Here is a 174,233-nt window from a genome sequence, read left to right as displayed (position 1 = left end):
CGGCGGTGGAGACCGCCGACGGGCCGGTCGAGGAGGCGTTCCCCCCGATGTCGGTCACCGTCCGCCTCGAAGACGAGATCGACATCTCCCGCGGAGACATGATCTGCCGCCCCCACAACGCCCCCACAGTCGCGCAGGACATCGAGGCGATGGTCTGCTGGATGGACGAGACCCGCCCCCTGACCGTCGGCGGCCGCTACGCCATCAAACACACCACCCGCTCCGCGCGGGCCATCGTGCGGGGCCTGCACTACCGCCTCGACATCAACTCCCTGCACCGCGACGAAACCGCCACCGAACTCAAACTCAACGAGATCGGCCGGATCCGCATCCGCACCACCGTTCCGCTGCTCGTCGACGACTACCACCGCAACCGCACGACGGGAGGCTTCGTGATCATCGACGAGGCCACCAACCGCACGGTGGGCGCGGGCATGGTCGTGCAGCGCGACTGACGTCGCGCCGCGAAGAGGATCGGGGGTCGGCGTTCGCCGGCCCCCGATCGTCGTGTGCGCCGCCGGGGCCGTCGGGCACGCCGCCGGCATGGGCAAGCGCGCCGGCGGTATCGTCGGGCGCGCCGCCACGATCGTCGAGCGCGCAGCGGCCAGCTAGGCCCCGCGCCCCGGCGGGTCGACCCGGGCCGCCCAGCGGCGCAGCAGGTCGATGCCCTCGTCGAGCTGCCCGCGCTCGGTCAGCAGCGTGATCAGCAGCGGCAGGGACCGCCGGTTGCCCTGCTCGACGGAGCGGCGCAGCAGGTCGATCGCCTCGTCCGGGCGGCCACCCGCGGCCAGCAGGGCCGCCAACTCGTCGTGCGCCCCGGGATCGCCGAGGTCGGCGGCCACGCGCCAGTAGCGTTCGGCCTCCTCCGCCTGGCCCCGCTCGGCCAGCAGCGCCGCCAACCGGGCGGCGGCGTGCCCGTCGCCGTGGTCGGCGCGCAGCCGCAGCTCGTCGGTGTGCCCCCGGTCGGCCAGCAGGTCGACCAGGACGCTGCCCGCCCCCCGCGCCCCAGAGGCCCCCGAGTCGGCGAGGTCGCGCAGGTAGCCGGTCGGGTCGGGCACCGGCGTCAGCCCGGTCGCCTCCGACCCGAAGAACCGGCTGCCGCCGAACTCCAGGCGCAGCCGGTCGTCGAGGTCGTCGGCCAGGGCGATCATTCCGCGTACGGCCAGCAGCAGGTGGGTGGGGACGAAGTCCTGCCCGAAGACGGGAATGGAGGCCCAGACCGTGCCGCCGGTGCAGTAGACCCGGCCGACGACCAGCCCGTTGGTCAGGTCGGAGAGGCGCTGGTAGAGCGTCTCGGTCGGCTCGACGCCGGTGAGCAGCGGCGAGAAGACGTCCACCAGGGGCGGGTCGTCCTGGACGCGTACGAAGATCATGGCGGAGCCGGCGCGGATGCCCACGTCGCCGTCGGCGTCGACCCGCAGCTGGTCGGCGGTCACGCCCAGGACGGCGGCCAGGATCCCCTTCACCCGCTCGGTCAGCTTGCCGCCCTCGGCGGGCGCGTCCCCGAACGCGGACGGCGGCGGGCGGCGCGGGCCGGCGACCGGCCGCGCGGCCAGCGCGGCGGCCAACCTGGTGCGCCCGGGAACGGGCGCGGCGGTCGTGGTTGTCGCCGGGCGGGCGGCCAGCGCGGCGACCCACCGCTGCCACCGGCTGTCACGCGCCGTCATCGTGGTCACCGTCCGGTGTGTCGGCGGGCGGTTCGGCCGGCGGTTCCACCCGGACCTGGTCGAACATCTTGGCGATCACCAGCGGCGCGGCCACCCCGAAGGTGAAGCTGGCGAACGCCGTGTCGGCCAGGCCACCCGCGCCCGCCGCGGCGGCCAGGCCGGTGCCCGCCGCCGCCCGCAGCAGGACGGCGAAGACGACGATCGGCCGGTCCCGCCGGTCCCGCCACGGCCACTGCCACCGGCCCCCGGACTCGCTGGTCGGGCGCATCATGGCGGAGAGATTCAGTGCCTCCGCGACGGCGCTGCCGACCATTCCCCACATCGCGGCCATCCATAGAGACACGTCCCAACCCTAGCGATCGAGGGAGCCGCCACCGGCACCGCCCCACGAGTGGGTGGCGACGCCACTGCCCACGGTAGCCGGGTGCCACAACGGACGGTCCGGCCCGGACCGTCCGTTGTGGTGGCCGCTGCGAAAGCGCGGTCAGGAGGCCGCCGGCACGGTCAGCAGGTAGTCGTCGGCGTCGGCGCTCCACCGCAGGTCGACGATCCCGCTGGTCGCGGCGGCCTTGCAGAACTGGAGGAAGCTGCGGTAGCCGAGCTTCTTCTCGCTGAAGTCCGGGCGCGCCCGGCGCAGCTGGTTCTTCAGCCCCGACAGGGCGACGTCGCCCTCGCCGCGAGCCAGGTCGGCGACGACGGACCGGAGCAGCCCGAAGGCCACCTCCCGGTCGCCGTGCTCGGGCAGGGACACCTCGGGGTCGCCCTTCGCCGGCCCCTCGGCCAGCTCGATCACCGTCCGGCCGGCGAGGTGCCGCAGCAGTTCGCCGAAGGTGCGGAAGCCGTAGTCGGACTCGCTGAACGTCGGGTCCTTGCGCAACAGGGTGCGCTTGAGCGTCGAGGCGGTGACCTCCCCGCTGGAGCTGCCCTGCAGGCCGGCCACGGTCTGGGCCACCAGCACGCTGAGCGTGTCGACGTCGCGGGCCGGCTCCGCGCCCACCGGCTGCGCCTCGGGCTCCGCCGCCTCCACCGGCTCCGCCTGCTCGACCTGCCCGGCCTGCTCGGGCTCCGGGCTGGGCAGCCGGGCGGGCCGGCCGCGCCGCGCCCGCGCCGGCGGGACGTCGACGCCCTCGAGGCGGTCGTAATAGAGGAACTCGTCGCACGCCGGCGGCAGCAGCGCCGAGGTGGACTTCTCCACGCCCACGCCGATGACCCGCTTGTTGAGCTCCCGCAGCTTGTGCACCAGCGGCGTGAAGTCGCTGTCGCCGGTGCAGATCACGAACGTCGAGACGTACGCGCGCTCGAAGGCCAGCTCCACGGCGTCGACGGCCATCTTGATGTCGGCGGCGTTCTTGCGCGAGGCGCCCATGCGCTGGGGCATCTCGATCAGCTCGACGTGGGAGCGGGTGAGCATCCGCCGGTCCTCGTCGAAGTAGGACCAGTCGGCGTAGGCCCGGCGCACCACCACCCGCCCCCGCTCGGCGAGGGCGTCGGCGAGGGGACGCAGGTCGAAGACCATGCCGCCGAGGTGCTCGCGCGCCCCCAGCGCGAGGTTCTCGTAGTCGAGGAACAGGGCGATGCGGTCTTCGTGATCCACGGACGCCAGCGTACGCCCGGCGCCGGCCACCTGCGGCTTACGCGCCGCGCGGCGGCCCGACTGTCGGGGGTGGCGGCTAGCGTGCCGGGCATGGACCTCATCCTGATCCCGGGCTTCTGGCTCGACGGCTCGTCGTGGCGCGGGGTCGCGCCGGCCCTCGAACGGGCGGGCCACCGCGTGCGGGCGCTCACCCTGCCCGGCCTCGACCCGGCCGACGCCGACCGCGCCGGCATCCGGTTGCGCGACCACGTCGCCGCGGTGGTGGCCGCCGTCGACCACGCCGACGGGCCGGTCGTGCTCGTCGGGCACTCCGGCGGCGGGGCGATCGCGCACGCCGCCGCCGACGCGCGGCCCGACCGGGTCGCCCGGGTCGTATACGTGGACGCCGGGCCGCTCGGCGACGGTCACCCCATCAACGACCAGTTACCGGTGGTCGACGGCGTGATCCCGCTGCCCGACTGGTCCGCGTTCGGCGAGGAGGACCTGCGCGACCTCGACGACGAGCTGCGGGCGGCGTTCCGGGCCAGGGCGGTGCCCCAGCCCGCGGCGGTCGCCCGCGACCCGCAGGTGCTCACCGACGCGCGCCGCTACGACGTGCCCGCAACGATCATCGCCTGCGAATACCCGGCCGCCCAGCTGCGGGAGTGGATCGACCAGGGGCACCCGTACGTGGCCGAGCTGGCCGCCGTGCGCGACGTCGAGTACGTCGACCTGCCCACCGGCCACTGGCCGCAGTTCACGAAGCCGGCGGAGCTGGCGCAGGCGATCCTCGCGGCGGTCGACCGCCGTTGAGACGTCGGCCGGGCTGCGGGGCGGCGGCGGGCACGGCGCGCCGCGGCTGCGCCCGGGGCGGGGCCGGGACTATGCAGGGCGGGGGCCGGGGCTACGCCGGGGCGGGGGCCGGGCGGATGACGGTGAACACCGCGCCCGCCGGGTCGGCGAGCGCGGCGACCCGACCGGTCGCGACGTCCCGGGGCGGCACCAGCAGCCGCCCGCCCAGCCCCTGCGCCCGCCCGGCCACGTCGTCGGGGTCGGCGACGGCGAAGTAGACCATCCAGCCGGTCGGCAGCAGGCCCGCCAGCGGCGGGGGCAGCGCCAGCCGGCCCGCCACGGGCCGCCCGGCGGCCAGCAGCAGGGCGTACGAGTCGTCGGGGGCGCCCGGCGGCGTGCTCGCCCGCAGCCCCAGGGCGTCGGCGTGGAACCGGTCGGCGTCGGCGGGGGCGGTCGTCATGTACTCGTACCAGCTCGGGCGGCCGGGGCCGGGGGCGACGAGGTCGGTGCCGGCGCGCAGCCGGAAGGACCCGCCGAGCGGGTCGTGCACGTCGTCGCCGTCGAGGCGCGCCCCGGCCCGGCCGGCGGCGGCCCGGACGGCCTCGACGTCGCCGGCGGCGAGGACCGTCCACCAGCGGCCCGGGGCGGCAGCCTGCTCCAGCTCGGCGGCGGGTGTCCCCCCGGCGTACGCGGCGGTCGCCCCGGCCCGTGCGGGGTGCGGGCCGGCCGGCGCGGCGTACGTCCAGCCGAGCAGGTCGGCGTAGAAGGCGCGGGCGGCGTCGGGGTCGGGGGTGGCGAGCGTGACGCCGCCGGGCAGCGCCGGTGCGGGGGATGCGTTCACCTGGGTCTCCGGTGGGGGCGGCGGGTCGGGGCGGGCCGGGGCGGCGGTCAGTGGTCGGGGCGGCGGAGCGGAGCGTCCAGGGCGACGGGACCGTCGTCGGGCACCCGGTTGAGCAGGACGTCCAGCGGGATGGGACGGCCCAGGTGGAAGCCCTGGCCGGCGTCGACGCCCAGCCGGCGCAGGGCGGGCACCAGCGCGTCGCGGTCGACCGACTCGGCGACGGTGCGCATGCCCAGCCCGTGCGCGGCGCGCACGACCGCGTCGATGAGCACCGGGTCGGCGCCGCCCCGGTCGGCCTGCCGGACGAAGTCCCCGGCGATCTTGACAGTGCTGAACGGCAGGTGCTTGAGGTAGGCGAACGAGCCGAAGCCGGCCCCGAAGTCGTCCAGGCTCAGCCGGCAGCCGGCGTCGCGCAGCGTGCCGGCGAGGTTGCGCACGGCGGCGACGTTGGTGATCGCCGCCGTCTCGGTGACCTCCAGGCCCAGCCGGCGGGCCTCGACGCCGGCCGCGCGCAGCCGCCCCACCACCCAGTCGCCGAAGCCGGGCGACTCCAGCGACCGGGCGGAGATGTTCACGTCGAAGCGGGTCCCGGCCGCCGCGGCCGCCGGGTCGGCCAGCGCCGCCGTGGCGGTGGCCACCACCCACCGGTCCAGCTCCCCGATGAGGTCGTCGCGCTCCACGGTGGGCAGGAAGTCGGCCGGCGCCAGCTCCGGCTCCCGGCCGTCGCGCAGCCGGATCAGCAGCTCGTGGCTGACCACCTCGCCGGTCAGCAGGTCGATGATGGGCTGGGCGTCGAGGCGCATCCGGCGCTCGTCGAGGGCGCTGCGGACCCGGGCGACCACGTTGACCCGCTGCACGGCGTGTCGGTACTGCTCGGGCAGGTAGAGCCGGGCCCGGTTGCGCCCGGCGTTCTTCGCCTCGTAGAGCGCGAGGTCGGCGTGGGCGAGCGCCACGTCGCGGGTGTCGCCGGGGGTCAGCGACGCGGCCCCGATGCTCAGGGTGACCCGCAGGCCGGCGTCGACCAGCGGCACGGGGCTGCGCACCGCGGCGTTGCACAGGCCCTCGGCGACGGCGAGGGCCCCGCCGGCAGTGGCCTCGGGCAGCACGACCGCGAACTCGTCGCCGCCGAGGCGGCCCAGGACGGTGCCCGCCGGCAGGTGCCGGACGAACAGGCGGGCCAGCACGCGCAGCACGTCGTCGCCCACGGCGTGCCCGTGCACGTCGTTGATGTCCTTGAAGTTGTCGATGTCGATCAGCAGCAGGGCGCCCGAGCGCCCGCCGCCGGAGGCGAGCAGGTCGTCGAGGCGCGCGAGCAGGGTGCGGCGGTTCGGCAGGTCGGTCAGGGGGTCGCGCTCGGCCAGCCGGGTCAGCTCGTCCTGGGCCCGCCGCATGGCCGTGATGTCGTGGGCGGTGCCCAGGACGCGCTCCGGAGCGCCGGAGTCGTCGGTGAAGACCTCGCCGTAGCACTCGAAGACGCGGACCGTCGCGCGGTCGGGAAGGTACATGCGGTGGGTGTAGGAGAAGGGCGCCGCGTTGGCCAGCGCCGTCTCCAGGGTCCGCTCGATGAGGCCGATGTCGTCGGGGTGCACCAGCTCGCGGTAGGACGGGTAGTCCAGGGTGGTGCCCGGCGGCAGGCCGAACATCTGCAACAGCACGTCGGACCAGACGACCTCGCCGGTCGCCACGGTCCACTCCCAGGTGCCGACCTTGGCCAGCTGCTCGATGCGGGCCAGTCGCCACCGGTGGTTGCGGCCCCGCTCGCGTTCGCGGCGCTCGGCGCTGACGTCGCGTACCTCGTACACGCGCAGGGTTTGCCCGTCGGAGTCGACGCCGTGGCAGCACACCTGCAACCACCGGGTGGCGTGCTCGGCGGCCGGCCAGGGGACCTCGACGGCCGGGCCGCCCGGCTCCACCCGCGCCAGCGGCAGCTCGTCCGGCCGGACCCCGAGCCGGCCGGCGGCCACGTTGGACCAGAGGCAGCGACCGTCGGGGGCGAGCACCAGCAGGGCGGTGCAGGAGGCGTCGGCCGCGACCGCCGCAAGAGTCATCACCTGGCGGGCACCCCATCCCTCTCCCCAGGCACGGATCGCACGGGGACGCCCTCGCACGAGGGGCCCCGACGCATGGTCATCCGGCCGCGACGCGGAGTCTACCCACGGTCGTGGCCGCCGCGCGTCCCGCGCGCCGCGCGCCCTGGTCCGTCCGGCGCGGCCAGGTAGTCGGCGAGGTCGCGGCGCGGCCGGTAGCCCTGGGCGATGGCCCGGCCGAGGTCGAGCACCATGTCGCGGGCGAGCTGGTCGACGGCGTACCGGGTCAGCAGCGGCGGGCGGCGGGTGAGCCCCGACCAGGCGGTCGACGCCGACGCGGCGGCGCGGGCGAGACCGGCCGGCACGTGCGCCAGCCGCGCCGCATCGCCGGCCGCGGCGAGGACCGCGCGCAGCACGGCGTCGCGCGAGTACGGCCGGGCGTCGGCGATGTTGTAGGCCCCGGCCGGCCAGGCGGGGGCGGCCAGGCAGGCGTCGGCCAGGTTCTCCACGGCGGTGAGGCTGAGCCGCACGTCGGGGCCGGGCACCGGCAGCCATCCGCCCCGGCGGGCCTGCAGCAGCCGGGGCAGCAGGTGCGGGTCGTCGGGGCCGTAGACCGCCCGGGGGCGCAGCACGACGGCACCGGCGGCGAGGGCGAGGCGCTCGCCGGCGGCCTTGGTGCGCCCGTACGCGGAGAGCTGCCCGTCGGTCGGGTGGTCCTCGGTGACCAGGGCCGCGCCCTGCGGCCGGTAGACGCTGGCGCTGCTCACCCAGACCAGTGGGCGACCTGCGGCGGCGTCGAGCACCCGGGCCGCCCCGTCGACGTTGACGGCCCGGTAGGCGCGTTCGGCGGCCCGGCCGGGCGGCGGGTCACCGACCGCCGCGGCGAGGTGGACGACGACGTCGGCGCCGGCGAGGTCGGGGGCGGTGCGCGCGGCGTCCCACGGGACGTGCCTTCCGACGGGGCCGGGGCGGCGGCCGAGGCAGCGCACCCGGGCGCCGGCCGCCAGCGCGGCCCGGGCCACGGCGGCGCCGCAGAAGCCGCTCGCCCCGGTCACCGCCACCTCGGCACCGTGGAGGTCCGCCCGCGGGCCCTGGGTACCCGCCGAACTCACGTGCCGGCCCTGATCACCAGGCGCGCCCAGCCGGGCAGCGCGGCGCGGCCGTCGGCGCGGGCCCGCGCCACGACCGGCCGGTGCGGGGCGAGCGCGGCGAGGGTGTCGGCGAGCTGCGCGCGGGCCAGCCGGGCCCCCGGGCAGGAGTGCGGGCCGGCGCCGAAGACGAGCCGCGCGATCCGGGGCGGGGCCGGGGCGGCCGGGTCGGGTCCGGCGCGGTGCGCCCCGGCGGCGTGCCGGGCGACCAGCAGCAGCCGGTCCCCGGCCCGGACGGGGCAGCCGGCTGCGGTGCCCGCCGCTGCGGCGGCCCTGGGCAGCAGCGGGCTCGGCGCGGTGACCCGCAGCAGCTCGTCGACCAGGGTGTCCCGGCGGGCCGGGTCGGCGGCGGCGTCCCACAGCCGGTCGTCGGCGCACCAGGCGACCGCCCGGGGCAGGCCGGAGACGGTGGTGTTGACGGCGGCGACGGCGAGCATGCCGGCCAGGCCGGCGGTCTCCGGCGGCACGCCGAGCAGGTCGGTCAGGTCGGCCACGGCGCGGCGGGCGGCGCGGGCCCGGCCGGGCGGGTGCGGGCCCGGTAGCTGCGCGGCGGCGGCCGTGGCGGCGGCGCGGCGGGCGGCGGCGGCCAGGGCGGTGGGGTCGGCGTCGACGCCCAGCAGCGCCGCCGCGGTGACGCCGGCCAGTTCGGCGGCGACCGGCACCAGGTCCACCGGTTCCCCGGCGGCGAGCGGGGCGAGTCGCCGCCGCAGCACCGCCGTCCAGACCGGGCGCAGCTTGGCCACCCCGGCGGGCCCCAGCCCGTCGTGCAGGGCGCGGCGCAGCCGGCGGTGCTCGGGGCCCTCCTGGTCGAACAGGAGCCCGTCGGCGCCGAGCCGGTGGGCGGTCCCGCCGACGGTGCCGGCGGCGGCCCGGTCCAGGGGCAGCCGGGTCAGCGCGTCGAGGTACGCCTGCGGGTCGTGCACGAGCACGGTGCGGCCCAGCCGCAGCGCCGGCCGGTGCCGGGTGGCGACGAGCAGCGTGAACAGCAGCGGGTAGCGCCGCAGGTAGACGCGGCGGTCGCGGCGGCGGCCCCGGCCGGACCGGCCGGCCCCGGCGGGGGCCGCGTCGACAGGGGCCGCGGCGGCGGGGCGTTCAGCCACGGCCGCCCCGCCGGGGGCTCGGGACGGGCCGGCCCGTCGCGGCGGCGGCCAGGGCTGCCGTGGCGGCCCGGTCGGGCTTGCGGGACCGTCCGCTCGTCGGCACCGGTGCGATGAGCAGCGCGTCGGGGCGGGCGGCGCCCATCCGCGCCAGGACCGGGTCGAGGGCCCCGCGCAGCCGGCCGGGGTCGGTGCCGGGCTCGGGTTCGACGACGGCCACGAGCCGTTCGTCGCCGTCGCCCGCGGGCACGCCGACCAGGACCGCCAGGTTGACCCCGGGCACGTGCAGGGCCGGCTCGTACAGGCCGGGGTAGATGTTCTCCGCGCCGCGCAGGATCATGTCCTTGCTGCGGCCGGCGAGGACGATGCGGTCGCCGTCGAGCCGGGCGACGTCGCCGGTGTCGACCAGCTCGTGCGGCTCCTCGCCGAGATAGCGGTGCGCCTGCCCCGGCCCGGTGAGCAGCAGCCGCCCGTCGGGCCCGACCCGGGCGTCCACCCCGGGCAGCGGCGCGCCGACGAGGTCGCCGTCGCCGGTGAAGGCGGCCTTCTCGGTCGCCTCGACGGCGGCGGCCGGGAAGAGCTCGGTGAGGGCGTACACCCCCCATGCCTGCTCGGCGCCGGCCCGCCGGGCCCGGTCGAGCAGGGTGGCGCTGACCGGCGCGGAGCCGCTGTAGAACCGGCCGGACAGCCGGGGCCGCTGCGCCAGCAGGGCGCGCAGCTGCGGCGGGGTGAGGTAGCTGGCCTGCGGGCGCAGCCGGGCCACCTGCCGGGCCAGGACCCGGGGCGAGCGCGCCGGCAGGGCCACCGGCGCGCCACTGGCCAGGGCCGGGACGAGGACGAAGAACGTGCCGCCGAGCACCGGCGCACCCGCGCGCGGCCGGACCAGGTCGGCGACGGCGCGCATTCCGGCGTCCAGGCCGGCGCGGCGGTGCACGACCGCCCGGGGGCGGCTGGTCGTGCCCGAGGTGAAGATGATCACCGCGTCGTCGTCGGGTCCGCCCCGGTCGGGGGCCGGGCCGGAGCGGGGGCGCAGCGCCGGGGCGCAGCCGGGCAGCCGGCGGCCGACGGTACGCACCGGCCCCAGCTCGGCCAGCCGGGGCAGGGCCAGCCGGGCCCGGTCGGCCAGCGGGCGCGCCCACCCCGCGACGGCCTGCGCCGCCGCGTCGGCGACGACCAGGGCCGGGCGGGCCAGGGCCAGGCGCGCGGTCAGCACGTCCGGGCCGGCGCTGGGGTCGAGCACCGCCACCCGCAGCCCGAGCCGGTGCGCGGCGAGCAGCACCGACAGGGCCAGGGGGCCGGGGCGCACCGCCACCCCGAGGGTGTCCCCGGCGGCGAGGCCGTGGTGGTGCAGGGCGGCGGCGTACCCGTCGGCGAGGTCGGCCAGCTCGCCCCGGGTGGCCCGGGTGCGGGTGCGGCCGGTGGGGCCGGCGGCGAGCACGGCGGGCCGGTCGGGGTGGCGGCGCAGCACGGCGGCCAGTTCGTTGAGCATCGTGGGACTCGTTTCCGGGCGGGGGTGCGGTCAGCGCGGGTCCGGGGAGAGCCGGCCGCTGCCCCGGTCCAGGTACCAGGCGGCGGTGCGGCGCAGCCCGTACGCCCGCAGCCGCCGGGTGGAGTTCTCCACCACCATGGTGCGCTCGTGGACGATGGCGTCGGTGTGCCGGCGTACCCGGTTGAGGAACTCCCGGTCGGTCGGGGACGGGCGGCGGGGCATGCCCCCGGCGGCGAGGTACGCCTCGGCGGTGATCGCCATGTTGTTGCCCGCGTGCATCCGGTACGGGGCCCGGTAGCCGGGGCCCCGGTGGGCGGGGCGCAGCCGGCCGAAGGTGCTGGCGACGGCGACCAGGCAGCGGAACCCGGCCCGGCCCAGCGGGCCGTGCTCGTCGCGGCGGGCCTCGATCCGGCCGCACGCCATGGCCGCCCCGCCGGTGAGGGCGCGGCGGGCGGCGGCCACCCAGCCGGGGTGGGGCAGGCAGTCGGCGTCGGTGCGGGCCAGCAGGGTGGCGCCCTGCGCGATGGCGTGCCGGAAGCCGGTGTCGACGGCCGCGCCGACGCCCCGCTGATCCTCCCGCAGCAGCCGGGTCGGCACCGGCGCGCGCACGGCGAAGCGGCGCACCTCGTCCCGGGTGCCGTCGGTGGAGCCGTTGTCGACCACGAGCAGGGTGAAGTCCCGGTCGGTCTGCGCGGCGAGGGCGGCGAGGGTGCCACCGATGCGGGCCACCTCGTTGTACGCGGGCACCACCACCCACAGGGCGGTCACGACTTCTCCCAGACCATCGTCATCAGGCTGACGCCGCCGCCGAGGCCGACGAAGAGCACCCGGTCGCCGGGGCGCAGCGTGGCGTCGACGCGGGCGAGCTGCACGCCGAGGGTGGCGCTGGCGAGGTTGCCCAGCTCGCCGACGGTGATCTCCAGCTTGTCCCGGGGTACGCCGGTGACCTCGACGAACCGGTCGAGGTAGGGCAGGGTGACCTGATGGACCAGGACCCGGGCGTAGTCGGCCCAGTCGAGGCCCGTGCGGCCCCGGACCCGGTGCAGGATGTCCGCGCCGATCTTCTCGAACACGTCGCGCAGGGCGCGCCCGTCGCCGGTGAAGTAGGTGTGTTCGTCGCCGCGGGGGTGGCGGGAGCCGCCGCCGGGGATGCCGCCGACCGTCCAGTGCTCCGACCACGTCTCGGTGTCGACGTCGACGATCCCGCCGCGCGCGACCGGCTCGACCAGGACGGCGGCCCCCGCGTCGCCGAAGGTGTAGCCGGCGAACGCGCCCCGGGCCTGGTCGAGGTCGGTGACCTGCCAGCGCATGGCCCGGGTGGGGGTCTCCCCCGTCACGACCAGCGCGCGGCGGGCCCGGCCGGCGAGGATCGCCGAGCGGGCCAGGTCGATGCCGTTGAGGAAGCTGTTGCAGGCGTTGGTGACGTCGAGGGCGTGGGCGTGGCTGCCGAGTTCGGCCTGCACGATGTGGGCCGTGGCGGGTTCGGCGACGTCCCGGGTGGCGGAGGCGAACAGCAGCAGATCCACCTCTTCGGGTTCCCGGCCGCCGGCGGCGAGCGCCTGCCGGGCGGCGCGCACGGCGAGGGTGGAGGCGTACTCGCCGTCGGCGGCCAGCCGGCGGGAGGAGATGCCGGTCATCCGTGCGAGCAGGCCGTCCGGCAGGGTCAGCCCGCTGGCCTCGGCGAGCCGCCGCTGCACCTCGGCGGTGGGGACGGCCTGCCCGGGGAGGCTGGCCCCGACGGCGGTGATGCCCACCCGCCCCCGGGCCGGGCTCAGTGGTGGTGTGGGGTCGATCATGCGTTGAGCTTGCCCAACGCTCCCGGCGAGCGGATGAGTAGGGGTGCTCATGTTCGCCCGGCGGGGTCGCGGCGCGCGCTCGCGGTCGCGCGGGGCGGCGGCGGAGCCGCCCGCGGCGACGCCACCCTGTGGCGGGAATCACGCGCCGCGGCGGCCCGGCGGGAACACCGGGCCGCCGCGCGGCGCGTCGTCCGGCCCGCTACCTGCGGAAGGGGCCGGTGATCTCGAACGTCGTGCCGGGGGCGTAGCAGTTGACGTACATGGTCCGCCGGTCGTCGGCGAAGCAGGCCCCGGCGAACTCGCCGTACGACGGCGCGGACTCGCTGCCGAGGTTCTGCCGGTTGCGGGCGAACAGGTACGGCTCGCCGTCGACGGTGGTGCCCATCAGGTAGCTGTCGCCGTCGCCGTCCTGGCAGAGCATCAGGCCGCCGGCCGGGGTCATGCAGATGTTGTCGGGCGTCTTGTACAGCTCCGCCCCCGGGTCGGTGCCGCGGAACACGACGACCAGCGTCAGCGTGTTGGTGGCGGGGACGTACCGCCACACCTGGCCCTGGTGGTCGGCCTGGGAGCCGTGCTCGCGCACCGCGAAGGAGGAGACGAAGTAGGCCGCGCCGTCGGTGCCCCACCACGCGCCCTCCAGCTTCTGGGCGTGCGTCACGCCGCCGGGGCCGTAGTCCTGCAGCCGCACGGGCGCGCTCGTGGCGAGGGGGTCCGGCACGTCGAGCCACTCGACGCCGCCGAAGACGGCCCCGGGCTCCTGAACGGTGGACAGGTCGGCCACGCCGGGCACCCGCATCACCTGGAGCCGCCCGCCGGCCCGCAGGCTGCCGTGGCCGCCGAGCGGCCGGCGGGGCAGGAACCGGTAGAAGCAGCCGAACTTCTCGCCGTAGGCGTCCTCGGTCTCGTACACCACGCCGGTGCGGGGGTCGACGCAGATGGCCTCGTGCGCAAAGCGGCCCATGGCGGTGAGCGGCGTCGGGTCCACGTTGCGGTCGGTGCGCCACGGGTCGACCTCGAAGATGAAGCCGTGGTCCTTCTCGTGGCCGCCCTCGCCCCGCCGGATCTCCGTCTCCTCGCAGGTCAGCCACGTCCCCCAGGGGGTCACCCCGCCCGCGCAGTTGGTCGAGGTGCCGCCCAGGCTGATCCGCTCGGCCACCCCGCGCGGCCCGACGACCAGCGTCGTGGTGCCGCCCACGGCGACGGGGTCGTAGGTCAGCTCGGCGGGCGCGACCACCGGCGCGGCGGCGCCCACCCGGTTCTCGTGGTTGCGGACGAGCCGGACGTCCCGGCCCGGGCCCGAGAACGCGGCCATCCCGTCGAAGCTGCTGGGCGCCACGCCGGCCGGCGCGGTGCCGCGCTCCCGGGAAAGGACCCGGTAACGGAATCCGCGGGGCAGGTCCAACAGCCCGGCCGGGTCCGCCACGAGTGGGCCGTATCCGCCGCCGTGGCCCGCGACGGCGGGGGCCGCCGTGAAGAGCGCGTCAATTGTGCCCGAGAGCGCGACACCTGCGCCCATGATTCCTGTTTGCGCGAGGAAACTTCGCCGATCGAGACCCAAGACAGCTCCTTAGTTCGAGAGGGCGAGCAATCGTAACCGTTCAATGCCAGGGCTGTCGTTGCGCGTTACCCGTACATCGTCCGTACCGGTGCCCCTATTTCTTTTTGCGGGCCCCCTGTCCCGGTGGCCGGCGGGCGTCCGGCGCGCGCCCCGCGCCGGGCGCGCGCTGCTACGGTGCGAGGCGTCGCGGACCCGGAGCCGACGGGCCGTCGCACGGGGAGGTCGGGGTCGGGATGCCGCTGCGCGTCGTCACGTACAACATCTGGGGCACCGGGACCCCCCACCGGTACTGGCACGACCGGGCAGTCCTGCGCGGGGCCCGGGCGGACAGCCCGGCCCTCGCCGAGGCCGACGAGCGCCGGGTGTGGCGGCGCCGGGCCGCGCTGTTGACCCGCGCGCTGGCCGACGCCGACGCCGACCTGGTCGCCCTCCAGGAGGTGCCCGCGCCGGCCGGGTCGGGGGCCGGGCGGGCGCGGGAGCTGGCCGACGGGCTGCCCGGGCGGTGGGAGGTCGCGCACTCCGGTCCCGGTCCGGTGCCCGGCCTGGCGGTGCTGAGCCGCGCGCCGATCGACTCGTGGCGGGTCTTCCCCGTGCCCGGCTTCGGCGGCTTCGGCGGCTTCGGCGGCCACCCGGGCGTGCTGGAGGTGTCGACGTCCGCCGTCACGGTGTGGGTGGCGCACCTGCCGGTCGGGCCCGACGAGGTGAAGGAGGCGTGCCTGCGGGGCCTGGAGGCGGCGGCCGGGGCGGCCCCGCCGGAGCGCCCGCTGCTGGTCTGCGGCGACCTGAACTGCCCGGCGGACGGCACCCTGCTGGGCCGGTTGCGCGACCGGGGCGCGCTGGTCGACGCGTGGGCTGCCGCCGGCGGCTCCCCGGCCGCGCTGACCATGCCGACGCCGGCGCCGACCTGGCGGCTCGACCACGTCCTGGTGCGCGCCGCCGACCTGGTCCGCGCGAGCCGCCCGGCCCTGCTGGGCACCGCCTGCGACGACAGCGGCCAGTATCCCTCCGACCATTTCGGGGTGGCGCTGTCGCTCGACGTGCAGCCGCCCGCGCCTGCATCGCCTGACCTCGCCTCGCATTGACCGACGACAAAGCAATGGGACCGCCGACACGCACGGGGGAAACGGTGTCAGGGGTCGCCCCCGATCGGCAACGCTGGTACGTTGACCGCGATCCACGCCGATACCCGATCGTGACACCGCCGGCCGGAAGGAGAAGGAGTTGTCTCATGGTGGCGTGTCCGTAGCCGTCATGACGCACCCGTCCCGGCGACACCTCGCGGAGGACCTCGCGCGGCGGCTGGCTCCCTACCCGGTCGAGATCGTCCTCGACCCCGAGCCCGACGGCCCGCCGCGGACGCTGCGCACCGCCAGCGCGGCGTGGGCCGCCGTCGGGCCCGGCTGCACCCACCACCTGGTGTTGCAGGACGACGCGGTGGTGTTCCCCGGTTTCCTGGAGCACGCCTTCCGGGCCGTGCAGGCCCGGCCGGACGGCGCGGTCGCCCTGCACAGCGACTGGGGGTCGCGCAACGGCGCCGCCGTCCGGATGGCCGCCCTGCTGGGCGCGCGCTGGGTCCGCGCCGTCTGCGACTACGTGCCGACCATCGCGTTGGCCCTGCCGGCCACGGCGGCCAAGGGGCTCGTGGACTACCTGGCCGGGCAGGACCCGGACGAGGCGGACGACGTCGCCGTGGCCCACTTCGCGCGGGAGGTCGGGCTGCCGGTCCACCTCGCGGTGCCGAACCTGGCGGCGCACCACGACGTGCCGAGCGTGGTCGGCAACAACGACCGGGGCCGCCGCGAGGCGTCCTGCTACGTGGGCGAGCCGCCGCCGGGATGGTCGCCCGACCCGGCGCGCACGCTCGACGGCTTCGACTGCCTGCCCTACTTCAAGCACGGCGAGCCGCGCGTCGTCATCGAGAACGACCGGCCCACCAACAACTGGAGCCCGGTGCCGCTGGAGGCCGCCGTCGACCGGTTCGGCGTCGACGTGCCGGCGCTGCGCGAGCGGTACGCCCGCGACGTGGCGGACCCGCAGCCCTGGCTGGCCGACCTCGCGGCGCGCGTGCCGGCCGACCAGCTGTGGTCGCTGTGGGTGACGGCGTGCCTGATGGGCCTGGCCCGCACGCGGGTGGAGCCGTTCCGGTCGCTGTGGGACTCGTGGGGTCGGCCGGTCGAGCCGGTGCTGCGCGAGCGGGTCCTGGCCACGCTCGCCCTCGGCGGGATGTTCCCCCGGGTGACGCACCCCGAGGTGGAGCGGCTCGGCGCGGCTCCGGCGCGGCTGGCCGCGCTGGGGTTGGCCGCCGGCGACGCCTGGGGGCGCGACTGACCGCCGGGGCCGCCCGCGCCCCTCGTCGTCCGTCAGATCGGAGCACAGCGCCATGGCCCCCACGGCCGCACTGGTCGAGGCCTCCGGCCTCGTCAAGGAGTTCCGCCGCCCGCGCAAGGCGCCGGGCCTGGCCGGCGCGCTCCGGCACCTGGTCACCCGGCGCTTCGACGTCCACCGCGCCGTCGACGGCATCGACCTGCGCGTCGACGAGGGCGAGTCCGTGGCGTACGTCGGTCCGAACGGCGCGGGCAAGTCGACCACCGTGAAGCTGTTGACGGGCATCCTGGTGCCCACCGCCGGCGAGGTGCGCGTCGCCGGGGTCGTGCCGCACCGGGACCGGGTCGCCAACGCGCGCAACGTGGGGGTGGTCTTCGGCCAGCGCACGCAGCTGTGGTGGGACCTGCCGGTGCAGGACACGTTCGAGCTGCTGCGCGACATGTACCGCATCCCGGCGGCCGACTACCGCCGGTCGATGGACCGGCTCTGCGAGGTGCTGGAGATCGGCCCGCTGCTGCCGGTGCTGGCCCGCAAGCTGTCCCTCGGGCAGCGGATGCGGGCGGACCTCGCCGCCGCGCTGCTGCACGAGCCCCGCATCGTCTACCTCGACGAGCCGACCATCGGGCTCGACGTCTCGGTCAAGGACCGGGTGCGCGCCTTCCTGCGCCAGCTCGTCGCCGACGGCACGACCGTCCTGTTGACCACGCACGACGTGGGTGACATCGAGGAGGTGTGCCGGCGCATCGTCGTCGTCGACGAGGGACGGATCCGGCACGACGGCCCGGTCGACGTCCTGCGCGACACCCTGGCGGGCCACTCGACGGTGCGCTTCCAACTGGCCGCGCCCGCGCCGCTGGAGCTGATCCGACAGCACCTGCCCGACGCCGAGGTGAGCGCCGGGGCCGGCGAGCGCGACCTGGTGGTCCGCTTCGACCGGACGCTGCGCCCGGCGGGCGCGGTCGCGGCCGCCGTGATGGGGCTGGTCGAGGTGCGGGACCTGCGCATCGACGACGAGGGGGTCGCCGACCTGATCCGCCGGCTGCACGACCGCGACTCCCCGGCCGCCCTGACCGGTGCCGGCTGATGCGGCCCTACCGGGCCATGGCGCGGATCGCCTGGCGCAACGCCCTGGCCTACCGGGTGCCGTTCCTCATGAGCCTGTCCATGCTGGTGTTCAACCTGGTGGCCATGTTCGCGCTGTGGCAGGCGCTGCTGGGCGACGGCAACTCGCTGGCCGGCTTCACCTGGCCGCAGATGAAGGCGTACCTGCTGGTGTCGTTCTTCACCAACTGCCTGGTCTCGACGTTCACCGACTTCGCGATGGCCTCCCGCATCCGCAGCGGCGCGGTGGCCGTCGACCTGGTCAAGCCGGTGGACTACCAGAAGGGCCGCTTCGCCGAGGCGCTGGGCTTCGCGCTGCTGGAGACGGCGGCGGCGGCGACCGTGTGCGCCGTGGTCCTGGTGGCCTTCGGCGGGGTGCCGCTGCCGCCGCCGGGGCGGCTCGCCCTGTTCGTGGCGAGCCTCGCCGCCGTGGTGCCGCTGAAGTTCCTCATCGTCTACATGTGCGGGCTGCTCTGCTTCTGGACGCAGAACTACCTGGGCATCAGCCTGGCCCGGGTGGCGGTCTCCGGGATCCTGTCCGGGGCCACGGTGCCGTTGGCGTTCTTCCCGGCGTGGCTGCGCCACGTCGCCGAGGTGCTGCCGTTCCAGGCCGTCACGAACACCCCCGCGATGCTGTTCCTGGGCCGCTCCCCCGGGCTGCCGGGCGCGCTGGCGGTGGCGGTGCAGCTGCTGTGGGTCGTGGCGCTGTGGTGGCTGGCCCGGCGGCTGTGGCACGTCGCGGTCCGCCGGCTCACCGTGCACGGGGGCTGAGCCGGTGCACACCCTGCGCGTCTACCGGCGCTGCCTCGGCGCGCACCTGCGGGCCACCCTGGAATACCAGGCCGACTTCTGGATCCTGGTGGTCGCCGCCGTGCTGACCCAGGGCGCCGGCCTGCTGCTCATCGCGACGATCTTCGCCCGGGTCCCCCGCATCCACGGCTGGGGGGTGTGGGAGGTCGTGTTGATCTTCGGGATGATGGTGCTCGCCCAGGGTGCCAGCGAGCTGCTCGCCGAGGGCACGTGGGGGCTGGCGGGGCTGATCAACCGCGGCGAGCTGGACCGGATGCTGCTGCGGCCGTACCCGTGCCTGTTGCAGGTGTGCAGCAGCCGGGTCGGCATGAACGCGTTCGGCAACCTGACCGTCGGCGGCGGGCTGCTCGGCACCGCGCTGGCGCACCTGGACGTGGCGTGGACGCCGGGGCGGGTGGCGCTCGCGGCGGTGCTGCTGCCGAGCGCGCTGCTGATCAAGGTGTCGCTGACGGTGGTGGCGAACTCCACGTCGTTCTGGCTGCGGGGGGCGATCAACACCTTCGCCGCCGGCCTGGACCAGCTCGGTGAGCTGACGAAGTATCCGCTGAGCATCTACTCGGTGGGGTTGCAGGCCGTGCTGGCGACCGCCCTGCCGTTCGCGTTCATCGGCTTCTTCCCGGTGTCGGCGTTCCTCGACCACGGGCGGCTGGCGTGGGTGGGCCTGCTGACGCCCCTGGTGGCGGCCTGGTGCGTGCTGCTCGCCGTCGCCGTGTTCCGCCGGGGGCTGCGCCGCTACGACAGCGCCGGGAACTGAGCCGGCCCGAGCCGACCAGCCGGCCCCGGGAGGGCCGCCGCCCGCCCGCCTCAGCCGACCGACGCCCGGGGGCCGTCGAACGCGTCGAGGGTGAGGGTGGCCTCGCCGGCCCGCGCGCGGATGGCCGCGACGGTCTCGTCGACCGTCAGGTCGCCGTTGTCCAGCCAGAGGCCGACGCCAGCCAGCTCACCGGCCATCTCGTCGGCCAGGTGCAGCCAGCCGTGCAGGACCGTCTTGTGCGGGCGGCGCTCGTCGCGTACCGCCGCGACGGCCAGGTCGGGACGGAGCATCACGAAGCCCAGCGGCGCGGGGTGCAGCAGCTCCAGGTAGTGCCGCAGCCGCTGCCGGGACGTCACCACGTAGTCGAGGGCGACCAGGAAGTCGGCGGCGAGGAAGGAGCGCGCCAGCAGGCACTGGTTGCGGACGTTGAGCAGGATCTGCCGCTCGGCCTCCTCGTCGTGCTGCGGCTGCGGCGGCCGGCTGCCGGCGACGATGAGCCGTTGCAGCGCGTCGCCCTCGACGTGCACGCCCCGGGGCACGGAGCGGGCCAGCGCGCGGGCGGTCGTCGACTTGCCGGCCCCCGGCACCCCGGTGACCATCCAGACCCGGGGCCCGGCGTCACCCCCCGGCACCGGCCATGACCTCCTCGCGCACGTCGCGCAGCAGTCGCAGGGCGCGGGTCAGGTCGCCCGGGTCGGCGGACAGGGCGGCGAGCGCCGCCTCGACGCCGCCGCGGAACCCGGCCGGGGTGGTCGGGAAGGTCGCCGCCTCCGCCACCGCACCCTTCTCGTTGACGAGGTAGCGGCCGGCGGTGGCGAAGAGCACCTGGGTGAGGCAGGCGACGGCCCGGTAGGCGCAGCCGGTGACGTACGCGACGTCGCCCCGGCCGGCGGCGGTGACCGCCGTGTCGAGGGCGAACTGCGACTCCCAGCCGAACTGCCCGACGAGCGCCTTCGCCAGCGGCTCGGGGTAGGGGTCGGTGAGCGAGCGCAGCTGCGCGAGCACGCCCTGCGGGTCGTGGAACGCGACGTTGTGGTGCAGCTCCCCGGCGTAGATGACGGTGCAGAACCCGTGCGGGTGGCCGGGCTGGTAGTGGATCTCGGGCCGCCCGGCGGCGCACGCCCGCACGACGGCGCGGACGCGGTCGACCTCCCGCAGCAGGACGTCGGTCTTCACCCCGTCGACGACGAGCCAGCCGCCGCCGTTGATCCACGGCCCCCACTCGCCGTAGTCGGTGCACCCGGCGTCGCCGCTGTCGTCGATGCGGGCGAACGCGGCGCTCAGCTCCCGGACGTCGGGCCGGCCGTCACGGTGGTAGTAGACCCCGACGTCCACGTCGGACCTGCGGTCGGCGGTGCCCCTCGCGCGCGATCCGCCGAGGGCGAGGCCCGCAATGCCGGGCAGCCCCGAGAGCGCGTCACGGATCTTGGCGAGGATCGCGTCCTGTTCGGCGTCACCCACGGGCCGCCACCCTTTCTGTACCGTCACCGGCCGCGTGTCAACGTAGCACATCCCGGGCCCGCGCCGGGCCGCCCTCAGGGGCCGGCAATAGGGGTTTCCAGCCGTTCTCGACGTGTCGTATAAGGGCGTCGCATCGGCACTGGGAAATCAATTCTGGACCGGTCGAAGACATTGACGTACGCTGCGGTCTGACGACACGGTGGCGCCGCCATGGCATCGAGCGCCATCGACGGCCACGACCGAACTACGAACCATTGCGGGGGCTCTCATGATTCGGCCTTTGCCGTGACGGATGCGCAACGCCGGGCACTCGCCGAGAAACTGCGCCGCCGGGCGGCGACGGCCGGGCGGCCGGTGCGGTCCTTCCTGCGCCGGCCGTACCCCACCGTCTTCCCGTCCACGGCGCGGCTGCGCCGCTGGCGGCACCGCGGCCACGCCCGGCTCGCCCACGGCCGCACGTTCTGGGGCGACCGGCTGCGGGTGCGGCTGCCCGACGAGATCTCCATCGCGATCCGTCGGCACGGCTTCATCGAGTACGAGCTGAGCGCCTTCCTGCTGCGCCACCTGCGCACCGGGGCGACCTTCCTCGACGTCGGCGCCCACCTCGGCTACTTCACGGTGCTGGCGGCGCGCTGCGTCGGCGAGTCCGGCCGGGTCGTGTCGTTCGAGCCCACCCCCGCGACGTACGCGCTGCTGGCGCAGAACGTGGCCGGCCTCGGCAACGTCACGGCGGTGCCGGCGGCGGTCTGGTCGTCGCCGGGGACGCTTTCGCTCACCGACCACGGCGTCGGCTACAGCCCCTACAACTCGGCCTACCGCTCCCGGCTGCCGGCGGCGGTGCGGCAGCGGGTGGCCACCACCGTGCACGAGGTCGCCGCGGTCACCCTCGACGAGTTCGTCGCGGCGCGGGCGCTGACGCCCGACGTGGTGAAGATCGACGCCGAGAGCGCCGAGAAGAACGTCCTGGAGGGCATGGGCCGCCTGCTGGGCACGGTGCGCCCGGTCGTCTCGCTGGAGGTCGGCGACCTCGACGTGCCGGGCGCGCCGCGCAGCGCCGAACTCGTCGAGTTCATGGTCGGCCACGACTACCGGGCCTACGAGCTGTCCGACGGAATACCGCGACCGCATCGACCGAGGTCATCGTATGAATACGACAACCTCGTCTTCGTCGCCGCCGAGAAAGGACACCTGTTCGATGTATGACGTCGTCGTTCGGTCCGGCACGGTCGTGGACGGCACCGGGGACGCCGCCCGGACCGGTGACGTCGCCATTTCCGACGGCCGGATCGTGGCGGTCGGCAGGGTTTCCGGCCGGGGCCGGCGCGAGATCGACGCGGACGGGTGCATCGTCACTCCCGGATTCGTCGACATCCATACGCACTTCGACGGCCAGGTGACCTGGGACCCGTTGTTGACGCCGTCCTGCTGGCACGGCGTGACCACGGTGGTGATGGGCAACTGCGGCGTCGGTTTCGCCCCGGTGACCGAGCCCAACCGGGAGTGGCTGATCGGGCTGATGGAGGGCGTCGAGGACATTCCCGGCGCGTCGCTGTCCGAGGGCATCCGGTGGGCGTGGGAGAGCTTCCCGGAATACCTGGAGGCGGTCGCCGGCCTGTCCCGGGTGATGGACGTCGGCGCCCAGGTGCCGCACGGCGCCGTCCGGGCGTACGTGATGGGCGAGCGGGGCGCCGCCAACGAGCCGGCCACGCCGGAGGACATCGCCGCGATGACGGCCATCGTCCGGGAGGCGATGCACGCCGGGGCGCTCGGGTTCTCCACCTCCCGCACGACCACCCACCTGGCGATCAGCGGCGAGCCGGTGCCCGGCACGTTCGCGGCCGAGGACGAGCTGTTCGCCCTCGGCGGGGTGCTCGGCGAGCTGGGCACCGGCGTGTTCCAGCTGGTGCCCGCCGGGGCCGGCGGCGAGCCGATGGAGGACCAGTTCCGCGAGGTCAAGTGGATGCGGCGGCTCTCGGCGCAGGTGGGCCGGCCGATCACGTTCGGCCTGTTCCAGAACGACCACGAGCCGCACCTGTGGCGGGAGATCGTCGACATGGCGCGCCGGGCCAACGAGACCGAGGGCGCGCAGCTGTACCCGCAGATCGCCGGGCGGCCGTTCAGCGTCATCGTGGGCCTGGAGAGCACCCACCCCTTCAAGCGCCGCCCCACCTACCAGGAGCAGCTGGCGCACCTGCCGCTGGCCGAGCGGGTGACCCGGATGCGCGACCCCGAGATCCGGCGACGGATCCTGGCCGAGGCCCCGGCCAGCGTCAACCCCCGGGCGCACCTCTTCCCCGAGGACTACGAGAAGTACTTCCCGTTCGGCCGGCAGCCCGACTACGAACCCGGGCGCGAGGACAGCGTCGCCGCCATCGCGGCCCGCGCCGGCCGCGACTGCGAGGAGGTCATGTACGACCTGCTCGTCGCCGGGGACGGCACGCAGACCTTCCTGCGTCCGCTGCTCGGCTACAGCGAGTTCAGCCTCGACCCGATCCACCAGATGCTCCGCGAACCGCACTGCGTGGTCGGGCTCAGCGACGCCGGCGCGCACTGCCGGCTGATCTGCGACGCGAGCACCCCGACGTCGCAGCTGACCCACTGGGCCCGGGACCGCTCACGCGGCGAACGGCTCGGGCTGGAGTTCGTCGTACACAAGCAGACCTGGCAGACGGCCGCCCTGTACGGGCTGCGCGACCGGGGGCTGCTGCGGCCCGGGTTCAAGGCCGACGTCAACGTCATCGACTTCGACAACCTCGCGCTGCGGCCCCCGCAGTTCGTGCACGACCTGCCGGCCGGCGGCGGGCGGCTGATCCAGCGGGCCGACGGGTACCGGGCCACGCTGGTCTCCGGCGAGGTGACGTTCGTCGACGGCGAGCACACCGGCGCGCGCCCCGGCCGGCTGATCCGGGGCGCCCGCGACACCGCCGGGGCGCGGCCGTGAGCCGGGCGCGGCGGCTGCGGGTGGGCCTCGTCGGGTGCGGCCAGATCGGCCGCATGTACGCCGAGCACCTGGCGGCGTCCGGCGACGTGGCGCTGACCTGCCACGACACGCGCGCCGGGCAGGCCGCGGCGCTGGCGGCGCAGGTCGACGGCGAGGCGTGCGACGACGTCGAGCGGCTCCTCGACGGCGCGGAGGCGGTGGTGGTGACCTCCTCGACGGAGAGCCACGACGCGCTGGTCGCGCTGGCGCTGGAACGCAAGCTGCCCACCTTCTGCGAGAAGCCCCTGACGCTGGACCTGCACCGGACCCGGGAGCTGGGCCTCGCCGCCGACCACGGCGGCACCCCGCTGTGGATCGGCTTCCAACGCCACTTCGACGCCGGGTTCAGCGCACTGCACGACCGGATCGCCGACGGCGACATCGGCACCGTCTACACGGTGCGGATGTTCTCCCACGACGCCGCCTGGCCGCCGCTGGAGCGCCTCGCCGCCTCCGGCAGCATCTTCCGCGACCTGATGCTGCACGACTTCGACATGGTGCGGTGGCTCACCGGCCGGGAGGTCAGCGGTGTCGCCGCGATCGGGGACGTGCTGGCCGTGCCCGAGCTGGTCGAGCTGCACGACTACGACGCGGTGGCGGCGACGCTGGGCGTCGAGGGCGGCGGGGTCGCCGTGCTCACGGCGGGGCGGCACAGCCCGCTCGGCTACGACGTCCGCATCGAGGTGCTCGGCTCGCGGGACTGCCTGACCGTGGGGCTCGACGACCGGACCCCGATGCGGCAGGTCACCGAGCACGGCCCCGACCGGCGCCCCCGCCACCGCGACTACCGCGACCGCTTCGCCGCCGCGTACCGCGCCCAGATCGACGCGTTCCTCGCCGCCGCGCGGGGCGGCGAGCCCGACCCCCGGGCGGGCACCTGGCGCGACTCGTACGCGGCGCTGGCGCTGGCCATGGCGGCGGAGCGGTCCGTGCGTACCCGGTCCTTCGAACCGCCGGTCGAGGCGACGCCGTAACGCGCGGCCTGCCGTGACGCGGCCCGGGGAGCGCACCGACGCACCGACCCGTCGGGCGGGGCGCACCGGCCCCGGCGACGTACCGCCACCTGACTGAAGGGTTGTCCCATGACCAGACGCGCACTCGTCACCGGAGCCGGCGGCTTCATCGGCGGCCACCTGGTGACGTACCTCCAGGCCCAGGGCTGGTGGGTCCGCGGCGCCGACCTGCGGCTGCCGGAGTTCCGCGCCACGACCGCCGACGACTTCGTCGTGGGCGACCTGCGCGACCCGGAGGTCTGCCGGCGGGCGTGCGACGGCGTCACCGAGGTGTACGCCCTCGCGGCGGACATGGGCGGCATGGGCTTCATCTCGAAGGACCCGGCGACGATCCTGCGCAACAACGCGCTGATCAACCTGCACACCGTCGAGGCGGCCCGGCTGGCCGGCGCGCAGCGCTACTTCCTCGCCTCGTCCGCCTGCATCTACCCCGAGTACGCGCAGACCACGCCGGACGTGCGGCCGCTGCGCGAGGACGACGCGTTCCCCGCCGGCCCGCAGGACTCCTACGGGTGGGAGAAGCTGATGGCGGAGCGGCTCTGCGTGTACTACGCCGAGCAGTACGGCCTGGACGTCCGCATCGCCCGCTACCACAACGTGTACGGCCCCTACGGCACCTGGGACGGGGGGCGGGAGAAGGCCCCCGCCGCGCTGTGCCGCAAGGTCGCCGAGGCGCCCCCCGGCGGCGAGGTGGAGATCTGGGGCGACGGCCGGCAGACCCGCTCGTTCTGCTACGTCGACGACTGCGTCGAGGGCACCTACCGGCTGATGCGCAGCGACCACGCCGAGCCGGTGAACATCGGCTCCGACCGCCTGGTGACCATCGACGAGCTGGCCGCCCTGGTGATGACGGCGGCCGGCCGCGACGACCTGCGCCTGCGGCACGTCGCCGGCCCGCAGGGGGTGCGCGGGCGCAACTCCGACAACACGCTGGTGCGCCAGGTGCTGGGCTGGACCCCCGACATCCCCCTCGAGGAGGGCCTCGCCGTCACGTACCGGTGGATCGCCGGTGAGGTCGCGGCCGCGCGGGGCGCCGCGGCGCACGCGACGCCGGCATGACGTCCCCCGGTTTCGTCCTGTTCGACCTCGACGGCACGCTCATCCGGCCCGGCGCGCCGGTGCAGCGCCTCCACATGTCCACGATGGCCGCCGCCATCGCCGACGTCTGCGGCACCGCCGAGGAGTTCCGCTACGAGGGCGGCCAGCTCTTCTACGCCGACATCGACCTGGCGGGCTTCACCGACGCCGGCACGGTGCACGCGGCGCTGCGCCACCACGGCGTCCCCGCCGGCCGGCTCCCCCGGCTCACCCGGCAGGTCATGGACGCGCTCGCCGCGCGCATCGGCGGGTCCGCGGCCGACGGGGACGCGGGCGCCGGCGACCTGCTCCCCGGCTGCCGGGCGTTGCTGGAGGCGCTGCGCGGCCACGGCTGCCCGCTGGGCATGAGCACCGGCAACGCCCGGTCGGTGGCCCGGTGGAAGATGCGCCGCACCGGCCTGGCGGACCTGCTGCGCGACGGCGGCTTCGGCGACGCCGCCCGCGACCGCGACGACGTGGTGGCCGCCGGGGTGGCCGCGCTGGGCGGCCACGGGCCCGGCGTGGTGGTCGGCGACACCGCCAAGGACGTCACGGCGGCGCACGCGTCGGGCCTGCGCTGCCTCGCCGTCACCACCGGGGCCACGCCGGCCGACGAGCTGCGCGCGGCGGGCGCGGACGCGGTCGTGGCGGACCTCGGCGGCAGCGCCGCCCTCGACGCGGTGCTGCGGCTGCTCACCCCCGTTGCATCCACAGAAGGAGTCCGATGAGCGAGACACTGCCCCGCGTCGACGTCGTGATGACGACCATCGGCGACGGCGAGGCGTTCCTGTCGGCGTACCGGACGCTGCTCGGCGCGGCCGACGCGTACCGGCGGGTGCGGATCGTCGTCATCCCCGACCGCAAGACGCCCGCCGCCCTGTTCGACAACGTCGAGCGGGCCCGCCGCGACGGCCTGCACGTCGTCTGCCCCACCGTCGCCGAGCAGGACGCCCTCCTGGCCGACCTGGGCGCCCCCACCCTCGTGCCGTACGACTCCGACAACCGGCGCAACGTCGGCTACCTGCTGTCCTGGCAGTCCGACGCCGACTTCCTCGTCTCCGTCGACGACGACAACTTCCCCATCGACGGCGACTTCCTCACCGCCCACGCGATCGTGGCCGCCGGCCCCCGGCCGGCGCGGGTCGTCACCGCCGCCTCCGGCTGGTGGAACCCGTGCGGGCAGCTCACCGTCGCACCGATGCCGGTCTACCCGCGCGGCTTCCCGTACGCGCACCGCAACCCCACCCCGACCGCCGAGCGCACCGAGACGGTCGACGTGCGGATCAACGCCGGACTGTGGCTGGGCGACCCCGACGTCGACGCGATCACCCGCATCGCCGTGCGGCCCGAGGTGACCGCCATGCCCGGGCCGGCCCTGGTCTGCGACACCGACACCTGGGCGCCGGTCAACTCGCAGAACACGGCCGTGCACCGCGACGCCATCCCCGCCTACTACTTCCCGCGCATGGGCTACCGCCACCACGGCCAGGAGATCGACCGGTACGCCGACATCTTCAGCGGCTACTTCGTGCAGGCGTGCGCGAAGCGGCTCGGGCACGCCGTGCGGTTCGGCGACCCGCTGGCCCAACACACCCGCAACGAGCACCTGCTGCTGCGGGACCTGCAACAGGAGCTCACCGCGATCGCGGTCCTGGAGGACGTGCTCGGCTGGCTGCACGACGCCAAGCTCGACGGCGACACCTACGCCGAGGCGTACGTGTCGCTGTCGTACCAGCTCCAAGACGCCGTCGAGGCGATGACCGGTCGGGTGTGGACCCACGAGCTGCGCGGCTTCGTCCACCAGATGGCCCACCTGATGCGGCAGTGGGTCGGCGTGCTCCAGCGCTGCCACGGCGGAACGCCGGCATGACCCGACGCACCGTCCTCGTCACCGGCGCGACCGGGGCGATCGGGCAGGCGGTGGCGCACGCGCTGGCCGGACCGGACGTGTCGCTGGTGCTGCACTACCACCGCGACGCCGCCGCCGCCGAGCGCCTCGCGGCCGAGTTGACGCCGCACACGGCCGGCGTCGCCACCGTACGGGCCGACGTCGGCACCGACGCGGGGGTCGCGGCCGTGCTGTCGGCGGCGCGCCGGGTCGGGCCGGTGGACGTGCTGGTCAGCAACGCGGCGGTGCTCCGCCCGGCCCCGGTGGCGCGGGTGCGCGCCGACGACTGGTCGGCCACCCTCGCGGTCAACCTGACCGCCGCGATGCTGCTCATCCGGGGCGTGCTGCCCGACATGACCGGCCGGGGACACGGCCGGATCGTGGTCACCACGTCCGTGGCGGGGCTGCGCGGCTGGCCGTTCCAGGCGGCGTACGCCAGCGCGAAGGCGGGGCTGGTGGGGCTGGTCAAGTCGGTGGCCCGGGAGACCGCCCGGTTCGGGGTCACCGCCAACGCGGTCGCACCGGGCTACGTGCCGTCGGCGATGAGCGCGCAGGGCGGCGACCCGGCCCGCGCGGCGATCCTGGCGCAGACGCCGATGGGCCGGGCCGGCACGCCCGCCGAGGTGGCCGCCGCCATCGCGTTCCTCGCCTCCCCCGGGGCCTCCTACGTCACCGGGCAGGTCCTCGCCGTCGACGGGGGGATGAGCGCGTGACGGCCCCCCGGTACGCGCTGCTCTTCCCCGGCCAGGGCGCACAGTTCCCCGGCATGGCCCAGCGCTTCCACGACGCCTCCCCCGCCGTGCGGGACCTGTTCGACCTGGCGGAGTCCCGCACCGGCCTGCCGCTGCGCGAGATCTGCTTCCGCACCGAGCGCACCGACCAGGCGCGGACGGACTGGAACCAGCCGGCGGTCTTCCTCGCCGGCCTCTCCGGCTGGTACGCCCTGGTCGAAGAGGCGGCGCGGCGCGGCGCGGAACACCCGCCGGTGTGCGTGGCCGGGCACAGCCTCGGCCACTTCACCGCCCTCGCGGCGGCCGGGGCGTTGTCCGCGACCGACGCGCTGGACCTGGTGGCCCGGCGCGGCGAGCTGATGCACCGGGCCAGCCTGGCCGCCGACGGCGCGATGGCGACCCTCATCGGGCTGTCCGAGCCGGCCGTCGCCGACCTGGTCCGCGCGGCCGGGGACAACGCCGTCTCGGTGGCGGCGGTGAACGGCCCCGACCAGGTGGTCGTCTCCGGCGCGGGCCCGGCCGTCGCCGCCGTCTCGCAGCGGGCCGTGGCGGCGGGCGCGGAACGGGTGGTGCCCCTCGCCATCGCCCTCGCCGCGCACTCGCCCCTGATGGCCCCGGCCGACGCGGGGTTCGCCCCGCTGGTGGCCGACGCCGACCTGCGGGAGCCCTGCGTCCCGGTGGTGCTGAACACGACCGGGCGGGCCAGCCGCGACGTCGCGGAGATCCGGGCCGACCTGCACCGGCACATGCTGGCCCCGGTGCGCTGGTGGCAGTGCCTGGCCACCGCCCGGGACGCGGGCGCCGACCTGCTGGTCGACGCGGGGCCCGGCCGCACGCTGAGCAAGGTGCTGCGCCGGGACCTGCCGGCCGACGCCGTGCACTCCCTCGACCATCCCCGTGGACTGGAGGCACTGCTCCCATGACCCGCAAGGTCCTCTTCTGCCCCTGGTCGGCCGGCGGCGGCGCCGGGTACACCGGCCGGGCGCTCGCCGCCGCCGCGCGGCTGCACGGGCGCTTCGAGTGCGCCTTCGGCCCGTCCGGGGTGCCCCGGATGGTCGCCGAGGGCGGCTACCGGATGATCGGGGAACCGGCGCCGGACGGCGCGCCGAAGCGGGTGCCGGCGTTCCTGCCGTTCGCCAACGTGGAACGCGTCTACGCGGTGACCGCGCGCTACTACCGCCGGTCGGTGCTGGCCGAGCACCTGCGGCGGGACCTGGCCGCCATCGACGAGTACCGGCCCGACGTCGTGGTCACCGACATGCAGCCCACGGCGGTGCTCGCCGCCCGGCTGCGGGGCCTGCCGCTGGTGTCCATCGCCGACACCGACTTCCTCAGCCCCGATCCGCTGGCGTGGATGCCGTGGAGCGCCGCCGACCCGACGACGCTGCTGCCGCACCCGAGCGCCCTGGACGCCCTCGACGCCGTCGCCACCGAACACGGGCTCGACCCGGTCGGCAGCATCCCCGAGCTGCTGTGGGGCGACCTGACGGTGGTGCCGAGCGCGCCGGAGGTGGAGCCGCCGCCGCCCGCCCCGCCCGGCCGGTCGGGGCCGGCGTACGTCGGCCCGCTGTACTGGGATCCGCCCGGCGCGCCGTACGTGCCGCGCGCCGCCGCCGGCACCCGCCGGGTGTACGTCTCCATCGGCAGCGGCGGGATGGTGGCCGACACGGCGCTGCGGGAGGTGCTGGCCGCGTGCGACCGGCCCGACCTGTCGGTGTTCCTGTCGGCCGGGTTCGCGGCCCGCGAGTGGCTGCACCGCTACCCGAACGTGGAGCTGGGCGGGTTCACGGGCATCACCGGGCCGATCGGCTGGGCGGACCTGGTGGTCAACCACGGCGGCTACTCCACGATGCTCGCCGGCCTGCTGCACGGCAAGCCGCAGGTGGTCCTGCCGTTCATGAGCGAGCAGGAGGCCAACGGCCGGCAGTTCCTCGCCGACCACGGCGCGGGCCTGGTGGCGCGGACCACCGAGGTCGAGCCCGACGGCCGGATCCGGTACGTCAACCGGCACTCGGGGGCCACCGACGATCCGGTCGTGCCGGCGGCCGACCTGGCGGCCACGATCGCAGAGGCGCTCGACGACGCCACGCTGGCGCAGCGGGCCGGCTACGCCCGCGACAGCCTCGCCCGGCTGCGCGCCGAGTCCGACCTCGCGGAGTCGTTCGCGGCGCTGCTGCGCTGAGCGGCGCGTGTCCCACCACGGCACGCCGCCGGTGCCCGACGCCGGCCCGCCCGCGCGGGTCAGCGCCAGGTGCCGGCGGCCAGCCCGCGCAGCAGCTCGGAGCGCAGCAGCTTGCCGTTGACGTTGCGGGGCAGCCGGTCGACGACGACCACCCGGGCCGGCACCTTGTACGCGGCCATCCGCCCGTGCAGGAACGCGTACAGCGCCCGGTGGTCCAGCTCGCGGGCGGCCTCGACGAACGCCACGACCTCCTGCGCACCGCCGGGCCCCGGCGCGCCGACCACCGCGCAGTCCCGCACGGCCGGGAACGCCCGCAGCGCGTCCTCGACCTCGGCGGCCGGCACCTTGTTGCCGGCGACGTTGAGCGTGCCGCCCCGGCGGCCGAGCAGGTGTAGCCGCCCGTCGGCGTCGAGCCGGCCCACGTCGCCGGTCGGCTGGGGCCCGTGCCCGGCCGGCCCGGGGGGCGGCTCGGCGGCGTGGACGCGGGTCGGCGGGCCGGCGCAGGACACGAGGACGTCTCCGGGGCCGGACGCGGGGTCGACGGTCAGCGTCACCCCGGCGACCGGACGGCCGACGGAGCCGGCGACCGACTCGGTGTCGAGGGTCAGCATGCCGTGCTCGGAGGTGCCGTAGTGCTCGCCGATGCGCCAGCCCACCGCCTCCGCCCACCGCCGGCGGTCCTCAGGCGGCAGTGGCGCGCCCGCCGAGACGCAGAGCCGGGGCCGGTGCCGGGTGGCGAGGCCGGCGGTCGAGAACCACCGGTACAGCAGCGGCACGGACAGCAGCACCGCCACCCGGTGCCCGTCGACGGCGTCGGCCACCGTGCGCGGGCCCGGCCGCTGGTCCAGCGCCACGTACGTGCCGCCGGCGACCAGCGTCGTGACGATGCCGCCGCACAGGGCGTAGCTGTGGTGCGGCGGGGTCGTGCAGGCGACCACCTCGCCGGGGGCCAGCTCCAGCGCGGCGGCGAACGCCCGCGCGTTGGCCGTCACGGCCGGCCAGGGCCGCTCCACGCACTTCGGCCAGCCCTCGCTGCCCGACGTCGACAGCCCCAGCCCGGCGGGCCCGTCCCCGGCGGGGACCTCGGGCGGCCCGTGGTGGCCCGCGGCGGCGAGCCGGTCGGCGTCCCCGGCGACGGACCCGTCGAGCCCTGCGAACTCGGCGACCGTGAGCCCCTCGACCGTGAGCCGGTCGCCGTCGCCGGTGACGAGCCGGTCGGCGCGGAACAGCGACCGGGCCCGGTCCCGCTCGTCGTCGGCGGCCCGGGCGTCGCCGACGAGCAGCGGCACGTCCGCGATCGTGGCGGCCACGACCGTCACGGCGACGTCTGCCGCGCACCGCGCGACGGTGGCGGCCCGGCCGGTCAGCCCCGCCGCGAGCCCGTCCGCCCGCCGCAGCAGCTCGGCGTACGTCAGCGTCCGGTCGCCGGCGACCACCGCCGGGCGGTGCGGGTTCCTGCCCGCCACCTCGGCGAGCGCGTCCGCGAGGGTGGCCGGGCCGCTCATCGGGCGAGCACCACGTCCCACGCCCCGGGCCGACCGGCCACGACGACCACGACCCGGCCGGCGGCCTCCCCCTCGGCGGCGGTCTCCGTGCCGGGGGCGGTGGGCGGGGCGACCGCCTCGGCGAGGGCGCACACCGGCCCGACGGCCGGCGAGGACGCCCCACCGACCCACGTCCGGGCCCGGGGGAACGCCGCGCCGAACTCGGCGCGGGCGGCCTGCTGGACGGCGACGGTCGCGCCGCACAGCCGCACGTCGGCGACGGCGGCCGGGTCGACGCCGGCTGCGTCCAGCACGTCCGGCAGCGCCCGGCCGGACGCCACGCCCCGGGCCACCGACAGCCGGTGGCGGTCACCGGCGTCCCCGGTCGCCTCCCGGCCGAGCAGCACGGCCGCCACGTCGCCGAACTGGGCGTGGTGCGGCACCCCGAGCCGGTCCAGCGCCGCGTCCGCGAACGGGGTCAGCGCCTCGTACGCGCCGACCAGCACCGTGTCGGCCTGGCCGGTGGCCAGCCGGCGCACCGCGTGCAGGAGGGCCTGCATCCCGCCGTCGCGCCCGAGCAGCGTCGTCGCGGCGCCGCCGAGCCCGTAGGCCACCGCCGCCGCCGACACCAGCGAGTGCGGCGAGTAGTAGACGAACATCTCCGGCGCGAGCCACTTCGGCCCGGCCTCGTCGAGCTGCTCGTGCATGACCTCGCCGACGCGGGCCATGCCGTAGAGGGTGCCCACCGCGACCTCGGTCTCCCGGCGGGCGGCGGCGTCCAGCCCACCGGCCGCCACGACCCGGCCGACGACGTCGGTGAACCGGTCGACCACGACGCGGGTCAGGTCGGGCTCGGCGGGCCAGCCGTCGCGCCCCCGGGCCCGGTTGCGCGCCGCCTCGTCGAGGGCGAACCGGTCGCTGCCGCCGGCCGCCAGCCGCACCGTCGTCACGGTCGCCGCGCCGACCGCCGCCGTGTGCACGCCCGCTCCCGTGCCCACCCCGGCTCCCGTGCTCACGCCCGCTCCCAGACGACCGCCGTGTTGACGCCGCCCAGGCCGCAGGAGACGGAGACGGCCGACCGGGCGTCGACAAGCTCCCGGGGCTTGGTCACGATGTCGTACTCCCTCCACTGCGGGTCGACGGGCTCGGCCGCCGTCGTCGGGGTCAGCGTCCCGTGCCGCAGCGCCAGCAGGCACGCCAGCGACTCGATGACCCCGGCCGCGCCCTGGCAGTGCCAGAGCAGACCCTTCACGCTGTTGATCGGTAGCGTCCGGACCCGGTCGCCGAAGACGTCCGCGAGCGCCCGCATCTCGGCCACGTCGCCGAGCTTGGTGCCGGGGCCGTGGGCGTTGACGAACGAGACGTCGCCCGGCGCGAGGGCCGCGGCGGCCAGCGCGCGGCGCAGCGCCAGCTCGATCCCGGCGGACTCGGGGGCCGCCATGTGGGTGGTGAAGCTGCTCGCCCCGTAGCCGGCCAGCCGGCCGAGGACGGCGTCGTCGCCGGGGGACGGCCGGCGCAGCAGGCAGGCGGCGGCGGCCTCGGACAACGCGATGCCCCGCCGCGCCTCGTGGAACGGCTGGCAGCCGTCCACGCCGAGCGTGCGCAGGGCGGCCAGGCCGTGGAACGCGGACTTCGACACCGTGTCCGCGCCGACGACGAGCGCCTCCTCGGCGTCGCCGGCGAGCAGCAGGTCGCGGGCGTACCCGAGGGCCACCGCCCCGGAGGCCGACGCGCTGCCCACGGTGACGGCCGCGCCGAGGCCGAGCTGCTCGGCGGCGCGTTCGGCGACCCACCCGGCCAGCGCCGCCCGGTCGTCGCCCGCCCCGGCGAGGGCGTGGCCGAGGGCGTTGCCGCCGGTGTCGGTGGTGCCGACGACGAGCGTGACGCCGGCCCGCCGGCCCGGGTCCAGGCCGTCGAGCGCCTCCCCGGCGGCCAGGCAGACCAGGTCGAGCAGGCGGTCCGGGGCCACCACGTCGGCGGCGGACGCGCCGGCCACCGCGCCGGCCCGGTGGCCGCGCGCAGCGTCGTACGGCATGGGCAGCCGATGCGCCCGCTCGGCCAGCAGGCCGTCCCACAGGGCCGGCACGCCGTGGCCGGTGGGCGCCACCACGCCCATCCCGACCACGTCGAGCCGGCCGCCGGTGCGGCCCTCCGGGCGGTCGGCGGCGACGGCCGCGGCGGCGAGGGACGCGACCGACGCCGCCGGGTCGAGCACGGCGTCGTCTCCGATGGTGAGGTCCCACCGCTGGTGCAGCTCGGCGGCGACGGTGATCAGGGTGACCGAGTCGACGCCGAGGACGGCCAGCGGCTCGTCGTCGCCAAGGCCGTCGACCTGCGCCGGGTCGCGGTAGCGGGCCAGCAGCTCGCGGACGCGGTGGACGACCTGCGGCCGGCCCGGTTCAGCCATGGGCGGCCGCCTCGGCGGCGCGGAAGCCGGACGCGGTCGCCTCCAGCGCGGCGTCGACGTCCTCGTCGGTCATGGCACCGCAGACGTACCAGTGGTGGTTGGGGTGCAGCAGCAGGCCCCGCCGGGTCGTCTCGGTGTAGAACGCGTCGTGCGCCCGGCCGCGCGCCGCCTCGTCGGGGTCGGTGAACCGCAGGAACGGCATCTGCGGCACCCCCAGCACCCGGCCGGGCAGGCCGTGCTCGGCGAACTGCTTGGCCAGCCCCGCCTGGAGCCGCTCGCCGAGGCGCTCGACGTGCGTGAGGATCGCACCGTCGCGCAGCTGGCTGATGGTGGCCACCGCCGCCGCCATCTCGGCGCCGTTGACGTGGAACGTCGAGCTGATGTGCACCTCGCCGACGGCCCGCATCACCTCCTCGCGGCCCACCAGGGCGGAGATCGGGTAGCCGTTGGCCATGGCCTTGCTGAACGTCACCAGGTCGGCCTGGACGCCGTAGCGCTCCTGCGCGCCGCCGGGGGCCATCCGGAAGCCGGAGCGCATCTCGTCCAGGACGAACAGCGCGCCGTGCTCGTGGGCCAGCTCCGCCGCGCCGGCCAGGAAGCCGGGGGCCGGCGGGTCCACCTCGAAGGGCATCATCAGCAGGCAGGCGACCTCGCCGGGGTGGCGCTCGAACGCGGCCCGCAGGCTGTCCAGGTCGTTGTAGTCGAAGCTGTCCACCACGGCCTGGGCCTCGGTGGGCACCCCGCCGGGGCGGGTGGCGCACCAGTCGTGCCAGCCGTTGTAGCCCCAGCGGATCACCCGCGTCCGCCCGGTGTGCACGCGGCTGAGCCGGACGGCGGCGCTGGTGGCGTCGGAGCCGGTCTTGAGCAGGAAGACCTTCTCGGCGTGCGGGATCACCGCCGTCAGCAGCTCCGCCAGCTCCACCTGGACCCGCTTGCGCAGCGTGATGGCGAAGCCGTCGCGGATCTCCCGCAGGACCGCCTCGGTGACCACCGGGTCGGCGTGCCCGAGGATGATCGTGCCGTAGGCGAGGATCAGGTCGAGGTAGCGGTTGCCGTCGACGTCCCAGATGTGCGCGCCGCTGGCGCGCTCGCCGTACAGCGGGTACGCCCCGTCGACGAGGCGGTCGCGGGCCAGGACGTAGCCCTCGTAGGCGAGGGTGGCGTCGACCGCCACGGCGCGCCGCCGCAGCGCCTGGGACTCGCTCAGGTCGAGTGGGCCTTCTCCGGTCATCGGTTCCTCTCCTCGTCGCGGTGCTGGTCGGCGGGCGCGACCCGGTCGGCGTAGCACCACGCCTGGTTGCGCACGATCCGCCGCCAGACGCCCTCGTCGTCGCCGGTGGCATCGGGGTCCGGCGTCGGCAGGTCGAGCTGGCGGTGCAGCTCGTCGCCGAGCCGGGCCAGCGTCGCCTCGCACGCCTCGAAGACGGCGAGCACCGGGGCGTACACGGAGGTGTCGTCGGCCTGCGCGCCCGCCCAGCGGTGCGCGCCGATGAGGGTCCGGCCGAGCTTCTGCGCCGCGCGGGACGCGGCGAGCAGCTCGGTGGCCAGCGCCGGATACGCCTGCTCGACGGCCAGCGCGGTGAGGAACAGCGACGGCTGGACCGCGCCGAGCACGACCACGTGCAGGGCCCGGGCGGCGGGCCCGGTGAGGCCGTCGCGCCGCCAGCGCCGGGCGACGGCGCGCAGCGCCGGCAGGTCCTCGGCCAGCGCCACGGCGGTCGGCTCCAGCAGCGTGGCGCGCAGCGCGGCGGCGTCGTCGTGGGGCGGGGTGAAGTGCGCGGTGGCGAACCGGCAGCAGCCCCGGACCACGTCGGGGGTGACCGGGATCCGGCGGCGGTACCCGTCGGCCGGCGGCGCGTCGGTGTCCAGCACCTCCAGCACCTCGCCGTCGTACGCCACGGCGAGCACCATGTGGTCGAGGAAGTGCGCGACCCCCTCGAACTCGTCGCCGGGCCAGTAGTAGCGGTCCGGCATCAGCACGCACGGGGTGCCCGCGGCGACCAGCGCGGTGAACTCGTCCCAGTGCTCGTGGCCGTCGACCGCGTTGCGCCAGTCCAGCCGGCCGTGCCGGAACCAGGAGGACTTGCGCCGGTCGCCGCGCAGGTCCAGCGGCACGGCGAGGGCCTGGGCGATCTCCCGGTTGTCGAAGCCCTCGGCCCGCAGCGCCGACTCGACGCAGCGCAGCAGGCAGCTCAGCCCGTCCAGGGGGCCGTCGTCCCAGCCCAGCGACAGCCCCGGGTCCATGACCGGGGGGCGGCGGGTCCGCGTCGCGCCCTCAGCCATTGATCCGCGCGTCGATCGCCTTGGCCAGGTCGCCCACCGTGACGTACCGGCTCAGCTCGAAGTCCTCGTCGGCGAAGTCGGCGTCGTGCTGGCGCTCGAAGTGCGACATCAGGTACGCCATGTCGATCGAGTCGACCGCCAGGTCGAGCAGCCGGTCGTCGGGGCCGATCGAGTCGACCGGGTTGCCCTGGCGGCGCAGCAGCAGCGCGACGAGCTGGTCGAGGGTGCTGTCGGCGTCGGTCATCTCAGTTCTCCTTGATCGATTCGCTGACCGGGATGCCCACGTGGCGGCCGGGCACGGCGGAGATCGCCAGCATCCGGTCGCCGACGGCGATGGCGGTGCAGTTGGTCACCGCGCCGGCCGCGTCGAACAGCCGCACGTGCCAGTCGTCCTGCACGATGGTGTTGATCGTCGAGTCGCCGATGCGGCACTCGATCAGGCGCAGCGGACGCATCTCGGTCTTGATCCGGCCGACCAGGACGGGACGGGCGCGCCCGGCGGTGTTCACGGCGAGGACCTGCTCGCCGGCGCTGAGGTCGGTGATGTACGCGGTGCGCCCGGCCGGCGTCCACACGTAGGAGTGCACCGCGCCGGCGTTGACCCGGAAGGGCCGCAGGTTCATGTACGGCAGGTAGTGCACCTCGGCGCAGACCAGCAGCCCGCCCGAGGAGGTCGAGCCGACCAGGATCCCCTCGTCGGGCTCGAACAGGTCGGTCGTGTCCACGCAGCCGCGCATGCCCATGCCGATGGACCGCACCGCCGTCACCTCGGCCTCGACCAGGTCGAGCTGCTCCGTGCGCCGCTCCAGCAGCTCCCGGGCCAGCCGCACCACCTCCCCGGGGGTGGAGACGCGCAGCAGCATCGCGTCCGGGCCGTGCTGGAGCACCCCGCGGGTGACCAGAGCGTCCACGGAGTTGTGCACGCGCTTGACGACCGTGGTGCGCTGCGACTGGGCCTCGGCGACGATCAGCTCCAGCGGGATGTTCGTCTCGTCGGCGAAGCTGACCAGCAGCACGTCGACGTGGCCGAGGGCCGCCACGGCCTCCTGCATCGTCTCGGCGTCGGTGACGTCGATCCAGCGCCCCCGCCGCCAGCGGCCCCCGTGCGGCACGGCGGCGAGGGTGGCGTGGTCGGCGGCGATGACGGTCAGCGACCGGGCCGGGTCGAGCTTGTCGAGCTGGGCCGGCTCGGTGACGAGCACCGCCACCTCGACCCGGTCGGGCAGGGCGGTGTCGGGCACCGCGTCCGGCGGGACCATGACGCCCCGCACGGGCGCCTGGACGACCGCCGCCACCATGTCGGGCAGGCCCTCGCGCAGGTGCGACAGGTCGCACCAGAGCGGGATCAACGCGTCACTGTCGGACACGGTCGTGCCTCCTTCGTCGGGGTCAGCCGGGGTTGTTGGCGTGCACCAGCGCGTGCAGGTCCGCGAGGGCCGCCTCGGGCGCGGCGTGCTGCTGCACCTTGCGCCCGATGCAGACGCCCGCCGCGCCCGCCGACAGGGCGTCCTTGACGTCGAGCAGGACGTCCTCCCAGGAGTCGGACGGCTCGCCGCCGGCCATCACGACCGGGGCGAAGCAGCCGTCGACGACCGTGGCGAACGAGTCGGCGGAGCCGGTGTAGGGGACCTTGACGATGTCGCTGCCCAGCTCGGCCGCGGCGCGGGCGGCGTGGGCGATCTTCTCCGGAGCGGCGGTGGGGTCGACGCCGGCGACGTACACCATCGCCAGCAGTGGCATGCCCCACTGGGCGCACGCGCCGGCGAGTTGCGCGAGGTCGTGCAGCATGTCGGTCTCCTCGGGCACGCCGAAGGTGACCTGCGCCGACACGGCGTCGGCGCCCACCCGGACGGCCTCGACGACGTCGCCGGTGAGCGTCTTGACGTGGCCCCGGCCCGACAGGGCGGTGCCGGCGGAGAGGTGCATGACGACGCCCGTGGACCGGGCCACCTCCGCCGGCACCCGCCGCAGCACCCCCCGGTGGCCGATGATGCCGTTCGGCGCCCCCGCCAGCAGCCGGACGAGTTGGGAGTCGATCGCGTCCAGCCCGGCGATCGGACCCATCGTCACGGGTTGGTCGATCGGCATGAGCACGGTGCGTCCACTGGTCGGACCCCACAGCCGCCGCAGCCGCCGCTCACGACCCGTTGACTCCATGTGTGCCTCCTTCAGGCGGACGATGACCCGGACCCGGGCGACCGCGGACTCGCGTGGTTGGCCAGGACGTGCGCGAACGGGCCGGCCGTGGACGCACGGCCACCCGGGACGGGACCTCGCCCGACCGCCCGGGGGGCACCCGCTCAGGGGGCCGGCACGGCCGGGTCAGGTGTCGGGGCCGGGGTCACCGGCAGACGGCGTGGGCCGCGACTTCGCCATTCCCCCGTGTACGTCAGCATCGTGGGTAGCCAACCGCCCGTCGTATCCGATTCGAGTCGCCGCCACATCCGCAAAGCCCAGCAAGCATTGTGGGACATTTGCCGGCGTCAGTGTAGCGAGGATCAGGACGCGGGACACCCCTTAGTCTCGACCCCTAACATCGCCCCGTCCGCCGCGACGCGACACAGCGGTCGGCAGATCGACGCCGATCACGCGCAGCCACTGCCGGACGATGGGCCGGAACCCGCTCCCACGTGCCCATACGCCCGGCAGAGCCGCGCGCCGCCGCCAGCAGGTCGCGCTGTAGGGAGCACGCCGACCAGCCGAGCCGCGACATTTGTCGACATGACGGATGTCAATGACAGCGGTAGCCTGGGCAACGCCGGTAAACCATTCGTCCGCACACCTGCGGCGCGGTTCAGTCGCGCGCTGCCGACGGCGGAAGCTGCCGGTCGTGCAGCCGGCTGAGCAGGGCCAGCGACGTGATTGCGCCGAGCAGCGCCAGGAACATGTCCCACTGGGTGTCCCAGACGTCCCCCTGGGTGGCGAGGAAGTCGTCGGCGGCCGAGCCGCCGGCCACCGCCGCCCACCACTCGATCATCTCGAAGAAGGCGCTGAAGGCCAGGCAGGCGCAGACCACGAGCGGGGCGAGCCAGCGGCTGCCCCGCAGCGGGGAGCGGCGGACCAGGATCTCCCGGACCAGGATGGCCGGCACGAAGCCCTGCGCGAAGTGCCCGAGCCGGTCGTACGGGTTGCGGGACAGGTCGAACAGGTCACGCACCCAGTCGCCCAGCGGGGTGCGCGCGTACGTCCAGTGCCCGCCGGCGATGAGGATCAGCGCGTGGACCGCGAGCAGGCAGCACAGCAGCGTGCTCAGCGGGAAGCGCCGCCAGGTGAGCAGCACCACCGGCACGCCCACGATCACCCACACCGTCTCCAGCAGCCAGGTGAGCCGGTCGTACGGGCGGATGCCGGACGCCACCAGCGCCACCAGGACGAGGGCCAGCAGTGCCGGGGGGAGGACCGCGCGCGCTCGGGACACCGACGACCGCCTGTTCGGTTGTGCCAGGCCGGCAGCCGCCGGTCGGTCGCCGACGATATCCCCCGCTGATCGGGCAGTCAGCGGCAGGGCGGGCGCGCCGAGGAGTACATCGACTGGTCCGGCACCGGCGTCCTCGCCCCGGCGCAGCCGGACGCCACCGGGCCGGCCCATCCCGCCAGGCGGGCGGATCCGGTACAGCAGGCACTACTTTCCGGCCCCGGCGGTGCCGCCGGCCCGCCGCGGTGCCCTACTGTCGCTGCTGTCCCGCGGGGAGGAGGCGACGATGGCGTCGGACGAGCACGCCCGGCCCGGCCCGGCTGCCGGTCGCCGGTGGCCGCCCTCGGCCCGGGTCCGCGTCAGCCTGGACGCGTTGGAGCGCCTCGTCGGCGGACTCGGCACCGCCGTCCTCGCCCTGTCCGCCCTGGCCCTGCTGACGGTCACGGCGCTGGCCTGCCTGGTCGGCGTCGGCCTACCGGCGGTGCCGTACGCGCTGCGGGCGCTGCGCCTGGTCGCCGACCGGGAACGCGACCGGCTGTCGCGCACCGGCCCGGTCATCGCCGCCGGGCTGCCGGCGCCGGAGACCCTGCGGTCCGCCGTGGCCGACCCGGCCGTCCGGCGGGAGGCGCGCTGGCTGGTCACGCACGCCACCCTGGGGCTGTTCCTCGGCCTGCTCGGCCTGACGCTGCCGATCAACGTGCTGCGCGACGGCACGTTCCCACTGTGGTGGCGGCTGCTCCCGGCCGGCGAGGCGACCTCGGCGCTGGGCTTCCCCGTCGTGACCGACACCGCCGGGGCGCTCGGGGTCGGTCTGTTCGGCCTCGGCTGGCTGGCCCTCGTCGGCTACGCCACGCCCGCCCTGGCCCGCCTCCAGGAGCTGCCCGGCCGCCGGCTGCTCCCGCCCGACCCGGGTGCCGACCTGGTGCTGCGCGTCGCCGAGCTGACCGCGACGCGGGCCGCCGCGCTCGACGCCCACGCCGCCGAGCTGCGGCGCATCGAGCGGGCCCTGCACGACGGCACGCAGAACCGCATCGTCGGCGTCACCGTGCTGCTCGGCGCGGCCCGCCGGGCGGTGGCCCGCGACCCGGCCGACGCCGACGCGCTCCTGGAGCGGGCGCAGCGGGCCGCCGAGGACGCCCTCGCCGAGCTGCGCGCGGTCGTCCGTGGCATCCTGCCGCCCGTGCTCACCGACCGCAGCCTGCCCGACGCGCTGCTGTCGCTGGCCGCCACCTGCCCCGTCCCGGCCCGCGTCGACGCGGACGTGCCCGGCCGGTGCGCCGCGTCGGTGGAGGCCACCGCATACTTCGTGGCCGCCGAGGCGCTGACCAACGTCGCCCGGCACAGCGGGGCGCGACGGGCCACGGTGACCGTGCGCCGCGCCGGCGACCGGCTGCGCGTGACGATCGTCGACGACGGTCGCGGCGGCGCGGACGAGCGCGCCGGGTCGGGGCTGTCCGGCATCCGGCGGCGGGCCGAGGCACACGACGGGAAACTGACCCTGACCAGCCCGCCGGGCGGTCCGACCACTGTGGAGGTGGACCTGCCGTGCGGATCGTGATCGCCGAGGACGACGCGCTGCTGCGCGAGGGGCTGGCGCTGCTGCTGCGCGCCGAGTCGCTGGACGTCGTCGCCACCGCCGACAACCCGACCACGTTCCTGGCCGCCGTCGACGCGCACTCCCCCGACGTGGCGATCGTCGACGTGCGGATGCCGCCCACCCACACCGACGAGGGGATCGTCGCCGCCGTCGAGGCCCGCCGCCGGCAGCCCGGCCTCGCCGTCCTGGTGCTCTCCGCGTACGTCGAGCAGGCGTTCGCCACCGACCTGCTCGCCCGGGGCGGCGCCGGGCTCGGCTACCTGCTCAAGGAGCGGGTGGGCCGGGTGGAGGAGTTCCTGGTCGCCCTGCGCCGGGTGGCCGGGGGCGGCACGGCCATCGACCCGGACGTGGTCGCCCAGTTGCTGGTCCGCAGCCGGCCCGACACCCGGCTGGACCGGCTCAGCCCCCGCGAACGCGACGTGCTCGCGCTGATGGCCGAAGGGCTGGGCAATGCGGCCATCGCGGAGCGGCTCTTCGTCACCGACGGGGCCGTGCACAAGCACATCCGCAGCATCTTCGCCAAGCTCGACCTCGCGCCCACCGACCGCACGGACCGCCGCGTCGCCGCCGTCCTGCACTACCTCAACACCCCCACCCCCACCTGACCCACCCACCCCGCACCCCGCCCCGCGCCGGTGATCAAGAGGTTTGTGTCAGGCCGAAGATCAAACTTGACGCAAACCTCTTGATCACCGCCGTCGGCGCGGTCCACGGGCGCGGCGCGGGCGGCGGTGGGTGTTCGTGGGTGGCACGGGGGGTGGGGTTGTCGCGGTTATTACGATGAGTGCTCGTCGATATCGCGCTTCGGGGGGATTCGCGTGTCATCTTCCGGATCCGGAGGAAGGCGGGGCCGGCGCAGGCCACGGGTGCCACAGCCGACGGACACGCCGAAAGGCTCGCCGGCGGGCACGCCGACGGGCCCCCGGGAGCCCGGCCCGGCCAGCCCTCCGCAGCCGCCGCCGACACCGGCGTCCGGGGCCGGACGGGCGGCCCCCGAGAGCGGCCCGATGACGCCCGGGGCCACGCCGGAGCACGCCACGGAGCAGACCGAGGGGCCGCCGGCCCAGTTCTCCCGCCGCGCCGTGCTGTGGGCGGCCGGCGGCGGCCTGGCCAGCGCGGTCGTCGGCGCGGTGGTCGCCGAGGTGGCCAGCCGGCTCACCTCCTCAGACCAGGCGGTGCGCGACGACCGGGCGGTCGAGGCGGCGAAGCAGTCGGCCGCGCAGCAGAAGCCGCCCCTGTCCGTCAACGCCTACTACTACGACCGCTCCGACGACTCCGGGGTCTGCCTGTTCCCGGTGCCGCTGACCGGCGAGCAGCGGCACCGGCTGCTCGACCTGCCGAGGACCCCGACCACCGTGACCGACCTGGCCGCCACGGGCGACGGCGTCGACACCGTGTACCCGGGCGACCCGCGGCACCCGTACCGGCTGTTCACCCGGGTCCGGCTGTCGGTGGTCGGCCAGTGGACCGGCCCGGTGTTCGTGACCCAGATCCGGGCCCGGGTGCAGCGGCGCTCCGCGCCGCTGTCCGGCGCGTACGTGCTGGAGGGGGGCCAGGGCGGCGGGGAGCCGCTGAAGGTCGGCTTCGACCTGGACGAGCCGGACAGCATCGCGCGGGTCGTCACGAGGAAGCTCGAACTCGGTGCGGCGTACGTGGACGGGCACTCGCTGACGTTGTCGCCGGGCGAGCCGCTCACCGTGGACGTGCAGGCGCAGACGGACCGGTCGTACTGCGAGTGGGTCATCGAGCTGGACGTCGACCTCGGCGGCGAACGGCGGGTGCTCACCGTCGACGACGACGGCCGGCCGTTCCGCAGCAGCAGCCTCGCCCGCCAATACCAGGAGCGGTACCACGCGAAGCTCACGGGCGGCTGGGGGGCCGACGGCCCCGGGCCCTTCGAGTTCCGGATATGAGCGCCGGTCGGCCGCTGGTCCGGGTCGTCGCCATCGGGGTGCTGCCGGCGGTGCTGGCCTTCGCCGCGGTCTACGCGCTGCGCTCGGGCGACGGCGACGGCGACGGCGGCAGCGACCGGGCCAGGCCAGCCCGCACCGCGGCCACCGGCGGTCCGCCCGCCCCTGCGGGCGCGAGCGGGCAACCTGCCGGCTCGACAGGTCCGGCAGGGGCCGTCGAGCTGGCCGCCACGCTCTCCGGCACCGCGTACAGCACCGAGCTGACGTTCGAGGTGCCGGAGGCGCGGGCGCGGGTCAGCCCGCCGGAGTGGGTGCGCGACTGTGTCCGGTTCGCGGCGTGGGCGCGGGACAACGGGGGCGTACCGGTCGGCCCCGAGCCCGTCCACACGCTGACGCTGCGGGCCCGGCGCAGCGTGGACGTGCAGGTCGCCGCCGTCCGGGCGGTGCCGGTCGCGCAGGTGGACCGCGCCGGCGAGCAGGGGCCGTGGGTCGAGCTGGCCTGCCGCGACGGCGTCGCCTCCCCCGCCGCGTCCCCGCCCGGCCGGTGGCGCGGCGGCGGGATGCCGCACCCCCTCGCCGCCGGGCAGACCCTGGAGGTCCCGGTCGAGCTCGACGGGCTCGACGAGTCGGGCGGCCCCGTCGACCCGTTCCCGGGCGGCGTGTCCGACTACCGGCTGCGGGTCGAGCTGGAGGTCGACGGGGTGCCGCAGACCTACAACCTGCGCGACGGGGACCGGGATTTCCGGTGCTGCGGGCGCATCACCTACATGGGCTACCAAGCTGCCCGGTACGAGTGGACCCTCGCCCCCGCCCGCGCGCTGCGGTACTGCGCCGAGCTGCGGTACACCGGCAAGCCGCCGCCGCGCACGTGCGGGCCCCGCGCGCCGGCCTGACCGGGTCGACGCGGGACGGACGCACGCCGACCCCGCGAGGCACGCCGACCGGGCGGGCACCCGCCGACCGGGCGAGACACGCGGCGGCCGGCTCCGGACGGGGTCCCTATGATCCGGTGATGGCGCTGCTGCACCGGGCGGAGATCCGCCCCACGAAGCTCGAACTGTTGTCGGCCTGGCTGCCCCGTCGTCCGTGGTTCCTGGGAGACGCCGCCGCCGGCGTCGAGCGCGTCGCGGCGTACCGCTTCGACGACCCCGCCGGGGAGGTGGGGATCGAGACGCTGCTGGTGCGGGCCGGCAACGGGCCGGTGCACCAGGCGCCCCTGACCTACCGGGGCGCGCCGCTGGGCGGGGCCGACGCGTGGCTCGTCGGCACCTGCGAGCACTCGGTGCTGGGGCGACGCTGGGTGTACGACGCCTGCGGCGACCCCGTCTACGCGGCGGCCCTGGCCGGGGCGATCCTCGCCGGCCCCGGTCAGGCGCAGGAGTACTTCGAGGTGGACGGTCGGCGCGAGGAGCGGGCGCCGAGCATGGGGATCGCGGTCGACGGGGCGGGCCTGGCCGGCGCGCCGGGGATCGACGCGGTCGACCAGGCCGACGACGGGGATCCGACCCGGATCCTCGCCGGCTCCGTCGAGCTGGCCGTTCTGCGGCGGGTCGGCGACGATCCCGACCTGCCCGGTGCGCGGCTGACGGGCACGTGGGAGGGACAGCCGACGCCGCTGCCGCTGGCGTACGCGTCGCCACGCTGACGCCGACCCGCCCGCCACGCCGACGCCGGCCCGGACAGCAGGCGGCGACCGGCCCGGACAACGGGCGGCAACCGGCCCGGACAACGGGCGGCAACCGGCCCGGACGGAAGCCGGTGACCGGTCCGCATGGCAGGCGGAGCCACCGTCACCGGGCGGTGACGGTGGCCCCGGGCACCGGGCCGGGTCAGGCCCTGCGGGCGGGCGGGCGGCTCCCGCGACCGGCGTCGACGGCCACCTGGTCGAGGGCGGGCGCGCCGTCCACGGCGTCGGCGGCCACGGCGACCGACCTGGCCGGGTCGGGCAGGTCCAGGCTGGTGCGCAGGGTGACCGGCCGCAGCAGGAGGGCCGCGACGACGCCGACGACGGCGATGGCCGCGGAGATCAGGAAGATGTGCCCGGTGGCGTCGCCGTATGCGGCCCGGACGATGTCGCGCACGGGCGCGGGCAGGACGTCGAGGTTGAGGCTGCCGCCGCCGGAGCTGCCGGAGACGGGGATGCCCGCGGCGGCGAGGTCGTGGGTGATCCGGTCGCTGACCCGGCGGGCGAGGACCGCGCCGAGCACCGAGACCCCGATGGTGCCGCCGAGGGAGCGGAAGAACGCGACGGTGGAGCTGGCCGCGCCGATGTCGCGCAGCGACACGGTGTTCTGGACCGCGAGCACGAGGTTCTGCATGGTCATGCCGACGCCGGTGCCGACGACGAACATGGCCACGCCGACCAGGACGAGCGACGTCTCGTGGTCGATGGTGCCGAGCAGGGCGAAGCCGGCGACGAGGAGGATCGCGCCGACGACGATGTAGGGCTTGATCCGCCCGGTCTTGGTGATCATCCGGCCCGCGATGATCGACGAACCGAGGACGCCGGCCATCATCGGGATGGTGAGCAGGCCGGCCTCGGTGGGGCTGTAGCCGCGCCCGATCTGGAAGTACTGGCCAAGGAAGACGGCACCGCCGAACATGGCCATACCGACGGCGAGGCTGCCGAGGATGGCCAGGGCGGTGGTGCGCTCGCGGACGATGCCGAGCGGGACGACCGGCTCGGCGGCCCGGGACTCGACCCAGGTGGCCAGGGCCAGCAGGAGCACCGCGCCGCCGACCATCGCGGCGGTCTGCCAGGACAGCCAGGCGAACGAGTCGTCGACGAACGAGATCCAGATCAGCAGCACGCTGACGCCGGCGGCGATCAGGGCCGCGCCCAGATAGTCGATCCTGACGTTGTCGCGGCGGACGGTGGGCAGGCGCAGGGTGAGCTGGAGCAGGACGAGCGCGATCAGGGCGACGGGCACCCCGACGAAGAAGCACCAGCGCCAGCCGAGCCAGGACGTGTCGACGATGAGGCCGCCGAGCAGGGGGCCGCCGACCGTCGCGACGGCCATGACGCCGCCGAGGTAGCCGTTGTAGCGGCCGCGCTCGCGCGGCGGGATCATCGCCGCGATGGCGACCTGGACGAGGGCCTGGAGGCCGCCGACGCCGATGCCCTGGAACGCGCGGGCGGCGATGAGCTGGCCGGCGGTCTGGGAGAAGCCGGCGACCACAGAGCCGGCGAGGAAGACGACGATGGCGACCTGCACCAGCGTCTTCTTGTTGAACAGGTCGGCCAGCTTGCCCCAGATCGGGGTGGTGGCCGTCGCGGTGAGCAGGGTGGCGGTGACCACCCAGGTGTACTGGGTCTGCGAGCCGTCCAGCGCCCCGATGATCTTCGGCAGCGCCGTGGACACGACGGTGCTGCTGAGCATGGCGACGAAGAGCACCAGCAGCAGGCCGCTGAGCGCTTCGAGGGTCTGCCGATGGGTCATCGGCGCGGCTTCGGCCGTCGTGGTGGGTGCGCTCATCGCGCGGCCTCCAGGTTGTCGTTGTCTGCGGGGGCGGACCCGGGGTCGGCTCTGCCGCCGAGGGCGGACCCGAGGTCGCGGGTGAACCGGCCCAGCGCCGAGCACAGCGCCGCCACCTCGTCGGGGGTCCAGTCGGCGAGCGCCCGGTCGAGCAGTTCGCCGTACCAGCCGTAGGTGTCCGCGAGGGCCGCCCGGCCGGCGGGGGTGACGGCCAGGCAGCTGGCCCGCCGGTCGGTGGGATCGGCCCGCCGCTCGACCAAGCCGTGCGCGACGAGCGAGGCGACGGCGCGGCTGACGGTGGACGGGTCGAGCCCGGTGTGTTCGGCCAGCTCCCGGGCGTGGGCCCCGGCGGCGAGCTGCTCGATCTGGGTGAGCATGCCGACCAGCCCGAGCGGCACGGACGGCCGGTCGTCGGCGCGCCGTTGCTTGATCAGCCGCACGCTCTTGAGCAGGTCGTACAGCCGCGCGCCCAGCTCCCGGGTGGTCTCCACGCCCGCCCTCCCCACAGTGATGGTTGCTGCAAGCAACTATCCACCGAACGTGCCCACTGGGCAAGTTTGCGCGTTGAGAAGTAGATCACCGGCCGCGTATCGTGACGCCCATGGACCAGGCCACCGGGCTGCGCGAGCGCAAGAAGGCGGCCACCCGCCTCGCCCTGCACGAGGCCGCCCTGCGCCTCGCCGCCACCTGGGGGCCCGACCGGGTGACCGTCGAGGCGATCGCCGACGCCGCCAACGTCTCCCGCCGCACGTTCTCCAACTACTTCTCCAGTAAGGAGGAGGCGCTCTTCTACGGCGACACCGTGCGGCTGCGGCGGATGCGGGAGCTGATCCGCGACCAGCCCCCCGGCGAGCGGCCGTGGACGGTGCTGAGCCGGGCGGCCGAGCGCCTCACCGCCGAGGTGTACGGCGACCCCGACCCGGCCTGGCTGGCGCACCGCCGGCAGCTGCGGGCGCACCCGAGCCTGCTCGCCCACCACCTGGCGGCGTACACGACGGTCGAGCGGGAGGTGGCCGCGGAGCTGGCGTCCCGGCTCACCGGCCCGGACGCCGCGCTGCGGTCCCGGGTCCTGGCCGCGAGCTTCCTCGCGGCGCTGCGGGTCGCCATCCAGCACTGGATCGACCACCCGGACGGCCCGCTGCTCGACACGATCCGCACCGCGCTCGCCGAGGTCGACCCCGCCGGCCCGCCGGCCCACCGCGACTGACGGCGACCCCACCGGCCCGCGGCCCGCCGGGGCAGACGACCGCCTTGAGCATCCGGGCACGGGCGTGAGATTCTTGTGCGTCGATGACCAGCCGCGCGCGGGGCTGACCGTCGTCCAATGGGCAACCGGTGGCCGACGCGGCCTCCCGGGGGACGGCGACATCTGCGACCAACGCCAGATCAGTCCGTCCAGAGCCGCCCGCCGACGCGGCGGCGCTCTGCCCGTGGTCAAGAAGGAACAGCATGAACAACCCGAGCACGTACGGGTATCCACGCCACACCCCGCCGCCGCGCCGGCCCGGCCGACGCCGGTGGACGGCCCTCGCGGCGAGCGCGCTGCTCGCCACCGGGGCCCTCGCCGCGATCACTCCCCCGGCCGTCGGCGCGGCCGCCGACCCGGTCGTCGTCACCGTCAACGCCAAGGCGGGGCTGGCCGGCGTGCCGAACACCGCGCTGGGCGTCAACCAGGCGATCTGGGACTCGAACCTGGGCACGAACGAGACGTCGGACCTGCTGCGCGCGGCCGGCGTCCAGATGCTGCGCTACCCGGGCGGCTCGTACGCCGACATCTACCACTGGAAGGACCACACCGCGCCCGGCGGTTACGTGGCCCCGAACACCGACTTCGACACCTTCATGGCCGGGGCGAGGCGGGTCGGCGCCCAGCCGATGATCATCGCGAACTACGGCACCGGCACCCCCGCCGAGGCCGCCGACTGGGTGCGCTACGCCAACGTCACCAAGAAGTACGGCGCGAAGTACTGGACGATCGGCAACGAGAACTACGGCAACGGCCTCTACGGCTCGGCCTGGGAGGCCGACGACCACCCGGACAAGAGCGCGACCTACTACGCGAACCTCGTCGTCGAGTACGCCGACGCGATGAAGGCCGTCGACCCGACCATCAAGGTCGGCGCGGTGCTGACCATGCCGGGCAACTGGCCCGACGGGATCACCGCCGGCAGCGACCCCGGCCCGTGGAACCAGGCGGTGCTGTCGATCGCCGGGCCGAAGGTCGACTTCGTGGACGTGCACTGGTATCCGGGCGGCAGCGCCGCCGAGTCCCTGCAGCGCACCGCCCACATCGACGAGGCGGCCCACCTGCTGCGCCAGCAGATCGCCCGGTACGCGGGGCCGAACGCCGCCCGCATCGGCATCAGCTTCACCGAGCTGAACGTCGACACCGGCCGCAACACCCAGCCCGGCGCGCTGTTCCTCGCCGACGCGTACAGCGACCTGCTGGAGAACGGGGTGTTCACCGTCCAGTGGTGGAACGTGCACAACGGCATCGACAAGGTGTCGCAGGTCGCCGGCCACACCGACTACGGCGACTTCGGGCTGCTCTCCAGCGGCAGCTGCACCTCCGACGGCACGGTGTGCGAGCCGCCGCTGAACACGCCGTTCGCCCCGTACCACGGGCTGTCCATGATGAACCTGCTCGCCGGGGCCGGCGGCCAGTTCGTCCGGGCCGGCACCGACGAGGCGCTGGTCACCGCGCACGCCGTGCGCCGGCCCAACGGTGACCTCGCGCTCATGCTGGTCAACAAGGACCCGGACAACGCCCGCCCGGTCACCATCGACTACGCCGGGTTCGCCCCGTCCGACGCCGCGCCGACCGTGCACACCCTCACCAACGGCGCGACCGCCATCGCCACCAGCCAGTCCGGCAGCGCGACCAGCCGCACCCTGCCGCCGTACTCGCTGACCACGCTGGTGCTGCGCCCGGACGCGGTGGTCACCGGGGCGCCGGGCGCACCCGCGCAGCCCACCGTCGCCGACGTCACCGACCGAGGCGCGACGGTCTCCTGGCCCGCGCTGCCCCCGGCGGCCGGCGGGGCCCTCAAGTACGAGGTGTACCGGCAGAACGGCACGGTCAGCGAGCAGCTCGGCGAGACCACCGCCACCTCGCTCGCGGTCGGCAACCTCGTGCCGGGCACCCGGTACACCCTCAACGTGCTGGCCCGCGACGGCGCGGGCCGGCTCTCCTGGTCGTCGCCGCCGGTGACCTTCACCACCGCCGGCCCGGCGGAGAGCACGTGCGGCGTGCGCCTGCGCGACACCACCAACTGGGGCAACGGATACGTCGGCAGCCTCGACATCGTCAACACCGGCGCGAACCTGATCGACGGCTGGACGCTCACGTTCACCTGGCCGACCACCTGGCAGCGGGTGGACAGCGGCTGGAGCGCCACCTGGGCGCAGAGCGGCCGGACGGTGACGGTCACCAACACCGCCGACAACGCGAAGATCGCCGGCGGCGGGGGCAGCACGAGCGCCGGCTTCGTGGGCGCGTACAGCGGCCCGAACGTCTGGCCCACCGCGTTCACCCTCAACGGCACCCCGTGCGCCGTGCTGTGACGCGCCCGCCGACCCACCACACCGGGGTCGGCTGACCGGCCGTCGCCGCCGGCGGGAGCCCTCGGGCCCCGCCGGCGGCACCCGGGCGGAGGCGACGGGCCGCCAGCCGCATGATCGAGGTCATCCGGCGGGGCCCCGAAACGGGGCGGTAATCGGGCAGAGCGGTCGATAGCCTGGGTCGGTGCCTCCGCGGATCCCCCATCCCGAGCCCGGTGTCCCCGACACGTCGGGGCCGCTGCGCTACATCTGGTGGCTGATCCGCTGCCAGCCGTGGCGGGTGCTGCGCGGCAGCGTGTTCGGTACGGCGTGGATGGTCGGGCTGTCGGTCCGCCCCTACCTGGTCGCCCGCGCCATCGACGACGGCCTGCGCGCCGGCGACGGGCGGGCGCTGCTGTGGTGGGTCGCCGCGATCGTGGCGGCCGGGTTCGCGCTGGCGTGGCTGGGCATCATGCGGCACCGCACGATGACGTTCATCCGGGAGGACGCCAGCGCCCGCTCCGCCGAGGTGCTGCTGCGCGGGCTCTCCTCCATCGGCGCGGTACTCCCCCGCCGGCTGGCCGCGGGCGACGTCGCCACCGTCGGCGGGTACGACATCGTGCGCACCTCGCACGTGCTGACGCTCAGCGGCCCCGGGGTGGGTGCCATCATCGCGTACGGGGTCGTCGCCGTGCTGCTCTGGTCGGTGGATCCGCCGCTCGCCGTGCTGGTGCTGCTGGGCGTGCCGGCGATCGCGGTGTCCGTCGGGCCGCTGCTGCGCCGCCTCGAACGCGCCGAGTCGGCCTACCGGCAGCAACAGGGCGAGCTGACCACCCGGGCCGACGACATCGTCGCCGGCCTGCGGGTGCTCGCCGGGGTCGGCGGCCGCCACCTGTTCGCCCGCCGATACGCGGCCCGCTCCCGGGCCCTGCGGGGCGAGGGCTACCGGGTGGGCGCGGTGGCCAGCTGGATCGACGCGCTGACGCTCACCATGCCGGGGCTCTTCCTGGCGGCCGTGGTCTGGCTCGCCGCGCGGACGGCGGCGAACGGCGACATCACCATCGGGCAGCTCGTCGCCGTCTACGGCTACACGGCCGTCCTCGTCGTGCCGGTCTGGTTCCTGCTGGAGGGCGGCTACATGCTCATCCAGGGGCGCGTCGCGGCCCGCCGCATCGTCGGCCTGCTGCGGCTGACCCCCGATCCGGCGGGCGGGCCGGTGACCGCGACCGCGCCGCGGCAGCCGGCCGAGCTGCGCGACCCGGCCACCGGGCTGGTGGTGCCGCCGGGCCGGCTGGTGGGCGTCGCCGCCGACGACCCGGCCGAGGCCGTCGCCCTGGCCGACCGGCTCGGCCGGTACGTCGCCAGCGACGTGACCTGGGGCGGCGTGCCGCTGGCCGGGGTCGACCTCGACGACGTGCGCGCCCGGATCCTGGTCGCCGACCACGACAGCCACCTCTTCGCCGGCACCCTGCGGGAGCTCCTGCGCGGCCGGGCGGCGGGCGGCAACGCGCGCCCCGCTGCGGCCGGCGACAACGCGGCCGGCACCGGACCTGCCCGCGACGAGGCAGCCGGCGACGACGCCGACATCCGGGCCGCGCTGCACGCCGCGTCGGCGCAGGACGTGGCCGACGCGCTGCCCGACGGCCTCGACACCCCGGTCGGGGCCCGGGCCCGCACGCTCTCCGGCGGCCAGCGGCAGCGGGTGCGCCTCGCCCGGGCCCTGCTGGCCAAGCCGGAGGTGCTGATCCTCGTCGACCCGACGTCCGCCGTGGACGCCCACACCGAAGCGCGCATCGCGCAGCGCCTGCGCGGGGCGCGGGCGGGGCGTACCACGATCGTGCTGGCCACGTCCCCGCTGCTGCTCGGGCACGCCGACACCGTCGCGCACCTGAGCGCCGGCCGGGTCGTCGCCACCGGCACCCACGCCGACCTGCTCGCCCGCGACCCGGGCTACCGCGCGCTGGTGTCCCGCACCGGGGGCACCGCCGACGGCGAGCACGGCGAGTCCGTCGAGGGCCGGACGGCCGAGGGCACCGCCGCCGGCGACGAGGCCGTCGAGGCCGGGCGGGCGCGGCGGTGACGAAGCTTCCGGTGGCGGGCCGGGCCGCCGTACGCCAGGCCGCCCTCGACCTGATCGCCCGGGACCGACGGGCCGTGGCCGTCGTGCTGGCGCTGCACGTCGCCGCGACGGTCGCCGGGCTCGGCGCGCCGTGGCTGCTCGGCCGGATCGTCGACGAGGTCTCCGCCGGGGCGGGCGTCGCCGCCGTGGACCGGCTGGCGCTGGCCATCGCCGCCTGCGTGCTGGCCCAGGGGCTGCTCTCCCGCTACGCGCAGTACGCCGGGCACCGGTTCGGCGAGCGGGCCGTCGCCCGGCTGCGGGAGGAGTTCGTCACCCGGATGCTCGGCCTGCCCGTGTCCGTGGTCGAGCGCGCCGGCACCGGTGACCTGGCCACCCGCAGTTCGGTCGACGTGACGACGGTCGGCACCACCGTGCGCGAGGTCGTGCCGACGGTCGTCATCGCCGGGACGCACCTGCTGCTGCTCTTCGCGGCGGTGTTCCTGCTCGATCCGCTGCTCGGGCTCGTCGCGCTGGCCGGCCTGCCGTCCATCTGGGCGGTGACCCGCTGGTACCTGCGCCGGGCCGGGCCCGCCTACCTCGCCGAGGGGGCGGCGACGGCCGAGCTGACCGAGGCGCTGACCACCACGGCGGAGGGCGCGCGCACGATCGAGGCGCTGCGGCTGGGCGCCGACCGCGTCGCGTACGGCACCGGGCGGGTCGCCGGGGTGTGGGCGGCGCGGCGGGCCACGCTCGCGCTGCGGTCGGTGTTCTTCCCCGGGGTGGAGGGCAGCTACGCGCTGCCGATCGCCGCCGTCCTCTGTGTCGGCGGGGTCTTCCTGTCGCGCGGCATGGTCAGCCTCGGCGAGGTGGTCGCCGCGGCGCTCTACCTCCAGCAGGCGATCGACCCGCTGGACCGGCTGTTGCAGTGGGTCGAGCAGGCGCAGCGCGGCATCGCCTCGCTCGCCCGGGTCCTCGGGGTGGGGCTGGTGCCGCCGGAGCCGCGCGGGCGGGCCGACGCGCTGCACGGGCGGCGGCTCGTGGTACGGGGCGCGCGGTTCTCGTACGCCGAGGGTCACGAGGTGCTGCACGGCATCGACCTGGCGGTCGAGCCGGGGGAACGCCTCGCCGTCGTCGGCCCCTCGGGTGCGGGCAAGTCCACCCTGGCCCGGCTGCTCGCCGGGATCGACGCCCCGCAGGAGGGGGTGGTGAGCCTCGGCGGCGTCGCGGTCACCGACCTAGACCCGGCCGAGCGGCGTCGCCGGATCGCGCTCGTCACGCAGGAGCACCACGTCTTCATCGGCTCGCTGCGCGACAACCTCGCGTTCGCCGCGCCGGACGCCACCGACGAACGCATGCTCGCGGCCCTGGACACGGTCGGCGCGGACTGGCACGCCGACCTGCCCGACGGCCTCGACACGCAGCTCGGCGACGGGGCCCGGGGCCTCGGCGCGGCGGAGGCCCAGCAGTTGGCGTTGGCCCGGCTGGTGCTGGCCGACCCGGACACGCTGATCCTCGACGAGGCGACCGCGGCACTGGACCCGACGACCGCCCGGCGCACCGAACGGGCGCTCGCGGCGGTGCTCGCCGGGCGGACCGTCATCGCCATCGCGCACCGGCTCAACACCGCGCACGACGCCGACCGGGTGGCGGTGCTGGAGGACGGCCGGATCACCGAGATCGGCGGCCACGACGAGCTGGTCGCCGCCGACGGCGTGTACGCCTCCCTGTGGCGCTCCTGGCACGGCTCGTGACGGCTGGTCGCCGGCACGCCTCGAAAAAGCCCGACGGTCTGCGCGCCGGGTGAAACCTGAGGGCGGCGTGGGGCGTCACACCCGCGCGGGGCACCGTCCGGGGGCACCCCGACGGTCCCGCCGGGGCGGGTATCGTCCAGCAACCATCGTCCACGAAGGAGCCCATGTGCATCTGACTCATCCAGCGAGAACGCTGAGCCGCCTGCTGGTGTCCGTCGTGGGGGCCACCGCGCTGGTCGCGGCGCCGGCCTCGGCGGCCCCGGCGCAGAACTGGGGTCGGCCGCAGCTCCCGCCGGCCTCCGGCTGGACTCCGGTCCCCGGCGACGCCGGGGCGAGGTCGGGTCCCGCCGCCACCGTCTACGGCGGCGACCTGCACCTGTTCGCCCGGGGGGCGGGCGACGCCGTCCGGGTCGACCGCTACAACCTCACCTCCGACACCTGGTCGGGTTGGGCGACGGTGCCCGGCACCGCCGGGGCCAAGTCCGCACCCGCCACCACCATCTACGGCGGCGACCTGCACCTGTTCGCACAGGGCGCAGGCAACACCGTGCGCACCAACCGCTACAACGCCTCCACCAACACCTGGGCCGGCTGGACCACCGTCCCCGGCACCGCCGGAGCCACATCCGCACCCGCCACCACCATCTACGGCGGCAGCCTGCACCTGTTCACCCAAGGCACCGGCGGCACGGTACGCACCAACCGCTACAACGCCTCCACCAACACCTGGGCCGGCTGGACCACCGTCCCCGGCACCGCCGGAGCCACATCCGCACCCGCCACCACCATCTACGGCGGCGACCTGCACCTGTTCACCCAGGGCGCAGGCGGCACCGTGCGGACCAACCGCTACAACCTCACCACCGGCGACTGGACGGGCTGGGCCACCATCCCCGGCACCGCCAGGACCAAGTCCGCACCCGCCACCACCATCTACGGCGGCGACCTGCACCTGTTCACCCAAGGCGCAGGCAACACCGTGCGCACCAACCGCTACAACCTCACCACCGGCGACTGGACCGGCTGGACCACGGTGCCCGGCCCCGCCGGGGCGCGGTCGGTGCCGGCGGTGGTCGTCTACGGCGGCGAGCTGCGGCTCTTCGTCCGCGGCGCGCAGCACCAGATCCACCAGGCGCGGTTCGGGCTGTAGCCCGTCCGGCGCGTTCACCGGTCCGGGGAGGAGCGAACGCTTCCTCCCCGGACCGCTGCGCGTCGCGAGGGCGGCGGGCATCCCGTTCGGTGGCCGGCTGCGGTGCAATCGCGTCGGCGTGTCGTATAGCGGAGACAGCCAACGATCGGCCGGCCGGGTTCGCGGCGGCGGCCACCGATCGGTCACGGGTGCGGCGGAGCCGCACGGGTGGCGAGGATGGCCCGGGTTTCGCGGCGCACCTCGTCGGGCTCGTGCACGAGGCGACGGTGGGCGAAGCGGACCACCAGGATGCCCAGGGTGGCCAGCAGGGCGTCCCGGCGCAGGTCGATCTCCCGCTGTCGCGGGTCGCCGTGCGTGGTCGCGCCGTCGAGTTCGATGTTGACGCGTTCCCGCTCGGCGAGCAGGTCGAGATACATGGTGCGCTGCCCGACCCTGACCCGCACCTGCCGGCGGAAGGCGGGCATCCCCGGCCCCGTGAAGACGCGCTCGTGCCCCCAGATCTCCAGCGGGCTGCGGCAGCCCTCGTCGAGCCGGGTCAGCAGGGTGCGCAGAGCCGGCCGGTCGGGAAGCCTGGGCGCGCCGGCCAGGGCGCGCCACAGCCGTTCGGCGGTGGTGAGCCGCTCGTTGACGGCGCGGATCACCGGTGCCCGGCGCCCGGCGTGCGGCAGCAGGGGCCACGAGTCCACCAGGGTCTGGTCGAGGCGGGTCACCGGCAGGTCGCCGCGCCTCACCACCTGCGGCGACCCGACGACGAAACCCTGACGGCGGTGTACGCGCACCCCGGGGCGGGTGCGGATGGCGGGGTTCACCGGTGCGCACAGGTACAGGACGTCGCCGGCCCGCTGCCGGTGCAGGCCCCACACGTGCAACGCGCTGAGGTGGCTGAGCGCGGCCCGCCCGCCGGCCCAGGCGCAGACCGCCCGATGGCCGAGGGCGGGGTGCAGGCGGCCGAGCGCGGGCAGGGCGACGTGTCCCACCTCCCCGACCAGCAGGTCCGCCGCGACGAACACCTCGGGCAGCACCCGCACCAGGTGGCCGGCGGCGCACGCGTGCTGAAGGGTCCACGGGGGCACCACCTGTGTCGCCATCGCCCTGGTGACCAGCCCGCCGCCGCGCCGCACCAGGTCCCGCAGCACCTCGTTCATGCCGGTGACCGTGCCGATCGGCGCGGCACGGCGCAACCGGCCAGCGACCGGCGCTGTGGACGACCGTCGGGCTGTGGACAACGCCCGTCGCGGCGGGGCGTCTGCTATGGAGCCGGGCCGGCCCGGGTTGTGGAGTCATCGGTGTTTGCCTATGGTGCTCGGTAACCGGTTTCTGAAACCGGTTACCGAGCGGCGCACGACGGAGCGAGGGAGTCCATGGGCAGCGATCGGCTGACGGTCCGGGAGATCGCCCGGCTGGCCGGGGTGTCGGTCGCCACCGTCTCCCGGGTGTCCAACGGGGTCGGTCAGGTGTCCGAGGAGACCCGGCGGCGGGTGCAGCGGGCCATCGAGGAGCACGGCTACCGGCCCGACCACCTCGGCCGGGCCCTCGCCGCCGGCCGGCACGGCGCGGTCGGCCTGGTGTTCCCCGGGCTGTCCGGCCCGTACTTCTCGGAGCTGATCCAGGGCTTCGAGGCCGAGGCGGTGCACACCCGCACCAGCGTCCACATCCTCTGCACCCACCTGCGGGACGACTCCGACGCCCAGGTCGTGGAGATGGCCCGCCGGGTCGACGGGCTGGCCGTCTTCGGCGGCACCGTCTCCCCCGACACGCTGCGGGAGCTGGCGGCACTCGTGCCCGTCGTGGTGCTCGCCGGCGAGGGGCCGCCCGGCGTGCCGTCCGTACGCGCGGAGAACGTCGCGGCGGCGACGGCGCTGACGCGGCACCTGCTGGCCGACCACGGGCTGCGCGGGCTGGTCTTCGTGGGCGACCCGCGCAACTCGCCGGACGTGACCGGCCGCTGGGAGGGGTTCCGCGACGCGCACCGGCAGCTCGGCCTGCCGCTGCCCCGCGCGCCGCTGCGGGTCGGCCTCGAACAGCACGACGGGGTGTTCGCCGCCGACCAGCTGCTCAGCCGGGCGGCCCCGCCCCGGGGCGTGGTCTGCGCCAACGACGAGACCGCGCTCGGCATGCTCGTCGGCGCGGCGGCCCGGGGCGTGCGGGTGCCCGCCGACCTGGTCGTCACCGGCTTCGACGACATCCCGATGGCCGCGCTCGTCAGCCCGGCCCTGACGACCGTCCGGCAGCCGGTGCGCGAGCTGGCCGGGCGGACCGCGCGGCTGCTGCTGCGGGCCGCGGCGGGCGAGACCGGGGGGTCCGACGCCGCCCTGGTGCTCCCGACCGACCTCGTCGTCCGGCGCAGCTGCGGCTGCCCCGCGACCACCGGGGCCGGCCCCGCCACCGCGCCCAGCCCCGCCACCAAAGCCGGCTTCACCACCGAAGCCGACCGCACCGGGCACCGCCCCGCCGCGCACGGGCCCACCGACAAGCACACCACCACCGAGCACGACCCCACGGCTGCCGGACGCCGTCCGGCGGCGGGTGACCGCACCGTGCGGTGACCCGGCCGTGGCGACCCATCCCCCTCAGGAGGCGCAATGAGGCACTGGAGACACGCGACGGCGGTCGTGGCCGCGCTCGCGCTGGGCGTGACCGGCTGCGGCCGGGACGACGGCGGGCCGGGTGCCGGCGGGCCCTCGGCCGGCGGGGCGATCGCGGAGGGCAAGGCCACCGGCGAGATCACGGTCTGGGCGATGGGTGCCGAGGGGGAGAAGCTGAAGGCCCTGGCCGACGACTTCACCCGGGAGAACCCGGCGGCCAAGGTCACCGTCACCGCGTTCCCGTTCGACGCCGCCCACGACAAGCTCGCCACCGCGATCGCGGGCCGGCAGACGCCGGACGTGAGCATGATGGGCTCCACCTGGATGGGCGAGTTCGCCAAGACCGGGGCCCTGGACCCGACGCCCGCCGGGCTGTTCGACCAGGCCGCGTTCTTCCCGGGCGCGTGGGACACGACGGTGGTCGACGGCACCGCCTACGGCGTCCCCTGGTACGTCGAGACGCGGCTGATCTACCACCGCACCGACCTCGCGGCGAAGGCCGGGGTCGGCAAGCCGGCCAACTGGCAGGAGCTGACCGCGTTCGCCAAGGGGCTCAAGGAGGCCGGCGGGGCGAAGTGGGGCATCTCGCTGCAACCGGGCGGCACCGGCGCGTGGCAGTCGTTCCTGCCGTTCGCCTGGCAGGCGGGGGCGGACGTGCTGGCCGACGGGAAGTTCACCCTGGACACCCCGCAGATGCGGACGGCGCTGGAATACTACGCGTCGTTCTTCCGGCAGGGGCTCGCCCCGAGCCAGGTCGCGCCCGGCGCGCAGGAGAGCGGCTTCGTCTCCGGCGACATCGGGGCGTTCGTCTCCGGCCCCTGGCACATGAGCATCCTGCGCGAGCAGGGCGGCGCGGCGCTGGAGGGCAAGTGGGACGTCGCGCCGATGCCCCGCGAGAAGGCCGGCACCTCGTTCATCGGCGGCGCTGACCTGGTGGTCTACCGGGACACCGACAACCGCGACACGGCCTGGAAGTTCGTCCGGTACCTCACCTCGCCGGCCGCCCAGCAGAAGCTCTACGACCTGGTGGGCAGCCTCCCGGCGGTGACGGCGACCTGGCAGTCGGGCAAGCTCGCCGACGACCCGCTGCTCAAGGCGTTCGGCGCGCAGCTCGCCGACGCCAAGTCGCCGCCGGCGATGGCCACCTGGGAGCAGGTCGCCGACGTCATCGACGACGGCATCGAGCGGGTGGTGCGGGGCGTGACCGACCCGGCCACCGCCACCCGGGAGATGCAGGCCAAGGCGTCGGCCATCGGCACCGGGAGCTGAGGTGGCGTCCGCCCCCGCGCGGCGGGCCGCCCCCACCGGCGGCGCGCCGCCCGAGCGGCCCGGCCCCGGGCGGCCCGGCCTCACGCGGCCCGGCCCGCGCGGCAGCACCGGCGGGCGGCCCGGCCGGCGCGGCGTCACCCGCCGCCAGCGGGTCGCGGGGTCGGGCCTGGCGCTGCCGTTCCTGCTGATCTTCACCGTGTTCATGGCGGGCCCCGTGCTGGCCTCGGCCGCCATGAGCTTCACCGACCTGCGCAGCGCCGACCTGCGGAACCCGCTCGCGGTCGACCCGGTGGGCATGGACAACTACGTGCGTCTGCTCGGCGACGAGACGCTGCGGCGGGCCGCCGCCAACACGGCGTGGTTCGTGCTGCTCGGCGTGCCGCTGACGATGGTGCTGGGGCTGGCCGCGGCCGTCGCCCTCGACGCGGGGATCAGCCGGTTCCGCACGTTCTTCCGGGTCGGCTACTACCTGCCGGTGGTCACCAGCATCGTCGCCGTGGCCGTGGTCTGGCGGTTCCTGCTCGAACCCGACAGCGGGCTCGTCAACACACTGCTCGCCCGCCTCGGCGTCGACGGTCCGGCGTGGCTGTCCGACACCCGCACGGCGCTGCCGTCGCTGGTGGTGATGGCGGCCTGGCGGAACATGGGCTTCCTGATGGTGGTCTTCCTCGCCGGCCTCCAGGCGATCCCCGGCGAGCTGCACGAGGCGGCTGCCATCGACGGCTGCGGGGCCTGGGCGCGGTTCCGGCACGTGACCCTGCCCCTGCTGCGCCCCACCCTGCTCTTCGGCGGGGTGGTGACCGGCATCGGCTACCTGCAGTTCTTCGAGGAGCCGTTCGTGATGACGGGCGGCGGGCCGCTGGACAGCACCCTGTCGGTGGCCTTCTACATCTACCAGCAGTTCGGCTTCGGCAACTACGGCTACGCGGCGGCGATCGCGTACGTGCTGTTCGTCGCCGTCGTCGGGCTCACCGCCGCGCAGTTCCGGCTGATGCGGTCGAAGACGTGAGGAGGTCGCCGTGACGACGACCGCGAAGAAGAGGGAGCGGGGCCAGCCATGGGTGTACGTGGTGCTGGCCGGCGGCCTCGTGGTCCTGGTGGGCCCGTTCGTGTGGATGCTGCTCGGCTCGGTCAAGCCGGACGCGGAGATCCGCCGGGTGCCGCCGACCTGGCTGCCGGAGGCGCCCACGCTCGACAACTACCGCCACCTGTTCACCGAGCTGGACTTCCCGGCGTTCTTCCTCAACAGCGTGCTGGTGGCCGGCGCCGTCACCGTGGGCAACCTCGTGTTCTGCTCGATGCTCGGCTACGCCCTGGCGAAGCTGGAGTTCCCCGGCCGGCGCGTGGTGTTCGCGCTGGTGCTGGGGATGCTGATGGTGCCGGGCATGGTCACCTTCGTGCCGCTGTTCATGCTCGTGAGCCGGCTCGGGCTGGTGGACAGCTACGCCGGGCTGATCCTGCCGTGGCTGGCCAGCCCGTTCGGGGTGTTCCTGATGCGTCAGTTCATGACCGGGCTGCCCGACGACCTGATCCAGGCGGCCCGGGTCGACGGCGCGGGCGAGCTGCGGATCTTCGCCCGGGTCGTGCTGCCGCTGTGCGGGCCGGCCCTGGCCACCCTCGGCATCCTGACGTTCCTGTCGTCGTGGAACAACTTCCTCTGGCCGCTGGTCGTCGCGCAGTCGGAGGACCGCTACACCCTGCCGGTGGCGCTGGCCCTGTACGCGATCGGCGAGAACAACACCCGCTACGGCCTGCTGATGGCGGGTTCGGTGGCCGTCATCGTGCCGGTCCTGCTGGTGTTCGTCGCGCTACAGCGGCACTTCGTCCAGGGCATCGCCACGACCGGCCTGAAGTGAGCCCATCCGCCCCACCTGACCTGACCGTCCTCACGTGAGGAGTGTCCTCGTGCGATCCAGGTCCCATCCGTTCCGCACCGCGGCGGTGCTGCTGGCCCTCGGGCTGACCGCCGCCGTCGCCCCGCCCGCCGCGGCCGCGCCACCGACAGCCCCGCCCGCCGGGTCCCCGGCCGCCGCGCTGCGGCAGTACGCCGCCGACACCTGGCGGTCGATGGCCGCCATGGTCGACCCGGGCACCGGGCTGGCGGCCGACAACGTCGGCGGCGACCTCGACGCGGCCGACCGCGCCGGGTACACGTCGCCGACCAACGTCGGCGCGTACCTGTGGAGCACCGTGGCGGCCCGGGAGACCGGCCTCGTCAGCGCCGGCCAGGCCCGCGACCGCATCGCCCGCACCCTCGCCACGCTGGGTCGGCTGGAGGTCCACGAGCCGTCCGGCATGTACTACAACTGGTACGACCCGGCGACCGGGGCGAAGCTGACCACCTGGCCCGTCGACGGCAGCGCCGTGCACCCGTTCCTGTCCAGCGTGGACAACGGCTGGCTCGCCACGGCGCTGACGGTGGTGCGGCAGGCGGTGCCGGAGCTGGCGGGTCGCGCCGACGCGCTGCTGCGCCGGATGGACTTCGGCTACTACTACGACCCGGCGCAGCGACAGCTCCGCGGCGGCTTCTGGGTCGAGCCGCCGCCGGGCTGCTCGCTGGCCGGCAACTACCGCACCGGGCCGGACGTGTTCTACACCTGCCACCACTACGGCGCGTTCAACACCGAGCCGCGCATCGCCAGCTACCTCGGCATCGCCGCCGGGCAGATCCCGCCGGAGCACTACTTCGGCACGTACCGCACGTTCGACCCGGAGGGCTGCGACTGGGCGTGGACGGAGCAGCGGGCCGTCGGCCAGTGGCGCACGTACCTGGGCGTGCGGGTGTTCGAGGGTGCCTACCGCTACCGGGGGTTGCAGCTCGTGCCGAGCTGGGGCGGGTCGATGTTCGAGGCGCTGATGGTGCCGCTGTTCGTGCCCGAGGACCGGTGGGGCCCGCGCAGCTGGGCGGTCAACCACCCGACGTACGTGCGGGCGCAGATCGAGCACGGGCTGCGGGAGGCCGGCTACGGCTACTGGGGCTTCTCCCCCGCCAACGACCCCGACGGCGGTTACCGGGAGTACGGCGTGGACCAGCTCGGCATGGACGGGCCGGGCTACACCTCCGACCAGGAGCGCACCTCGGTCGACCCCGGGTACGGCGAGTGCCGCCCCGCCCAGCCGCCGCCGGCGGGCTACGGCCGGGGCGTGGTCACCCCGCACGCGTCCTTCCTGGCGCTGCGCTACGCGCCCGACGACGCCCTGCGCAACCTGGCGAACCTGCGGCGGGACTTCGACGCGTACGGGCCGGGCGGGTTCTACGACTCGGTCGACGTGACCACCGGGCGGGTGTCGAAGCGCTACCTCGCGCTGGACCAGGGCATGGCGATGGCGGCGCTGGGCAACGCCCTGGCCCACGACGTGCTGCGCCGGCCGTTCGAGCAGGGGCCGATGCAGCAGCGGGTCGCCCCGCTGATGCGGATGGAGGAGTTCTCCCTCCCGCACCGTGGGGGGCAGCGATGACGGGCCGCCACGAGGCCGCAGGCCACCGCGCCGGGGGCCACGACGCGGGCGCCGGGGGCCACGACGTGGGCACGGGTTCGGCCGCCGGCACCGACGCCCGGGGCGACTGGACGCGGCGCATCGCGCTGCGCAGCGACGAACGCGGGGCGGCGGGCGGCACCCCGGACCTGCCGCCGCCGGCCGGGCTGGCGGCGGTCGCCGGGGTGGGCCACGTGCGGCTGTCCTGGTCGCCGGTGCCCGACGCCGTCGGCTACCTGGTGCACCGGGCCCCGCTGCGCGACGGGCGGCCCGCCGGCCCGTTCGCCCCGGTCGACCACCAGGGCGGCGACGTGCTCGCCGTGCCCGACACCTGGTACGTCGACACCACCGGCGAGCCCGGCCGGTCCTACGCGTACGCCGTGGCCGCCGTGCCCGAGGTGACCGTCACCGGTGAGCTGGGCGACCCGGTCGTCGCCGCCGCGCTGCCGGCCGCCGACGGCCCGCCGCCGACGGTGGACGTGCGCGTCGACGCCGCCGCTCCGGGCACGCCGCTGCACCGTCCCTGGCAGCCGATGATCGGCAGCGAGCGGCTGTCGCAGCTGCTGTGCGCCGACACCAGCGGCGGCCGGGAGATCGGGGCGGAGCTGCTGGCGGCCCTGCGCCGCGTCCGCGCGGAGGTGGGCGTCGAGGCCGTGCGGGCGCACGCGATCCTGCACGACGACCTGGGCGTCTACCGGGAGGTCGACGGCCGGCCGGTGCACGACTTCACCGGCGTGGACCGCGTCTACGACCTGCTGCTCTCGGCCGGGCTGCGGCCGGTCGTGGAGATCGGCTTCATGCCCCGCGACCTGGCCCGCGACCCGGAACGGACGGTGTTCGCCTACCGGGGGGTCATCTCGCCGCCGAAGGACTGGGACCGCTGGGCGGAGCTGGTCCGCGCGCTCGTCGCGCACCTGCTCGACCGGTACGGCGAGGCGGTGCTCGGCTGGGACTTCGAGGTGTGGAACGAGGCCAACCTGGAGGTGTTCTGGGCCGGCACCCGCGAGGAGTGGATGCGGCTGTACGAGGTCACCGCCCGCGCGGTCAAGGACGTCGACCCCCGCATCGCCGTGGGCGGGCCGTCGTCGGCCGCCGCCGGCTGGGTCGACGCCCTGCTGGAACACGCCGCGCGTACGGGCACGCCGGTCGACTTCGTCTCCACCCACACGTACGGCAGCCCGCCGCTGGACCTGCGGCCCACGCTGCGCCGGCTCGGTTTCCCGCACGCCCGACTGCTGTGGACGGAGTGGGGCGTCACGCCCACCCACTTCCACCCGGTCAACGACGGCGCGTCGGCGGCGACGTTCCTGCTCGGCGGCATGCGGTCGGCCGCCGGGCGGGTCGACGCCCTGTCCTACTGGGTGGCCAGCGACCACTTCGAGGAGCTGGGCCGGCCGCCCCGGCTGCTGCACGGCGGGTTCGGCCTGATCACCGTCGGCGGCATCGCCAAGCCCCGCTACCACGCCCTGCGGATGCTCGCCCGGCTCGGCGACACGGAGCTGCCGGTGCGGGCGTCCGGCGACGGCGCGGACGGCCTGGTGCAGGCGTGGGCGAGCCGGCACGCCGACGGCGGCCTCGCCGTGCTGGTCTGGGTGTCGACGCTCGACCAGTCGAAGCGCGACGGCGATCCGGCGCTGGCCCGCCGGGTCCGGTTGAGCGTGGCCGGCGGGCCCGGCGGCGGCGTGACGCTGACCCGGCTCGACCGCGAGCACGGCGACGTCACCACCCTCGCGGGCCGGCTCGGCGTCGGGGACTGGCCGACCGACGGGCAGTGGGACGCGCTGCGGGCCGCCGACGCGCTGCCGGCGGAGCCCGTCGAGCCGGACGTGGCCGGCGGGGAGGCGACGGTGGAACTGCTGGTGCCCCAGCCGGGCGCCGTGCTCGTCGAATTCGCGCCGCCTGAGCCGGCGGGCCGAGCCGCCGCGCCGGCGACGGCGGGCTGAGGCTGGCCGAGCCGTCGGCTCGGGGCGGGGCGGGGTCACACGGCGAGCGCGGCCCGGACGGCGTGCTCGGCGGTGGCCCCGCCGTCGCCGGTCGAGGTGACCCGGCCCGACTCCAGCACGTAGTAGCGCTGGGCGACCCGCAGGGCGAAGCCGAGGTGCTGCTCCACGAGGAGCACCTGGATGCCGGCGCGGGCGGTCAGCTCGACGACGCGGTCCTGGATCTCGGCGACCACCGAGGGCTGGATGCCCTCGGTGGGCTCGTCGAGCAGCAGCAGCTTCGGCCGGGTGACCAGCGCCCGGGCGATGGCGAGCTGCTGGCGCTGGCCGCCGGAGAGCAGCCCGGCCCGGCGGCGCAGCAGCGGGCGCAGCGCCGGGAACAGGTCGAGTGCCTCGGCGGTGGCCGCCGCGCCGTCGCGCCGGCCGTCGGCGACCAGCCGCAGGTTCTCCCCCGCCGTCAGGTGCGGGAAGCACTGCTGGCCCTGCGGCACGTACGCCATGCCCCGGGCGACCCGCTGGTGCGGGGCGAGCCGGGTGACGTCCTCCCCGGCCAGCTCGACGGTGCCGGCGCGGGGCCGCAGCAGGCCCACCGCGACCCGCAGCAGGGTGCTCTTGCCGGCCCCGTTGTGGCCCAGCACGGCGGCGACGCCGTCGGCGGGGACGGCGAGGTCCACGCCGTGCAGCACCTCGCTGCGTCCGTACCCGGCGTGCACGCCGCGCAGTGTCAACATCACGCCTCCGTGGGAGCGTCGACGGGGTGGCCGAGGTAGACCTCCTGCACCCGGGGGTCGGCCTGGACCTGGGCGACGGTGCCCTCGCTGAGCACGCGCCCGGCGTGCAGCACGGTCACGGTGCGGGCGAAGCGGCGCAGGAAGTCCATGTCGTGTTCGATGACGACGACGGTGCGGTCCCGGCTGACGGTCTCCAGCAGGGCGCCGGTGGCGTCGCGCTCGTCGTGGCTCATCCCGGCGACCGGCTCGTCGAGCAGCAGCAGCCGGGCGTCGGAGACGAGCAGCATGCCGATCTCCAGCCACTGTTTCTGCCCGTGGGCGAGGGTGCCGGCGAGGTGGTCGGCCCGGTCGGCGAGGCCGATGGTGTCGAGGGCGGCGACGACCTCGTCGGGCAGCCGTCGCCGGCGGCGAGCCAGCGTCCACCAGCTCCGGCCGGCCCCGGCGGCGATGTCGAGGTTCTGCGCGACGGTCAGCTCCTCGAACACGGCGGCGGTCTGGAAGGTGCGGCCGACGCCGAGGCGGGCGATGCGGTGCACGTCCCGGCCGAGCAGTTCCCGGTCGCCGAAGCGGACCGAGCCGGTGGCCCGGACCAGGCCGGTGACAGCGTCGACGAGGGTGGTCTTGCCCGCGCCGTTGGGCCCGATGAGGAAGCGCAGGTCGCCGGCGGGCACGTCCAGGTCGACGCCGTCGACGGCGGTGAAGCCGTCGAAGCTGACCCGCAGGCCCCGCACGCGCAGGCCGTCGCTCTGTGCGTCGGTCATGCCGCCGGCACCTCCGTCCGGGTCCGGCCGCCACGGGCGGGCGGGACGCGGCGCCACCAGGGCGCCCGGTCGGGCGTCGCGCGTCGGGTGCGCCGCAGCGCCCACAGCGATGCCAGGCCGCCGGGGAGGAACGCGACCACCAGCACGAACAGCAGCCCCTGCAGGTACGTCCAGGTGCCCGGGAACCGCTCGGACAGCGCGGTACGCGCCCAGGCGACCGCGACCGCGCCGAGCACCGGGCCGAGCAGGGTGGCCCGCCCGCCGACGGCGACGCCGATGACGAACTCGATGGACGGCACGATGCCGATCAGGGCGGGCGAGATGATGCCGACGGCGGGGACGAACAGCGCCCCGGCGAGGCCGGCCATGCCGGCGGCCACCACGTACGCGACGACCTTGACGGTGGCCGGGTCGTAGCCGAGGAACCGGACCCGCTCCTCCCCGTCGCGCACGGCCACCAGCAGCTCGCCGTAGCGGCTGTGGATGAGCTGGCGGGCCAGCGCGAGCAGCCCCAGCAGCGCGGCGGCGATCAGGAAGTAGACGGTGCGCTGGTTGACCGGGTCGTCGAGGTCGTAGCCGAAGAAGCCCTGGATGTCGGTGAGGCCGTTGGTGCCGCCGGTGGTGCCCTGCTGGCCGACCAGCAGGATCACCATGGCGGCGGCGAGGGCCTGGCTGAGGATGGCGAAGTAGGCGCCCCGCACGCGGCGGCGGAAGACCAGCGAGCCGAGCCCGAAGGCGACGACCATGGGCAGCAGCACGGTGGCGGGCAGGGCGAACCAGGGGCTGGCGAACGGCCGCCACCACCACGGCAGCTCGTCGAGCTGCCCGTACAGCTGCATGAAGTCGGGCAGCGCGCCGGGGCCCGCGTCGGCGAGCTTGAGGTGCATGGCCATCGCGTAGCCGCCGAGGCCGAAGAAGACGCCCTGCCCGAGGGTGAGCATGCCCCCGCGGCCCCAGGCGATGCCGATGCCGACGGCGACCATCGCGACGCACAGGTACTTGGCCAGCAGCGCCAGCCGGAAGTCCGACAGCACCAGGGGGGCCGCGCCGAACAGCAGCGCCGCGCCGGCGGCGAAGCCGAGCGCCGCGCGGGCCCGGCCGCCGGCGCGGCGTGCGGGCGGCGGCGGTGCCGGCGCGGCGGGCTCGTCGGCGGCGGTGGCCGGGCCGGTCACGGTGGTCATGCGAGGCTCCTGGTACGCAGGGTGAACAGGCCCTGTGGCCGCCACTGGAGGAACGCGACGATCGCCACGAAGACGATCACCTTGGCGACGCTGAGGGTGGTGAGGTATTCACCGGTGGCCTGGAGCACGCCGAGGGCGAAGGCGACGATCACGCTGCCCTTGAGCTGGCCGATGCCGCCGACCACGACCACCAGGAAGGCGTCGATGATGAGGTTGGTGCCCATCGTCGGGCCGATCGGCCCGAGCAGGGTCAGCGCGACCCCGGCGACGCCGGCCAGGCCGGAGCCGACGAAGAAGGTGGTGCGGTCGACCCGGGCGGTGGCGATGCCGGAGACGGCGGCGAGGTCGCGGTTCTGCACCACGGCGCGGATGCGGCGGCCCAGCGGGGTGAGCCGCAGCGCGAGGGTCAGCGCCACCACGGCCGCCACGGCGAGGCCGAGGATGAACAGCCGGTTGTTGGCGACGGTGATGCCGCCGGGCAACGCCACGTTGCCGGTGAGCAGCGCGGGCGCGCGGGTCTGCACGTTGGGGCTGCCGAAGATGTCCCGGGCCGCCTGCTGGAGCATCAGCGACACGCCCCAGGTGACGAGCAGGGTGTCCAGGGGCCGGGCGTAGAGGCGGCGGATGAGCAGCACCTCCAGCAGCACCCCGAGCGCGCCGGCCACCGCGAAGGCGACGGGCAGGGCGACCAGCAGCGACCAGCCGGCCGAGGTGATCGTCTGCTGGAGCACGTAGGTGGTGTAGGCGCCGGCCATGATGAACTCGCCGTGGGCCATGTTGATGACGTTCATCTGGCCGAAGGTGAGCGCGAGCCCGAGCGCGACGAGCAGCAGGACCGCGCCGATGCTGATGCCGGTGAAGAGCTGTCCGAACAGGACTGTCACGGTTGCTCCGAGGAGGGGTGGGGCCCGGGCGGCGCAGGGGCCGCCCGGGCCGGGTGGTCAGCTCAGGCCGGTCGCCCAGGGGTAGCTCTTGAGGTACGGGTCGGGCTTGATCGGCTGGCCGGAGTTCCACACCTCGGTGATCAGCCCGTCCGCGCCGACCTTGCCGATCCGGGCGGTCTTGGCGATGTGCTGGGTCGGGCCGTCCACGGTGACCAGGCCCTCGGGCGCCTCGTAGGTGATGCCGCCGGCGGCGGCGCGGACCTTCTCCACGTCGAAGGAGCCGGCCTTGGTGACCATCTCCTTCCACAGGTACACGGCGACGTACGCGGCCTCCATCGGGTCGCTGGTCGGCTTGTCCGCGCCGTACTTCGCCTTGTACGCGGCGACGAACTTCGCGTTCGCCCCGCCCGGGGTGGTCTGGTAGTAGTTCCAGGCGGTCAGCTGGTCCTTGAGATATTGCGTGCCGATGCCCTTGACCTCCTCCTCGGCGATCGACACGGACACCACGGGCATGCTGGTCGCGTTGAGCCCGGCGGACGTGTATTCCTTGAAGAACGCCACGTTGCTGTCGCCGTTGAGGGTGTTGAACACCGCGTCGGCCTTGGCCGACTTCACCTTGTTGACGATGGTGCCGAACTCGGTGGAGCCGAGCGGGGCGTAGTCCTCGCCGAGGACGGTCATCCCGTTGGCCTTCGCGTACGCCTTGATGATCTTGTTGGCCGTGCGGGGGAAGACGTAGTCGCTGCCCACGAGGTAGACCGACTTCTTGCCCTGCGCCTTGAGGTAGTCCAGGCCGGGGACGATCTGCTGGTTGGTCGTCGCCCCGGTGTAGAAGATGTAGGGCGACTGTTCCAGGCCCTCGTACTGCACCGGATAGAACAGCAGCGCCTTGTTCTTCTCGAACACCGGCTTGACGGCCTTGCGGCTGGCCGAGGTCCAGCAGCCGAAGACGGCGGCGACGCGGTCCTCGGAGATGAGCTTCTCGGCCTTCTCGGCGAAGGTCGGCCAGTCCGAGGCGCCGTCCTCGCCGACCGGCACGATCTTCTTGCCGAGGACGCCGCCGGCCGCGTTGATCTCCTCCACGGCGAGCATGATCGAGTCGCGGACGGTGACCTCGCTGATGGCCATGGTGCCGGAGAGCGAGTTGAGCAGGCCCACCTTGACGGTGTCGCCCGAGACGTCGGCGCTGACGCCCGTTCCCGACGTGCTGTCGGAGGTCTTGCTGCCGCACGCGGCCAGCGCGGCTGCGACGACGAAGGCCATGGTGCCGGCCAGGATGCGGCGGCCCCGGAACAGTGACATGCAATCTCCCCTGCGGTGAGCGTGGAGCGACGACCACCGGCCCTGTCGGGCCGGGCTGCATTGCCATTGGCGATTGGTGATTGGTGAAGCGGTGCGGTCACGGGTGTCGCGTCGGGCGGAAAGGCCGGCCGGCGGGTGGGACGCCGGCCGATCATCCGCAGTGGACGTCGGGCTGGGCAAAGCCTCAACTCGATTCATTGCGGCCACGTTTCCCGGCCCTTAATTGCCTGTTTCCCGAACGGCCGGTAAGGCCAGCTCAGCGGCCGAAAATCAGCAAAGGCCGCCACCATCTCCGGAGGATTCACGGAGAACGGGGACGGCCCACATCAGACATTCGGAAGAACGGTGACCCGCGCGCCGGAATTGCATTTCGACGGAACGGCGGGCGAGCCAGTTACTTCCTGCGTGAAGGATTTTAGCGGGGTCCCCCGGCCGGCTGTCAAGCGCCCCTACAGCTCCGCCAGCACCGCGAAGTCGAGCCCGTCGGCCTCGGCCAGGTAGATCCGCTGGCGCACGTGCCGCCCCCGCAGCCGCAGCTCCCCCCGCGGCCCCTGGTACGACACCGCGTCGGCGGCGGCCCCGATCGCCCGCACGTCCAGCGTGCGGGCCCGGGCGATCAGCGCCGCCAGCAGCATCACGCCCTCGTAGCAGGACTCCCCCAGGCTGCCCAGCGGCGGCGCCTCCACCCCGAACCGGCGGGCGAACGCCCCGTGGAAGTCGAGGTTCTCCCGGGTGACCAGGCCGGCGAAGAACCCGGCCGTGCTGTACAACCGGCGGGTCGCGCCCGCCCCGCTGGCCAGCAGCATGTTCTCGTCCATCAGCGTGCTCAGCCGCAGGCAGCGCTGGTCCAGCCCGCTGCGGGCGAACGCCCGGTTGAACCGCACCGCGTCCGCGCCGACCAGCAGCATCAGCACCCCGTCCGCCTCGGACTGCTCGACGGCGCGCAGGACGGGGCCGAAGTCGTGGGTGCCCAACGGCAGGAACCGCTGCCCGCACACCCGCGCCCCGCTGCGCAGCGCGTACCGCTGGGCGGCGCGGGCCGTGCGGCGCGGCCACACGTAGTCGTTGCCCACCACGTACCACCGGCGCACGCCCTGCTCGCGGGCCAGCAGCCGCATCGCCGGCCAGAGCTGCGCGTCGGGCGTCTCGCTGGTGAGGAATACCCCCTCGGTGCGCTCGCCGCCCTCGTAGAGCGCCGTGTAGACGTACGGCACCCGGTGCGCGACGCGCGGGGCCACCGCCTGCCGCACCGACGAGATGTGCCAGCCGGTCACCCCCTGCACCGCGCCGGTCGACACCAGCGCCTCCACCTCGGCGGCCACCTCGGCCGGCGGGGCGCCGCCGTCGACGGGCACCAGCCGCAGCTCGCGGCCGAGCACCCCGCCGGCGCGGTTGATCTCCTCCATCGCGAGCTGGGCGCAGAGCTCGCAGGTCGGGCCGAACATCCCGGCGGGCCCCCGCATCGGGTAGACCAGCGCGACGCTGACCACCGACCGGTCCACGGTGAGCCAGGGCGCGGGAAGGTGGAACGTCTGCCCCGGCTGGGGATGCGGCGCACCAGCCGGACGCCCTGCCGGCACGGACATGACGACATGATTGCCGCCGGCCGGTGCCCACACCAGACCCGGTCAGGATGCGGGATCTTTTCGGTACGATGACAGCCCCACCGAACGGGGGAGAGCCATGCCCGAGGTGCCCGCGACGCCCGTCGACCTGCTGCGTGCGCTGACCCGTGCCGAGCGGCTGCTCGCCCGGCGGGTCGGCGGTGTCCTGGCCGCCGAGGGCCTCACCGTGGAGGCATGGCGGGTGCTGTGCCTGCTCGCCGACGGGCAGGGGCACCCGATGAGCGAGGTCGCCGCCGAGGAGTCCCTACCGCCGGGGACGCTGACCAAGCTGGTCGACCAGCTCGTCGACCAGAACCTGGTCTACCGGCGGATCGACCCGCAGGACCGGCGGCGCATCCGCGCGTACCTGACCGCCCGGGGCCGCCGCGAGCAGGAACGCGTCGACGCCCTGGTCCGGGCGGACCTGGCCGACCTGACCACCGACGACGACCTCGCGCTGGCCGGGGCGCTGGCCGCGCTGGTCGACCGGCTGGGCGCCGGCCGCCGCCCGGTCGGCGCGGGGGCCGGCCCGCGCCCCCGCGTCGCGACCCGCTGACGCCCGCAGCCGCCGCCCCGGGCCGGCCACATCCCGCGCCCGTCCGCTCAGGCCAGGGTGAGCCGCTCGCGCAGGGTGTGCGCGTCGGCGGCGGTGGCGGTGAGCAGCGCCGCCGGGCCGCCGGCCAGCGCCAGCCAGGCCACCGCGCCACCGTCGCCGGTCGCCGGCCGCGCCCGGGGGACGGGCAGGCCGCCGGACCGCACCCCGACGCCGGGCGGCATCCCGACGCCGGGTGCCGCCCCGGGACCCGGCTGCGCGGCGGGACCGGGCGGGACGTCGGGGCCCACCAGCAGCAGCGAGCCGGTCGCCGGGGTCCCGCCGAGCACGGCGGGCCCCGCCCAGCCGGGCGCGGACGGGCCGACCGCCGTCGACTGGCGCAGCAGCGGCCGGCCGCCGTGGTCGACCGACGTGCGGACGACGGCGTCGCCCGGCGACTCGCCGTACCGGCCGCAGATCAGCTCGTCGCGCCAGGTCAGCCGGGCCCCGGCGGCCAGCTCGACCCGCGACTCGGCGACGTGGTCGCAGCCGGCCGCCGCGACGAGCTGCTCCGGCACCCAGTGCAGGGTGCCCCCGTCGTGCACCACCGCGTGCACCCGCATCCGGGACGCCGCCGCCCCGGGGCGGCCGGGCAGCGCCACCGAGGCGGCCACGCTGCCGACGCGCAGCGCCGCCCCGGGGCCCACCTCTACCTCCAGCAGCAGGTCGTCGCCGCCGAGCGGGCCCGCCGCGCCGCCCACCACGTACACCGTGGCGACCCCGCCCTCGGCGGCGGTGGACCGCAGCAGCAGCGGCGACTCGCCGCGCAGCTCCGTGAGACGGGTCCTGCCGCGACCGTCGGCCCGCGCCACCACCCGGGCCCGCGCGCGCATCAGGCGACGGCCACGGCGGCCCGGTGGTGGGCCAGCTCGTGCCGGATCCACCCGGCCACCCGGGTCGCCTCCGGGTCGCCGACGATGGACAGGAAGACCGTCGGCAGGTCGCCGCGCCGGGCCCGCGCGTCGCGGTCCATCACGTCGAGGTCCGCGCCGACCATCGGCGCGAGGTCCGTCTTGTTGATCACCAGGAGGTCGGCGGCGGTGACCCCGGGCCCGCCCTTGCGCGGCACCTTGTCGCCGCCGGCCACGTCGACCACGAAGATCTGCCGGTCGATCAGGCCCCGGCTGAACGTGGCCGTCAGGTTGTCCCCGCCGCTCTCCACGAGCACCAGGTCCAGCGGGCCGACCGCCTCGCACAGCTCGTCGATCGCGTCGAGGTTCGCGCCGATGTCGTCGCGGATCGCCGTGTGCGGGCAGCAGCCCGTCTCCACCGCCCGGATCCGGGCCGGGTCGAGCACGCCGGCCCGGCGCAGGAAGTCCGCGTCCTCGGTGGTGTAGATGTCGTTGGTGACCACGCCGAGGCGCAGCTCGGTGGCGAACGCCCGGCACAGCGCGGCCACCAGGGCGGTCTTGCCCGAGCCGACCGGCCCGCCGATGCCGATGCGCAGCGGCCGGGCCGCCGCCGGCAGCGGGGCGTGCGGGTCGACCCCGGGCTCGGGGTGGGTGTGGGGGACGTCCTCGTCGTGCGACGAGGTCAGGGGAACGGATTCAGGACGCAAAGAGACGCACCTCCCAGGTGGTGTGGACTTCGGCATGGATGTCGGTGAGGGGGGCCGCGCCGGCCGGCAGCCACTCCGGCGGCCCGTCGGCAGCGGCCACCGCCCGCGCCGCTGTGGCGTCGACGTCGGCCGTCAGGGCGGCGAGCAGCCCGTGCACGCGGTACGGGTCGAGGCCGAGCAGCCGCACCGCCGCGCTCGCCGGGCCGGTCACCGACCCGTACGCGGCGGCGGTCGCCAGCTCGGCCGGGTCGAGGCCGGCGGCCGAGGCGACCAGCCCGAGCACCAGCGGCTGGTGCGGCCCGGTCGGGTCGGCGGGCAGGGCGGCGAACGGCCCGCCCGGCCACAGCGCCCGCCCGGCGCGCAGCAGGGCCCGCCCCTGCCGGCGCGAGACCGCGCGCAGCGCCGGGGCGGCCGTGCGGGCGTCCAGCTCGGCGTCGAGCCGGGCCAGCACGGGGCCGGGGTCACCGGCCGCCGCCGCCCGGTGCGCCGCCACCGCGAACGCGGCGGCGACCAGCCCGCCGGTGGCCAGCCGACCGACCAGGAAGCCGCGCAGCGACGCCAGGTCGGTGACCAGACCGGCGGCGACGGCGGCCTCCAGCCCGCTGGAGTGGGCGTGCGCGCCGGCCGGGAACCGCCCGTCGGCGAGCAGGAGCAGCATGCTCGTCATCGTCGTCAGAACAGGTGGTAGAGCTGGGCCATCGGCAGCTCCGTCACCGGGTCCGGCTCGACCACCTCGCCGTCGATGCGCACGGTGAAGGTGTCCGGGTCGACCTCGATGCGCGGCATGGCCCCGTTCTCGGGCAGGTCGGCCTTGCCCCGCGACCGCACGTCGGCGACGGGGACCAGCGGCCGGCGCACGTCGAGGCGGAGGCCGGCCTCCAGCGCCGCCGGGGCCACGAACGCGAGGCTGGTCGCCGCCGGCACCACGCCGTGCGCGCCGAACATCGGCCGGGGCAGCACCGGCTGCGGCGTCGGGATCGACGCGTTCGCGTCGCCCATCTGCGCGTACGCGATCATGCCGCCCTTGAGCACCAGGTGCGGGCGTACGCCGAAGAACGCCGGGTCCCACAGCACCAGGTCGGCGAGCTTGCCCGGCTCCACCGACCCGATCTCGCGTTCCAGGCCGTTGGCCATCGCCGCGCAGATGGTGTACTTCGCGACGTAGCGGCGGGCCCGGCGGTTGTCGGCGCGCCCGTCGCCGGGCAGCGCGCCCACCCGCCGCTTCATCACGTGGGCGCTCTGCCAGGTGCGGGTGATCACCTCGCCGATGCGCCCCATCGCCTGCGAGTCGGAGCCGATGATGGAGATCGCGCCGAGGTCGTGCAGCAGGTCCTCGGCGGCCATCGTCGACGGGCGGATCCGGCTCTCGGCGAACGCCAGGTCCTCCGGCACCGCCGGGTTGAGGTGGTGGCAGACCATCAGCATGTCGAGATGCTCGGCGAGGGTGTTGCGGGTGTACGGGCGGGTCGGGTTCGTCGACGACGGCAGCACGTTCGGCTCGCTGGCGACGGTGATGATGTCCGGCGCGTGGCCGCCGCCCGCCCCCTCCGTGTGGTACGAGTGGATGGCCCGGCCGGCGATCGCGCGCAGCGTGTCGGCGACGAACCCGGCCTCGTTGAGGGTGTCGGTGTGGATGGACACCTGCACGCCGGAGGCGTCGGCCACCCGCAGGCAGGCGTCGATGGCCGCCGGGGTGGTCCCCCAGTCCTCGTGCAGCTTGAAGCCGCCCGCGCCGGCCCGCAGCTGTTCCCACAGCGCCTCCTCGGAGACGGTGTTGCCCTTGCCGAGCAGCAGCACGTTCACCGGGAACGCGTCCAGTGCCTCGTGCATCCGGGCCAGGTGCCAGGCGTTCGGGGTGACCGTGGTGGCGCGGGTGCCCTCGGCGGGGCCGGTGCCCCCGCCGACGAGGGTGGTGATGCCGCTGGTCAGCGCCTCGTGCACGAGCTGCGGGCAGATGAAGTGCACGTGGGTGTCGACGGCACCGGCGGTGAGGATGCGCCCGTTGCCGGCGATCACCTCGGTCGCCGGGCCGATCACCAGGTCCGGGTGGACGCCCGGCATCGTGTCGGGGTTGCCGGCCCGGCCGAGTGCGACGATCCGGCCGTCGCGCAGCCCGACGTCGGCCTTGACCACGCCCCAGTGGTCGAGCACCACCGCGCCGGTGATCACCGTGTCGAGGGCGCCCTCGGCGCGGGTGACCCGGGACTGGCCCATCGACTCCCGGATCACCTTGCCGCCGCCGAAGACCATCTCGTCGCCGCCGACGCAGTGGTCGACCTCCACCTCGATGAGCAGGTCGGTGTCGGCGAGCCGGATCCGGTCGCCCGTGGTGGGCCCGTACAGGTCGAGGTAGCGCCGCCGGTCCAGTTCGCTCACCGGTCCGACCTCCCGTCCGGTGCGGCGGCTGCCTCCGGCGCCGCGGTGGCGCGCGGGGCCGCGTCCAGCGGGCCGGCGACCTCGCCGCGCAGGCCGGCGACGATGCGGGCCCCGCCCAGCGGCACCAGCTCCACCTGGCGGCTGACCCCCGGCTCGAACCGCACGGACGTGCCGGCGGGCACGGCGAGCCGCTGGCCGTACGCGGCGGCGCGGTCGAAGCGCAGGCCGGGGTTGGCCTCGGCGAAGTGGTAGTGCGAGCCGACCTGCACCGGCCGGTCGGCGGTGTTGACCACCAGCAGGGTGGTCACCGGCAGGCCGGCGTTGATCTCGACCGGGCCGTCGCCGGGCAGCACCTCCCCGGGGATCACGGGATCGGGTGGTGCACCGTCACCAACTTGGTGCCGTCCGGGAACGTCGCCTCCACCTGCACCTCCTTCAGCAGCTCGGGGACACCGTCGAGCACGTCGTCGCGGCCGAGCACGCCGCGACCGGCCGACATCAGGTCCACGACCGACCGCCCGTCGCGCGCGCCCTCCAGCAGGAACGCGGTGATGATGGCGACGGCTTCGGGATAGTTGAGGCGCAGGCCGCGCTCGCGGCGGCGACGGGCGACGTCCGCCGCGACGTGCACGAGCAGGCGATCCTGCTCGTGGGGGCTGAGGAACACGGAAACCTCCGGGCGGTCCGGCGTGCACGCTCCCGCAGTCGCGGCGCGCGTCGACGGGCGCCGGACGAGAGAGGGTCACACGTGACCGCCGCCGGCCGTCGGCGGTTCGCCCCGGGACCCCACCGGCCCCGGCCCGATCCTACGGCCGCGCAGCGGTGTGGGGGCTGGGAACGGACCGCACCGCCAACCGCTGACCAGACCGTAGAGGATCGCCGGGCACGGTCGCAACGGCCGGGACGGCGACATGGCGCGCCTCACCGCCCCACCCCACCCCGGCGTCAGCGGCGCAGGCGGATCGTGTAGGTGCGCGACTGCGAGCCGTCCTCGCTGGTCACCGACACGGTCGCCGTACGGCTGCCGGCCCTCGGCTGGCGCACGACGACGGTGGCGTACGGGTCGGCGGCCACGGCGGTGACGCACGGCAGCCCACCCCGGCGGGTCACGGTGTAGGACAGCTTCCCCGGATCGAAGCCGGCCAGCGGCACCCCGTCGAGGGCGATGCCGGCGGCGGAGGCGTCCGACGACGTGCCGGGCGCGGCGGCGAAGACCTCGATCTCGCTGGCGGTGATGTGCCGGTCCGGGTGGGCCGTGAGCACGATCCGCACCGCGTCCGTGGCGGCGGTCACCGGCACGTCGACGGCGGGGGCGCTCGCCGTGCCCGTCGGGACGGCCACCGTTGCGCCGGCGTCGACCCAGCCGCCCTGCGGGTCGCGGACCTGCGCCCGCAGGCTCTGCGGATAGCTGTCGGAGCCGTCGCGGTAGAAGTGGACGACGACCCGGGTGAGCCTCCGGCGCTCCGGCAGGGTGACGGTGAGCGTGTCGGAGGGGTTCTTCGTCCCCGACCGCCAGTTCGACCACGCCTTGTCCGTCAGCACGCCGTTGGCCAGGCCATCCGGCGAGTAGCCGGGCTCGGTGAAGGTGGCGACGACGCCCGCCGGGGCCGCCCGCTCCTCGACCGGCGGGGTCACCTGCACCCGCACGCTCGCCGCGAGGGTGCGCCCGTCGCCCGCGTCGGCCTGCCCGGCGAGGGTGACGACGCCGGGGGCGTCGAACGCGCCGGCCGGCGGCGGCTGCCAGCGCACCGGGCGCTGCACCGTCGCGCCCCGCCGGGCCACCGCGGTGACCGTGGCCGGCAGCGTCGGCTCGCCGCCGACGGCGGCCTTCGCCCGGGTGGGCCGCGTCGCCACGAGGGTGTCGACCACGACCGTCGCCCGGGCGACGTGGGCGCGCCCGAGGGCGTCGGTGGCGCGGCCGGTGACCCGCACGGTGCCGGGCCGCTGCCACCTCGACGCGGCGGGCAGCTTCCAGGTGACCGGCAGCGTCCCCCGGGCGCCGTCGCGGCGGACCGGGACGACGGTGTCCGGCAGCGCCGGGGCGACCCCGGGGACCGTGAACGCGTCGGTGGGCGCGATCCGCAGGACCGTCTCGTCGGTCACCCGCCAGCGCTGGTTGGCCCCCGAGTTGGCCAGCCAGGAGGTGACCGCCGCGCCGTCGCCGGTGGCCTGGCCGCCGACCTCCAGCAGGCGGCGCGAGCCGACGTTGACGAGGGTGTACGTGCCGTCGCCCGTGGTGGACAGGATCCACTGTGCCTGCGGGCCCGGCGCGGCGACGGCGGGGACGAGGGTGACGGCCTGGTCGACGACGGCGACCTGGCGGGTGCCGTCGGCGGTGGCGACGGCGTACCGGGCCCGGTTGCCCGTGCCCCCGGCGAGCCGGGTGAGCCGCCACAGCTGGTCCGCGCTCGCCGGGTCGGTGGTGCGGATGACCGCGCCGGAGCCGGTGCCGCCGGCCGGGGCGAGGGAGCGGCCGCTCTGCACGCCGGTGAGGCGGTAGACGTGGCCGTCGCGCACCAACGCCGCGCCGGGGGCGACCCCGGAGACGCCGGTGACCAGGAACGTCGTCACCGACTGGGCGGGCACGTCCACCCGGGCGGCGCGGTCGCGCACGGCGACGGGGGCGCCGCGCCGCAGCGCCCCGTCCGCGCTGGTGACGACGGGGGTCACGGTCGCGTTCGCGGCGACGGCGCCGAACGCCGACAGGTCCAACGCGACGGTACGGGCGGCGGTGCTGTCGTTGACGTGCACGACGGTGGCCCGCCCGCCGGTGGCCACGGCGGCGACGCTGGAGGTGTCGTTCACGGCGACGAGCCGGTCGCCGGGGCGGATGTGGTGGGTGAAGTTGCGGACGGTGTCGAACTTGGTGTTCGTGTAGATCGGGCAGGTCCGCAGGGTGTCGGCGGCGGTGCAGTCGAACGGGAGCTGGATGCTGCCCCAGTTGGAGCCCTGCGGGAACTCGCCGCCGGGCTTCATGTTGTCGTAGTCCTCGACCGGCTGCCAGAACACCCACGCCGACGGTTCCAGCTCGCGCAGGTCGTCGACCATGTGCCGGGCCATCCCGAGGCCGGGGGCCATGCTGGTGAGGCTGTGCCCGTCGCCCCAGGAGCCCTCCACCTCGCTCATCCACAGCGGCTTGTCCTCGCCCTTGGCGATGTCGCGGGCGGTGGTGCGCTGGCCCGTGCCGTAGGTGTGCACGTTGAGCTGGTCGACCAGGCCGCGTACGTCGTCGGGGTAGGCGTTCCAGTTCGTGGCGAACGTGCCGGGGTTGGTCTCGTCCATGGCGGACACGCGGGTCCCGCTGCCGGCGGCGCGCAGCTCGGCGGCGACCGCCCGGACGACCTGCTGCTGGAGGCCGGGGCCGGCGTGGGCGCCCTCCTGCCGACCGCCGACCGGGTTGCCGTCGGCACCCAGCCGGGTGCTCCAGTAGGTGGTGTTCGGCTCGTTGAGCGGGTCGATCGTGTCGACGGTGATGCCGTGCGCGGCCTCCAGGCGCTGGGTGACCCGCACGAGATAGGTCGCGAAGTCGTCGACCCGGTCGGCGCGGATCTGGTCGGCGGCGGGGTCGAAGCCGCCGGAGACGTACCCGCTGACGGTCTGGAACCACGGCGGCGAGTTGCTGAAGGTCTCCCACTGGGTGACGTCGTTCTTGATCCGGTCGACCCACCAGCGCTGCGCGCGGTCGGCGTCCGGGTTCCAGTGCTGCGGGTTGTCCGGGTCCCACCAGTCGGTGTCGGCGCGGGTGGTGCCGTCGGGGGCCCGCCACCAGCCGGGCACCGCGCCGCCGGGGCGCAGGTAGTCGGGGACGTCGGGGGCGTTGCCGCCGCCGATGTTGTAGCGGGCGATGTTGAGGTTGAGGCCCTGTTCGCCGAAGACGAGGTCGGCCAGGCGCTGCCGGATCTCCTCCGGGTAGCCGCCGGTGGCGTTGGCGAACCAGACGAGGCTGGTGCCCCACCCCTGGAACTCCTGCCCCTGATAGGACGGGTCGGGGCGGACGGTGACCACCGGGAGCGCGGCGGCCCCCGGCGCGGCCGCGCCCCCGGCCCCGGCGGCGGATCCGGTTGCCGGCGCGGCGGAGGCGGGGCCGGCGCCGGGCGCGACGGCGACGCCGAGGGTGACGACGGCCGCCGTGACCGCGGCGGCCAGCCCCCGGCGGGACGGGTGTCTGCTCATGTGGACGATCTCCTCCGACGGGTGGTGGTGAGCCGGTGGATCGCGCCGCGTTCCTGCGGCGGGCGCGCTACCTCGATGTTTACGCAAACATCGAGTGTTGCGATGCTCCCAGTCGGCCCGTGGCCCGTCAAGCACGGCCGGCATACTGGGCTGCGCCGCGTGAGCACCGCGGCGGAGCCGGCACGAGACGCCGGCCGCAGGCGGGGCGAGAGGAGCGAGGCGGGATGAGTCGGTCCGGCCCCGACGGGGCGACCCAGGAGCCCGCCGGCGCGGGCCGCCCCCGCGCCGGCCGGCGGCGGGGCGTCTCCATGGCCGACGTGGCGCGGCTGGCCGGCGTCTCCGCGCAGACCGTCTCCCGCGTCTCCACCGGTCACCCCGGCGTCGTCGACAGCACGCGCGAGCAGGTCCTCGCCGCGATGCGGCAGCTCGGCTACCGCCCCAACAGCGCCGCCCGCGCGCTCAAGTACGGCGAGTTCCGCACCATCGGCGTCATCCTGTTCTCCCTGTCGAGCACCGGCAACAGCCGCACCCTGGAGGCGATCGCCACCCACGCCGCCGACGCCGGCTACGTGATCACCCTCATCCCCGTCGGGGCACCCACCCAGGACCGCCTGCTCGGGGCCTTCACCCGGCTCGGCGAACTCGCCGTCGACGCGGTCATCGTCATCATGGAGGTGCACCTGCTGGACGCCGCGACCGTCGCCGTCCCACCCGGCGTGCACGTCGTCGTGGTCGACTCCGACGCCGGCGACCGCTACCGCGTCGTCGACACCGACCAGGCCGACGGGGCGAGCCAGGCCGTGCACCACCTGCTCGACCTCGGCCACCGCACGGTGTGGCACGTCGCGGGGCCCCGGGAGTCGTTCGCCGCACAGCGGCGCGCGCTGGCCTGGCGTACCACGCTGCGGGAGCACGGCCGCCCGGCGCCGCGGGTGCGGCGCGGCGACTGGTCGGCGGAGTCCGGCTACCGCGCCGGCCTCGACCTGGCCGGCGAGACCGACTGCACGGCGGTCTTCGTCGCCAACGACCAGATGGCCCTCGGGGTGCTGCGCGCGCTGCACGACCGGGGCCGGTCGGTGCCCCGCGACGTCAGCGTCGTGGGCTTCGACGACATCGCCGACGCCGGAGCGTTCATCCCGCCCCTGACCACCGTGCACCAGGACTTCGCGGAGGTCGGCCGCCGCTGCGTCGAGGCGGTGCTGCGCCAGGTCCGCACCGGCGTGCCGGAGACCGGCACCACCCTGGTCTCCACCCGCCTGGTGGTACGCCAGAGCACCGCGCCCCCGCCGGGCGGCTGAGGCGGTGGCCCGGCGGAGCCCCTCCCAGCGCCGCCTCCAGGCGCGCTCTCGCCCTCAGCCGGCCCCGGCGAACCGCCGCAGCTTGTCCGGGTTCACCACGATGAGCACCCGCTCGACCCCCCGGTCGGAGCAGTCCAGGGCGACGAGGGACTGCGGGCTGCCGTCGGCGTTCGTCACCAGCAGCGAACCGCCGCCGTTGACCTCGACGAACCGGAACCCGGCGGTGTGCCAGTACTTGCGCAGGACGTTGTCCAGGAACGTGGTCACCCGCCCGACGCCGGCCAGCTCCTTGCGCGCGGCGTTGACCCGGCCGCCGCCGTCGGACCACGCCCGGACGTCCTCGGCGAGCAGCCGCTCCAGGGCGGCCACGTTGCCCTCCCGGGCGGCGTCGAGGAACGCCTCGACCAGCTCCCGCCGGCGCACCGGCGCCACGGGCGAGGGGCGCTGCGACGCCAGGTGCCGGCGCGCCCTGCTGACCAACTGCCGGGCGTTGACCTCGGAGGTGTCGAGCACCTCGCCGACCTGCCGGTGGGAGTAGTCGAACGCCTCGCGCAGCACGTACGCGGCCCGCTCGGTCGGCGTGAGCCGCTCCAGCAGCAACAGGACCGCCAAGTCCAGCGCCTCGGCCCGCTCCGCGCCCAGCGCCGGGTCGGCGCTGGTGTCCACCGGCTCAGGCAGCCACGGACCCACGTACCGCTCGCGGACTGCGCGCGCCGACGTGGCGGCGTTGATGGCCAGCCGGGTTGTCGTCGTGGTGAGGAACGCCGCCGGGTTGCGCACCGCCCCGCGTTCGGCCGACTGCCAGCGCAGCCACGCGTCCTGCACCACGTCCTCGGCCTCGGCGACGCTGCCCAGCATCCGGTAGGCGATGCCGAACAGGCGCGGCCGCACCGCCACGAACTCGGCCAGCCCGTCCCCGGGCCCCGCCGGGGACGGGACGGCCGTCGTCGCCGCGTTGTACGTCTCGTCGACCGTCACGGGGCCAATCTAGCCGGCGTCGCCGCCGCGCCCGTTTCGGCGGGCCCGAGCGGCACCAGCGAGTGTTCCCCCAGCGCCGCACCGAAGTACGTCGCACCCGGATCGGTCACCACCTCGCGGGAGTCGCCGCTCGCGGCGAGGACGGAGCGGCCCAGCTCGTCGAGGCGGAACCGTTCCGGGCCGGCGACCTCGACGACGCCGTCCACCGGCGCGCCGACGGCGACCTCCCGCAGCGCCGCGACCACGTCGTCGGCCGCCACGGGCTGGATGAACACCGGCGCGAGACGCACCACGTCGCCGTCACCGCCGGCGTCGACGATGGTCCGGACGAACTCGACGAACTGCGTCGCGCGCACGATCGAGTACGGGATGCCGGAGGCGACGACGAGTTCCTCCTGGGCGACCTTCGCCCGCATGTAACCGCTGTCGGGGATCCGGTCGACGCCGACGATCGACAGCACCACGTGGTGCCGCACGCCCGCCCCGGCCTCGGCGGCGAGGAGGTTGCCGGTCGAGGTCCGGAAGAACTCCAGCACGGGCGCGTCCTCGAACGAGGGCGAGTTCGACACGTCGACCACGACGTCCGCGCCGTCGAGCACCCCGGCCAGCCCCTCGCCGGTCAGGGTGTTCACCCCCGTCTTCGGGGACGCGGCGACGGCCTGGTGGCCCTCCCGGTCGAGCGCGGCCACGAGCCGGGAGCCGATGAGCCCGGTACCGCCGATGACGACGATCTTCATGATCGGATCACTTCCCTCCGCGTACGCGGCGCGGCGCGCCGCCCTGTCACCCGTACGACCGGGCAGCTCCCCGAACCGTGACAAGCGCCCGCGGGCCGCGGCGCGCGTCACCGGTCGGCGGCGGTGCGTGACGGGTTGCTACGGTGTGCGTGACGGTCACCGGTGTGTCCCTTGGGGAGGGTCGGCATGTGGGCGGACGAGGCCGCGCTGGACGCGGCGACCCGCCGGCTCGACGAGTGGGAGTCGTCGTTGGCCGACCGGGCCGCCAATGCGCGGGCGCTGTCGGCGCGGGTGCGGGCCCTGACCGGCACCGCCCACAGCCCCGACCGGGCGGTCGAGGTCACCGTCGACGCCACGGGTCTGCTGGTCGACCTGCGGCTCGACGAGCAGATCCGGCAGCACCCGGCGGCACACACCGCCCGGCAGATCGTCGCCACGACTCGGGCCGCGCACGCCGACCTGCTGCGGCAGCTCACCGAGGCGACCACGCAGACCCTCGGCGACGACGACCCGGCCGGGCGGGCCATCATCGACGGCCACCGGCGGCGGCTCGACCCCGGCCAGGGCCCGCCCGATGGCCGCCGGTGACGGCATCCGGGTCGACCCCGGCGACCTGACCGCCCACGCCGCCCACCTGGAACGCTGCGCCGGCAGCCTCGACACCGCCCGGCAGGCCGGGCAGCACGTCCGGCTGGACGCCGACGCGTACGGCCAACTGTGCGCGATCATGCCGGTGCTGCTCGACGCCCTCCAGCAGACCCTGGTCGGCGGCGTCGACGCCGCGGCCCGGTCGGTGCGCGACACCGCCACCAGGCTGCGCTCCGGCGCCGAGGGCTACCGCGCCGCCGACGCCCGCGCCGAGCAACGGTTCCATCGCGTACGAGACGCGCGGTGACCGGCAACCCGCTCGTCGCCGCCCCGCAGGACGCCGCCCCCAGCGCCTGGGTCGGCATCTGGATCTGCGAGGACATCGAGCTCATCGCGCAGGGCGTACGCGACGGCAGCTGGATCGACGGCAGCCTCGGCGTGGTCAGCGCCGGCCTCGACGCCCTCGCCTTCGTCTCCGACCCGGTCGGCGCCCTGCTGCAATACGGCATCGCCTGGCTCATCGAGCACGTCAAGCCCCTCAGCGAGGCGCTGGACTGGCTGGCCGGCGACCCGGCGCAGATCACCGCGCACGCCCAGACCTGGCGCAACGTCGCCGCGTCGCTGCGCGACGACGCCGCCGAGCTGACCCACGCCGTACGCACCGAGGTCGCCGGCTGGGGCGGCGACGCCGGCCCCGCCTACCGGTCCTGGGCCGCCGGGCAGCACCAGGCGATCGGCGGCCTCGCCCAGGCCGCCGACACCCTGGCCGCCATCACCGAGGGCGCCGCCGGCCTCGTCGCCGCCGTCCGGCTCCTGGTCCGCGACGCCATCGCCACCTGCGTCTCCCGCCTTATCGTGTACGCGGGAGAACTCGTCGCCACCGCCGGCCTCGCCACGCCGGTGGTCGTGGAGCAGGTCACCACGACGGTGGCGTCGTGGGCGGCGCGGATCGCCCGGCTGCTACGCGGGCTACTGGCCAGCCTGCGGCGGCTGATGCCGCAGATCCGGCGGCTCGGCGAGCTCATCGAGAAGCTGAGGGAGGCACTGGGGCGGCTCTTCTCCCACAACCGACCGGACACTCCGGGACGGCCGTCGGCCGGGTCACCAGGTTCCTACGACAGCAAGCACACGCCAAGGGCTCCCGACTTCGATCCTGGTAGCCACCGTGGCCCCCTCGGGGACGACTTCAGCCCCGGGGTAACTGACCCTCGGGGGTTGTTCGAGCTGAAGGAACGGGCGGTCGCCGACCGTCTCGCCGACGATGGCGATATGGTGCACCCGCGGGAACGCATCGACGATGTGCACAAGTTGAAGAACCCGGATGCCATGGTGCGGTCCGGTCCTGACGATCCGGGTGTGGTAACGGAGTTCAAGACTCTCGTGGGCAGCGGCAGCACAAGCGTCCGCCGCAATATCCTTGAGGCTGCGGAGCAGACAGGAGCCGACGGAGTCGCCGTGCTCGACGGACGCAACGTCGGTTTGACGGAGGAGGACGCACGCCGTGGCTACGGACGCGCCGCCGGACAAGCTCGGGCACACGACCAGCAGATGCCGGCAACCGTACGGATCATCCTTGGCGACAACCGCATCCTCAATCTTCCCTAGGAGCCGGGCGGGCAATGTCGAGCTTTGAGCATGTATTCATCCGCACCCAGCTGGGATCCGCAGACCTGGCGGCGGAGCTCTCTGCGCTTCTGAGCCTTGAACTCACTCATGACGACGAGGGCGGCGTCTACCTCAGCAGGTCGGCCTCGGACGGACGGCCCGGCATCGTCGGCGGAAAGCTCTACCGCAACCGCTACGGGTACCCGCTCAACGATCCCGAGGAGGAGTCGCTCATCGACGGATACGACCTCGTCTGGGACATCGGCTACAGTCGCCGTGAGGGGAACGTGCAGCTCGATGAGGCGCGGCGGTTGTTCGAGGAGATCACAGCAAAAGGCTACTGGCCGGTTGTCCTACTCCAAGGACTGGATCTTCTCCTTGCATGCTGGGACGTTCGCAGCGGCTACCAGGAGTTCCCGCCGGGGACGTCCCCCGACGTCGATCATCGAGCCCTGTGGGCGCCTTATCGCCAGCCTCCTCGGATCTGATCTCGCCAGATGGCTGGCCTCATCGTGCTGAAGCCCGACGCAGCAGGCACGGTCTGATCGACGTGATAAACGAGGGATTAGGCGTTCAAGGTTCGGAGAACAGTGACGTGGGCATGATGGTGACCGCTCGCCGGGTTGGCGTCCCTGCTACTGAGATACGTTAACAATTCGGGTTGGAGGGCAGATTCGACCGAATGCTCACGATCGATACACACACCCTGGAGGCGCGCGTCGAGGACGGCGACTTCAATCCAGCAGCCAGCGCCATCACCGCGAAGATCGTCAACGGGTGGCGTACCGCAGGCGCGTTTCCGGAGCGAATGACGTTCGCCAGCTAACCCGGTCAGGCCAGGATTGTCTTGTCGATGGCAACCTATGATGAATGGCTGGACGCGTATGACAACGTCTACCGCACCCTGCCAGCAACATCGGACCTGCAATGCCCGAACTGCGCCCACCGGACGCTTCGCCTCGTCTTCACCGGGCCACCCGGAGCTGGATACGGCTACGCCTCGTTTTGGTGTGACACCTGTCTGGAGGGCATCCATCTTTCCAGGGTGGCCATCCCGGAGGGGACTCCTGCGCGCTCCCTCGAAGCGCCGGCCGGGGAACGCGGACAGGACCTCCCCAACTATCGGCTGGTCACGTAGCCCTGACGGAAGCAGGTCACCGATGAGGACGGTGGGGTTCTTTCGGGAACTCGGCCCGGACCCGGTCGAGGTCTATGCCGAGAGCATCCATGCCCACCTGACCCCCGATCCACTCCCCGACACCGGTCGCGTGACCAACTACCTGCGCAACGGGCACGGTCTGATCGACGTGATGGGCGCGGAGCTGGACGTTCTCGGCAGCGGCCGACACCTCGTCGGCGGGGCGTCGGTCATGACCGACGGCGAATGGATCTGGCGCGACGACCTCCGGTTCTACGTGGACACCTACCCCGTACGCCTCTCGGGCGACTTCCTCACCTCCATCCGCGCGAGCGACTATCACGTCCCTGACCTTTGGATCAGAGGTCTTCGCGCGGCAGGCAGGAAAGCGATGCGCATCCTTGGCTACCATCGGCCGCCGGTCGCGCGCTGAATCAGCGGCCCGCCGGCCACGGGCTGCCGTTCATTGACGGGGGCACGTATCCTGGCGGTAATGTTCGCGCGCTGGGGCCGGTGGCCGGTGTTTGTCGCGGCGATCAGCGTTGTCCTGCTGGCGGCGGGGCTGTTCGCCTGGTCGCTGGTGGCCGACGGCAAGCCACGGATCGTGGTCGTCTCGTCCGTGCTCGCGACGCTGGCGATGGCGGCCATGACGCCGCTCGTGTCCAGGATCTGGCGGTCCGACGCAGGGCCGCGTGCCGTCAGCGTGGCGGGGCGTCCCGGCTTCGTCACGGCACCGTCCGGGTGTCGGTTGCCCAGGGTACGGGAGGCCGCAGCGCTCGCCTGCGGGGTGCACCGGGCCGCGAGCGTGGTCGACGCGGGAGCGGACGGGACGCCGGGGCCGCTGTTGCCGGAGGTGCCACCGTACGTTCCCCGTGATGTGGACCACCGACTGGACGAGGCACTGCGGGCGGGCGGCCTGGTGGTGGTCGAGGGCGTGCCGGCGGCGGGTAAGACGCGCGCCGCGTTCGAGGCGATGCGCCGGGTCATGCCGGGGCACCAGTTGCTGATCCCGCAGGACCGCGATGCCCGGGCGTTGCACGCGCTGGCCGAGCGGGGCCGGCCGCTGCGGCGCAGCGTCGTCTGGCTGGACGACCTGGAACGTTATCTGGGCCCCGAGGGCATCAGCGAGCAGACCCTCGACGTCCTGCGGCCGCCCGGCCGTACGGACGTGGTGCTGCTGGCCACGCTGCGGCCGGAAGCCCTGCGGTCCATCCGGCCCGCGACAGGCAGCGGCGGGCAGGAGCTTCGCGGGAACCGGGTCGAGGCGGTGCTGCGCCGGGCAGCGGTCATCCGGATGCCGGGCCGATTCAGCGAGACCGAGCGGACCCGGGCCCTGGCGTACCGGTCGGACCCGCGCATCGCCGCCGCTGTCGCGCAGGAAGCCGCGGGCGAGGCGGGGTTCGCGGAACATCTCGCCGCAGCCCCGGCGATCCTGGCCCGCTGGCTGCAAGCCCGCGATGGAGCATATCCCCTCGCCGCTGCGCTGGTGACCGCTGCGGTGGACTGCCGCCGGATCGGCTACCACCACCCGGTGACCGGGGATCTGCTGGCCGGGCTGACCACGCACTATCCCGATCGGCGGCCAGCCGACGACCACGACGTGCCTGCCGACCAACTCCGGGACGCGCTCGGCTGGGCCACCGAGCCGGTGCTGGGTGCCAGCGGCTGCCTGACCGTGCACCGCAACTCGACGTACCTGGCCTTCGACTACCTCGTCGACCAGGTCCAGCGCGACATCGATGCGCTGGCCCCACCGGCGGAGATCTGGGACGCGGTCATGCCGCTGCTCGACGAAGCGGACCCGGCGCTGGCGACCATCGCGGCGTCCGCGCACCGGCGCGGTCACGTCGAGATCGCCACCCGGGCGTGGCGGCGCGCGGCCGAGGCCGGTAACCCGATGGCCATGTACTACACGGCGGTGCTGGCCAGCAACCGGGGCGACAGGGTCGAGGCAGGGCACTGGTACGAGAGGGTCGAGCAGACGGACAGCCCGATCGAGCTACGCGAGCTGGGAGCCGCCGCGTGGCGGGCCGGCGACCGGCAGCTGGCGACACGATGGTTGACCCGGGCGGCCGAAGCCGGGGACCGGGAGGCGATGTATAACCTGGTGCTGCGCTGGCGGGAGTGGCCGCGCCGCACCATGATGGCGTCCTGGTCGGACCGCTCGGACCAGGAGGCGACGTACTGGCTGCGCCGCGCCGCCGAGGCCGGGCACCCGGCGGCGATGTACCGGTTCGGTGTCTATCTCGACAAGACCGGCAAGCCGGAGCAGGCCGAGACGTGGCGCACCCGGGTCGAAGCCGTGACGGAGCCGGCGGCGTTGGCCGAGGTCGGTCACGCGGCGCAGGAGGCGAACGACCACGACAACGCCATCCGCTGGTTGCGGCGCGCGGCGGAACACGGCAACGGTGAAGCGATGTGGCACCTGGGGGAAACCTACCTCGACCGGTACGAGTCGCGATGGCGGGAGGCCGACGACCTGGACGAGGCCAAACGGTGGTTCCGGGCCGCCGCGAACGCCGGCCAGTGGATCGCGATGTTCAACCTGGCCTGGCTGCAGAGCAAGTACGGCGACCTGTCGGAAGCCGAGTACTGGTGGAAGCGGTGCGCCCAACTCGGCGATCACAACGCGATGCGCAGTCTCAGCATCCTCGCCGCCGACCGGGGGGACCTGCAGGCGGCCCGCCAGTGGCTGGAGCGGTCGGCGGGCCGGGGCAACCGGCGGGCCATGATCAAGCTTGCCGACCAGGCCGACGAGCGGGGCGACGCCGCCGAGGCCGAACGGTGGGACCGGCTGCTGGCCGGCCAGCGGGCTGACGACATCGACCGGGCCTCGCTGCGGGACATCCGCGAAGCACAGCGCTTCCGGATCGGCTGGTCGCAGCTGGTCAACTCGAGAACGGAGCATCCGGAGCCGCTCGACGCGCCCGTTCTCCGACGGTAACCGCCCATCCCATCCCAGGCCTGATCGCTACCCGGGCCGCCGGCGAAACCGTTCGTTGACGTCGCGACCGTCGGGCAACACGTCCGCGAGCCGGATCCGAACATTGGCCCGAACCACTTCGGTGCCCCTTCCGAACGACGTCGGCATCCGCCAGGTGCGCCACTTCCGCAACGGCACCTTTCGCCGCTTGAGGATCGCCTCGGCGGCGATGGCGTCGGCGTGGCGGCCCTCGATGACCTCGATCAGCTCCGCACCCGCCCGCAGATGCTGCCGTATCCGGGGCTCGTTGCCGACCCCGAACTTCAGCAACCCGCGATGCCTGACCACGTACAGCAGGTAGGGCGTATCCCGCAGTGCGGCGAACGACCGGTCGTCCGGCTCCGGCGGGCACTGCGGGCAGGATCGGCCGCGGAGCCGCTGCCAGGACCCGCACCGATCATGGACGCCCCACATCCCGTGTGATGACGTTGCGTTCCGTTCGACGTGCCACGGCAGCCCGCAGACGTCCCCGGCCACGTCCGTCCAACCGTCACGGCGACGTCGATCGAGTTCCTCGCCGAGGGCCACGGCAGCCCGGAACTCCGCAGCGGCCCGTACGGGAATGGCATCCGCCGCCGGCAGGCCGGCGAACCGGCGCACCTGGTCCGCCAGGGCGGGCTCGTGCGGGAGCCTGGCGAGTAGTTGCTCGCCGGCCACGAGCGCCTGGCCGGCGGTGCGCTCGTCGAGGCAGACGTGGCAACGGGTCCGCCAGCCCGTACGGCAGACCCGGTAGGTGCCGCAGCTCCGGCACCGATGGAGGTCCACGCCGCTGTCATCGGGCAGGACACCGAGCGGCTCCATCTGGTCTGCGACGAGGGCGGCGCACGGATAGCAGTGGGCGAACCACGCGATGTCCGGACCGCGACCGCGCGAGCCCGCCCGGCCGGAGACGGCTTCGCCGCAGTTGCCGCAGGCGAGCGCAGCGGTCTGACCGGTTCTCATGCTATTCCCTCCGGATCGGGGCGGAGCCCTACCGTTGCTCGGCGGCCAACGGCAGGAGCGGGCTGGGCGCCTTGCTCCACGACACGTGCAGCGCTTCCCGGGCGCGGGGAGCCGCGACGAAGAGCAGGCAGCGTTCGCGCAGCAGGTCGCTGTCGTGCTGCGCCTGGTCGACCTCGCTGGGCGTGACCTCCTTGGTGAAGGGGACCGCCTTCGCCGTCACCCCCACCACCGCAACGCCGCACAACTGCAGGTGAGCAGCACGCGGCTGTCGGACGTACAGGAAAGGAGGTGTTTGACCCGGTGCAGCGCGACCACCGTCTTGCCGGTGCCGGCCCGCCCGTCACCTGCGCCGGCCCCTCGAGTGTCACGCCACCGGTCGCGTCGCCCGTTGATAGAACCAGCCGAGCTGCTCGATCAGCTTCTCGCGGGCCTCAGCCTTGGCGAGGAGCTCCAGAGGGAATCCGGGGCGCAGGGCGAGCTTGGCGGCGGCGATCCGCACGCCCGGCAAATCGTTCAACCGCTGGCGGAACTCCTCGCGGAGCGTGATGTCGTCGAACGGCGGCCGGGTGCTCAGGTGCTGGAACACGATCTCGAACTTTCCACTCGGGTAGATCGTCGCAGGCCAGATGTTGCCGAGTTCGTGGTCCTTTCCGCGTGCCATGAGGAAGCACGATGTCTCACCACCCGAGCCGTAGAACAGCATGCCGCCCATTCGGGTCCAGGCTTCCAACACGGTGACCGTGCCGTGCGCCACCTGCGTGTCCTGAAGGTCCGTCAGCTGCTCGACAAACCGGTCGTCGAGCAGGTCGTTGCGGCGGGACCGTGGTCGCAGTAGCTGCCCAGAGGCGTCGTGCTGTGCCATGCCGGCGAGCTGGGCCAACTCCTCGACGTTGATCCGTTGCGCCTGGCTGGCCCGGCCATGCTTGTCGAACTCGACGCCCTCCGCGCTCAGCAGGTCGCGCGGGTCGTCGCTGCGGGACGGGTCGAGCCACCGGATGCTCGGCGACGGGGTGCCCTCGGCCTGGAGTACCCGGTGCGCGTTCGGGGCCGGGTGGTTGGCCAGGCGTGCACCGACCGGCACAGGGTGGCTCCCGATCAGCGCGGCCACGTCCCCGTACGAAGTCCAAGAGCCGGCGGGCAGCGCCGCGAGCGCCTTGTTCATGACGTCCCAGGGCACCTCGGACCGGTTGCCGGCTTCCTCGGTGGGGCCCGGCCAGTGCGCAATGATCCGCTCGGCGAGGGCATCGGCGCGGGCGTGGATCTCGGGACGACCCCAGCGCTTCTGCTCGGCGATCTCTCGGTTGAGCGAGATCCCGCTCTTGCCGAGCTGGGCTCGCTTCACCAGGAACGAGCTGTTGCTCAACTCGGCGTTGTAGCCGGTGAGAGTCAGGTTCCCCAGCGTGTGGACCAGCGCCTCGTGCACCTCGGCGAAGCTCTCCTCACCCTGCAAGTCCTCGCCCAACGCCTGCCGCCACTCGGTGGTGGGACTCTGCGGCAGCACGTGTTCGATGGTCAGCGAGTTCGGGGCCACCGGCTCCTTGCTGCCGTACGACTCCTCCAGCCACTGGAGCACCAGCTTGCGCTGGGTGGCACGGCCGTTGAGGTAGAACGGGATGGTCCGCACCGCCTCGCGGATGCTGGCATCGGCGGCGTAATACTTCCGGCCGACGGACAGGTATGCCCGCACCGCCTCGTCGACCGGCAGGTCCGCCCGCATGTCGGTCACGATGCGCAGCAGGATCCGGTTGATGCTCGCGGTGGCCCGGCCGATCAGGAGACGCCTGACGAAGTAGCTCTCGACGTACAGCATGGCCGAGGCGATCTGCTCGGAGGTCGCCGTACCCTGCTTGCGGCGGTCCAGCAGGTGCAGCAGCAGCGGCAACACGGTGGTCGTGTCCCAGGCGTTGAGCCGGGCCAACCGCCGCCGCACCTCCGGGTCGCCCTCCTCCTCGGGGTGCAGAATGAGCCGCAGCAGTGCGCCGAGCCGGCAGAACCGGCGCACCTCGGCCTCGATTTCCGCTTCGGTGTGCAGCCCGTTGAGCCGCTTCTGCTGGCCGGTGTAGGTGTCGGTCTGCTTGACCTCGGGGTTGCGCTGCACCAGATCGAGCCAGAACAACTGCTCGAGCTCGCCGGAGTTCAGCTGCTCCTGAAGGGGGAACCAGAGCGAGTCGTAGACGGCCTCGCCGCGATTGGGTAGCCGCATGAACAGGTAGTTTCGCAGCAGGTCGGCCTGGTTGAGCTTGAGGCCGGTGTTGTTCAGAGACTCGAAGATCCGGTAGACGTTGTCGCCGTTCTGCGCGACGACGGAGACCAACGCCATCCCCGAGATGACCGCATCCTCGATATGCTCGATGTCCAGCGGACCGTCCGGGTCGTTGGCGCTGAGCTGCGCCACGAAGAATCGGTACGCGGCACCGACCCGGTCGCTTCCGCCTGCCTGCGGCGTCGCGTCCAGGCACGCCTGGTACGCGGCGAGATCGGCCTGCGTGGGTACGACCTTCAGCCGGTGGGCGGGCTTCCACTTGTTGATCAGGTATTCCTGGTCGATGCGGTCCCGGTGGCCCGGATCCTCGTGCTGGGCCCGGTGGTCCCGCAGCGCGCAGAGCAGGATGGAGAGGGTGGTCAGCCGCTGCTGACCGTCCACCACCAGGAACTCGGAGACGCCCGCCGGGCCGTTGGTGGGGCTGGGTGCCAGCACCAGCGAGCCGATGAAGTGCGTGAGACTCGAATCGTCCGCCCGCTCCTCGGCCAGCTTGCGGATGTCCTCCCACAGCCGGCCAAGCTGGGATTCCGTCCACGAGTACGTCCGCTGGTACAGCGGAACCCGATACTGCTTCGCGCCCTCCAGCAGCTCTCGCAGCGTCGTCTCGTGTGCGGCGACCATGCAATCCGCTCCTCTTCTGCTTGGGAATTCTCCGACCCGGCAGGACGGACCGTCCACTGCGGGCAGAGCAGCTCACGATAGGCGGGATCCCCTGAAACGCCACCTGGTCGCGGTGTCAACAATGCGACAAACCCGTCGCGGCGAAGGCGGACATTCCCGATGCATGACCTGCTCGGTGGGGATCCCGGGGAGCGGCTCGACCTGGCGGACTACGGGGCGGGCTTCGAGGACACGTGCTGGAAGCGACCGTGCCGGGGTTCTGGAAGCTGGAACGGCAGCAAACCTTCAAGGAGCCCGGCGACGAGGGTTGGCGCGCCTTCGCCGACGGCCGCTGGGAGGAGTCGCTGCGGATCTGGACGCGCCCCGGCCCCGGGCGTTACCGGCCCCCAGCCGGCGTTCACCCGATCGGTGGCGCGACAGGCACGATCGACCGCGCCCGCTGACCGAAAGGGCATAGGCGGAAAGGAACACCGACGGGCGTTCCGCCACATCCCGCAGAATGCATTCAATTAGCTCGAACGAATTAGGTATCCGACCATTGCCGCAACCATCGCGGCCCCGGGGCGCGCGGGTATCCATTCACGACATGTCGCACCATTGACGACGCCGCACGTCTCAACAACGAAACGATTCCGCGGCGAATATGGCGGCGAATGCATCCGACCTCGTATTCATAGATCCAGATCAGGATACTGAATGCTCCGAGGAGGAACGATGTCCACTGAAGCCGACGCGGCGCATTCAGCGCCCGCACGACCCGCCGGCCCGGAACGGCCGGCGTCACCACCGCCCGTCGGCGGGCCGGACCACGCCGGCCCGCCCGACCGGCCGCGCACCAGGTTCCGTGGCGACATCGAGGGAATCCGCGCGGTCGCCGTGGTGACGGTGATGCTGTTCCATGCCGGCGTGCCGGCGCTGTCCGGCGGCTTCGTCGGCGTCGACGTCTTCTTCGTCATCTCGGGCTATCTCATCACCACCCAACTGCTGTCCGAACAGAGCCGGACCGGCGGGGTCGCGCTGATGGGCTTCTACGCCCGCCGGGCCAAGCGGCTGCTGCCGGCGGCCAACGTGGTGCTGGTGACGGCAGCGGTGTTCGTGTTCCTGATGGTGCCCCGTGGCCGGTGGGGTCAGATCGGCGGCGACATCGTCGCCGGGGCGTCCTACCTGTTGAACTGGCGGCTGGCCGAACGCTTCGCGAACCCCGACCCGACGATGCCGCCGTCCCCCGTACAGCATTTCTGGTCGCTTGCCGTCGAGGAGCAGTACTACCTGATCTGGCCGTTGCTGATCCTGCTGGCGGTGGCGCTGGCCAAGGTGTCCGGCGCCCGACTGAAGCCGGTGCTGGCGGCGACGCTGGGCCTGCTGGCCGCTGGCTCGCTGGCCTGGTCGGTGGCCACCACCGTCGGCGCGCAGTCCCCGGCGTTCTTCCAGACCACCAGCCGGATCTGGGAGTTGGCCGTCGGCGCGGGTGTCGCCATGTCGGTCGGGGCGTGGGCCCGGCTGCCCAGGCCGGTCGCGGTCGTGCTGGGCTGGGCCGGGCTGGCGGCGGTGCTGGTGGTCTGCCTGTCCTTCACCCCGATGATGGACTTCCCCGGCTACACGGCCGCACTGCCGGTGCTGGGCACCGCGGCGGTCATCGCGGCCGGCTGCGCCGCCCCGGCCAGGGGCGGGGTGGGGACCGCGCTCGGGGTCGCGCCGCTGCGCTGGATCGGCGCGCTGTCGTACTCGCTGTATTTGTGGCACTGGCCGATGATCGCGATCGCGGCCACCTACTGGGGGCCGCTGTCGACGTCCACCGGCCTGCTGGTGATCGCGCTGTCGACCGTCCCCGCCTGGCTGACCTTCCACTTCGTGGAGAACCGCATCAGATACTCCCGGCGGGTCTCGCAGTCGCCACGGCTCGCCCTGGGCATCGGGGCCGGTTTCTCCGCGCTGGGCGCGCTGGCCGGCGTCGCGCTGCTGCTGGCGGGCTGACCGGGTCCGGCGCCGACCGTCCACCCGGTCGGCGCCGGGCCGACGGCCGCGACGTCAGACCGACGGAAAGTGGTACGGCTCAGAATGTCTGATCCTGGCCCGGTCGCTCGTCGGTAGGACGAATGCCGCCCGGCGGCCTGCCGAGCGGTTCCGGCCATGGAGGTTGACATGACGTACGCCTTTGACGCGGAGCTGGCGCCGTGGGTGCCGATGCTGCCCGTCCTCGATCTTCGCGACCCGGCCGCCGCGCGCGAGGTCGGACGGGCCATCGCCGCCCAGCTTCCCCCGCCCGACCTGACCGGCCTCACCGTGCTCGACCGCACGGTGCCCGGCCCGGCCGGAGCTCCCGCCGTCCCGGTGCGGATCTACACTCCGCAGCCGTTGGCGGCGTCGGCACCGGCCGTCCTGCACCTGCACGGCGGCGGCTTCGTGCTCGGCGACCTGGCGCTCGAACACGCCGACGCGGCCGCGTTCGCCTCCGGCACCGGGGCCGTGGTGATCGCCGTCGACTACCGCCTCGCGCCGGAGGCGCCCTTCCCGGCGGCGCTGGAGGACAGCTACGCGGTGCTGTGCTGGCTGGCCGGCAACTGCGCCGAACTCGGCGTGGACCCCACCCGCCTGGGTCTCTACGGCCGCAGCGCCGGTGGCGGGATCGCCGCCGGCCTCACCCTGCTGACCCGCGACCGTGGCGGCCCACGGCTGGCCATGCAGTATCTCGACGTCCCGGTGCTCGACGACCGGCTCGACAGCGTGTCCATGCGCGCCTACGTCGACACCCCGATCTGGAATCGCCCCAGCGCCGAGCTGGGCTGGGCCCACTACCTCGGGGACGGCGTCAGGCCCGGCGAGCCGGGCGTGTCGCCGTACGCCGCCCCGGCCCGCGCGGAGGACCTCGCCGGGCTGCCGCCGGCGTTCGTCTCAGGCTGCCAGTTCGATCCGGTACGCGACGAGGGGATGCGCTATGCGCAGCGGCTGGCCCAGGCCGGCGTGCCGACCGAGGCGCACCTGTACCCGGCCACGTTCCACGGTTCGGCGCTGGTGACCGAGGCGGCGGTGTCGCGGCGGATGCGGCGGGACGCGGTGGCCGCCTTCCGCCGGATGCTCTGACCGCCGCCCACGAAGTCGCGGCGCGGAAGCTATCTCAGGGCAGTACGACGAGCCCGGGAAAGCCGTCGAAATGTCGACGGTTCAATGTCAGCAATGGAGCCTCGTGGCGGATCGCCGTAGCACAGATCCAGAGATCGTTGGTCTGCGCCGTCTGCCCCAGCGCGTGGCCGGCGGACTGGGCCTGCGCCTTGAGCCGTCCCCACAACCGGGCCAACTCCTGATCATAGGGGGCCACCACGTAGCGCCGGACGGCCTCGTCGAGGGCCAGGACACGACGATCGCCCCATCCCGCCTTCGCCGCGCCGTAGTGCAGCTCAGCGACGGTCGCAAAGCTGAGAATGGGCATCGAGCCAATCAACTGCTGAGCGAGGTGGTCATCGGCTCCCTGCCAGATGATCGAGAAGGCATCAGTGTCGACGAGGACCCGCTTCACTGGCCTTCACCCTCACCTCTGGCCGAACGCAGCGCCGCCAGAAAGTCGTCCATGTCGCCTATCGGTGCCCCTCGTAGTTCCTCGACCGAACGGACCGGCGTCACGCCCTGCGCTCTGGCGATGTCGTCCAGGCTTTTCGGCTCGGCAGAGTCAAGCCTTCGCAGGCTCGACAGGTGCAGAATGTGGATTGTCGTGCCGTTGGGTTCGAGCTCGGCGACGCCTTCCGCCATCACTACCTGGTCCATCGCGTCCAGCACAGCGTCCCGCAGGTCAGAGTCGAAGTCACAGAGGATACTTCCGGCATAGGTGTCGATCCGGCAGCGCAGGGTCGCGGGCGAGAAATCGCCCATGTGCAGGCGGCCGACGATTGTCGATTCCTGGGCGATCTTTTCAAGAGAAGTCCGTCGGACGGCTCGGTGGAGCGCTTCGTCGATCACGAACCGGGTGCGATCGCCCTGCCACAGCTCCACCCGGGTGACGTTCCTGGCACTGATCCCACCGGTCAGGCTTCTGAGCTGATTGAGCACTTGCGGGCCGAAGTGAGGTGGCAGGACCTCCGGTCGCTCGCGGAGACGGTTCGTGCCTTCCTCCAGCACCGTCAACGCCTGCTCCAACACTCCTTCGTCGAGTGAGAGCTGCCCGGTTCGCGCGATGTCCAGCAGCGCCGAGCCCGCTCGAAATCCGACGAAGTCGAGCCGCACCGCGTCCACGATCTCGCGGGGCCGACGGCCGGGGCCGGTGGCCTTGCCGGCGATGCTCAGGGCCAGCAGCTCCAGGGCCGCCTGCAACCCGCTTGCCAGCCGGGACAGCTCGGCGAGCGGGAGGCGACCACCCTCTGTGGCCGGCCCGACCGCCCGCAGCGTCAGGTCGACAGCCGGCGAATCGTCACCCGCCATCGCCACCTCCTCCACCACCACGCCCACCGGTCCAGACAGGGTACGCGCCCTTCGGCGCAGCAGCGGCCGCGACACTGAGCGACACTCCGAACACTGATCGCTCAGCCGTGGTGCACCTCCTCGCCGATCTTGACGATCAGTCGGCGCGCCCCCTCCTCGCCCAGCGCCACCGCGTCGAGGCCGGCCCAGACCTGCTCGTAGGCGGCCCACTCCGTCGGCCGGTCGAGATAGAGCGCCCCGGTCAGCGACTCCTGATAGACCACCGGCGGGTCGGGGTCGACGCGCAGGCCGAGCGGGAAGTCCAGCAGCACGAACGAGCCCGCGACCGCCCCGTCGCACGCCCCGGCGGCGAGCGGCAGCACCCGGATCGACACGTGCGGCAGCCGGCCCGCCTCCACCAGATGCCGGAGCTGCCCGTCGATGACCTCCGCGCCGCCCACCACCCGCAGCAGCACCGCCTCGGAGAGCACCACCTCGAACCGGGGCGGCGCGGGCAGCCGCCGCCGGAGCAGGCCCTGCCGCAGCAGCCGCGCCTCGACCGGCCGGTCCGCTCCTCGGCGGTCGCGCCGGGCCGGGGCGGGCACGTCGCGGACGCGTACGCCCGGGTCTGCAACAGCGCGGGGACCAGCGCCCCGGCGTGCTCGCGCAGCCGGCACGCGGCGGACTCCAGGCCGCCGTAGAGGTCGAGCCAGTCGGGTACGGGATCGCCGTACGCGTGCCACCAGCCCCTCCCCCGCGTCTCGCCGGCCAGGGCGACCAGCCCGGCGGTCAGCTCGCGCCGCGCGCCGTACAGCTCGCACATGGCCCGCACGTCGACCCCGCGTACCACGCCGAGGCCGCTCTCGATCCGCCACACCTTCTGCCGGCTGCACTCCAGTGCCTCGGCGACGCCGTTCAGCGTCATGCACGCCTCGGTGCGCAGCTCCCGCAGCGCCCGCCCGAGCTGCCGACACGGCACCGACCCGCGCCGCTGGGCGGGCAGCTGCGCCCGGTAGCGGTCCGCGCGCTGGTTCGGCCGGCCCGCCGCTCGCCGCCGCTCGGGCCACCCGTGGCCGACCGCGCCGTCGCACCGCGAGGTCGCCACCCCATCGGGTACGACCGCCTCGGCGACCCGCCGCCGCCAGCGCCCCGGCTCGGCGTCTTCGTTGCCGACAACTCGGGACAGCACTCGTAGAGTGTCGGCAGGATCCTGAGGCCATAGCCTCCCGGACTCGCCTCAACCACCCTCAGTCCTTTCGCCGGCGGGATCTCGAATCCGGGAGAACACGACGGCGTCAGCACGCCGGTCGGGAAAGGTCAGGAAGCTGTGCAGCACGCCCTCCTGCTCGAATCCGGCAGCGGTGAGAACCCGTCGGGACGCCTCGTTGTCCGGCTCGACCCACGCCTCCACCCGCGCGATGCCCGCGACATCCAGCGCCCACGAAGTAGCCAGCGTCGCCGCTCGCCTGGCATATCCATGCCCCCGCGCCGAGGGGATGAGCCAGTACCCGAGGCCGGCGACACCCGGCTGTGGTCGCAGCATGAGCACAACCGAACCGACGGCCTGACCGGTCACGGCATCGGCGACCGCGAGCGAGATCCCTTGACCGCCCTCCACCCGGCTCCACTGTCGGCGAACGAACGCACCCGCCGCATCCACTGAGAACACCTTTGGAACCGTGGTGGCCTCGGGAATCCGCGGATCCAGGGCAGCCGCCCGGAGGCAATCCAGATCATCCTCGCGCCACGGACGAAGGCGAACGACCCCGTCAGTGAGTTCCACCGCAGGATAACCAAGCCCCATCCCGCCGACGCTACCGCCGCAACCGCACCCGCTCGCCCCCGTGATCAAGAGAAAAGCGTCAGAGTTGATCTCGACGGTGACGCAAACCTCTTGATCACCGGCCCGGGACGCGGGGGCGCCGGGGCCCGGCGCGACAGAGACCGGGGTGGGCACAGGGGCGGGGTGGGTGACGGGGTGATGACGTAGACGACTCAGCTCCATAGGACCCGTCCCCACTACGTCGACCGTCGTCTCCCACAAGAACGGGGAGGGACGATGTTCCGCCCCTCCCCGCTTCGTGAACCCGCTTCAGGACAGGAACTTGTCCAGGGCCGCCTCGATGGTGCCGCTGTCCGGCGAGGCGTACGACTTCATGGTGACCTTGTTGTACGAGATGAAGCTCGGGCACCGGTTGGCCGGGGCGTTCACGGTGCCGCCGTCGCCGATCTTCTCCGCGGTCTTCGCCGCGTAGAAGGTCATCGTGTAGCGCGACGAGATGTAGGAGATCGTGACCTGCTTGCCGGAGTTGTCCTTGTAGTCGCACTTCTTGGGCGTGCCCTCGCTGCCCTCGTCGACCTTCAGGCAGGCGACCACCGACACCGACGTGAAGTCGGCCGACTTCGCGTAGTACGGCTTCGCCGAACTGACCGACTTTGTCGACCAGAACGTGGGCCGCTCGATGGAGTTCGCGAAGGTGTACGCCTTCGCGCCGGACGGGCCGCTGTAGGTCGCCGCGTTCAGGATCGGGCTGCCGTCGCAGACCCCGGACAGGTCGCTGGAGTAGCGCGCCGTCAGCGCGTTGTTGTTGTTCGGCTGCTCCTGGGACTCGGCCGGCTCGGGGGCGGCCGAGGTCTCCGTGCCGGGCTGGGGGTTGCCGTTGCTCGGGGCCGCCGTCGCGGGGCCGGACGCGATCGGGGTGGGATCTTCGTCGTCGCCGACGAGGGCGAGCCCGATGCCGGCGCCGCAGATCGCGAGGACGACGACCACGGCACCGGCGGCCAGGCCGATGATCAGGCCTCGGTTCGACTTCTGCGGCGGCGGCATGGGGGCACCGAACTGCGGGGGCCCCGGCTGGCCGTACGCAGGCTGGCCGTAGCCCGGCTGGCCGTACGCGGGATACCCGGCGGGCTGCGCGGGGGCGGGCGGTCCACTCCACGGGGTGACGTTCGGATCCGGCTGCCCTCCGTACGGAGGGTGATTGCTGCTCATCTGAAGCCCTTATCGCTATCGGCGGGTGCCACGGCACGGGATCATGAAACAGGGTAGTGAGCGGCGCAAATTGTCGCCCCGCCGATCAGGGCGGGTGACCGACGTCGATCACGCCACGTCAGGAGTCATGACTTTCCGTGTCGGGTGGGCTGCGCTGGCGATTCTCCCCCGACGGGGGTATGGGCCCTTCGGCGGCCGGTTGCGGTTTTCGGGAAAGAGGTCCCGCTGCAGGTGGACGACGGGAGCGGTCCCGCCGGCCGAACGGTTCAACGTGTGACGCAGATTACTCAACTCGCTGTCAGGATCGGGCCCGTGGTGACCCACCGGGACAGCCGTCGGGAGGGGGCGGACACGGGGCCGGGCACCGCCGGCGGGTCGGTGCCCTTCGACGGTGCCCGGCTGGGCCAGCCCTGGTTCGGGCTTACTGGAGGTGGGCGCGGGTCAGGACACCGGCTCCCGGACGTCCATGCGTTCCACCAGGCCGTCCCGGATGGTGTAGAGGTGGTGCACCACCTGGTCGGCCAGCACCTCCCCGTCGAGGGTCCGGACGACCTGGTGGACCTCGACGCAGATGCGTCCGTCGGGTTCCGGGGTGATGGCGCGCGGTTCGACCCGGGGGTCGATCGAGTCGAACTGACGCCGCCAGTACTCGCTCACCGCCACCGGCCCGGTGGCGCGGACACCGTCGATCATGTTGGGCCAGTCGACCGCCGGGCTGAGAACGGTGACGATGTCGTCGATGTCGCGGGCGTTGAACGAGGCGTAGAGGCGGCGGAGCAGTTCCGTCACCTCCGGTTCCAGATTGGTCGTCATGCCCCGAGTGTGGGCAGCCATGTCGGGCAGATCAGGTGAATCATATTATTCGGTGATTTCACATCTTCGGCGCTGCCTTCGGGGTCGGGGAGCGGGGTTCACCCGATACTTCGGCCGGTGCCGGGCCGGCACGCTCAGTAGGTCCCCGCGACCACGGCGGGCGAACGCCGTCGAAGGAGTGGATGTGTCGAGTCCGACCGCCGGCCCGGCCGGCATCCCCACGGTGCCGGGAAAGCTGCCGGGCATCGGTCACGTGCCCCGGCTGCTCAGGAACCCCCTCGCTTTCATGCGTTCGCTACGCGACACCGGCGACCTCGCCTGGGTGCACCTCGGGCCGCAACGGGTCCTGTCGGTGAACTCCCCGGAGCTGGTGCACCGGATGCTGGTGACCGACGGCCGCAAGTACGACCAGGGAAAGTACTTCGACAAGATCCGTCAGGAGTTCGGCAACGGGCTGCCGGTGTCCAACGGGGCCTTCCACACCCGGCAGCGCCGGCTCATCCAGCCCGCCTTCCACCGCGAGCGCATCGAGGGCTACTTCCGGGTGATGGCCGACTCCGCTGCCGCCATGACGTCGCGCTGGCAGCCGGGCGAGGTCGTGCCGCTGAAGGCACAGGCCCTCCAGCTCATGCTGGGGATGGTGGCGAAGACGCTCTTCTCGGCGGACGTCAGCGGCCGGGTCAACGACGAGGTGCAGCGGTCGTGGACGACCATCGTCAAGGGAGTGGCCTGGCGGACCATGTCACCGGTGGAGTTCCTGGAGAAGGTGCCCACGCCGGGCAACCGGCGCTACGTCCAGGCCAGCCGCCGCATGCGCGCCGCGGTCCGGGAGGCGGTCGTCGAGCAACGCAGGACAGGCGCCGACGACGCCAGCCTGCTCACCATGCTCCTGGCCGCGCGGGACGCCGAGACCGGCGAGAGGATGAGCGACGAGCAGATCATCGCGGAGATCTTCCTGATCCTGTTCGCCGGCACCGAGACGGCGGCCTTCATGACGGTCTGGCTCTTCCACGAGCTGGCCCGCGAGCCGGCGGTGGCCAAGCAGTTGTACGCGGAGATCGACTCGGTGCTGGGCGACGGCCCGCCGACCTTCGAGGCCATCGGCAGGTTGACCTACACCCGCCGGGTGCTCACCGAGTGCCTGCGGCTCTACCACCCGGGCTGGATGTTCATGCGCCGGACCAACACCACGGTCGAGCTCGGTGGCCGGGAGCTGCCGCCGGGCACGGAGACCCTCTTCAGCATCTACGCCCAGCACCGCGACCCGCGGTCCTTCCCCGAGCCGCTGCGCTTCGACCCGGACCGCTGGCTGCCCGGGGCACCGCAGCCGCCCGACGACGCGTACATCCCGTTCCTGGCCGGCAAGCGGCAGTGCATCGGCGACGGCTACGCGTGGGCGCAGATGGTGACGACGATCGCCACCATCGTGTCCCGCTGGCGCCTCGAACCGGTGCCCGGGCATCCGGTGAAGGAGCTGCCCCAGGCGCTGATGGCGCCGAGCGAGCTGCCGGTGGTGGTCAGGCCGCGGCCTTGACCTGGTCGGGGACGGCCCGCCGGACCCGGCGCTGGGCCAGCAGGATGAGCACGAAGGCGGCGAGGTAGAGGGCGCTCTCCCAGCCGAACACCACCCGGTAGCCGTGCATCGTGGCCGCCGCCTCGTCGCTCGGCCTGGTCAGCAGGTAACCCGCGACGGACCCCGCGAAGAGGGTGTTCAGCAGGGCCGTCACCATCGAGGCGCCCATCTGCTGGGTGGTGCTCACGACCGCGCTGGCCACCCCCGCGTCCTTCGGGTCGATGCCCAGCAGGACGACGTTGTTCAGTGGGAACAGCGACATCGCCACGCCCACCCCGATCAGCACCAGGGGGATCAGCACCGCCGTCGGGTAGGGCGAGTCCACGCCGAGTCGGGTGAGGGTGAACAGCCCGGCCGCGCCGACCAGGGCGCCGACGGACATCACCGGCAGGGGTCCGAACCGCACCACGGCGGGCGCGCTGAGTTGGGCGGTGGTGATGATGGCGAGGGCGAACGGCAGGAAGGCCAGGCCGGTCTGGACGGCCCCGTAGTCCCTGGTGTTCTGGAAGTAGAAGGTGAGGAAGAGGAACATCGACAGCTGCGCCCCGTTGGCCAGCACGGCGGCGAGGTAGAGCAGGGCCCGGTGCGGCTCGCTGACGATGCGCAGGGGCAGCAGGGGCTGCCTGCTGCGCGCCTCCACGAGGACGAAGACCCCGAGCAGAAGGACGCCGGCGGCCAGCGAGCCGAGGGTGACCACCGAGATCCACCCGTTGGCCTCGGCGAGGGTGAGGCCGTTGGCCAGGCACACCAGTCCGAGGGTGGCGGTCAGCGCCCCGGCGAGGTCGTAGCGGCGTCCCTTGACCGCCGGCGGGTCCGGCCGCAGCGTGGCGGCGGCCAGCACGACGGTGACGAGCACGATGGGGATGTTGACGAGCAGGCACCAGCGCCAGGAGGCGTACTGGGTGAGGGCGCCGCCGAGCAGGAGCCCGACGGCGGCGCCGCTGCCGGAGACCATGCCGTAGACGGCGAAGGCGCGGGCGCGGTCGGCCTGCTCGGTGAAGGTGACCGAGATGAGCGAGAGCACCGCGGGCGCCACGACGGCCGCGAAGGCGCCCTGCAGGGCCCGGGCCGCGAACAGTTGGACGCCGTTGTCGGCCAGACCGCCGAGCGCGGAGGCGACGGCGAAGCCGACGAGCGCGGCCAGGAACATCCGCTTCTGCCCGAGATAGTCGACCAGTCGGCCGCCGAGGAGCAGCAGTCCGCCGAAGGCGATGGCGTAGCCGGAGACTACCCACTGCCGGTCGGCCAGGGAGATCGACAGGTCGGTCTGCATCTGCGGCAGCGCGACGAACACGACCGCGAGGTCGAGCACGATCATGAGTTGCGCGGTGGCGACGACCCCGAGGGCCAGCCAGCGGCGCGAATCGGCTGGAGAAAGATCCTTCGAAGACATGGCAACCTCTCACGCCGCGCGATTGGGAGGGCAGGATGTCCGTCAATTCGCTATCGCGCCGCAACGGTGAACCAGACAAGCATCCTAAGTGGATCGGTGTCAAGATAGAGAATTCGTTATGCCGTCGGCAGAATGTCATCTCACGGGGTTTCGACCAATGAGGATCACAGTAGAATGGCTTCGGTATCGTCGTAGCTTCAACCGGAGGTAGCCAGATGACCCGCTCGCCCGAGCGCCTGGGAGCGATGTCACCAGACGCACCACTCGGAATCATCGCTCGCGCCGGCGAGACCAACCTCAGCTTCGACGGCAACCTCTTCAACCGGCTGCTCGAGGAGCGCATTATCTTCCTCGGCTCGGAAGTGAACGCGGAGGTGGCGAATCGCGTCTGCGGGCAGCTGCTGCTGCTGGCCGCCGCAGATCCGGTCCGCGACGTCCACCTCTACATCAACTCCCCCGGCGGTTCCGTGGACGCCGGATTGGCGATCTGCGACACGATGGACTTCATCGAGAACGACGTGTCGACGCTGGTCGTCGGGCTCGCCGCGTCGATGGGTCAGGTTCTCTCGTCGGCGGGCACCAAGGGCAAGCGGTTCGCCCTGCCCCACTCGCGGATCATGATGCACCAGCCCCTCGGTGGCATCCAGGGCGTCGCGTCCGACGTGGCCATCCAGGCCGAGCAGATGCTCTACGTCAAGCGGGTGCTGCGCGAGGAGACGGCTCGCCACACGGGCAAGTCGGTGGACGAGATCGAGGCCGACGCCGACCGCGACCGGTGGTTCACCGCCGACGAGGCGGTCAACTACGGGCTGATCGACCGGGTCGTGTCCCGCGCGACGCACGTTCCGGACGGGGCCGGCACGCGGGGCTGAGCGATCCCGGGGTTGAGCAACCCCGGCAGCCAGCGAATGGCCGCCGCCGGTCGGACGACCGGCGGCGGCCATTCCTCTGCGGAGCGAGGCGGCTCCCCTGCGAGGACTCTCCCCCACCCCTGGTGCCGGCACCCGGCCCGGCGCCGGCGCCGGCGCCTCAGGATCCGTCGGCCAGTCAGGATCTGTCGGCCAGCGCCTCCAGCGCGGCGTCGCAGCAGGCGACGTCCTGCTCGCCGGCTCCGCCGGTGACCCCCAGCGCGCCCACCACCACTCCCTCCCGCAGGACGGGCACTCCCCCGGGCAGGAACGTCAGGCCCGGCTCGGCCGCCAGCAAAGCCGTCCTGACCGGCTCGGGGAACGCCTCGACGGCGACGTGGGTCGGCACGCGGAAGTTCAGCGCCCCGTACGCCTTCTTGCGCGCCAGCAGCCCCGCGCTCGGGAAGCAACCGTCCATCCGCTGGGCGGCCACGGTGGTGCCGGAGGCATCGACGACCTCGGCCGCGACGACCGCGCCGATCTTCCCGGCGTGGTCGACCACCGCCCTGAGCAGGATGAGGGCCTGGTCGAGGGAGATGTCTGGCATGGTGGACTCCTTGTCCGTCGGGGGCCCGGCGGGCCCATGGCTGATCGGCGCGGGTCGGTGCCGGGAAAGCTGGCGGAGCCGGGGGACCACCCGCCGGGCGAAGATCGTCATGCTCCGTCGGAGGAGCGGTGTCGGCATCGCGCCCAGGATGCCCCCGCCGCCGACGTGGACGGCCGCGCCCGTGTCCCGGAGATGTTCGTAGAGCCGGTCGCGGACGGTGCCGGGCGAGCCGACGAGGACGTGGCCCTGCGCGACGAGGTCGTCGTAGGACGGCGGCGGGAAACCCGGCCGGTCTCCCGCCCACGGCGTGCCGTCGGGCCCGGGGCCGCCCGGCACGGGCGGCGGGACGGGCGGCGTCGACGCGGCAGCGCGGAGGAGGCGCTCGTACTGCTCCCGCGCCTGCTCGTGGGCGGTCCCGTCGTGCTCGGCGAGGTGGACCGGCACGCAGGTCACGACGTCGGCGGGGGCGCGTCCGGCCGCCGCTGCCGCCTGCCGGTGCCGCCGGCAGACGTCGACGACCCAGGACCGGGGGCCGGTGGGCACCACGAGCGAGTGCCCCCGCCGGCCGGTCTCGGCGACGGTCGGCCGGCCGGCCTCGGTCAGCAGCCAGACCGGCGGGCTCGGCGACTGCCGGGGCCGCACCGGGGCGTCGACCCGGGGCCGGTAGTGGTGCCGGCCGTCCCAGCGGAAGGGCCGGTCCTCCGCCCACGACCGCACGATCAGGTCGAGCCCCTCCCAGAACCGCTCCTCCACGGTGGTCGGGTCCAGCCGCGACGAGTGGAGATCGGCCCAGGTGCCCCGCACGAAGCCGGCGTCGAGACGTCCCGCCGACGCGAGGTCGAGCGTCGCCAGTGTCCGCGCCAACAGCAACGGATCGTCGTGCAGCGGCAGCGCGTTGCCGACGACGGCGATCCTGATCCGCGTGGTCCGCGCGGCGACGACGGCGGCCAGGACGTTCGGGTCGCCGACCCGGGCGTGCGACGCGAGGTGGTGGGCGCCCAGGCAGACGCCGTCGAAGCCGAGCGCCTCGGCCGCGACGGCCTCGTCGACGTACGCGGGGAGCAGGTCGCGGCCCGCGCCGAGGTCCGTGCGCCCGGGTGGCGGACCGGCCGGCCCCGTGAGGAGGTGGTAGAAGCGCATCACCCGCTGCCGATCCCGTCGAGGAAGCCGCCGACCAGGTCGGCGACGGCGTCGGGCCGCTCGACCACGAGCGCGTGGCCCGCCGCCTCGACCACAGCCAGTCGCGAGTCGGGCAGCAGCCGGTGGTAGCGGCGCGGCACCTCGACCGGCACGTACCGGTCGGCGCCGCCCACCACGACGAGAGCCGGTGCGGTCACCCGCCGCAGCAGGCGGGGCAACCGCCGGCTGTACGGCCGACGCCAGGACAGCCGCGCGTAGGCGGCCTGGTCGGCGTGCAGGCCACGCCGCCGGGCGGCGCGGGGCAGCGCGCCCACGGCGGGCAGATCGTTCATGGTCAGCTCGATCAGTTCCTGGTCCGTGGCGGCGAAGGGGTCGACGGCGACGGGCGGCCCGTCGGGCGGGGCCAGGCCGACCGGCGCGATCAGCACGAGCGCGCGCACCAGGTGGGGATACGTCACCGCGAACTCCGCCGCAACCCAGCCGCCAAAGGAGTATCCGACGAGGTCGAACGGCCGGTGGAGGCCGAGCGTGCGGCGCAGGTCGTCGTAGTGCGTGACCAGGTCGTCGAAGCCGTGCAGCCAGTCCGGCAGGGGCGTGTCGCCGCAGCCGAGCTGGTCGGGCGCGACGACGTCGGCGCGTCGCGCCAGCAGCTCGTGGAACCGCAGCCAGCGACCGGCGAGGCCCGCCCCGTGCAGGAACAGCAGCGCGGGCCCGGCGCCGCGCCGGCGGACCGCCACCGGTGTGCCGTGCACGTCGACGAGGTCGGGCCGCACCGGCGGGGGCAGGCGCAGCCGCCGGCGCGTGGGGACGACCATCCCGGTCAGCTCCCGGCCCGCCGCCGCAGCACCCGCATCCGCAGTCCCGGCCGGGGCCGCACGATGATCCGCGCCTGGGGCTGCACCCGCTGGCCGCCCAGTGGTGCGAAGTGCCAGCTCTGGCAGATCGTGGCCAGGGCGATGACCGCCTCCATCTGGGCGAAGACGTTGCCGATGCACTGCCGGGGGCCACCACCGAACGGGAAGTACGCGAACTTGGGACGGTCCGGGCCGAGGGCGGTCCCGGTGAGCGGGTCGTCCTCGCCGGTGGGTTCCAGCCAGCGCTGCGGGGCGAACCGCTCGGGGTCGGCCCAGAGCACGGGGTCGCGGTGCACGACCCAGGGGCTCATCATGACCATCGCGTCCGGGGGCAGGCGGTAGCCGTTGAGGACGCGCTCCTGCAGGGGGCGACGCCCCACGGTCCACACCGGCGGGAAGATCCGCAACGCCTCCTGGAACACGGCCGTGGTCCACTTCAGCCGGGGCAGGTCCTCCAGGGTGGCCCGGCGGCCGTCGAGCACCTCGTCGACCTCGCGGTGCAGCCGGGCCAGCGCGGCGGGTTCCCCGACCAGCAGGTGCAGCGCCCACGCCAGGGCGTTGGCGGTGGTGTCGTGCCCGGCCATCAGCAGCGTCAGCGCCTCGTCGCGGACCTGACGGTCGTCCATCGGCTCGCCCGTGTCGGCGTCGCGCGCCTGCAGCAGCAGCGACAGCAGGTCCGCGCCGTCCGCGCCCTCGTCCCGGCGGCGGGCGATCAGCTCGAACACCACCGAGTCGAGCGCGGCACGGCCCCGCCAGAACCGGATGTTCGACGGCGAGGGCAGCCGGGCCAGCAGGCCGCCCATCGGCATCAGGGCGTACCGCAGGGGCCCGTCGTTGCGCGGCATCGCGGTGCGGATGGTCTCCGCCTCCCGGCTGCCGAGGGCGACGTCGAAGACCGTGCGGGCCACGATGGACAGGGTCAGGGTGACCATCTCCCGGAGCATGTCCACCTCGCCCCCGTCCGGCCAGTCCCGCACGTGGCGTTCCGACAGCGCCGCGAAGTCCTCCGCGTACCCGGCGATGCGCTGCCGGTGGAACAGGGGCTGGATCAGCCGTCGCTGCCGGCGGTGCAGGTCACCGTCGCTGGTCAGCAGGCCCTGACCGAGCAGCATCGTCAGGGGCGTCTCCCGGCGGCCGGTGGCGGCGCTGCGCAGGATGTCGTTGCCATAGAAGCGGTTCGCCGTGACGAGCACCTCCTGGATGGCGTGCGGGTCGCTGACCAGGTAGATGGGTCGCTGCGGCAGGGGCAGCCGGACGAACGGCCCGTGCCGGTCGCGCATCTCGGCGAAGAACAGCGGCGGCTGGTTGGCCAGGGTGCGCAGCGCGCTCAGCGGAATCCGCTTCGGGCCCGGCATCGGCGGGGCCGCGTCGACGCGCGGGGAGGTGGTTCCGGTCATGGTCGCCTCTTCCGATCGCTGTTTGACAGGCGTGGTCAGTCGACGGGGCGACGGACCGGTGCGGTGCGCGACTCGTACACCCCGCGGTAGCCGAGGGCGCGGCCGAGCGGGGCGAGGGTCCGGAAGACCAGGTCCTGCAGCCACAGCGGCGGCCCGGCGAGGTAGAGCTCCCCCCGGAAGTGCGCGCCGCTGACCGCCGCCTGGAGAATGCCGGGGATGCCGCGTCGGTTGGTGCGGCCGTCGGAGGCGAGCGCCCACATCGTCTGCAGGAGTTCGTCGGAGAGCATCGCCGGCCGCAGGGTGCTGTAGAGATGCGCCGAGGCCGAGGTGTGGTTGACGATCCGGTGGGCGACCCCCGGGGGTACGACGTACGTCCGGCCGGGCTCGGCGAGGATCTCCCGGCCCCCGATGCGGATCCGGACCCTGCCCTCCAGGACCTCGAAGGTCTCCTCCTGGCGGGGGTGGACGTGCGCCGCCGCCACGTACCCGCCGGCGGTGAGGTGGTAGTCCGCCTCCAGCAGCTTGCCGTCAGTCTCGTGACGGGTCGAGCGGAACACCGCCCGCTCCCCGGTCATCGTGTTCTCGATCATGTCGCCGGCCCGGGGCATCGGGCACCTCCTGGATCGTGTCGACGTACCTGGTGATGGCATCGGTCCGGTCAGCGGGGCAGAGCAGGGCGACGTAGCGGTCCGGACGGACCACGACCGCCGTCGGCCGCCGCACCCGCAGCGCCTGCGCCACCTCAGGCTGCGGCAGCCGCAGCACCGGCAGCGCGGGCGCAAGCCCGTGCGGGGCCGGCCCGGCCGGGCCGACGAGGAGCACGCAGAAGCCGTCGGGGAGCAGGTCCCACAGCCGGGCGTCGCCGACCGTCACGTTCGGCAGGCGCCCGCCGGGGCCGGGCGCGAAGGGCAGGAGGGGTCGGCGTCCCGGGCTGACCGCCGACTTCCGGTAGCGCTGCGTCAACCCGGCCATCGCCGGCGCCGCGTACCGGTCGACCACGCCCAGCCGCATCGCCGCCCGCCACAGTCCGTCGCGGGCCCCGACGGCCACCGGGGACCGCAGGGTCCCGGCCCGGGTCGCCCGGTCGGTCGCCGCGACGACGGCCGCCGCGGCGGGCCTGCGCTCCAGGTCGTAGCTGGTCAGCAGCTCGGCGGGGCTGCTGCCCCGGCACACCCTGACGAGCTTCCAGCCGAGGTTGGCCGCGTCCTGCAGCCCCGAGTTGATGCCCTGCGCCCCGGCGGGGCTGTGCACGTGGGCGGCGTCGCCGGCGACCAGGACCCGGCCCAGCCGGAACCGGGTGGCGAGCCCCTGGCGCACCCGGAAGCCGGTCACCCATTCCGTCTCGTGCACCCGGACGGGGACGGCGGCGCGGCGCGCGGCCTCCGCCGCGAGGCGCTCCAGCGGCCAGTCGGCGGGGTCGGGCCGGGTCTTCCCGACGTTCATCGTGATGCGCCACGTCGGGGTGCCGCCGCCCGCGCGCAGCGGCACGACGTGCAGCACCTCCCCGGCGGAGAGGAAGTAGTTGACCCGCGTCGGTTCGAGTGCGGTGCTCAGCCGCACGTCCGCGCCGATCCACCCCTCGGGCTCCAGCCGCTGACGCATGGCGATGCCGGCGGCGGCCCGGACGACGCTGTCGGAGCCGTCGCAGCCGACGACCCAGCCGACCCGGCGTTCCTCGGTGCCGCCGGGATGCCGCAGGACGACGGTGACGCCGAGCGGGTCGGCGCGCACCGCCACGCACGCGACGCCGCGTTCGACCTCGCCGCCGAGCGCGGCGAGCCGGCGCTCCAGGATCTCCTCGGTCTCGTACTGGGGCAGCACCAGGCCGAACGGGAAGCGGCTGGGCAGGTCGTGGAGGCCGAAGGAGAGCGTCGGGCGGCCGTGCGACCAGGCCGAGGCGCCGGCGAGCCGGATGCCCCGGTCGACCGCCTCGTCGGCGGCGCCGAGGTCGGCCAGGATCTCCAGGACGCGGGGCCAGATCGCGATCGCCTTGCTCCGGTCGCCCCGCCGGACGCGGGCCTCCACCACCGCGCAGGGCACGCCGCGTCGGCGCAGCTCGCAGGCGAGCGCGAGGCCGGTGGGCCCGGCGCCGACCACGAGCACGGAGTTGTCGCCGGCCATCAGACGATCCGGTAGATCTCGTACTCGAGGCCGAGTCCGGGCAGGAACCGGCCCTGGCCGACGAAGAGGGCCTGGTTGACCCACTCGTATCCCTCGCCGCCCGTCTCCAGGCGGGGGGTGATGCGGAAGTAGTGGTCGGTGAACTCGGTGGGGGTGCCCTCGGCGAGCGCCCGGACGGTGGCGTCGTTCATCTCGATCAGGCCGTGGTACTGCGCGTAGAGGACGGCCCCGTCCTCCGTCTCGAACTGGGCGCGGACGTCCATCCGGGCCCAGTTGTCCGAGCCGACCAGGACCCAGTCGGCCCCCGCGCCGACCACCCTGGCCTTGATCCGGGGCCCGCTGAGCTCGCCCTCGACCACCTGGAAGACCATCCGGATCCCCAGCGGACCGGCGCCGACCATGAGGGGCGACTTGAGCTGGGCGGTGCAGCGTGCTTCGAATTCGAGATCCATGCTCACTCCTCGGGTTGGTGGCGGCGGAACACGAGCGAGGCGTTGTGGCCACCGAAGGCGAACGAGTTCGACAGGGCGGCGCGGACCTGCCGGGAGCGGCCGACGTTGGGCACGTAGTCCAGGTCGCACTCGGGATCGGGGACCTGGTGGTTGACCGTGGGCGGGATCCACTGGTGCCGCAGGGCCAGCGCGCAGATCGCGGCCTCCAGGGCCCCGGCGGCACCGAGCAGGTGACCCGTCATCGACTTGGTCGAGCTGACCGGCAGCGCTGCGGCGTACACGCCGAACGCCCGCCGGATGGCCACCGTCTCGGCGATGTCGGCCATCTTCGTCGACGTCGCGTGGGCGTTGACGTAGTCGACGTGGCCGGCGGGGAGGCCGGCGTCGGCCAGCGCCGCGGTCATGGCGGCCGCGGCGCCCCGGCCGGTGGGGTCGGGGGCCGTCATGTGGTGCGCGTCGTTGCTCTGCCCGAACCCGCTGACCTCGGCGTAGACGCGCGCGCCCCGGCGCAGGGCCGCCTCGACCGGTTCGAGCACCAGCATCGCCGCGCCCTCGGCGAGCACGAAGCCGTCCCGGCGGGCGTCGAACGGCCGTGAGGCCCCCGTGGGGTCGTCGTTGCGCACGGACAGGGCGCGCATGTTCGCGAAGCCGGCGACGATCGGCGACACGAGGCAGGACTCGGCGCCGCCGGCCACCGCGGCGTCGGCGTACCCGTCGCGGACCAGCCGCATCGCCTGCCCGACCGCGTCGGTCGACGCCGCGCACGCGGTGACCGGCGCCGAACTGGGCCCGCGCAGGCCGAACCGGTGGGCGACGAACGCGGCCGGCATGTTCGCGATCGAGTTCGGCACGAAGAAGGGCGACACCATCCGGGGCCGGTCGATGTCGACGTGCACGCCCCGCTCGATGCTCGCGGCGCCGCCGATCGCGCTGCCCACGACGGTGGCGGTGCTGTCCGGGTCAGCGAGGCCGCCCGCGTCGTCGACGGCCTGCTGCGCTGCCGCCAGCGCGAAGTGCAGCACCCGGTCGAGGCGGATGCAGTCCTTGCGGGACACCCAGTCGTGCGGGTCGAAGTCGACGACCTCGCCCGCGATCTGCACGGGCAGCCGGGTCGCGTCGAACCGCGAGATGGGCCGGATCCCGGACGAGCCGCGCCGCAGCCCGTCCCACACCGCGTCCACGCCGACGCCGAGCGGGGTGACCAGGCCGATCCCGGTGACCGCCACCCGGCGACGGGTCGGCGTCATCGCGGCCCGTCGCCGTCGAGGCCGAACATGCGTTCCATCCGCATGGCGAGCTGCACGTCGCCCTGCACCCGCAGCTGCCCGTGCAGCATCAGGTCGACGCCGCGCCGGGCGCCGCTGGCCATCTCGACGAAGGCGGCGCTGTCGAAGACGAGCGTCACCGCGGCGGCACGGTCGGCGGCGACGGGCCGCACCTCGCACCCGTGCGGCCCGAGCCCCAGGTCGTACTCGATCGGTTCGGCCGGCGGCCGGCGCACCCGCCAGCGGGCCACCGTCTCCTCGCCGAGGAGGTTGCGGACGAAGAAGTCCGGCATCCGCCGGAACGCGTCGTGCAGCACCTCGGCGCCCGCCGGGGTGCGCAGCCAGGCCACGAGCTGGGCGCGGGTCAGGTCGGCCAGGGCGGCGCGGACGGCCGCCCGTTCCCCGGAGCGCAGGCCGGCCTCGGTCGCCGGCGCCAGGGCCTCCGGGCGCTCGGTCTCGGTCATCGGATTCCCGCCCTTCCGACGGTCGTCGCCGACAGTCCCGCGGCGGCCGTCAACGCCGCCGCCAGTTCCCGCTCCGGGTCCTCGCCGGGCAGCCGGTCGGCCACGTGCCCGTCGGGCCGGACCAGCACCGCCTCCCGTGGGGCCAGCCGGTAGGCGTCGGCGAAGGCCCCGGTGGTGTCGGCGACGGTGTCCGCCGACACCGGTGCGTCGGCGTCCGTCACGGCGACGAGCACCACCGGCACGGGGCCCGGCCAGGCCCGTACGGCGTGCCGCCACCGGTCGGCGGGCCCGGCCGTGAACAGCGCGAAGCCGTTCGCGGTCCAGTCCTCCACGGCGGCGCGGCGCATGGCGGAGTCGAGCCAGGCGTGCGGCGCGCGCGCCCCGGGCACGGCCTCCGGCTGGTAGCGCACGACGTCGCGTACCACCTCGGCGGGTGCGTCGGCGGCCCGGTCCGCCGCCGACGGGTACCGGAAGCCGAGGGCCTGCCCGGCGAAGTCGAAGTGGGGCCGGTGCTGTTCCAGCATCGGCGCGAGCGCCGCGACGGCGTCCCGGGCGTCGTCGCCGGCACGGGCCAGGGCCGTGGCGTAGGGGGCGGCGTCGTGCTCCAGGAAGTCCCGCATGAGCAGCGCGTTGTGCTCGCTCTGCCGGGCGTTGAAGTCGGCCACCGGGCGGCGCTCCCGCTCGTAGTCGTCGAGCAGTCCCGCCCCGCCCCAGCCCCGCAGCACCGCCGCCAGCCGCCAGGCCAGGTGGTGGGCGTCCTGGATGCCGGTGTTCATGCCGAAGCCGCCGGTGGGCGGGAAGGTGTGGGCCGCGTCCCCGGCGACGAACACCCGCCCGGAACCGTCCCGCCACCGGTGCGCGGCGGTGGTGCCCATGGTCCAGGTCCGGACCGAGCGGACCTCGACCCGGACCGACGCGCCGACCGCCTCGGCGATGAGGGCCGCGTGGTCCCGGTCGGGGGCGAACAGCGTCTCGTCGGCGTCGTCGCCGAGCGCGGGCACCTCCAGCAGCCACTCGCCGCGCTGCGGGTCCACGGCGATGATCACCCCGTTCACCCGGGGGTTGACGATCCAGTACAGGGCGCTCTCCCGGCCCCGGATCCAGGGGGTGAGGTCGCCGACGAAGTGCACGTCCAGCAGGCGGCCCAGCGGCGGCTGGTGCCGCACCTCCAGCCCGGCCCTGCCGCGGATCCGGCCGTGCAGGCCCTCGGCGAGCACGGCGTACCGGGCCTCGACGTGCCCGACCACGCCGTCGGGGCTGCGGTGGGTGAGGCGGACGCCGACGTCCGGGTCGGCGACGAGGTCGGTCACCGTCGTGCCCGTCCTGAGCTCCACGCCGGGTTTCGCGCGCAGCGCGTCGGCGAGGATCCGTTCGAGCCGGTGCTGCGGGCAGATGGTCGGCAGCACGGGGCTCTGCGCCATCATCCGCATCAGCGTGGCGGCGTCGGGGACCATCTCGATCGAGCCGAGGTGGACGCCCGCGAGGGAGCTGACGAACGACACCCGGGGCATGTCCTCGATGGGCACCCCGGCCTGCCGGACGGCCTCCGCGAGCCCGAACCGGCGCAGGATCTCCATCGTCCGGGCGTTGACCATGGTGGCCCTCGGGTGCCGGGCGGGGGTGGCGCGCGCCTCGACGACCGTCGAGCGGATGCCGTGGGCCGCCAGGGCGTGTGCGGCGGCGAGGCCGACGGGTCCGCCGCCGACGATCGCGACCTCGGTACGGGAGTCCGTCACCGTGGGCCTGCCGACACGGTCGGTCCGGCGGCGGCGAGCGCCGGCGCTAGGCGGCGGTGCACCGCCCTGGACAGCGCCCCCCGGTTCACGGCGTGGGCCGCGACGAGCGCCGGCAGGCCGAGCAGGATCGCCCCGGCCAGGGTGCCGACGAAGGCGCCGGTCAGCAGCGCCCGCCCGCCGGCGGTCCGGCGCTGTCGCATCCGGCGCCCCCACCACGCGAACGCGGCCCCGGCGAGCAGGTCCCCGGCGGCGATCGGCACCTCCACCGGTGCCGCGTCCCGGCGGTGCAGCAGGTCGCCGACGCGGTGGGCGAGGGGCGCGGCGGCCGGCGTGGTGAGCACGGCGGCGAGTTCCTCGCCCAGGTCGCGCACCCGCGTCAGCTCCCGCTCGTTCACGCCGGCCGCGGGGAACCGCCAGAAGGGGCCCCGGCGGCCGGCCAGCAGCCACCGCAGCGTGGTGACGAAGGTGACCCCGGCCGGCGCGGTGTCGATGGCGGCCACGGTGCCCACCAGCCGGCCGCCCGCCGCCTCCACCAGCCGCCGGAACTCCAGCGCCGCCGAATACCACATGTTGCGGCACGCGACCACGCCGAGCACGTCCCGCCCGGCGAGGTGACCGCTGTCCAGCAGGGACCGGACGGGGATCGACGGGGCGAGGTACCAGACCTGGTAGCCGAGCACCACGAGGTCGCCCGGGGACGCGGTGGGCGGATCCAGGGTGTACGGCACCCGCGCCGCCGGGTCGACCGCCTCGCCGAAGATGCCGAAGAAGCGGCGCACCGGCCACGGGAAGGGGTACGGGGTGACCGGCCGGACCGTGACGGTGTCGACCTCGACGCCCGCCTTCGCCAGCGGGGCCGTCAGGGCACCCAGGACCTCGTCGAGTTGGCCGGTCTGGCTGTAGGAGTAGACGGTCACGGTCGGCGGGGCCGAGGCGGCGTCCGGCACCCGTCAGCCCTCCCCGCCGGCGGTCACCGCGGTCAGGTGCATGAACGAGACGGAGAACCGGCCCGACTCGGGCACCATGCACAGCATGGTGTCGCCGGGGTTGACCAGCCCCTGGGAGAGGATCTCCTCCAGGATCACGTAGATGCTGGCGCACCCGATGTTGCCCACCTGCGGCAGGTTGCTGTACCACACGTCGACGGGCGGGCCGGGGGTGCCGCGGCGGGCCATCTCGCGCAGCACCATCTGCTTCATCCGCTCGCTGGAGTAGTGCGCGGGAAGCCACCGCAGGGTGTGTGGGTCGAACCGGCCGGCCGCCAGCAGCCGCTCGTACTCGTCGATGCCGACCTTCACCAGGTGTGGCAGCAGCGCGAGGTTCTGCCGCAGGGACAGGGCGCCGTCGGCGAGGGCGTCGGCCGGGGTGTCGTAGTCCCACCACGCCTTGGTGGAGGTGTTGTTCGGCAGGCCGAAGTACATGCAGGTGTCGCCGGTGTTCGCGTACGACGTCAGGGTGAGCCAGTCGATGCGCAGGCTGACCCCGGCGGAGGCGGGCCGGTCCTGGACGAGCGCCGCGCCGGCGCCGTCGGAGAGCATGTAGCGCAGGAAGGCCATCTCCAGCGCCAGGGAGCCCTCCTCGTCCACCGGGCGGACGTCGCTGTTCCGGATGCTCTTGAAGCTGCGGGTCGGGTTCTCGCAGGCCACGGCGATCGCGTTGCGCTTCTCGCCGACGTTGATCTGGAGGTAGGCGTTCTTCAGGGCCATCATCCCGGAGTTGCACACGCCGTGCGTCGAGACGATCTCGCACGGCGCGTTGCCCAGCTCGCCGTGCACCATGCTGGCCATTCCCGGTGCGATCAGGTCCGGGATGGTGCTGCCGGCGGCGATCAGGTCGATGTCGTCGAGCTGGATCTCCGACCGGGCGACGGCGGCGCGCACGGCCTCGGCCGCCATCCGGGTGTTCGAGTACCGGGTCTGCTGGTTCTTGTCGATCGCGTAGTACCGCGTCTTGATGCCGGCGTTGGCGAGGGTCTGCTCCCGCAGGTTGGACGTCGCCCGGCCGATGACGCCGATGTAGTCCTCGACCTCCTCGTTGGGCACCGGCTCGCCAGGCAGGAAGCGGCCCATCGCGGTGATGTAGGCGGGCATGTGTCACCTCTCCAGGACGGTCGACTCGCCGGCGCCGGCGCCGGCCACGCGGTCCGACATGCGTCGGCGGACGAAGGCGACGACGTCGCCGACGGTCCGGATCTCGGCGATGCCCTCGTTGTCGAGGGCCACCGAGTACTTGCTCTGCAGCGCCTGCGCCATCCCGATCAGGTCCAGCGAGTCGAGACCCAGCTCGTCGAAGAGCTGCGTGGTCGGCCCCACCCGGGCCGGGTCGACGGCGCAGTGGTTCGCCAACAGCGTCGTGACGTCGTCGTACAACTCGTCATCGAGCGTCATGCGCAACCTCCCCCGGTCGACGGCGGTGAGCCGTCGACGTCGTCGTCGTGCGGGCGGGGCCGTGACGCCCCGCGGCACGGGATACAGACTGTCGGCCGGCACCCCGGCCGACCATCCGGAGAACCCCGCTCGGGCACCCCGAATCAGCCGGCGCGGCGTCGGGCGGGGGTTCGGGGTGCCGACCACGCGTCGGGGCGGCCCGTCGCCCGGGTGGCGGGGCGCCGGATGCGTTCCCGCTCCACGGCTCGCGCGAGCAGGGCCCGCGAGGTGATGCCGAGCTTGCCGAAGATGCGGGTCAGGTGGGTCTCCACCGTCTTGGCGCTCAGCAGCAGGGTCGCGGCGATCTGCCGGTTGGTGCGGCCCGCCGCCACCAGCTCGGCGATCTGCCACTCCCGGTCCGACAGCGGCAGGCGCTGGTCGGCCACCGTCGGCACCGGGCCCAGCGGGGTGCGCCGGCCGAGCCGGCGCAGTTCCCTGGCGGCCTCCCGTTCGTAGCGCACCGCGCCGCAGTCCCGGAACTCGTCGAGCGCCACCCGCAGCACGGTCGCCGCGCCGGCCCGGTTGCCGCCCAGGGCCAGCGCCGCGGCCTCGGTGAGCATGTCCCGGGCCGCCTCGACGCGCGCGCCGGCCGCGGCGGCGGACCGGGCGGCGGCACGGGCGGACTCCGCCGCCGCAGCCGCGTCCCGTCGGGCGAGGTGCACCATCGCCCGGGCCCGTCGGGCGTGGACCGTGGCCATCGGCAGCCCCGTGGCCCGGGCGACGTCCTCGGCGGCGCGGGCCTGCTCGTCGGCCTCGTCGAAGCGGTTCTCGCCGAGCGCCGCCGCGGCGGCGCAGCAGCGCCACGCCCCGTCGCTGACGGGGTCGACGGGTGCCACCCGCCGCAGCGCCACGACCGTCTCCAGGTCGGCGACGACGTCGCCCACGTCGATCCGGACGATGGTCGCCCACTGCTCGGCCAGCGCCCGCGAGGTGTCGTCGTCGCCGGTCGCGGCGACGGCCTCCAGCGCCAGCCGAACCGCGCCGTCGTCGTCGTCGGCCAGCGTACGGAGCTCGGCGGCGGTCAGCAGCGCCCAGGGCAGGACGGCCCGCGCCTGCCCGTCCTCGGCGAGTTCGACGGCGGCCTCGACGAGTTCCGCCGCCTCCGCCGGCTCCCCGAGGGCGAGTCGGGCCCGGGCGGCGATCCACAGCGCCGGGGCGCGCCACCAGGCGGCCGGGGCGGGCCGCCGGTGCGACAGCAGCCGGTCGACGAGCACGATGGCCTCGGCGTAGCCGCCCATCAGCAGTTCGAGCAGCGCCGGGACGAGCAGCGCCTCGGGGTGCGCCGGCAGCTCCCGGTCGCAGACCAGGGCCAGCTCCCGCCGGGCCGCGACGCGGGCCGCCAGCGCCTGGTTCATGGCGTGCTGCTGGAGCTGGCCGAGGCCGACGAGACCGTTGGCCAGGGCACGGGCGGGGGGCGTGCGGGCGTGCTGGAGCGACTCGGCGGCCAGCCGATGCAGCTCCGCGGAGTCGCCCGCCTGGGCGGCGGCGCAGGCCCCGAGCGCCGACAGCAGCGCCACGGCCTCCGTGTCGGCGCTGTCCGCTTCCGCGCGCAGCGCCCGGACCCGCTCCCGCGTCCTGGTGTGGTGTCCGGTCAGGAGCTCCACCATGGCCAGCCGGCGGGCCAGTTCGAGCCGGCCGTCGGGGCGTCGGCCGGGCTCGTGCGACCAGGCCCGGTCGTACGCGGCGCGGGCCTGCTGCAGCAACCCGGCCGCCGCGGCGGCGTCGCCCTGGCCCAGGAGCGCCTCGTGCCGGGCCACCGGGTCCCGTTCCAGGGCGCGGGCGGTCCGGAACCACTCGGCGGCCCGTGCCGGGTCCACGTCCATGGTCTCCCGCGCGGCCTCGGTCAGGGTGGCCGCCGCCTCCGGGTCCGGCGGGGTGGCGAACGCCGCCAGGTGCACGGCACGCCGCCGGGCGGGAGCGCCGCGCAGCGCCTCGGCGGCCCGTCGGTGGCCGGACACCCGGCGGCCCGGCGAGGCGAGCTGGTAGACCCCGTGGCGGACGATCGGCTGCCGGAAGGCGAACTCACGCGGTACGTCGGTCTCCCTGATCAGCCCGGAGGAGACCAGCTCGTCCGCCGCCAGGAGGGTCTGTTCGTCGGTGGTGCCGTTGACGGCCCGCACGAGTTCCAGGTGGAAGGTCTCCCCCACGATCGCCGCGGACGTGAGCAGGTGCCGCGCGGGCTCGCTGAGGCGGCCGAGTTCCCAGCGCAGCACGGTGACGATCCGGTCGGGAAGGCGGTCGACGGGCCGGCCGCCCTGCTCGGCCAGGGCCCGCAGGTAGCAGGGGTTGCCGCCGCAGAGGCGCAGCAGCTCGGCCCGGCGGCGCGGGCCGCGTACGGCGGTCAGGAACGCCTCGGCCTCCCGGTCGGGCAGCGGCTCCAGCTCGACGGCGACGCCGGGCTGTTCGGTGCACAGGCACAGGCCGACCAGCGGCCCCTCGCATGGCCCGCTGCGCCAGGCGGCGAGCAGCAGCAGCCGGCCCTTCGGCTGCCGTTCGAGCAGGTGGGCGAGGAAGGCCACGGATTCCCGGTCGGCCCACTGCAGGTCGTCGAGGACGAGGACGAGGCCCGACGGCTCGGCGAGCCGCTCCACGAGCGCCCGCATCGCCCGGTGGGCGCGGTAGTTGTTGTCCTGGGCCGCCTGCGGGCAGGTCTGGTCCCGGCCGCTCAGCGAGGGGAAGACCCGCGCGAGGTCGGCCACCCGGTTGTCGCCCAACCCGGCCAGCAGGTCGCCGCCCAGGCCGTCGAGGTAGTCGTCCAGCGCGTGCACCAGCAGGCTGAACGGCACGTGTCGCTCGTATTCGCTGCCCCGGCCCCGGAGCACCAGGAAGCCCTCCCCGGCGGCCTCCTCGGCGACCGCGTTGAGCAGCCAGGTCTTGCCGGTGCCGGGATCGCCCCGGACGAAGGCCCAGGCCGTGCCGGACCCCGCCAGGTCGAACACCGTACGCAGTTGGTCGAGTTCACGACGCCGCGGCGTCGCGGCGGTGTTGTCGATGAATGGCATTGCTCTCCCCCGTCTGGACGACCTCGGTGATGACGTTCGCCGGTGGCGGGGACCGCGCCGCCGGCCGGACGCCGGGACTCACGGCACCTGGACGACCTGGGCGGCGTAGGCCAGCCCGGCACCGAAGCCGACCAGCAGCGCCCAGTCGCCGCGGTGGGCGCGCCCGGCCTGCCGGAGCTGCTCCAGGGCCAGCGGGATGGACGCCGCGGAGGTGTTTCCGGCGTTGATGATGTCGTCGGCGACCGGGGTGTCGGCCGACAGGCCGAGCCGTTCGGCGGCCCGCTCGATGATGCGCAGGTTGGCCTGGTGCGGCACGAACGCCCTGACCTGGGCCATCTCCAGGCCCGCTGCCTCCACCGCGCGCCGGCCGAGCTCCGGAACGGTGTCGATGGCCCAGCGGAACACCTCACGCCCCGCCATCTGCATGGTCGGCCAGGGCTGCTCCGGTCGGTCCCGGTAGTCCCGCCAGCTCGCCCCGTGGGCGATGAGCTCGCGACGGGCGCCGTCGGCGCCCCACACCGTCGGCCCGATCCCCATCGTGTCACCGGGGCCGATGACCACGGCCCCGGCGCCGTCGGCGAACAGCAGCGCGGCGCTGCCCTCGCGGGAGACCAGGTCGGTCATCCGGTCGACGCCGATCAGCAGCACGTGCCGGACGGTCCCGGCGCGGACCAGCGCGTCGGCCATGCCCACCCCGTAGCTGAACCCGGCGCAGGCGGCGTCGATGTCGAGTGCCGCCGCCCGCCGGGCCCCCAGCCTGAAGGCGATCTCGGGGGCCGCCGCCGGGGTCTGCCGGAGGTCCGACATGGAGGCGACGAGCACCATGTCGACGGCGTCGGCGGAGATGCCGGCGGCGGCCAGCGCCCGGCTGCCGGCCCGGCTGGCCATTTCCGTGATGGTCTCGTCCGCGGCGGCGTGTCCACGTCGTACGACGCCGGTGCGGCGTCTGACCCAGTCGTCCGTATAGGTCGTGCCCCGCACCAGATCATCGTTACATACAATTGTCCGTGGTCGATATGTGCCGATGCCGATCATCCTCGCGCCAGAAGTCGCCAAGGCCACCTACACCACCAATCGCACGTTCTCGGCAAACGGGAATGTGAATCGCCCACGACTTAGCGCCGAATCGAATCGCCCGCTCTGCGGGAGCCCACGATCCGGCTCACCCAGCAAGGAACAACAAAGGGGAAGCGCGGCCTCCGATGGCCACACATGTCAGACAGGACAGCTCAGATTCCCCCCGAAGCTGCACTCAACCTTCGCCAAGTTACTGCCAGCAACCCGGCACTTACGGTGCCGGATGCAAATTTTTCACGATGTGAAATCTGTTCACGCTCCGATAACATCGAAGCCACTGAGGACGGACGCGACGCGCCAAGCCAGGGAATCGACACCTATAACCGTTCAAAATGGCCCGACGGGCCGTCGGATACGCCGTCACGACCAATCATTGACGGAAACCGGACAGTTTCCGCTCACCCGTCGGCCACGCCCCCCGCGCCCATCGGCGTCAACTCGGCCACGGTCGCGCGCACCAACTCGGCGAGACCGCCGGGGCCGACGACGATCCGCCCCTCCAGCAGGAGCGAGGCGAGGCCGTGCACGAGCGACCAGGTGGCGAGCAGCGCCGCGGGCCTCCGCCCGGCCGGCACCTCTCGCGCCAGCCGGCCCTCGATGACCGCCGTGCACCTCGCGGCCGCGGCGAGCGCCTCGGCGTTCGACCGTCCACACGGGTAGGCGTACATCAGCCGGAACAGCCCCGGGCGGTCCAGGGCGAACCGCACGTACGCCTCAGCCATGGCGGGGATCGCCTCCGCCGCGCCGCCCGCGCCGTCGGCGGCCGAGAGGCACTCGGCGAGGGCGTCGTATCCGCGCACCGCCAGGGCGGTGAGCAGCGCGTCCTTGTCCGCGTAGTGCCGGTACGGGGCGTTCGCGGAGACCCCGGCGCGGCGCGCCACCTCCCGCAGCGACAGCGCCCCTGGCTCACCGGAGGCCAGCAGCAGCTCCATCCCCGCGTCGAGCAGGGCGTGCGGCAGATTGCCGTGGTGGAAGGGACCCGACCGCGATGTTGACACTGCACACACCCTCTCCTACGCTGGCATCCGCCCGTGACATCCGAGCACCGCCCCCCGCACCGCGCGCAACCAGCCTTCCTGACCACTCCCTGAGCGGAGCGCGTAGTCATGACCGTGCGGCACGTGGACGTCGTCATCGTCGGGGCCGGCCTGTCCGGCATCGGCGCAGCCTACCGACTACAGACCAGAAGACCGGGCACCTCCTTCCTCGTCCTCGAGGCGCGCGACGCCCTCGGCGGCACCTGGGACCTCTTCCGCTACCCCGGCGTCCGCTCGGACTCCGACATGTTCACCCTCGGTTACCCGTTCCGCCCCTGGACCGGCGAGCGGTCCATCGCCGACGGGGCGGGCGTCCTGGACTACATCCGCCGCACGGCCGTCGACGCCGGCCTCGACCGGCACATCCGGCTCCACCACCGGGTGGTGCGGGCGTCCTGGTCCTCGGCGCACGCCCGGTGGACCGTGGAGGCCGAGGTCGGCCCGCAGCGGCAGCCGGCCAGTTGGTCGTGCCGGTTCCTCTACCTGTGCAGCGGCTACTTCAGCTACACCGGCGGCCACGAGATCGACCTGCCCGGGCGGGAGACCTTCCGGGGCCGGGTGGTGCACCCGCAGGACTGGCCCGAAGACCTCGACCACGCCGACCGGCGGATCGCCGTGATCGGCAGCGGCGCCACCGCGATCACCCTCGTGCCGGCGCTGGCCGAACGGGCGGCGCACGTCACCATGGTGCAACGGTCGCCGACGTACGTCGTCGCACAGCCCACCCGGGACCGGATGGTCGCCGCCCTGCGGGCGGTGCTGCCGGCGGCGGCCGTGCACCGGGCCGCCCGGGTCAAGAACGTCGCGGTCACGACCCTCGCCTACCACCTCATGCGGCGCTGGCCGGCCCGCGCCGCGGCCCTGTTGCGGGCGGGCGTGGCCCGGGAACTCGCCGGCGCGCTGCCGCTCGACCCGCACTTCCGCCCCCGCTACGACCCGTGGGACGAGCGCCTCTGCCTCAGCGCCGACGGGGACTTCTTCCGGGCCATCAGGCAACGGCGCGCCAGCGTGGTCACCGGCGACGTCGCCGCGCTGGTCCCCGACGGGCTGCGGATGGCCTCCGGCGAGACGGTGCCCGCCGACATCGTCGTCACCGCCACCGGCCTGCGCATGGTCGCGCTGGGCGAGATCGCCCTCGACGTCGACGGCACGCCGGTCGACCCGGGCCGGACGCTGATGTACAAGGGCATGATGCTGTCCGGCGTGCCGAACCTCGCCTGGTGCGTCGGCTACGCGAACGCGTCGTGGACGCTGCGCGCCGACCTCACCTCGCAGTACGTGTGCCGGCTGCTCGCACACCTGGACCGCCGCGGGCTCGCGTGGGCCGCGCCCCACGTCGACGGCCGGGCCGAAGCCGTCCGCCCCCTGGTCGGCCTCACGTCGGGATACGTGCGCCGGGCCGCCGCGAGCCTGCCCAAGCAGGGCGAACGGCCACCCTGGCGGGTCCGCCGCAACTATCCGTCCGACCTCGTCGCCCTGCGCTACGGGCGGATCAAGGACGGCGCCATGCGCTTCGGCGTGCGGGGCACGCCGGTGCGCCCCCGCAGCGGCGAGGAGTCGCTCGTGTGAACCCGGCACCACCTCGGGCCCGCGTCACCACCGCCAGGCGATCCCCGAGGCGAGACCGCCGTAGCAGTGGTGGAAGGTCATCGAGACCAGGCCCGCGTCGTTGGGCACGATGCGCACCCCCTCGTCCGGCTCTCCCGGCCGGGCGATCCGGCTCAGCTTGTCGTATCCCCACACGGCGTCCGGCCGGTCCCCGACGAAGCGGACCCCGACCCGGTAGGTGAGGGTCGGCGCCTCGAAGGTCTGCCCGGACAGGTCGACCGCCGGGGCCTCGGCGGACCGGTGCGCGGCGGGCACCCGCTCCCGGAAGCTGAACTCGTGGGCCGCGCCCACCCCCACCGGCCGCGGGAAGCGCAGGTCGTGCAGGGTGCCTCCGGGCAGCTGCCGGGTGGTCGCCTCGGCGCCGGACACGTCGGACAGCTCGGTCGGGCTGTAGGTGCCGTACTGGAAGGTCTCCGCCGCGTCGACCAGGGAGATGACGACCCGACGCTGCCGTGACTCGACGAACCTGCGGTCCTCGATGAGGCAGACCACGTCGAGGTCGCGGATCAGCAGGCCGCCGTGCGGGACCGGGAAGTCCCCCGGGGTGGGCGCGCCCGCGTAGAAGCGGGACACCAGCCGCAACGCCAGCACGTCGACGGCCTCGTCCTCCCACATCCGGACGGCGTCCGGCTTGCGGCCGACCGACCGGCCGTACGCGGCCCGCCGGCCCTCCAGGCTGCCGCCGGCCTCACCGGTCAGGTCGTACGCGGCCCACAGCGCCGGCCCCTGGGGAATGTCCCCGAGCGACATGACCGCCGACCGGAAGCGCTCGAAGCTGGTCTCCACCGGCAGCCCGCGGCCCCCCACGGCGTCGACCACGGCGCCGGCGCCGGCGAAACGCTTCGGCGTGCAGCCCGCGCCCTTGCGCAGGTATCTGAGATCCTTGACGAGGTCGGATTCGTCGTCGCCCACCGGTCCCCCATGATCGACTTTCCGGTTCCGTTCCACTTTCCACCGTACAAGTTGGAGCGGTGTTCGGATCGACTCAGCCCGCCGCGCGTGCGGCGGCCGAGTCGAGGAGCGTGAGCGACATGTCCGGCACCCCTTCCGCCATGCGGCCCACCACCGTCCCGCGTACGCCGCTGGCGACGGAGGTCGTCGCGCCGCGCCCCCGCCCCGGACGCCCGCTGGCCGACCTGCTGCCGGCCGCCGAGCGCCGCGCCGACTGGCGGCACGTGCGGGGGCTGCACCGCCAGCACGTCCAGTTCGCCGACGGCGGGGGCGCGCGCGTGCCCGCCGTGCTCCGGGAGGCGCTCGCCGACGCGATCCTGGACGTCTCGTCGAGCTACGCCGGGCACGAGGACGAGCTGGTCGAGCACGGCCTCGCGGTGCTCGCCGACGTCGAGGGCCACGAGATCGTCGACGAGGAGCTGTTCCGGGCGTACTACGAGGACGACCGCTTCACCCCGGGCGGCGGCGACGATCCGACCGGCCGCCGGCAGCCGGGGCTGTTCGAGGCCCTCGTCGAGACGTGCCGGCGGCGGCGCGACGCCCGGGGGCTGCGCGACGCCCTGCGCGGCACGGGCACCTCGGGTCTGCTCATCGGCTCCACCAGCTACGGCCGCTTCCACAACGTCCGGGGGAACCGGAACGGGACGGCCGCCTCGGACCTCGACTTCGTGGTCGTCGTCGACGATCCGGCGATCCTGGGCTGCGTGGACGGGCTCCTGGCGACGGCGCTGCCCGGCGTCCCGGCGGCGGACCTCGACCGGATGCGGCACCGGGCCGAGGTGTTCACCGGCGGCCTCGACGACGGCCGGACGGTGTTCAGCCACAAGCTGCGGCTGTGGGCGGACGGCGCCCCGGACCCGATGCTGCCCGCCGGGGTGGCGGCGTCCGACTACCTGGTGAGCCTGCACTTCCTGACCCGGCCCGTGCTGGACTACGTCCTCGTGGCCTCCACGCCGCGGCTGCGCCGGGACGCCGCCGGGGCCCGCCGGACGGTGCACGACTACCGGGAGGCGCCGGTCACCCGGCGGGACCACCACCGCACCTTCGCCGGGCGCAGCTACCAGTTGCCGCTCGACACGGTCGCGACGGAGGGCGGCCACCTCACCTCGCCCCGGGTCTACTACATCGACGACTTCGACTCCTACTGCCCGGGCTTCTTCCAGACGATGCTGCTGCCCCGCCCGGACGTCCTCTGGGACGGGCTCGACGTGGCGCCCGCGCTCGACCAGTTCCAGCGCAAGATCTCCGAGCGCGTGCGGTACGAGGCCGACCGCCCGCCGCACGCCATGGTGCGGCAGAGCTTCGCCCACGTGCGACGGGACGCCTTCGCTCCACGGGTCATCCGGCTTCTGGACGGGTGACCCGCGCGCCGGGGGTGGTCCAGGCCGCCAGCGGTGATGCGGCGGCCCGCGCCGCGTCACCGCCCGGCCGGTCGCCGATCTCGAAGTCACCGGCCATGCCCAGCTCCCGCCGGGCCACGAGCACGAACTCGCGCTCGGCGACCCAGAGCCCCTCGAACCGCTCCGGCGGGACGGCGTCGACGTCGTGCGCGGCCCGGTCGGCGGCGAGCAGCCGGGCGTGCCGGACCATCGCGTTGACGGCCCGGACGGTGTCCGGGCCGTCGGCGACCAGCCGCACCGCCGTCTTGGTGGCCTCCAGGCGCTCCCGGTAGGCGCTGCCCTCGTCGTCGAAGAACGGCATCGGGTCGTGCGGCGGTCGCGGCCGGGGCACCGCGACGACCCGCGCGTCCGGGCGGAGCACGTACGCGACGTACTCCCGGAACGCGGTCAGGAAGTCACGGTAGGCGGCGAGCCGGATGTCCCGCCACTGCCGCTGCTGGTCCCGTCGCCACAACCGGTCCTGGGCGCGGACGGTCAGCCAGCCCCCGAGCGCGACGGCCACCAGGGTGGTCGCCGCGGTGATCCCCAACTCGGCCAGGTTCACGTGCACCTCGCAGACTCGCCGGCACCCACCGTCGACGTCATTGTCACATTCGGTCGCCAGCCCCCGGGCGGGTCACATCGGGTTCCAGCCGTCGGAGCCCGCGAGGTACTTCTGCGGCGTGTAGTTGGCCGCCTGCGAGTCGCTGAGCTGCGGACGGTTGCTGTTGACGCCCGCACCGGCCCCGGTGTTGCGGTATTCCAGGAACCGGGCGTTCTGCCAGACGTTGCCGGACATGTCGGTCCAGGGTTGCGCCGTCTTGATGGTCCCGCTGAGCGACGACTCCCGGTACAGCACCTGGGCGGTCGGGCCCCACGGCCGGCCGAGGGTGGTGGTGTTGCTGGTCGCGCCGGTGATGGTCGAACGGTAGATCAGCATCCCGTACGTCTTGTTGGCGGGCGTGCGGGCGGCGGTGATCGGCCCGCCGGTGGACCGCTTCTCGTAGATCGAGGCCCGGTCGAGCACGACGGTGCCGCCGCCGAAGATGAAGTCGACGGTGCCCTCCACGTAGGAGTCGACCACGTAGGCGCGGGTGTTGTCGTTGACCAGGAAGGTGTCCTGGTCGCCGAGCAGCCGGACGTTGCGCAGCACCGCCCGGTCGGCGTTGAGGTGCAGGGCGACCGCCTGCTGGTCGCTGTTGTTCCAGTTCTCGACGTAGTCGTTGGAGATCGTCAGGTTCTCGGCGACGAAGTTGGCCCCGTAGACGAACATGCTGGCGCTGTTGAAGGTGCCGTGGGTGGCGGCGTAGTTGTTGTAGACGAGCACGGTGTTCGACGGCGACGAGCCCAGGCCCCGCAGGGTGATGTGGGGCTTGTTGGCCGGCACCGTGACGACCTCGCGGTAGGTGCCCGGCTTGATGGTGATGGTGACCCGCGAGCTGTTGTTCGTCGGCACCGCGTTGATCGCGGCCTGCACGGTGCGGTACGTGCCGGTGCCGTCGGCCGCCACGGTCGGCGTCCCGGCCGGCGGCGGGGTCGTCGCGGGCGGGGTCGTCGGCGGCGGAGTGGTCGGGGGCGCAGTGGTCGGCGGCGGGGTCGTCGGCGGGGCGGTGGTGGGCGCGGTCGTGCCCGTGCAGGCGGTCCCGTTGAGGGTGAAGACGGTCGGCGCGGGGTTGCTGGAGTTGTTCCAGGACCCGTTGAAGCCGACCTCCACCGCGCCGTTGGTCGGGATGGACGCGGTGTAGTCCACGTTTGTCGCGACCACGTTGCCGCTGGCCGGGCTCGCGGTGAAGCCCCACGACTGGATCACGGCCTGACCGGCGGTGAACGTCCAGCCCAGGCGCCATCCGGTGACGGCGTCCCCCAGATTCTTGATCCTGATGGTGGCGCTGAAGCCGCCGTCCCACTGGCTGGCCACCGCGTAGGTGACCTGGCAGCCGGCCGCGGCCTGCGCGGAGCCGGTGGTCGCGACGCCCGCGACGACCGTGGTGGCGGTGGTGAGGGCGGCGGCGGCCACCGACAGGACTCGCCGCCGCCTCGACAGAACGTTCACGCTGACTCTCCCAGGGGTCCTGGCCTGCGGATGGGCCAGCCATCGAGATGTGCCTATATTGCGGGGCCATATCGTGGCACGGCGCGGACGAGCTGTAAAGCGCTTTCCCAGCATCCTCGAGGTGACTGTGACCTGGTTCGAGTACGGGCAGCGCCACGGATCGACCCAGACCGTCACGGCCGTCCAGCGGGTTGCGGGCAGGTCGTCGGCGGGGAGGATGATGGGGGCTTGGACATCGAGCCGGTCGACCCCGCCCCCGTCCGGGCGTTCCCCCGGGCGAGCCTGCGGCAACGCTGGACGGACCTGACCTTCGTGCACTGGGCGGTCGCGCCGGAACTCGTCGCGCCGCTGCTGCCCGCCGGCACCCGCCCCGACACCCTCGACGGGGCGGCCCACGTCGGCCTCGTCGGCTTCCGGATGGTCGGGCTGGGCCTCGGCCGGGGGCCGGGGGTGCCGTACCTCGGCACCTTCTGGGAGACCAACGTCCGGCTCTACTCCGTCGACGACGCCGGGCGGCGGGCCGTGGTGTTCCGGTCGCTCGACGCGTCCCGGCTGGTCCCCGTGCTCGTCGCCCGGGCGAGCCTGCGGCTGCCGTACCTGTGGTCGAGGATGCGGCTGGACCGCGACGGCGACACCCTCACGTACCGCTGCCGGCGCCGCTGGCCCGGCCCGGCCGGCGCGGCGAGCCGCGTGGTGGTCCGGGTCGGCGACCCGATCGCCGACCCGACACCGCTGGAACACTTCCTCACCGCCCGCTGGGGGCTGCACACCCGGGCGTACGGGCGCACGCTGCACCTGCCGAACTGGCATCCCCGCTGGCCGTTGCACCGGGCCGAGCTGCTGAGCCTGGACGACGAGCTGGTCGCCGCCGCCGGGCTGCCCGCGCCCACCGAGGCGCCGGTGAGCGTGCTCTACTCCCCCGGCGTGCCGGTCGTGTTCGGCCTGCCCACCCTCGCGCGCCGGCCCCGCTGACGGGCCGGCAGGGGCCCGCCGCCGGACCGGCGCGCGACGAGAGGCGGTGGGGTCAGAACCGGCCCCAGTCGTCGGCGGCCGGCCGCCACACGTCGATGTTGCGGGGGTCCACCGACATGCGGCGGGCCCGGTGGGTCTCGTGCTCCTCGGGCGTGAAGACCCGGTGCCGGTCGCACAGCTCGTAGCGCGGCCCGTGCACCGGGTCGTGCATGTAGAAGGCGATCGACGTCGACGCGGAGTGGTTGACCAGGTCCGAGGCGATGGGCACCTGCTTGTACTGGGCCCGCGCCCGGCCGCGCATCACGTGGTCGAAGCTCTTCATCATGAAGCACAGGTGCGCGACGTAGAACTCCTTGTTGCGCTGGATCGCCAGGCTGTGGTGGTAGCGGTCCTCGCTGCGCAGGAACGCCGTCACGTCGCCGACGTAGTCGGAGACGAGGAAGCCGAGCACCTCGGTGTAGAAGCGCAGGGTTTCCTCGTACTTCTCGGTGGCGAGGAACGGGTGCACCAGGTCCAGCGGGCGCAGCTCGATCAGCGGCGGCTCGGCGTACTCGGCGAACTCGGTGAACAGCTCGACGATCAGGCCGTTGGGGTCCTTGACGGCGAAGCCGCGCTGGACGAGGCCCTTGACCCGGTCGGCCAGCTCGAGCACCTCGTGCCCGGCCGCGGTGACCCGCTCCCGCAGGTCGTCGAGGACCGCGTCGGACTCGACGCTGAACCCGACCGCCGTGGTCCAGGAGACCTCCCGCTGCGGTGCGGCGACCAGCTCGATGCTGTGGTGCTCGATGTCGGCGCGCAGGAAGGCGTACTCGTCGTCGTGCTGCTCCAGCTGCAGGCCGACGTGGTACTGGAGGAACTCGATGGAGGCGGCCAGGTCCGGCACCTCGATCCGGGCGTACTCCATGCCGTACGGCCCGCGGCGGCGGGCGGCGGCCTCGGTGGTCATCTGCTACCCCTCTCGGTGTGCTGGTGGTCCCCGGCGGTGGGGAAGCTGACGATGGCCTGGCGCTCGACGACCGGACGCCAGCGTTCCCGGACGAACCGCTCGTGCGAGTCGCTGTGCAGGTAGTCGAGCAGGTCCTGCTCGGTGGGGAACTCCACGACGAAGCCGTGGCTCATGGTGTCGTCGCGGGTGCTGACGTTGGCCCCGCTGCGCCAGTTGCGCATCGCCGGATACTGCGACGGGAACGTCTCCAGCTCGGCCAGGACGGACTCGGCCGCGCCGGGCGGGAGGTCGTCGCGGAAGCGGAACACGAGCATGTGGGTGATCATGGCGGCCGGCTCAGAGGATGAAGCTGAGTCGGGCGCCGGGGTCCATGGACTCCATCACCGGCACGGCCCGCCGCACCCGGAACCGCAGCCCGTCGGCCTCGACCTTGAGCACGTGCTCGTAGCGGCCCACGTAGGTGTAGGCGCCGCCGTCGCGGTAGCGGTGGATGACGAAGTTCGCGGTGATCCAGACGGTCTCGGCGCCGGCCTCCAGCAGGATCACGTTGGACACCATGCGGTGGGTGCGCGAGTGCGGGTTCTCCGCGTGGGCCTTGCGGCTCTTGAGCCGCTTGACCCGGGCCCGGATCAGCTCGTAGTCGTCGGCGACGAAGTATCCGGCGGTGGTGGCGTCCCAGCCGGCCCAGTCGGTGGTCGGCACCTCCAGCCGGCCGCCGGGCTCGATGAGGGTGAACCACTCGTCGAGGCGCCACTCGTCGAGCAGCTGGGCCTCGCGGTAGAGGAACTCCTCCACCTCGGCGCGGGTGACCTCGCGCGACTCCACACTCACCACTCCCCCACGGCTGCCGTTGGTCGACGTCACGGCGCTCACTCCCCCGCCCTGGCGGCGGCCGGGCCGCTCGCCGGGGCACCGGCCGGCGGCGCGCCGGCCACGCTGGTGGACGCGCCGACGACGTGCGCCCAGTGCCGCCAGAAGCTGCGCATCGCGCCCTCGTCGATCGAGCGCCCCTGGTTGCCCTGCTTCTCGTTGGCCATGCCGCGCGACATGTCGCTCCAGTCGTGGGCGGGGTCGGCCGCGTCGGCGGTGGCGATGATGCCGCGCTGCACCGCCTCGTACGCCTCGATGTCGTCGGGGGTGGCCAGGCCGCCCGGCCCGACGAAGCTGACCATCGTCTTGATCCGCAGCGCGCGCACCGACTCGGGCTCGCCGACCTCGACGAACTGCCACGCCCGCACGTCGGTGCGGTCGGCGGCGACCGGTTCGAGCTGCCGGATGGTCAGCGCCTCCAGGTCGAACAGCAGCAGGTTGGGGAAGACGAACAGGATGCGGCTGGCGTCGGCCACCTCGGCGGCGAGCTCGGGCCCGAGGCGGGCCTCCAGCTCGCGCCGCTTGACGACGGTGCGCTCCTTCTCCTCCTCGCCGAAGCGGGGCTCCCAGACCATGCCGATGCGGCCGTTGTGTCCGGTGAGGACGAGCAGGCCGTGGCCGCCGCCGAGGTCGTAGGCGTACTGGTCGTCGTCGGTGACGGCGAAGCCGGTCTCGCGCAGGTAGCCGACGAACGTGTTGTGCGTCGGGGCGAAGTGGTAGCCGTCCATCGCGTTCTCGACGGCCAGCTTCCAGTTGCCCTTGACGCTGTAGAGCTGCACCCCGGGCAGGGTGGTCATGCCGCGCTCGCCGATCTTGGCCGTGAGCGACATGTAGTGCGCCGCCGGGCCGAGGTGGGTCAGCAGGTCGGGCACGTCGGGGTCGAAGGCGATGAAGACGAAGCCCTCGTGGATCTGCAGGCGGGGCACCTGACGCAGCGCCATCGACGCCCGGAAGGCCGGGTCGTCGGGGTACGCGTCGTCGCCGGGCAGCGCGGCCAGTTCGCCGGAGTTGCTGAACGCCCAGGCGTGGTAGAAGCACTGGAAGAACTTGGTGTTGCCCTCGCTGTGCCGGCACAGCACGGTGCCCCGGTGGGTGCAGGAGTTGAAGAACACCCGCACCTCGCCGTCGGCGTCGCGGCAGAAGATCAGCGGACGCCCGCCCAGCGTGCGGGTCTTGAAGTCGCCCGCCTTCGGGATCTCCGTCTCGTGACCGAGGTAGAGCCAGGTGTGCCCCCAGATCCGCGCGATCTCCTCGGCGAACACCTCCGGCTCGCGGTACGCCGAGCGGTGCACGCGGAACCGCAGCGCCTCCCAGTCCTCGTCGATCATCGCGCCGTCACCGGGTGCACCGAGCGGGCGTACCGGCGTCTGCTGCGCCATCACCTCACCGCCTTCTACGTCATGCGAGACAGCGTCTCGCACCACGATGCTGCTATCCGGGCCCGCCACCTGTCAAGAGCAGGAGATACTCCGGCACCGGGTTACTCGCTGTTAATACGGGCGCAACACGCAACGGCGGTTTCGTTGGCCACGATGCCGAACGTCGACAGGGCGCGGCCACGCCGCTGCACCGCGAGCACGGGCCCCCTGCGCCGCACGCCGCCCATCGCACCGCCAGCCGGTGTCACCCCTCCCGGAGGATCCCATGCTCCAGCCGCACGAAGGCCCGATCGCTGGAACCCACTACCTGCCCAGCACGCCCGACACCTGCCTGTGGGGGCGGCTGCCCGCCCGGCGGCACGAACCCGTCCTGCGGATCCGCTCCGGCGAGACGGTGACGATCGACACGCTCAGCCACGAGGGGATCCTGGAGGACCAGGGCCGCGACCCGGTCGCGTACCTCAAGCAGTTCGACGTACCCGCCGACGGGGTCCTCGCCGACGCCCGCGACCTGGCCGCCTCCGACGTCGCCCACGACTACGACGCCGACGGGCCGCACGTGGTCACCGGGCCCATCGCGGTCGACGGGGCCGAACCGGGCGACGTGCTCCGCGTCGAGGTCCTCGACCTGCTCATCCGGGCCCCGTACGGCTTCGTCAGCAGCCGCCACGGCTATGGCGCGCTGCCCGGCGAGTTCCCGCTCACCCCGACCGACACCGGCGCGGGCGGCGACGTCCCCCGCGAGTACGGCAGCGTCTGCCACTTCACCGAGGTGGTCAGCAGCGGTGGCCGGCTGTACGGGACGCTGCCGTACGGCGACGGGCGCGCCGCCCGCTTCCCCCTCGCCCCGTTCCTCGGCCTGATGGGCGTGGCGGTGGACACCGACGACCCGGTGCACTCCGTGCCGCCCGGCGCGTTCGGCGGCAACCTCGACATCAACGAGCTCCAGATCGGCTCCGCCCTCTACCTGCCCGTGCAGCTGCCCGGGGCCGGCTTCTACGCCGGCGACCCGCACTACGCCCAGGGCGACGGCGAGGTGGCGCTGACCGCCCTGGAGGCGCCGCTGCGGGCCACGTTGCGGCTGTCGGTCGTCCCGCAGGCGCAGGCGGGGGCGCTGGGCGTCGCCGACGGCCCCTTCGCCGAGACCGCCACCCACTGGCTGCCCGTCGGCCTGCACAGCGACCTCGACGAGGCGATGCGCCGGGCCGTACGCGCCGCCGTCGCCTTCCTCGCCCGCACCCAGGGCATGCCGCCGCAGACCGCCCTGGCCTACCTGAGCGCCGCCGCCGACTTCGAGGTCAGCCAGGTCGTCGACGGGGTGAAGGGCATCCACTGCCTGATCCGCAAGGCGGACTTCCCGGCCCACGTCTGAGCCGCCCGCCCGGCCGCCTCCCGGCAGCGCCGCCGGGGCGGGCGGGCGAGCGGGTGGGTGGGCCCGCAGAGCCGCCCGGCAGGTGACGTACCGTCACGCGCCGCCGCCCTGCGGCTACGAGTCCCCCGGCGCCCTTTGCTCTGCACCCGGATACGCAACGGTTGACCCGCCGTGACGGGCCGATCTACCCCCGGACATCGACGTCCGAGATTCCGCCTGGTGGGTGGGGTGCTGCGTGGGTGGGTGCAGAGCAAAGCGAGCGCGCGACGTTGTCCGGGGTCGAAGGAGCGCCACGGAGCGTGAAGGCGGCGACCCCACCGGCAGACGGCACCAGCATGCACACGCACCGTGGCCGGCACCGGTGGGCGAGCCGGGGGTGGGCTCCACCCCCGGTGCCCGGCTGCGGCCCCTACGAGGCCGCCGGCACCTCGGCGCGACGGGGCGCGGCGGCCATCGCGCCCGGCCGGGTCACGGTCACCGCCGCCACCCGGCTCGCCCAACGGGCCGCCTCGTCGATCGCCGCGCCGTCGAGCAGCGCGTCGGCCAGCGCCGCGCAGAAGGTGTCCCCCGCGCCGGTGGCGTCCACCGCGTCGACGCGCTCGGCCGGCACCAGCCACTCCCGGTCGGCGGTGACCACCAGCGCGCCGTCCGCGCCGAGGGTCACCACCACCGGCCCCCGCGTCCCCAACGACCGGGCCAGCGCGGGCAGCCCGGCCATCGCCGCCGGAGCTGCCGGGCCGGGTGGGGACGCCGCGGCCGGAGCCCCGGCCAGGGCCGCCAGCTCGCCCCGGTTCGGCACGAGGATGTCGACCCGGGCCAGGGTCGCCGCGTCCACCGGCCGGGCCGGGGCCGGATTGAGCACCACCAGGCCACCCGCCGCGGCCACCGCGGCGGCGACCACCTCGGCGCCGACCTCCTGCTGCAACAGCACCGCGCGGGCCGAGGCGATCAGGTCGTACGACGGCGCGAGGTGCTCGGGCGCGAGCCACATGTTGGCCCCGGAGCTGACCGCGATGGTGCTGTCGCCGTCGGCGGTGACCAGCACGATCGCCTGACCGGTCGGGCGGGGTGCGCGCAGCACCCCGGTCGTGTCCACGCCCTCGGCGGCGAGCAGCCCGGTGAGCCACTCCCCCTCCGGGTCGTCGCCGACCGCGCCGACCATGGCGACGCGGCGGCCCAGCCGGGCGGCGGCGACGGCCTGGTTGGCGCCCTTGCCGCCACCGGCACGCCGGTGGTCGGCGGTGCCGAGCACGGTCTGTCCGGGCGCGGGCAGCTCGGCCAGGGGCACCACCACGTCGACGTTGAGGCTGCCCACCACCACGATGTCGGTCACGACGGCCTCAGTCCTGCCCGGGACGCCAGGCGTGCGCCAGGAAGTCCGCCCGGGGCGGCGCGAAGACGTCCAGGTTGATGCAGGGGCCCTCGGTCGGCTCGACGTAGTGCTCCGCGCCGCGCGGCACGAGCAGCATCGAGCCCGCCCCCATCGGGTTCGCCACCCCGTCGACGTAGTAGTTGCACCGGCCGCCGAGGATCAGCACGAGCTGGTCGAAGTCGTCGTGGTGGTGCGGGTTGAGCGTCATGCCCACGCTCAGTTCGTGCCAGGCCAGCACGACCTCGTCGGTGGCGTACACCTTGCGGCGCACCCCGGGCCGCACGTCGGTGGCCGGGATGTCGTCCCAGTTCACCGCGATGCCGTAGAGCTGCGGGTTGAGCATGTCAGCGCTCCCTTTCCGGGTGGGGGTCAGCCGGCGAGCCGGCGCAGGCCGGCGCCGAGCAGTTGCAGGTCCGAGCCGACCACCAGGTAGCCGGCGTCGGTGAGGCCGTACCGGCCCAGGGCCTCGGCCGTGCGGTCGGCCGCCCAGCCGCCCAGCGCGGCCCCGGTCCCCCGGGCCGCCTCGGCGACGTCGCCGGTGCGCCGCAGCAGCGGCGTCGGGTCGTCGGTGCTGGCGAGGCCGAGGCTGACCGCCAGGTCGGTGGTGCCGACGAACCCGACGTCCACGCCGGCCAGCAGGTCGGGCAGGGGGTCGTCGGTGGTCGCCGTCTCGATCTGGGCGACCAGCAGCGGCGGGTCTGCGGCCTCCGCCGCCAGGTACCGGTCGAGGCCGCCGACGCCGTAGCCAGCCGCCGGGTGGGCGAGGCTGATGCTGCGTCGCCCGTGCGGGGCGTACCGGCTGGCCGCGCGCAGCGCCTCCACCTCGGCCCGGCTGCGGACGGTGGAGAGCTGGACCCCGACGGCGCCGGCCTCCAGCAGCCGGTTGACCTGGCCCGGGTCGACCGCCGGCACCCGGACCAGCGCCGGCAGGCCGAGCGCGGCGGCGAACCGGAGCTGGTCGGCGGCGGTGCGCTCGTCCAGCGCGGAGTGCTCCAGGTCGACCACGACGAAGTCGAGCCCCGCCTGGGTGGCCAGGGCCACCACGTCGGGGCCGGGCAGCTTGAGGAACGTGCCGACGAGCCGCCCGCCACCGCGCAGCGCCGCCCGCAGTCGCCTGCGGGAGCGGTGCACGCCGACGGGCGGCTCGGCATCGGTGGCGGGCATCAGCGGTTCAGGCCCCGCCACGGCACGGTCGGCACCTGCTCGCCGGCGAGCAGCACCAGGCTCGGCTCCAGCCGGGGCGCGACGATCCGGTTGCCGGCGGCGTCGGGCAGCTCGGCCTCCTCGGCGTCGGCGAGGACCGTGACGTGGGCCGGGCCGCCCTCGACGAGGCTGCCGTAGCCCTCGGCGTCGAGGCCGGTCAGGCGGGCCGGGGCGGACGTCACCCGGGGCACGATCTGCTCCATGGTCATGCCCATGGCCCGCAGCTTGGCCATGCTGGTGACCAGGTCGAACACCGGGCCGCGCCAGTTGCGGCCGCTGGTGTCGGAGGTGATCACGTCGGGCAGGAAGCCCTGCTCGATGGCCGGGCGGGCCACGGCGAAGCTCAGGTTGCTCTTGCCGTGGGCCGACTCGAACAGCACGCCGCGCTCGCGGGCGGCGTACACCTCGGGCAGGACCTTGCCGTCGCCGAGGATGCCGTACGGCTTGCCGGTGTAGCAGTGGGCCACGACGTCGCCGGGGCGCAGCAGGTCGAGGATCACCGGCAGCGGCTCCGGGGTCTCCCCGATGTGGATCATCAGCGGGAGCCCGGCCTCGGCCGACAGCGCCAGGGAGCGCTTGAGCAGCGTCCGCCACTCCAGCCCCACGACGTCCTCGGAGAGGCGGATCTTGAAGCCACGGACCCGGTGCGGGTTGGCGGCGGCGATCTCCAGGGCGTCCTCCGGCACCAGCGTGCCCGGGTTGAGCAACTCGCCGAACCGGAAGTCGATCAGGCCGAGGACCGAGACGTTGAGGAAGTTGACCAGCCGCATCCGGGCCGGGGCGGCGACGAAGCGCTCGAACGCGGCGAAGGTGGACGCGCCGACGGTGCCGGCGTCGCAGGCCGCGACGACGCCCCGGTGCAGGTGCGCCTCGTCCGGCGGCGCGCCGACCTTGGAGACCTCGGCGAAGATGTGGGTGTGCGCCTCGACCAGGCCGGGCAGCACGTACTGCCCGGAGCAGTCGACGACCTGCCGGCCCTGCGCGGCGAGGCCGGGGGCAATCCGGGCCACCCGGTCGCCGGTCACCGCGACGTCGGTCACCTGGCTGGCGCCGGTGGCGGCGTCGAACACCTCGCCGCCGGCCAGCACCAGGTCGTAGCGCGGGGAACTGTCAGTCATGGCATCAGACTCTCTGTACGAAGCGGCAGCGACGGGCGGGCGTCGCCGGGAAGGGGGTCGGGCTCGGCCGCTGGGGCCGGGGTCTCGGCTGCCGGGGCCGGGGTGTCGGCGCGGAACCGGGTGCGCAGCGGCAGCACCCCGGCGACGGTGACCTCGACCAGGTCGCCGGGGCTCAGGAAGCAGCCCCGGTCCTGGCCGGTGCCGGTGGGGGTGCCGGTGAGCACCACGTCGCCCGGCTCCAGCACCACGTACCGGGAGATCCAGGCGAGCAGGTCGGGCACCGGGAAGATGAGGTCGGCGGTGCTGGCCTGCTGACGCAGCTCCCCGTTGACCCTGGTCCGTACGCCGATGGCGTCGCGGTCGGCGACGGCGTCCAGGCCGAGCACCGAGGCGCCGAGCGCGCCGAAGCCGGGGAAGCTCTTGGCCAGGGTGGGGCTGCCGGAGGCGACCATCACGTCGCGGCAGGTCAGGTCGTTGGCGGCGGTGATCCCCGCGACGTGCGCCCAGGCCCGCTCGGCGGGCGTGTGGTGCATCCGCGCGCCGATGACCAGGGCGACCTCGCCCTCGTAGTCGGACTGCGCGCTGACCGAGGTGGGCAGCGGCACGGTGTCGTCGGGGCCGGAGCCGGCGTTGGGCGACTTGAGGTAGAGCACCGGCTGGGTGGGCAGGGGCCGCCCGGTGGTGCGCGCCTTGCAGTGGTAGTTGAGGCCCACCCCCCACACGGCCGGCGTCCCGCCCAGCGGGGCGACGACGTCGCCCGCGAGAGCGTCCAGCGGCAGCCGGCGGCGCACGGCCGCGGCGCGGGCCGGGGCGAGCCCGGCGCCCGCGCGCAGCAGCGCGGCCACGTCGGCGTACGGCAGGTCGAGCAGTTCGACGTCGCCGTCGCCGGTGAGCCGGCCCAGCCCGTGCCGGGTGGCGACCAGGTGCGTGCCGTCGCCGGCGGTGTGCCGGGCGTCGTCGCGGGGGGCGGTCATGCCGCGTCCGAGGAGTGTCCGGGCACCGTGCCCAGCGCCGGGTTGACCAGCGGGGCCAGGTTGTTGACGGCGGCGGCGGCCTCGCCGAAGCCGACGGAGATCAGCCGCACCTTGCCCTCGTAGTCGGTGATGTCGCCGGCGGCGAAGACGCGCGGCAGGTTGGTGCGCATCGACCGGTCGACGGCGACGTAGCGCCGGTGCATCTCCAGGCCCCAGCGTTCCATGGCGCTGAGGTCGGCGATGAAGCCGAGGGCGGCCACCACCGCCTGCGCGGGCAGCTCCTCGCGGCCCTCGCCGCGCACCTCGGCGATCGTCACGGAGGTGACGTTCTGCTCCCCGGCGATGCCGCACACCTCGTACGGGGTGACCACGCGCACGGTGGACGCCTCCAGTTGGGCGACGCTGTGCTCGTGGGCGCGGAACTGCGGCCGGCGGTGCACGAGGGTGACGCTGCGGGCGTGTGGCTCCAGCGCGAGGGCCCAGTCGACGGCGGAGTCGCCGCCGCCGACCACGACGACCTCCTGGCCGGCGAGTTCGTCGAGGCGGGGCACGAAGTAGCGCAGGCCCCGGCCGAGGTAGTCGCTGCCGACGGGCAGCTCCCGGGGGGTGAAGGTGCCGATGCCGGCGGTGAGCAGGACGGCCTTGGCGCGCACCTGGGTGCCGGCGTCGGTGCCGATGAGCACGTGGTCCTCGGCGGTCGTCAGGTCGACGGCGCTCTCGCCGAGCAGGAACGTCGGCTTGGCGGTGGCGGCCTGGGTGAGCAGGGCGTCGACGAGTTCCTGGCCGCGCACCGAGGGCAGGCCGGCGATGTCGTAGATGGCCTTCTCGGGGTAGAGGGCGGCGATCTGGCCGCCGGGTTCGGGCAGCGAGTCGATCACCGCCACGCTCATCCCGCGGAAGCCGGCGTAGTAGGTGGCGTACAGGCCGGCGGGGCCGGCGCCGACGATCGCGAGGTCGACTTCGTGCAGCTCGCCCATCAGGTGGCGCTCCCCGCGACGGCCGGGTGGTCGCGGCCGACCCGACCGATCTTGCGGGCCCCGCCGGGGCTGCCGATCTCGCCGAAGAACTCGGCGTTGATCGGGCCGAAGTGGGCCCGGTCGGCCGGCAGGTCCTCCAGGTGGAAGATCGACGTGACGGGGCAGACCGGCTCGCAGCGCCCGCAGTCGACGCACTCGTCCGGGTTGATGTACATCATCCGGTCGCCCTCGTAGATGCAGTCCACGGGGCACTCCTCGACGCAGGACCGATCCTGCACGTCCACACACTCGTCGGTGACCACGTAGGTCATCGGTCCTCCAGCGGTTGGGTCGGCCGTCCGCATCCGCACCGCTGACCGTCGCGCTGACGTCGCCGGATGCGGGGCGATGTCGTTGATGTCAGGTCACGCTAGAGAAGCCATCCCGAGTATGTCAACATACGAGACGTCATCTTGAATGAAGTCACGGCGGCGGGAGCGCGGGGATGGACGACGAGGTGCCGGCGGCACTGCGACGGGCGGCCGAGGAGGCCATCGACGAGGCGGGCGTCCTCGACGCGCTGGCCGCGCTGGGGGCGGAGCACAGCCCGTACGGCCGGGAACGGGCCACGGCCCACCGGCTCGCCGACTGGGCCGCCGCGCGCTGGCCGGAGCTGTCCTGGCGGGTCGACCCCCTGGACCCGACGGCGGCGCTGCCCGACAGCGCCAACCTGGTCGGCTCCTCCGCCCTCGGCACCGCGCCGGAGCTGCTCCTCTACTCGCACCTGGACACGTCGCTGACCGGCGGGGCCGAGTTCGACGCGCCGATCACCGGCCTGGACGCCCCCGCGCCCGAGCTGATCAGGCCGGCCGGGACGGGCGCCGAGCGGGTGGTCAGCGGCTTCGGCCTCGGGGTGGCCCGCGCGGCGACCGCCGCCGCCCTGGTCGGCTTCGCCGCGGCGGCCGGCGCGTGCCGGGCCGCCGGCCGGCCGCACCGGCTGACCCTGCTGCTCGCCGCCGCCGGCACCCACCGCACCGACCCCGACGCCGGCCCCACCGCCGGCGGGGTGGCCCACCACCTGGACCGGCACCCGCTGCCGGCCGCCGCCGTGGTGGCCAAGAGCGGCCCGCCGGGCGTGCTCACCGCCGAGCCGGGGGCCATGTTCGTCCGGGTACGGCTGACCAGCCGGTTCCATCCGGCGTTGTTCCGCGACGCCGCCGTCCCGCCGGGGGGCCTGCTGGCGCACCTCGGCCGGGTGGTCGCGGCGCTGGAGGCGTTCCGCGCCGCTCACCTGGCCAGTCGCGCCGGGCGCGGCGGCCAGGTCGGGGCGGAGGTGGGCATCGGCGCGGTGCGGGCCGGCCAACCGGGCAAGCCCGACCTGCTGCCCGGGCGGCTCGACTTCCACCTCTACCTGGTGACGGTCCCCGGCGACGAGCCGGCGGAGATCGCCGACGCCCTGGCCGCGACGCTGGCCGAAAGGCTGCGCGGCACCCCGCTGGGCGACTGCGGGGTGAGCGTGACCGGCTGGCCCGTCCACCCGGCCGCCGCCACCGATCCCGACGCCCCGATCTGCCACTGGGCCGACGCCGCCTGGCGGGCCGCGCACGGCCACGCGCCCCAGCCGATCCGGGGCTGGACGGGGTCGACCGACGGGGTGGTGCTGCGCGGGCGGGGGGTGCCGACCGTCCGGCTGGGCCCGCCGTCGCTGCCGGCGGACCCGAGCGACCCTCGGCGGGACCGTTACGCGGTGGCCGAGCTGACGCGTTTCGCCCGCATTTATGCCGACATAGCGCTACGAAGCCGGCAGATATCGACAGCCTGATGTGCCATATGCCATGATACTGTCTCACTTCACGCAACGAGGGATCCAGATGGCGGACGACAGCCCCTCGCCGGGGAAGAACGCGGACCAGAGCGCCCCGGCGATCCAGACCGTGCAGCGCGCGGCGGTCATCCTCAACGCGTTCACCGCGGCGCGCCCACGACTCAGCCTCAACGAACTGACCGCCAGCCTCGGCACCAGCAAGGCGACGGCCCACCGCTACACCAAGGCGCTGCGCGAGAGCAACCTGCTGCGCTACGACGAGCGGGAGGGACTCTACTCGCTCGGCCCGCAGATCCTGACCCTCTCCGCCGCCGCGCGTGCCGCGATGCCGGTGATCAGCATCGCCGGCCCGCACATGCAGCAGCTCGTCCGCGAGATCGACGAGACCGTGGTGCTCAGCGTCTGGGACGGCGACACGGCAGTGGTCGTCCGCGCCGACGACAACACCGACCGGGTCATCCGCGTCAGCGTCCGCACCGGCTCCCGGCTCTCGCGCACCGAGTCCGCCCAGGGCCGGGTCTTTTGCGCCTTCCTGCCCGAGGACGACGTGGTCGGGCTGGCCGACGAGCTGGCCGCCTCGGCCGAGCTGCGCCGGGAGGTCGACAAGATCCGCCGCACCGGCATCTCGGCGAACACGCCGTCGGCCAACGGCGTGCGCAGCATCGCCGCGCCCATCTTCCGCGGCAGCACGCTGATCGCCGCGATGGCCATCGTCGGCACCACCACCTCCGTGCCGGAGGGCACCGACACCCCGCTCGCCATCGCCCTGCAGCGCGTCGCCGCCCTGGTCACCGCCGAGCTGGGCAGCACCGGCACCGGCCACCACCCCGCGCCGGAGAACGGCAACGGCCACCGTTCCCGTCCCCCGGCGGCACGCGGGAGCGCCGGCCGGGTCAGCTGACGGCCGCGCCGAGCCCCTCGGACAACTCGCGCGCGATGCGCAGCAGGGTGTCCGCCGCCGCGGCCTCCGCCGCACCGGAGAGCACCGCGTCCGTGCCGAGCACGCCCAACGCGGCCACCACCTGGGTGCGCTCGAACACCGGCGCGGCCAGCACCCGCACCCCGAAGTCCTCCGGCGAGTTGACGGCGAACCCGTCGCGGCGCACCTGCTCGACCACCGCCCGCAGCCCGGCCGACAGGCGCAGCTGGCGGGCCACCACGGGGGCCTCGGCGGGCGGCAGGTACGCGCAGAACACCCGGCCCTGCGCCGAGCGCACCAGGTCCAGCGGCGATCCCGTACGCACGCTCAGCCGCACGTCGCCGCTGACGTTGTCCATGCAGCGGACCACGATCGGGCTCTCGCCGTTCCACACGCTGAGCACCGAGGTCTGGTTGGTGAGCCGGGTCAGCCGGTCCAGGTAGGGCTCGGCGGCGGTGACGATGGGCAGCGCCGCGCGGGCGGCGGCCTCCATCGCCAGCACCTGCGGGCCCAGCGTGTACGTGGCGGTGGCCGTGTCGAAGCGCAGCAGGTTGGCCGCGCGCAGCGCGCGGGCGTACCGGTGCGCGGTGGCCCGGCTGATCGCGAGGTCGGCGGTCAGCTCGGCCAGCGTGAGCCGGGGCCGCTCGGCGGAGAACGCCTTCAGGATGGTGGCGGCCCGCTGCACGGTCTGGATCGCCGGCGCGTCGCCGTGATGTTCCTCCACCCCGACCCCGACCGCCATCGCGTCACCTCGCGCATCCCCGTCGTCTCCGCAGGATGCGCACTCTACCCAGCGCGACGGGAAGTGCGCGAACGTGGCGGAGGGGCGGCGTGGCCGCCGCCCCTCCGCCACACTCTCCGACTACGGTGCGTGATATAGGGGTGCCAGGCCGCCGGGGCCCGGCCGGCGCTGACGCTGCGTCACGCCCCGCGAGACCGGACCACGCACCCCGCACCCTTTGCTCTGCACCCACCGAGGCAACACGGCCGTCACGCTGCAATTCTGCGGAGTGCCACCAACAGCCACCGGCGGCGGTCAACTACTCTCAGCGACCGCTGCGTCCGTGGGTGCAGAGCAAAGGGGGTCAGCCGGCGACATCGGCCCAGGCGCGGCGACCACGCCCAGTCACTGCTCGACGGCGAGCTGCCGGTGCACCTCGCCGCTGTCCCAGTAGTCGACCCGGTGCGCGACCAGGCCGTCGGCGTCGACCCGGAACCGGAACATCCCGCGCACGCGCACCGGGGCCCGGCCCGCGGAGACCAGCCGGAACGACATCCGGTACGCCAGCGCGGCCCGGTCCCCCTCGACGATCAGCTCCTCCACCTCGTAGCGGAGGTCGGCGAACTCGGCCAGGAAGCCGTCGAGCCGTTCCCGGTAGCCGGCCCGGCCGACCACCCCGCGACCGAGCCCGGCGGTGTGCTCGTTGACGAAGCCGACGCTGACGCAGGCGGCGACGGCGTCGGCGTCGTGGGCGTTCAGCGCGGCCAGGTAGCGCAGCACCGCGGCTCGGGTCTCCGCCGCGGTCAGTTCCCCCACAGCCGCCGTACGGTGTCGAACACCTGCTGGTCGTGGGAGATCTCGATGACGTTGCCGTCGGGGTCCTTCAGCGCGCAGATGTAGCCGACCGGCGGCGGCATCTGGCGGGGCTCCCAGTGCAGGCAGCCCAGCTCGCGGGCCCGCGCGGCGATCTCGTCGACGTCCGAGCGCTGCGGCACCTCGATGCCGATGTGCGCGAACGGGTGGAGCAGGCCGAGCTGGCCGCCCTTGTCCTTGTTGAACGAGACGAGCACCAGCACGAACGGCGTCTCGACCTGCTTGTCGTTGGAGAGCCACACGCTCTCCCCGTCGGCGTCGGCGAACCGCTCCACCACCACCAGCGGGGTGAGCGTGGTGTAGAACGCGATCGCCTTGTCGAGGTCGCCGGTGGGCAGTGCCACGTGCGTCCATCGGGCTTGGGTCAGGCCGGTCCCCATGAGTACCTCCACCGTGCCGGAATGTCCATAACAACGCTGTCACCAGCCTATTCGTCCCCCGGTCCCGGCGGCGATGTGCCGGGGACACAAACCCGTCCGGGCCGATTCGACCCGGCGGGACAGTGCCGGGGGTCGGGCCGGCGTGCCAGCGTGGTCACACACACCAGCAGGAGGACGATCAGATCATGCGCTACCGCAGGCTCGGCGGCACGGGCGTCGAGGTCAGCACGCTCTGCCTCGGCACGATGATGTTCGGCGCGTGGGGCAACACCGACGAGAAGGAGTGCCACCGGATCGTCGCCGAGGCGCTCGACGCCGGGGTCAACCTGGTCGACACCGCCGACGTGTACGCGCACGGCGAGACCGAGGAGATCGTCGGCCGGGCGCTGCGCGGGCGGCGCGACGACGTGGTGCTGGCCACCAAGTTCCACGAGCCGATGGGCACCGACCGCAACCGGCGGGGCAACTCCCGGCGATGGATCACGCAGGCGGTCGAGGACAGCCTGCGCCGGCTGGGCACCGACTGGATCGACGTCTACCAGGTGCACCGCCCCGACCCGCGCACCGACGTCGACGAGACCCTCGGCGCCCTGTCCGACCTGGTCCGGCAGGGCAAGGTACGCCTCATCGGCACCTCCGCGTTCCCCGCCGAGCAGATCGTCGAGGCGCAGTGGGTCGCGCAGCAGCGCCAGCGGGAACGCTTCACCACCGAGCAGCTGGCGTACTCGATCCTGGCCCGGGGCGCCGAGGCCGGCGTGCTGCCGACCTGCGAGCGGCACCGGCTCGGGGTGATGGTCTTCAGCCCGCTCAACGGCGGCTGGCTGACGGGCAAGTACCGCGCGGGCAGCGTGCCGGCGGACTCCCGCGCCGGGCGCAACGGCGACCACTTCGACTTCCGCGACGCCGCCGCCCGCGACCGCAAGCTCGACCTGGTCGGCGAGCTGGACGCGCTGGCCCGGGAGAGCGGCCTGACGCTGATCGAGCTGGCACTGGGCTTCGTGCTCAGCCACCCGGCCGTGACCAGCGCCGTCATCGGCCCCCGCACCCTGGAGCAGCTGCGTAGCCAGCTCGGCGCGGGCCAGCTCGACGGGCTCCCGGCCGACGTGCTGGACCGCATCGACGCGCTGGTGCCGCCGGGCCACAACGTCAACCCGGCCGACGCCGGGTACCAGCCGCCGGCGCTGACCGACCCGGCCCTGCGGCGGCGCTGACTCCGCGCAACGCCGGTCGCCACGTTCCACCCGCACTCACAGTCCGGCGCAGGCGAGGATGCGCTCCATCTCGGCCAACGGTAGGGACGGGGCGCCGGCCGTCGCACGGGCGACACGTTCGGACGGGTCCGCCAGCAGGGTGACCAGCGCGGCGGGCGGGTGCGTGGCAACGGTGCGTCGTACCGTGCTGTCCGGGTCGGCGACCAACCGCAAGCTCGGCGGGGAGTTCGGGGGCATAGCTGGGGAGGCAGCGCATCCTCGGATCCGGGTCGACCGCGAACTGGCGCAGCGCTCTGCGCCGGAGGGGTGAGGTCGTCGGCCGGCCGCCGTGCCAACCATCGCTCAGCTCTTGCACTGCTCCCGGGCGCGCCCCTGGAAGTCGTCCTGCGCCATGGCGGCCGGGCGCCCCGACCTTCCGCTCAGCATCTCGTCCGCCGTCAGTCGCCCAAGCTGTCGGGAGTCGAAGCGGAGCCTCATCACGAGCCCGGCGGACTCGTTCGAGACGTCCAGGGTGTATGGCTGGTCGGGGGCCAACTCCTTGAGCGAGTGTTCTTCGAGCCGCCACCCGTCGGGCTGCGAAAGCAGTGGCACGTCAACCAACTGGACGGGCTCGGCCTCCGCTGGGCTTCGGCTGATGTACCAGCTCGCCGCCCCGCCGTTCGTCGCGAACACCTTCATCCTGACGATCTTCTCGTCCTCACAACTGGACACCAGCACATGGATGTCCCCGGTACTGTCCACCCTCAATGCCGCACGGTCATGACGCGGTGCCTGACACGCACCGACTGCCAGGAGCATCGGGAGTACCACACCGAAGGTGAGCGCCAACCGCCGCAGCGTCATGCGCGTCATCCTCGCACCTGACCTCAAGGAGTCCGGGGCCGGCGAGAGAGCCATGAGCTGGCCAGCGGCCAGGAGGCTCCGTCGCCGCGACCCATTGGCAAGCGACGATCAAGCCCACGAGTTTGCTTGCCCGTGTGAGCGGTCACATGTTAACTTTCCCGAGGAGCTACCGGGCCGCTCCAAGCAGCTTATCGGGATCCCCGCCGGTCTCGGAGCGATGCGCATTACCGCGTCGAGCCGTGGCCATTCGGGAATTCCGCGCAGCGCTGAGGACAGGTCGCATTCCCGCCCCGTAATCGCAGGTGACCACCACCAAGATGTCACCAGTGCACCCACCCATGCCTGCCGAATGGCATATCAATTGGCAGGCGGCACGACGACGTCCACCGTCCCGAAGATGGAGAGTCAATGCGCGCACGTACGAGATGGTTCGCCGCCCTTGGCGTCGCACTCCTGGGAGCAGTCGGATTGACCGTGGTCGACACGGTTGCCGCGCCGCAACCAGCTCAGGCGTTGGACAACGGGGTGGGCCGCACCCCGCCGATGGGCTGGAACAGCTGGAACACGTTCGGCTGCAACATCAGCGAGGCGCTGATCCGGCAGATGGCCGACGCCATGGTCAACTCCGGCATGCGGGACGCCGGCTACCAGTACGTCGTCGTCGACGACTGCTGGATGAACCCCAACCGCGACTCGGCCGGCAACCTGCAGGGCGATCCGACCCGTTTCCCCAGCGGCATGAAGGCCCTGGGTGACTACATCCACAGCAAGGGCCTCAAGTTCGGCATCTACCAGGCACCGCTGGACAAGACCTGCGCCCAGTACTTCAACTCCTACCCCGGGGCCACCGGCGCCATGGGCCACGAGGCCCAGGACGCCCGCCAGTTCGCCGCCTGGGGCGTCGACTATCTCAAGTACGACTGGTGCTCCCCCACCGGCACCATCAACGAGCAGGTCAACCGGTTCGCCATCATGCGCGACGCGCTCGCCGCCACCGGTCGCCCCATCCTCTACAGCATCAACTCCAACAGCATCCACGAGAAGACCGGCCCCATGCGCAACTGGGGCGACGTCGCCAACATCTGGCGCACCACCGAGGACATCACCAACGCCTGGAACACCGGCCAGACCAACGGCTACCCGATGGGCATCCAGAACATCATCAACGTGACCGTGCCGCTGGCCGGTTACGCGCGTCCGGGTGCGTTCAACGACCCCGACATGATGGAGGTCGGCCGGGGCGGCATGAACGACACCGAGATGCGTAGCCACTTCGCGATGTGGGCGATCATGGCCTCGCCGCTGATCGCCGGCAACGACATCCGCAACATGGACAGCGCCACGCAGACCATCCTCAAGAACGCCAACCTCATCGCGATCAACCAGGACACCCTCGGCCTCCAGGGCACGCAGGTCTCCAACGACGGCACCCGCCGGGTGCTCGCCAAGCGGCTCGCCAACGGCGACGTGGCCGTCGCCCTGTTCAACCAGGGCAGCTCCACTACCACCGTCTCCACCACCGCCGCCGCGATCGGCAAGTCCGGCTCCTCGTTCACCCTGCGCGACGCCTGGACGAACGGCACGTCCACCACCACCGGCACCATCTCCGCCAGCGTGCCGGCCCACGGCACGGTCGTCTACCGGGTCAGCGGCGGCACCACCACCCCGCCGCCCACCACCACGTTCCGGCTGCGCAGCGAGTCCAGCGGCCGGTGCCTGGACGTCGACAACGGCAACACGGCCAACGGCACGGGGGCGCTGATCTGGGACTGCCACAGCAACGCCAACCAGCAGTTCACCCAGTCCGGCCAGGCCCTCCAGGTCCTGGGCAAGTGCCTGGAGCTGCCCACGAACGCCGCGGCCGGCACGCGGGCCCAGATCTGGGACTGCAACGGCGGCACCAACCAGCAGTGGACCTTCAACGGCAACGGCACCATCAGCAACGTACGGTTCCCGTCGCTCTGCCTGGACGTTAACAACGCCGGCACGACCAACGGCACCACCGTGCTCGCCTGGACCTGCCACACCGCCGCGAACCAGCGGTGGAGCCGGGCCTGACCTGACCCCACGCGCCACCGGGCGCCCCGGACGCCACCGTCGGCAGACGGCCCGGCATCCGGGGCGCCCGCCTTCCCGTACGAAAATCCGCCACACTGTGCCGCATGAGCGGATCGCAGGTGCCGGTGCTGGAGATGCTGTGGGAGGCGCACGATCCGCACCGCGCGCTCGACGCAAGGTTCGGCTTCGGCGACGCGCGGGCGGCGGGCCGTTGGGTCGCCGACGTCCTGAACGAACACTGGGGCGTACGCGTCGACTCCTGCGAGCGGATCGTGATGAGCGGCGGCAACGCGCTGGCGTGGGTCGACACGCCGTCCGGTCGGCGGCTCGCGAAGCGGTCGGTGCTGCCCGATCGTTTCCCGCGCCTGGCCGAGGTGGCCCGACTCACGAGCTGGCTCGACGGCCAGGGCCTGCCGGTCTCGGCGCCGGTTCCCACCCGGGACGGCCGGCTCCAGGTCGAGGCCGACGGTGTCTCGCTGGGCCTGCAACGGGTGATCGAGGGCGATCTTCTCGACACCACCGACCCCGGTCAGGTGCGGGCAGCCGGCGCCGTCCTGGCCCGGCTGCACGATGTGCTCGCCGCATACCCGCACGCCGAACGATTCGCCACGCTCGCCGTGGCGTCCCCACCGTTGACACAGCAGATCACCGAATGGCTCGACAGCCGCGCCGCACCGCTGCCCGCGGTGGCCCGTGACGTGCTGCGCGGACTGGTCGCCGGCGCGCCACCCGACCGGCTGCCGCGGCAGCTCGTCCACGTCGACTTCCGCTCCGCCAACGTCCTGTGTGCCGGCGGCGAGATCACCGCGGTCCTCGACTTCGAGGAAGCCCGGCACGACCACCGGCTCGTCGACCTGGCCCGCGCGACGGTCCTGCTCGGCACCCGCTACCACGACTGGGGGCCGGTGCCACCTGAGGCCCAGGCCCAGTTTCTCGCCGGCTACCAGGCCGTGCGCCCGCTGACTTCGGCGGAGGCGGGCTGGTGGGACATCCTGCTGCTCTGGCAGGCCCTCGCGATGGTGCCGCCCGGGGAGGACCCGACCGGGTGGGGACCGTCCGCGCTGAGTCGACTGCCGCGACCCTGAGCACGATCCACTCTCGGCGAGCCGGGCCGGATCGGGTGTGGTGCACGATCAGTCGGCCGGCGGGGTGCCGTCCCGGTCGGATTCGGCGGGTTGGGTTGCCGTGTTCCACAGGAGCACTTCCGTGGCGGTGCGCAGGACGTCGCGGGCGGCGGTGGCGACCGGGCAGTCCGCTGTTCGGCAGGTCGGGCAGTGGCCGTCGGGGTCGGGTTGGTGGTCGCGTAGGACCCAGCGGGCGGTGAGGATGAGCCGGTTGCGGATCTGGGCCAGGGACAAAAACGGCGCGGTCATCCTCAGCCCACCCCGATGGTGGCGGCGAGGTGGACGATGATCATCGGGGCGGCCGGGTCGCGGGCGACCTGGGCGAGGACGTCGCGGCCGGCGGGTCGGTGGCGGATCTCGGCCGGCGCGATCCGGTCGGCCTCCATCAGGACCCGGCCGGCGTTGACCGGGTCGCCGGTCTGGAGGTACGCGCGGGCGGTGTCGAGCAGGTGCGCGGCGCGGTGTTCGGCGGGCAGCCACCGCCAGCCGTCCCGCGCGGTCGCCTTCTCGTGCCGGGCCACCGCGTTCCCGCTGTCGCCCCACTCCATCGCCGCGGCGGCACGGGCCAACTCCACCGCCGTCGGCCCGAACCCGGTGCGGTGGTGGTACTCACCCCCAGTACGAATGAGCTGGTCAGGAGTCACCCACGTCGCTGTCTGCGACGGGAAACGTCGACTGTCGGTCACCGTAGGGATGGCGATGGCACCGTTCGAACGATCCACCCCGGCTCGCGGCGACGTGACCGGCTACCTGCTGAAGCTGATCCGGGAATCCATCCCCCTGACCCAGGAACAGCTCAGTGTGAAACTCTGCGTCGACCGTGCGACCGTCCAGAGTTGGGAGTCAGGGCGGCGACCGTTCCACGCCGTCCCGTTCGGCCAGGCCGTCAGGATCCGGCATCAGCTCGGCAGCCTCGGGGCACATCCGGTACTCCTCGACGCCGTCACGGACGCCGTCGAGGCCGACACCGTCCTCGCCGCCCTGCTCGGCCCGAAGATCGAGCGGGCAGACCTCACCGCGCAACCCCTTGGCTGCATGGTGCTCACCCACCGGCTGACCGACCTGATCCTCTGGGCGGTCCTCGGCCAGACACCCACCTTCATCAGAAGCCTGCCGATCTCCCACCGTCGACGCGGCCCCGTCGCCACCGGCCCCACCCTGCCGCCAGCGGAACAGCGAGCCTTCTTCGCGGGCCTGCATGTCCTGGCCGAACGCTCCACAGCCCAGCACCACCCCGATTTGCTGCTGCACCGGCAGGCGTGCTTCCTCGCCGGCATGGACCCCACAGGCACCTCCACTGATTGGCTCGCCCAGAGCAACGCTCGGAAGGCGCCAGGGAAGACCGCCTTCCATACCTGGTCACCGCTGTGGCCCGATGCCCGCTCCGTCGTCACATCCCTGGCCAACCAAGGAGACCCCGAGCCGCTCCGGGACTTCATCGCCCGCGCGCACCCCGATGATGCCTGCCAGCGTGCGGCCCTCAACTACTCGGCGTACTGGGTCGGCGAGATCCCTTACCGCCAACCCGACGACACCTTCATGCCTGCCACCATCGACGATTGGCGCGGCAACCGACTCCTGCGGCACCTGGTCGAGCGCCTCAACGTCGAGCACCCGTTCATCGACCTCAACACCCACAACCTGTGGGCCCTGCTCACCGCCCGAAGCGGGCTCGTCCACGATCACCCCGCCATCGGGCGAGCCCTCGCCCACCGTGCCGTCGCCGTTCTCGACAGCGACCGGATCTCGGCGCAGTCCCGCCAGGAACTAACCTCTATCGTCTACAGCCTGCGGACAGAAGGCATCACCGGCACGGGGACGGGCAGATGAGCGAGGACCAGCACGCCGCCGCGATGAGGTTCGTCTTCGAGGCCGGCGTCCTCAAACGCGCCGCCCGGACCGGCTGGTGGTTCGCCGGGGTCAAGCACCCCGAGACCATCGCCGAACACTCCCACCGCACCGCCCTCATCGGCATGATCCTCGCCGCCATGGAAGGCGCCGACCCCGCCCGCGTCACCATGCTCTGCGTCCTGCACGACACCCAGGAAACCCGCACCACCGACCTGCCCCACATCGCCAAGCGCTACCTCACCGCCGCCCCCAACACCACCATCACCGCAGACCAGGTCGCCGGCTGCCCACCCGCCGTCACCGACACCATCACCGCCGCCGTCACCGAATACGAAGCCGGCGAAACCCTCGACGCCGTCGTCGCCCGCGACGCCGACAAACTCGAGTGCCTCGTCCAAGCCGTCGAATACCGCCACCAGGGCATCGACAACGTCCAACGCTGGATCGACAGCAGCCGCGCCGCACTCAGGACCAACTCCGCACATCGCCTCGCCGACGCCGCACTGACCGGACAGCCGCTGGCCTGGCTCACGCCCCCCGCACGGCCGGAGTAGCGGCTCCCTCGTCGGTGGGTTCCTTTCCCTGTGCCGCCGCTGCGGGTGCCCTACCCCAGGCTCAGGTTGTGCTCCTCAAGGGAGTGCTGGATGATCCCGAGGGCCTTCGGCCCCATGCCGTGCAGCCTGGCCAGCTCGGCGCGGGGCACCCCGGCCAGCTCGCGCAGGGTCGTGTAGCCGGCGTTGTTCAGGGCCCGCGTCGCGGGTGCTCCGATCCTGGGGAGCGCGTCGAGGGCAGAAGTCACGTCGTCGACCCTACGGGCAGGTCAGCGCGATCTCCGGGCTGGGCTCAGGATTCCACTCCGGCGAGTCGGGCGGCTCGGTGCCAGAACCGGTCGATGTTGGCTTCGTCTTCACCCTCCCCCGCAACCTCATCGAAGAGTAGCCATACCGGCGCACTCAGCTACCTCTCAGGTTGAGTTGGTACTTTCCCGGCGCAGCGGCTTCCACCATGGACGCCGCTGGATCCGTTGTGGCACAAGGGTTTCCGGTGAAAGTTCCGCCGAATCCCGCGTGGCGCGCGTGGTGGCTGTCAAGGGAGACGCACGGAGTGTTCAAGAAGATGTTAGGCGCGTTCGGGGTGGGTGGCCCGAGCGTCGACACGGTCCTGCCCAACCCGAACACCCGCCCGGGGTTGCTGCTCGGAGGGCAGGTGAACCTGACCGGCGGCAGCCACGACGTGGAAATCGACCACATCACCGTCGGCCTGGTCACCCGGGTGGAGGTCGACGGCGCGGAGGAGGGGTACGACGCGCTCGTCGAGTTCCACCGCGTCCAGGTCGCCGGCGGCCTGCACCTGCGGGAGGGGCAGCACCTCTCCCTGCCGTTCCAGGTGGCGATGCCGTGGGAGACCCCGGTGACCGACCTGTACGGGCAGCACCTGCACGGCATGACGATGGGCCTGCGCACCGAGGTGGCCATCCGCGGCGCGGTCGACAAGGGTGACCTCGACCCGGTGTACGTGCACCCGCTGCCGGCGCAGGAGCGCATCCTGGAGGCGTTCGGCCGGCTCGGCTTCCAGTTCAAGGCCGCCGACCTCGAACGCGGCCACATCTCCGGGCTGCACCAGACGCTGCCGTTCTACCAGGAGATCGAATACTTCGCGGCCCCGCAGTACGCCCACGCCGTCAACGAGGTCGAGCTGACCTTCGTCGCCAACGAGCACGGCGTCGACGTCGTGCTGGAGTTCGACAAGCGCGGCGGCCTGTTCGGCGGCGGCCATGACTCGTACGGCCGCCATCACGTCGCCCACGGCGGCGCCGAGCACGGCGACTGGGCCGCGCAGGTCGACGGCTGGATCCGCCAGGTCCTCGACGGCCACCAGAGCCCGCACGCCGGCCTCGGCTACGCCCCGCCCGTCCAGGGCCACGGCGCTCCCGGCTACCCGCCGCCGCCCCCGCCGCCCGGCTACGGCCAGCCCGCATACGGCGCACCGGGTTACGGCCAGCCCGCATACGGCCAGCCCGCATACGGCGCGCCCGGCTACGGGCACCCCGGGGGCCACTACAAGGAGGAGCACCACGAGCGGCACGACGGGCCCGGCATGGGCGGGGTCGCCGCCGGGGTGGTCGGCGGCGCGGCGCTCGGCTTCGCCGGCGGCATGATCGCCGACGAGGTCTTCGGCGACGACGACGAGGACGACGGCGGCGACGAGGAGTGAGCCTCCGGCGGGTCCACTGTGGATCCGCACGCCGTTTCATGATCTAATTTGTCAGGTTTGTCCGCATCTGGCCGGGCCGTCCGGCCGGAGTTTCGAAGGAGTGTGCATGCCCGTCACCGCCGACCTCACCAAGCTGGTCGACAAGGCCTACCAGGACAAGACCCTCACCGAGATCGTCGACGCCCCGGTGTCCGCCCTCGCCGGGGTCAGCGACGGCGACGCGAAGCTGCTCAAGGACGCCTTCAACATCACCACCGTCGGCGACCTCGGCCGCAACCCCTACTTCCGCACCGCCAACGCCCTGGTCGCGCTGACCGGCACCACGAAGTAGCGCTACGACGGGTGCCCGGCGGCCGAGAGCAGTTCTCGGCGCACCGGGCACCCGTCCGTTTCGCTGCCGCCCGCGTCAGGTGGTGCCGCGCTGGAACGGCTGGGCCAGCGCCCGGGGTTCGCGGTGCGCGGTGGCGAACACCAGCATCGCGAGCAGGGCCAGCAGGTACGGCGCGGCGATCAGCAGCTGCGAGTTCATGGTGACCCCGAGTGCCGGCAGCGCCAGCCGCATCGCGTCGGCGAGGCCGAAGACGACGCAGCCGACCAGCGTGCGGCCGAGCCGCCAGGCGCCGAAGATCACGGCCGCGATCACCAGGTAGCCGCGCCCGGCCGTCATGTTCTGGTTGAACGAGCCGACCTCGCCGACGGCCAGGTACGCGCCGCCGAGCCCGGCGAGCAGACCGCACCACAGCAGCGCCTGCCGGCGGCGGAGGTTGACGTGGATCCCGCTCACGTCGGCGGCCTGCGGGTTCTCCCCGACGGCCCGTAGCTCCAGCCCCCACCGGCTGCGCTGCACCAGCCACCAGGTCAACGGGATGACCGCCAGCAGCAGATACACCGGCCAGCGCTGCACGAACAGCATCGGGCCGACGATCGGGATGTCCCGCAGCACCGGCACGCTCACCTGCCACACCTGGTGCCCGGTGAAGGTGCTCACCGTGATCAGGTAGCTGGTCAGGCCCAGCACGAGGGCGTTGAGGACCAGGCCGACCACGAACGTGTTGATCTGCACCCGGTGCGACAGGTTGCCGTGCACGAACGCCACCGCCACGCCGACGAGCGCGCCCGCGGCCAGGCCGATGGTGGCGCTCCCGGTGGCGCTGGCCACGGCGATCGACCCGAACGCGGCGCCGAGCATCATCGCCTCGACGGAGATGTTGAGGGTGCCGGCGCGCTGGGCCACGTACTCGCCGCAGGCGGCGAAGGCCAGGGGGACGGTGAGCCGGGCCCCGCTGGAGAGGATGGTGGCGATGTTGTCGGCGGCGCTCATGCCAGACTGCCTTCCATAGCGTCCTGCTTGCTCACGGCCGGGTCGGTGGCGGGCGTGGTGGTCGCCGGCTCGCCGGCGCGGCGGCGTTTGCGCAGCATGCCGATCACCACCGGCGGCGCGACGAACGCCAGCACCAGCAGCGCCTTGACCACGTCGACGAGGAACGGCGGCACCCCGGTGGCGGCCAGGAAGCTGCCCCCGGCCCGGAGCACGCCGAACAGCACCGCGACCGGGATGGCCAGCAGCGGGTTGTTCCGGGCGACGAGGGCGACCAGCAGGCCGTCCCAGCCGATGTTGAGGGACATGCCGGGCTGCAACCGGTTGGTGCCGACGGGGCTGGCCAGCAGCAGCGCCCCGGCCAGGCCGGCGAGGCCGCCGGAGATGGCCAGCGCCATCCCGCCGAGGGCGCCGACGCGCACGCCGGCATGCCGGGCCGCCGCCGGGCTGAGGCCGGTCATCGTGAGCCGGAACCCCCATCGGGTACGCGCCAGCGCAAGGCTGAACACGACCGCGACGACGATGGCCAGGACGAGGCCGCCGTTGATCTGGAGGTTCGGGTACTCGCCGAGGGAGCTGATCCGCGCGCCCTCGGGCAGCGGGTTGGACTGCGGGGACAGGGTGCCCCGGCCCAGGCGGGACTCCTGCAGCAGCCACGGGGTGTTCACCGCGAACGAGACGAGCTGCTGGGCCAGGAACGTCATCAGCATCGTGCTGACCACGACGTTGACGCCGCGGAAGCGGTACATCAGGGCGCTGAGCCCGGCCCATGCGCCCGCGCCGACTGCCGCGGCGGCCAGCACGCTGACGACGAGCAGCGGTCCGGGCAGCGCCAGGCGCAGGCCGGCCCAGGCGCCGAAGAGCGCCCCGATCAGCACCTGCCCCTCCTGGCCGATGTTGAAGAAGCCGGAGCGGGCGCTGACGCAGGCCCCGACGGCGACCAGCAGCAGCGGCGCGACGTACAGCAGGGAGGTGGTCCAGGCGGCGGGGCTGGCCATGCTGCCCTGGTACATGGCCTTGGCCGAGGCGGTCGGCGAGCCGCCGGTGACCGAGATCAGCAGGGCGGACAGGGCGAGGGCGACGGCGACGGTGGCCGCCGTGGCGGCGGCCACCTGCCAGCCGCCGACGCCCGGGTTGAGCCGGCGCAGCAGCCGGCGGCCGGTGGCGTCGGGGCCGCTCGGGCCGGTGGGCGGCGCGGCGACGGTGGTGGCGGCCATCAGTGCGCCACCCCGCCGACCAGCATGCCGAGGCGTTCCGCGGTGGCCTCGGCGGTGGGGAGGACCCCGACGATCCGGCCGGAGGAGATCACCGCGATCCGGTCGGCCAGGGCCATCACCTCCTCCAGCTCGGTGGAGATCAGCAACACGGCCACTCCTTCCGCGGCGGCCTGCCGCAGCCGCACGTACATGTCTTCGATCGCGCCGACGTCCAGCCCGTGGGTGGGTTGGGCGGCGACCAGCGCCTTCGGTCCGGCGGACAGCTCCCGGGCCAGCACCACCCGCTGCTGGTTACCGCCGGAGAGGCTGCGCAGCGGCGTGTCCGGCGAGGGGGCCACGATGTTGAACTCGGCCATCTGCCGGCGGGCGATCCGGTGCATCCGCCGCCGGCTGAGCACCCCGCGCGTGCAGACCCCGGCGAGGGACTTCATGACGAGGTTCTCCGCCACGCTCATGTCGAGCACCACCCCGGAGTGGTGCCGGTCCTCGGGGACGATGCCGAGGCCGGCCTCGTGCAGCGTGCCCGGCCGGGTCAGCTCGACGGGGCGGCCGCCGACCTCGACGGCGCCTTCGTCGGGGACCAGCAGCCCGGACAGCAGCTCGCCGAGGGTGGCCTGGCCGTTGCCCTCGACCCCGTACAGACCGACGATCTCGCCGGGGGCGACGTCGAGGTGCAGGTCGTCGAGGACGGGCAGGCCGCCGACGCGCAGGGTCACCCCGCGCAGCCGCAGCGCGGCCGGCGTGGTGGGGTCCGCCGCCGGGGCCGCCCCGGCGGGGTCGGTGGACGGCGGCGCGCCGGCCGGGCTCTGGGGCTCGACAGGCAGCAGGCCCAGGGCCGCGCCCTCGGCGCGCAGCGAGACGTCGCGGCCGACCATCTGCCGGGCCAGCTCCTGGGCGGTGGTGTCCGCCGTCGTGCCGTGGAACGCCACCGCGCCGCGCCGCAGCACGGTCACCCGGTCGGTGGCGGCCATGATCTCGGCGAGCTTGTGGCTGATCAGGATGACGGCGCGGTTCTCGGCCTGCACGACCCGGCGCAGCACCGTGAACAGCTCGGCCGACTCGGCCTGGGTGAGCACGGAGGTCGGCTCGTCGAGGATCAGCACGGACGGGTCGCGCCGCAGGCACTTGATCAGCTCGACGCGCTGCCGTTCCCCGGCGGAGAGCCGGTCGACCCGGGCGAGCGGGTCGATGGGCAGCCCGTAGCGCTGGGCGACCTGCTCGACCTGGGCGCAGGCCGCCGCCCGGTCGACCCGCCCGGTGTCGCCGAGGATGACGTTCTCCCAGACGGTGAGCGGCTCGATCAGGCTGAAGTGCTGGTGGACCATGCCCAGCCCGAGGTCGGCGGCGACCTGCGGGCTGTCGATCTCGATCGGTTCGGTGCCGCGCAGGATGGTGCCGGTGTCCCGGTGCACCAGCCCGAGCAGGATCTTCATCAGGGTCGACTTCCCGGCCCCGTTCTCGCCGAGGAGGCCGTGGATCTCGCCGGGCCGTACGGCGAGATCCACGGCGTCGCAGGCGACAACCGGACCGTAACGCTTGCTGACCCCGCGCAGGGTGAGAGCCGGCGTCAGCTGGTCGTCAACGTTCACAGTCCGTCCACCTCGTTGGTCGTCGAGCGGCAGGGGTCAGGAGCCGAGCTTGGCGACTTCCGCCTTGGTGTCGATCTTGTCCGCACCCACGTCGGCGATGAAGGCGTCCATCTTCTGGGTCTGCTCGGCGGTGGGGGAGCAGATCTTGACCGTCGGGTACGCGTCCTTGCCGAGGTGCCACACCTTGGTGGTGCCGAGCTGCATCTCACCCTTGGCGAACAGCTCCAGGGCGGCGGCGAAGTACGCGCCCGGGTCGAAGATGACCGAGATGTCGAAGCGCGGGTCGGTCGAGTCGCAGCGGTCGGTGCCGGGGGTCAGGGTGATGGCCCCACCGCCGGCGGCGAGCTTGGCGGCGGCGTCGGTGGCCCCGCCCAGGTACGGGTAGATGACCTTCACGCCCTGGCTGAGCTGCGCCTGGACGGCCTCCCGGGCCTTGGCCGAGTCGTTGAAGTCACCGGTGTAGGTGGTGACCAGCTCGGCCTTCGGCACGACCATGCGGATGCCGGCCTTGAACGCCTTGGCGGCGTTGACGGAGAAGTCGGCCTCCATGCCGGTGACGAAGCCGGCCTTGGTGGCGTTCTTCTGCTGCATCAGCAGGCCGGTGGCGTAGCCGGCGGCCAGCATGCTCTGGTTGGGGTCGTCGCTGGAGATGACGGTGCGCGCGGTCTGCGGAACGTTCTCCGACGACGGCACGTACCAGGCGGTCTTCGCGCAGACCGGCTCCTCGGAGGCGGGGATGGCGTCCTTGAGCTCGGACGCGCCGAGGGCGACCATGTCCACGCCCTGCTGGCACAGCGCCCGCGCCGCGGCCAGCGCCTCGGTGGCCGGGACGCTGCCGCGCTTGATGACCTGCCAGCCCTTCTCGGTGGCGAACTTCTCGGCGCCGACGACGAAGCTCTCGTAGTAGCCCTTGTCGTTGATGTCGCCGGGGCTGAGCACCCCGATGACGACCTTGCCGTCGCCGTTGACGTCGGGCTGCCCGGCCTGGGTGGTCCCGCCGCTGGCGGTTCCGGCCGCCGAGGGCGCGGACGCGTCGTTGCTCGCGCAGCCGAACAGGGCGAAGGCGAGGGCGCCGGCGAGCACCGCCGCCGGGCCCTTCGCGGTACGAAGTGTCATGGTGCGTTTCCTTTCACAGTGGGGGCGCTGCGGCGGCCGGCTCGGCCGGGCGCGCGCAGTGTTCGGTCGCGGGCACGGTCGGCCAGCGATGGGGGATGTCGATGCCGGCCCGGCGCAGCAGGGCGGCCCGGCGTGCGGTGGCCTCCTCGCGCAGGGCGTCGACGTCGACGGTGGTGACCCGCCGGTCGCGGACCACCAGCCGACCGTCGACCAGGACGTCGCGGACGGTGTGCCCGGCCGCGCCCCAGACGAGCTGGGTGGCCAGGTCGCCGCGCGGGGCCCAGGAGATGGTCCGGGTGTCCAGTACGACCAGGTCGGCGGCCTTGCCGACCTCGATCGAGCCGGTCGTGCGCCCGAGCCCGACGGCGTCCGCGCCGTCGACGGTGGCCAGGGCGAACACCTCGTCGGCGCGCAGCGGGTCGGGCGTGCCCCGGTCCCGCTCCAGGCCGGCGAAGAGCCGGGCGGCGCGCCACACGTCGGGGGTGTCCCCGGCGTTGTGCGAGTCGCAGCCCAGCGCGAGCCGGCCGCCGGCGCGGCGCAGCTCGGTGTGCCGGCCGGCACGGCTGACGCCCTGCCCGAGGCGCAGGTACGCGCCGGGGCAGGCGGCGACGGCGGTGCCGGAGTCGACGAGCGCGGCCAACTCGGCGTCGTCGAGCCAGACGGCGTGGCCGAGCAGCAGCCGGGGGCCGAGCACGCCGAGGTCGCGCAGGTGCAGCACGGGCCGCGCGCGGCCGGCGGCGGCGTACGCGGTGACGTCGTCCGGGCCCGGCGAGATGTGCCAGGTCATCGGCACGTCGAGCCGCTCGGCCAGCTCGGCGGCGCCGGTGAACAGCTCGTCGCTGACCAGGTCGTGCCCGAGCAGCGTGATCCAGCCGGTGACGAGGTCGTCGCCGGCGAGCGCGGCGACGGTGTCGGCCTGGGCGGCGAGGGCCTCGGCGGCGGGCAGCGCGTAGGGCGCGCCGGGGGTGTCCCAGCCCCAGCCGCCGACGCGGGCGCGGATGCCGGCGGCGCGCAGCCCCTGGGCGACCCGCAGCGGGTGGGCCACGGTGCCGGGCTCCAGCAGCGTGGTGACGCCGTAGCTGAGCGCCTCGACGGCGGTGAGGGTGGCCGACAGCTCGTCGTCGTCGCCGGTGACGGCGGCGTGCAGCGGCACGATCCAGTCGTAGATGGCCTGCTGGGCGGGGACGTCGTCGGGGATGCTGCTGCGCACGAGCGGGTCGGCGGTGGTGTGCTGGTGGGCGTTGACCAGGCCGGGCACGACCACGCAGCCGGCGGCGTCGAGTTCCGGGCTCCCCGGGTACGCGGCGCGCAGCGCGTCGGCGGGGCCGAGCGCGGCGATCCGGCCGGCGGTGACCGCGATCGCGCCGCCGGTGACGACCTCGCGGCCGGGGGCCATGGTGACGATCTCGGCGTCGACGATCAGCAGGTCGGCGGGGCCGGCGGCGGCCGGGGTCGGCGGCGGGGTCCCGGTCATGGCCGCACCAGGATCTTGCCGACGAGGTCGCGGGACTCCTGCCGGGCGTACGCCTCGGGCAGGTCGGCCAGCGCGTATTCGGTGGCCCGCACCACCCGCAGCCCACCGGCGTAGAACGCGTCGAGCATGGCGGCGAAGTCGGCCGGGGCGTACGCGCCCGCGCCGAGCAGCCGCAGCCCCCGGTGGTAGACGTCGGCCAGGGAGAAGGTCACCTGGTCGCCGCTGGTGTTGCCGAGCAGCACCAGCCGCCCGCCGGTGCGGAGGCTGGCCAGGGAGACCGGCCAGGTGGCGGTGCCGACGTGGTCGACGACGAGGTCGACGCCGTGGCCGCCGGTGCGCTCGCGCACCTCGGCGACGGTCCGCTCGTCGAGGTCGAGCGCGTCGGCGCCGAGGTCGGCGGCGAGGGCCCGCTTGGCCTCGGTGCGGGCCACGGCGATCACCCGTGCCCCGGCGCGGCGGGCGAGCTGGATGGCGGCGATGCTGACGGCGCTCGCGCCGGCCTGCACCAGCACCCACTCCCCCGCGCGGACGGCCCCGACGCGGTGCACGGCGTGCCAGGCGAGGCTCCAGGCGGTGGGCAGGGCTGCGGCGTCGGCGAGGTCGACGTGCGCGGGCACGGGGTGCACGACGGCGGCGGGGACGGCGACGTACTCGGCGAAGCCGCCGGGGCGGTTGCCGCCGACGACCGCGAGCCGGGGACAGTAGCCGGGCTGGCCGGCGGCGCAGGAGGGGCACGCGCCGCAGCCGACGGTCGGGTCGACCAGCACCCGGTCGCCGGGGCGTACCGTAGTGACGTCGGAACCGACGGCGACGACCTGGCCGGCGACGTCCATCCCGGCGACGTGGGGCAGGCGGAAGCCGGGCAGCCGGCCGGGGCCCTTGCGCTGCAGCAGGTCGAGGTGGTTGAGCGCGGCGGCGTGCACCTGGATGACGGCCTCGGTCGGGCCGGGCTCGGGGTCGGGCAGGTGGCGCAGTCGCACCACCTCCGGGCCACCGAACCCCGTCTGGACCATCGCTCGCACAGGACCCCTCCGGCGCTCTGCCAATCAATATGGCGTCTTGCATTGTGATTCGCGTTGCTTAGCGACGTACTCTGCCTGCGGTCCGTCGGCATGTCAACGGCTTGACCGAAACAGGAACGCCAGCGAAACCAAGCCGTGCCTTTACGTCCCCGGCGCACCGTTCACCGGGCATCGACCAGCAGGTCAGCCCGGGTCGGACGCGGCCAGCAACTCCCGCGCGGAGAGCGCGGTGCGCAGCACCGTCGCCGTGTCGGGATCGAGCGGGTCGACGCCGAGCAGCCGCTTGATCAAACCCACCCGGTAGCCGACCGAGTTGCGGTGCAGGTGCAGGCGCTCGCTGACGGCCTGCCGGCTGCCCCCGGTGGCCAGCCAGCAGTCCAGGGTGCGCAGCAGGTCGTCGCGGTGCGCGATCGGCCCCAGGTGCCGCCGCACGAACCAGCGCAGCCGCTCGTCGGGCACGGCCAGCAGGACCTGGTGCAGCCCGGCCCGACCGAACGACAGCTCCGGCGGCGCGTCCGGCTGGCGCAGCAGCAGGCTCAGCAGGCGGTCCGCGTCGCGGAACGACGCCGCCGTCCGGGCGGCCCCGCTGACCGTCGCGCCGCTGGCCACCCGCACCTGCCCCACGCCGACGATCTGGTCCAGCCGGGCCCGCAGCCGGGTCGCCTCACGCTCGACGTCCTCGCCGTGCAGCAGGGTCCAGGCCCGCCGTCCCTCGGCGAGCACGGGCCGGTCCAGCCAGCTCAGCGCCGACGCCCAGCGCCGCTGCTGGGCCCCGGTGTAACCGATCCCGGCGACCGCGTGCGGCTGGTCCAGCCGCCACCCGTGCGTCGCCCCGGCCCGCAGCAGGTCGGCCTCGGTGAACCCGCGCGGGCCGACGGCCCCACCGGAGCCGGCGACGCCGGGCGGGACGCCCGCACCGAGCGGGTCGCCGGGGCCGGGCGGGCGGACGCCGTCACGCAGCGCCCGCAGCACGGCCGCGGCGTCGGCGAGGGCGGGCGGCGGGGGCGACTCGCGGCGTACGGCGTCGATCAGCAGCGCGGTGGTCGCGGCCCGCGCCAGGTCGAGCTGCCCGGCGGTGACCGGCTCGGCCACCAGCAGCGCGCCGAGCCGCCGCTGCCCCGCGCCGACCGGCACGGCGCGGCCGGTCCACCCGTCGGCGCAGCGGACCCGGCCCGCGACGATCCCCGGCACCGGCCCGCCGCCGGCCCGGGAGCCGGCCAGCGCCCGGCGTACGTCGTCGGGGTCGGCGCCGCGGGCGTCGCCGGCCGCGCCGTCGCTGGCGGCCAGCAGCTCCCCGGCCTCGGAGACCAGCCGGCAGGCCGCCCCGACGCGCTGCGCGAGCGCGGCCAGCAGGCCCGGCCAGCCGGCGCCGCCGAAGGCCAACTCGGCGAGGGCCTGGGCGAACACGGCCGGCGGCGGCCCGGTCGCGACGGTCAGCCGCGTCCGGGCCGCCGGAAGCTCGCCCGGCCGGGTCACGCCGGTGGGCGGTCGAGCAGGCGGACCGCCACGGCCTTCTCCTGGGTGTACTCGCGCAGCGCCGCGTAGCCGCCGCCCCGGCTGAACCCGCTCTCCTTCTGCATGTTGAACGGGAAGCCGATCACCCCGGCGTCGTGGAACTGGTTGACCGCCACCTGGCCGCTGCGCGCGTCGGCGGCGACCCGCAGCGCCCGGGAGACGTCACTGGTCCAGATGCAGGTCAGCAGCCCGAAGTCGGTGCCGTTGACCAGCGCCACGGCCTCGTCGACGCCGCGGAAGCCCTGCACGGCCAGCACCGGGCCGAAGACCTCCTCGCGGGCCAGCCGCATGCCGGAGTCGACCCCGTCGAAGACGGTCGGCGCGACGAACCAGCCGTCGCCGTGGCGTCCGCCGGCCGACTCGCCGCCGGTGACCAGCCGGGCCCCGGCGGTCGGGGCCTCGGCCAGGAAGCCGCGCACCCGGTCGTACTGGGCCTGGCTGACCAGCGGCCCCATGTCCAGGTCCTGGTCCCATGCGCCGGTACGCACGGCCGCCATGCCGGCGGCGACCCGCTCCACCACCTCGGCGCGGATCGACTCCTCGACCAGCAGCCGGGACCCGGCGTAGCAGTTCTGCCCGGCGTTCTCGGTGATCGAGGTGACGATCGCCGGGATCGCCACGTCCAGGTCGGCGTCGGCGAAGACGACGTTCGGGGACTTGCCGCCCAGCTCCAGCTTCACGGGGACGAGGTTCTCGGCGGCGGCCCGCATGACGGCCCGGCCGGTCACCGTGGACCCGACGAAGCTGATGTGGTCGACGTCGCGGTGCCCGGTGAGCGCGGTGCCCGCCTCGGGGCCGAGGCCGGTGACGGCGTTGAGCACGCCCGGCGGCAGGCCGGCCCGGCGGGCCAGCTCGGCCAGGGCGAACGGGGCCAGCGGCGCGATCTCGGAGGGCTTGAGCACGACGGTGTTGCCGGCGGCGAGGGCCGGGGCGACGTTGGCCGCGGTGAGCACGGCGGGCACGTTCCACGGGATGATCACGGCGCACACGCCGTACGGCTCGGGGCGGGTGTAGCCGAAGTAGTCCGGCGTGCGGGTGGGCAGGGTGACGCCGGTGAGCTTGTCGGCCGCGCCGGCGAAGTAGTCGACGATGCCGTGCGCGATGTACATGTTGAGACGCCCGCCGGAGCGGGGCTTGCCCACGTCCCGCGCCTCGTGGGCGGCGAGTTCCTCGACGTGGGCGGCGATCAGGTCGGCCCAGCGGCGCAGGATCGCCCCGCGCTCGGTGGGTGAGGTCGCCGCCCAGGCGGGAAAGGCCCGGCGGGCCGCCGCGACGGCGGCGTCGACGTCGGCCGCCCGGGCCCGCGCCACCGGCTGGATGGGCGCGCGGGTCGCGGGATCGAGCACCGGCAGCTCGCCCTGGTCGGCGGCGGCGACCCAGGCGCCGTCGATGAGCTGGCGGGCGGGGGGAATGTCCAGGTCAGCCATGAGGGAATCCTTGACCCTTCATGTTTCACATGTCAAGATGCAGTCTCGCTTTGTGAGTTGACCGGGAGGACGTGTGCGGATCACTGCGGCGGTGCTGGAGAGCGCGGGAGCGCCGTTCACCCTCCAGCAGCTCGACCTCGCCGAGCCGGGGCCGGACGAGGTGCTGGTGCGGGTGGACAGCGTCGGCGTCTGCGGCACGGACCTGGAGTTCTCGAACTTCTTCCCCACCCCGGCGGTCCTCGGCCACGAGGGCAGCGGCGTGGTGGAGCAGGTGGGCGGGCGGGTCACCGGCGTCGCCGTCGGGGACCACGTGGCCATGAGCTTCGCCTCCTGCGGCGAGTGCCCGCTCTGCCTCGGCGGAAACCCGGCGTATTGTCGCCGGTTCGACGCCGTGAACTTCGCCGGGCGGCGGCCGGACGGCAGTTCGGCGCTGTCCCGCGACGGCGCGCCCGTCAACGGCCACTTCCTGGGCCAGTCGTCCTTCGCCACCCACGTGGTCGCCCCGGCCCGCGCCGTGGTGCCCGTCGCGAAGGAGATCGACCTGCGGGTCGTCGGCCCGTTCGGGTGTGGCTTCGGCACCGGCGCCGGCGCGGTGCTCAACGTGCTGCGCCCGGAGGTCGGGTCGTCGCTGGTCGTCTTCGGCGCGGGCGCGGTCGGCGTCGCGGCGATCCTGGCCGCCCGCGCGGCCGGCTGCGCCGTGGTGGCCGCCGTGGACGTCAACGCCGGCAAGCTGGACACCGCGCGGCTGCTCGGCGCGACCCACGGGGTCCACTCGGCCGCCGGGGACCCGCGCGAACTGCTGGCGGCGATCGCCCCGCACGGCTTCGATGTCGCGATCGACACCACCGGCCGGGAGGACGTGCTGCGCACGGCGGTGGAGGTCCTCGGCCCGCTGGGCCGCTGCGGCGTCATCGGCGTCGGGCCGAGCGAGCGGATGAGCTTCGACTGGCGCAGCATCCTCAACGGCCGCACCGTCACCGGCATCATCGGCGGCAACAGCCTGCCCCAGGTCTTCCTGCCGAAGCTGCTCGACCTGCACGCCGCCGGCCGGTTCCCGGTGGACCGGCTGATCACCTACTTCCCGTTCGAGCAGATCAACGAGGCGGTGGCCGCGGTACGCGCCGGCGAGGTCGGCAAGGCCGTCCTCACCTTCTGATGCTCGATTCGTAACACCGTCTCGTGATGCGAGCGAGTTACGCTCGTCGTCCGACACCCCAGTGGCGCGGCTGGGCAACACCGCGCAGCGTCCCGCACCCGTGGAGCTCGTCCCCATGACCGAACACCAGCTGACCACACCGGCCGTCCCCTTCGACCACCACTCGGCCGAGTGCAACGCCGACCCCGTGGGCTACTACGAGGCGTACCGGCAGACCTGCCCGGTCGGGCGCACCACCGCGCACGGCGGCTTCGTCTACACCACCCGGTACGCCGACGTGGTCCGCATCGCCCGCGACGACGACGCCTTCTCCTCCGCCCGGTCCGTCGCCGGGGGCGACGGCACCGCCATCGTCATCCCCCGGGGCCCCGGCCTGGAGCAGTACCCGATCGAGCTGGACCCGCCGGCCGCCACGGAGTACCGCGACCTGATCAACCCGCTGCTCACCCAGGACGCGGTGGCCACGCTGGCCCCGATGATCGCCCGGCACACCACCCGCGTGATCGACGCGTTCATCACCGAGGGCTCGGTCGACTTCGTCCGCGACCTGACCAACCCGCTGCCGGCCGCCGTCACCCTCGACTGGCTGGGCTTCCCGGAGGCCGACTGGGCCAAGCTGGCCGGCCCCATCCACGACATCTTCGCCGCGCTGCCCGGCAGCGAACGCGCCGCGCGCGGGGCCGCCGGCCTGGCGTACCTCGACCAGCGCATCCGCGAGCTGATCGTCGAGCGCCGCGCGCAGCCGACCGGCGACGCCGTGAGCTACCTGGCCACCCAGCGCCGCCCCGACGGCGAGCTGTTCGACGCCGACGAACTGGTCTCCGTCATCGGGCTGCTGATCGCCGGCGGGGTCGACACCACCACCTCGCTGACCGGGTCCACGCTGGTGCACCTGAGCCGCCACCCGGAGGACCGGCAGCGGCTGATCGACTCCCCCGACCTGCTGCACAACGCCACCGAGGAGTTCCTGCGGGCGTTCGCCCCGTCGCAGTCGATGGCCCGCACCGCCCGCGCCGACGCCGAGGTGGGCGGCTGCCCGGTCACCGCCGGTGAGCGCGTGCTGATCCCCTGGGTCGCCGCCAACCACGACCCGGCGGTGTTCCCCGAGCCCGAGCAGATCCGGCTCGACCGCGACGCCACCCGGCACCTCAGCTTCGGCATCGGCAGCCACCGCTGCGCCGGCGCCCACCTGGCCCGGCTCATGTTCCGCGAGATGATCACGCAGGTGCTCACCCGGCTGCCCGACTACCGGGTCGTCGAGGAGGGCCTGGTCACGTACCCGACCCGGGGCAACCAGACCGGCTGGGACGCCGTACCCGCCGTGTTCACCCCCGGCCCCCGCGCCGCCGACACCCCGGACGCGCGCCCGGCCGCCGGCCCGACCCTCGACCGGGACCTGCGCGTGGAGGTCGCGGCCGTCGCCGCCGACGACGTGCTGGAGGTACGCCTCGCCGACGCCACCGGCGCGCCGCTGCCGCCCTGGGCGCCCGGGGCGCACCTGGAGGTGCGGCTGCCGTCGGGCCGGGTCCGGCAGTATTCCCTGTGCGGCGACCCGGACGACGCCCACCACTACCGCATCGCCGCCCTGCGCGAGGCCGGCGGCCGGGGCGGCTCGGTGGAGCTGCACGCGGTGGCCCGCGCCGGGGCGACCCTGTCCGTGCGCGGCCCGCGCAACCACTTCCCGCTCGTCGACGCCCCCGGCTACCTGTTCCTCGCCGGCGGCATCGGCATCACCCCGATCCTGGCGATGGCCCGCGAGGCACACCGCCGGGGCGTGCCGTTCCGGCTGGTGTACGGCGGGCGCACCCGCGCCTCGATGGCCTTCGCCGACGAGGTCGTGGCGCTCGCCGGGGACCGGGCCACCCTGCTGCCGCAGGACGAGGCCGGCCTGCCCGACCTGGCGGCGCTCGTCGCGTCCGCCGGGCCGGACACCGCCATCTACTGCTGCGGGCCCACCGCCATGATCGGCGCGCTGGAGCGGACCTGCGCCGAGGCGGGCCGGTCGGGCCAGCTGCACGTCGAGCGGTTCACCGCCGGCGACGACCTGGAGGTCGCCTTCGACCCGGCGGCCAACACCGAGTTCGAGGTGCACCTCGCCCGCACCGGGGCGACCGTGCGGGTGCCGAGGGACCGCCGGATGATCGACGTGCTGCGCGAGACGGTGCCCGGCCTGACGTACGACTGCGAGAAGGGCTACTGCGGCGCGTGCGAGACGCGGGTGCTGGCCGGCACGCCGGAGCACCGCGACTCGCTGCTCACCGAAGCCGAGCGCGCGGCCGGACGCAGCATGATGATCTGCGTGGGCCGCAGCTGCTCCGAACGACTGGTGCTGGACCTCTAGCACCCGCCTGCTGAGCGGGCCGGCCCTCGCACCGGGGCCGGCCCGTTCGGCGTGATGGGGCTACGGGCCCGCGGGGCCGTTGCGGGCCGCCAGCGCGTCGAGGATCAGGTCGAGGCCGAACTCGAACTGCCCGCCGAAGTCGTAGCCGGGCTGCCGGACGTGCTGCGTCGCGAACTCGACCAGGTGCGGGTAGTCGCCCGCCGCGAACCCCTCCATGATCGAGTCCGCGACCTCGGTGGCGGCGTCGCCGCCGTCGAACGGCAGCGACACCTCCTGCAACACGAAGCCGAAGACGTACGCGTCGACGATCGCGTACGCGTGGGCCGTCATCGGCAGCGAGAAGCCCCCGGCCCGCAGCACGCCGAGCATGGCGTCGTGGTGGCGCAGGGTCGCCGGCCCGGGGCTGGTCCGGGTCTCCACCAGCGCCAGCGCCCAGGGGTGCCGGGCGAGGACCGCACGGGCCGAGAGGCACCGCCGGCGCACCTCGGCCCGCCAGTCGCCGCCCGCCCCGGGCAGGTCGATCTCCGCGAAGACGCCGTCGACGAGCGCGTCGAGGAGCTCCTCCTTGTTGCGGATGTAGTGGTAGAGCGACATCGGCCTGGTGTCCAGCTCGGCGGCCAGCGACCGCATGGTCAACGCCGCCAGGCCGTGCGCGTCGGCGATCCCGACGGCCGCCCGCAGCACCCGCTCGCGGCTGAGCTGCCGCCCCGCTCCGCCCACCGCCCGACCCCCTCCGCTCGACACCGCGTTGACCGCGCTTGCCCGCCGAGCCTATCGTACTTAGTACGAGAGCCTGGGAGGCTCGATGTCCCTCCGTGTGGCCGGCCGCTGCGCCGGCGCGTTCTTCCTGCTGGCGTTCGTCGCCTACGGCGTCGGCAGCGCCCTGCCCGGGCAGCCCGCCGGGGCGGCGCTCGTGGCGCTCAACTCCGCCCTGGTCGCCGCCATCGGCGCGCTGGCCTTCCGGGCGCTGCGCCCCGCCCACCCCGGAGCCGCCTGGGGCTACCTCGTCGCGCGCGGCGCGGAGGCGTTCCTGCTCGCCGCCGGGCTCGTCCTGCGGGACTCCGCCGGGGCTGGGGCCGCCGACATCGCCTACCAGGCGGCCATGCTGTCCCTGGGCCTGGGCAGCGTGCCGTTCTGCCTGGCCCTGGCCCGGCAGCGCTGGCTGCCGGGCTGGCTCGCGGGCTGGGGAGTCGCCGGGTACGCGCTGCTGGCGGCCGGCGCGGCGGCCGAGCTGGCGGGGATCCGGGTCGGGCTCGTGCTGGCGGCACCGGGCGGGCTGTTCGAGCTCGTGTTCGGCGTGCTCCTGCTGGCCCGCGGCTTCGCCCCGGCCACCGGCGGGCGGCCCGGCCCCACCGGCGACGTGGCGTCGAGCGCCGCCGGGGCCGGCGACACCCGGGTGTGGCGCGCCGCGCGGGCGGCCGGGGTCGGCCTGCTGCTGATGGCGGTGCTCGCCGGGCTGGCCAACTTCGGCATCGTGCAGCGGCTGGCCGCCGCCGACGCTGCCGAGACCAGCGGCCTACCGCTGTCGCACCAGCGGGCCCTCGTCCTGGCCGTCGTCGCCCTGCTCGCGGTGGCCTGCCTCGACGTGCTGGTCGCCTGGGCGCTGCGCGCGTTCCTCGCCGACGCCGGCCGCGCCGTCGCGCTGCTCGCCGCCTGGTGCCGCACCGGGTACGCGGTCGTCCTCGCCGTGGCGATCACGCACCTGGTCGCCACCGCCGGCCTCCTGCGCGACGGCGGCACCGACCGGATCGACGCCGGTGTCCGCGCGCGGATCACCGACTTCGAGGAGGTCTGGAGCCTGGGCCTGATCCTGTTCGGCGTCCACCTGCTGCCGGTCGGGTGGCTGGCCTGGCGGTCGGCCGCCGTGCCGGCCTGGGTGGCGTCGCTCGTGGCGGTCGCCGGGGCGGGCTACCTCGCCGACTCGATCGGCGCGCTGGTGCCGGCCGCGTACCCGGTGCAGGCCGCCGCCGTCACGTTCGTCGGCGAGGTCGTCCTCATGGGGTGGCTGCTCTGGTTCGCCGCGCGCCGGCGTCCCGACCGCGGGGCCGACCGGGACGCGGGCCGCGCCCGCCAGGCGCAGCCCGCGTGAGGGCGACGGGCGGTCACGACGCGGACGGCCCGCCGCGCCACGACTCTGGGGCGCTGCGGGCCGTCCTGACGAGGGGCCGGCGGGTCAGTTGCCCCACTCGAAGTTGGGCTCGACCGCCTCGGCGATGCGGAACCGGCCGCCCGGCGCGATCTCGCTGCCGCGCTCGGTCACCACGTGCTTGCCGAACCCGCTGACCAGCGGCCGGCCGACGTCGCGCTTGAGCCACAGCCGCAGCAGGTGGCGGCGGCGCTCCGGCTCAGGGAAGTCGACGTAGCCGGTGCGCGAGTGCAGGGCGGCGTAGTTGAGCAGCCACTGCACGTCCCCGGGCTGGAAGTCCATGTCCAGGGCCAGGCCGGGGGCCTGGGACACCTCGTCGTAGAGGTGCAGCAGCTCGATCTGCGCCTCGGTGAGCCGGGGCACCTCCGGGTAGTCCTGTGCGGAGAAGATCATCGAGCTGCCGGCGTACGTGCTGAAGATGCCGTCGACGTAGCTGCAGATGGGCGAGGTGTAGGTGCGGGCCGGGGCGTCCGGGTCCTGCCGGTGCCAGTCCCAGTGCCACGACTCGAACAGCAGCGGCGCGAGGTCCGGCCGGCGACGCAGGATCTCGTTGTAGATGGTGGTGCCGCTGACCAGGCTGCTCGCCCCGCCGGCCTTGGCCGCCCGCAGGCACATCAGCGCGACGACGTCGGAGCTGTCGGAGTGGAACGGCAGCCGGTCCCGCACCCGCGACGGCAGCGCCGACGGGTCGTCGAGGGTCTTGTTGGAGGTGGCGATGACGTGGTCGAGCACGTCGCCCATCTGGTTCTGCCCCATCGGCACGCCGAGGTGCAGCCCCATCAGGAAGAAGATCGCCCCGGCGAGGGTGTCGCCGTACTCCTCCGTGCGCAGCCCGCGAACCAGGATGAAGCCGCGCCCGGAGTCGAGCTGGCGGGCGCACTCCTCGTTGAGGCCGGCGCAGGCCGGCAGCGGGTAGTCGGCGGCGGTCACGGTACGCAGGTCGGGGTTGTCGGCCACGAAGCGGCGGCCGACGGTCTCCAGCTCGGCACGCTCGGCGTCACTGAGCTGGTAGACCCACTCGGTCGAGGTACGCAGCTCGTCGCCGCGCCAGGCGGACGGGCCGGAGATGGGGGCGAGGTCGATTGCGGTGGTCATGATGATGCGCTCCGAGGGTCGGTTCTGACGGGTACGGGTCGGTGCCCCGGCGCGGGCGTTGCCACGGGCCGGGCGATCGACGACAGGGGCGGCCTCGCCGCCGTTCACGGCGGCGGGGCGGCCCGTCAGAAGGGGGTCTGCGGATCCCCGGCGGCGGTCCCGGGGCGCATGCCCTCTCGCGGCGGGTGTACCCGCAGCGGCTCCTCGTAACCGCGCACCAACAATCCAGCGCCTTGCGGAACTCGGATCATGGCGTCTCCTGCGGCTGACGGTGTCGCCCCAGGCTAGGGCAGCCCCAGCGCGACGTCAAGAGAGACGGCGTCTCGCAATCTGACAAGCAGGCCAGGGGCGCCCCCGCGGAATCTAAGACATTTCCCAAACGAATTGTCGAGCATCGATGCTGATCGCCGCGCAGGGCGGCCGGTCAGACGAGGAGCGACCATGCCCGTACGACAGTCCGACACGATCCACGGCGCGACGCCCCGCCCGGTCAGCGCCCTCCCCGCCGGTCCGGACGGCTGGCGAGGCCCCCTGCTTGACCACCTTCCACCGCGCGAGCGCCGGCTGTTCCACCGGTTCGGCCGGGGACCCGAGGTGACCGTGCCCGACCTGCGCATCCACCAGGCGTTCGAACGCTGGGCCGCCGCCGCGCCCGACGCCGTCGCCGCCGAGCACCTCGGCGAGACGATCGGCTACCGCGAGCTGGACCGCCAGGCCAACCGGCTCGCGGCCCGGCTCGCCGACCTCGGCGTACGGGCCGGGGACGCCGTGGGCGTCTTCGCCAGCCGCTCGCTGCCGATGCTGGTGGGGATCCTGGCGACGCTGAAGGCCGGGGCGGCCTACGTCCCGCAGGACGTCCGGATCACCCCGCACCGGCAGCTGCGGCAGGTCGCGACGACCGCCCGGTGCCGGGTGGTGCTGACCACGGCCGGCGCCCTGGACACGGTGCCGGCGCTGCCCGGCGTGACGCGGCTCGCCGTCGACGAGCTGATGGCGCAGCCGCTGCCGCCCGGCCGGCACCTGACCGCCCCCGGCACCGACCGCCCGGTGACCGCCGACGACGGCTGCTACGTCCTGTTCACCTCCGGCACCACCGGCACGCCGAACGGGGTCACCGTCACCCACGGCAACGTGGCCAACCTCCTGCTCACCGCGCCGGGAAACCTGGGGATCCGGCCGGGCCGGCGGGTGGCCCAGCTGCTCAACGTCGCCTTCGACATGGCCGCCTGGGAGATCCTCGGCTGCCTCGCCAACGGCGGCACCCTGCTCGTGCGCGACCGCGACCTCACCGCCACCGCCGCCCGCGCCGACGTGGTGGTCGCCACCCCGTCGGTGCTCGGGCGCATCGACCCGGACCGGTGCGCCGGGGTGCGGACGGTCGCCGTGGCGGGCGAGCCCTGCCCGCGCCCGCTGGCCGACCGCTGGGCCGCCGGCCGCGCCTTCTACAACTGCTGCGGGCCGACCGAGACCACCATCGTCAACACCATGCACCGGCACCGGCCCGGCGGACCGCTCACCATCGGCCGGCCGACGCCGAACAACACCGTCTACGTCCTCGACGCCGACGGGCGGCCGTGCCGCATCGGCGAGGTCGGCGAGATGTGGGCCGGCGGCGGCTGCGTCTCCGCCGGCTACCTCGACAACGACGCGCTCAACGCCGAGCGGTACGCCCCGGACCCGTTCCTCGGCGGCGGCCGGCTGATGTTCCGCACCCGCGACCGGGGCCGCTGGAGCGCCGACGGGGAGTTGGAGCACCTGGGCCGCACCGACGACCAGGTGAAGGTCCGGGGCTTCCGGGTCGAGTTGGACGCGGTCTCGACCGTGCTGGAGGCGGTGCCGGGCTGCCGGGCGGCGGTCACGCTCAAGCTGACCGACCGTGACCTGGTCTCCTTCGTCGCCCCGGCCGAGCTGGACCCGCAGCGGTGCCGGGACGCGGTGGCCGCCGCACTGGCCTACTACTGCGTGCCGGCGGCCGTGCACCCGCTGCCGGAGCTGCCGATGACCGGGCGGGGCAAGGTCGACCGGGACGCGCTGCGCCGGCTCGCCCTCGACCTGCGCTGGCAGTGGGCGCACATCGAGGAGGCGGCGGCGTGACCACCACCCCCGTCCGGCCGCAGCCGGCCCCGCCCGCTCCCCCGCGTACCGACGCGGCCGGCCCGCCCGGCGACGCGCCGCCACCCCCGGTGTCGACGCTGCGCCGGATCCTCGCCCACCCCCGGTTCATGCACCACCACCGCCTGGTCGCGGCGGTGCTCGCGGCCAACGCCGCGCTGCTGGCGTACGGCCTGGCCGCCGACTGGTGGCGCGGGCCCGGCGCGGCCGAGGCCCTGGGCGCCGCCGCGCTGGCCAACGTCGCGCTGGCGGTCCTGGTGCGCCAGCAGTACGTGATCAACCTGCTCTTCTGGCTGGCCACCCGCGCGCCGACCCGGTGGCCCCTGCGGATCCGCTGGACCCTGGGCAAGGTCTACCACTTCGGCGGGCTGCACGTCGGCGGGGCGCTCGCCGGCACCGCCTGGTACCTCGGGCAGCTCGGCGCGCTGACCGCCGCCGGCGGGCGCGGGCCGGGCGGGGCGGGGGCCCTGGTCACCGGATATGCCACCGCCGGCCTGCTGCTGGCGGTCGTCGGCACCGCCCTGCCGCCGGTGCGGTCCCGCCGGCACGACCTGTTCGAACGCACCCACCGCCTCGGCGGCTGGGCGGCGCTGCTGCTGCTGTGGGCGCAGGCCGGCCTCCTGGCCGGCGGGCCGGTCGCCCTCGCCGCCTCCCCGCAGGGCTGGGTGCTCGCCGTGCTGACCGCCAGCATCGCCCTGCCCTGGCTGCGGCTGCGCCGGGTGCCGGTCGTGGTCGAGCGCCCCTCGTCGCACGTGGCGCTGGTCCACTTCGACCACGGGGTGACCCCGTTCCCCGGCTCGTCCACCGCGATCAGCCGCCGGCCGCTGTGGGAGTGGCACTCCTTCGCCAACGTGCCCGCGCCGGGGCGCAGCGGCTTCCGGCTGACCGTCTCCCGGGCCGGCGACTGGACCGGACGGTTCATCGACGACGCGCCGCAGCGGGTCTGGGTGAAGGGGATCAGCACCGCCGGGGTCGCCAA

The 174,233-nt window shown here is 74.3% G+C and carries 157 protein-coding genes and 3 pseudogenes (1 of these 160 only partly in view); 64 read left to right on the top strand and 96 right to left on the bottom strand.

The window, feature by feature from the left end:
- A pseudogene (locus tag LPA42_RS11180) lies at positions 1-455 on the top strand (sulfate adenylyltransferase); the annotation flags it as partial.
- A 627-nt stretch (positions 456-1,082) separates the two neighbouring features.
- Here the strand turns inward: LPA42_RS11180 and LPA42_RS11175 are convergent.
- The 3 genes and pseudogenes from LPA42_RS11175 to LPA42_RS11165 form a co-directional block, all read right to left on the bottom strand.
- Positions 1,083-1,478: pseudogene (locus tag LPA42_RS11175) on the bottom strand (hypothetical protein); the annotation flags it as partial.
- A 175-nt stretch (positions 1,479-1,653) separates the two neighbouring features.
- A complete protein-coding gene (locus LPA42_RS11170) occupies positions 1,654-2,010 on the bottom strand; it encodes a hypothetical protein (protein WP_141722256.1) in 357 nt (118 codons plus the stop codon).
- 141 nt (positions 2,011-2,151) lie between these two features.
- Positions 2,152-3,261: a PIN domain-containing protein gene (locus LPA42_RS11165; RefSeq protein ID WP_077937629.1), complete on the bottom strand. Its 1,110-nt coding sequence runs from the start codon at positions 3,259-3,261 to the stop codon at positions 2,152-2,154.
- Positions 3,262-3,351: 90 nt separating this feature from the next.
- On the opposite strand from LPA42_RS11165, the gene LPA42_RS11160 reads away from it, so the two are divergent.
- The gene (locus LPA42_RS11160) at positions 3,352-4,053 is read left to right on the top strand and encodes an alpha/beta fold hydrolase (RefSeq protein WP_077937627.1); all 702 of its coding nucleotides are present in this window, start codon (positions 3,352-3,354) and stop codon (positions 4,051-4,053) included.
- 91 nt (positions 4,054-4,144) lie between these two features.
- On the opposite strand, the gene LPA42_RS11155 is transcribed toward LPA42_RS11160, so the two are convergent.
- From LPA42_RS11155 to LPA42_RS11120, 8 genes are all read right to left on the bottom strand, one after another.
- The gene (locus LPA42_RS11155) at positions 4,145-4,873 is read right to left on the bottom strand and encodes a VOC family protein (RefSeq protein ID WP_228986529.1); all 729 of its coding nucleotides are present in this window, start codon (positions 4,871-4,873) and stop codon (positions 4,145-4,147) included.
- 47 nt (positions 4,874-4,920) lie between these two features.
- Entirely contained in the window at positions 4,921-6,921 is a 2,001-nt protein-coding gene (locus LPA42_RS11150; RefSeq protein ID WP_228986533.1) for a bifunctional diguanylate cyclase/phosphodiesterase, read from the bottom strand.
- A gap of 101 nt (positions 6,922-7,022) precedes the next feature.
- On the bottom strand, positions 7,023-7,961 hold the full coding sequence (locus LPA42_RS11145; protein WP_077937624.1) for an NAD(P)-dependent oxidoreductase: 939 nt from the start codon (positions 7,959-7,961) through the stop codon (positions 7,023-7,025).
- Between the two features lie 47 nt (positions 7,962-8,008).
- The gene (locus LPA42_RS11140) at positions 8,009-9,148 is read right to left on the bottom strand and encodes a cytochrome P450 (protein ID WP_228986528.1); all 1,140 of its coding nucleotides are present in this window, start codon (positions 9,146-9,148) and stop codon (positions 8,009-8,011) included.
- The gene (locus LPA42_RS11135; RefSeq protein WP_077937617.1) at positions 9,141-10,634 is read right to left on the bottom strand and encodes a class I adenylate-forming enzyme family protein; all 1,494 of its coding nucleotides are present in this window, start codon (positions 10,632-10,634) and stop codon (positions 9,141-9,143) included. Before LPA42_RS11135 ends, LPA42_RS11140 begins: the two co-directional genes overlap by 8 nt.
- A 30-nt stretch (positions 10,635-10,664) precedes the next feature.
- Positions 10,665-11,402 carry a glycosyltransferase family A protein gene (locus tag LPA42_RS11130; RefSeq protein ID WP_198956554.1) on the bottom strand — a complete coding sequence of 246 codons (738 nt, stop codon included), beginning with the start codon at positions 11,400-11,402 and terminating at the stop codon, positions 10,665-10,667.
- Complete coding sequence (locus LPA42_RS11125; RefSeq protein WP_077937616.1) at positions 11,399-12,430, bottom strand: 3-oxoacyl-ACP synthase III family protein; 1,032 nt, start codon at positions 12,428-12,430, stop codon at positions 11,399-11,401. Before LPA42_RS11125 ends, LPA42_RS11130 begins: the two co-directional genes overlap by 4 nt.
- A gap of 199 nt (positions 12,431-12,629) precedes the next feature.
- Positions 12,630-13,946 carry an alkaline phosphatase PhoX gene (locus LPA42_RS11120; protein WP_228986527.1) on the bottom strand — a complete coding sequence of 439 codons (1,317 nt, stop codon included), beginning with the start codon at positions 13,944-13,946 and terminating at the stop codon, positions 12,630-12,632.
- Positions 13,947-14,221: 275 nt separating this feature from the next.
- On the opposite strand from LPA42_RS11120, the gene LPA42_RS11115 reads away from it, so the two are divergent.
- From LPA42_RS11115 to LPA42_RS11095, 5 genes are all read left to right on the top strand, one after another.
- The gene (locus LPA42_RS11115) at positions 14,222-15,070 is read left to right on the top strand and encodes an endonuclease/exonuclease/phosphatase family protein (protein ID WP_077937614.1); all 849 of its coding nucleotides are present in this window, start codon (positions 14,222-14,224) and stop codon (positions 15,068-15,070) included.
- 154 nt (positions 15,071-15,224) lie between these two features.
- Complete coding sequence (locus LPA42_RS11110) at positions 15,225-16,316, top strand: hypothetical protein (RefSeq protein ID WP_144082634.1); 1,092 nt, start codon at positions 15,225-15,227, stop codon at positions 16,314-16,316.
- Between the two features lie 52 nt (positions 16,317-16,368).
- Positions 16,369-17,397 (top strand): ATP-binding cassette domain-containing protein, encoded by a 1,029-nt coding sequence (locus LPA42_RS11105; protein ID WP_077937612.1) that lies wholly within the window; start codon positions 16,369-16,371, stop codon positions 17,395-17,397.
- A complete protein-coding gene (locus tag LPA42_RS11100; protein WP_077937611.1) occupies positions 17,397-18,185 on the top strand; it encodes an ABC-2 family transporter protein in 789 nt (262 codons plus the stop codon). The genes LPA42_RS11105 and LPA42_RS11100 overlap by 1 nt, the downstream gene beginning before the upstream one ends.
- A gap of 4 nt (positions 18,186-18,189) precedes the next feature.
- Entirely contained in the window at positions 18,190-18,978 is a 789-nt protein-coding gene (locus LPA42_RS11095) for an ABC transporter permease (protein ID WP_077937610.1), read from the top strand.
- A gap of 50 nt (positions 18,979-19,028) precedes the next feature.
- Here the strand turns inward: LPA42_RS11095 and LPA42_RS11090 are convergent, their stop codons facing one another.
- Together LPA42_RS11090 and LPA42_RS11085 are read right to left on the bottom strand one after the other, a co-directional pair.
- Positions 19,029-19,610 (bottom strand): AAA family ATPase, encoded by a 582-nt coding sequence (locus tag LPA42_RS11090; protein ID WP_198956553.1) that lies wholly within the window; start codon positions 19,608-19,610, stop codon positions 19,029-19,031.
- Positions 19,597-20,439: a nucleotidyltransferase domain-containing protein gene (locus LPA42_RS11085; protein ID WP_158229424.1), complete on the bottom strand. Its 843-nt coding sequence runs from the start codon at positions 20,437-20,439 to the stop codon at positions 19,597-19,599. Before LPA42_RS11085 ends, LPA42_RS11090 begins: the two co-directional genes overlap by 14 nt.
- A 285-nt stretch (positions 20,440-20,724) precedes the next feature.
- Here LPA42_RS11085 and LPA42_RS11080 point away from each other — a divergent pair, with 285 nt between their 5' ends.
- The 9 genes from LPA42_RS11080 to LPA42_RS11040 all read left to right on the top strand — a co-directional run bounded on the left by LPA42_RS11080 (position 20,725) and on the right by LPA42_RS11040 (position 30,310).
- On the top strand, positions 20,725-21,642 hold the full coding sequence (locus LPA42_RS11080) for an FkbM family methyltransferase (RefSeq protein ID WP_228986526.1): 918 nt from the start codon (positions 20,725-20,727) through the stop codon (positions 21,640-21,642).
- The gene (locus LPA42_RS11075; protein WP_077937608.1) at positions 21,635-23,380 is read left to right on the top strand and encodes an amidohydrolase family protein; all 1,746 of its coding nucleotides are present in this window, start codon (positions 21,635-21,637) and stop codon (positions 23,378-23,380) included. Before LPA42_RS11080 ends, LPA42_RS11075 begins: the two co-directional genes overlap by 8 nt.
- Complete coding sequence (locus LPA42_RS11070) at positions 23,377-24,393, top strand: Gfo/Idh/MocA family protein (RefSeq protein WP_198956552.1); 1,017 nt, start codon at positions 23,377-23,379, stop codon at positions 24,391-24,393. The genes LPA42_RS11075 and LPA42_RS11070 overlap by 4 nt, the downstream gene beginning before the upstream one ends.
- A 108-nt stretch (positions 24,394-24,501) precedes the next feature.
- A complete protein-coding gene (locus LPA42_RS11065) occupies positions 24,502-25,491 on the top strand; it encodes an NAD-dependent epimerase/dehydratase family protein (RefSeq protein ID WP_077937607.1) in 990 nt (329 codons plus the stop codon).
- On the top strand, positions 25,488-26,237 hold the full coding sequence (locus LPA42_RS11060) for an HAD family hydrolase (RefSeq protein ID WP_077937606.1): 750 nt from the start codon (positions 25,488-25,490) through the stop codon (positions 26,235-26,237). Before LPA42_RS11065 ends, LPA42_RS11060 begins: the two co-directional genes overlap by 4 nt.
- Entirely contained in the window at positions 26,234-27,379 is a 1,146-nt protein-coding gene (locus tag LPA42_RS11055; RefSeq protein WP_077937605.1) for a hypothetical protein, read from the top strand. Before LPA42_RS11060 ends, LPA42_RS11055 begins: the two co-directional genes overlap by 4 nt.
- Entirely contained in the window at positions 27,376-28,110 is a 735-nt protein-coding gene (locus tag LPA42_RS11050) for an SDR family NAD(P)-dependent oxidoreductase (protein WP_077937604.1), read from the top strand. Before LPA42_RS11055 ends, LPA42_RS11050 begins: the two co-directional genes overlap by 4 nt.
- Positions 28,107-29,051 carry an ACP S-malonyltransferase gene (locus LPA42_RS11045; protein ID WP_077937603.1) on the top strand — a complete coding sequence of 315 codons (945 nt, stop codon included), beginning with the start codon at positions 28,107-28,109 and terminating at the stop codon, positions 29,049-29,051. Before LPA42_RS11050 ends, LPA42_RS11045 begins: the two co-directional genes overlap by 4 nt.
- Positions 29,048-30,310, top strand: a complete 1,263-nt coding sequence (locus tag LPA42_RS11040; protein WP_077937602.1) for a glycosyltransferase — start codon at positions 29,048-29,050, stop codon at positions 30,308-30,310. The genes LPA42_RS11045 and LPA42_RS11040 overlap by 4 nt, the downstream gene beginning before the upstream one ends.
- A gap of 59 nt (positions 30,311-30,369) precedes the next feature.
- Here the strand turns inward: LPA42_RS11040 and LPA42_RS11035 are convergent, their stop codons facing one another.
- The 9 genes from LPA42_RS11035 to LPA42_RS10995 form a co-directional block, all read right to left on the bottom strand.
- Positions 30,370-31,815, bottom strand: coding sequence for a class I adenylate-forming enzyme family protein (locus LPA42_RS11035; protein WP_077937601.1), 1,446 nt, complete (start codon positions 31,813-31,815; stop codon positions 30,370-30,372).
- Positions 31,812-32,810: a beta-ketoacyl synthase N-terminal-like domain-containing protein gene (locus LPA42_RS11030; RefSeq protein WP_144082633.1), complete on the bottom strand. Its 999-nt coding sequence runs from the start codon at positions 32,808-32,810 to the stop codon at positions 31,812-31,814. The genes LPA42_RS11035 and LPA42_RS11030 overlap by 4 nt, the downstream gene beginning before the upstream one ends.
- A complete protein-coding gene (locus LPA42_RS11025; RefSeq protein ID WP_077937599.1) occupies positions 32,807-34,201 on the bottom strand; it encodes a beta-ketoacyl synthase N-terminal-like domain-containing protein in 1,395 nt (464 codons plus the stop codon). Before LPA42_RS11025 ends, LPA42_RS11030 begins: the two co-directional genes overlap by 4 nt.
- Positions 34,194-35,432, bottom strand: a complete 1,239-nt coding sequence (locus tag LPA42_RS11020; RefSeq protein WP_077937598.1) for an aspartate aminotransferase family protein — start codon at positions 35,430-35,432, stop codon at positions 34,194-34,196. The genes LPA42_RS11025 and LPA42_RS11020 overlap by 8 nt, the downstream gene beginning before the upstream one ends.
- Entirely contained in the window at positions 35,429-36,484 is a 1,056-nt protein-coding gene (locus LPA42_RS11015) for a hypothetical protein (protein ID WP_144082632.1), read from the bottom strand. Before LPA42_RS11015 ends, LPA42_RS11020 begins: the two co-directional genes overlap by 4 nt.
- Complete coding sequence (locus LPA42_RS11010) at positions 36,477-36,728, bottom strand: acyl carrier protein (RefSeq protein ID WP_077937596.1); 252 nt, start codon at positions 36,726-36,728, stop codon at positions 36,477-36,479. The genes LPA42_RS11015 and LPA42_RS11010 overlap by 8 nt, the downstream gene beginning before the upstream one ends.
- A gap of 1 nt (position 36,729) precedes the next feature.
- Positions 36,730-37,851, bottom strand: coding sequence for a 3-dehydroquinate synthase II (locus tag LPA42_RS11005; RefSeq protein ID WP_077937595.1), 1,122 nt, complete (start codon positions 37,849-37,851; stop codon positions 36,730-36,732).
- 22 nt (positions 37,852-37,873) lie between these two features.
- The gene (locus tag LPA42_RS11000) at positions 37,874-38,641 is read right to left on the bottom strand and encodes a class I fructose-bisphosphate aldolase (protein ID WP_077937594.1); all 768 of its coding nucleotides are present in this window, start codon (positions 38,639-38,641) and stop codon (positions 37,874-37,876) included.
- Between the two features lie 637 nt (positions 38,642-39,278).
- Complete coding sequence (locus tag LPA42_RS10995) at positions 39,279-39,902, bottom strand: DUF2238 domain-containing protein (RefSeq protein ID WP_198956551.1); 624 nt, start codon at positions 39,900-39,902, stop codon at positions 39,279-39,281.
- 283 nt (positions 39,903-40,185) lie between these two features.
- Here LPA42_RS10995 and LPA42_RS10990 point away from each other — a divergent pair, with 283 nt between their 5' ends.
- The 5 genes from LPA42_RS10990 (at position 40,186) to LPA42_RS10970 (ending at position 45,051) form a co-directional block, all read left to right on the top strand.
- Positions 40,186-41,457: a sensor histidine kinase gene (locus LPA42_RS10990; protein ID WP_077937593.1), complete on the top strand. Its 1,272-nt coding sequence runs from the start codon at positions 40,186-40,188 to the stop codon at positions 41,455-41,457.
- Entirely contained in the window at positions 41,445-42,101 is a 657-nt protein-coding gene (locus LPA42_RS10985; protein WP_077937592.1) for a response regulator transcription factor, read from the top strand. The genes LPA42_RS10990 and LPA42_RS10985 overlap by 13 nt, the downstream gene beginning before the upstream one ends.
- Positions 42,102-42,503: 402 nt before the next feature.
- Entirely contained in the window at positions 42,504-43,409 is a 906-nt protein-coding gene (locus tag LPA42_RS10980) for a hypothetical protein (RefSeq protein ID WP_077937583.1), read from the top strand.
- Positions 43,406-44,299 carry a hypothetical protein gene (locus tag LPA42_RS10975; RefSeq protein ID WP_077937582.1) on the top strand — a complete coding sequence of 298 codons (894 nt, stop codon included), beginning with the start codon at positions 43,406-43,408 and terminating at the stop codon, positions 44,297-44,299. Before LPA42_RS10980 ends, LPA42_RS10975 begins: the two co-directional genes overlap by 4 nt.
- A gap of 119 nt (positions 44,300-44,418) precedes the next feature.
- Positions 44,419-45,051: a hypothetical protein gene (locus LPA42_RS10970; RefSeq protein ID WP_077937591.1), complete on the top strand. Its 633-nt coding sequence runs from the start codon at positions 44,419-44,421 to the stop codon at positions 45,049-45,051.
- 184 nt (positions 45,052-45,235) lie between these two features.
- Here the strand turns inward: LPA42_RS10970 and LPA42_RS10965 are convergent, their stop codons facing one another.
- The gene (locus LPA42_RS10965) at positions 45,236-46,882 is read right to left on the bottom strand and encodes an MDR family MFS transporter (protein ID WP_077937581.1); all 1,647 of its coding nucleotides are present in this window, start codon (positions 46,880-46,882) and stop codon (positions 45,236-45,238) included.
- Entirely contained in the window at positions 46,879-47,373 is a 495-nt protein-coding gene (locus LPA42_RS10960; protein ID WP_228986525.1) for a MarR family winged helix-turn-helix transcriptional regulator, read from the bottom strand. Before LPA42_RS10960 ends, LPA42_RS10965 begins: the two co-directional genes overlap by 4 nt.
- Before the next feature lie 110 nt (positions 47,374-47,483).
- Between LPA42_RS10960 and LPA42_RS10955 the strand changes: the two genes are divergently transcribed.
- The 5 genes from LPA42_RS10955 to LPA42_RS33850 all read left to right on the top strand — a co-directional run bounded on the left by LPA42_RS10955 (position 47,484) and on the right by LPA42_RS33850 (position 55,382).
- Positions 47,484-48,089 carry a TetR/AcrR family transcriptional regulator gene (locus LPA42_RS10955; protein WP_077937579.1) on the top strand — a complete coding sequence of 202 codons (606 nt, stop codon included), beginning with the start codon at positions 47,484-47,486 and terminating at the stop codon, positions 48,087-48,089.
- Positions 48,090-48,331: 242 nt separating this feature from the next.
- The gene (locus LPA42_RS10950) at positions 48,332-50,446 is read left to right on the top strand and encodes a cellulose binding domain-containing protein (RefSeq protein WP_077937578.1); all 2,115 of its coding nucleotides are present in this window, start codon (positions 48,332-48,334) and stop codon (positions 50,444-50,446) included.
- 277 nt (positions 50,447-50,723) lie between these two features.
- Positions 50,724-52,502, top strand: coding sequence for an ABC transporter ATP-binding protein (locus tag LPA42_RS10945; protein WP_198956549.1), 1,779 nt, complete (start codon positions 50,724-50,726; stop codon positions 52,500-52,502).
- Positions 52,499-54,232 carry an ABC transporter ATP-binding protein gene (locus LPA42_RS10940; RefSeq protein WP_077937576.1) on the top strand — a complete coding sequence of 578 codons (1,734 nt, stop codon included), beginning with the start codon at positions 52,499-52,501 and terminating at the stop codon, positions 54,230-54,232. The genes LPA42_RS10945 and LPA42_RS10940 overlap by 4 nt, the downstream gene beginning before the upstream one ends.
- A 208-nt stretch (positions 54,233-54,440) precedes the next feature.
- Positions 54,441-55,382: a hypothetical protein gene (locus LPA42_RS33850; RefSeq protein WP_077937575.1), complete on the top strand. Its 942-nt coding sequence runs from the start codon at positions 54,441-54,443 to the stop codon at positions 55,380-55,382.
- A gap of 182 nt (positions 55,383-55,564) precedes the next feature.
- On the opposite strand, the gene LPA42_RS10930 is transcribed toward LPA42_RS33850, so the two are convergent.
- Positions 55,565-56,527 (bottom strand): DUF559 domain-containing protein, encoded by a 963-nt coding sequence (locus tag LPA42_RS10930; RefSeq protein WP_077937590.1) that lies wholly within the window; start codon positions 56,525-56,527, stop codon positions 55,565-55,567.
- Positions 56,528-56,743: 216 nt separating this feature from the next.
- Here LPA42_RS10930 and LPA42_RS10925 point away from each other — a divergent pair, with 216 nt between their 5' ends.
- From LPA42_RS10925 to LPA42_RS10900, 6 genes are read left to right on the top strand one after another with little or no spacing between them, the layout of a single operon-like run.
- A complete protein-coding gene (locus LPA42_RS10925) occupies positions 56,744-57,928 on the top strand; it encodes a LacI family DNA-binding transcriptional regulator (protein WP_077937574.1) in 1,185 nt (394 codons plus the stop codon).
- Between the two features lie 36 nt (positions 57,929-57,964).
- Positions 57,965-59,236, top strand: a complete 1,272-nt coding sequence (locus LPA42_RS10920; RefSeq protein ID WP_077937573.1) for a sugar ABC transporter substrate-binding protein — start codon at positions 57,965-57,967, stop codon at positions 59,234-59,236.
- A gap of 1 nt (position 59,237) precedes the next feature.
- Positions 59,238-60,245, top strand: coding sequence for a carbohydrate ABC transporter permease (locus LPA42_RS34415; protein WP_077937572.1), 1,008 nt, complete (start codon positions 59,238-59,240; stop codon positions 60,243-60,245).
- A gap of 10 nt (positions 60,246-60,255) precedes the next feature.
- On the top strand, positions 60,256-61,092 hold the full coding sequence (locus tag LPA42_RS10910) for a carbohydrate ABC transporter permease (protein WP_043963241.1): 837 nt from the start codon (positions 60,256-60,258) through the stop codon (positions 61,090-61,092).
- Between the two features lie 49 nt (positions 61,093-61,141).
- Positions 61,142-62,695 carry a glucoamylase family protein gene (locus LPA42_RS10905; RefSeq protein WP_077937571.1) on the top strand — a complete coding sequence of 518 codons (1,554 nt, stop codon included), beginning with the start codon at positions 61,142-61,144 and terminating at the stop codon, positions 62,693-62,695.
- Positions 62,692-64,656: a xylan 1,4-beta-xylosidase gene (locus tag LPA42_RS10900; RefSeq protein WP_077937570.1), complete on the top strand. Its 1,965-nt coding sequence runs from the start codon at positions 62,692-62,694 to the stop codon at positions 64,654-64,656. The genes LPA42_RS10905 and LPA42_RS10900 overlap by 4 nt, the downstream gene beginning before the upstream one ends.
- A 35-nt stretch (positions 64,657-64,691) precedes the next feature.
- Here LPA42_RS10900 and urtE read toward each other — a convergent pair whose 3' ends face one another.
- The 6 genes from urtE to LPA42_RS10870 all read right to left on the bottom strand — a co-directional run bounded on the left by urtE (position 64,692) and on the right by LPA42_RS10870 (position 71,098).
- On the bottom strand, positions 64,692-65,384 hold the full coding sequence (urtE, locus tag LPA42_RS10895) for an urea ABC transporter ATP-binding subunit UrtE (protein WP_043963239.1): 693 nt from the start codon (positions 65,382-65,384) through the stop codon (positions 64,692-64,694).
- Positions 65,384-66,145 carry an urea ABC transporter ATP-binding protein UrtD gene (gene urtD / locus LPA42_RS10890; protein WP_077937588.1) on the bottom strand — a complete coding sequence of 254 codons (762 nt, stop codon included), beginning with the start codon at positions 66,143-66,145 and terminating at the stop codon, positions 65,384-65,386. The genes urtE and urtD overlap by 1 nt, the downstream gene beginning before the upstream one ends.
- The gene (gene urtC, locus LPA42_RS10885) at positions 66,142-67,326 is read right to left on the bottom strand and encodes an urea ABC transporter permease subunit UrtC (protein ID WP_077937569.1); all 1,185 of its coding nucleotides are present in this window, start codon (positions 67,324-67,326) and stop codon (positions 66,142-66,144) included. Before urtC ends, urtD begins: the two co-directional genes overlap by 4 nt.
- Positions 67,323-68,210: an urea ABC transporter permease subunit UrtB gene (gene urtB, locus LPA42_RS10880; RefSeq protein ID WP_077937568.1), complete on the bottom strand. Its 888-nt coding sequence runs from the start codon at positions 68,208-68,210 to the stop codon at positions 67,323-67,325. Before urtB ends, urtC begins: the two co-directional genes overlap by 4 nt.
- 57 nt (positions 68,211-68,267) lie before the next feature.
- Positions 68,268-69,512, bottom strand: a complete 1,245-nt coding sequence (gene urtA / locus LPA42_RS10875; RefSeq protein ID WP_198956546.1) for an urea ABC transporter substrate-binding protein — start codon at positions 69,510-69,512, stop codon at positions 68,268-68,270.
- 449 nt (positions 69,513-69,961) lie between these two features.
- Positions 69,962-71,098 carry a substrate-binding domain-containing protein gene (locus LPA42_RS10870; protein ID WP_228986524.1) on the bottom strand — a complete coding sequence of 379 codons (1,137 nt, stop codon included), beginning with the start codon at positions 71,096-71,098 and terminating at the stop codon, positions 69,962-69,964.
- A 97-nt stretch (positions 71,099-71,195) separates the two neighbouring features.
- Here LPA42_RS10870 and LPA42_RS10865 point away from each other — a divergent pair, with 97 nt between their 5' ends.
- Entirely contained in the window at positions 71,196-71,672 is a 477-nt protein-coding gene (locus LPA42_RS10865; RefSeq protein WP_077937567.1) for a MarR family winged helix-turn-helix transcriptional regulator, read from the top strand.
- A gap of 47 nt (positions 71,673-71,719) precedes the next feature.
- On the opposite strand, the gene LPA42_RS10860 is transcribed toward LPA42_RS10865, so the two are convergent.
- From LPA42_RS10860 to LPA42_RS10830, 7 genes are all read right to left on the bottom strand, one after another.
- Entirely contained in the window at positions 71,720-72,541 is an 822-nt protein-coding gene (locus tag LPA42_RS10860) for an urease accessory protein UreD (RefSeq protein ID WP_198956545.1), read from the bottom strand.
- Entirely contained in the window at positions 72,541-73,266 is a 726-nt protein-coding gene (gene ureG / locus LPA42_RS10855; RefSeq protein ID WP_077937565.1) for an urease accessory protein UreG, read from the bottom strand. The genes LPA42_RS10860 and ureG overlap by 1 nt, the downstream gene beginning before the upstream one ends.
- Complete coding sequence (locus LPA42_RS10850; RefSeq protein ID WP_077937564.1) at positions 73,256-73,933, bottom strand: urease accessory protein UreF; 678 nt, start codon at positions 73,931-73,933, stop codon at positions 73,256-73,258. The genes ureG and LPA42_RS10850 overlap by 11 nt, the downstream gene beginning before the upstream one ends.
- A gap of 5 nt (positions 73,934-73,938) precedes the next feature.
- Entirely contained in the window at positions 73,939-75,642 is a 1,704-nt protein-coding gene (locus tag LPA42_RS10845) for an urease subunit alpha (RefSeq protein WP_077937563.1), read from the bottom strand.
- The gene (locus LPA42_RS10840; RefSeq protein ID WP_077937562.1) at positions 75,639-76,010 is read right to left on the bottom strand and encodes an urease subunit beta; all 372 of its coding nucleotides are present in this window, start codon (positions 76,008-76,010) and stop codon (positions 75,639-75,641) included. The genes LPA42_RS10845 and LPA42_RS10840 overlap by 4 nt, the downstream gene beginning before the upstream one ends.
- Complete coding sequence (locus LPA42_RS10835) at positions 76,007-76,309, bottom strand: urease subunit gamma (RefSeq protein WP_043963228.1); 303 nt, start codon at positions 76,307-76,309, stop codon at positions 76,007-76,009. The genes LPA42_RS10840 and LPA42_RS10835 overlap by 4 nt, the downstream gene beginning before the upstream one ends.
- Before the next feature lie 278 nt (positions 76,310-76,587).
- The gene (locus LPA42_RS10830; RefSeq protein ID WP_077937561.1) at positions 76,588-79,815 is read right to left on the bottom strand and encodes a glycoside hydrolase; all 3,228 of its coding nucleotides are present in this window, start codon (positions 79,813-79,815) and stop codon (positions 76,588-76,590) included.
- 224 nt (positions 79,816-80,039) lie between these two features.
- On the opposite strand from LPA42_RS10830, the gene LPA42_RS10825 reads away from it, so the two are divergent.
- Positions 80,040-81,113, top strand: coding sequence for a LacI family DNA-binding transcriptional regulator (locus tag LPA42_RS10825; protein WP_077937560.1), 1,074 nt, complete (start codon positions 80,040-80,042; stop codon positions 81,111-81,113).
- A gap of 54 nt (positions 81,114-81,167) precedes the next feature.
- Here LPA42_RS10825 and LPA42_RS10820 read toward each other — a convergent pair whose 3' ends face one another.
- A complete protein-coding gene (locus LPA42_RS10820) occupies positions 81,168-82,091 on the bottom strand; it encodes an RNA polymerase sigma-70 factor (protein WP_228986523.1) in 924 nt (307 codons plus the stop codon).
- On the bottom strand, positions 82,088-82,828 hold the full coding sequence (locus LPA42_RS10815; protein ID WP_077937559.1) for an SDR family oxidoreductase: 741 nt from the start codon (positions 82,826-82,828) through the stop codon (positions 82,088-82,090). Before LPA42_RS10815 ends, LPA42_RS10820 begins: the two co-directional genes overlap by 4 nt.
- Positions 82,829-83,014: 186 nt before the next feature.
- Between LPA42_RS10815 and LPA42_RS10810 the strand changes: the two genes are divergently transcribed.
- From LPA42_RS10810 to LPA42_RS10780, 7 genes are all read left to right on the top strand, one after another.
- A complete protein-coding gene (locus tag LPA42_RS10810; protein WP_077937558.1) occupies positions 83,015-83,416 on the top strand; it encodes a YbaB/EbfC family nucleoid-associated protein in 402 nt (133 codons plus the stop codon).
- Positions 83,403-83,723, top strand: a complete 321-nt coding sequence (locus LPA42_RS10805; RefSeq protein ID WP_077937557.1) for a type VII secretion target — start codon at positions 83,403-83,405, stop codon at positions 83,721-83,723. Before LPA42_RS10810 ends, LPA42_RS10805 begins: the two co-directional genes overlap by 14 nt.
- On the top strand, positions 83,720-85,021 hold the full coding sequence (locus LPA42_RS10800) for a WXG100 family type VII secretion target (protein ID WP_228986522.1): 1,302 nt from the start codon (positions 83,720-83,722) through the stop codon (positions 85,019-85,021). Before LPA42_RS10805 ends, LPA42_RS10800 begins: the two co-directional genes overlap by 4 nt.
- Positions 85,022-85,035: 14 nt before the next feature.
- Positions 85,036-85,509, top strand: a complete 474-nt coding sequence (locus tag LPA42_RS10795; protein ID WP_077937556.1) for a hypothetical protein — start codon at positions 85,036-85,038, stop codon at positions 85,507-85,509.
- A gap of 194 nt (positions 85,510-85,703) precedes the next feature.
- The gene (locus tag LPA42_RS10790) at positions 85,704-85,847 is read left to right on the top strand and encodes a hypothetical protein (RefSeq protein ID WP_228986521.1); all 144 of its coding nucleotides are present in this window, start codon (positions 85,704-85,706) and stop codon (positions 85,845-85,847) included.
- A 334-nt stretch (positions 85,848-86,181) separates the two neighbouring features.
- A complete protein-coding gene (locus tag LPA42_RS10785; protein ID WP_077937554.1) occupies positions 86,182-86,592 on the top strand; it encodes a hypothetical protein in 411 nt (136 codons plus the stop codon).
- A 60-nt stretch (positions 86,593-86,652) separates the two neighbouring features.
- Positions 86,653-89,103 carry a tetratricopeptide repeat protein gene (locus tag LPA42_RS10780; RefSeq protein WP_077937553.1) on the top strand — a complete coding sequence of 817 codons (2,451 nt, stop codon included), beginning with the start codon at positions 86,653-86,655 and terminating at the stop codon, positions 89,101-89,103.
- Positions 89,104-89,130: 27 nt separating this feature from the next.
- Here LPA42_RS10780 and LPA42_RS10775 read toward each other — a convergent pair whose 3' ends face one another.
- The 3 genes from LPA42_RS10775 to LPA42_RS10765 form a co-directional block, all read right to left on the bottom strand.
- Entirely contained in the window at positions 89,131-90,084 is a 954-nt protein-coding gene (locus LPA42_RS10775) for a hypothetical protein (RefSeq protein ID WP_077937552.1), read from the bottom strand.
- 28 nt (positions 90,085-90,112) lie between these two features.
- Positions 90,113-90,304, bottom strand: a complete 192-nt coding sequence (locus LPA42_RS10770; RefSeq protein WP_198956544.1) for a hypothetical protein — start codon at positions 90,302-90,304, stop codon at positions 90,113-90,115.
- Positions 90,305-90,448: 144 nt separating this feature from the next.
- Positions 90,449-92,968 carry a DUF262 domain-containing protein gene (locus tag LPA42_RS10765; protein ID WP_077937551.1) on the bottom strand — a complete coding sequence of 840 codons (2,520 nt, stop codon included), beginning with the start codon at positions 92,966-92,968 and terminating at the stop codon, positions 90,449-90,451.
- 233 nt (positions 92,969-93,201) lie between these two features.
- On the opposite strand from LPA42_RS10765, the gene LPA42_RS10760 reads away from it, so the two are divergent.
- From LPA42_RS10760 to LPA42_RS10750, 3 genes are all read left to right on the top strand, one after another.
- Complete coding sequence (locus tag LPA42_RS10760; protein WP_077937550.1) at positions 93,202-93,411, top strand: hypothetical protein; 210 nt, start codon at positions 93,202-93,204, stop codon at positions 93,409-93,411.
- Positions 93,412-93,682: 271 nt separating this feature from the next.
- Positions 93,683-94,942, top strand: a complete 1,260-nt coding sequence (locus LPA42_RS10755) for an acyltransferase (protein ID WP_158229423.1) — start codon at positions 93,683-93,685, stop codon at positions 94,940-94,942.
- A 168-nt stretch (positions 94,943-95,110) separates the two neighbouring features.
- Complete coding sequence (locus LPA42_RS10750; RefSeq protein WP_228986520.1) at positions 95,111-96,049, top strand: alpha/beta hydrolase; 939 nt, start codon at positions 95,111-95,113, stop codon at positions 96,047-96,049.
- 34 nt (positions 96,050-96,083) lie between these two features.
- Here LPA42_RS10750 and LPA42_RS10745 read toward each other — a convergent pair whose 3' ends face one another.
- From LPA42_RS10745 to LPA42_RS10715, 6 genes and pseudogenes are all read right to left on the bottom strand, one after another.
- Positions 96,084-96,482 carry a type II toxin-antitoxin system VapC family toxin gene (locus LPA42_RS10745; protein WP_077937547.1) on the bottom strand — a complete coding sequence of 133 codons (399 nt, stop codon included), beginning with the start codon at positions 96,480-96,482 and terminating at the stop codon, positions 96,084-96,086.
- Positions 96,479-97,405 carry a hypothetical protein gene (locus LPA42_RS10740; RefSeq protein WP_077937546.1) on the bottom strand — a complete coding sequence of 309 codons (927 nt, stop codon included), beginning with the start codon at positions 97,403-97,405 and terminating at the stop codon, positions 96,479-96,481. Before LPA42_RS10740 ends, LPA42_RS10745 begins: the two co-directional genes overlap by 4 nt.
- Positions 97,406-97,479: 74 nt before the next feature.
- A pseudogene (locus LPA42_RS34725) lies at positions 97,480-98,282 on the bottom strand (helix-turn-helix domain-containing protein).
- A gap of 312 nt (positions 98,283-98,594) precedes the next feature.
- Entirely contained in the window at positions 98,595-99,140 is a 546-nt protein-coding gene (locus LPA42_RS10725) for a GNAT family N-acetyltransferase (RefSeq protein ID WP_198956543.1), read from the bottom strand.
- A gap of 309 nt (positions 99,141-99,449) precedes the next feature.
- Positions 99,450-100,349 carry a hypothetical protein gene (locus tag LPA42_RS10720; RefSeq protein ID WP_077937545.1) on the bottom strand — a complete coding sequence of 300 codons (900 nt, stop codon included), beginning with the start codon at positions 100,347-100,349 and terminating at the stop codon, positions 99,450-99,452.
- 441 nt (positions 100,350-100,790) lie between these two features.
- A complete protein-coding gene (locus tag LPA42_RS10715; RefSeq protein ID WP_043963220.1) occupies positions 100,791-101,162 on the bottom strand; it encodes a nuclear transport factor 2 family protein in 372 nt (123 codons plus the stop codon).
- Between the two features lie 184 nt (positions 101,163-101,346).
- Between LPA42_RS10715 and LPA42_RS10710 the strand changes: the two genes are divergently transcribed.
- Positions 101,347-102,696, top strand: coding sequence for a cytochrome P450 (locus LPA42_RS10710; RefSeq protein ID WP_158229422.1), 1,350 nt, complete (start codon positions 101,347-101,349; stop codon positions 102,694-102,696).
- Here LPA42_RS10710 and LPA42_RS10705 read toward each other — a convergent pair.
- A complete protein-coding gene (locus LPA42_RS10705; RefSeq protein ID WP_077937543.1) occupies positions 102,680-104,128 on the bottom strand; it encodes an MFS transporter in 1,449 nt (482 codons plus the stop codon). The two genes, LPA42_RS10710 and LPA42_RS10705, sit on opposite strands and share 17 nt — an antisense overlap.
- 245 nt (positions 104,129-104,373) lie before the next feature.
- Between LPA42_RS10705 and LPA42_RS10700 the strand changes: the two genes are divergently transcribed.
- Entirely contained in the window at positions 104,374-105,000 is a 627-nt protein-coding gene (locus LPA42_RS10700; RefSeq protein ID WP_096761639.1) for an ATP-dependent Clp protease proteolytic subunit, read from the top strand.
- Between the two features lie 175 nt (positions 105,001-105,175).
- On the opposite strand, the gene LPA42_RS10695 is transcribed toward LPA42_RS10700, so the two are convergent.
- From LPA42_RS10695 to LPA42_RS10620, 15 genes are all read right to left on the bottom strand, one after another.
- Positions 105,176-106,723: an LLM class flavin-dependent oxidoreductase gene (locus tag LPA42_RS10695; protein WP_077937541.1), complete on the bottom strand. Its 1,548-nt coding sequence runs from the start codon at positions 106,721-106,723 to the stop codon at positions 105,176-105,178.
- Positions 106,723-107,538 (bottom strand): alpha/beta fold hydrolase, encoded by an 816-nt coding sequence (locus LPA42_RS10690; protein ID WP_077937540.1) that lies wholly within the window; start codon positions 107,536-107,538, stop codon positions 106,723-106,725. Before LPA42_RS10690 ends, LPA42_RS10695 begins: the two co-directional genes overlap by 1 nt.
- A gap of 5 nt (positions 107,539-107,543) precedes the next feature.
- Positions 107,544-108,974, bottom strand: coding sequence for a cytochrome P450 (locus tag LPA42_RS10685; RefSeq protein WP_077937539.1), 1,431 nt, complete (start codon positions 108,972-108,974; stop codon positions 107,544-107,546).
- Between the two features lie 35 nt (positions 108,975-109,009).
- The gene (locus LPA42_RS10680) at positions 109,010-109,582 is read right to left on the bottom strand and encodes a cupin domain-containing protein (protein ID WP_158229421.1); all 573 of its coding nucleotides are present in this window, start codon (positions 109,580-109,582) and stop codon (positions 109,010-109,012) included.
- Entirely contained in the window at positions 109,503-111,095 is a 1,593-nt protein-coding gene (locus tag LPA42_RS10675) for an FAD-dependent monooxygenase (protein ID WP_077937537.1), read from the bottom strand. The genes LPA42_RS10680 and LPA42_RS10675 overlap by 80 nt, the downstream gene beginning before the upstream one ends.
- Positions 111,095-111,547, bottom strand: a complete 453-nt coding sequence (locus tag LPA42_RS10670; RefSeq protein WP_077937536.1) for a DUF3237 domain-containing protein — start codon at positions 111,545-111,547, stop codon at positions 111,095-111,097. Before LPA42_RS10670 ends, LPA42_RS10675 begins: the two co-directional genes overlap by 1 nt.
- A gap of 2 nt (positions 111,548-111,549) precedes the next feature.
- A complete protein-coding gene (gene fabF, locus LPA42_RS10665; RefSeq protein ID WP_077937535.1) occupies positions 111,550-112,794 on the bottom strand; it encodes a beta-ketoacyl-ACP synthase II in 1,245 nt (414 codons plus the stop codon).
- Complete coding sequence (locus tag LPA42_RS10660; RefSeq protein ID WP_077937534.1) at positions 112,791-113,276, bottom strand: SCP2 sterol-binding domain-containing protein; 486 nt, start codon at positions 113,274-113,276, stop codon at positions 112,791-112,793. Before LPA42_RS10660 ends, fabF begins: the two co-directional genes overlap by 4 nt.
- On the bottom strand, positions 113,273-115,012 hold the full coding sequence (locus LPA42_RS10655) for an FAD-dependent monooxygenase (RefSeq protein WP_158229420.1): 1,740 nt from the start codon (positions 115,010-115,012) through the stop codon (positions 113,273-113,275). The genes LPA42_RS10660 and LPA42_RS10655 overlap by 4 nt, the downstream gene beginning before the upstream one ends.
- On the bottom strand, positions 115,009-115,959 hold the full coding sequence (locus LPA42_RS34400) for a hypothetical protein (RefSeq protein ID WP_158229419.1): 951 nt from the start codon (positions 115,957-115,959) through the stop codon (positions 115,009-115,011). The genes LPA42_RS10655 and LPA42_RS34400 overlap by 4 nt, the downstream gene beginning before the upstream one ends.
- 3 nt (positions 115,960-115,962) lie before the next feature.
- Complete coding sequence (locus tag LPA42_RS10645; RefSeq protein ID WP_077937532.1) at positions 115,963-117,102, bottom strand: hypothetical protein; 1,140 nt, start codon at positions 117,100-117,102, stop codon at positions 115,963-115,965.
- A gap of 3 nt (positions 117,103-117,105) precedes the next feature.
- Complete coding sequence (locus LPA42_RS10640) at positions 117,106-117,399, bottom strand: acyl carrier protein (RefSeq protein WP_043963208.1); 294 nt, start codon at positions 117,397-117,399, stop codon at positions 117,106-117,108.
- A gap of 143 nt (positions 117,400-117,542) precedes the next feature.
- Positions 117,543-120,440, bottom strand: a complete 2,898-nt coding sequence (locus LPA42_RS34140) for an AAA family ATPase (protein ID WP_077937531.1) — start codon at positions 120,438-120,440, stop codon at positions 117,543-117,545.
- Positions 120,441-120,518: 78 nt separating this feature from the next.
- Positions 120,519-121,475 (bottom strand): beta-ketoacyl-ACP synthase 3, encoded by a 957-nt coding sequence (locus tag LPA42_RS10625; protein ID WP_077937530.1) that lies wholly within the window; start codon positions 121,473-121,475, stop codon positions 120,519-120,521.
- 440 nt (positions 121,476-121,915) lie between these two features.
- The gene (locus LPA42_RS10620) at positions 121,916-122,515 is read right to left on the bottom strand and encodes a TetR/AcrR family transcriptional regulator (protein ID WP_144082630.1); all 600 of its coding nucleotides are present in this window, start codon (positions 122,513-122,515) and stop codon (positions 121,916-121,918) included.
- Between the two features lie 108 nt (positions 122,516-122,623).
- Between LPA42_RS10620 and LPA42_RS10615 the strand changes: the two genes are divergently transcribed.
- Positions 122,624-124,123, top strand: a complete 1,500-nt coding sequence (locus tag LPA42_RS10615) for an NAD(P)/FAD-dependent oxidoreductase (RefSeq protein WP_077937528.1) — start codon at positions 122,624-122,626, stop codon at positions 124,121-124,123.
- Positions 124,124-124,147: 24 nt separating this feature from the next.
- Here the strand turns inward: LPA42_RS10615 and LPA42_RS10610 are convergent, their stop codons facing one another.
- The gene (locus LPA42_RS10610) at positions 124,148-125,074 is read right to left on the bottom strand and encodes a hypothetical protein (protein WP_077937527.1); all 927 of its coding nucleotides are present in this window, start codon (positions 125,072-125,074) and stop codon (positions 124,148-124,150) included.
- A gap of 119 nt (positions 125,075-125,193) precedes the next feature.
- On the opposite strand from LPA42_RS10610, the gene LPA42_RS10605 reads away from it, so the two are divergent.
- Complete coding sequence (locus LPA42_RS10605) at positions 125,194-126,474, top strand: hypothetical protein (protein ID WP_144082629.1); 1,281 nt, start codon at positions 125,194-125,196, stop codon at positions 126,472-126,474.
- Here the strand turns inward: LPA42_RS10605 and LPA42_RS10600 are convergent.
- Both LPA42_RS10600 and LPA42_RS10595 read right to left on the bottom strand, forming a co-directional pair.
- Complete coding sequence (locus tag LPA42_RS10600; protein WP_077937525.1) at positions 126,452-127,063, bottom strand: hypothetical protein; 612 nt, start codon at positions 127,061-127,063, stop codon at positions 126,452-126,454. The two genes, LPA42_RS10605 and LPA42_RS10600, sit on opposite strands and share 23 nt — an antisense overlap.
- Positions 127,064-127,129: 66 nt before the next feature.
- Positions 127,130-128,545, bottom strand: a complete 1,416-nt coding sequence (locus tag LPA42_RS10595; RefSeq protein ID WP_228986519.1) for a pectinesterase family protein — start codon at positions 128,543-128,545, stop codon at positions 127,130-127,132.
- A gap of 228 nt (positions 128,546-128,773) precedes the next feature.
- On the opposite strand from LPA42_RS10595, the gene LPA42_RS10590 reads away from it, so the two are divergent.
- A complete protein-coding gene (locus tag LPA42_RS10590; RefSeq protein ID WP_228986518.1) occupies positions 128,774-129,517 on the top strand; it encodes a YqjF family protein in 744 nt (247 codons plus the stop codon).
- A gap of 52 nt (positions 129,518-129,569) precedes the next feature.
- On the opposite strand, the gene LPA42_RS10585 is transcribed toward LPA42_RS10590, so the two are convergent.
- From LPA42_RS10585 to LPA42_RS10570, 4 genes are read right to left on the bottom strand one after another with little or no spacing between them, the layout of a single operon-like run.
- A complete protein-coding gene (locus tag LPA42_RS10585; protein ID WP_077937516.1) occupies positions 129,570-130,463 on the bottom strand; it encodes a VOC family protein in 894 nt (297 codons plus the stop codon).
- Positions 130,460-130,777: a Dabb family protein gene (locus LPA42_RS10580; protein WP_158229418.1), complete on the bottom strand. Its 318-nt coding sequence runs from the start codon at positions 130,775-130,777 to the stop codon at positions 130,460-130,462. The genes LPA42_RS10585 and LPA42_RS10580 overlap by 4 nt, the downstream gene beginning before the upstream one ends.
- A 22-nt stretch (positions 130,778-130,799) precedes the next feature.
- Positions 130,800-131,327, bottom strand: a complete 528-nt coding sequence (locus tag LPA42_RS10575) for an aromatic-ring-hydroxylating dioxygenase subunit beta (protein WP_158229417.1) — start codon at positions 131,325-131,327, stop codon at positions 130,800-130,802.
- A 5-nt stretch (positions 131,328-131,332) separates the two neighbouring features.
- A complete protein-coding gene (locus LPA42_RS10570; protein ID WP_043963181.1) occupies positions 131,333-132,712 on the bottom strand; it encodes an aromatic ring-hydroxylating dioxygenase subunit alpha in 1,380 nt (459 codons plus the stop codon).
- Positions 132,713-132,977: 265 nt separating this feature from the next.
- Here LPA42_RS10570 and LPA42_RS10565 point away from each other — a divergent pair, with 265 nt between their 5' ends.
- Positions 132,978-134,084 carry an acetamidase/formamidase family protein gene (locus tag LPA42_RS10565; protein WP_043963180.1) on the top strand — a complete coding sequence of 369 codons (1,107 nt, stop codon included), beginning with the start codon at positions 132,978-132,980 and terminating at the stop codon, positions 134,082-134,084.
- Positions 134,085-134,493: 409 nt separating this feature from the next.
- Here the strand turns inward: LPA42_RS10565 and LPA42_RS10560 are convergent, their stop codons facing one another.
- From LPA42_RS10560 to fdxA, 7 genes are read right to left on the bottom strand one after another with little or no spacing between them, the layout of a single operon-like run.
- A complete protein-coding gene (locus LPA42_RS10560; RefSeq protein WP_096761638.1) occupies positions 134,494-135,417 on the bottom strand; it encodes a ribokinase in 924 nt (307 codons plus the stop codon).
- A gap of 7 nt (positions 135,418-135,424) precedes the next feature.
- Positions 135,425-135,799 (bottom strand): cupin domain-containing protein, encoded by a 375-nt coding sequence (locus tag LPA42_RS10555; protein ID WP_077937513.1) that lies wholly within the window; start codon positions 135,797-135,799, stop codon positions 135,425-135,427.
- Positions 135,800-135,825: 26 nt separating this feature from the next.
- Complete coding sequence (locus tag LPA42_RS10550; RefSeq protein ID WP_141722264.1) at positions 135,826-136,620, bottom strand: HpcH/HpaI aldolase/citrate lyase family protein; 795 nt, start codon at positions 136,618-136,620, stop codon at positions 135,826-135,828.
- The gene (locus LPA42_RS10545) at positions 136,620-137,777 is read right to left on the bottom strand and encodes an amidohydrolase/deacetylase family metallohydrolase (RefSeq protein WP_144082628.1); all 1,158 of its coding nucleotides are present in this window, start codon (positions 137,775-137,777) and stop codon (positions 136,620-136,622) included. The genes LPA42_RS10550 and LPA42_RS10545 overlap by 1 nt, the downstream gene beginning before the upstream one ends.
- A complete protein-coding gene (locus LPA42_RS10540) occupies positions 137,774-138,751 on the bottom strand; it encodes a fumarylacetoacetate hydrolase family protein (RefSeq protein WP_077937511.1) in 978 nt (325 codons plus the stop codon). The genes LPA42_RS10545 and LPA42_RS10540 overlap by 4 nt, the downstream gene beginning before the upstream one ends.
- A complete protein-coding gene (locus tag LPA42_RS10535; RefSeq protein WP_198956540.1) occupies positions 138,748-139,719 on the bottom strand; it encodes an NAD(P)/FAD-dependent oxidoreductase in 972 nt (323 codons plus the stop codon). The genes LPA42_RS10540 and LPA42_RS10535 overlap by 4 nt, the downstream gene beginning before the upstream one ends.
- Positions 139,720-139,727: 8 nt before the next feature.
- Positions 139,728-140,039, bottom strand: a complete 312-nt coding sequence (fdxA, locus tag LPA42_RS10530) for a ferredoxin (protein ID WP_077937509.1) — start codon at positions 140,037-140,039, stop codon at positions 139,728-139,730.
- Positions 140,040-140,212: 173 nt separating this feature from the next.
- On the opposite strand from fdxA, the gene LPA42_RS10525 reads away from it, so the two are divergent.
- Together LPA42_RS10525 and LPA42_RS10520 are read left to right on the top strand one after the other, a co-directional pair.
- Entirely contained in the window at positions 140,213-141,529 is a 1,317-nt protein-coding gene (locus LPA42_RS10525) for a hypothetical protein (protein ID WP_077937508.1), read from the top strand.
- Positions 141,530-141,578: 49 nt separating this feature from the next.
- Entirely contained in the window at positions 141,579-142,433 is an 855-nt protein-coding gene (locus LPA42_RS10520) for an IclR family transcriptional regulator (protein ID WP_158229416.1), read from the top strand.
- Here the strand turns inward: LPA42_RS10520 and LPA42_RS10515 are convergent.
- From LPA42_RS10515 to LPA42_RS10505, 3 genes are all read right to left on the bottom strand, one after another.
- On the bottom strand, positions 142,426-143,193 hold the full coding sequence (locus LPA42_RS10515) for an IclR family transcriptional regulator (protein WP_077937506.1): 768 nt from the start codon (positions 143,191-143,193) through the stop codon (positions 142,426-142,428). The two genes, LPA42_RS10520 and LPA42_RS10515, sit on opposite strands and share 8 nt — an antisense overlap.
- A 384-nt stretch (positions 143,194-143,577) precedes the next feature.
- On the bottom strand, positions 143,578-143,988 hold the full coding sequence (locus LPA42_RS10510) for an ester cyclase (RefSeq protein ID WP_228986517.1): 411 nt from the start codon (positions 143,986-143,988) through the stop codon (positions 143,578-143,580).
- Positions 143,976-144,389: a VOC family protein gene (locus tag LPA42_RS10505; RefSeq protein WP_228986516.1), complete on the bottom strand. Its 414-nt coding sequence runs from the start codon at positions 144,387-144,389 to the stop codon at positions 143,976-143,978. Before LPA42_RS10505 ends, LPA42_RS10510 begins: the two co-directional genes overlap by 13 nt.
- Before the next feature lie 221 nt (positions 144,390-144,610).
- Here LPA42_RS10505 and LPA42_RS10500 point away from each other — a divergent pair, with 221 nt between their 5' ends.
- Positions 144,611-145,636, top strand: coding sequence for an aldo/keto reductase (locus tag LPA42_RS10500; protein WP_077937505.1), 1,026 nt, complete (start codon positions 144,611-144,613; stop codon positions 145,634-145,636).
- 342 nt (positions 145,637-145,978) lie between these two features.
- On the opposite strand, the gene LPA42_RS10495 is transcribed toward LPA42_RS10500, so the two are convergent.
- Positions 145,979-146,488, bottom strand: a complete 510-nt coding sequence (locus LPA42_RS10495; protein ID WP_144082627.1) for a hypothetical protein — start codon at positions 146,486-146,488, stop codon at positions 145,979-145,981.
- Between the two features lie 399 nt (positions 146,489-146,887).
- Here LPA42_RS10495 and LPA42_RS10490 point away from each other — a divergent pair, with 399 nt between their 5' ends.
- Together LPA42_RS10490 and LPA42_RS10485 are read left to right on the top strand one after the other, a co-directional pair.
- Positions 146,888-148,537, top strand: coding sequence for a ricin-type beta-trefoil lectin domain protein (locus tag LPA42_RS10490; protein WP_228986515.1), 1,650 nt, complete (start codon positions 146,888-146,890; stop codon positions 148,535-148,537).
- Between the two features lie 104 nt (positions 148,538-148,641).
- Positions 148,642-149,622: a phosphotransferase gene (locus tag LPA42_RS10485; protein WP_077937501.1), complete on the top strand. Its 981-nt coding sequence runs from the start codon at positions 148,642-148,644 to the stop codon at positions 149,620-149,622.
- A 48-nt stretch (positions 149,623-149,670) separates the two neighbouring features.
- On the opposite strand, the gene LPA42_RS10480 is transcribed toward LPA42_RS10485, so the two are convergent.
- Both LPA42_RS10480 and LPA42_RS10475 read right to left on the bottom strand, forming a co-directional pair.
- Positions 149,671-149,910 carry a hypothetical protein gene (locus LPA42_RS10480; RefSeq protein WP_077937500.1) on the bottom strand — a complete coding sequence of 80 codons (240 nt, stop codon included), beginning with the start codon at positions 149,908-149,910 and terminating at the stop codon, positions 149,671-149,673.
- A gap of 2 nt (positions 149,911-149,912) precedes the next feature.
- Positions 149,913-150,305 (bottom strand): hypothetical protein, encoded by a 393-nt coding sequence (locus LPA42_RS10475; protein WP_158229415.1) that lies wholly within the window; start codon positions 150,303-150,305, stop codon positions 149,913-149,915.
- 55 nt (positions 150,306-150,360) lie between these two features.
- Here LPA42_RS10475 and LPA42_RS10470 point away from each other — a divergent pair, with 55 nt between their 5' ends.
- The gene (locus LPA42_RS10470) at positions 150,361-151,491 is read left to right on the top strand and encodes a DNA-binding transcriptional regulator (RefSeq protein WP_077937521.1); all 1,131 of its coding nucleotides are present in this window, start codon (positions 150,361-150,363) and stop codon (positions 151,489-151,491) included.
- On the top strand, positions 151,488-152,066 hold the full coding sequence (locus LPA42_RS10465) for an HD family hydrolase (RefSeq protein WP_077937499.1): 579 nt from the start codon (positions 151,488-151,490) through the stop codon (positions 152,064-152,066). The genes LPA42_RS10470 and LPA42_RS10465 overlap by 4 nt, the downstream gene beginning before the upstream one ends.
- 50 nt (positions 152,067-152,116) lie before the next feature.
- Here the strand turns inward: LPA42_RS10465 and LPA42_RS10460 are convergent, their stop codons facing one another.
- Complete coding sequence (locus LPA42_RS10460; RefSeq protein ID WP_077937498.1) at positions 152,117-152,311, bottom strand: helix-hairpin-helix domain-containing protein; 195 nt, start codon at positions 152,309-152,311, stop codon at positions 152,117-152,119.
- Between the two features lie 317 nt (positions 152,312-152,628).
- On the opposite strand from LPA42_RS10460, the gene LPA42_RS10455 reads away from it, so the two are divergent.
- Together LPA42_RS10455 and LPA42_RS10450 are read left to right on the top strand one after the other, a co-directional pair.
- Entirely contained in the window at positions 152,629-153,726 is a 1,098-nt protein-coding gene (locus LPA42_RS10455) for a sporulation protein (RefSeq protein ID WP_077937520.1), read from the top strand.
- A gap of 106 nt (positions 153,727-153,832) precedes the next feature.
- Positions 153,833-154,057, top strand: coding sequence for a hypothetical protein (locus LPA42_RS10450; protein ID WP_077937497.1), 225 nt, complete (start codon positions 153,833-153,835; stop codon positions 154,055-154,057).
- A 75-nt stretch (positions 154,058-154,132) separates the two neighbouring features.
- Here LPA42_RS10450 and LPA42_RS10445 read toward each other — a convergent pair whose 3' ends face one another.
- The 8 genes from LPA42_RS10445 to LPA42_RS10410 form a co-directional block, all read right to left on the bottom strand.
- Positions 154,133-155,047: an ABC transporter permease gene (locus tag LPA42_RS10445; protein ID WP_043963153.1), complete on the bottom strand. Its 915-nt coding sequence runs from the start codon at positions 155,045-155,047 to the stop codon at positions 154,133-154,135.
- Positions 155,044-156,261, bottom strand: coding sequence for an ABC transporter permease (locus LPA42_RS10440; RefSeq protein ID WP_077937496.1), 1,218 nt, complete (start codon positions 156,259-156,261; stop codon positions 155,044-155,046). Before LPA42_RS10440 ends, LPA42_RS10445 begins: the two co-directional genes overlap by 4 nt.
- Positions 156,261-157,850, bottom strand: coding sequence for an ABC transporter ATP-binding protein (locus tag LPA42_RS10435; RefSeq protein ID WP_176734274.1), 1,590 nt, complete (start codon positions 157,848-157,850; stop codon positions 156,261-156,263). The genes LPA42_RS10440 and LPA42_RS10435 overlap by 1 nt, the downstream gene beginning before the upstream one ends.
- Before the next feature lie 36 nt (positions 157,851-157,886).
- On the bottom strand, positions 157,887-158,966 hold the full coding sequence (locus tag LPA42_RS10430) for a BMP family ABC transporter substrate-binding protein (RefSeq protein WP_077937495.1): 1,080 nt from the start codon (positions 158,964-158,966) through the stop codon (positions 157,887-157,889).
- 13 nt (positions 158,967-158,979) lie between these two features.
- Complete coding sequence (locus LPA42_RS10425) at positions 158,980-160,440, bottom strand: amidohydrolase family protein (RefSeq protein WP_077937494.1); 1,461 nt, start codon at positions 160,438-160,440, stop codon at positions 158,980-158,982.
- Entirely contained in the window at positions 160,437-161,453 is a 1,017-nt protein-coding gene (locus LPA42_RS10420) for a zinc-binding dehydrogenase (protein WP_198956539.1), read from the bottom strand. The genes LPA42_RS10425 and LPA42_RS10420 overlap by 4 nt, the downstream gene beginning before the upstream one ends.
- A 192-nt stretch (positions 161,454-161,645) precedes the next feature.
- A complete protein-coding gene (locus LPA42_RS10415) occupies positions 161,646-162,938 on the bottom strand; it encodes a helix-turn-helix domain-containing protein (RefSeq protein WP_077937492.1) in 1,293 nt (430 codons plus the stop codon).
- A complete protein-coding gene (locus tag LPA42_RS10410; RefSeq protein ID WP_077937491.1) occupies positions 162,935-164,404 on the bottom strand; it encodes an aldehyde dehydrogenase in 1,470 nt (489 codons plus the stop codon). The genes LPA42_RS10415 and LPA42_RS10410 overlap by 4 nt, the downstream gene beginning before the upstream one ends.
- Positions 164,405-164,477: 73 nt before the next feature.
- On the opposite strand from LPA42_RS10410, the gene LPA42_RS10405 reads away from it, so the two are divergent.
- Both LPA42_RS10405 and LPA42_RS10400 read left to right on the top strand, forming a co-directional pair.
- Positions 164,478-165,560 carry an NAD(P)-dependent alcohol dehydrogenase gene (locus LPA42_RS10405; RefSeq protein ID WP_077937490.1) on the top strand — a complete coding sequence of 361 codons (1,083 nt, stop codon included), beginning with the start codon at positions 164,478-164,480 and terminating at the stop codon, positions 165,558-165,560.
- A 115-nt stretch (positions 165,561-165,675) separates the two neighbouring features.
- The gene (locus tag LPA42_RS10400) at positions 165,676-167,901 is read left to right on the top strand and encodes a cytochrome P450 (protein WP_144082626.1); all 2,226 of its coding nucleotides are present in this window, start codon (positions 165,676-165,678) and stop codon (positions 167,899-167,901) included.
- 60 nt (positions 167,902-167,961) lie between these two features.
- Here LPA42_RS10400 and LPA42_RS10395 read toward each other — a convergent pair whose 3' ends face one another.
- The gene (locus LPA42_RS10395; RefSeq protein WP_228986514.1) at positions 167,962-168,621 is read right to left on the bottom strand and encodes a TetR/AcrR family transcriptional regulator; all 660 of its coding nucleotides are present in this window, start codon (positions 168,619-168,621) and stop codon (positions 167,962-167,964) included.
- A gap of 85 nt (positions 168,622-168,706) precedes the next feature.
- Between LPA42_RS10395 and LPA42_RS10390 the strand changes: the two genes are divergently transcribed.
- Positions 168,707-169,990: a DUF4386 family protein gene (locus tag LPA42_RS10390; protein WP_077937488.1), complete on the top strand. Its 1,284-nt coding sequence runs from the start codon at positions 168,707-168,709 to the stop codon at positions 169,988-169,990.
- Positions 169,991-170,074: 84 nt separating this feature from the next.
- On the opposite strand, the gene LPA42_RS10385 is transcribed toward LPA42_RS10390, so the two are convergent.
- Complete coding sequence (locus LPA42_RS10385; protein WP_077937487.1) at positions 170,075-171,142, bottom strand: TauD/TfdA family dioxygenase; 1,068 nt, start codon at positions 171,140-171,142, stop codon at positions 170,075-170,077.
- A gap of 441 nt (positions 171,143-171,583) precedes the next feature.
- Here LPA42_RS10385 and LPA42_RS10380 point away from each other — a divergent pair, with 441 nt between their 5' ends.
- Positions 171,584-173,236 (top strand): amino acid adenylation domain-containing protein, encoded by a 1,653-nt coding sequence (locus tag LPA42_RS10380; RefSeq protein ID WP_077937486.1) that lies wholly within the window; start codon positions 171,584-171,586, stop codon positions 173,234-173,236.
- Between the two features lie 89 nt (positions 173,237-173,325).
- On the top strand, positions 173,326-174,233 hold the 5' portion of the coding sequence (locus tag LPA42_RS10375) for a hypothetical protein (RefSeq protein WP_096761637.1). The gene runs 358 nt beyond the window's last position; 908 of the gene's 1,266 nt are visible here — the first part of the coding sequence; its start codon is at positions 173,326-173,328; its stop codon lies off the right edge, out of view.

It is taken from the genome of Micromonospora sp. DH13 (assembly GCF_020873825.1).
Classification (GTDB): Bacteria; Actinomycetota; Actinomycetes; order Mycobacteriales; family Micromonosporaceae; genus Micromonospora; species Micromonospora haikouensis.
The sequence above is the reverse complement of the archived record's forward strand: the minus strand, read 5'-3'. Positions and strand labels throughout refer to the sequence as shown.

Excerpts from the sequence above, each read along its gene's own strand:
- LPA42_RS10465 (WP_077937499.1), top strand. The coding sequence starts at position 151,488 with ATGAGCGAGGACCAGCACGCCGCCGCGATGAGGTTCGTCTTCGAGGCC.
- LPA42_RS11015 (WP_144082632.1), bottom strand. The coding sequence starts at position 36,484 with ATGGCTGAGGGCGCGACGCGGACCCGCCGCCCCCCGGTCATGGACCCG.
- LPA42_RS10455 (WP_077937520.1), top strand. The coding sequence starts at position 152,629 with ATGTTAGGCGCGTTCGGGGTGGGTGGCCCGAGCGTCGACACGGTCCTG.
- LPA42_RS10990 (WP_077937593.1), top strand. The coding sequence starts at position 40,186 with ATGGCGTCGGACGAGCACGCCCGGCCCGGCCCGGCTGCCGGTCGCCGG.
- LPA42_RS10470 (WP_077937521.1), top strand. The coding sequence starts at position 150,361 with ATGGCACCGTTCGAACGATCCACCCCGGCTCGCGGCGACGTGACCGGC.
- LPA42_RS11025 (WP_077937599.1), bottom strand. The coding sequence starts at position 34,201 with ATGGCTGAACCGGGCCGGCCGCAGGTCGTCCACCGCGTCCGCGAGCTG.
- LPA42_RS10680 (WP_158229421.1), bottom strand. The coding sequence starts at position 109,582 with ATGCCCCGGGCCGGCGACATGATCGAGAACACGATGACCGGGGAGCGG.
- LPA42_RS10570 (WP_043963181.1), bottom strand. The coding sequence starts at position 132,712 with ATGGCGCAGCAGACGCCGGTACGCCCGCTCGGTGCACCCGGTGACGGC.
- LPA42_RS10865 (WP_077937567.1), top strand. The coding sequence starts at position 71,196 with ATGCCCGAGGTGCCCGCGACGCCCGTCGACCTGCTGCGTGCGCTGACC.
- LPA42_RS10965 (WP_077937581.1), bottom strand. The coding sequence starts at position 46,882 with ATGAGCGCACCCACCACGACGGCCGAAGCCGCGCCGATGACCCATCGG.
- LPA42_RS10490 (WP_228986515.1), top strand. The coding sequence starts at position 146,888 with ATGCGCGCACGTACGAGATGGTTCGCCGCCCTTGGCGTCGCACTCCTG.
- LPA42_RS10670 (WP_077937536.1), bottom strand. The coding sequence starts at position 111,547 with ATGGATCTCGAATTCGAAGCACGCTGCACCGCCCAGCTCAAGTCGCCC.
- LPA42_RS10585 (WP_077937516.1), bottom strand. The coding sequence starts at position 130,463 with ATGACCACCGAGGCCGCCGCCCGCCGCCGCGGGCCGTACGGCATGGAG.
- LPA42_RS10750 (WP_228986520.1), top strand. The coding sequence starts at position 95,111 with ATGACGTACGCCTTTGACGCGGAGCTGGCGCCGTGGGTGCCGATGCTG.
- LPA42_RS10705 (WP_077937543.1), bottom strand. The coding sequence starts at position 104,128 with ATGTCTTCGAAGGATCTTTCTCCAGCCGATTCGCGCCGCTGGCTGGCC.
- LPA42_RS11020 (WP_077937598.1), bottom strand. The coding sequence starts at position 35,432 with ATGACCGGAGAAGGCCCACTCGACCTGAGCGAGTCCCAGGCGCTGCGG.
- LPA42_RS10480 (WP_077937500.1), bottom strand. The coding sequence starts at position 149,910 with ATGACCGCGCCGTTTTTGTCCCTGGCCCAGATCCGCAACCGGCTCATC.
- LPA42_RS11125 (WP_077937616.1), bottom strand. The coding sequence starts at position 12,430 with ATGATCGACCCCACACCACCACTGAGCCCGGCCCGGGGGCGGGTGGGC.
- LPA42_RS10930 (WP_077937590.1), bottom strand. The coding sequence starts at position 56,527 with ATGAACGAGGTGCTGCGGGACCTGGTGCGGCGCGGCGGCGGGCTGGTC.
- LPA42_RS10525 (WP_077937508.1), top strand. The coding sequence starts at position 140,213 with ATGGACGACGAGGTGCCGGCGGCACTGCGACGGGCGGCCGAGGAGGCC.
- LPA42_RS10765 (WP_077937551.1), bottom strand. The coding sequence starts at position 92,968 with ATGGTCGCCGCACACGAGACGACGCTGCGAGAGCTGCTGGAGGGCGCG.
- LPA42_RS11075 (WP_077937608.1), top strand. The coding sequence starts at position 21,635 with ATGTATGACGTCGTCGTTCGGTCCGGCACGGTCGTGGACGGCACCGGG.
- LPA42_RS11065 (WP_077937607.1), top strand. The coding sequence starts at position 24,502 with ATGACCAGACGCGCACTCGTCACCGGAGCCGGCGGCTTCATCGGCGGC.
- LPA42_RS11160 (WP_077937627.1), top strand. The coding sequence starts at position 3,352 with ATGGACCTCATCCTGATCCCGGGCTTCTGGCTCGACGGCTCGTCGTGG.
- LPA42_RS11040 (WP_077937602.1), top strand. The coding sequence starts at position 29,048 with ATGACCCGCAAGGTCCTCTTCTGCCCCTGGTCGGCCGGCGGCGGCGCC.
- urtD (WP_077937588.1), bottom strand. The coding sequence starts at position 66,145 with ATGACCGACGCACAGAGCGACGGCCTGCGCGTGCGGGGCCTGCGGGTC.
- LPA42_RS10390 (WP_077937488.1), top strand. The coding sequence starts at position 168,707 with ATGTCCCTCCGTGTGGCCGGCCGCTGCGCCGGCGCGTTCTTCCTGCTG.
- LPA42_RS10695 (WP_077937541.1), bottom strand. The coding sequence starts at position 106,723 with ATGCGCTTCTACCACCTCCTCACGGGGCCGGCCGGTCCGCCACCCGGG.
- LPA42_RS10445 (WP_043963153.1), bottom strand. The coding sequence starts at position 155,047 with ATGAGCGCCGCCGACAACATCGCCACCATCCTCTCCAGCGGGGCCCGG.
- LPA42_RS10850 (WP_077937564.1), bottom strand. The coding sequence starts at position 73,933 with ATGACGAGCATGCTGCTCCTGCTCGCCGACGGGCGGTTCCCGGCCGGC.
- LPA42_RS10425 (WP_077937494.1), bottom strand. The coding sequence starts at position 160,440 with ATGACCGGGACCCCGCCGCCGACCCCGGCCGCCGCCGGCCCCGCCGAC.
- urtC (WP_077937569.1), bottom strand. The coding sequence starts at position 67,326 with ATGACCACCGTGACCGGCCCGGCCACCGCCGCCGACGAGCCCGCCGCG.
- LPA42_RS10495 (WP_144082627.1), bottom strand. The coding sequence starts at position 146,488 with ATGACGCGCATGACGCTGCGGCGGTTGGCGCTCACCTTCGGTGTGGTA.
- LPA42_RS10550 (WP_141722264.1), bottom strand. The coding sequence starts at position 136,620 with ATGCCCGCCACCGATGCCGAGCCGCCCGTCGGCGTGCACCGCTCCCGC.
- LPA42_RS10860 (WP_198956545.1), bottom strand. The coding sequence starts at position 72,541 with ATGCGCGCGCGGGCCCGGGTGGTGGCGCGGGCCGACGGTCGCGGCAGG.
- LPA42_RS10785 (WP_077937554.1), top strand. The coding sequence starts at position 86,182 with ATGAGGACGGTGGGGTTCTTTCGGGAACTCGGCCCGGACCCGGTCGAG.
- LPA42_RS10825 (WP_077937560.1), top strand. The coding sequence starts at position 80,040 with ATGAGTCGGTCCGGCCCCGACGGGGCGACCCAGGAGCCCGCCGGCGCG.
- LPA42_RS10440 (WP_077937496.1), bottom strand. The coding sequence starts at position 156,261 with ATGGCCGCCACCACCGTCGCCGCGCCGCCCACCGGCCCGAGCGGCCCC.
- LPA42_RS11150 (WP_228986533.1), bottom strand. The coding sequence starts at position 6,921 with ATGACTCTTGCGGCGGTCGCGGCCGACGCCTCCTGCACCGCCCTGCTG.
- LPA42_RS10810 (WP_077937558.1), top strand. The coding sequence starts at position 83,015 with ATGTGGGCGGACGAGGCCGCGCTGGACGCGGCGACCCGCCGGCTCGAC.
- LPA42_RS10950 (WP_077937578.1), top strand. The coding sequence starts at position 48,332 with ATGAACAACCCGAGCACGTACGGGTATCCACGCCACACCCCGCCGCCG.
- LPA42_RS10615 (WP_077937528.1), top strand. The coding sequence starts at position 122,624 with ATGACCGTGCGGCACGTGGACGTCGTCATCGTCGGGGCCGGCCTGTCC.
- LPA42_RS10625 (WP_077937530.1), bottom strand. The coding sequence starts at position 121,475 with ATGATCGGCATCGGCACATATCGACCACGGACAATTGTATGTAACGAT.
- LPA42_RS10720 (WP_077937545.1), bottom strand. The coding sequence starts at position 100,349 with ATGAGCAGCAATCACCCTCCGTACGGAGGGCAGCCGGATCCGAACGTC.
- LPA42_RS10925 (WP_077937574.1), top strand. The coding sequence starts at position 56,744 with ATGGGCAGCGATCGGCTGACGGTCCGGGAGATCGCCCGGCTGGCCGGG.
- LPA42_RS10380 (WP_077937486.1), top strand. The coding sequence starts at position 171,584 with ATGCCCGTACGACAGTCCGACACGATCCACGGCGCGACGCCCCGCCCG.
- LPA42_RS10605 (WP_144082629.1), top strand. The coding sequence starts at position 125,194 with ATGTCCGGCACCCCTTCCGCCATGCGGCCCACCACCGTCCCGCGTACG.
- LPA42_RS10980 (WP_077937583.1), top strand. The coding sequence starts at position 42,504 with ATGACGCCCGGGGCCACGCCGGAGCACGCCACGGAGCAGACCGAGGGG.
- LPA42_RS10430 (WP_077937495.1), bottom strand. The coding sequence starts at position 158,966 with ATGACACTTCGTACCGCGAAGGGCCCGGCGGCGGTGCTCGCCGGCGCC.
- LPA42_RS10715 (WP_043963220.1), bottom strand. The coding sequence starts at position 101,162 with ATGACGACCAATCTGGAACCGGAGGTGACGGAACTGCTCCGCCGCCTC.
- LPA42_RS11010 (WP_077937596.1), bottom strand. The coding sequence starts at position 36,728 with ATGACCGACGCCGACAGCACCCTCGACCAGCTCGTCGCGCTGCTGCTG.
- LPA42_RS10775 (WP_077937552.1), bottom strand. The coding sequence starts at position 90,084 with ATGAGAACCGGTCAGACCGCTGCGCTCGCCTGCGGCAACTGCGGCGAA.
- LPA42_RS10420 (WP_198956539.1), bottom strand. The coding sequence starts at position 161,453 with ATGGTCCAGACGGGGTTCGGTGGCCCGGAGGTGGTGCGACTGCGCCAC.
- LPA42_RS11135 (WP_077937617.1), bottom strand. The coding sequence starts at position 10,634 with ATGCTCAACGAACTGGCCGCCGTGCTGCGCCGCCACCCCGACCGGCCC.
- LPA42_RS11050 (WP_077937604.1), top strand. The coding sequence starts at position 27,376 with ATGACCCGACGCACCGTCCTCGTCACCGGCGCGACCGGGGCGATCGGG.
- LPA42_RS10795 (WP_077937556.1), top strand. The coding sequence starts at position 85,036 with ATGTCGAGCTTTGAGCATGTATTCATCCGCACCCAGCTGGGATCCGCA.
- LPA42_RS10975 (WP_077937582.1), top strand. The coding sequence starts at position 43,406 with ATGAGCGCCGGTCGGCCGCTGGTCCGGGTCGTCGCCATCGGGGTGCTG.
- LPA42_RS10485 (WP_077937501.1), top strand. The coding sequence starts at position 148,642 with ATGAGCGGATCGCAGGTGCCGGTGCTGGAGATGCTGTGGGAGGCGCAC.
- LPA42_RS10545 (WP_144082628.1), bottom strand. The coding sequence starts at position 137,777 with ATGACTGACAGTTCCCCGCGCTACGACCTGGTGCTGGCCGGCGGCGAG.
- LPA42_RS10660 (WP_077937534.1), bottom strand. The coding sequence starts at position 113,276 with ATGACCGAGACCGAGCGCCCGGAGGCCCTGGCGCCGGCGACCGAGGCC.
- LPA42_RS10450 (WP_077937497.1), top strand. The coding sequence starts at position 153,833 with ATGCCCGTCACCGCCGACCTCACCAAGCTGGTCGACAAGGCCTACCAG.
- LPA42_RS10815 (WP_077937559.1), bottom strand. The coding sequence starts at position 82,828 with ATGAAGATCGTCGTCATCGGCGGTACCGGGCTCATCGGCTCCCGGCTC.
- LPA42_RS10690 (WP_077937540.1), bottom strand. The coding sequence starts at position 107,538 with ATGGTCGTCCCCACGCGCCGGCGGCTGCGCCTGCCCCCGCCGGTGCGG.
- LPA42_RS10540 (WP_077937511.1), bottom strand. The coding sequence starts at position 138,751 with ATGACCGCCCCCCGCGACGACGCCCGGCACACCGCCGGCGACGGCACG.
- LPA42_RS10955 (WP_077937579.1), top strand. The coding sequence starts at position 47,484 with ATGGACCAGGCCACCGGGCTGCGCGAGCGCAAGAAGGCGGCCACCCGC.
- LPA42_RS10870 (WP_228986524.1), bottom strand. The coding sequence starts at position 71,098 with ATGTCCGTGCCGGCAGGGCGTCCGGCTGGTGCGCCGCATCCCCAGCCG.
- LPA42_RS10400 (WP_144082626.1), top strand. The coding sequence starts at position 165,676 with ATGACCGAACACCAGCTGACCACACCGGCCGTCCCCTTCGACCACCAC.
- LPA42_RS10410 (WP_077937491.1), bottom strand. The coding sequence starts at position 164,404 with ATGGCTGACCTGGACATTCCCCCCGCCCGCCAGCTCATCGACGGCGCC.
- fdxA (WP_077937509.1), bottom strand. The coding sequence starts at position 140,039 with ATGACCTACGTGGTCACCGACGAGTGTGTGGACGTGCAGGATCGGTCC.
- LPA42_RS10920 (WP_077937573.1), top strand. The coding sequence starts at position 57,965 with ATGAGGCACTGGAGACACGCGACGGCGGTCGTGGCCGCGCTCGCGCTG.
- LPA42_RS11105 (WP_077937612.1), top strand. The coding sequence starts at position 16,369 with ATGGCCCCCACGGCCGCACTGGTCGAGGCCTCCGGCCTCGTCAAGGAG.
- LPA42_RS11120 (WP_228986527.1), bottom strand. The coding sequence starts at position 13,946 with ATGGGCGCAGGTGTCGCGCTCTCGGGCACAATTGACGCGCTCTTCACG.
- LPA42_RS10580 (WP_158229418.1), bottom strand. The coding sequence starts at position 130,777 with ATGCTCGTGTTCCGCTTCCGCGACGACCTCCCGCCCGGCGCGGCCGAG.
- LPA42_RS10805 (WP_077937557.1), top strand. The coding sequence starts at position 83,403 with ATGGCCGCCGGTGACGGCATCCGGGTCGACCCCGGCGACCTGACCGCC.
- LPA42_RS10385 (WP_077937487.1), bottom strand. The coding sequence starts at position 171,142 with ATGACCACCGCAATCGACCTCGCCCCCATCTCCGGCCCGTCCGCCTGG.
- LPA42_RS10755 (WP_158229423.1), top strand. The coding sequence starts at position 93,683 with ATGTCCACTGAAGCCGACGCGGCGCATTCAGCGCCCGCACGACCCGCC.
- LPA42_RS34140 (WP_077937531.1), bottom strand. The coding sequence starts at position 120,440 with ATGCCATTCATCGACAACACCGCCGCGACGCCGCGGCGTCGTGAACTC.
- urtE (WP_043963239.1), bottom strand. The coding sequence starts at position 65,384 with ATGTTGACACTGCGCGGCGTGCACGCCGGGTACGGACGCAGCGAGGTG.
- LPA42_RS10565 (WP_043963180.1), top strand. The coding sequence starts at position 132,978 with ATGCTCCAGCCGCACGAAGGCCCGATCGCTGGAACCCACTACCTGCCC.
- LPA42_RS11035 (WP_077937601.1), bottom strand. The coding sequence starts at position 31,815 with ATGAGCGGCCCGGCCACCCTCGCGGACGCGCTCGCCGAGGTGGCGGGC.
- urtA (WP_198956546.1), bottom strand. The coding sequence starts at position 69,512 with ATGTCACTGTTCCGGGGCCGCCGCATCCTGGCCGGCACCATGGCCTTC.
- LPA42_RS10830 (WP_077937561.1), bottom strand. The coding sequence starts at position 79,815 with ATGAGCAGACACCCGTCCCGCCGGGGGCTGGCCGCCGCGGTCACGGCG.
- fabF (WP_077937535.1), bottom strand. The coding sequence starts at position 112,794 with ATGACGCCGACCCGTCGCCGGGTGGCGGTCACCGGGATCGGCCTGGTC.
- LPA42_RS10515 (WP_077937506.1), bottom strand. The coding sequence starts at position 143,193 with ATGGCGGTCGGGGTCGGGGTGGAGGAACATCACGGCGACGCGCCGGCG.
- LPA42_RS10970 (WP_077937591.1), top strand. The coding sequence starts at position 44,419 with ATGGCGCTGCTGCACCGGGCGGAGATCCGCCCCACGAAGCTCGAACTG.
- LPA42_RS10685 (WP_077937539.1), bottom strand. The coding sequence starts at position 108,974 with ATGACCGGAACCACCTCCCCGCGCGTCGACGCGGCCCCGCCGATGCCG.
- LPA42_RS11060 (WP_077937606.1), top strand. The coding sequence starts at position 25,488 with ATGACGTCCCCCGGTTTCGTCCTGTTCGACCTCGACGGCACGCTCATC.
- LPA42_RS11000 (WP_077937594.1), bottom strand. The coding sequence starts at position 38,641 with ATGGAGTCAACGGGTCGTGAGCGGCGGCTGCGGCGGCTGTGGGGTCCG.
- LPA42_RS10900 (WP_077937570.1), top strand. The coding sequence starts at position 62,692 with ATGACGGGCCGCCACGAGGCCGCAGGCCACCGCGCCGGGGGCCACGAC.
- LPA42_RS10500 (WP_077937505.1), top strand. The coding sequence starts at position 144,611 with ATGCGCTACCGCAGGCTCGGCGGCACGGGCGTCGAGGTCAGCACGCTC.
- LPA42_RS10790 (WP_228986521.1), top strand. The coding sequence starts at position 85,704 with ATGCTCACGATCGATACACACACCCTGGAGGCGCGCGTCGAGGACGGC.
- LPA42_RS11055 (WP_077937605.1), top strand. The coding sequence starts at position 26,234 with ATGAGCGAGACACTGCCCCGCGTCGACGTCGTGATGACGACCATCGGC.
- LPA42_RS10555 (WP_077937513.1), bottom strand. The coding sequence starts at position 135,799 with ATGCTCAACCCGCAGCTCTACGGCATCGCGGTGAACTGGGACGACATC.
- LPA42_RS10520 (WP_158229416.1), top strand. The coding sequence starts at position 141,579 with ATGGCGGACGACAGCCCCTCGCCGGGGAAGAACGCGGACCAGAGCGCC.
- LPA42_RS11115 (WP_077937614.1), top strand. The coding sequence starts at position 14,222 with ATGCCGCTGCGCGTCGTCACGTACAACATCTGGGGCACCGGGACCCCC.
- LPA42_RS10640 (WP_043963208.1), bottom strand. The coding sequence starts at position 117,399 with ATGACGCTCGATGACGAGTTGTACGACGACGTCACGACGCTGTTGGCG.
- LPA42_RS10675 (WP_077937537.1), bottom strand. The coding sequence starts at position 111,095 with ATGGCCGGCGACAACTCCGTGCTCGTGGTCGGCGCCGGGCCCACCGGC.
- LPA42_RS10780 (WP_077937553.1), top strand. The coding sequence starts at position 86,653 with ATGTTCGCGCGCTGGGGCCGGTGGCCGGTGTTTGTCGCGGCGATCAGC.
- LPA42_RS10645 (WP_077937532.1), bottom strand. The coding sequence starts at position 117,102 with ATGCCCGCCTACATCACCGCGATGGGCCGCTTCCTGCCTGGCGAGCCG.
- LPA42_RS11100 (WP_077937611.1), top strand. The coding sequence starts at position 17,397 with ATGCGGCCCTACCGGGCCATGGCGCGGATCGCCTGGCGCAACGCCCTG.
- LPA42_RS10700 (WP_096761639.1), top strand. The coding sequence starts at position 104,374 with ATGTCACCAGACGCACCACTCGGAATCATCGCTCGCGCCGGCGAGACC.